The organism is Bartonella sp. AA81SXKL (assembly GCF_042196945.1).
In the GTDB taxonomy this organism is placed as follows: Bacteria; Pseudomonadota; Alphaproteobacteria; order Rhizobiales; family Rhizobiaceae; genus Bartonella.
Genome location: NZ_JBHIRH010000002.1, coordinates 57,672 through 276,344 on the forward strand (window position 1 = coordinate 57,672; position 218,673 = coordinate 276,344).

Consider the following 218,673-nt stretch of genomic DNA (forward strand, 5'->3'; position numbering starts at 1 on the left):
TTTTCTTCTTCCCATTCTGAAGGGGAGTTAAGAATATCGCCCAAACGAAGACGAGAGATTTTCAAATGCTGCCATTCTTCCCATAGGGATGCAAGGCTTAAGATAGGACCAGAAACATTTCCAGCGAGGAGATGAAAGGCAATAAGTTGCCCTAGCGTAATCTGGTTTTGAAGAACTGCCTGAGCACCAAAAAAGATAATAAAAATAGTGAAAAGATCACCAAAAATATGGCTCATGGCTCCATTGAGAAGATGCAATTTACTGGTTGTAAGGCTTTGATCTAAACTACGAGCTAAAGTTTCTTGCATGCGTATCGTATGAGCAGATTCTTTTACATGTGCTTTAATGGCTTCAAGATTGGTAAAACTTTCAATAAGGCGCGATTTATGGACAGCTTGCAGAGTGAAAGAACGGCGTAATTGGCGGCGCAAGAAGGGACCGACCAACGCTAAAGAACCCATTTGTAAAGGTAAAATGATAAGGACAATGAAGGTCAGTTTCGGACTAATGGAAAAGAGTGCCGCAAGATAAATGATTGCGAACAGAACATTTAGCACAGTTGTGGCGATGGTTCCTGTTAGAAAACCGCGAATTGTATCAACCTCTCCGATTCGCGTGAATAGTTCTCCCACTTGCCAAGTGCGTAAGACAGGCAAGGAAAGACTTAACAGATGGCTGTAAATGCGCCGCCCAAATTCTAATGTAAGCCGATTGGCTAAATAAGCGCCTAGGTAACCTGATAGAGTGCTAAGAGCCGTGCTAAACAGCATAATAGCAACCATCAAGACAACGATAGCATAGAGACTTTCAATACGTTGAAAAGGGAGAATACGGTCGATAATCGCTTGAAAAATAAAAGGATTCACCAAGCCAAGTAAGCGCAAAACAACAGCAACGCAACTGAGTTCGATGACATAATAAATATATTTCTTTGTTGTTCTTGTAAACCAAGAGAATGATACAGGTTTTTCTTGTGAATGACTCATTTGAATTTATGATTTTGTTTAAGAGAAAGAGCGATGGATGTCGCATATTTAAACAGTATTGTAAATAGTATTATATTTATACAAAATATACATTTTGTATGTATGCAATACAAACAAAATGTATATTTTATTTATACAGTATTTTTATTGTTATTTATACAAATTATATTTGATATTTGCTAAAATGAACAATAATGAATTTTCCACTGTATCTTTGTGATACAGTTATTTTTAACAATAATTAAAGAGGTTTTATATGTTTCGTTCATTTGGTTCTAGTTTTTCTAATGGTTGGTCTCATGTTTCATCAATGAATTTTTCAAGCAGTGGATCACGACCTGGGTGTACTGTTGGAGATTATCTCTCTGCAGGATTTTCAATGGGACATAGGGGACATGATATGGGAGTGGTAATTGGTGGAGTTATGGGGGGGTAACTGGAGGACCAATAGGCGCTGTGGAAGGTTTATGGTTAGGAGGAAGAGTTGGCTCTGGAGTAGGATTTGCCACAGGTATAGGAAATACAGCCTATGGATGTTATCGCTAATATAAAAATCAGCAGATATTTCTAAAATGAACAAGCTTGTAGGCATAATTATGTGTCTACAAACTTGACAGGAAGGTTTAGGTGCATAATTTTACAAAATTATATATTTAATTTGGATTTTTTTTATGAATGAGATTATTAGTATTATTGTAGAATTATTATTTTCTATAGGTGCTTTATTTATATTTTTCTATACATTGTTTTCATATTATAAATCTAAAGGTTATAGTAAAAAGGAAGTTTGGAAAAAAATTTTGTTAAGAATATTTTTGTTCGTTATATTATTTTCTATAATATTTTTTATTTATATACGTTATTTCTATGAACAATGATTATTCATTATTAATTTATAATTATAGATTAATTTGGAAATTTTATTTTTATATTATTTTACTTTATTAACTTTTGTATGATATAATATATATTAATGTTTATTGTTTTTATATATATATTTAATTTGGATTTTTTATGAGTGATATTATTCGTATTATTGCAGAATTATTATCTTCTACATGTGCTTTCTTTATATTTTTCTATGCAATGTTTTTACGGTATAAATTTAAAGGTTATAGTAACAAAGAAATTGTGAAAAAAATGTTTTTAAGCACATTTTTGTTCATTATATTTGTTATATTACTTTCTATAACAGTTTTTATTTGTATACGTTATTTATATGAAAAATGATTATTTATTATCTTTATATAATAATGTTTTTGATATTTTATTTTCAATATTTGTTTTTATATTTTTATTAAGTTATAGATAAAGTGGTGAAAGTTGGAAAAATAGTATAAAGGAAGCAATTAAGACATTTAGTGGGTTATTTTTGGCGTTTTGTTTTATTTATGTTGCGTTTAAATATATTAGATATTAGTATTTATATTTAAATTATGTTTGATGAAAAATTATTTTCATTTAAATAAGTTTCTATTATTTGTAATAATATATATATTTTTTTTTATTATGAAATTTCTTTATAAAATTGAAATAATCATTTATTGTAAAATACAGATGAATTTATGTGTATTTTATTGTTAATTTTTTCTGTAACTATATTACATATGCATCATATTTTATGATAAATGTATTTCATCTTTATTGATGAGGGTGTATTTTTCTATTTTCATTGGAAAAATGCGCCTGTAAGAAATGCTTAATTTCCTTATTAGAGAAGTCTTCTTTCCTACTTTTATGATGAGATTTCTGAGCATAAAAAATATATGTAAAATCAATTATAGTATTTAAGTTTAGAATTTGAATTCAAATATTTTATCTATATGTCACGCGCTAAAAAGAGTCTATAAGTTGCTTTTGGGTGTTTAAAGAACTTGTCAGTAATGCTTATGGCCGTCGAGAGACGATAAATGTTTTGTGCGTTTCTGCACGTCTCAAAATTTATTTTTGAAATAAGCTAATTTAGTAAATGTAACTTACTATACTTCTAACCTCTACTCATTATCTTCAGCAAGAGGAAGTGAGGCGATTTCTGTATCAAGTGCATCCATAAAATCGATAATAAAAGCAGCATTTGTCCCCAAATCTCTTGGCAAATAACGAGAAGCAGAACGCATATCAACAAAAGTTGTATCCCCTTCATCAGTTAAACGAATAACAATATCTAAAATAAAGCCAAGGTAAAAAGTTTTTGCTCTCGTTTCGATATAAATTTCATTTTCTTCGCTTTTGAATTCTCGTTGCGCTACAACAGGCCAATCATACGCAGCTAAAACATTAAGAACGGATTCGCGAATACGGTCAGGTGAGCCATCATAACGGCGCCCCGATATTTCTGGCCATTGTGACATCTGTATTGCTGCTTGTTCAGTCAAAACACTTTTGAGCGGTAAAGCATCGCTGGGACGTATTGTGCGAAAAAAAGCCGGCGGGCTTTGTGTATCGGTAGAAATATCGTAAAGAGCCGGTAAGGTAAACCAAAGTCCAAAAAAGAGCATCAATGGTGTCGCAGTTATGAGTGAATAAACGATCCCTTTTAAAGCTTTCATTCCCCCTAGAGCACCATATAACCATAAACTATGAAGTGCTTTAATAGCCAGAAAAAGAGAAATAATTACACAGCCAGTAGAGATACCTATCAAAATTATGAAGTCGCTTATGTTAATGACGGAAAAACGTTGTAAAATGACTGAAAATAATAAAATAAAGAACGACAATCCACCAAATCGAGGGGACCATACTGCTGCTCTTGAAACGAACCGAACATATCTCTTCTTCATGAAGTTTTTCCCCTCAATTGTAAACTATAAGCCAAGTTTTTTCAGAGTGCTATCTTACAAAAAGCTTATGCTCATAAAACAAAAATAAAGCACTTATTTTTGAGGTCAAGGATGCGTAATGTCTTATAAGTTTCCAGCGATTGTTTTGGCACTTCATTGAAGGTAAACAGTATTTCTTCTATAGTTTATCATGTTATTGATGCGAATTTTATGGGAATGTTTGTAAATAAAAAGAAATAAACTCAAATAACAAGTTTTACAATTGTTAGCAGCATATTTTTTAGAGCTTTACTCTTGATTTTTCTCTTCTGATTGCGGGGAGTTTTTTCTGTCAGATAATGCGTATCAAATAGGATATGATGATGTGCAATAGAGATTTCATTATATCTCAATAAAAAATTGAGGGATTTATAATCAGATAAATTTGAATATTCAATTAATAGAGAAAAAAGATAACCATTTTGATAGGCTTCATGTATTTTGTATAGAAAGTAAGGTGTTGTACAAATGAGAGGTTAGTCGGTTTTTATTCATAAAATATACGGCAGGTCGCAGATGAAAGGAAAGCTTCACTTTCTTTTCCCGCAAGGGAAGAAGGGACAAAAGTACGTAAAATAACAAACCCTTCATTCAAATTTTTAGCAACCAAAACTGAATTGGTATTTTTTTTAGGTTTTGATTTTTTGAGTTCTATGATTTGTATTGGTTTTCCAATGATAAGATCGAGTGTCGCATCAGGGGCTGTTCGGTCATTAAGGCTATAGAAAATAATTCCGTTGTGTGTGTAGGCTGCTAGTGACCAAAATTGTCGTGTTTTCAAAGCTTTTAAATGAACAGGTCCATTTTCAAGGTTAAATCTGCAGACTTTAAGAAGAAAGAGGGGATCAGCAGATTGTTGAATAGGATTATCGGGAGTAAAATCGACAAATTGATAAGAGGTTCCAGATTTTTTTAGTGCTGTCCATATATTATCTTGTGCCCAGGTGGGGATCAGAAAGAGAACGCAAATATGAACAATAATAGCGCCAATGATTGCAAGAAGTGCGATATAAATAAATCTAGTCACAATTTATTTGTCCTGATGGGATTTGTTCTATTGATGGCATTGTAAGCGTTTGTAATGCCGTTGCTGAGATGATTGGGGTATCGTATAAAGTAAGAATAAGCCCGAATTCTTTTTGACTAACTGTTGCAAGCCAATTGCCGGTTTGCGGTGTGGGTGAAATATTAATGCGCAATGAGCCATCATGCTCATAGATAATATTGTCAGTGTGGAGTTCAAAAGGTATTTCTTTGGATGAAGTATAGGGTTTTAGGGATTTGTCAGCTGTATAAAGGGTAAAAAGACGGGTTTCAGGGATGGTGCCTTTGAGTAAATAATGACAGTGATGATGAAGTGGACGCCCTTGGTTATCTTGCCAAATCTGGAATTGAATACCTTCAGTTCGTCCGAGTGAAACAATGCCTCGTTTGGTCGTGCGGGCGCGGGTATAAGGATCCATATTGGCGGTTCCCATTTTTGGATAAGCACTCCATTTTCCAATTCTAAAGCGTTCAAAATGAGGAAAGGAATTGAGCACATAATCGACACTCAGTGTTCCACATAAAATGGAAAAAGCGAAGATAAAAAAGAAAATGGTGATATTAAAAAACATCAGTGAATATCTTGAATTCAAAATGTTGAATCTCCAGTTGTTTTCATCTTCAAAGAAATTGCAGATGGTTTTTTCAGATCTTTGTTAATCAATCGCACAATATTCAATGTTTCAGGAGAAAGCGTAGAGGGTATTGGAGGAGGAACTTCAGAATCTGCATGGGAAGAAAGTACTGGGGGCTGATAAGGAGGAAGGAGAGAATCTTGAACACCATAGAGCTGTTTGAGCATGATATTTTGATGTGCAGCAAGCATGATGCGATGCCATATCATGGCAGGAACGCCACCCCCAAAAGCACGATTCATCGGTGAAAAGTTATCATTTCCCATCCATACGGCTCCCGTATAATTGCCTGTAAAGCCAACAAACCAAGCATCACGATAAGATTGTGATGTTCCAGTTTTCCCTGAGACGAGAGTCATGGGCAGAGCAGCACGCTTACCAGATCCTCGTGTCGTGACACCCACCATCATTTGGTTCATATAAGCTGTTGATTGTCTGCTGAGAACTCGGTGTAACTTATTTCCGTTATGTTCGAAATCCCACACGACACGACCATCAATTGTTTTGATTTGCGTAAACCCATGACGATTACCCGCTATTCCTCCATTGGCAAAGACATTAAAGCCTGTAGCTTGATCCATGGGGGTCATATTGGAAGTGCCAAGAACCATTGTTTTGTGTGATAAAATATGCGCGTTAATCCCCATATTCTTGATGAGATCTATGATGGGTTGGGTATCACGGTTAAGATATTGATAGGTGAGATACACAGGGACTGTATTAATAGAAAAAGCTAAAGCTGTTGCTAAATCAATTTTTCCCAAATAACGACCAGAATTATTTTTGGGTGTCCAACCTCCCCAATTGATAGGAGCATCTAAAACAATTGTCGAGGGAGACAGTCCGTGTTCCAGTGCGGTTGCGTAAACATAAGGTTTGAATGAAGAACCAGTTTGCCGTCCGCCTTGTGTTGCTCTGTTAAATTGGCTCTTTTTATAATCGAGTCCTCCAACAATTGCGCATACGGCACCGTTATTATCGAGTATAACGGTGGCAGCTTGGGTTACGCGATATTGTTGACCATATTGATGTAAATGATATGCGATTGATTCTTCTGCTGCTTTTTGAATATTCGGATCAAGGGTTGTTTGAATAATTAAACTATGGCTTGGAAGTTGATTGCGCATTTTTTTGACTTCCTCGAATGCCCAATCAAGAAAATAATCTGGCTGATTATTTTCTATTTGGGGAAGTGCCTTAGCAGGGTGGCGATGCGCATTGATAATTTGGCTCTTTGTCATAAAGCCACTATTAACAAGATTAGAAAGGACGACATTGGCACGTGTTTGAGCAGCAAAGAGATGACTATGAGGAGCATATTTTGTTGGAGCTTTAAAGAGTCCTGCTAACATAGCAGATTCACTTAAAGATACATGACGTATGTTTTTTCCAAAATAAAATTTTGCCGCTGCGGCAATACCAAAATTGTTTCCTCCCATATAGGCTCGGTCAAGATAAAGTTGTAAAATCTGCTTTTTGCTAAAATTTGCTTCTAGCCAAAGAGCAAGATAAGCTTCTTTGATTTTACGTGTTATGGTTCTCTCGTTTGTTAAGAATAAATTTTTAGCCAATTGTTGTGTGAGAGTTGAACCACCTTGCACCACACCTTTAGCTTGCATATTTTGTGAAATTGCCCGTGTAAGTCCTTGAAAATCAATACCCCAATGATCAAAAAAACGACGGTCTTCTGTAGCGAGAACCGCTTTAATGACAGTGTCAGGCATTTCTTCAACGGGGACAGAGATTGCCGGCAGTGCACCACGGTGCCCAATGGAATTTCCATAGCGATCTAGAAAAAGAATGGAAAAGTTTTTAGGAGAAGACCAATCTGTTTTGGTCAGTTCAAAAACAGAAATGCCAAAAATGGTAAAAAGAGTAAATCCCATCAACCCTAATGTTAGTATTTCATCGAGAACTTCAACGATAAAACGTTTCCATCCTTGAAGATGAAAATTTTGTGAGACGATTTTTGCCTTTTTCCAGAAAAAACTGTTAGCAGAACGAATGTGATAAAGCGCTGTGTCTAATCGTGCGTCTAATTCAATGAGAGCAGGACTGTGAAATGGCTTACGATGTTGCCTTTTCTTTTTTTTTAAAAAATCAAACATTTAAAGAGAGCCTATGGCAAAGAAATACAACCAAACAAATCTACAATAATTATATGGAGTAGAAGTATTTTTTTGCTATAGTGCTAACAGAGAAAGAGTTTATTTTAGAATTATTCATTTTTCATAAGATAGTGTATTAAGATTTTATTATTTTATTGAATAAATTTTATTCTCATTATTAAAAATATTTTATTTTGAGTTTTTAAAAATTTGGAATAATATTAATGTGTTCTTCTGTAAGATAGAGGATAAATTATTTCCATTTGTGATTTTTAAGTCGACCCAAAAAAACCATTATTTCTTTTATCCTTTATCAAGGAAAAGAAGAGATGGGTTATTGAAATATTTATGATGAAAAAAAAATTCTTGTTTGTAATAATAGCAGCTTTTTTAGGAGCAGATTCTGTTCGAGCTTCTGGGTGTGCTGAAGTAGGTAAGAAGGTTGCCGCGCAAGAGAGCGGGGTTCTCGTCCGTTCAAAACCGGTTGTTCAGGATGGAAAGGACATGTGTGCAATTGTGGTTGTTGTACCAGCCCGTAATGGTGAAAAGTTACGTCGTGTTGAGTTTTTTGTTCCTGCTGATTAGTCTTTAGCAGATGGTGTTGTGATGCGTATCTTAATCGTTGAAGATGATCGGAATCTTCACCATCAATTAGCAGAAGCTGTAAGACGTGCAGGATATGTTTCCGATAGTGCTTTCGATGGTGAAGAGGCTTATTTTTTAGGTAGCACAGAGTCTTACGACGCGGTGATACTTGATATAGGTTTACCGCAGATTGATGGTATTAGTGTTGTTGAAAAGTGGCGTCAAGAAGGGATCTCCATGCCTGTTTTAATGCTAACAGCGCGAGACCGTTGGTCTGATAAGGTGCACGGTATTGATGCTGGAGCTGACGATTATGTTGTGAAGCCATTTCATTTGGAGGAAGTGATGGCGCGCTTGCGAGCATTAATTCGTCGCACTACGGGACATGCGACGAGTGCATTATGTTGCGGAAATGTTTTGTTGGATACAAAGACATCTCGTGTTTTTGTGGATGGTCAATTGATTAAACTAACATCTTATGAATTCAGACTGCTTTCGTATCTCATGCATCATTGTGACAGAGTCATTTCAAGAACAGAGCTTACTGAACATCTTTATGATCAGGATTTTGATAAGGACTCGAATACAGTGGAAGTCTTTGTAGGTCGGTTACGGAAAAAGCTTGGAGTGGATTTGATTGAAACTATTCGAGGAATGGGATATCGCGTGAGAACGCGAGGTGATTAATGAATGTTTTTGAAGAGAATAATTGGTATAGGAGGTTCTTTTTTGTAATTACTCGATCTCTCAGTTTACGTGTTATGATCTTATCAACATTATGGGTTGTTATTTCTCTTTTATCGATTTCTGCAGTAAGTATTTTATTTTATAAGCGTTCGACTGAACAAAGCCTAGAGCGTATCCTTTCTGCTCAACTCTACAGTCTTATTGCAACAGTGACGGTGTCATCAGAAGGTACTTTAAGAGGAGGGGCTGGGATTGATGATATTCGTTATTCTGATCCAACAACAGGATGGTATTGGGAAGTTGTTGCGATATCCCATAATTTAAAAGGAAGATTGACATCCCCCTCATTGGGAACAGGCGAGATATTTACACCAAGTGATGTTGATATACCTTTTAACAATAAATTCTTTCGCTCTTATCGGATAACGGGGAACAATGGTCAAAAGCTACAAGTGATTGAGAGTGATGTTGTTCTTGATAATAAAAATCATATTGCACGTTTTCGGCTTGTTGGGAATATCGATGAAGCTCATGCCCAGGTAAAGGAATTTAAGCGAACTTTGCAAATTTTTCTTTGGAGTTTCGGTATCGGGAGTGTTCTTATTAATATTGCTATTATTTTCTTTAGTTTTCAACCGTTGAAGCTTATTCGACGTGCATTGAATGATATTCGCGAAGGAAGAGTTCATTATGTGAATACGGATTTAGTAAGCGAAGTGATGCCGCTTGTACAAGAGATGAATGCTCTCATTAATAATAATCAGCGTATTATTGAGCGATTTCGCACACAGGTTGGTAATCTCGCGCATTCATTGAAGACGCCTCTATCCGTGATTATGAATGAGACAGATAAGATGCGCGGAGAAAAGGCTAGTTTGTTGAGAGAGCAAACGCAAATAATGCAAGCTCAAATCAATCATTATCTTCAGCGTGCGCGGATTGCAGCACAATGCGATAGTGTTGTCTATCATACGTCTGTTCGCAGTGTGCTTGAACGCTTGGTGCGGGTTATGAAAAAGCTTAATCCTGAAAAACAAATTCAATTTATTATGGATGTTGATGATATTGTTTTTTCTGGAGAGAAGGAAGATTTAGAAGAAATTATAGGGAATCTGATTGAAAATGCTACTCAGTGGTCTCGCGCAAAGGTTTTGATCTCTTGTTGTTTAGAAGAAAATGCTGAAGAAACAGAATATTTTAGTATCTTTGTAGAAGATGATGGTCCTGGTTTAACAGAAGACAAAATTGATGAAGCATTAAAAAGAGGGCGGCGGTTTAATGAAAATAAACTAGGGTCAGGCTTAGGGTTAGCAATTGTTTCAGATATGGTCAGTGAATATGGTGGCAATCTCTTTTTATCACGTTCTGATTTGGGTGGATTGTATGCAAAAGTTTTATTACCTAAGATGGGAGAATAACATATTTTCTCCTTAAGCAAGAAATGTCTATAAAGTTTTTAAAGCAGTATTTTCAGACAATACATCAAAGAGTAGGGAAACATTGTTTTTAGTTTCTTTGTTTAATTGATGTATATAATAGATTAATATTCTCCATGAAAAAATGAATTTTTATTAATTCACATCATTTTTCTCATGAAGAGGATAAAATGTAAGCGAGTTATTCTCTGTTCGTATTGGAAAAAAACGATATGCTCTTATTAATTTCTGCAGCATTTTTTCTGATTTTTCTGGCAAGTGTTCTTTTTCTTTCACTACGTTTTGACGATGAGATAAAAAAAGAATGGAAAGTTCAAACCGTGGATGGTTACAGAAGCCATAAGCGTATGATTGAGTTTAACAAGCTTTATATGCATTATAAAAAAAGAAATATTCTTAAGGCTTTAAGTATCTTGTTTGTTCTCCTTATGACATGGAATATTTATGGGCTGACAGGCAATCCAGAAGTGAAAAGTTATTTTTTTAGCGAATTAATGGATAAAAATCCTCAAACTCTTAGTAAGCAAGAAAAGCTTATTCGTTTACAAGTGCTTTTTTTCCGTGCACCTCATGATGGCAAGCTAGCAGATGCGTTAGCGGTAGGGTATCTCGAAGAAAGCCTTTTTCAAGAAGCAGTGAATACTTATTTAGATGCACTTCGTTTGAATGGAGAAACAGCTCCAAGGCTTGTAGGATACGGTTTAGCATTGGTTGGTTATGAAGGGGGAGTGATAACGCAAGAAGCGCAAAATGCTTTTCAAAAAGCAGCAGATTTAGCGCCAACAGATTTTTATCCACGTTTATTGTTGGCAGATGCATTGCATCAAGCAGGAAAAACTGCGCAGGCAGTGCAATTTTTACAAAGCTTTCTTGATACAATGCCTGAAAATTTTTCAGGACAATCACGTGTTAAAAAAATGATGATTCAGTTACGTGATTTATCGAGTGATCATACAAAGAAAAGAAATCTTGCACCTATGTAGAAGATGTGCAAAGCTCTTAAAAAATAAAATATTGATACTTAGTTATAACGTATTTAAAATTTTTTCGCAGAGTGTCTATGAACAGTCAATCTTTAAAGAATTCTACCTCATGGAAGGTTATTTTAGAGCAGCGAAAAAAAAAGCGCTTACTGATCATATTATTATGTTGTTTGGTTATAACAATTGCAGCAAGTCTCATAGTGTATGCAATGCGTCATGCGGTCAGTTTTTTTAGAATGCCCTCTGAAATTACAAGAGAAGATATTTTAACGGAGCGCCCTTTGCGTTTGGGTGGCTTTGTTGAAAAGGGAACTGTTCAATATGTTGGAGAGAGAGGCGTTGTTTTTTTTGTAACGGATAACAAAAAACATGAAAAAGTAGTTTTCAATGGTGCCTTACCGGATCTTTTTCGTGAAGGTCAGGGGGTGATCGTAGAAGGGCATTTCGATAAACAGGGATTTTTTATAGGGATGCGTATTTTAGCAAAACATGATGAAACTTATATGCCTAAAGAAACAGCTGATCGTTTGAAAAAACATTACATTATGGAGAAATAATTCGATTGTGCTTGTCGAACTGGGTCATATTTTTTTAGCTGCAGCATTTTCAGTAAGCTTATTAGGGGCATTTTTACCTGCTTTAGGTTTTTGGTGGAGAGAGCGTTTGTTAATGCAAACAGTTGTTCCTCTAACATATATTACTTTTACATTACTGCTTTTATCTTTTTTAGTGATAATTTATGCTTATGTTGTATCTGATTTTTCTGTTTTGAACGTTGTTGAGAATTCTCATTCAGAAAAACCGATGCTCTATAAAATTACAGGTGTTTGGGGCAACCACGAAGGCTCTATGTTGTTGTGGGTTTTAAGTCTTGCTTTTTTTAGTGCATTGATGGCTTTTTTTAGCCAACATTTGCCAGAAGATTTTAAGACGCTTGTTTTAATTTGCCAAAGTTGGATTACAACTGCTTTTCTTTTATTTATTCTTTTTGTATCCAATCCATTTTTACGCGTAAATCCACCAGCATTGCAGGGAAATGGTCTCAATCCTCTTTTACAAGATATCGCATTAGCAATTCATCCACCGCTACTTTATTTAGGTTATGTCGGTTTTTCACTTTGTTTTTCTTTTGCCGTTGCGGCATTGATTATGGGACATGTTGATAGAATTTGGGCGCGTGGGATTCGTCCGTGGCTTTTACTTGCTTGGTGTTTTTTGACATTGGGTATTATGGTTGGCTCTTATTGGGCTTATTATGAGCTAGGATGGGGAGGCTATTGGTTTTGGGATCCTGTTGAAAATGTTTCGTTTATGCCTTGGCTTTCAGGAACGGCTCTTTTACATTCTGCTCTTGTTCTCGAAAAACGAGAAATATTGAAAAGTTGGACTCTGTTTTTAGCGCTGCTTACTTTTTCCCTTTCTCTGATGGGAACTTTTCTTGTGCGTTCTGGGCTTTTAGTTTCTGTTCATAGTTTTGCTGTTGATCCAGCACGCGGGCAAGCAATTCTTGCTCTTTTATTTTTTTTTACGGGAGCTGCTTTTCTTCTTTTTGCTTTGCGTATCCCTATTTTAAAAACAGAAAGATTTTTTCAACCAATTTCACGTGAAGGGTTTATTGTTTTAAATAACTTGTTACTGACAACAATAACAGCAACAGTATTGATTGGTACGCTTTATCCTTATTTTATTGAGATATTAACAGGGCAAAAAATTTCTGTAGGGGCTGCTTTTTTTAACCTTACCTGTGGACCGCTAATGGTTTTGCTGTTGTTGTTTGTTCCATTTGGGACAATGATGGCATGGAAACGCGGTGATTTTCTTGCAGTTTTTGAACGGTTGTGGTTTGTTTTTGTATTGGTTGGTATCGTCTGTTTTATAATATTCTATGCGGCATCTGTGCGTGATATTTTTGCAGTTTTAGGGATTGGGCTTTCAGCGTTTGTTTTTTTAGGCAGTTTAGCGGATCTATGGGGAAAGAGTGGATATGGCAAGAGAGCTTTTTCAGTACGCGTTAAGAGATTTCTTGGATTGCCATGGTCTACTTTTGGTGCAGCAATAGCACATATGGGATTAGGCATTACATTATTTGGTATTGTTTGCGTGGTAAGTTTTGGGCAAGAACGTATTTTAATCATGAACGTAGGGGATAGGGTGACGATAGCGGATAAAACGCTTCATTTTGATGCAGTGCATGATGGTGTTGGTTCGAATTATTCGACAATGGAATTTTATTTTAAAATATATGAAAATAAAAACATTGTGGGTCATGTAACAGCCTCAAAGCGATTTTATTCAAGCCAAAATACATCAACAACAGAAGTTGGTCTTAAAAATTATGGCTTATCGCAGCTATATATTGTACCGGGACATATCGATAATCGGGGTCTCGTTGTGCACGTATGGTGGAAGCCTTATGTAATATGTATTTGGTTAGGGGCATTCATGATGGCTATGGGGGGATGTTTTTCTCTTTTGGGGTATTGGTTTCGCATTGGCATGTACAATAGGATAGTGCTTGCTTTAAATTTTTGGAAAAGACATTGAGATGAAAAAAATTCTTTGGATTGTATTTTTTTTAATTGCAACGTTTCCTTTTCGATTAGCAATAGCAGTAGAGCCGGATGAGATTTTAAAGGATAAGATTCTTGAAGCGCGAGCACGCCATATTTCATCGCATTTACGTTGTCCGGTTTGTCAAAATCAATCAATTGATGATTCAGATGCTGCTTTAGCAGGTGATTTACGGCTTTTAATTCGGGAAAGGCTAAAAATGGGCTATAGTAATCAGCAAGTCACTGACTTTCTTGTTGAGCGATATGGTGAATTTATTCTCTTGAAACCACCATTGAATAAAATAACTTGGTTTTTATGGTTCTCGCCTTTGATCATTATTATCATTGGCGTAAGTATTATATTTTTCCACTTCAAACGGAATAATCATGCGTTATGTGAATGAAAAAGAACAGTCAAAAATGTCATTGCATTAAAAAAAATGTTACATAAAAGAAAAAAATCAGATCATCTGCAATAAGCAGACAATCTTATTGTAATTATATTAGGGAATACTGAAACCTTACAAAACTTTAATAATTTAGACAGAAAACGGTAAGGTCTGGTATTTTATAAGTGATCGGAATTGAAATATAGGTATGATTGAATAGGAGCATAGAATAAATGGTTAAAAAGGCTTTCTTTAAAACATTTGTCGCAGTGAGTTTTTCTGCGATATTGGAAAGTGCACTGTTTTTTAGTGGATGTACATCAAGCTTGTGGATGACAAAGGCTCATGCAAGTTCTGTATTTACTTCGTTAATGCAACAACAGGGATTTGCCGATATTGTTGCTCAAGTGAAACCAGCCGTTGTGGCAGTACAAGTAAAGAGCAATAAAAAGAAAGAAGATAGGTTCTTTAGCAACTTTTTTAGTGGTCCAGGACTTGATCAATTACCAGATCAGCATCCTTTAAAAAGATTTTTTAAAGAGTTTTATGATTTTGATAAACCTAAAAATAAATTTCCGCACCAATCGCAGAGACTCCGTCCTGTTGCTTTTGGATCGGGTTTTTTTATTTCGTCTGATGGTTACATTGTGACCAATGATCATGTGATTTCTGACGGAACAAGTTATACTGTTGTTCTTGATGATGGTACAGAATTGAACGCAAAGCTCATTGGGAAAGACCCAAAAACCGACCTTGCCGTATTAAAAGTGAATGATAAAAGAAAATTTTCTTATGTTGATTTTGGTGATGATTCAAAGCTTCGTGTTGGGGATTGGGTTGTTGCTATTGGGAATCCATTTGGTCTTGGTGGAACTGTGACAGCAGGTATTGTTTCTGCACGTGGACGTGATATTGGCACTGGTGTATACGATGATTTTATTCAGATTGATGCTGCTGTTAATAGAGGAAACTCTGGTGGTCCAACGTTTGATCTTAATGGAAAGGTTGTTGGGGTTAATACAGCAATTTTTTCTCCTTCTGGAGGAAATGTTGGGATTGCTTTTGCTATTCCAGCAGCGACTGTAAAACAGGTTGTACAACAACTTATTGAAAAAGGTTCAGTTCAACGTGGTTGGTTAGGTGTTCAGATTCAGCCGGTAACAAAGGAGATTTCCGATTCAATAGGATTGAAAGAAGCCAAAGGTGCTTTGGTTACTGATCCGTTAAAAGGACCGGCAGAAAAGGCTGGTATTAAAGCGGGTGATGTAATTATTTCAGTGAATAATGAAAAAGTTGCTGATGCGCGTGAGTTGGCGAAACGTATTGCAAATATTAAACCAGGAGAAATGGTAACCATAGGGATTTGGAGATCAGGTAAGGAGGAGAGTATAAAGGTTAAACTCGCTTCAATGTCTGAAGATGAAAGTAAGAAAGAGACTTCAAAATATTCAAATGGACAGAGTGATTTAGATGAAACATTGGAAGATTATGGTTTGATTGTTATGCCTTCTGATGATGGTGTAGGGGTTGTCGTAACGGATGTCGATACCGATTCAGATGCTGCAGATAAAGGGATACGCCCTGGTGATATCATTGTGACAGTAAATAATAAACCGGTTAAACGAGTCTCTGATATTATTAACACAATCAAAAATGCTCAGCAGTTAGGACGAAAGGCTATACTCTTACAAGTGCGAACAAATGATCAAAATCGTTTTGTTGCTCTTCCAATTTTCAAAAAATAAGGCTTTAGTTGTAGGACAAATGTTTATTAAATATTTGTCCTACAACATAATAAAATAATGGAGATACGTTTTATGAAGATACTCGTTATTGAAGATGATCATGAGACGGGGCATTATCTCGAAAAAGCATTTTTGGAAGTAGGGCATTCTGTTGATGTTGCTTATGATGGGGATACGGGATATGCTTTAGCAACCACGGAAAATTATGACGTTATGGTTGTTGACCGAATGCTTTTGCATCGTGATGGTCTTTCTATTATTGCTGAATTGCGCGCTAAAGGCAATGAAACACCGGTTCTTATTCTGTCTGCTTTAGGGCAAGTTAATGATCGTGTAACGGGGCTGCGTGCAGGGGGAGATGATTATTTGACAAAGCCTTATGCTTTTTCTGAACTTCTTGCGCGTGTTGAAGTTTTACAACGGCGGAAAAATCCTAAAGAAGCAGAAACTGTTTACTGTGTAGGTAATCTTGAGCTTGATCGGTTAGCACATACGGTAAAACGAGGTGATAGAAACATTCTATTGCAACCACGAGAGTTTCGTTTACTTGAATATTTGATGCGTTATGCGGGGCAGGTTGTTACACGCACTATGCTTTTGGAAAACGTTTGGAATTACCATTTTGATCCACAAACGAATGTCATTGATGTCCATATCTCTCGTTTGAGAGCCAAAATTGAAAAAGATTTTGATGTTCCCCTTCTCCATACAGTGCGTGGAGCTGGATATATGCTGAAAGTACCAGATAACAAAGCATGAATCGTTTGATTAATATAATGCGCACGACGGCGCTAAGGCTTTCAGCACTTTACATTTTATTGTTTGGATTGGTGGCAACAGGACTTTCTATTTATATGACGGCATTTTCTGCTTCATTGTTAACAGAGCAAACTGAACAGGCTTTACATGAAGAATTAAAGTATATTGAAAATGCTTATAATTATGGGGGATTATCCTTATTAATGCGCACTATTGATTATCGTTCAAGACAACCAGGAGCATTTCTTTATCTTGTTACAGATTCTATGGGGCGTATTTTAGCAGGAAATGTAGCACGTATTGAATTAGGTCTTTTGAATCAGAGTGGTTTTATTTCTACCTCTTTTTTGTATTCCCGTTTTGGAGAACATGGCAAAACAAGTGAACATCGCGCTTTGGCGGTTATTGTTGATTTGCCTAATGCTATGAAGATTCTTATAGGACGTGATTTGGATGAGCCAGAACGTTTTGCTGTTGTTATTCGCAAAGCTGTGATCATTGCACTTGCTGCAATGGTTGGAGGCGCTTTACTCATATGGTTTTTTGTTGGCAGGAGAGCTTTACAAAGGATTGATCATGTAACGGCTGCATCACAGCGCTTGATGGATGGTGATTTCAGTGGGCGTTTACCTGTTTCTGGAGTAGGGGATGAGTTTGATCGATTGTCAACCAATCTTAATGTTATGTTAGACCGCATTGAAGAGTTAAATATTGGTTTACGTCAAGTATCAGATAATATTGCTCATGATCTGAAAACGCCGTTAACGCGTCTTAGAAATCGCGCTGAAGAGGCACTTTCAGGAAATAAGACAAAGCTTGAATATCGTCAGGTCCTTGATAGGGTTATTGCAGAGTCAGATCAACTTATTTGTACGTTCAATGCGATTTTAATGATTTCACGTATTGAGGCCAGCAGTGCAATTGAACATCTTGAAATGATGAATATGAAATTGATCATTGAGGATGCTGTTGAGCTTTACGAACCTTTTGCTGAGGAGTCAGGTGTTTTACTTCAGTTGGGAGATATATTTGATAAAGAGCTAAAATTGAATCGTGAGCTTGTTGCACAATCAATTTTTAATCTTATAGATAATGCAATTAAATATGCGCCTAAAGGTGGAAGGCAAGCGAAGGTTTGCTTATCAATGGAATATCGTGATGAACATTTATTAGTTGTTGTGAGCGATAATGGACCAGGAATAGCAGAGGATAAACGTGAAAAAGTGACAGAACGATTTGTTCGTCTTGAAGAAAGCCGCACACAACCTGGGTTTGGGATTGGTTTAAGTATAGCAAAAGCGGTTATGAAGCTTCATGGGGGTGAATTGTTACTTGAAAATGCAAATCCAGGGCTTAGGGCTATTTTGTTATTTCCTTAAAGATATTTTTCTTCACTTTTCTCTTTTCATACGTAACAACTATTTTAAAAGTATAAAGCAATAGAAAGGAAAGAAAAATGCTTTTCAAGGGAGCGCAGACGAAACAAGCTTTTTTTAAAACACAGCTTCTCCCTTTATGTCCTCTCGATAAAAGTGGTTCCCAATGGTTAAAAGACATGGAAGAACAAGCAAGGAAAGAAGGTTTAGAATCGCTTGTTTCCATCATTTCAGAGAGTGGAACGCAGATTGATTTTATCAGTTCGGTTATGACCTTATCTCCTTTTTTGCGTGAGGTTTTAATTGCCAACCCATCATATCTTAGTGCTTTATTAAATGTTGATATAGAAACAAGGCTGAGCGAAATTATAGATGATATTACAGCTATTGATAAGGATGAAGCTATAAATGAAACTTCATTGATGGCTGCTTTAAGGCGCAAAAAACGAGAAGCGCATGTTCTTATTGCTTTAGCTGATTTGGGTGGTGTTTTTACTTACGAAGTTTCATGTGCTTGGTTGACACGTTTGGGCGAAGCAGCATTAAGTGTAGCACTACGTTTTCTATTAAGAGAAGCGCATGATCATGGTAAGATCAATTTATTAAGCCGTGAGAATCCAGAAAAAGACTGTGGTTTAATTATTTTAGGGATGGGAAAGTTAGGAGCAGGGGAACTTAATTATTCTTCTGATATTGATCTTATTGTTTTCATTGATGAAACATCACCTCATATTGGTAATCTTTCTGAAAGTGTTGACATATTTTCTAAAATGGTACGCCGATTAATCCGTATCATTCAAGAACGCACTGCGGAAGGATATGTTTTTCGTCTTGATTTTCGTCTTCGTCCAGATCCAGGATCAACCCCTTTGGCCTTACCAGTAAGGACTGCATTGCGTTATTACGAAGGGCGTGGGCAAAATTGGGAACGAGCAGCCATGATTAAAGCACGTCCAGTTGCTGGTGATAAGAGGGCAGGTTTTAACTTTCTCAAAGAGCTTTTTCCCTATGTGTGGCGGAAATATTTAGATTACGCTGCTATTGCTGATATTCATTCGATCAAACGTCAAATTCATGCGCATAAAAATTATGGTCAAATTGCAGCTTATGGGCATAATATAAAGTTAGGTCGTGGTGGTATTCGTGAGATTGAGTTTTTTGTTCAGACACAGCAGCTCATTGCTGGTGGACGTTTTCCTCAATTACGTGGACGTCAGACAGTTGCAATGTTAGCAGAACTTCACACGCTTGGTTGGATCAGTGAGAAAACGAGAAATAGCCTTATAAAAAGTTATGCTATTCTTCGAAATGTAGAACATCGTATTCAAATGCTTTTCGATGAACAAACACATCTTCTTCCAAATGATACTGCTCAATTCACGAGTGTTGCCTATTTAATGGGTTATCAAGACAGTAACAGTTTTATCCGTGATTTATTAAAAACACTTCAGGTTGTTGAAAAACATTATGCTGCACTTTTTGAGAATGAGCAAGAACTTGGTTTAGAAATTGGTAATTTAGTTTTTACAGGTGAAGAAGATGATCCAGAGACATTAATAACGTTAAGCCGTTTAGGTTTCGAAAGAGCAAGTGATATTTGTCGTATTATGCGCACGCTCCATTTTGGTCGTTATAAAGCAACGCAATCAGCCGAAGCACGCGAGAGATTAACGGAATTAACACCAGCTCTTTTGAAAGCTTTTGGTGGGACAAAACGAGCTGATGAGGCGATGTTGCGTTTTGATGGTTTTTTACAGGGCTTACCTTCAGGAATTCAGCTTTTTAGTCTTTTGCAGTCTAATCCTTCTCTTTTGGATATGCTTGTCCTTATTATGGGGGCTGCTCCACGTCTTGCAGAAATTATTGCACGCAGGTCCCATGTTTTTGATGGAATGTTAGATCCGAATATTCTTTCAGAATTACCGACCAAAACGTACTTAGAAAAACGGCTTGAATATTTTCTTGAAAATGTTCTTTCTTATGAGAAAATTCTTGACCATTTAAGGATTTTTGCAGATGAACAACGTTTTTTGATTGGTATTCGAATTTTAAACGGTACAATTACAGGAGAAAGAGCGGGTTTTGCTTTTACTGCGCTTGCTGATCTTATGATTACAAAAACATTTGCTACCGTTCAAGAGGAATTTTCTCGTCTTCATGGTCGTATTAAAGGGGGGCGTGTTGGCATATTGGGTATGGGGAAGCTTGGAAGTCGCGAATTAACAGCAGATTCCGATGTTGACCTTGTTTTGCTTTATGAACACGATAATGATGCAGAAATATCTGATGGAGAAAAGCCTCTTTATATCTCTCAATATTATACGCGTTTAGCACAGCGCCTCGTTTCTGCTTTATCCACTCTTACAAGCCAAGGTATTCTTTATGTCGTTGATTTAAGGTTACGGCCATTAGGCAATAAAGGACCTATTGCTGTTTCTTTTCCATTTTTTAAAAAGTATTACCGCCAAGAAGCATGGATATGGGAATATCTTGCTTTAACAAGGGCTCGAGGCATTGCAGGAGACCCTGATTTTTTACAAAAGCTAGAAAATGAAGTGTGTGCAATTATTGCTATTTCTCGTGATAAGAAGGAAGTTGCAAAAGAAGTATGTGAAATGCGTGCCTTGATTGCAAAAGAAAAGCCGCCAAAAAATCAATGGGATTTAAAAACGATGTCTGGTGGCATTATGGATTTGGAGTTTATTGCTCAATTTTCTCTTATTACGCATGTCATTGAGTTTCAAATTGGAGCGACGACAGCGGATATTTTAGATCACTTACCAAACAGTTTTCTTAATCAGTCATGTATTGCTGATTTACATTATGCCTATCGTCTTTATACAAATTTGAGTCAAATTATACGGCTTTGCTTAAATGATTCTCTTGATCCCAATGATATGCCACCTGGATTAAGTGACCTTTTGTTGAATAGTGTTGGGGAACCTGATTTGCTTCGTGTTGAAAAATTAATTGCAGAAACTGGGCAATTGGTCTGTTCAGTTTTTTCAAAAATCATGAAACATTAAAATAATTCTATAAGAATAAATAAAAATTATTAATTCCATTTTTATATATTAATTTTTTGTCTTTCATTTCATAGACGCTTGAGATGGTTAGAGTGAAGTTCTCTACTGGTTTTTCAAGTGTGATGAAAAAATTCTCCATTCTAGGTATCATTCTTTATACAAAAAACGATGAGTGATTAATTTAGTGAATCATATTTTTTATGAGCGTTATCTCATTTTTTCAAAAAATTGACATTATAATTATTTATATTATTGAATATAATGATGATCAATATGAAGCTATAAAAGCTGCTATAGATTAATAGTTTCTGGAAATTATAAATAATATTTAAGCTTTATTTAAAACTAATTTTAATTTTTTAACTGTGTCATTTTTGCTATAGATTTTTTCAAAAAATTGTGAAACGATTTACCATTATTTATGTATCACATTAGCTTTTAGGGGAGCAATTATGATTACAAAGTATTTAGCCTCAACATCTCTATTTTCTTTAATTTCAATTTCTGTAGTACAGGCGTCGGATATCGTTATTCCTGAACAACCTGTTCCTGTTATTCCAGCGCCTGCTTTGTCTTGGACAGGATTTTATCTTGGAGGACAGATTGGTAACTTTTCAGGTAAAACAACTGCAAGTTATTTAAAACATGAGACAGGGATATGGAATCCAATTGGAAAGGAGAATTTACCTAAACTTTCTGGTTTTATCGGGGGAGTTTATGCGGGTTCCAATATTGATATCGATAATAGTTTTATTATAGGTGTTGATACAGATATTATGTGGTCTGGTAAAAAGGATTCTAAAGATGTCAATCTACCGAAAAAAAGTCCAACTGAAGAAACACCAAAACCTATAGAAGAAACAAGTCTAACAAGAGATTTGCAGGAGAATGATTCAACAAGGCGTATTAAAGCTGTACGTCATACTTTAAAACAAAAATGGGCTGGTGCTACACGGGTGAGAGTTGGTTTTGCGATTGAGCGTATGATGCCTTATATTTCCGGAGGGATTGCTTATACGCAGCTTCAGAATATTTTTGCGGCAGTAGCTGATAGCAAAAATGGAGAAGTTGATTTTTCTGATTGGTTGCATGATGAAAAAAAGACCATGATTGGTTATACCCTTGGAGGTGGTATTGATTTTGCAATGACTGATAATGTCATTGTGCGTGCAGAATATCGTTATTCAGATTTTGGCAAAAAGAAGTTCATACAGGATAAATTTGAAATGGGCTACAAAACAAATGATTTCCGCGTGGGTGTAGCTTATAAATTTTAATTTTTTGCAGAATAAAACACTTCAAAAGTCTCATTTTCGAATGAGGCTTTTATTTTTCAGGTATGTTCTAGTAAATATCCTTTACTCAAAAGGGCTACTATTTTATTCGAACAATACTTTGATTTATAAATATAAATTACTTTTTGTCATGTTGAGTGAGAGACCCGAGTGTCATAAGATTTTCTCATTTTAAACCTATACTATATTGAACCAATCAAAACCATGTCTTTTGCACGTCAAAAAGAGGGGGAGTTGTGAGATAAAAAACATTAAAGAAAGAATAAAAATGCTTCTTATGAACTATCTTAAGTGCTAAAGGCTGTTGCTACATTAGGGGGTGGCAAAGTATGAGATTTGATACTAGCTTGCTTTTCCATAAACGTGAAGATGGTGTTGCTAAATGGACTTATCATTACATCATTCATAGGTGCCGTCGGGAAATGGGTTTTGGTGCTTTAAAAGATGCTTTTTAAAACCAACATGTGAATTGGCAAGCTAATGGCATTTTATTTTATTTGAAAGATCTCTCATACAATCAACTTTTCTGTTTTGCGGTATCGTAAAATATTTTATTTAATAACAAAAAGATCGCAAAAAAATTCTAAAGCACGTAAAATTACATCCGCAATGTAACTCAATAATAAAATAATTATAAAGAGTATTATAAAGTGATTTATAGGAAAAAATAGAGAGAAAATTAGGAATTTATTGAGACATAAAAAACATTATTACCTATGTCTGTTATCGAAATATAATCTACTATTTTTTATAACTTTTTTAATGTACGATAATAAATGTCGAGTGAAATAGTAATGGATCATTTCAAATCTATTTACGATAAATCAATCAACATCATTTGTTTATGAATCACAAGTAGGTTGGGTTATTGAAATTATATACTTTAGTTATTATTTGGCTTTTTTAGGCATTGATTTTCAGGTATAGACGCTGAATGAGCTTCTCTATTATTCTATAAAATATCATCATTGTAATAATATAAGGATTTTACGCATTAGATGCTTTTGGAGGAGTGTATGATGAAATTCAAAGCAGGGTTTATGTGTAGAGCTTTGTGAAGTAAATCACATGCGCAATTAGCAGCTGGAACCCGTGAGACAAGAATCCGGATTATTTATAAATCAGATGTGGTAGAATTTTCGTTCTTTAGGGCGGGAAGGAAGAAAACCGATAAGTTTGTAAAAAGCTAGTCACATAAGTGGGGCAGCAGATGGAACTGTCTGAGAAAAATTGATCTATTGACAGAGAAGGTGAAACTTTGTCTTTTAAGGAGAAAAAGGGAAATAAGAATTATGATTTTCAAAGGAATATGAAATAAAAATATTTTCGTTTTTTGTTGTTTTGGCAACTATGAAGGTGTTTAAAGATTAATTGTTTCAGTACATGCAATCTCGTTTTGAAGATTGATAATGCTATAACGTTGTAATTGGCAATGCCATTGATTTTGTAAGCGTTCAATGGAAAATAAATTAAAGCCTGCGGGTGGTTTTTTATCACCAAAAGCTTGTGATGCGGAAGGAACACCAACAATAGGAATTTTTTTAATTGGTCCTTCAATGTAATTCAATGTGGGTAAATGAGTATGTCCGTGAAGAATAAGCTCACAACCGTGATATTTGATAACGTCTAGAAAACGTTTTATATCCCGTAGTTTTTTATGCCAAGACGTTGCCTTTGGAAAGGGGGGGTGGTGAATCATGACGACACGAAAAAGGTTGCGCTGTGCTGCTTCCTTTAAAAAGAGCGGTAAAGTTTGCGCTTGCATTTTACCAAAATAGCCAGAAGCTTGAAAAGGCAATGTCGCAATGGCTGAAGAAGCTGCTATGATGGCAACATCTTTGCGAATGCGCATATAAGGAAAGACGCTTTTTTGAGGGATGTCACCTGTAATCCAAGGTTTAAAAAGAGTGCATGCTTTTTGTAAAGCGCCGCGGACATAGGCATCGTGATTTCCAAATGTTAAAGAAATATCTTGAGGTTTTCCTAGGTTAAGTAGCCAACGATGAGCTTGTACAAATTCTTTATCGAGAGCAAGATTTACAAGATCACCAGAGATCACAAGGTGATCAGGTTTTTTTTTGTTCAAGGCATCTATTACAGTTTCTAGGACATCTGTTGCCATCTGACTCTTACGTTTTTTTTGCCAGTTCAGATAACCGGTAAGACGCTTCCCAGAAAGTTCAAAAAGGGAAGGTTGCGGGAGAGGGGAAAGATGTACATCCGATATATGGGCAAGATAAAACATAAAAGCTCGTAGAGGATTAAAAACGATTTAAAGAATAAACATAAGATAAGTTAGTGCTTAAAGGCAAGAAAGATTGTAAAATGAAAATTAGCTTGCAAAAAAGAACGTCTCAAGCGGAATGTTCCAAATAGAATATCCCTAATAAAATATCATTGTGTTGTAGATTCACATATTTGTAAAAAAACATTTCTCAATGCGTTTGAGCTAACTTCACGACGGTACTCGATATTATAATGGAAAGCTTCTGTGAACTATATAGGGCTTACTGTACACTACCATCTCTACACTTATACAAGGTGCAAATAAAAAACATCATACTATTTTCCCCCAATTTTATGAAAATCCTTGCTTTGCTTTAAGAGGATTCATAAGAGGTATTTCACTCTTTTCTTCAATGGTTTCTATCCATACAGCATCTCTTCTAATAATACGCAAGAGAATGTTTTTTATTGTTTTAATATGAGGATATTAGAAATAAGGAGAATTCCACTGTATTTTTAATTATAAATCAATACGTTATCTAATTACAAAAGACAAGTAGATACGTAAAAAGATAAGCTGAATTTTAAAACTATTATACGAAATCTCAGACTTTTTAACGGCCTTCATAATACCACATGCTGCTCAACAGTAAAAGGTAAGCAAGCAGTGCAAAAAAACCAGAAAATATCGAAAAATAAAAGGTATTGATTAAACGGGTTTCTGTTGCTTCTTTCAGAACAATTGAATGTGCTGGGGAAGAGGACGGACTTGTTTTTGATTGAATCAGCTTAAATGGAGGAAGATGAATGTTTTCTTTTCCTTCAGGGTGTAAACGTCCGATGTAGCCACCAGTGTGCTTAATAATGGGGGCTAGTTTTTCTTGTGTTGAAATCAAGTCAAACAACTCAAGATTATCGAGCATCCCTACAGAAGAAAGTATTGTTAAACCGCCATTTTTAATGGTAAAAATTCCTGTCTCATCAGTGGTCACAGTTGCAGTAAAAAGGCCTTCTTGCTCTTTGGTCAGAGTAATATTTTCTTTTTTTCCAGAGGGAAAGATTATTTCAGCGGGTTCTGGATGGTCTTTTAGAGTTTGGCGGCGAATTGTTAAATGATGATGGCTGCTGGTCGCACTTAATTTTTCTTCCTCAAGTTCTGGTTCTTTCATGAGCCAATGGGCAATACGACGATAAAGAGCAGCATAAGGACCACCGCCTTCGAAACCTCGTGCCCAAAGCCAACTTTCATCAGAGAGCAACATGCCTACACGTCCTTTATCAACATGCGAGAGAAGTAAAAGTGGTTGTTCATCGGCTCCTTTCATGAGGGCGATTCCGTTATTTATGTTTTGAATAGCAATTTGTCGCAACCACTGCCCCCATTGAGAAGCGGGAAGGTTAAGTGTTGCAAGACCCCTTGTGACAGGATGGCGCTCACCTTCTTTGGTTAATGTGGGGCGAAAAGGTTTTTCAATAATAGTTCCATTGGGCAATGCCGGTAAAATGCTTATTAAAGGTGTTTTCGCAAGTGAGTTTTTTTGGGTAAATTCAGGTCCTGTTACCATCAGCAATGCACCACCCTTTTGTACATATTGGGCGATATAATCATAGTAGATTAAGGGGAGAACAGTAGAGTGCTGGTAGCCATCAAGGATGATGAGATCAAAGTTATTAATTTCTTCAACAAAGAGTTTTCTTGTGGGAAAGACCACTAAGGATAATTGGCTTGAGGGCGTATTATCTGCTTTGGTGGGGGGACGCAAAATAGTAAAGTGAACAAGATCAATATTAGAGTCACCTTTCAAAAGGTCTCGCCATGTCCGTTCTCCATTATAAGGAGCACCTGAAATAAGAAGAACGCGTAAATTTTCTCTGATTCCTTCAATAATTGTTATGGCGCGGTTGTTTTTAAAGCTTAGTTCACCTTTGTGTGGATCAGTTATAACTTGGATAATATTTTTTTCAGCATGAGGAAGGCTAATTTCAGTTTGAAAAATCACGCCAGGAGTCACAGAATAATGGCCAATGTCTTGTCCATTGACGCTTAGTGTAATATTTGCTTTCTGTGGTATTGTTTTTTTGGCGGGGCCTTTATCTTCTACCAAAATGGAGAGCGTTTGTGGTTTGTTGACAAGGGCAAAGCGTGGAGGAGAAATAAACTTGATTTGGCGATCAAATTCATCTGAGTGCCCTGTAATCAGGGCATTGAGAGGTGCTTCATGATGAAGGTCTGATAGGTCAGGAATGTCATGCACTTGTCCATCGGTGATAAAAATGGTTCCTGCATAACGAGAGAGCGGTACATCAGATACTGCTTGTGTTAAAGCCTCAAACAAATTCGTTGAGGGCGCATACTGATTATCAGCAAGTTTTCCAGCTTCAATAAAGCGTGGTTCAAATTGTGGATAATGCGCCAATGCTTGAGTTAATTGCGCGCGCGCTTCATCACTGTCGTTTGTACGTGTTCCAAATGTTTGGCTTTTGCTGCGGTCAATAACAATTCCTACTGTGCTTTTCAGTGGTTCACGCTGTTCTTTTATGATCATTGGATTGAGCAAAGCAAGGATGAGGGCGCTTAATGCCATCAGACGAAATAAAGAACCTTGCCGTTGCGTAACAAGACCAACAACGACAAAAAGAATCGATATTCCACTTAAGAACAGAATCCAAATGAGTGGTAAAAAAGGCTGAAAAGTGAAAAATGATATCATTGCCTTCTTTCTCTTTTAAAGCGTTCCAAGAGTGCTGGAACATGAACTTGATCCGCTTTATAGTTTCCTGTAAGAACATAAAGGACAATATTTAAACCTGCACGAAATGCCCATAGACGTTGCATTGGATCATTGGGAACAAGGGGATATTTCCATGACCCTTTTTTATCGAGTGCCCAAGCACCAGCAAAGTTATTGGCAGTAATGAGAAGAGAACTTACATTATCGCCGCTGGCAAGGGAATTTTTATTTTTTTTGTTTGTTGATGAGGATTCAATCCATAAAGGTGAACCACGGTAGAGACCAGGAAAATCTGGCATAATATAAAAAGAACGTGCAACAACATGATCCGTTGATGCTGGCTCAATGGATGGAATATTTAACTCTTTTAAGATATCTCGTAATCTTTGCGTTTCTGGAGTAGCATCTCCTTCAAGATTAAGATTGCTCTTTATCTGATCGCGCGTGTCAAATAAAATTGTTCCCCCATGTTTCATAAAGTTATTTATTTTTTCAAGGCTTTTGGGGGTTGGTATAGGACTCTTAACATCAATTGGCCAGTAAATAAGAGGATAAAAAGAGAGTTCATCTTTATCGAGATCAAGTGCTGTAACAGAGCCGAGGGTAAGCATTGTGCGCTCTGCGATAAATTGACTTAATGCTTCTAGACCACTTTTACTCGTTGTATCAATTTCATGATTATTGGTTATAACATAGGCAAGATGTGTTGCACCAGCAGCTTGTACACTATCATATTGATTTTCTTTCGTTTGTGCATGAAGAGTTGGATCATATGAAAACAAGGCAATAAGACTTATAAAGGGGAGGAGAAACATATTACGCCGTTTCATGAAAGAAAAAATATCTCCTATCCATAAAATGAGAAAATTGTCAAAGGCGAATAATAAGATGGCTAATCCTAAAAGTGGGCCGATAAGATTTTTTTCTTTTGTATCGTAAGATAAAGGTTTTTTATTAAGAGAAGTTGGCAATGATGATTGTTTCATCAAGTGCGACGAATGAGTTAAGAGATTGAGTGCATAAAAATCGTTTTTGACACCATAAAGTCCTGGGGGAGTATGGTAGGAAGGATGGGGTGGATTTTGAGAGTCAAAGATCAAAGGAACAACATCAGAGGGTGGTACTTGTAATTGTCCGTCAACGGCTATAGTTCGCCAAGGGTTTTGTACCACTGTTCTTTTTTCTCTGTGTGTTAGGTTTGTGTTTTCGTTAGAACCTAATGTGATTAATTTTTGCAGCATTTGTGCAAAAAAGCCAGAAAGAGGAAGGTTAGACCATGTTGGGTCAGGAGCAACATGAATGAGAATGAGGGTTCCTTTACCACGTTTTGCTGCGGTAATAAGAGGAGTTCCATCCGAAAGGCTAAGCCACGTTTTTTCAAAAAGATCTGGGGTTGGTTCTGCGAGGATTTGGCGCGAGACAGTAACATCTCCTGGAAAGGGAAGACCAAAGAAAAAGCTATTTTTTGCAAAAGGGGCAAGCTTTTGTGGTTTTGTCCAAGACATAATACTTCCAAGGGAACGTTGACCTGGGCGTAGTGGTATCGGAAGAAGGTTATCGTAATGTTCTGCGCTACTGAGTTTTTCTCCTGCAAAGCGGATGAGTGTTCCCCCTTTATTCACAAAATCAGAAAGTTTTTTTTCTGCTTTTGGGGGTATGTTAACAATGTCACCCATAATCAAAACAGATGGATTTTGTTTAAGCAAATGATCAATATCCGTTGAAAGTTCTCTTCCACCGGCTGTTATAAGCTGTGTATGACCTTGTAAGGCTTTGATAATGTAATAAAATGGAGCAAGTAAAGGCTGTGCCATTTCATTGGTATCGGGTGAGAGAAGAGCAACACGGCTTATCCTGTTATGGCTGTCTACCAAGAAGGTTGCAGCAGCATGGTTTTGATTGTTTATTTTTATCCAAGCGATATCATTGCGTAGTTCAAGTGGTACATTAAAAGGAACAAGTGCTGTTGTTTCTCCTTCAGAGAAATTGTTCGTAAATTGTCCGAGAAGTTGATTATTTGAATCGTAAAGGCTGAGTATAGCGGGAGTGTTACTGTGTGTTGTTGAGCGGATAATACGCGCGCCCATGTTTCCATTGTTATTTTCTATGGATGTTATGCCGGTTAAATCGGAAATATCAGTCAAATACCACAAGAAGTTTCTAGGTTTTAATTCTTCAAGAAGAGCAAAAGCTTGCTCATCTTCATTTGTTTGTAATCCATCACTTAAATAAGCAATATCAAGAGGTTTTCCTTTGGTTATTTTGCTGAGTTTTTTGAAGGCATGCACGCGGTTGACAGGCCAAGGACGCGGTTGCAAATGCATTAAATGCTGTTTTATAATCTTGGCTGGTTGGGGCTCTATATTGGAGATATTATTTTCAGCCGTTGCAACAAGATAAATATTTTTTTGCTGTTTTTCTGCCTGTGCAAGGAGCATTTCAGCGATAGAGATGCGCTGTTTCCATTCTTTTACAGAAACCCAACCATTATCAATAATGAGTGCAAGGGGTTGAGACCCGGAAAAGCTTATTGGTTTTTGATTCCAAGTGGGGCGTGCTAGAGCTATGATAACAAGTGCCGCTATGGTTAAACGCAACAAGAGCAACCACCAAGGTGTATGTTTTGCTGTTTCTTGTTGATGAGTTGGTTTGGGTAAGAAGCGAAAAGGAGGAAAAAGCTCTTTACGCGGAGATGGAGGAGTTATCCGCAACAGCCACCAAATGACCGGTAGGAACAAAAGCCCTAGTAACAGAAAGGGAGCAGCAAAACTCAAAGTGCCCTCCTTTTTTGCAATGGAGAGTCGCTCATTGTATTTGCAAGATGAAAAATGGTCTCTGTTAAAGGTTGATCTGTTGTACTAACGTGATAAGACCATCCTTGGCGTGCGCAAAAATTTACCAATTCTTGTCGCCTTGCGTGATATAGTTTACAATAGTTCTTACGAAGATCTTCTGCTTTAGTGGAAACATGTTTCTCTTTCGTTTCAGGATCCAAAAATTCTGTGTGACCTGTGTAGGGAAAGCTTTCTTCTGCGGGATCAGAAATTTCAATTAAATGAGCTGTCACCTGTTTTGTAGTTAAAACGGTTAAATGTTGGATGATTTTTTCAGGATAGTCGAGAAAATCACTCATTATAATGACATGTGAAAAGCGTGTAATCGTTGAAAAATCCGGAAATAAATTTTCATCTGAATGATTTTCTAAAGCAAAGGCTATTCGTTCTACGACATTGGATGTCATTGTGGGGGACATTAAGTTGGGAATAGCAATATGTTCGCCACTGCGTGCAAGAAGGGATGCCAAGGTAAGGGTAAGAATAGTGGCATGATTACCTTTAGAGATTTTAGAAAAGCGCGAACAGTAATGCATTGATGCGCTCTGATCAGGACAAAGCCAAACGGTTTGTGTCGTTTGCCATTCGTGTTCACGGAGATACGTATTTTCATCACGCGCTGAGCGACGCCAATCAATGCGGGTAATGGATTCTCCTTCCATATAGGGACGAAATTGCCAAAAGTTTTCCCCATTACCGCTTTTACGTTGTCTATGCCACCCGGTGATCAATGTATTAGCGATATGACGCGCTTGTAAAAGGAAATATGGCATTTTGCCAGTATCCTTATGCAGTTCATTTGCCAGCGACAATGGAGGCTTTTGTAAAACTTTTTTGCCAAGAGCCATTCAAAGAGCATCTTTCACAAGGTTATTGATAATATCTTTTACGGTTATATCTTCAGCACGGGCAGAAAAATTAAGAGCCATGCGGTGTTGTAATACGGGATAGGCCAATGCTTCAACATCATCAAGTGAAGGAGCTAAGCGTCCATAATAAAGAGCACGGGCGCGAACACAAAGTGAAAGGGCTTGTGATGCCCGTGGACCAGGTCCCCAAGAAACATAAGTATTAGCAAGGCTATTGTCTTTATGAGGGCGAGATGAGCGGACAATTTTTAAAATAGCTTCGATCACACTTTCTGAAAGAGGCATTTTGCGAACGATATTTTGAATTTTTTGCAATTTTTTGCCGGATAAAATTGGTTTTGCATTTGATTTTTTTTCTTTTGTTGTTTCTAAAATAATCCGTCGCTCTGTTGTGAGGTCAGGATAGTCAATATCGATTTGCATCAAAAAGCGATCCAGTTGTGCTTCAGGAAGTGGATAGGTCCCTTCTTGTTCGAGAGGATTTTGCGTTGCAAGAACATGAAAAGGTTGTGGCAAATCATAACGGTTACCTGCAACAGTAACATGATATTCTTGCATAGCTTGTAAAAGGGCTGACTGTGTCCGTGGGGAAGCACGATTGATTTCATCGGCCATGAGAAGTTGCGTAAAAATAGGACCTTGAATGTATCGAAAAGAACGTTTACCGTCTTTATCGGAATCCATAATTTCAGAACCAATAATATCCGATGGCATTAAGTCAGGAGTGAATTGGATGCGTTTTTCATCAAGCCCTAAGACTGTTCCCAATGTTTCAACAAGACGTGTTTTTGCAAGTCCTGGAGCACCGACAAGAAGGGCGTGACCACCAGCGAAAATAGCGATTAAAGCATATTCGATTACCTGATTTTGCCCAAAAATAACTTTGTCAATTTCTTTTTGTAAAATATCCAATTCTTTGTGTGCCGTATCAATATCATCAATAATGACTTGAGCTTCATGATTGATATTGACCTTTTTTATAGAATTGGATGATGGATCATGTTGACTCATATTTCTTCCTTAAGGCGTTTGTCGCAAAAATGGTAATTTTCTCTGCATGATAATGGATATCTTATTGTTTGTAACAGAAAATGAGAAGAAATGAAGTATCATATGCCGTTTTTTTTCATATTCGTATAGAAGAGAAAAGTTTCTTTGGAAGAATAGACGTGCTTTATAAGGGATGTCTTAAAAAATTTGTTTTATGAAGAGAGTTTTTTAAAGCAATGAAGACAACTTTTTTGAAAGGTTAAAGGGTGAATATAAGACAGAACTTCAAACAGGTTGCGTGGTTACAACAAAGTGATATCCAAACACTTCTTCGTGTTTTGTCTGTGGAGGGGGAAGAGGCGCGTATTGTAGGGGGAGCAGTGCGCAATCAACTGCTAGGGCAGCCTATTAGTGATATTGATATTGCAACAACCTGTTTGCCGCAACAGGTTATTGCACGTGTAGAAGAAGCAGGATTTAAAGCTATTCCTACAGGGATTGCTTTTGGTACAATAACAGTAGTTGCTCATTCATGTTCTTATGAGGTTACAACGCTTCGCTGCGATATTGAAACAGATGGTCGTCATGCAAAAGTGGCATTTGGTCGTGATTGGAAAAAAGATGCTGAACGGCGAGATTTTACGATAAATGCGCTTTATTGTGATGCTGCTGGCAACCTTTATGATGATGTGGGAGGTTTGAGTGATATTGCTAGCCGAACAGTTCGTTTTATTGGGGTTGCAGAAGATCGTATTGGCGAAGATTATTTGCGTATTTTACGGTTTTTTCGCTTTTTTGCGTGGTATGGAGCAGGGCGACCTGATGTGCAAGGATTGAAGGCATGTGTTCGTTTAAAACACGGTTTAAAAAAACTTTCTTCTGAACGTATTTGGGCAGAAATGAAAAAGCTTCTTGCGGCGTTTGATCCAACGCGTGCTCTTTTATGGATGCGACAAAGCAGAATTTTGGCACTCATTTTTCCTGAAACAGAACGATGGGGCATTGATGCAATTCACGCATTGGTGAAGACAGAACAGGCTCTTAGTTGGAAAGTTGATCCATTGTTACGGCTAGAAAGCCTTCTTCCTCCTGATCCCATACGTCTTCATGAAATGGCACAGCGCTTGCGTTTTTCTCTTAAGGAAACAACGCGATTAAAAGAATGGGCAGAGTTAGAAATAATAAACCAAAACTGTTCTGATCATTTTGTGCAAAAACTGATTTATTTTCATGGACGACAGCCAGTTTTAGATCAATTATCGTTGTCTGTCGCTGCATCACATCTTGATCATCTGGAAAAAAGTGATGCTTTGCAAAAAGCAGAGGGTTATGTCAAGCTTTATCAATTTGCCCAAAAATGGCAAATTCCAACTTTTCCTATTAATGGTAACGATTTAATAAAGAAAGGTTTTACAAAAGGTGTACTTTTAGGAAAAAAGCTTAAAGAGCTAGAAATGATATGGATTGAAAGCGGATTTTTAATGGATCGTCATGCACTATTAGAAAAAATTGATTTATAATATTTCTGTTTATAAACTCACTGTTGTTTATATTTTTTAAGTCAACATATTAATTTATAATAATCATTATTTATGTGAAATAAGAGTTCACAATATTGTAAGGTTATTTCAAACCTGTTCATATTACATCAATCAAAGTTATTGCCTTACACGTCACAAGTGAGGAAAAATGATTACAGAGAGGAAAAATGTCTCTTATGAATCATCTCAAAGATAAGGATTCTCGAAAATGAGAACGAATAAAGAGAATAGTGGTAGCGGTTTGCACCTTGTATGACCATAAAGAGGGGGATGTTCACTGGATTTTTACTATGAGGAGTATTTAATCATTCATAGGTGGTGATATGAGGTGATATGAAATGGATGTGATGGGCACTAAGAAATGTTTATTTTACCAGCACTTAATTGTTGGAAAATGATAGGCATTATACGCTCTAACTGTTCTTTATATGTTGTATTATTGTTTTTCGTGATAATTTATGTTTTTATAGGTTACAGTTTCTTTCATGATAACCAATTTGGCGTAATGCTTCTCCTGTTGTTATGGCTACGCTCATGGCGAGATTTAGAGAGCGTGCCTGTGGTTGCATGGGAATTTTCAATGTGTAATCGGCCGCTTCATGAACATAATCGGGAACGCCAGCTGTTTCACGACCAAAAAGTAAAACATCATTTCTTTGATAGCATATCTGCGTATAGCATGTTTTTGCTTTTGTACTTAAAAGCAACAGGCGGCGTTTAAAGTGTTTCATGGAGCTTATAAAATGTTGCCAATCAATGTGTCGTTCTAAGGAAGCATATTCGAGATAATCCAATCCTGCGCGTTTGAGATTACGATCCGACAGATTAAAGCCTGCAGGTTCAATAATGTGCACATGTAAACCAAAGCAAGCGCTAAGACGTAAAATCGTTCCAGTATTACCAGCAATATCAGGTTGGAAAAGAGCTATATGAAGTGTCATGTTCTCTGTAATATGATTTTTCTTTCGACTTTGTAAAGAAGCACCACAATTTATTCGAAAAATATGCTTTGAGAAATACATGTTTTTTACGGTTCATTTTTATTCCCTTTAAATTTCAGGGAAAAAGTTATGTATACAGGTCTGTTTGGGATCAGAGAGAAGCTCCCTATTAGGGGCTTCATTTTATTGAGCAATCCATGAAATGAATTGGCTCATTATGTTGAAAAATGGGATATTTAATAAGGTTAGATCATCAATTTTAATTAAAATCAACAAAATATGCTTTTTATGCAAAAACAGAAGCGAAAAAAATACTCATGCAACCAGTTGGAATTGAGGGAGGGAGAGATGCTGTAAATGTGTTAAAGAAATAACCGATAAGCTCAACTTGTTTACTGAGATATGGTCATAACAAGACTATGTTTCTTTCTTTAGAAGTGTTTATTTACATGCTATCTCTGATTTTCACGGGCGGGGGAGTAATTTTGATTGATTAATATGAATAGGTTTGAAATGAAAAAACCTTACGGTGTTTAGGGATTTCATTCACTCCGTAAAACGATGAATTATCATTATAAAACAGTTTTTTGTATAAACCATACAAATGGCAGGAGTTTTTTACGGGGATGTTTTTATGGTTGAGGTAACGGAGTGATCAAGCATTGTATAATGGGAGAGGGTATGGTAAAAGAATGTTTTAGCAAAGTGTCTCTTTAAGTTAAGTCCATGGGTGAGCAAACGAGGCGGGATTTTCTGTTTTTGGTAACAGCTGTTGCAGGGGCAGTTGGAATGGGAGCGGTTGTGTGGCCTTTTATCCGTCAGTTGCGTCCAGATGAAGCTGTTTTGGCATCTTCCTCTGTTGAGGTTGATCTTTCTGGTATTGAAGAGGGGATGTCGGTAACGGTAAAATGGCGAGGACAGCCTGTTGTTATTCGAAATCGTACGGCAAAAGAAATTGCTGATGCGCGCGCTACTGAATTGAGACTTCTAAAAGATCGTCAAGCGCGCAATCCTAATCTTGAAGGTGAAAAGGAAGCAACAGATTTTGCGCGTTCAGCAGGTAAAGGACGTGAAAATTGGCTTATTGTTATTAATCTTTGTACGCATCTAGGCTGTGTAACACTTGGGCAATCGGGTAAATTTGGAGGATGGTTGTGTCCCTGTCATGGGTCTGTTTATGATACTGCTGGAAGAGTGCGGTCAGGTCCAGCTAACTATAATTTGACTATTCCACCTTACCAATTTCTTTCTGATACTTTGCTCAAAATAGGATAAAGTCATGATAAGGTTTCCTCCTTATTGTCCTAAAAGTGCTCTTGTCCGTTGGTTTGATAAGCGTTTTCCTCTTCCTCGTTTTTTTTATAATGCATTTGTGATTTTTCCTGTTCCACGTAATCTTAATTACTTTTACACATTTGGCGGTATTTTAACCATTATGCTTTTATCACAGCTCTTGACTGGTATTGTCTTGGCTATGCATTATGTTCCGGATATTCATTTGGCTTTTGAAACTAGTGAACGATTTCGGCGTGAAGGGCAGTTTGGTTGGCTTTTTCGTCCATGGCATTGTGTAGGCTCTTCGTTTTTTTTTATTGCTGTTTATATCCATTTGGCACGTGGACTTTATTATGGTTCTTATAAAAATATGCGAGAAATGGTATGGGTTACAGGTATTTTTATTTATATCATCATGATGGCAATAGCATTTTTTGGTTCTGTGCTTGTTTGGGGGATGATGTCTATTTCAGCGGCTTCAGTGATTGCAGGGCTTTTAAAAACGATACCTTTGGTGGGGATATGGTTGCATGAGACACTTCTGGGTGGTTATGTCGTAGGACAACCAACGTTGAATCGTTTTTATGTTTTCCATTATGTTTTATCATTTATTTTGCTTCTTTTTGTGGGGCTGCATATTTGGGCAATTCATTGTGTTGGGCAAGGCAATCCAACAGGTCTTGCTATACAATCAGATAAGGAAACAGTTCCATTTTCGCCTTATGCGCTTATCAAAGATATTTTTGCTATTACTGTTTTTCTCATCTTCTTTGCCTGGTTTTTGTTTTATATGCCCGATTATATGGGGCAGGCTGAAAATTATAGTGTGGCAGATCCTTTAAAGGCACCTCTTCGTGTGGTTCCAGAATGGTATTTTTTGCCTTTTTATGCGATGCTTCGTGCTATAACTTTTGATATTGGTATTTTCTCTTCAAACTTTGTTGGTTTTGTTTTATTCGTCAGTTCGATTTGCATTTTAATTTTTGTGCCATGGTTAGACCGCTCTAAAATATGTTCAGCAAGATATCGACCTGTTTATAAAATTTTCTTTTGGGCGTTGGTTATTGATATCGTTTTTCTTGGTTGGTTGGGGTCAAGAGAAATAAGTGACAAAATTCTTTTATGGACACAATTGGCTACGGTTTATTATTTTATATTTTTTTTGGTTATTTTGCCGATTTTGCCAGCGTTTGAAAAAAATTGTTCTCTTCCTTCTTCAATTATGCAAGATTTAAAACAGAAAAAAAAGAGACTATGGTAAATGTCTTTGTCGGGTTGGTTGTTATTGTTGCTATGAGTTTTTCTGCTCAGAGTTTAGCGAGTGATGCCTCTGATCAGGAAGAGGGATTTATTTCTTTTCCTTTACAGGTTCCTAAAAAACAAGAATGGAGTTTTTCAGGTCCATTTGGGCTTTATAATAAGGCGCAATTGAGGCGCGGATTAAAGGTTTATAGACAAGTTTGTTCCAGCTGCCATGGGCTAAAATATGTGGCTTTTCACAATTTAAAAGATCTTGGGTATGATCAAGAACAGATCAAAGCTTTGGCGGAGCAATATGAAGTGCGCGATGGTCCTAATCGAGAAGGAAAATTTTTTAAACGTGCTGGGATTGCAACGGATTATTTTCCTTCTCCCTTTTCACATGAAGAAGAAGCAAGATTTATTTTGAATAGTGCTTATCCTCCAGATTTGTCATTGATGGTACGTGCACGTGGGGTATCTTTGCCGTTTCCTGCTTTAATTACTGATGTATTGACTCATTATGATACAGCTGGTCCAGATTATATTACGGCTCTTTTAACAGGATATCAGAAGGCACCGAAGGAGATAAAAATTGCGAATGGTTATTGGTATAATCCTTATTTTATTGCCGGTAATTCTTTAACTATGGCTCCTCCTTTGAGTGATGGTATGGTTTCTTATGAAGATGGGACCCCAGAAATCATTGAACATTATGCGCGCGATGTTTCTGCTTTTTTGATGTGGGCTGCCGATCCTCATATGGAAATTCGTAAAAAAACCGGTTTTCGTGTTATTTTATTTTTAATCATTTTTGCAGGGTTTGTTTATATTTTAAAAAATCGTATTTGGTGTGGTTTAGAAGAAGAATTAGAGAAAGAAATAAAAGACGAAATAAAGAGAAAAGGGTAAAGCGACAAGGCTCAAAAGAGTATAGAGTATAAAGAGCATAAGGAACAAATCTTTTTATGATGCATTGAGGTTTTATAAAGTAAAAGCAAAGTAAAAATGGAGATGTTAAAATGAAAAAAATTGCATGTACTACTCTTATGTCAATTTTGATGGTTTCTAGTACTTATGCTCAGTCTTTTGAAGTGCCTTCAAAACCTGAAATGATCTCTTCGACGGGTATTGTACAGGTAGGGATAGATAAGTCTGTGCGTTATGTGACACCTTTAGCAACGGATTTTGTTGCTTCCAGTCTTATAGGCGCCAATGTATATAATATAGAAGATGAAAATATTGGTGAAGTAAAAGATATTATTTTACGTGAAAATAATATTGCAGGATTTGTTATTGCTGTTGGTGGTTTTCTTGGCATAGGCGAGAGTTATGTGGTCGTTTCTCCAGAAACAATCCAGATGACAAATGATTATGGTAAATGGAAACTCATTACAAATGCGACAAAAGATTCTTTAAAGAACGCTCCAACATTTAAATACGAAGGGCGTTGGACACGCTAATTTTATATTTCTATTCTTTAATGGATCAAGCTGTTGCTATCACAATCATATGCTAGCAACAGTTTTTTTGTTCTAAAAACTCTTGAGAATTTTTGCGACAAGATTCCAAGGAGCTATTACCAAAGTTTTCAAGATAAACTATTAAGACAGAGTGAAGATTTAAGTATTATGTTTAAATAACATGATATCGCCATCTTGCACAATGTATTCCTTTCCTTCATCGCGGGCTTTTCCTGCTTCCTTTGCACCGCTTTCTCCACCCAAAGCAATATAGTCATTATAGCTGATGGTTTGGGCACGAATGAAACCGCGCTCAAAATCTGAATGAATAACACCAGCTGCTTGGGGAGCTTTTGTACCACGCGTAATTGTCCATGCTCGTGTTTCCTTAGGCCCACAGGTGAAGTAAGTAATGAGATCAAGTAAATGGTAACCAGCGCGAATGAGGCGATTGAGACTCGGTTCAAAGAGTCCTAGAGCATTGAGATATTCTGATGCTTCAGCATCACTCAGTTGTGTAATTTCCGCTTCGATAGAAGCAGAGATGATAATGCTTTGCGCATTTTGCTCTGTTGCCATTTTTTCAACTGTTTGGGTAAAGCTATTTCCATGAGCGGCGTCATTTTCGCTTACATTACAAACATAAAGTACAGGCTTGGAGGTTAAAAGATTCAAACTCTTAAGAATGTGGTGTTCATCGGAAGAAATATCTTTGAGTAATAACCGGACAGGGTTTCCCTGTTGCAGTATGTTTAATGCTTTTTCCATAATAGGTAAAATTGTGAGAGCTTCTTTGTCTTTTCCGGTTGCTCGTTTACGGATTTGTATGATTCGTCTCTCAAGACTTTCAAGATCCGCAAGCATGAGTTCGGTTTCAACCGTTGTCGCATCACAAACAGGATCAATACGTCCTTCTACATGGGTAATATCTTCATTTTGAAAACAGCGTAAAACGTGGACAATGGCATCGACTTCGCGAATATTGGCTAAAAACTTGTTTCCTAAACCTTCACCTTTTGAAGCTCCTCGCACAAGCCCCGCAATATCGACGAAGTTAATGCGTGTAGGAATCATTTCTTTTGAACCAGCGATTGATGCAATTTTTTCCATTCGTAAATCTGGAACAGCAACTTCACCGGTATTGGGTTCAATGGTACAAAAAGGATAATTGGCAGCCTGTGCAGTGGCTGTTTTTGTTAATGCATTAAAAAGAGTTGATTTCCCGACATTAGGTAATCCGACAATACCGCATTTAAAGCCCATGAGAGTCTTTCTTTTCTATTGATTTTATGGTCAAGATAAAGCTTCCTTTTTATAGCATATTTTCAGAAGAGTTATAGTCCTTGTCTTGCGATAAGTGAGAAAAAAGTCTAAAGTAGTAGGTATCTACTTTTTTACCTTAGTTCTTCTTACCTTATTGTTCTCCTTAGTTACAAGGATAAGAAAACTTCGAATTAATGTTAATATTGTGCTAAGTTTTTCATGGTATGCAAATCTGCATAAATAATTAATCGGAGAAAATAGAAGAGTGTTATCTCGTTGTGCCTTTTTAATTGCAGCACTTTTGGCTTTGGCTGGATGTGCTACACGTCAGTCAGATATGTCATCGGTACCTTTTCAACAAGTTCGATACATTCCACCAGAAATACAGGCTTTGTATGGTCCTGTAACGAATGAGACCTATTCGTTACCTGCTGTTGATCTTGCGACAATTGATCCAAAATATTGGCGACAAGAGGTGATTTATTATACATCTTATGCGCCTGGAACATTGGTTATCGATACGCAAGAGTGTTTTCTTTACCTTATTGGTGAAAATGGAAAAGCTTTGCGTTATGGGATTGGTGTCGGTAAAGAAGGCCTAGCATTTGAAGGTGAGGGGGTTATACAGCGCAAGCGTCGGTGGCCAAATTGGGCTCCTACTGCAGCTATGATGGCTCGAGAACCAGAACGTTATGGTCATCTTGGGAAAGGAATGCCACCAGGGCCCGATAATCCATTAGGTGCGCGGGCACTTTATTTGTTCAAAAATGGGAAAGATACACTTTTCCGTATTCATGGCTCACATGAATCGTGGTCAATTGGGCGTGCTATTTCAAGTGGGTGTATCCGTTTGCTTAATCAAGATATTATCGATCTTTATGATCGTGTTCCCGTTGGTTCGCGTGTTGTGGTATTGCAAAACAATAGGAGTATTCCTACAGTTTATAATCAACAATCAAATGGTTACGATCCGCTACAGTCGACCATTCAGCCAAATGATTTTTTTTAATTTAGGGGAGAAGATTGGAGAGAGCCGTTTGAGTATTTTGGTTTGCTGTTCAATCTTCTCTTTCTCTCAAAAGAGAATAAAAGAGAATATAAGCCTTTCTTTTTCAAAGGTGTATACAAGCTTGTATTCTGTTCTATTTTCTAGCTTCTCACGTTGCCAACAGATTTTGCCTTAAGTTTATAAGAGGATTTTTTTAAGAGTTCTTATTCATATTCTTCACGCGACTGGGACACGCAAGCCAATGGTTCTGATTGTTTTTTATCGTTTGTGAAACTTCATTCATAAAGAGGGATTTATCATCTTTTATAAGGAGAGCGATATTTTTTGCGATTGTCTCTAAGAGAGGGGATAACCATTCTTGATCAGATTTGGTAAAATTTCCCAGGACATGCTGATGAACAAGTTCTTTGCTTCCAGGATGACCAATTCCTATGCGTATACGACAATAGTCAGTACCACAATGGGCATCAATAGACTTAATGCCATTATGCCCATTATTTCCTCCACCAATTTTTATACGAACTTTCCCCGGTGACAGGTCTAGCTCATCATAAATGATGATCAAATTCTTTAAATCTAATTTATAAAATCGCAAAGCTTCACCGATAGCTTGACCAGAAAGATTCATGAAAGTTTGTGGTTTTATAAGAAAAATTTTCTCATTATTTATGAAACCATTGGAGATTTCTGCTTGAAACTTCTTTGACCATGGAGAAAAAAAGAAGGACTGATAAATGGCATCAACAGCCATAAAACCGATGTTATGGCGGTTATTTTGATATTGTAAACCAGGATTGCCAAGACCAGCAATAAGCCACATGTGTATCTTCAGTCAAAGTATGAGTAAGGGTAATGTCTCATAAATTAAGGCGGAAAAAATTCCCGCCTTTTGAGTTTTATGAAGTTTCCGTGTCTTCTTCATCATTTTCTTGTTCAGAAGTTTCATCGCTGACATCCATGCCAGCAGGAGCTGCAATGGTTGCAATGGTAAAGTCTCGATCTTGGATGATGGGAGTCACATCTTTTGGCAGTTGCACTGCTGAAATGTGAATAGAATCACCAATAGAGTAGCTGGAGAGATCAATTTCAATAGCTTCAGGAATAGCACTTGCTGGAGCTGTACATTCAATTTCGTGCCGAACAATATTGAGGACACCACCCTTTTTAAGTCCAGGTGCCGTATCTTCATTGAGGAAGTGGACAGGAATATTCACTTCTACAACGGATTTTGCTGAGATGCGCAAAAAGTCTACATGGAGGGGAAAGTCACGCACGGGATCTAATTGATAATCTTTTGGCAAAACCATAATTTTTTGCTTGTCAAGAATAATCGTTGCAATGGTGGTACGAAAGCCACCGGCATGAATTTTGTAGAAAATTTCTTTATAGGGAACTGTTATTGCCAAGGGTGGTTGTTTTTCACCATAAATGACAGCAGGAATAAGACCGTTGCGGCGAAGTTCACGGGAGGACCCCTTACCAACCCGCTCGCGTTTTTCGGCCTTAAGAGTGTAGCTTTTGCTCATAATTTAAGTCCTTTTTACATGATTGGAGATCCTTCAAAAACAGTAATAGTTTTTGCATGGATATGAAGATATGCGCTAACCAACAGCGATCACTCCATTCTGCGTTGCCTCCAAGGGTGTCTACGCAGAAGTTTGTTCTATAGTTCAAACTATTCATAGATGCAAGAGTTGTGGGAAAAATCGATGATTTCTACCGTTAAAAAGGAGGAAATGTTACAAATTACGGTGTGGATGGAGAATCAACCAATATGTGCTGGCGCTGATATGTTCAAAATCAAACACTGGAGATGTTATGAAGGTTGAGATTGCCTTGGGTGAGATGTCAGAGAGTCGTGCTTTGCATAAATCGATGCCAGCACTTCTTGACTTGGAAGAATTATTGGCGACACGTCTTCTTGTACAAGGTAATTCCGGTTCAGGAAAATCACATCTTTTACGCCGTCTTTTGGAGCAAAGTGCTAAGTGGGTGCAGCATTGTGTAATTGATCCAGAAGGCGATTTTGTAACTTTGGCAGATAAATTTGGTCATGTTATTGTAGAGGCTCAACGTAGTGAATTAGAATTGACTCGTATTGCCCATCGCATTCGACAACATCGAGTTTCAGTGGTATTTAATCTTGAAGGCTTGGATACTGAACAACAGATGCGTGCTGTAGGGGCTTTCCTTGGGGCACTGTTTGATGTAGAACGTGATTATTGGTATCCTATGCTTGTCGTTGTCGATGAAGCACAATTGTTTGCTCCAACTGCAGCAGGAGAAGTTTCTGATGAAGCGCGTAAAATTTCTTTGAGCGCTATGACCAATCTTATGTGTCGAGGACGTAAACGTGGTCTTGCTGGTGTTATTGCGACACAACGTTTGGCTAAGCTTGCCAAAAATGTTGCTGCGGAAGCTTCAAACTTTTTAATAGGGCGGACTTTTTTAGATATTGATATGGTGCGCGCTGCTGATCTCTTGGGAATGGAGCGTCGTCAAGCGGAAATGTTTAGAGATCTTGAACGGGGAAATTTTATAGCTTTAGGACCTGCTTTATCACGACGTCCCTTACCAATCATTATCGGTTCTGTTGAAACTTTGGCACGCTCTTCTAGCCCTAAATTAATGCCACTTCCAACAGAGCGGGATGATGTGCAAGAGCTCGTTTTTACTGCTTCACCAGAGGAAATTTTAACGCCATTTAAACAAACACGAGAGCCGATGAGGGAAAAGTCAATGCACGAGATGTTAGAGGAGGTAGTGCATAAAAAACAAGAGTTGTTGGAAGAAAACCCGAGTTTATTTCCTGAACTTTCTGATGTTGAGCGTGACGGCCAAGCAGAACATATTATTCGGGAGATTCTTGAGGATTCTGAGGCTTTTTATCGTTCAACAGCGGTGCTTTATCAAGATTTTTCAGTTCGTTGCCGTATCCATGGTATGTCAAAGGTTCCTTTTAATCTTTCACAATTTCGGCGTAAATTGGCTATTGCTCAGGCTTTTGTTGATGAACAAACGGCTGTCAGTGAACATTGGAAACATATTTTGCAGATATCAGAAAGTTTGGAAGAAGATGTTCAAGGAGTCTTCTTGAACGTGGCACAGGCCGCATTAGGGGGAAAATCATGTCCATCTGATGCATTTTTAGCACGTCTTTATGGGACTCATTCTTTAAGCCGTGTACGCCGACTTTTAACCTACTTTGAAGAGCGTGGACTTATTGTTATTCACACGCATTTTAGTGGTCAACGTATTGTTGCATTTCCTGATCTTGGTGTTGAAACAGCACCAGGAGACCCCAAGGAACCACTTTAACCAAATAAGCTGGAAACCGATTGTTCTGCTGCTGTCCTTGCTATTGCTTCTCCCATAAGGTCGGCAATGGGCAAAACACGAATATTATGGGTTTTCTCAATAGCTTGTGTTGGCATAATTGAATCTGTAATAACCAATTCTTTCATCTCTGAATTGGCAATTCGCTCGATTGCATTACCAGAAAGAACACCGTGCGTGATATAAGCTGTGACACTATTGGCACCATGTTTAAGCAGAGCACTTGCTGCATTGCATAAAGTTCCACCTGAATCAACAATATCATCAAGCAAAAGGCAATCTTTTCCCGATACATCTCCAATGATATTCATAACTTCTGATTCACCGGGGCTTTCGCGACGTTTATCCACAATAGCGAGCAAACTGTTCAAGCGCTTGGCGAGTGCGCGCGCGCGCACCACACCACCCACATCAGGTGAAACAACGATAACATTTTCAAGAGAATAATGCACTTTGACATCGCGAGAAATGACAGGAACAGCATAGAGATTATCCGTAGGGATATCAAAAAAACCTTGAATTTGTCCTGCATGAAGGTCCAATGTTAAAACACGATGGGCCCCTGCTTCAGTAATGAGGTTGGCAACAAGTTTTGCAGAAATAGGAGTTCGTGGTCCTGGTTTTCTATCTTGGCGGGCATAGCCAAAATAGGGGATAACAGCTGTAATACGACGCGCAGAAGAACGACGAAGGGCATCAATCATGATGAGTAATTCCATCAAATGATCATTTGCGGGATAGGATGTAGATTGCAAAACAAAAACATCTTGTCCACGTACATTTTCATGCAGTTCTACGAAAATTTCTTGATCAGCAAAGCGCTTTACAGTTGCTTTGCCTAAGGGGATGTTCAAATAATTTGCAACATCTTCAGCTAGGCGTGGATTAGAATTTCCGCAGAAAAGTTTCATAGTAGAACCTCTGAATCATCATGGTGGGAATGCGACACGGTTTTTAATTTCTTTTTATTAAATTGCAAGAGAACAATTACAAAAGCCTTACAATTTTATTGATTATTATTAAAGAGCTATGCAGTATGTTTTCTCTTTTTCCAAAAGTTTGTTACTTTTAGAGCAAAGTTTTTTCTCCATGCGGCAAAGAAATACATATTGATTAAGCTTTTTAGTTATTACTTTATAAAAATACTTTCAATATGGGGAATGTTTCATATTTAAGATGAATGAAGGGGAATAATAAAAAGAAGTATCATCTTGCCTTCAATCATTATAACTAAACATTGAAAATGATCATAGCGAAGGCTATCATATTTTATGGGCTGCTAGATAATTTCGTGAAAAAAGCAAAGTACAATGGGATTTATTTTTACATTTGGGTAAAAAGTTTAGTTTTGCAGTTTTGGTATTGTTCTCAAGCATAAAGGGGCTCATCTTTTGTTTTTCAGCATAATAGCAGAAATCTGCCGTCCGTAATCGGGTTCGTTGCGGTGTATTGCACGGCGATAGGAGAAAAAACGCTGTTCATCTTGATAGGTACAAAGCTCTACACAAGAAGCATTAACACCTGCTTCTTTGAGTTGGTTTATAATAAATGCCCATAGATTAAAATAAAAGCGATTTATTTTGTCTGTTTTTAAAAAATATTTTTGGTATTTGCTGTGGTAATCAATAAATTGGTCGTAAAATTCATTTGTTACTTCATAGTGATAGGGGCCAATACAAGGTCCAAGGACTGCTGTTATTGATTGTCTTTTGGCTCCTTGTTTTTCCATAACAGCAATTGTTTTCTCGATAATTCCATTTAAGCTTCCACGCCAGCCAGCATGAGTTGCAGCGATGACTCTAGCTTGTGGATCAGCAAACAGAATGGGGCCGCAATCTGCTGTAAGAACCCCAATAACGAGTTCTGGGGTGGTTGTAACCAGAGCATCAGCTTGAGGAGGTGCACCGATAGTTGCTTGATGAGCTACGACAACGTTACAGGAGTGTATTTGATTAACTGTGACTAAATTTTGCGCTTCAATAGAAAAATAATTGGCAATCAAAAGACGATTCTGTACAATATATTCAAGTTGATCATTTGAACCTTTCCCAACATTAAGACTATGATAAAGATTTTTTGAAACACCACCTTGACGTGTAAAAAATCCATGTTTTATTCCATGGGGGTGTAAAGTAGAAAGATTTTTTGCAAGAATGGGATGAGGGATAGATTTCATAAAAGTTCCTTATGGAGATTATTTAAAGTGAGGATGGAGATGTTCATATTTGTCAATGAATATTTCAGATAATGATGTGCTTATTGACAAAAGCGCCGATCACTAAAATTGGGGAGGTATGGAGATATTTTTATCACTGAAATGTAAAACTTTAAATAATTTTCCCATCTGATCTGGACCAGCGAGCCGTTCGATGTCTTGGCGGATTTTGTCTTGCAAAGGAGCACTTTTGCCAACTCCAAGCTGGTTTGCGCGCTCCAGTAGCCCCATTTTAAAAAGAAATTCTCCTTGCTCTAAGATTTCAGCAAAACAGCCCTGTTCAAGAGCTATGTTTTTTAAAAAAGAAAAATCAACATGGGATGTTAAATCATGTTCACCAGGGGCATCAAAAACATCACGAAATCTATGTTTTGAGAGTGCTTGCAAGGTATCGCCAAAGGCAAGTTCACAAACACCATAGTCGATAAGTAAAGCAGAACCCGTCACTTGCACTAAATGGTGGCTGATTTGTTGCATGAATTGATGCCGTAAGGGGGCATGTTCAAAAATTGTTCCGTCAGGCACTTTAGAACAATAGGTTTGTAGACAAGAAGAGGGAAGTTTATGCGGGGCAGCAATAAAGATGAAATCTCCATTTTGATTGACTGTAATGCGGCGCTCTTTCCATTCTCCATTGATTTTAATATATTGGTTGATAGGGAGTGTATCGAGAAATTCATTAGCAATGAGGAAGAGAGGTTTTGAAGGAATTTGATTAAAATTTTCAATGCTATGGATTTGTTTTTGATAAGAGCAAAGGCGCTTTTTTTGTTCTTTTGCAAGTTTTTTGCTTATTTCGATCAGAAAAATTTCAGCAGCATTAAATGCTCTTGTAGAAAGCTTTTGGATAGTTCGCAAAATGTCATCCATCAAAGTTCCACGTCCTGGACCTATCTCAGCAAGGATAAAAGGATGAGGATAACCTTGAGCTTTCCAGCTTGCAAGAGTCCAAATGCCAATCATTTCTCCAAATAATTGGCTTATTTCAGGTGCTGTAATGAAATCACCAGCACGTCCGAAAGGTGTTTGTGTTTGATAATAACCAAATTGAGGATCTGTAAGTGCCAACGTCATATATTGGCTAACAGTGATTGGTCCATTAAGGACAATAATTTCTTTAATTTTTTCTTTGAGATTGGCCATTTTCTGTCGGTTTATATTTAAAGGCGTGGAGAAGAAGATAAAACCCTACAAGAAGCATGGGAAGAGATAAAGCCATGCCATAGGTAAAACCAGTAGAATGGAAAAGAGTCGAAAACCATTCTGGATCTTCTTGAGGCGCACGGTAAATTTCAGAAATGCTGCGTGTTACTGCGTAGCCTATAATAAATGTTCCTGATACAGTACCGGGACGTTTTAATGCTTTGAACCCAAAAATAAGAAGACACAGGATGATGAAGAGAAGAAATCCTTCCATAAATGCTTCGTAAAGCTGGCTTGGATGGCGCGGTAAATAGTAAGGATCGAGAGGAAAACAAACAGCCCAAGGACGTGTAGTAATATTACCCCATAATTCTTGGTTAATGAAGTTGCAGATTCGTACAATGCCGATACCAATAGGAGCACCTGCAGCAATGATATCAAACATGGCTCGTATGTTAATATGATTTTTACGGGCAAACCAGATCATAGCAATGATAATACCAATAAGTCCGCCATGAAAGGACATTCCCCCATCCCATACGGCAATAATAGCACTTGGATGATTAAAATAGTAAATGGGATCCCATACAAGAACTTGTCCTAAACGCCCTCCGACAACAACACTTATGGCAGACCAGACAACAAAATCTCCGATCTTTTCTTTATCCATAGGAGGATAGTTTCTATACCATAGAGATGTTTCTTTTAATAATTTTTGCGCATACCACCAAGCAAAAAGAATACCCAGCACGTAACCAAGTCCATACCAATGAAGTGTTATGGGACCTAGCTGGATAATAACAGGATCAAGAAAAGACGGAAAAGCAATGGCTGGACAAGACAAATTGTTCATGAGTTAAGCATCTTACATTATACGAGATGAATATGAAGTGACTCTGATGATCAGAAATGACAGATGAATACACAATGGTCAAGTCAGTAGGGAGGCTAGTCAGAAAGGGGGGTAGATTTCCACTGATTTATCGCGGTAAAAAATATGGTGATAAAAGGAATATTAAAAAATCTTAAACAAAATCATTATGAAAAATCTGCACAGTATGTAAAATATAGAGTAAAAGGAACAAATTACAGTATCTAAATGTTATGAGAATACGCTATTATGAGAATACGCTATAATGCGTGCGTCAATAATTAAAATTTAAGGAAAAAGGTTATGCGTAATGGATCAAATCGTATTCTTGATGAATTAGCAAAATTAGCAACGGATGCTGCTGACGTTGCGCAAGGCATACGACGTGAAGCTGGAACAGCTTTTCGTGTGCAGGCTGAAAAGATAGCAAACAAACTTGATCTTGTTTCTCGCGAAGAGTTTGAGACTTTTAAGGAGATGGTGCTGAAAATCCATGCTGATAACGCTGATTTGAAAAGACGCCTTGATGATTTAAAAAAAGATGATTAAAAAAACGCAGACACAAAAAAGTAAAATAGTTTAAAAAAAAGAATCTTCAAAAAAATATCCCCAATTTTTCAATATGATGCGTGAAACTAAAAAATGCTTAATCTTGAGTCTGTTAGAGCGGAGCATTTGTTTATTTTTGATTTTTTTTGGGGGTAAAATACATTTTTTTGAATCAGGGGGGCTGGCGCTATGAAATTGTATCAATACACTGAAAAGACTTGATGATTCGTTTTATGACTATCAGGTTGCCCTAAACAGCGCGATTGTGTTCTGGGTGTTTGTGTACTGTCGATGTTTTTATGTGTATTTGTTTGGTGTAAAGGTTCTGATTGTAGCAAAATGTTGTTACAGTTTAGACGGTTTATATTCTGTTGACAATGTTTTAAGATGATTGAGGATTGTGATGAGGCTTGCATTTTGCGCCACAGAAAGAAAAGAGCACCCTGTCGACTTTATCGAACAGATTGCCTGTGAATATGATTGGTCGTTTGAGCGGTATGCAGAAGATGAAATTAGCGTTTGTGTGGAAGGAAAACGCGCAAACTATCGTCTTGCTTTTTCATGGATGGAAGAGCATGAAGCACTTCATTTAGCTTGTTCGTTTGATCTTTCTATTAAAAATGCTCGAACAGCTGAAATACAGCGCTTATTGCTAGCAATTAATGAAAAGTTGTTGTTGGGACATTTTGATTACTGGCAAAGAAATAATTCAGTTATTTATCGACAAGGTCTTCTTTTGGCTGGTGGGATGCATCCATCTCATATACAGGTTGAAACATTATTGATACATGCACTTAAAGCCTGTGAAAGCCATTATGTTGCATTTCAGATGGTTGCTTTGTCGGGAGAAAGTGCTTACAAGGCACTGCAGTACACTTTGTTTGAAACTGTAGGGAATGCCTAAAATATACAGTTTGTTATTTTTACAGACGGTTTGCTGAAATATTGCTCATAGGGGGATATCAAGAATAGCGCGCAATCCCCCGAGTGGGCTCTCATCTAATTGTATATTGCCACCATGGCTGCGTGCTATGTCTTGAGCAATAGAAAGACCAAGCCCTGTTCCACTTGCATCTTGATTTCGCGCTTTATCAAGTCGAAAGAATGGCTTAAAAACTTCTGTGCGCATATTTTTATGAATTCCAGGTCCATTATCATCGATTATCAATATAAAAGATTCTTGTTGAGAGTTAGCGGTTAGTTTAACGGTCGTGCCGTAACAAAATGCATTTGATACAAGATTGCTGACCAAGCGTGTAAAAGCACGGGGACGTACTTGTATTTCTGTAGGACCTTCAATAGTGTAAGAAAATTGACGTTTGTGAAGATGAGCATCGGCGGAGAATTTTTTCATAAGAGCATTTAAATCAAAAGTCTTGACACTTTCACTTCCTTCACCACGAGCAAAAGCAAGATAATCTTCTAACATATTTTGCATGTCACTTACATCTTGCTCAAGCGGTTTAATATCAAAGCCAGTATTTGCTAATGCTAGCTGAAGTTTAAAACGTGTAAGAATGGTTCTTAAATCATGACTTACTCCTGAGAGCATCATGGTGCGTTGTTCGATTTGGCGTTCAATACGTTCTCGCATACGTAAAAAAGCGATGCCTGCACGACGGACTTCATCAGCTCCTTGTGGTTGAAATCCTTTTGGTAAAGGACGACCGCGTCCAAAGCTTTCTGCTGCTTCAGCCAATTGTTGAATCGGTTTGATTTGATTGCGTAAAAAGTAAATTGCTATCAGCAATAAAACAAGAGCTGTTCCTACCATCCAGCTTAAAAAAATAGCAGTATTGGAAGCATAGGCTTGGCTGCGTGGAGCAAAGACGCGTAAGATGTTGTGACCAAGGTGGATACGGATTTCAACAAGATCAGAATCTCCTACGGTATCAATCCAGAAGGGACGGTTAATTTGGCGGGTGATTTCTTCACTTAAAAAATAGTCAAGAATTGCAAAAAATGGCTTAGGTCCTGGAGGGGGTAAGGAGGTAGGAGATAGAATAGAAATATTTAATCCCATACGTTGTTGTGCAATACGCTTGATATCTTCATAGTTATCTTGTTGGGGATATGTTTCAAGAATATCAATAATGGCTGAAATATCATGCACGACAGCCGTTGAAAGACGCTCGGTTACCATTTGCCAATGTCGTTCCATAAAGACATAAGCAATGACCGTTTGCAGAAGCACCATGGGAGCGATGATAATGATCAAAGAGCGAGCATAAAGCCGTTTAGGCATTTTTTTCGTTAACCATCGAAGAAAAAATCTTAAAGGTTTGATCATTCTTGTGCCTATTCAATAGAGAGTTTATACCCTATTCCTCGCACGGTTTGGAGCCATATAGGCAGTGCTGGGTTTTTTTCGATTTTACGACGAAGGCGGTTGATCTGCACATCAATGGCACGTTCACTTATATTGCTGTCATCGGTCGCGAATTTATGGCGCGGAATTGTATCGCCTGCATTTTCGGCAAACATGACCATCATTTCTTGTTCTTTATCTGTTAATTTAATAATTTCTCCTCCTTTTTTGAGTTCGCGTCGTGAAATTGAAAATATATAAGGACCAAAAACTATTTGCTCAATTTTGGGTTGGTGAGGGGGAAAACCACGTCGTAAAATGGCGTTGATGCGAAGGAGAAGTTCACGAGGGTCAAACGGCTTAGCCAGATAATCATCTGCCCCTGCTTCTAATCCACGGATACGATTGTCTATTTCTGATAAAGCTGTTAACATGAAGATAGGGACATCTTTTGTTTGGCGGAGTGAATGAGTGAGATCAATACCGTTTTCGCCAGGCATCATGACATCAACAATAAGAAGATCAAAATCTAAACTTGCCAACAGTCGTCTTGCTTCATTCGCATTGGCTGAAACTGAAACACGAAATCCATTTTTAATGAGAAACTGAAATAAAAGATTGCGAATACGTGTATCGTCATCAATCACAAGAAGGTGAGGGGCATCGTCACACAAAACTTGAACGTGATTGCTCATTCTTAAAAAAACCTTGATAAAAATTTAGTTTACACAAAATGCAAGTTTACATAAGTTGTATAAAGCTGTCGAGCAGCACCTTTACCTTAAAAGAGAGAAAGTTTTATTTATAAATTTAAAAAAGTTATTTTTGAAAAGGATATTATGGGTAGTCTTAATATACATATTATTCCAGTTACAACATTCCAACAAAATTGTACTTTGCTTTTTGATAGTGAATGTAAAACGGGGGTTCTCGTTGATCCTGGTGGTGATTGGCCGCGGATTCAAGACGTAATCGAAAAGAATGGTGTTATCGTTGAGGCTATTTGGATAACACATGGTCATTTTGATCATGTAGGAGCAGCAATGCAAGTGAAAGAAGCGCTTAATGTAAAAATTATTGGTTCACATCGCGATGATAAGCCTGTGATGGATGCCGTGAGCGAAAGCGCAAAAAATTATGGTATCACTGATGCTTGCATCTGTATTCCTGACCAATGGTTAGAAGATGGTGAGTGCGTTCATTTTGCTGGACATGTGTTTAAGGTTTTTCACACCCCAGGACATTCCCCTGGTCATGTTATTTATTTCAATGAAAAAGAGCGCTTAGCCCTCTTGGGTGATGTTCTCTTTCGTGGTTCTATTGGACGTACGGACTTCCCCTTCTGTTCCCATGAAAAATTGATGCAATCCCTTCGAGAAAAAGTTTTACCTTTAGGCGATGATGTTTGTTTTATCTGTGGGCATGGTCCCAAAAGTAGCATAGGCTATGAGCGACAAAATAATCCTTTTCTTCAAGATTTTAATATATGAGCAAATAAAAAACGCTTTGAAGCGTTTTTTTGCCATTTAAAACTTTTTTAGTAGGACGGAACAGAAGTTAATTTATTGGGGCATAACAAATGTGTTCCAAACCATTACGGTCTCGAAAGGTCCCTGTTTTAGGGTTGAAAGAACGGTATTTTTTCTTGCAATATTGAAGCCAATCAGATTCTAATGATTGTTGTACTGGCTCATATTCCACCGTTTGCGGAGCTTCATAAATTATCTGTTCTTGTGGAACCTGTTGATATACAATTTGATGCTGTGGTGCGGTTTGATAAACAACTTGTGGTTGTTCTGATTTTTTAAAAATTTTGCCGAGAAGTGCACCTGCTGCAAGAGCAAGAATGCCCATTGCTAAAGCTTCTCCTGAGTTATTTATATTAATACTACTGTGTTTTGTCTTTTTGCGCTCGACATAATGATATGTCTTGTGTTCAACATGATGGTGTTGTTGTGCTCCCCATTTATGGCTAACATAATGACGCTTGTGGGGATTATCAAAAGAGTGATGTTCACTATGAGAAAAATGGGAGCTAAAATTGTGAGACGGTAAACCAGCCTCCCTTCTCATGTCATAGTTATGATACCATGCCATATCCGCAAGCGTTGGATCTAATGGCATCAAAACGGTTACAGTAGACATTGCTGATAATACCGCTAATCTGATCACTTTTTTCATAATGATGCTCCTTGTGTAAATTTGTATTTTTCACATCCTACACGTGTCAAACTGAATAGAGCCTGAACAATTTTGGACTTTATTGTGACAAAAAAATAAAAATTCATTTAGTTAAAACTATTATCAATACAATAAAATAAAATCATGACAGAATTTTGATTTCAATTAATGTACTCTTTTTAAGGTTAATTAAGCAGCTTGTATTTAGAGCACCAGATTTTTTACTATTGGTTATAAATTATTTATTGATGAGTACTTTTTTATTGCTTGATACAATATGAATTGAACAATAGGTGTATGAACAAAAGTTATCGTTTTTTATTATAGGCTTATGGTGCTAAGATAGAACCTTATTTGTGTGATTGAATACAGTCCTGTTTGACTACTCTCTTGTGAGGCTAAATATTGAGTTCGATATCATATTATAACTGTATAAATATAATATATTGCGGGAACTTTTTTTGATATATGGGAAACATTTTTGTTGGGATATGGCTGTTAGTTTGACAGTATTGACATGACAAAATGCATTTGACACAAGATTGCTGATGAGACGCGTGAAGGCACGTGGGCGTGCTTGTATTTGTGTAGGGCTTTCAATGGTGTAGGAAAATTGACGTTTGTGAAGATGCGCATCGGTAGAGAATTTTTGCATAAGAGCATTTAAATCAAAAGTTTTAACATACTCACTTTCTTCACTACGGGCAAAAGCAAGGTAATCTTCTAACATATTTTGCATGTCGCTCACATCTTGTTCAAGCGGCTTGATATCAAAGTCAGTATTTGCTAATGTTTGCTGAAGTTTAAAACGGGTGAGAATGGTTCTTAAATCATGGCTTACACCCGAAAGCATCGTGGTGCGTTGTTCGATATAGTTAGAAGATGGTGAGTGTGTGTATTTTGCTGGACATGAGTTTAGGGTTTTACATACACTGGGGCATTCCCCTGGTCATGTTCTTTATTTCAATGAAAAAGAGCGCTTAGCCCTCTTGGGTGATGTTCTCTTTCGTGGTTCTATTGGACGTACGGACTTCCCCTTCTGTTCTTATGAAAAATTGATGCAATCCCTTCGAGAAAAAGTTTTACCCTTAGGCGATGATGTTTGTTTTATCTGTGGGCATGGTCCCAAAAGTAGCATAGGCTATGAGCGCCAAAATAATCCTTTTCTTCAAGATTTTAATATATGAGCAAATAAAAAACGCTTTGAAGCGTTTTTTTGTGCCATTTAAGACTTTTTAGTAGGACGGAACAGAAGTTAATTTATTGGGGCATAACAAATGTGTTCCAAACCATTACGGTCTCGAAAGGTCCCTGTTTTAGGGTTAAAGGAACGGTATTTTTTCTTGCAATAGTTAAGCCAATCAGATTCTAATGATTGCTGGAGTGGCTCATATGCCACTGTTTGCTGCACTTGATAAACTCTTTGATTTTGCGGAACTTTTTGATAAATTACCTGATTTTGTGGTACTATTTGATAAACCACTTGTGGCTGTTCTGGTTTTTTTAAAATTGTACCAAGAATCGTACCTGTTGCAAGACCAAGAATACCCACCGCTAAAGCATCTCCTGAGTTATCTATATGAATATTACTGTGTTTTGTCTTTTTGCGCTCGACGTAATGATATGTTTTGTTTTCAACATGATGATAATGGTGGTGGTGGTGATGATGATGTTGTTGTTGTTCCGTCTTACTCTGTTTGGCTACAGACCTTTCATGTTTGGCTTTAAATCTTCTCTTGTCGTCATCAGAACTTTTGTGGAAATCATCAACAAACTTTTGGAAATCATCAGATAAAAAGCTACGTTTTTTATCAGAACAATGGGAGCGAGAAAAACCGCAAGGCAGAATATCAGCTTTCTTCCTCATTTCCCTTATCGCATCATCTGTTTCTTTACGCATCTTCCTCATCATATCATCTATTTCTCTCGAGATAGAGTCACTACGATTCCATGCCATATCCGCAAGCGTTGCATTTAGCGGCATCAAAACGGTCACAGTTGACATTGCTGATAATACCGCTAACCTGATCACTTTTTTCATAATGATGCTCCTTGTGTAAATTCGTATTTTTCACATCCTACACGTTTCAAACTGAATAGAGCCTGAACAATTTTGGGCTTTATTGTGACAAAAAAAATAAAAATTTATTTAGTTAAATCTATCGCGGAGACAGTAAAATGAAATCATAACAGAATTTTGATTTCAATTAATGTACTCTGCTTGAGGTTAATTAATAAGTTTGTATTGAGAGTCCACGATTTTTTACTATGGAATATAAACTCTTTATTTAGGGATAATTTTTTATTGTTTGGTACAATATGAATTGAACAATAGGGATATGAATAAAAGTTATCATTTTTTATCATAGGCTTATGGTTCTATGAGAAAGTCTTATTTTACTTTATTTGTGTTATAGGACAGTGTCCTATTTGAATATTTTCTTGTAAGGATAAATAATATTGAGTTAGATATCAGAGTATAACTGTATAAAGATAATATATTTTAGAAAATTTTTATAAAATGTTCTCTCTCATGTTGTTTTAGACAAATTGAAGCACCCTTGATGTTGGAGGTTGTCTATTTTTCGGATAACGCTGTTTGCTTTTGAGCTTTCGTCTTTTTTTAGAAGAACTGAAGATTATTTTATGCGGTTTGAAATTTTTTGCTCCTTCATTGATTGCGTTTTTTTCGTTTTATTGTTGCTTGATTAGGGGTGTTTTTACGAGATTTTCCTTTTTGATTTTCCAAAATACCAGTGTCCATGGTTGGTCCCATGTGTGCAAGGTCTGGTTTGGAGAAAAGACTTGGTTGTAATACGCGCTCATGGGTGGATTGTTTGCTATGATGTGTTAAGGGATTTTCCGCGAGTTCTAGTTCTATCTTTTGTAATTGTTTGATTTCATCGCGAAGGCGTGCTGCTTCTTCAAAATTAAGATCAGCAGCTGCTTCATGCATTAATTTTTCGAGGTGTTTAATATGAGATGCTAAATTGTTGCCAACCATATTTTTTTTCTCGATGACATCAGGGATATTTGTATGAATATGGTTGTTTTCATAGCCTGAATTAAGAATATCTCCGATATTTTTTTTGATACTTTTCGGTGTGATATGGTGTTCTTCATTATAGGCTATTTGTTTTTGTCGACGTCTTTGTGTTTCCAGTAAGGCTCGTTCTATGGAACCAGTGATCGTATCTGCATAGAGGACAACACGGCCATCTACGTTACGTGCAGCACGTCCGATTGTTTGTATGAGGGAAGTTTCAGAGCGCAAAAAGCCCTCTTTATCGGCATCTAGAATGGCAACAAAACCACATTCTGGAATATCTAAGCCTTCTCGGAGCAAGTTAATACCGATGAGGACATCAAAGGTGCCAAGCCGAAGATCGCGTAGAATTTCAATGCGCTCTAATGTATCAATGTCAGAATGCATATAGCGTACACGAATGTCTTGTTCGTGGAGATATTCAGTTAAGTCTTCGGCCATACGCTTTGTGAGAACTGTCACCAATGTACGGTAGCCTTTTTGAATTGTTTTACGAATTTCATTCACAACATCATCGACTTGATTTTTGGCTGGACGAACCTCTGTTGGTGGGTCAACAAGCCCTGTGGGGCGAATAACTTGTTCTGCAAAAGTGCCGTGAGATTGTTCTATTTCCCACCGTCCAGGTGTTGCGGAGACAGCAATCGTTTGTGGGCGCATAGCATCCCATTCTTCAAAGCGTAAAGGACGGTTATCCATACAAGAAGGGAGGCGAAAACCATATTCTGCTAAGGTTGCTTTTCTACGAAAGTCACCTCGGTACATGCCACCAATTTGGGGAATGGTTACGTGGCTTTCATCGATAAAAACAAGAGCATTATTTGGAATGTATTCGAACAAGGTTGGTGGTGGTTCTCCGGGTTTTCGTCCCGTTAAAAAGCGTGAATAATTCTCGATTCCAGAGCATGAGCCGGTAGTTTCCAACATTTCTAAATCAAAAATTGTACGTTGTTCTAAACGTTGTGCTTCTAAAAGACGTCCAGCCGCATTTAATTCATCGAGGCGTTGAACGAGTTCCATTTTGATCGATTTCATCGCTTGGTTAAGTGTTGGGCGTGGTGTTACGTAGTGTGAGTTGGCATAAATTTTAATCGATTGAAGATCACCTGTTTTTTGACCCGTTAGAGGATCAAATTCCGTAATTGTTTCCACTTCATCGCCAAAGAGCGAAATACGCCAAGCACGATCTTCGAGGTGGGCAGGGAAAATTTCGATTGTATCCCCTCGAACACGAAAGGAACCACGAATGAAATTGATATCTTGTCGATAATACTGTTGAGAGACTAAATCAGCCAAGAGTTTTCGTTGATTGAGTTTGTCCCCTTTTGCTATTTGGAAGGTCATAGCAGTATAAGTTTCTACTGAACCAATCCCGTAGATACAGGATACAGATGCGACAATAATGACGTCATCACGCTCTAAGACAGCACGTGTTGCAGCATGGCGCATACGGTCGATTTGTTCATTAATTGAGGATTCTTTTTCAATATAGGTATCAGAGCGTGCAACGTAGGCTTCTGGCTGATAATAGTCATAATAGGAAACAAAATATTCGACGGCATTATGGGGAAAAAAACTTTTAAATTCCCCATAAAGCTGCGCTGCTAGAGTTTTATTGGGAGCTAATATTAAAGCTGGACGCTGTGTTTTTTCAATGATATTGGCCATTGTATAGGTTTTTCCTGAGCCGGTAACACCCAAAAGCACTTGTGTACGTTCATTTTTTTGAATTCCCTCAACCAGAGTTTTAATGGCTTGAGGTTGATCCCCCGCTGGTTTAAAAGATGTTTCGAGTTGAAATGGAATACCACCTTCAGATTTTTCGGGACGAATAGGGCGGTGAGGTGTCCATAATGCACCATTCTTAAAAAGAGGATTACCTGAAGCAATAAGAGCAGAAAGAGCTTCTACTGTTGCAGTAACACCATTTTTCATTGTTGTATCCTTTGATAGAAAAGTGCTGGTGATTTTAAAGAAAATACTAATTTTTACAATTTCATTACGACAACAGCAAAACGTTATTGAACAGATTTGTTTTGGTTTATTGAAGCCTTCATTAGGATATTAATCAAGTTTTTTCTATGAGACAAATTCTTCGAAGTATTTCTTTGGAGGGAGCATCTTTGTGGTTGTTCGTGAACACTATTGCATTTTTACCATGATGATATTCAAGAGGGCATAAGTTATTATGGCTGTTATGGAGAATAATCGGTACGTTTGGGCATTAAAGACATTGTATATGTGTGATAAAGATCATTTCCATCTTTAAATGAAAGATAACGAGATGACACCCAACCTATTTGAGTGTTATATCGGATATGGCACCAATTTCCTTCACAGTTTTTAACAAAAACTAATTCTCCAGCAGAGATTAAGCCGCAAAGTGCATACTGAGTGCTGGGACCTGTTCTAAAATTAAGATTTCTCGTAACAAAAGCATCTGCTGCCTCTGATATTGTTGTGGCTAAAAAGAAAGAGCCAAACATAAAAAAAATGACGATTTTTTTCATTTTTCTGTAAAGAATTTCTTTAGAGATTTTCTATCCTTCTCTCTTCATATTCCATATAATTTCTTTATACTAGATTATGATAAAACAGAAAAAAATACAATTCTTTCTTCTTTAGGATACTTTAAAGAGAAGAGTGAAGTTTAACGTTTTAAACACCAAAATGAGATGTTTTAATCACTATTTGTGCATGTTTTGTTTCCTTTATTTATTTTTGTATGGAAAACAGCGATACTGTACTATATAATAAAAAAGATCGTAGTTTTCGGATTCCAAAAGTAATTTTGGAAGCCGTTTTTTGTATTTTTATTAAACCTTCCGTGTAATAGAAAGGGACGGATTATGGAAAAAGTTCCGATGACTACAGCTGGTTTTGAGAGTCTTAAAGAAGAGTTGCGTTGGCGTCAACAACAGGAGCGTCCGCGAATTATTGAAGCAATTTCTGAGGCGCGTGCGCATGGTGATTTATCTGAAAATGCTGAGTATCATGCAGCTAAAGAAGCGCAAAGTCATAATGAGGGGCGTATAAATGAGCTTGAAGATTATATCGCACGAGCAGAAGTTATAGATGTCTCGCGTCTTTCAGGTGACAAAATAAAATTTGGCGCAACCATTAAACTCTTGGATGAGGATACTGAAGAAAAAAAAGTGTATCAGATCGTAGGAGATCAAGAAGCTGATGTAAAGGTTGGTAAAATCTCTATTTCTTCGCCTATCGCACGTGCACTTATTGGCAAGCAAGAAGGTGATGTGATTGAGGTGAATGCACCAGGTGGTGCGCATAATTACGAGATCATTAAGGTTCAGTACATCTAAATAACATATGGATTATTATGCGTGTATCTTTGGACGAAACTGAGATTATTGCGCCTCACTTGAAAAGGCGTTTATCGGGAGTAACATCTACGATTATTCAGCTTATTCCACTGCAACGCGAACAGGGTGTGCGTATATCCACTTTGGGGTTTGGTTTACCACGAACTTTACCGACACTCGCCTTTAAGGACCTTTTCGGACTTTGGAAAAGTCCGAAAGGGAAGCCATTTCGTATTTGGCATGCACGACGCAATATTGAGATGCTTTGTGGGATCTTTTTGCGCGATGTTTTGCGAATGAAGCTTAAACTCATCTTTACTTCGGCATCTCGACGCGAACACAAGCCTTTTACCAAATGGTTGCTTCGTCGTATGGATAAAGTTATCGCTACTAGTGTATGTACGGGAACCTATCTAGAAGTGCCTCATAAGGTTATTATGCATGGAGTGGATATTAGGCGTTTTTCACCCCCCCAAATTCCTGATGATTACTTTCCAGCAACTGGGGTGCCAGGAAAATATGCGGTAGGATGTTTTGGGCGCGTGCGCTATTTAAAGGGTACTGATTTGTTTGTGGACGCGATGATAGCATTATTGCCTGACTATCCCGAATGGACAGCACTTATCGCTGGTCGGACTACAGAACAGCATTATGGTTTTGAAAAGAAATTACGACAGAAGATTGCTGAAGCTGGTTTAAACGACCGCATTATTTTTCTTGGTGAAAGGCTTGATATACCTGTGTGGTATCGCCGTTTATCACTTTATGTAACTCCTTCTCGTTTGGAAGGTTTTGGTCTGACACCATTGGAGGCAATGGCATCACAGACGGCTGTAGTGGCGAGTGATGTAGGAATTTTTAAAGAATTGGTGGTCGAGGGAACAGGAACGGTTGTTCAAGCAGGAGATGGAGCGGCTTTAACAGCAGCAATTGAACCTTATTTTGCTGATGTAGAAAAAACATTGGCAGCCGGAAAGAAAGCTTTAACCCATGTTCGTACTCACTTTCCTTTGGAAAAAGAGGCAAGCAAGATTGAAAGTGTTTACAAAGAACTGTTTGCAGAAAAAACACTTTGATTATTATATCAAAAATCTTTTTGAGGAATGATAAAAGTATTTTCCTTAAAGGTTTTTCATAGTCATCAAGAAAACAGCTCAATGATATAAATGTTATTTTACAAAATTTATATTGTCTTTAGTAGCACGCTATAAAAAGTTCTCAAAATTTTGGATAAAATATTAAAAATGTATACGCTTGAGAGCGATATGTAGTTTATGATAAAGCATACTAAGAGAGAGGAAAGCTACTTTTATTCATTGATATTTTAGAATAAGAAAATAATGCTTTAACTCAAGTCTGGGGATTTATGCACTATCTTATACGGTGTCGTACTGATATTGTTCGTTTTGTAAGACTTAAATAGATAGCAAAAAAACGTTTTCTTGTCTTAAAAAGATAATGATGGTATCTCCATGAATAAAATAGTCGTACATATTTTCAATAAATTCATAATAAGATGGATTTAAGATCAATATATATGATTTTTATAGATAATTTACCTTTTCAATTTGAATAAGAGCTTTGAGTACCGTAAGATTTTCTCATGTAAAATCTGTTGATATTAAATTAATGAGAGCTATCTTCTTGCACATCACAATTGGAAGAAGGCATGTGGTGGATAAAAACTATTGAAGACAGGGTGTAAAGAGATTTCTTATAAATTGTCTGAAATGCAGGCTGTTACGATATTAGCAGAAAGAAAATAATATAGTGGTACTAATTTATATCTTATTTTGTAGTAGCGACTTGCACCTTATTATTATTTAAGTAAAAATGATGGTGCCCATTTTATATCTTTCATAAGGGCTGTCGTGAAATGGGGGTGATGAGTATTGTGAGATGTTTTTTACAAGCTTGTGAGTTCGTAATATAATAGCATTTTATTTTCTATAAGGGTGTAACTCTATTAAAAAGAAAAACACTTTTATCAGCAAATGTTCATATTTTTGCATGAGAGATTATTCGTAAAAAAGAATGTTCTATGCGTCCACTTTATTTGATAAAGAAGATCAATAAAGTGAAGTTTTATATGTTATGGCTTTGAGAATATCGGTATTTGATTGTTTTTGTTGAATTATTTTTATATCATTGATATGATGTTTTGTATGAAATTTTAGGAAATCTTCAGTGGATTGAGTAAGGGGTAAATATTATGATGCATACTGTTCTCGCCTTTTTATCTTGTAAATTTTTTATCATGGTAGCATAAAATACTCTATGCATTAGAATTGTTCACGCCAGAAAGCGGGAATAAAAAGGACGAATATTGTTATGATTTCAAGGCGTCCAGCTAACATTAGAAAACTTAAAATCCATAAAGCATGATCGTTGATTGTAGAGAAATTACCAGTAGGGCCAATAATATCTCCAAAGCCTGGACCAACATTTGAAAGTGCGGTTAAGACCCCCGTAAAGGCAGAGGTAAAGTCAAGACCGGTTGTAAGCAAAAGTGCAGTGCCGATAACAAGGCAAAACATATAAAGACAGACAAAAAACAAAACGGCTTGAGCAACATCATTTGATATATTTGAGTGATCGTAGCGCGCTTTTACAACGACATTAGGAGAAAGAAGTTTTTCTATATTTGTTTGTGTAATACGCCAAAGAATAATGAGGCGATTGATTTTCATGCCACCAGAAGTAGAACCAGCACATCCGCCTGTAAAAGAAACAATAAAGAAAATTCCAAGCGCAAATGCTCCCCAAAGTTGATAATCTTCAGCGCTGTAACCGGTGGTGCTAATAATGGATGAAAGGTGAAAAATGACATCAAGAAAAATCAAGTAGAACGCGCGATGATCATAAAACCGTAGCCATGCCGCTAAAGCAAAGCTGAAAAGGAGAACGATATGGAGAAAAACAATCACTTGTGGGTCAAGGAAGCGTTTGGAGTGTCCAGGAAGAACTAATTTAACATAAAGTACGAAGGGTAGAGCAGAAAGCAACATGAAGATTGTTGAAATAATTAAGATGGCTGGTGTATCAGAAAAATAGCCAAAAGAAGCATCATGCGTTGAAAAACCAGCTGTTGCTACTGTACTCATTGCATGGTTAATGGCATCAAATAAATTCATGCCTGCAGCAAAATAAGAAAGCATACAAGCCAATGTTAACCCAACATAAGCGATGATAATTCCGTTAGCAATTTGGTTGATGCGAGGCAATATTTTTTCAGATTTATCAGATGATTCCATATGAAAAAGCCGCACGCCACCCACACGCAGTGAAGGCAAAATTAAGAGGGCTAAACCGATAAAACCAATGCCCCCAATCCAGCAAATAAGAGAACGCCATAATAAAATACTTCGCGATAAATTATCAAGATCAGAAAGGACTGTGGAGCCTGTTGTTGTAATTCCAGAAACAGATTCAAAAATAGCTCCTGCTAGAGAAATGGGAAGAGGAGAAAGATAAAGAGGTAAGGCACCTACGATGCTTCCTGTAAGCCAAAGACAAACAGTGAGCATAAAGCCAAGCCGTGCTGAAAAACGACAAGTAGCTCCCTTAGTTGCTAGAAGAATCAGCGTTGCTAACATGGTGGTTATGGCACAAGAATAGAGAAAGCTTATCCAATTACGATTGTTGTCGTGCAAATCCACAAAAATTGGCAAAAGCATTGCTCCTCCCATGATTAAGGCAAAACGTGCACAGACATTGATAATAAATTGAAAAATGATCGTTCCCTATCTTTGTATCTCTTTTTATTATGGTTTTGTGCTCATAAGAAGTTACATTTTTCTCTTTATAGGATAAGGATTAATTCTTAACATTAGCGTGCCTTGATGAATTAGTAATCAGACCTTTTCATAAAACTTGAAAAGAAGTATACATAACATAATTAGGGCTCTTGAAAAATATTTTTTTAAAAGGCTGCATTCCGTTATCATTTATAGAATAATTAAGTTATAATAAAGTGAAGGGGATTTAATGGTACAATCGCATATTCGTCTGCTGATTATTGGCTCAGGTCCGGCTGGTTATACAGCGGCGATCTATGCAGCAAGAGCAATGCTTAAGCCTGTTTTGGTGACGGGCTTGCAGCAGGGGGGGCAATTGACAATTACAACTGATGTTGAGAATTATCCAGGTTTTGCAGATCCCATTCAAGGACCATGGTTGATGGAACAAATGGCGAAACAAGCTGAGAATATGGGGACAAAAATTGTCTATGATACAATTATAAAGGCTGATTTGTTGAAGTATCCTTTTGTCTTATATGGGGATTCAGGAACACAATATTCTTGTGATGCACTGATTATTGCAACAGGAGCTCAAGCGCGCTGGCTTGGTTTAGAAAGTGAACAGACCTTTATGGGCGGAGGTGTTTCTGCTTGTGCTACATGTGATGGCTTTTTTTATCGTGATAAGGACGTTATTGTCGTGGGAGGAGGAAATACGGCTGTTGAAGAAGCACTTTATTTATCGCATTTGGCTAAAAGTGTAAGCGTGGTTCACAGGCGGGGGCAGTTTCGGGCAGAAAAAATTTTGCAAGATAGGTTGCTGGCTTGTAATAATGTACGTGTTCTTTGGGATCATGTGGTTGAAGAAATTGTGGGGCTGCCAGCTCAAGATTCAATGGGCGCTGTTGTAACAGGGGCACGTCTGAAAAATGTTAAGACAGGTCACGAGATGAAAGTGAATGCAGAGGGCATATTTATTGCCATTGGGCATGATCCTGCTGTTTCTCTGTTTGAAGGACAGCTGAAACAAAAACGAGGCGGCTATTTATGGACAGCACCAGACTCAACAGCAACAAGCATTGCTGGTGTTTTTGCTGCTGGGGATGTGACAGATGAAACATTCCGCCAAGCTGTAACAGCTGCGGGAAGAGGATGTATGGCAGCGTTGGAAGCAGAACGGTTTTTGGATATACCCAAGCGTTAGTCACTCATTGAGAACATAGAGAATATAGAGGTAGAATTAATTGTGGCGCCACCGTTGGATTGGGATAAGTTAAGGGTTTTTCACGCTGCAGCAGAAGCGGGATCTTTTACGCATGCTGCTCAAAAACTTCATTTATCTCAATCAGCCGTTTCACGACAGGTTTCGGCTTTAGAACAAGAGGTTGGGGTATCCTTATTTCAACGTCATGCGCGTGGTTTGATTCTTACAGAACAGGGAGAAACTCTTTATCGTACAGCTCATGATGTTTTGATGAAGCTTGAAAGTGTGCGTTTGCAATTAAGTGAAAGCTATGCAAAACCAACGGGGCACTTGCGTGTGACCTCGACCTTTGGAATGGGGGCAGGGTGGATTGCAGAGCGTATGCCAGAATTTCTTAGTCTTTATCCTGATATGCAGGTTCAGCTTTTGCTTTCCGATGAAGAGCTTGATTTGACAATGTGTCATGCGGACTGTGCTGTTCGCTTGCATCAACCCAAACAACCTGATCTTATACAAAGAAAACTCTTTACAATTCATATGCATGTTTATGCTTCGGAAAAGTATATTGCAAATTATGGAAAGCCGGAAAAATTGTCTGATCTCGATGAGCATCGTATTATTTCGTTCGGTGAACCTGTTCCACCTTATTTGTCTGGTTTAAATTGGTTGGAAAAGGCTGGTAGAAGTGATGGATCATTGCGCGTTTCAGTTTTACAAATCAACAATATCATCTCAATAAAGAATGCGCTTATGCGTGATCTTGGGATTGCTGTGCTTCCTGATTATATCGTCAATAATGATGAGCATTTAGTGCGTCTTTTTCCTGATATGGTTGATATTCCTTCTTTTGATACTTTTTTTTGTTATCCTTATAATTTAAAGAATTTGGCAAGGTTAAATGCTTTTCGAGATTATATTTTTTTAAAAGCTCGCCAGTGGTCTTTTTAATATTAATATCTTAATTTATAAGGAATAATTAGCTGTGCGGGTAAATATTTTTGAAAAGAGGGATAAATGTTTTTTATGAATACTAGCAACCATGAGGGTTATTATATATTGAAAAATGGACAATCGTGTGATGGTGTAGTTAACATTTTTACTATTTAATTAAAGAGAGTGGTACATGATGGAGACAAATTTAAAGCTATGTGTTTATTGCATAGCAGATACGCTTAAGTCTTTGTTGTGCTTTTCCTTATAAAATGACATAGAATACTATCTCTTGATTATGTTGCCTCCCAGTTTCGTTTTCTTGAGTGTTCCCTTACGAAGATCTATCAGATTGATTTTATCTCTGAGGATTTTCCAAATTTGCCGGACATATGTCCGGCTTTTTTTTAATTTTTGAAAGAGTCCCTAGAAATTGCAATATATGGGAAGATGATAAAGAAAAAATTTCGAAACTGGTGGATATCCAACAATTTTTTAAGAATACTAAAATTCAATGAGGAGTTTGAGAGGGGGTATTCTATTGTACTGTAAAAGTCTGTGTTTTAGGGGCGTGATATAAAATATTTAAAACCTTATACATGAAGTGCTTTTTATTAGAATGTGAGGTGAATATTTAAGGCAGGTCTTGTTCATAAAGCCTATGAAGTAAATCAAGTAGTTATTAAATAGAACTTAAAGGAAACTGGATTGTTTACACAACGATGGGAGGTGGCTTCTTCTTCGTTTTAGGACGAAGAAGAAGCTGAGAAATAGAAGAGATTTTATTGTAAGGGCCTTTGATTATAAGGGCAATTGTGTTTAAAAGTGCTCGGTCTTTTTTAGAGTTATAAATTGAATGGAGAAAGTAGAATAGGCTTGTCATCTCTTATGATAATAGACCGATTCATTTATTTGATAGCTAAATTTTTTTGATCTTTATCTACAGCATCTATTTTTGTGTTTATTCATAGATATTTTTGCTGAATCGATAGATTTAGACCATGACACAGTTTCAGATATTTTCTCGGATATACTAACATTCGGCAAAAAACAATCACAAGAGATGATATTAAAAATTTTAAATTAAACTGTTGCAAAAACGCTGTATACGTATACAAGCTTTTTCAAGTAATTCTTCTGATGTTGCATAAGAAATACGAAAAGCTGATCCAAGTCCAAAAGCAGATCCTTGGACGACAGCAACAGCTTCTGTTTCTAGAAGTGCTATGGCAAAGTCTTCATCATTCGTAATACGTTGACCATTGGGTGTTTTCTTTCCAATAAGTCCGGTGCAAGAAGGATAAACATAAAAAGCACCCTCAGGCGTTGGACAGTGAATGCCAGGAGCTTGATTTAGCATGGAGACAACGAGATCACGGCGTGCTTGAAAAATATTTTTATTTTTAGCAATAAAGTCTTGTGGCCCGTTGAGTGCTTCAACCGCAGCCCATTGTGAAATGACACTTGTTCCAGATGTTTGCTGTCCTTGAATGGTATCCATGGCTTTAATTAATTCTTGTGGTCCGCCTGCATAACCGATTCTCCATCCCGTCATCGCATAGGCTTTAGAAACACCATTCATTGTGAGTGTACGCTCATAAAGCGCTGGTTCTACTTGAGCTGGAGTCACAAAGGTAAAACCCTCATATGTGAGATGTTCATATATATCATCGGAAAGGATATAAACATGAGGATATTTTACTAAAACATCTGTGAGTTTTTTCAATTCATTATGTGTATAAGCGGCACCTGATGGATTTGAAGGAGAGTTAAAGATGAACCATTTGGTTTTGGGGGTAATGGCAGCTTCTAGCTCTTGTGGTTGGAGTTTATAAGAAAATTCGGCTTTTGTTTCTAAAAAGACAGGCGTACCATCGTTGAGTGCGACCATTTCTGGATAACTAACCCAATAAGGGGATGGAATGATGACCTCATCTCCTTTATTCAAAGTTGCCATGAATGCATTAAAGAGAATTTGTTTTCCACCAGTACCAACAATAATTTGTTCTGGTTGATAAAGAAGGTTATTTTCTCTTTTAAACTTTGCAGAAATTGCTTGGCGCAATTCTGGAATTCCAGATATGGGAGGGTATTTTGTTTTTCCCCTTCGAATAGCTTCAATAGCCGCGTTTTTGATGTTGTCTGGGGTATCAAAGTCTGGCTCTCCAGCACTTAAAGCAATAACATTGCGCCCTAATGCTTTTAAATGACGGGCCTTTTGAGAAGCAGCAATTGTTGCAGAAGGTTTGATACGAGACAGTTTGTCGGCAATAAAAGCCATAATTTTAAATCCTTATATTATATCAACAAATGGTTATTGCTTTAAGGATATTCTATAAGAGATTATATTGTATGCAATAAAAAACTTCCAAAATACTCTTACACGGGCTTTATATTCTTCTTTTTTGAGATATTTTACAAGATAATCTCTTCGTAGATTTTATGAAAGTTTTTGAGGAAGTATAAAAGAGGTTTGATGAATTGTGCAAAGGAGATAAACAGTCTTTTATTTTAACAAGGTAAAATAATGCTTTATACAAAATAAAAAATCTTCGTCTCTACAGACGAAGATTTCTAAATAAAATATTGCAGAATTTAAACTTTAAAGTGCTGCAAGGTTACCAGCGGCAAATTTTCCTGAACGACGATCTTGAAGAACATCATAAGAGATTTTTTGCCCTTCATTAAGACTGTTTAGACCTGAACGCTCGACGGCAGAAATGTGTACAAATACATCTGCACTACCATCACTAGGCTGAATGAATCCGAAACCTTTTGTTGTATTAAACCACTTAACTGTTCCTGTAGACATAGGAAACTCCTTAGAATATATAATTATATTGAGCATTGAAGCTTTTATTCCTTCAATACGGTTGTAGATCGAAATTAGGTGGGAGAAGTTTCGTCGAAAGTGCAGATTGCACAGGAAAGAAAGTCACGTAACCGAAAATTCGATGAAACCTCTATAAAAGTTTTTAGAACAAAAAGCAAGTCTTAATCAATTTTTATATAAAGAAAAAATAAGAAAACAGTGTACATTTTGCTAAGTAGAAAAAAATTCAACTAAAATAACTTTGTAGTGAACGTACCTCAAGGTGCCTTTTTTTGAGTGCTTTGATCGCTTCTACGACGGCTTCGGCTCCAGATATTGTTGTATAATAGGGAACATTTTGCATGAGTGCTGCATAACGTAATGATTTTGAGTCTGAGATGGCACTGGCAGTGCTAGTTGTATTAAAAATCAATTGAATTTGGCGATTACGAATAGCATCTTCAATATGGGGGTGTCCCTCTAGAACTTTGTTGATTTTTTTTGCTTCAACGTGGTGTTCGGTGAGAAATTTTTGTGTTCCACTTGTGGCGACAACAGAAAAGCCAAGCTCAGTTAAACGTTTTACAGGATTTAAGATGCGTTTTTTATCTTCATCCCTTACAGAAACGAACAAAGTTCCCTCTTTAGGGAGTTTTACACCAGCTCCAAGTTGGGCTTTAGCAAAAGCAAGCGAAAATTCATAGTCAAGACCCATAACTTCACCGGTTGAGCGCATTTCTGGACCAAGAAGTGTATCAACACCTGAAAAACGAGCAAAAGGAAATACTGCTTCCTTGACAGCAATATGTTGTTTTTTCTGCAAAGAAGGTAATCCACCATAAGCTTGAAGAGCATCATGAAGCGTTTCTCCTGCCATAATACGTGCAGCCATTTTAGCAATAGGGCGACCAATCGTTTTTGCAACAAATGGGACAGTACGTGAAGCACGGGGATTGACTTCTAAGACATAAATGGTGTCATCTTTTATAGCATATTGTACATTCATTAAGCCGCGAACATGAAGTGCTTGTGCTAATGCTTTGGTTTGGCGCTCTAATTCAGTAACTATTTTATTTGAGAGCGTATGGACTGGTAAAGAACATGCTGAATCACCAGAGTGGATACCAGCTTCTTCAATGTGTTCCATAATACCAACGATTAGTGTTTCTTTGCCATCACATAGACAATCGACGTCTACTTCAATTGCTTCTGTTAAATAGGTATCAAAGAGAAGCGGATTTTTACCAAGCAATATATTGATTTGTCCTGTTGTGTCGTTAGGATAACGGACTTTGATATCTTCTGAAATTAATTCGGGGACACTCTCAAGTAAATAATTTTGTAAGCTACGTTCATCACGGATAATTTGCATAGCACGTCCTCCTAAAACATAAGAGGGACGTACAACCAAGGGGAAGCCTAGTTCGTGGGCAATGAGGCGTGCCTGTTCAATGGAGTGGGCAATACCATTTTTAGGTTGTGTTAAATTAAGTTTAAATAACAGTTTTTGAAAGCGATCTCTATCTTCTGCTAAGTCGATAGCGTCAGGTGAAGTACCTAGGATGGGGATGTTGTGTTTTTCTAGAGCGCTTGCCAATTTCAAGGGTGTTTGTCCGCCAAATTGGACGATGACTCCAACCAAATCTCCTTTTTCCTGTTCTGCTTCTAAAATAGCGATAACGTCTTCTGTTGTTAAAGATTCAAAGTAAAGGCGATCAGAGGTATCATAGTCGGTTGAAACTGTTTCAGGATTACAGTTAATCATAATCGCTTCAAATCCTGCATCACGCAGTGCAAAAGCAGCGTGGCAGCAACAGTAATCAAATTCAATACCTTGCCCAATGCGGTTTGGTCCACCGCCTAAAATAGCAATTTTTTTGCGTTCAGAAACGTGTGCTTCCGAGTGCTCTACACCTGCAAAGGGAACTTCATATGTTGAATACATATAGGCTGTAGGAGAAGAAAATTCAGCGGCACAAGTATCAATCCGTTTGAAGACGTGTTTAACATTCAGTGATTTGCGTAAAGCTGCGATATAATCGGGTTCTTTCCCTGTAAGGGAGGCTAATCGCGCATCTGAAAAGCCCATAGCTTTTAACATACGTAAGTTATCTGCGTCTTGGGGTAATCCATGAATGCGGATACGCTGCTCCATTTCAATGATGGAGGCTATTTGTTCTAAAAACCACGGATCAATTTTGCTAATTTGGTGAATCTCATTTAAGGGTAAGCCTGTGCGCATGGCTTGAGCAATATAGCGTAGACGATCAGGGCTTGGTATGGCAATGGCGGAGCGTATAGAACTTTTTTCATCCCCTTCAGCATGCTCTGGAATCACAATTTCATCAAGACCCGTAAGCCCTGTTTCAAGTCCACGGAGTGCTTTTTGTAACGATTCTTGAAAAGTGCGTCCAATTGCCATGACTTCTCCTACAGATTTCATCGCAGTTGTGAGGACAGGTGATGAACCGGGAAATTTTTCGAACGCAAAACGAGGAATTTTTGTCACAATATAGTCAATAGAAGGCTCAAATGATGCTGGTGTTGCACCACCCGTGATATCATTTTTTAATTCATCAAGTGTATAACCAACAGCCAGTTTAGCCGCTACTTTAGCAATGGGAAACCCCGTTGCTTTTGAGGCAAGCGCTGAAGAGCGAGAAACACGCGGATTCATTTCAATAACAATGAGGCGCCCATTTTCAGGATTGACAGCAAACTGTACATTGGATCCCCCCGTTTCAACACCAATTTCACGCAAAACAGCAATCGAAGCATTACGCATACATTGATATTCTTTATCGGTTAAGGTGAGAGCAGGTGCTACAGTGATCGAATCACCGGTATGAATCCCCATCGGATCAATGTTTTCAATAGAACAAACGATGATACAATTGTCGTTCTTATCACGAACAACTTCCATCTCATATTCTTTCCACCCTAAAACACTTTCTTCAATTAATACTTCTGTTGTTGGTGAAGCTTCAAGCCCACGTTCAATAATTTCATAGAATTCAGAGCGGTTATAAGCAATTCCACCACCAGTTCCACCAAGGGTAAATGAAGGACGAATAATAGCTGGAAGCCCGACAACATCAAGAGCTTGAACTGCTTTTGCTGTTGCATGGGCGATATAATGTTGTTTGCGATCAGCTTCGGTATGTCGCCAGTTGCGCTCAAGTTCTTCGAGTGCTTTGTCAAGCGCAGCACCAGAAAGCTTGGCTTTAAGTTCAGCACACGTTTTTGCGTGTTGTTGGCGATTTTCTTCTTTCAGTTCTGTTGCATTGGCTAACATAGAGCGTGGCGTTTCCAAACCGATTTTTGCCATCGCTTGGCGGAATAAAGCACGATCTTCAGCTTTATCAATAGCATCAGCATTGGCTCCTATCATTTCAACATGATAGCGGTCTAAAATACCCATACGCTTTAATGATAAAGCAGTATTGAGGGCTGTTTGTCCTCCCATAGTGGGTAAAAGGGCATCGGGACGCTCGTGGGCAATAATTTTGGCAACTATTTCAGGAGTAATGGGCTCTATATAAGTTGCATCAGCTAGATCTGGATCTGTCATAATCGTGGCAGGATTAGAATTTACCAAAATAATTCGGTAACCTTCTTCTTTTAATGCTTTACAGGCTTGAGTGCCTGAATAATCAAATTCACATGCCTGACCAATGATAATAGGTCCTGCTCCGATGATAAGAATAGATTTTATATCTGTGCGTTTGGGCATGACTTTTTCCTATGACAAATATCTATGTGCGATTGTTGCGGGCAAAATATTTCAGTTCTGAGGCTACAATCATTTTATAAGTTAAGTGACAAAGAAAGTAAGCATTAAAATACCTTTTCCATGCTTTTTTTCATAAAATTGAAGATAAATTTCTTTTTTGAGTTGAGTCATCTCATCAGTCTATCAAAAGTATGACCTTTGATAAAAAAATAATAACAGTGCTCCAACAAATTAGAATATTCAAGCATACGTGGAGCATAAAAAGCCAGAACATCTTTCCAATCCATTGCCGGCATATTTTGTGTTTTATGACGTTTTTTGCTTAAGAGAGCACGCGCTTTTTCTGTTGCTTGTAAAACATAAGCCATTATTTATGGTTCGATGGGATTTCGTAAAATGAAATGGGAAGCTTATCGTGTTTTTCCGTAAAATACTGCCGTTTAGAGCTGTGATATAAGGTATGAAAATTTACCACATTAAGGTGTTTTTTGTTAGAGTGTATGATAGAATTCAGGACAGGATTTGTCTGTAGAGAGCTTATGAAATAAACCATATAAAATGGTTTCAGTTGGAATCTGTTATATAAAAAGCAAGATTGTTGATAGATCGGCTCTGGTCGAAGTTTCCGTTTTAGGGTAGGAAGACAGTCAATCTATGTATCTTTCCATTTCATAAAAGGGTGAGAGTGTATTTTAATACAATGGCTAAGGATATAATTTCAGAATGATTTTGTTTGTTTTTAAAAGATAGTGAATACTCTCCTTTTACTTTATTGATGATGTTCAAGACTTATTTAAAATATAAAGAAGGCTAAAATGCTGAACATTTCCCAAACAAGAGTATTCTGTTTGAAAGATGTATCAATAGGAAAGCTTTTGGTGGCTAGGTCTCAAAAAGGGATTTGTCATATAGCGTTAGGAGACACTATAGAGCAATTATTACAGGAGTTTACGATACGCTTTGGTGATGCACAACAAGTTGTAGGTGACAATACATTTAAGAGAGAAGTTGCCCATATTATAGCCATGATAGAAACACCTAAGCTGGTAAAAAAATATAATTTTCCCTTAGATATAAATGGTACAGTTTTTCAACGACAAGTATGGGCAGTATTATGTGATATACCATGTGGTGAAACAATTTCCTATGAGATCTTAGCGTGCCGTATTGGTATGCCGAAAGCTTTTCGTGCCGTTGCTAATGCCTGTGCACGTAACGAATTGGCTGTTATCATTCCTTGTCATCGTGTTGTGCGTAAAAATGGTTTTATTTCAGGGTATCGTTGGGGGGACAAACGGAAACAGATTTTACTACAACGAGAACAAAATGGAGAAATTTAACTTTGTGTGATGGGCATTATAATCGTTACAGTTGTTCCTTTCATTTCTTTTGAAGTAATTTCAAGTTTTCCTTTGTGGAGTTCTAGCAAGGAGCGTGAAATGGCTAAGCCAAGACCTGAGCCCGTATGAGATTTAGTAAGCTGATTTTCAACTTGTTCAAAAGGTTGCCCAAGTTTTTTAATTGCTGATTGGGGAATACCAACACCTGTATCTGTAATTTTAAAAATAAGATTATTTTTTTTCTTGAAAGCGCAGACATCAATATTTCCACCAGAAGGCGTAAATTTAACGGCATTAGAGATGAGATTAAGGAAAATCTGTTTCATTGCACGACCATCAACTTCAGCATGAAGTTCTGGGGTAATGTTTGTTGTAACAACAATATTTTTTTCTTGAGCTTGAGGCGTTAATGTTCGTACTGCTTCACTAATGATGGGCTCAAGATCGGTATTTTTACAATCAAGCGTAAATCTTCCTGCTTCGATTTTTGACATATCAAGGATGTCATTGATAAGGGTTAGAAGATGGGTTCCTGAATTGTAAATATCATGCATATATTCCTTATAGCGTTGTGAACCAAGAGGACCAAAAGTTGATTGCAACATGATGTCTGAAAAACCAAGAATAGCATTCAGAGGCGTGCGCAATTCATGAGACATATTGGCTAAAAATTCTGATTTAGCCTTATTAGCACTTTCGGCGCGTTCTTTTTCTGCTTTCAAACTTTTATTAAGTTTTTCAACTTCTGTTGCGCGTTGTTGAGCACTCCCTCGCGCGCGCTTGAGTTCTTGAATGAAAGAAAAAAGACGCCTTTCACTGTCTTCAAATTTTTCCTGTTGTTGTTTAAGCTCAGAAATGTCAGTACCAATACAAACCAATCCTCCATCTTGGGTTCGTCGTTCGTTAATTTTGAGCCAACAACCATCTGCCGTTTGGCGAATACTGGTTAAGTTACCAGTACCATCATCTTTAAGGGGATATTCACTGAGTGCAGGGCGTGCCATGGCTTCGACGGTTGCACGTTGGATACCTGATTGGAGAATTTGTTTAGGAATAGCGGCATATTCGCAAAATTTGCTGTTGGACATGACTAAACGTCCTTCAGCATCCCACAAGACGAAAGATTCTGAAATGTTTTCAATCGCATCACGGATACGAAGGTCGGCTTGCGCTGTTTGTTCAGCCAATTGTTGCTGTTCACTAATATCGAAGGAAATACCAACCAAATGGGGTTCTTCTTCTTCAGTAACTTCGGCACGAATGCGCATCCATACATAATGACCATCAGCATGACGCATAGGAACGTTAATATCGATATGCTTTTTTTTACCGCTCATTAATTCCTGAGCAAGGTCAAAAAAATTCGCATCATTTGGATTGATAATGGCGCTAATTTGGGAAATTGAGAGCAATGCATCTTGAGGGACATAGCCGAGCATTTCGTACATTGCTCGTGACCAGTAGACGCGTCCACTTGCCATATTCCAATCCCATAGTCCACAGCGTCCACGCATCATTGCCATATCAATACGGTTTTGAATTTTTTCTGAAACAAGATCTGTTTTGCGTGCTCGTACAATTTGGTTGTAATAAGCATAAAGAAGAGCAAGGATAACGCCACTAGTTCCAATGAACATGGTTATATTTAACGAGAGAGCTTTCCGCCATTCCATGTAAATATGTTGCATTTTTTCACTGATGAATACCCCATATTGTCCATTTTCTGTTTGCTGAAAGGAAGCGAGAGCAGGAATATCTTTTCCTATTGTAATTTTCATGATTCCAGCATGTTTTCCTAGAGCTTGTAAAGTAATGCTTTCAGAGGTAAAATTCTGTAAGGGTTTTCCTAAGACAATCTCGGAACTTGATGAAGCTAGGACATTGCCTTTTTGATCGACAATAGCAATAACAGCGCTGGTTTTTATAAAACCTTTGTTACGAAAATTAGTCAGGATATTTTGTAAATGATTATGAGAAAGAGCAGCAGCTTTTCCTTGTCGAGTGGCGGCAAGTAAGTCACGGTCGATTGTATTGGTAATATGAGAAGCTAAGAGAGCGATGGTAGAATGCGTGTTTTTATCAATTGTGTTGCGCCAATCATAGATTGATAGGAAACGGATTGCTGCTAGTATAACAAGAAATGCAAGAATTACAAATGGGAGTGAACGTCGCAGCCAAGGTTCAATAAAAAGAAGTTTTTTATAGGCAGAACCAGAAAATAGATTGGTACGCTCTGTCCGCTCCTTGCGACTTTGAGCGCTTGATTTTGAATCAGCATACACCTCCCTTGGCGCATTATATGCGTCCAATTTAGCCATCTCGCGTTCCTTTAATTCTGGAATAATGTGATTTAAAAACTGCTTCGATATTCATAGTAACCCCATCGAGTGCAATGAATCAAAACAGGAGTCTTCTGTCCAGTCTTTTTTTAAAAAAAAATAATTTTACTTTTATGATTTTGGAATATGAAAAGAAAAAAGTACTTTAAACGTGATCTATAAACAGGCTTAGATTGCCTGTTTATAGATTTAATGATGATCGAATAGTTTATAGAATTTATTTTAAAAAATATTATAGCATATTGATTTAAAATAATTTTTTGTTTCAAGTAAGCAGACGGTTGATGATATCAGCAACATCGCTTGATAATTTTGGCGCAGCAGCAATCATTTTTAATTCAGTTTCAAGTTTTTGTTGTCGAATAGGTTCTAATTGTCGCCAAGAGCGCATCATTGTTAATAATCGTGAAGCAAGCTGTGGATTTTTTTTGTCAATTTCCAAAATAACTTGGCAAAGAAAATGATAAGATGCTCCATCCATCCTGTTAAAGCCCGTGAGATTGTTAGAGGCAAAAACACCGATTAGAGAACGTACACGATTAGGATTATCTTGTGAAAACAGCGGATGTTGCATGAGCTTTTGAACATTCTCGAGTGTTGATGTGCCAGCAACCATTGCTTGAATAGAAAACCATTTATCCATGACCAAAGGGTCATTCTGATAGCTGTTTTCAAAATCATTTAAGGCATTTTGTGCCTGCTCACTTTCATTAAAACGCTTCACGAGAACAGCGATACTCGCCATACGGTCAGTCATATTATCAGCTGTTGCATACTGTATAGCAGCTCGATTTGGATTGGCTTCAGCAATGGAAAGGTAATCCAGTATGATATTCTTTAATGCTCGCTTTCCAGCTTGTGCAGTGTTTGGTGAATAGGGCTCTTGGGTTTGCATTTGTCCATAGAATTTTGTTAAGAGCTCTTGATGAGTTTGTGCAAGTGAAACTAAAAACTGATTGCGGACATAATGAATACGATCTGGGTCAATATTTTTACCGATTGTATGAGCAAGCTCAACTTCACTAGGTAAATTTAAACAGAAGGCACGAAATTCAGGCTCTAAGGTTTCATCTGTTATAATCGTTTCAATCAGCTTTAGCAAAGCAGAAGGAAGTGTTGCTTTTTCTTGTGTTTTATCTTGAATGCTTTGAATCAAAGCTTGCGTCATTAAATGATTAAGAGATTGCCAGCGATTGATGTGATTGTCATCATGTTGTGCAAGAAAAATAAGTTCTCTTTCATTGAATGGAGTGTGTAGAATGATTGGTGCTGAAAAGTCTCGCAGCAGTGATAAAACGGGTTTTTCACGCAGTCCCTTTAATGTAAAGGTTTGGCTTTCCTTGGATAAAAGCATAACATCTGATTGAATATCTGTATCTGCTTCATAGGTGAGGTTTTCTCCATTAGGTCCTAGGAGTCCAAAAGCGATAGGGATAAACATGGGCTTTTTTGTTTTTTGTTGTGGGGTAACGGGAATATGTTGCTTTGCATGAATTGTTAAAACACCATCGCTATAATGACTATCGATTTCTACATTGGGTGTTCCTGCCTGTTCATACCATAGCATGAATTGGGAGAAGTCTTGACCAGACACTTCAGCAAAACAGGTAATAAAATCTTCAATTGTACAAGCTTGTCCATCATGACGTTGAAAATAAAGATCAGTGCCTTTACGAAAAAGAGTAGGACCTAAAATAGTCCGTATCATGCGAACAACTTCAGCACCTTTTTCATAAACAGTTGTTGTGTAAAAATTATTAATTTGGCTATATTGACGAGGACGCACAGGATGCGCAAGAGGTCCTGCATCTTCTGCAAATTGCGTTGCTTTTAATGCTTTTACATTTTCAATTCGCTGTAGGCTGCGTACATTTTGATCTGATGAAAATTCCTGATCACGATAAACAGTGAATCCTTCTTTTAAACAGAGTTGAAACCAATCGCGACAGGTAACACGATTACCGCTCCAATTATGGAAATATTCATGTGCAATGACACGTTCAACATTTCTATAATCCTGATCGGTTGCTGTTTCAGGATCGACAAGAACATATTTATCATTAAAAACGTTAAGGCCTTTGTTTTCCATTGCTCCCATATTAAAGTCGGAAACAGCAACAATATTGAAAACATCAAGATCATATTCGCGCCCAAAACATTGTTCATCCCAACGCATGGAACGTTTAAGAGCATCCATTGCATAGGTTGCGCGTTCGGTTTTTCCTTTTTCTACATAGATACCAAGCTCGATACGTCGTCCAGATACAGTTGTAAAATGGTCTTCTAACTTATCAAGATCTCCACCTACTAAAGCAAAGAGATAAGATGGTTTGGGATAAGGATCTTCCCAAATGGCAAAATGGCGATTATTTTCTAAAGTTCCTGTTTCCACCAGATTACCATTTGAAAGCAAGATTGGGATTGTTTGGGTATCTGCTTCAATTTTCACTCTATAGGTAGAAAGAACATCTGGGCGGTCGTAAAAATAAGTAATACGACGAAAACCTTCCGATTCGCATTGTGAGCAATAAACACCATTTGAAAGGTAAAGCCCCATAAGTTGGCGGTTGCTTTCAGGATTCAGTTCTGTAACCAATTTCAATGTAAAAGGAGCCGTTGGTGGCGTTGTAATTTCTAAACGTGAAGGAGTCACTTTATAAGTGTTTGGGGCTAATATCTCATCATTAATAGAAACGGAAATTAAAGTAAGATCATCACCAGAAAGAACAAGAGGTGTTAATTCTTTTGTATCGTGACGGGATTCAATAGACAATATGGCTGTAACATAGGTTTTTGTCGGTGCTAATTGGAAAGAAAGTTGTGTTTTAGGGATAACGTAAGGGGTTGGTTGGTAGTCTTCCAAACGATAAATAGATGTTATTGGCTGTTTCATAGTTTTTTCCCATTTGTATTTTAAGAGTTAAAGAAGGGTGTGTTAATTTTAGAAGCAATATAGGATTAAAGAATTACAAAAGGCTGTCGAGGCGATTTTTTACTTCTAAGAAGTCTATCCATGTAAGCTTCTTTTGACTAGGGGTTCTAAGAAGGTAAGCTGGGTGGAAAGTTGGCATAACAGGTATTTTTATATTATCCTTGCTTTCATAGATATGCCATTTCCCTCTTGTTCGGATAATCCCATTTTGAGATCCAGTAAGAAACTGTGCAGCAACGCCTCCTAGTGCTATAAGAACACGAGGACGCGCTAAATAAATGTGCCGTTCAATAAAAGGGCGGCACAAGGCAACTTCTCTTGGTGTTGGTGTACGATTTCCTGGCGGACGCCAAGGAATAGTGTTGGCAATGTAAACATTATTTCTTGTTAAGCCAATTGATGCGAGGATTTTATTAAGCAACATCCCGGCTTTTCCCACAAAAGGAATTCCTTGTATATCCTCGTCTCGTCCTGGTGCTTCGCCTATAAGCATCAGGGGGCTTCCTGCTGTTCCATCTGAAAAACAGGTATTTTTTGCTGTCAATTTTAATGAACAGCCATTAAATGCAAGGAGAGCAGATTTTAATTCATCAAGTGTCTTTGCACTTTTTGCACTCTCTATAGCTGTGGATTCATTTTGTATAGTCCTAGAGTTATGCAGCTGATGATGATCTAATTTTACGGTTGGAGATGTTTTGGGAGATGCTTGTTGATTATGAGAAATGTTCACGACAGATATTAATTTTCTCTCTGAACAAGCAGACTGCTTAAAACGATCAATAGGGAAATCCGTCAGAACGGCATCCGCACCACTTTCTTTATAAAAGTTTAAGAGTTCTTCATAGGAAATTGAGCACGGCGTTTGATTTAACATTTTACTTTTTCTAATGATCTAGCGATTATAGATCAAACAAAATTATCCTTCAAGTTTTATTAAATGTATTCGCTAGCCATTAATGTATAAGAACGCTGATAGGATTCTCTCTTTTCACAAAAAAGGCAAATCGTAAAATGCGAATGTTCGCGATTATATACATCTTTAAATGTACAATTTGTTTAAATTGCGCTATTTCAACTTTTTAAACAGACTAAACGCATTCACAATAAAAGATTTTTTTACTGAATGCAAGTGGTGTGATAATATTTGTTATCATTATATTATATATTTAATACTTAATGAAAGTTACTTTTGTAGTATTTTATTTATAAAATAAAGTATAAATTTTTATTATTATATTTAATATTTTTAATAAAAGTTATTAAAAAAATATAATAATATGAAATATATAAATATTACTTTTATATGAGAAAATACTAAGACGTTATAAACTATTTTTACAATGGGTTAAAAGCAATGTGTGGATATATTCTTTTGCTTTTTTTACCGCTGAAATGAGAGGTTCATTTAATGCTAAATGCGCTGCAATAGCGCTTGAGAGAATGCAACCTGTTCCTCGCATTGTTCCTTTTAAACGTGGAGTAGAGATATTTATGACTTCAGTTTTGTCAATGAAGCTATCAATTGCAAGAGGCCCCTCTGCATGTCCCCCTTTTACTAAAATAGAGCGAGCTCCCAATGACAAAAGTTTTTTTGCTTGTTGTATTGCTTGCTTATCATGAGATGCCAATGGACTTTGGCTAAGAAGAGCGAGTTCTTCTCTATTCGGTGTTAAAAGATCAACATGAGGAAGCAGTTTATCGATCATCGTGTCGATGATTGTTTCCGTTATTAGTTTTCCTCCTGATGAAGCGACAAGTACAGGGTCCCAAATAACTGGAACATGGGGATAGTCTTTGAGTACGTTACAGATTGCTGCTATAATTGCTTTTGTCCCCGTCATACCGATTTTTATTGCGCTTATTGGATTTGCTTCTAGGGCAGCACGCATTTGCGCAGCGACGAGGTCTCCACGCATTGGAATGATTTCGACAACGCGATTATCATCTTGTACGTTAACACAAGTAATTGCTAAATTTGCTTTTATTTGAAAATGCGCAGAGGTTTCTATATCACGAACAATACCAGCACCTCCTGTTGGATCAGTGCCCGCAACAATAAGAATGGAAGGTATCAACGCCATGTTTGTGTCACTTTTATCCACTGTTGTACACGCTCTTCAGGTTTTTTATGGAGGATAATATCAGTCACAACAGCAGCACTATTTGCTCCTGCTTTTAAAACACCAACTGCGCGTTCTGGTGTTAAACCACCAATACCCACCAAAGGTAAAGCACCAATCCGCTTTCTCCATTGTTTGATTTTCTCTAGTCCTTGCGGCATCCATTTCATTTTTTTTAAGATTGTCGGATAAATAGGACCAAGTGCAATATACTCAGGATTAGCAGAGAGTGCGGTATCCAATTCATGTTCATCATGTGTACTAAGACCAACTTTTATATCACTTTTACGAATTGCGTGAAGATCAGCATTGCTCAGGTCTTCTTGTCCCAGATGAATAAAATTGCACTTTTCATCAATTGCTATTTCCCAATGATCATTAATAATTAATTGTGCTCCCAATTTATTGCATATGTTTTTTGCACGCTTGATATGTTGACGGATTAGTTGTTGATTTTCATGTTTCATACGCAATTGTACGAGCTTGATACCAAGAGGAAGCAAACGTTCAATCCAATCAGCGTTATCAACGATGAGGTAAAATGGATCCAGTTTCATGAAAATACTGCTTTTCCAATGATTGGCGTTGAAGGGACTGCTACACTGCGTGCTTCGATCATGCCAGCTTTATATCCCATACGTCCTGCTTGAACAGCTTTAGAAAATGCTTCAGCCATTAAGACAGGATCACCTGCTTTAGCAACTGCGGTATTAAGCAGTACTGCATCATAACCGAGTTCCATCGCAATAGCGGCATGTGATGGGCGTCCAATGCCGGCATCAATAACAAGAGTAGCATCAGGAAGATAAGCACGGATAGAACGCAATCCATCAGTATTATGAGGTCCTTTGGCAGAACCAATAGGAGCACACCAAGGCATAATAACACGGCAACCAATGTCAAAAAGTTTTTCAGCAACAATGAGATCATCCGTTGTATAGGCAAAAATTTTGAAACCTTCATTGTTTAAAATTTGAGCTGCTTCGATTAAGGAAAAAATATTTGGCTGTAAGGTGTCTGAATTACCGATAATTTCGAGTTTAATCCAAGCTGTTTTAAAAAGATCTCTTGCTAATTGGGCTGTGGTTACGGCCTCTTTAACAGTATAACAACCAGCAGTATTAGGAAGCACTGTTACCCCAAGTTCTTGAAGAAATTTCCAAAATTGTCCACCTTGTTTTCCACCTGCAGTTTCACGGCGCAAGGAAACAGTTACAATTTCCGTATTCGATTTATGAATAGCATCACGAAGGATTGCTGGTGAAGGATATTGCGCTGTACCTAATAGAAGACGGGAAGAGAATTGTCGTCCATAAAGATTCAGCATAATTTTAGCCTCCTTGCATTGGGCTTAAAATTTCAATTTTATCTCCTTCATGCAAGACAAATTGGCTTCGTGCATCTATGGGAACAACTTCAGCGTTAACAGCAGTTGCAAGCCAATTTCCTTCATACTCCAATTCTTCAAGCAAGAGACCGAGAGTCATAACTTCTGTTTGGACTGTTTCACCATTAACAAATATTTGCATGTTTTATTCCAATGCCAATTCCATTGCTCGTTTTGCCATTTCTGGAGACAACAGAAAACCATGTCTATAAAATCCATTAATAGAAATAAAGTTACCATCTTTATGCACAGAAGGGAAGTTATTAGGATAACATGGACGAACACCAACGCCAGATTCAATAATTTCTGCTTCAGCAAAAGCAGGATGTAAAGTATAAGCCGCGTTGAGCAGTTCCATCATTGATCTTACAGAGATTGCACCATCAAAGTCACTTTCAATCATCGTTGCACCAATCATAAAAATATTATCTTGTCGAGGTACAATGTAGAGAGGAAACCGTGGGTGAAGAAGACGAATTGGACGCGAAATTTTAATATCGGTGCAGCGCACGAGAAGCATTTCGCCGCGTACGCCCCGTATATTTTTATCTTTTCCTAAACGTGCTATTCCTGTCGCATCAATAACAATATCAAAATTTTTTTCAGCTATTTCTACATCAACAAAACAGGCTCCATTGTTGAGAAGCTTTTCTTTTAAAGTCATAAGTGCTTTGCGAGGATCAATATGGGCTTCATTTTCATAAAAGAGTGCACAGTTAAAACGTTCCGCAAGATCTGGTTCAAGATGAGCTATTTCTGTATTATCTACGGTTTTGTGATTATGCGTACGCACAGAAAATCGTTCAAGCTCTCCTCTATCTCGTGTAGGTGCAACCACTAAAGTGCCTTTTTGTATGACAAGGTTTGGGAGCGTTTTACGCCACCATTGTATAGCTTGTACACCAAGATCTTCAACAATTTGTTCTGCACTTTCCCTTTCACAGTAAGGTGCAAGCATTCCTCCTGCATACCAACTAGCACTTCCTATAGGTGAATGAGGGGGGGCCGATACAGTAACAGAAGCACCTTTTTGCTGTAACATAAAGGCAACTGTTAAGCCGCCTACACCTGCACCTTTGATAAGAATGTTCTTCAACTATTTACTTTCTTTTTTTGAGGAGGAACAATTTCCATATAAAGGTCACCATTTTTCTGATATTTTTCGGCCATGGCGATCATACCTTCCCCTTTTGTTTTTCTTATTGCGGCTGCCTCACGAATATCATGGGAAATACGCATAGAACAGAACTTTGGTCCACACATGGAACAAAAATGCACCAATTTATGGGCTTCTTTAGGCATTGTCTCATCATGAAAGGCACAGGCTGTTTCTGGATCAAGAGAAAGGTTAAATTGATCATGCCATCTAAAATCAAATCGTGCACGCGAAAGAGCATTATCGCGCAATTGTGCTCTAGGCAAACCTTTGGCAAGGTCTGCGGCATGAGCAGCAATTTTATAAGTAATCACACCAGTTTTTACGTCATTCCTATCGGGCAGTCCTAGGTGTTCTTTAGGTGTTACATAACACAACATAGCAGTTCCAAACCATCCAATCATAGCGGCACCAATTGCTGATGTAATATGGTCATAACCAGGAGCAATGTCTGTTGTAAGAGGTCCCAAAGTATAAAAAGGCGCCTCATGACAAAGATCTAATTGTTGCTCCATATTTTCTTTAATTTTGTGCATTGGGACATGCCCAGGGCCTTCAATCATAACCTGTACATCTTTTTTCCAAGCAATTTTTGTCAATTCTCCCAAGGTTTTAAGCTCTGCAAATTGGGCTTCATCATTGGCATCGGCAATAGAGCCAGGGCGTAACCCATCTCCTAATGAAAGAGAGATATCATATGTTTTTGCAATATCACAAATTTCATCAAAATGTTCATAGAGAAAGCTTTCTTTGTGATGATGGAGACACCATTTTGCCATAATAGAACCGCCTCGTGAAACAATACCTGTTACACGATCAATGGTCATAGGAATAAATGGTAATCTTAATCCTGCGTGAATGGTAAAATAATCAACCCCTTGCTCTGCTTGCTCAATAAGGGTATCACGGAAAATATCCCATGTTAAGTTTTCGGCAATACCCTGTACTTTTTCGAGTGCTTGATACAGAGGAACAGTCCCGATGGGCACAGGAGAATTTCGAATAATCCATTCACGAATATTGTGAATATTTCGACCTGTAGAAAGATCCATAACTGTATCTGCTCCCCAGCGAATGGCCCAAACCATTTTATCAACTTCTTCTTCCATAGATGAAGTTACTGCTGAATTGCCAATATTAGCATTAATTTTAACACGAAAATTACGCCCAATAATCATGGGTTCGCACTCTGGATGATTAATGTTTTGTGGAATAATGGCGCGTCCACAAGCAATTTCATTGCGCACAAATTCCGCAGTATAAATTTCTGGTATTGATCCAGCAAATGTTTCATTTGATGGTACATTCTGCCGTTCTTTTACTACTAATCCTTCATTTTCTCGTATAGCCACATATTCCATTTCTTCGGTAATAATGCCTGCGCGTGCGTAAGCCATTTGTGTAATTGCTTTGCCATTTTTTGCTCGTAAAATAGAACGTTTTTGCTTAAAGGCTGGAGTAAGGTTTTTATCAGAAGTCAATCCATTATCTTCAGGTTTAACTAATCGTGCAGGATAAGTTTCAGTATCATCCCGCTTAGAGAGCCAAGGCAAGCTAATTGCTGGCAGGCCTTTTGTAATATCAATGATCATATCTTTATCTGTGTAGGGGCCAGAAGTATCGTAGACGTTTAAAGGTTTTTCACCACTGCCATCAGCCAGTGAAATTTCACGCAATGGTACGCGCACATCAGAAAAGAGAAGGCTCTGTTGATAAATTTTGCGTGAAGCGGGAAAGGGGCTACAATTAATTGATGGAGTATTTTTCTGCACAAACTTTTTCCTTATAGACACAGAGTTCAAAAATAGGTTGCGATGTTAATGGAGTTATGATGTTAATGGAGATGTATTCAAATTATCAATTACGAGCATTCAGAAGAATAGGGATAGTATTGCTTTATAGCAAAGAAAACCCAATACATCTCAAGAAAAATTATTTTGAAAAACTAAAACAATATCTATTCTAATATTTGCATGCCTCCTCCCACTTGAAGTATTTTTGTTAATACGAATATGGTTGGCTTAAATATCTATATTGTCAATCATAAAAATATATTTTAAACAATTTTGGTTTGTTTTTAAGAGTGAAAATAGATATTATGAAGTGATAAACTATGATATTGAAGCTTTTATAAACCAGAATAAAGTTAAAAACGGATTATCAGGGAAAAGTAGATAGTTTATGGCTCTGATTGAGATTTTTTTCATATTAAAATAATAACTCAGAATACCATAAGATCCTCTCATCATATATCTTTTCATATAAAAACACTTCCTTGCACGTCATAAGTGGGAGCGTATGGGGCAAAACACTTGAAGAAAGGAAGCCAAATGATATTTAATGAACATTCTAAGATGTGAGGCTGTCAAAACGTGGGGGACAACAAAATGTATGATGGATTCCACTTGTATCTTCAAAAGCTTAAAGCTGATGATCTATAATGGCTTGCTATTGTATCATTGACGTGCGCTGTCATAAAATAAAAGGAGTATATTTTGAGCAATATTTCTTAAAAAGTGCGTAATATGCAATATCATTATATTTTGTTTGGGGTACTTTATTCTTTATGAGGGGGATGTTCCCATTAAGAATGCGATAAACAAAAGCGTGAAACAATACCTAATCTTTATTATAAAAATAATATTGCCTTGAATTAAGAAGAACACCAATAATTGCAAGATGTTGTTTAGAATGATTTATTGTTCTTGCAAAAAAAATATACATATAATAATATATAGAGGTAGATGTGTTAACTGTGGGAGGGGAAAAGTTGGTTATGGGGCGTTTAAAAAACAAGGATATTGTTCATAAAAATTGGGGGAGAGGCTAGGTTATGCTTTTTAATTTTTTCCGGATCGGATACAACCTTCAAATTTTGTGAAGGTGTGTGATATTTAATATTTCAAAGTATTTTATTTCCAGTTTAATGAAAGTGTGGAGCAAATGTCCATATTGAATATATTCTCTGTGATACATTTAGATTGAACAAAAGCTTATTCAAAAAAAACATTGATGCTAATCTTGTGACACAATTTCAGAAATCAATTGAATAAAATAGAACAAACTATCTGCATGTGAATAAAAACATAATGAAGCATGCAAAAAATTTGAAGCTAATTTTTAAAGTTTTAATACAAATGATAGCCAAAAGATAGAATTTCTTTGTTTAAAATATATGGTATAAAATATCGACGAGATAGATTTAAACTATTGAAAAAAATAAAAAAAGATAATGTTTAAGTCAGAAACTTTCTATGTGGATGATAAGTTATTACATTCAGTAATGGTTATATGAAATCCATAATAAGGAAAAATTTGAATAGTATTTATAAATTTTGCAACAAGATGCAAGATTTGAAAAATAATTATATAACAACAGCAAAGCAACAAAACAAGATATTAAGTAACATCAGATGAGGTGGTTACATTATACATTAGAAGAGAAAGCATTAATACTAATGTTATGAAAAGCGTCTGGTGAATTTAGGTTATAAAATTGGAAGGAGTGAAGAGAGATAAAATGCGTAAATAAGGATGGTGCAGTGGTTATGATGTACCAATAAACAGCGGCAGCACATTTTAGTGCACAGAACGAGAAGTTGTTAGAAAAACTATGAAAATAATGGGGGATTTAAAATGTCTAATATTTACGATTGGTCTCTAAAGGCTGATGAAAATGCTTATTCAGATAGTATCATTAATTGGGCAGAAGGACAGCCGCCTAGTTCTGTTAATGATAGTGCACGGGCGATGATGCAGCGCGTGCGCGAATATCTTGCAGATAATGGTGGATCTATTAATTCAAGCTTTATAGTAAATTTGGAAGATAAAACAACATTAATTACCTTAAAGACAGTTTCGCCTATAAAGAAATACAACAATGATATCGTCATACGTTTTAAAGCTTGTGGTGTAAATATTGGCGTGACAACAATAACTGTTAATAATATAGGAGAAAAGCTTATCTATAAAGCCACTGATGCGGGGATTATACCATTAGAAGGTGGAGAATTTCAAACAGATGGCATTTATGAAATGGTATACAATAATGGTGTTTTAATAAAAGAGCATGAGGGTTGGTATTTATTAAACCCTACACCACCTAAGATAGAAAGTTTCCCCTCTGGATTCATTGCAACATTTGCTATGCAAAATGTGCCAAATGGTTGGCTTTTATGTGATGGTAAGGCCTATAAGCGTGAAGATTATCCGCAGTTATTCGAGGCAATAGGTGATAAATGGGGAAAAGACAGCAATAAAACTTTTAAAGTTCCTGATTTTAGAGGTATGTTTTTACGCGGCTTTGATAATGGTCGGGGTTTAGATGGTGGTAGAAAGTTTGCAGATGAACAACAAGATAGCATAAAATCACATACGCATATTGGGAGTATTGAAAACGCAGGCGAGCATGCGCATAATTTTGAGTATCAAGGGGTAGGATGGCCCGTTGGTGATATTGGGAGACTCCCGAATCATTATACTTATAATGCGACCCTGAAAGGGAGAACAGCTTCTGCTGGTGCACATACACACAAGGTAACTCTTTCCCATACGGGTGAGGCAGAAACGCGCCCTGTTAATACAACCGTTGTCTATGCTATAAAATCATGAGTATGTTTAAGTAATAATAATAATCTATACACCTTGATAATTTTGTTAACGCGGAGCAATTCCGCGTTATTTTCTATGCATATGAAAAGGAAATCTATATTGTTAATAGGATACTTGAGAGAGTCAAAAAACAATTTTAAAATGATTGAAAGAAAGAGTTAAGGATATAATTTATTATAAAAAAAAGAAAATCATAACTTTTTTATAATTGTACGATAACATAGGGAAAATGTGTAAAAATCATTTAAACTGTGCCGTGAAGAGATCTGGAGATATATTTTTTCATAAGGTGTTTTGATAGGGGAAGGTAATAAAATTATTCAACCTGAGGCATAAAAAAGTACAATATTTTTAGCGTTTTTTGTGCAAAAATAGCATAACCCTGTATGAGTTAATTCATCTTATAAAGATATTTTTCACCTTGTTGTCGATTTCATTTCTTTGCATTGCCATGGTAGGAGGCTTTATCTGTAAATGATAGTGTACCCCTTTGAGTGGAATCATCGTTATGCTTGTGAAGCAGCAGAGCAACGCTATTTCTATACTCTCTCCTCATCCCTATATTCCGTATTGTTTTTGCATTAGGGGGCTTACAAGAAGCGTTATTGAGTTTATTTTAAAGTTTTTATTCAATAGGTTAATTCTTTATAATATGCCAATAAACAATTTTTTAATAGAGAGAGAAAAGTAAAAATATCATTGTAAATCAATATTTATTTATAAAAAAAGCTAAAGTATATGTGTTATAAAGAAAACATTACCATTAAAGCTACAAATAAATCTTTTATGGAGGGAAGAAAGGTACTTGATTTCTATATAGTCCTTAGAAGATATAAATAATACACCCGTTATTATAACAAAGGCATTTGTATGTATTTCTTGAATCATTTTTATAAAGATAAAAGTGATAGAAAGAGTGAGAAAACGCATATTTATGTTGTATAAATTCGTATTATCTAAAAATTTGATAACAAAACAAAACTTCACATGTTTTTAGTTACGTAAAATCTTGAAAGATTTTAAACTGGTATTTTTTTCAAAAAATATCTTTAGGGTAATTGGTCTTCTTTTTTTATGATAGATGACAAAAAGGAATTCATATAAAAATAAAAAAGATTCTTGAATATTTGCGTGTTTTATTTTGCTATGGACTTTAGTTTTTAGATTGAAGCCGATAGCTTAGAGATCTAATTTCATAGGAGGATGTCGTTTGAGGGAGTATAAAAGGGATATCTTCTTTAGGTAATTCAGAAACGTTTAAAGAACAATGATAAACATTGCGGAGATTTTGTGTTGTCAAAACATTAGTTGCATTTCCTTCGCAATAAATCTTACCTTCCTTGAGCAAGATCATGTTATCTGCATAATGTGCCGCGAGATTGAGGTCATGAAGAACAGCAAGAACACCGCCACCAGAATGAGCAAATTGTTTAGCAATATCCATAACGATGATTTGATGTTGAATATCGAGGCTAGCAATAGGTTCATCTAATATCATCCAGCGAGGAATCCCATTATGAACAGGTTTCCAGACTTGGCAAAGTACACGGGCAAGTTGCACTCTAGCTTGTTCTCCGCCTGATAATTGGTGATAATACAGGTTGCCATAATCAGAAAGGTCAACGCACTCTAAAGCTTTCTGGATAAGATTTTGCAATTCGGCTTTGGCAATGCTAAATTGGTTTACAGAAAGGCCAAGCCCTACAACTTCATGGACTAAGAATGGAAATACGAGCGTTGTTGATTGTGGTAGTACAGCGCGCATTTTTGCCATTACATGAGTTTTTGTTTGGCATACATTATAACCATTTAAGGTTATTTTTCCACTGTAAGGAATTTCACCACTCAGAGCTTTGATAAAAGTACTTTTTCCTGATCCATTAGGACCAATAATAATGGTAAAAGCACCACTTTTAGCTTGAAGATTAATGTGTTTAAGAATCTGCTTCTTTCCGCGCTGAACACAAATATTTGTCGCTTCAATCATGAAAAGTCTGTTCCTCGTTTGCATATAAGGATCCATAGAAAGAAAGGTGCACCAAAAAGTGCTGTTACAATCCCAATCGGCAATTCTGCGGGGGCAACAATTAAGCGTGCAAACATATCAGCAAAAATAAGTAATGCTGCTCCCAAGAGAGCAGAGCAAGGAATGAGATAGCGATGATCAGGACCAATGAGCTGACGTAAAATATGAGGAACAATAATACCAATAAAACCAATACCACCACTGACAGCAACAGCACTGCCGCACATAAGAGCAACAAGAGGAATAGCAATATTTTTGACGCGTTGAATATGGAAACCAATATGGCCAGCAACAGCTTCTCCAAGAGCAAGGGCATTAAGTGCTCGTGATAAAAAGGGAGAGAAAAGAAGACCAATAACGATAAAAGGGAGAACGAGCCATACTTTCAACCATGTAGCGCCCGCAAGAGAGCCCAGACTCCAAAAAGTGATATCACGCAGTTGTTGGTCATTTGCGACAAAAATCAATGTTCCGACAACAGCACTGCTTAATGCACCAAGAGCAATGCCAGCAAGCAGCATGGTTGCAATAGAGGTAAAGCTGTTATGCGTTGCTATTATGTAGAGAATAATCGTTGATAAAAGTCCACCAAAAAAAGCACCTATGATAACTTTATAAGGCTCTAGAAAAGGTGCAAAAGAAACAGGAAAAGCAATGCCGACAACAATTGCTAAGACTGCTCCAAGTCCAGCACCTGCTGATACACCTACAATTCCGGGATCTGCAAGAGGATTACGAAAAAGCCCTTGCATAAGAACACCGGAGACAGCTAAAGCTGCTCCAATCAATAATCCCAAGATAACACGGGGAAGCCTTATGTCGATGAGCACGAGGTAATCACGCGTTTTACTACTTACCGAAAAATCTTGTGTAAGCATCACATGGAGGAGATCAACGAAAGAAACCTTTGCTGCACCATTCAAGAGCCCACCAAAAATACTGAAAATAAGGAATATTATTAAGCTTAATAATAAAATCTTCCCCTGTTTTGAACGGTTTATTTTTTTACCTTCTTTTTCTTTAGGTAAATGCATCCTGGATGTACCGTCTACCATTTTTATCAGCTCTTACCGTTTTGATGTGCACCATAAAGTATCTCAATAAGTTCTCTTGATGCGTCTGCAGTACGTGGACCAAATCCCAAAAAATACATAGCATCCATCTGTTTTATGGCATGATTTTTCGCTGCAGTTGTTGCTTGAACTGCCGGTATGGCTAAAATCTTATCAATGCTGGTTGATCTTGCACCATGTTTTACAAGCAAAATAACATCAGGATCTGATTTCAATAATGCTTCGCCGTTGAGAAGTTTATATCCTTTATAATCGGTGATAGCATTGATAGCGCCTGAAAGTTTGATCATACTATCAGCTGCAGTACCTGTTCCAGATGCCATGACGCGTCCATTTTGCACAGAGAAAACAAAAAGAACACGCTTTGGTGTTGTTACTTTCGCCAAAAGCGCATCGTTGTCTAAAAAATTACGCTTCAATTTCTCAATTAACGCCGCGGCTTGCACTTCCCGATGAATGGCTTGACCAACGAGGCGAATCTTTTCTATCACATTTTCACGGGAGTAGTCTTCTGGTATGATCACCAGAGGTATCGATGTTTTTTTGAGAATATCAATTGTTGAAGCGGGACCACTTCCTTCAACAAGCAATATACCCTCTGGAGCAAGTGATAAAACCCCCTCAGGTGAAAGAGCACGCATATATCCAAGCACAGGAAGCTTGAGCGCTTCTTGTGGGTAGACGCTTGTACTATCACGGGCGACAAGTTGATCTTGGGCTCCCAATGCATAGACAATTTCTGTAAGTGCTCCGCCGATAGAAACAATTCGAGCATTTTCAGGAAAACGCGTTGCAGGTTCAGCAATTACTTGTTTAGAAAAACAAGTAAGAGAGAGCAGTAAACACATAAGAAAAAGGTTTGATAACCTATGTAAAAGAGATATGAACATGTCTAACCTTATCTTAGTTACTGCTGTTTTCTTGGCATGATGGCAAACTATTCAATAAAGAACGCCAATCTTCACGTTCTTTTTGACCCTCCTTGCGTACGCCAAAGAATTGAATAACCATCTCATCATCTTTATCGAAAACTTCAAGTGAACTGACATAACCATCACGGGTAGGTTTGCGAACATGCCATACTCTAGCAATTCCGGACGTGAGTAAATGAAGGTCAAATCTTGGATCAAGAACATTAAGCCAAGGTCCCATTTGCTTAATATTTTTTACAGTCCCACTAAAAATTTGAATACACCCTTTATTCCCAACAAAACACATGATTGGCAGTTCTTGTTGTGCGACTTGGGTAAGCATTATTTCAACAGCATTTACCTGTAATTCATCGGCAAATTCATTACCAACATATTTTACAGCATGATGTCGATTAATTTTAAATTCGGAAATAATTTTGTGAAGTTGGTGTACATCTGTCATTTTCCGCCAACGATCCCGAAAACTCTCAATATCCAATTCTGTTATGTCACATTGGGCTGGGAGAAAAACGGGAAGAATGTTAAGAACAGGAGACTGATCTTCAAGAAGGAGCTTTTCAACAAGTTTATTCCACTCTTCCATATTTGTCATATCTTTAGAATAGACCTTTAAAATAGCAACGCCATGTTGATCAAAGAATTGCAGACTTTTTGTAGGTTTTCCAAGAATAACGACATCATATTCAAAACCGAACTTCCATTGTTTTGTAAAAATACGCAAATCAATTTCACCAAGTGTGATAGGAATATGTTCGTTTTGAACAATTTTTTCAAAACGTCCCGTTATTTCGTGAACAGCATATTCATTGCGAGTTAAGACCATGACGGTTCCAAGTCGAGGTGCATTTTCTAAGAGAGTAGCAACATCAGTTTGTAGCCTTTTTGCTTTTCCAATGGTACAATAAGCCGCAATAAGCTCTGCTTCAGATATACCAATCGAAACCGCAAAATCGCGGTTTCGCATTTCTTTTTTTTCTTCACGCAAACGAAGAATCATCTCAGCTGTATGTGCCATGAATTTACCTTATGTTACTTAACTCAAAAACTAACTTTCAAATTTTACAATTCCAAGGCAATAAATTAAATTCTTTTAAGAGTTCAATCTATCACAAAATAACACTCTATCGCCAACAGCTGAGCAATCAAAAAACGATAAAACAGAAAGAATTAAAACTTTTCTACCAAATCTTTGTAATTTAAAAGATGTTGAAAATAGAAACACAATAATTAATCCTTTTATCAATACGATTTTATTGACCGAATAATTAACAGAAGTGACTAAAACTTTTGTACAAACGACACCTTAAAGTTACGACCAGGCTGGCTATAATAATCTTTTGGTGTTGAACTTTTACCTGAAGGAAGTTCAGATACATTCCAATATTTTGTATTGAAAAGATTATAAACACCGGCTCTTAGAATAGGTCCCGTTTCACCGAATGGTTTCCACCACCCTGTCATATCAACGACATGATATCCTGGAATTTTTTGGTAATCAGATTCTCCGGCTACTTTGTCACGTTTAGCTGCCAAAGTAAGGATAATATCGCTTCCCCAAACCTCTTTTGCATATCCTAATCCGATAACTGCTTTCAAAGGAGGAATTGAGTTAAGATACTCCTTTTTATCAAGATCTTTTCCTTGTGAATAAGCAAGAGCAACATTGCTATGAAAACCATTTTTAAGAACTAAATGGGCTTTTGTTTCAACACCAAAAATTTGCACGTGAAAACGATTCATGTAATGCCGACGCGCAAATCTAAATTCCTCTGATGGCCCTCTATCCTCAGTATCTATGAAATTCTTATATTGATTGAAAAAGGCATTGAAGGAACCACCGAAATTTACATTTCCATACCGTAGACCAACATCATACCCATTGCTTGTTTCTGGTTGAAGATCAGGATTCCCTTTCACATAATAAGCAGAAGGTTTGATATAAGAGACGTAAAGTTCTGAAATACGTGGTGCACGAAAAGCCTGTGCCCACTGAGCATAGAGCGTTACTTGATTACGAACATCCCACTCCACGCGTAATTTAGGAGAAAAGCGTGAACCACTTCTTTCTGGAGGGAATTTATCAGAAATCAGTGCTTTCTCATAAGAAGGTGTTTTCTGAGGAACATATTTGTACCAATCATACCGGATTCCCGGTATTACACGAAAACGATCATCAACCAACCCAATTTCATCTTCAAAAACAAAACCTAAATTGTAACCATTTGTGTCTGGTGAATCTGATCGATTAGCAGGAACAAAAAGACATCCCCGAGCGTATTCTTTTATATGACAGTTGTCTTTACCTAACAAATAGTGATGAAATTTAGATGACGAAACATTCATTACAAACTTTAACGTATGGTTTATAGTGCCAAAATCCACTTTTTTAAGGGCATCAGCATTGAAACCATAATTGATATTACGCAAGAAATTATCTCTCAAATAATCCCCTTTGGGTGCTGAAACACGAACGCCTGTCATAACGTAACGACTTGATTGCCTTTGCCAATAAAGCTGCCCATTAAACACATCAAGAACTGCATCACCATTACCATTATAATTATAAGAAAGAGAAAAGCGCTCACGAAGTTTATTATCCTGCTCATAAACGGAACCTGGAGCGTATCTTTTAGACGAATTTAATTCATGTGTGTTACTATTATGACCAAAACGCTCTGCGGTAAAACCAAGGCGGTGATTATCACTCAAATATTGATGAATTTTAAAAAGCAAGTTATTTTTATCAAAGTGAGAAGGGTTTTTGCGCGTGCGTTCCTCATACCCTTCTACTGTTCCCATATTTTTGCGCTCATGACCTTCTACATAAGATCCTTGAAAAAGTAAAAATGTCCGGTAATTACGCACAGCAAAAGCTTGATCGATGCGCCAGCTGTTATCAACAGAATTATAACCACCTTTTATAAGGCTTCCCCAATTCTTTTCTTCCACGATCAGGTCTTCAGGATCAAGGGTACGCAACGCAATGATTCCCCCTAAGGCGCCAGAACCATAAAGACTAGAATCTGATCCTTGAATAGTATCAAACGTAGAAAGAGCATTGAAATCAAAAGTTGTGTTTCCACCTCCACCACGGAATATATCATTAAACCATGGAAGAGAAATACCATCCATTGTCGTAAGAACACGGTTTGCATCTAAACCCCGAATAACGAAACTGTTATTTTCTGAGTTATAGGATACGGAAGGATTAAGACGACTCACATCATAAACATCAGTTATTTGTCTTTCATCAATATTCTTGTTGGTCTTACGATCAGTCAGAATGGTTATTGAATTTGAAGCATCTTCTATTTTTTTTCCTTTAATAAGGATTGGTTTAAGTTCAGTGACAGCACTTCCATCTTTATTTTGTGCAAAAACAAATGAAGGTATACAGACCGATAATGCACTTAAAATTACACAGCTTTTATAGATATTTTTTCGTCTTATTTGCATAACACATCATAACCCTTTTAACCATCCCCTCTCTGTTTTGAAATTTTTTAATACAAAAAGGCTGGACTCACTGATTAAAACTTGCCAGCCAAGTAGGAATGATTTTGACAACGGCACAAAATCATTAGAAGACCATATTAAACATGACAAAATCAGTCAAGAAAAAAGTTGCAATTTCAAAATAGCCTGTTTTAATGAGATTGAACACCAATATTAAGCTTAAAATAGTGGCAGAATAAACGATGAATTTTGCAAATACGAAACAATTATTAACTCTTTGGATTGGTGCATTTATTGGGGCTTTCTTTTTGCATGTATTATTAGCAGCACAGTTTTATTTTCAAAGTACTGGTATAAGTAATGGCTTGCTTTCATCGGAGATTATGCTGACTTTTGTGCAAGAAACTGTATATCCGGATGTTGATACAGATTTGCCAGATATTCATAGAGAGTCGGATATTAATACAGAGCAAGAAGTATTACAGTCTGATCTCCTAGAGCAGGAGTCAGAAGGATTGGAATCCGTGGATGAAGTTCAATCGGAAGAACCTCAGCATATAGTAGAACAAGATGACTTAAAGCCTTTGGAAGAACCCCTACCTCAAAAAGTGGAGCATAAAGCGTTTATCAAAAAAACAATACCGATGCCAAAGGCTGTAGTAAAGCGCTCCAATGCAAAGGCGGTACGTTCTTCTTCCATCAACAAGGGCGGCGGTACAGCAGGGCTTGAAGATATGTTGTTAATGGAGTGGTTAGCAAAGGTACAGTCACAATTAGAAAGGCAAAAAAATTATATTGTGGGACAGCGCACCAATCGTACAAAAGGAACGGTGAAGTTAGAATTTATGGTGCATGAGCAGGGGAGTATTTTTTCTAGTCGTGTCATTGTTTCTGCTGGAGATCCAGAACTTGATCGATTAGCGATGGCAGCCCTTCGACGCGTTGGTTCTTTTCCACCACCACCACCATCAAAAGTGAATAAAACAATTAGAGTATCCCTAATATTTAGCTGATTTTTTATACGGGGCGATTTTCTTATAATATATTGATTTATAATGATTGTTTATAATTTTGATGAAAGTTCAAATATAATTTATTCGAATTTTTTTGATGTTGAATCAATCAAAACCATCCGCTTACTTATGATACAAGTTGAGGAGGAGCATGGATAAAAAACTTCTAAAAAGCAGTGAATATACTTCTTATGAGTGCTCTAAATGAAAGGGCTTTTGCAACATTGGGAGTTAAGGGATGATAGAGCTATAGGTTTTATTAATTAAAGGTTAATCGTGTCTAATCGATTTTTATACCATTCGTGAGAGGATTTTCGTAAGTACTTTTCAGATACACCGTTGTGAAATGGACTTAGAAACATTAAAATAAAACAATAATATAAATAAGAAAAACATACTATTTGGGGATGCTCTGTTTTGTGTAAAGGATGTGAGCTTATATGTAAAAATGAGAAAAAAGCAAAGATTCATCTTTATTATTAAAAGATATTGACATATTTAAAAGTCGTAAAACCGAATGAAAAGGGAAGGGGCAGAAGAGAATTGTTTGTCTTTAAGGCTTTCTAACTCAATGCGTCTCTCTTTCTGTTATCAGAGATAATCTAAACGATATACACAATAATGCGCCCCTATTGGGTATAGAAATATTGTAAGCAGAAAAAATAGTCTTAAAATAAGCTGTTTCACAAGATTTGAATATTGACTAATAAGCAACAGTAAAAGGATGAGCTATTTGTTTCACTCTTCTCTTATATTTGTAATCTCTATGATATTGTCATCTATGTTGAGAAGAAATGAATTATTTGTACTACCTGTTGATTTATAATGATAATTCATCATTTCGAATTTATTAATACTGAATCAATTAAAATTACTTTCTTATACGTCCTAAGAAAGTGGGTATGGTACTATTTAAAAAGGAATAAAAACACTTCTTATCAACGCTTTCAAATGCTATTTGGGAAGTTAAGGCATATTATTTCCGTCGACCAGAAAGCAAGTCGGTTTTTATATCTATTTTCCCAGTGAGTCTTGCTTTGTAGACACCATAATTTTCCATGACACGCATCACGTAATTACGTGTTTCTGTATAAGGAATACGTTCAATCCAATCAATGACGTTATCGAGAGATTGACCTCGAGGATCGCCATAACGTTTTATCCATTCATTGACTCGACGGGGACCCGCATTATAGCCAATAAGAGTTAGTATATAGGATCCATTAAAACGTTCCAATTGTTCATTGAGAAAATGGGTGCCTAATGTCACATTATAACGCGCATCACTGCTAAATCTTTTAGGAGACCATGCGATTGAGTATTTTTTTGCTAGTGCTTCTGCAGTTGTAGGAAGCAATTGGAGTATCCCTTGTGCACCTGCTTGTGATATGGCTGTTGGATTAAATTCGCTTTCTTTGTGTGCAATGGCATAGATAAGCGATTTTTCTTCTACAGAAATATTAGCAGAAGCTGGTATAGCTCCCAGAGGATGAGAGAGTGCACCGACATTTTTCCCCTGAAAAACAGCCATTTTTCCAATTTTGAGGCTGGTATAATAGTCTCCATTTTTTTCTGCCATAACAGCCAGAAGAGCTAATTCACCGGGGCTTTCTATTTTTTTTCCGAGCTCTCTATAAAAAATTTTAGCAAAATCAGCATATCCAGCTTCTTCAAGACGTTGAATTGCTTTGATCGCTTTTCGTGCACTAAAATGTTGTCGCTCAGCGATTGTTGGTTTAGGAAAAGAGATATTAAATTTTTTTTGGTTGAGTCGCGCAGCGGCTAATTGACCATAATACGTTGCGCCAAAATGAGCGGCGCGATGAAAGTATTGCTGGGCATTTTGATGTTCTTTTAGCGCTTCTGCTGTTCGTCCCATCCAGTAATATCCACGTGATGCATAAAAAGGTAAAGAAGAGAGTTGAGGAATACGTGAAAAATGCTGCATTGCCAACTTAGGGTTATGAAGAAACCGTAGTGCATACCATCCTGCGTGAAATTCAGCATCGACGGATAATGCAGATGTCATACCAGTGTGCCTTGCAACGAGTTGATAAGCTATTTGGGGTTTGTTTAAATCAAGCATTTCACGAGAAAGGGCGCGTTGCTCTTTCCACAATGATTGAGGGTTCATAAGATGGAATGCATCTTGTGATGTTTTCATCATGAGTGTTGCGGCTGCATCATATTGTTCTGTTCGCCGCAGATGGCGCATTCGAGCAAACTGGAAGAGAGGATCTTTTTTCCATGATCTCTCTACAGCTTTTAATTTTTGTGTAGCTCTAGGATCATTTTTTTCAACGGCTACAAAAGCATCAAAAAGAGATTGAGCATGGGCTAATTTTGCAACGCGTGCCGCTGAATCAAAACGATGTGCATACAACATAAACTGCATGCGTTTTAAATGATCAATAGGTTTTAAGGCAGCACTTGCATTTTTAAGAACAAATACTTCTTCTTGTGCATTAAGCCGTGTTTTATGCCACCATGGTGCAATAATGTGTTGAGCACGGGTGATTTGTCCCGTTGCAATGAGTGCTTTAGCAAAGAGAGCCATGCCTTGTGCTGTAAGGGGGGGATGATGAGAAAATTTTTGGATAATGGCGTGTGTGATATTGGTTTCGTTAAGAAAAGCACGTTCAGCATTGCGTTGCATCGTTTCTATACCAGGCCATCCTTTTAGCATGTTAATTGCATTAGATATTTCAGAGCTTGGTATATTATTTTGCTTTGATAGTCCTAGCGCCCATGTCAAAATATAACGATCAAGGCTATGTTTTTCCATTGAATTACGAAGATTTATTGTTTTTGCAATATTGTTGTTTGCTAGTGCATCTAATCCAGCTTTTAGTTGTTTGAGTGTCGCAGTATTGTGCGATGTCGTGTGTCTCTGTTGAAGAGGTTCTTGAGCTTCTTGTTTTATGGCAATGGGGGTAGGACGTGTCGAAGGGATTGGTACTTTCCCATGTAAAAGCGGTGTTTGTGCAAGTGCACTTGAAAATAAAATTCTTATTGCCAGTATAAGTGCAGTAAAGGTTGATACGAAAAGAGAGGTGGAAAATACACGCATAGAGAAAAGACCTTGAGACCTTGCTTTTTGTAAAAACTTAAGGATTTATAGAACACAAGCATGAAAAACGCGTTAATATAGACGGCTTATTTTAAAGAAATGTTCAACATTTAAGGAGGGACATTTTCATCTTATGGGGGCTTTTTTTGAAATTCATCTTGCTTCAATGATAGAGCAAGATTATGCTCTATTTAAAATTTATAAAAGGCGATTATAAAAAAAATAAAAGCAAACATTATAGGGAGTTTATCATGCTCAAGGGAGCTATAACTGCGCTTATCACACCGTTTGATAACAAGGGCGCGATTGATGAGAAGGCGTTTTGTGATTTTGTTGAATGGCAGATCACACAAGGGATTAACGGTGTAAGCCCTGTTGGGACAACAGGTGAATCAGCAACGTTAAGTCATGAAGAACATAAGCGGATTATAGAATTGTGTGTTGAGCAGGTTGCAAAGCGTGTTCCTGTTGTTGCTGGAGCGGGATCAAATAGCACAAGTGAGGCCGTAGAGCTTGCACAATACGCGCAAAAAGCTGGTGCAGATGCAGTTTTGGTTGTCACTCCCTATTATAATAGACCAAATCAATCTGGTTTATACAAGCACTTTTCTTCCATTGCCAAAGCTGTTTCTATTCCAATTATAATTTATAATATTCCTGGTCGTTCTATTATCGATATGGCTGTAGAAACGATGAAAGACCTTTATCAAGATTTTAACAATATCATTGGTGTTAAGGATGCAACGAGCAGAATTGAGCGCGTTAGTGAACAAGGTGAAAAGTGTGGAAAAGATTTTGTGCAGCTTTCCGGTGATGATTGTACGGCGTTAGGTTTTAATGCACATGGAGGTATGGGGTGTATTTCAGTTTCCTCTAATGTTGCTCCAAAGCTTTGTGCAGAGCTTCAAGCCGCTTGTTTTCGTGGTGATTATAAAACAGCACGAGAATTAAATGATCGCTTGATGCCTCTTAATCGTGCTGTATTTATTGAACCTAGTCCAGCAGGTATTAAATATGCTGCTGCAAAATTAGGATTTTGTGGTGATACTGTGCGTTCTCCTATTGTTCCATTAACAGAAAGAACAAAGAAGATTATTGATGCAGCCCTCAGTCATGCTGGTCTTTTAAAAGCATAAAATGATATTGACAAAGCCATGAATAAAAAAAAGAACGCGCCCGTACGGAAAATAATTGCTGACAATCGTAAAGCACGTTTTAATTTTGAAATCCTTAATAATCTCGAGGCTGGTCTTGTCCTTCAGGGAGCGGAAGTGAAGTCCTTACGTTCTAATCATGCCAATATTGCTGAAAGCTATGCGAGTTTTGAGAATGGGGAATTATGGTTAGTAAACAGCTATATTCCTGAATATACGCAGGCTAATCGTTTTAATCATGAACCACGACGTTTGCGCAAATTATTACTTTCAAAACGTGAGATAGCACGTTTTTTTAATGCAACGTCTCGTGAAGGAATGACACTTGTTCCTCTCAAACTTTATTTTAATGAACGAGGGCGCGTTAAGTTGGAGATCGCTCTAGCGCGAGGGAAAAAGCTTCATGATAAGCGCGAAACGGAAAAAAAACGCGATTGGGGACGTGAAAAAGCAAGACTTTTAAAAAGGTATGGCTAATGGATGCGATCTAGATATTCTTTATTCATAGCACTGTTTAAAACAGTTTTAGCATTGATTTAAGTATGTTTTTGCTGCTTGAAAGATTTGATGAAACATGGCGTCTGTCAAACGTCCAGTATTTGTATTATAACGAGAACAGTGATAGCTCGAAAAGATGCGTAATCTGCCGATGTTATTGATTTCGCCGTGTCCAAAAGGGTGAGCTAAAACTTTTGCATTAAGGGCACGTATCGTTGAATGGTGCGCAATGGTGCCTAAGGTAATAACGGCTTTAAGTTTGGGAAGATTTGTTAAAAGAGGTGAGAAGAAATAGCGGCACGTGTTAATTTCTGCACCGGTGGGTTTATTTTCTGGTGGAACACAACGAACAGAGTTAACAATTGCTGCATCAATAAGTTCAAGAGTATCGTCTGCTCTTTCTTCAAAGGTTCCTTGGGCAAAACCAAACTTTTTTAAAGTTGAATAAAGTAAGTGCCCAGCATAATCACCAGTAAATGGACGTCCAGTTCGATTTGCTCCGCGTAATCCAGGAGCAAGCCCAACAATAAGAAGGCGTGTTGTATCTGGCCCTTTATAAGGAAAGAATGGGCGCACCGGTGCGTTATACCAACTTGGTTCTTTTGCACGCCAGCCAGCGATAAATTGATGAAGCCTCGGACATAAATTGCAATTTTTGGGTGGTTCTGGGCACAGTGATGTTAATTGGCTATTCATGGTGTTAGGCATCAATCGTTTTTCTATTTTTTGAGTCTTTATAGCGTATATGACGGGTTATGTTTTGATAAACAATCTATAATGAATATAAATAAACTTTTTTAGAAGAAAGTTTAATATAAACTTATTGCTCATTATTGTGTAAAGAGAGGTCATTTTTCAGTAATTTATTCGATGAATAAGAGTGCGATACACATGACGTTCAAAGAAAAAAGTTCTCTCTTTAGATGAAGATATTATCATAAAAAGTATGTATAAGGCTGCTGTTATTGCAAAGGGTTTAAACAGCAGGTATTCCTTTTAAAAGGATAAGGACTCCAGACAAGTATTTTGTCAAGAAAGACCTCCCTTTGTTTGAAGTCAATCTATTGGAATGCTTTTAAAAGAAATTTTGATAACGAGCATGGATAGGTTATACATTTTTATAAATTTTCCAAGAATTTTTTTAAATAAGTTCTTTAATCAAAAAATATAAAAGTTTGTGTTGTTTTTCTTGTGTTTTATTTTGATTATTGTATATACTCCTTTATCCGCTATTATTTTTTTATTTGAGAAAGAGGCATAAATGGCCCGCGTAACGGTAGAAGATTGTATTGATAAAGTTGACAACCGCTTTGAATTGGTACTTTTAGCAGGTCATCGGGCGCGTCAGATTTCACAAGGAGCGCAGATTACGGTTGATCGTGATAATGATAAAAATCCAGTTGTTGCTTTGCGTGAAATAGCAGAAGAAACATTGTCGCCTGCTGATTTAAAGGAAGACCTTATTCATTCGCTGCAAAAGCATGTGGAAGTAGATGAGCCAGAAATGGCAAGTGGATTTATTACCCATTCAGGTGAAGCTGAAAGTGTTTTTAATACGTCGTCGCAAGAAGAAGGTACTTCATTTGATCATATGTCAGAAGAAGAGCTTTTAGCGGGTATTGAAGGTTTGGTTGTTCCAGAAAAAAGTGACGATTATTAATTGCAGCAATTTATGTTAAAGGGGTAAAGATACTTTGTCATGTGAGGAGCAATTATTTTTCGTGTCTTTTATTAATAGGACGTGTTCAATAAAGATTAGGGGTGTGAAAAGATAAAGGATATGCTCGTATGATGCGTCAGTGTGAGCTTGTTGGACGTGTTCAACGTTACAAGTCTGACGTAGATGAGGCTCTTTTAAACAGGGCCTATGATTATGCAATGAAAAAGCATGCACATCAAAAGCGTGCGTCAGGTGATCTTTATTTTTCTCATCCTTTAGAAGTTGCTGCTATTTTGACAGATATGCGGTTGGACGAGGCAACGATTGCTGTTGCTCTTTTGCATGATACAATTGAAGATACAAGCGCTACACGAGCAGAAATTGATCAGCTTTTTGGTTCTGAAATTGGAAAGTTGGTTGAAGGGCTTACAAAGCTTAATAAGCTTGATCTTGTATCAAAGAAAGCCGTACAAGCAGAAAATCTTCGTAAACTTCTTATAGCTATTTCTGATGATGTTCGTGTTCTTTTAGTCAAACTTGCTGATCGTCTTCATAATATGCGTACCCTTGGTGTTATGCGTGATGATAAACGTCGGCGAATTGCTGAGGAGACGATGGATATCTATGCGCCACTTGCAGGTCGTATGGGTATGCAGGATATGCGTGAGGAATTAGAGGATCTCTCTTTCTTTTATTTAAATCCAGAAGGTTATCGTACGATTACCAATCGACTTTCTGAATTATTGAAACACAACCGTGATTTGCTTTCCACAATTGAAAATGAATTGACAAAACTTTTTTTCGAGCATGGCATTAAAGCAGATGTTAAAAGCCGTCAGAAAAAATCTTATTCAGTCTTTCGCAAAATGGAAAGTAAAGCATTATCTTTTGAACAATTATCGGATATTTTTGGATTTCGTGTGATTGTTGAGTCCGTGAATGATTGTTATCGTGCTCTTGGTGTCATTCATACGACATGGCCAATGGTTCCTGGTCGTTTTAAAGATTATATCTCTATACCAAAGCAAAATGATTATCGTTCTATTCATACAACAATTGTTGGTCCTTCAAGACAACGTGTTGAGTTGCAAATTAGAACGGCTGCTATGGATGAAGTTGCTGAATATGGGGTTGCTGCTCATTCCATATATAAAGAGCACGGCTCCAATTATTCGACTGTGAAGTTATCAAGTGAAACGAATGCCTATGCATGGTTGCGTCAAACGATACAATCTTTGTCTGATGGAGATAATCCAGAAGAGTTTTTAGAACATACAAAACTTGAGCTTTTTCAAGACCAAGTTTTTTGTTTTACGCCGAAAGGTCGATTAATTGCTTTTCCTAAAGGAGCTACGCCTATTGATTTTGCTTATGCCGTCCATACAGATATCGGTGATTCTTGTGTTGGTGTAAAAATCAATGGTCGTATTATGCCTTTAATGACCAAATTAAAAAATGGTGATGAGGTTGATATTATTCGCTCACACGCTCAAATTCCGCCAGCAGCATGGGAATTTCTTGTTGTCACGGGTAAAGCACGTTCAGCTATTCGACGAGCAAGTCGTGCAGCGGTACGTAAACAATATTCGGGTTTAGGATATCGTATTCTAGAGCGTTCATTTGAATATATGGGAAAGCAATTTTCAAAAGACCTTTTGAAGAAAGTTTTGCCACGTTTAGCACGTAAAGATGTAGAGGATGTATTGGCTGCTGTTGGGCGTGGAGAGCTGTTTTCCGCTGATGTGATTAAAGCGGTTTATCCTGATTATCAAGATCACCGTGTGGTACAAAAGTCATCTTTTAAGCCTGGGGAAGAAGGTTGGTTTAATATTGAAAATGCTCAAGGTATGATTTTTAAAGTTCCAGAAAATGAAAAGAATGGAATGGTCGAGAATCATCAATCTAAAGCCTTGCCTATTAGAGGAACCCGTGGAGATATACCCGTACGTTTTTCACCGGAAGGAGCAGTACCTGGAGATCGGATTGTTGGTATTATGCAGCCAGGAGCTGGGATCGTTATTTATCCAATCCAGTCTTCAGCTTTGATGGCGTATGATGATCAACCAGAACGATGGATTGATGTCCGCTGGGATATTGATGCCCAAATGAATGAACGTTTTCCTGCACGGATGAATATTTTAGTTGTAAATAGTCCTGGTTCTTTGGCTGAAATTACACAAATAATTTCTGCTAACGATGCCAATATCCAAAATTTATCTTTTATCCGTACAGCACCAGATTTTACAGAAATTATGATTGATTTGGAAGTGTGGGATTTAAAACATTTGAATCGTATTTTTTCTCAGTTAAAAAAGGCAGGTTCAGTAAGTACAGTACGGCGGGTTCATGGATAAAAAGAAAGATTTTGCAATGAATACACAAGATGTCATTGATATTTTTAAACAAGCAGATGCTATTCTAGAAGGGCATTTTATTTTAACATCGGGGCGCCATAGTGCGACTTATATGCAAAAAGCGAAAGTATTCATGCATGCTGACTTGACGGAAAAGTTATGTCGTGGATTGGCTGAAAAAATCAAAAAATCTATTGAGGGAAAAATTGACTATGTTGTTGGTCCCGCAATTGGCGGTCTTATTCCTTCCTATGAAACTTCACGTCACCTTGGTGTTCCTTCTCTTTGGGTAGAGCGTGTAAATGGCATCTTTGAATTGCGTCGTTTTGAAATCAAGAAGGGTGCACGGGTTGTTATTGTTGAAGATATTGTAACAACGGGTCTTTCCATTCGTGAGACTGTTGAAGCGCTTGTTGCAGCAGGAGCAGAGGTATTGGCCAGTGCATGTATCCTTGATCGTTCTGGTGGTAAGGTCAATGTTGGAGTTCCATTGATTGCGCTTGCTGAATACGAGATAACCTCTTATGCTAGTGATGCACTTCCTGCAGAGCTTTCTGTTCTTCCCGCGATTAAACCAGGCAGTCGAAATATTTAATTGTCGTTCTATTTTTTTTGTGCAAAAGCTTAAAAAGATTAATTTGGATGATATAGATTATTTCATCATCAAAAGATGTATATTGAGAGTCATATGCTTTTTCGTCGTCGAAAACCAATAGATTTTGTAACGCGTATTCGACTTTGGTTATGGCCACGTCGTTCATTTTCTCGCTCATTTTGCTACATACATAAACGTATTTTGCGTATATCAGCAACACCGCATGAAGTAGCATTAGGGGTTGCTGTTGGCGTTTTTTTAGCTTGTTCACCTTTCTTTGGGCTGCATATTATTTTGGCAATATTTTTTTCTTGGCTTTTGCGTGCAAACTTTGCTGCCGCAATCATTGGGACAATTTTTTCTAATCCACTCACATTTTTATTGATTGTCATGGCTGATTATAAAGTAGGGTATTTTTGTTTATCACTTTTTAGCGATGTCAAAGAGATTTCTCTTTCGCAAATTCGTGCTCTATTTAATGGTTTGACATTGTCAAATCTCTCTCTCCTCTTTAAAGGCGCATGGGACACAATTATGAGTCCTATGATTTTAGGGGGAACTCTTTTAGGTATTGTTTTTGGTGGTTTATCTTATATAGGTGTTTACAGAGCAACGGTTCGTTTTAAACAAAAGCGATATCAAAAGATTATAAAAAAAGGCGTTTAAAGAAGCGCTCATCGTAAGAAAGATCGGGTAATATCTTATGATTATTGGTCTTGGAAATGATCTGGTTGATATACGACGTATTGAGAAAATGTTGGTTCGTTATGGTGAGCGTTTTATCCAACGTATTTTTACGGATATTGAAAGAAATAGATCTGAAAATCTCAAAAAAAGCTCCTCTTCCTATGCAAAAAGATTTGCTGCTAAAGAAGCATGTGCTAAAGCCTTAGGAACGGGAATCGCTTGTGGTATCAATTGGAAAGACATGGGGGTAGTCAATTTGCCATCTGGTAAACCAATAATGCAATTAACAAATCGTGCGCAAATACAACTTCAAAAGTTATTACCTCCTCATCATGATGCAGTTATTCATCTTAGTATAACAGATGATTTTCCTTGGGCACAGGCATTTATTATTATCGAAGCACTTCCACGTGGATAGATGGCGTGAGAGATTGTGCTTTTGTTATTTGAATATTATGATGAAAAAAATTATATCTGTGATGAGAAGGCAGTTGGTGATGATCCAAAAAGATAAAGTGCATAAAAAAGAAAAAAAAGGTGGGCTTCGTGAATTTATTTCTGTTTTAATACAGGCTCTACTTTTAGCAGCGTTTATTCGGACACTTTTTTTCCAGCCGTTTAGTATTCCTTCCGGTTCAATGCGTCCTACTTTGTTGGTGGGAGATTATCTGTTTGTTTCTAAGTATGCATATGGGTATTCTCGTTTTTCCATCCCCTTTTCTCCTCCTCTTTTTTCTGGACGGATTTGGGCATCTCAACCTCAACGTGGAGATGTGGTCGTTTTTCGCTTACCAAGTAATCCGAAGATTGATTATATAAAACGCGTCGTTGGGCTACCAGGTGATCGTATACAAGTCCGTCAAAGTGTCCTTTATATTAATGATGAGGCTGTTTCACGTCACTTTATGGGGGAGATTGATAATTCTGATATAACGGAAGTGAACTATCCTGTTGAGGTTTATCGCGAGACAATGCCTAACGGTGTCAGTTATGATACACTTGATTTAGCTTTCATCCCGAAAGTTGATGATACAGAAGTCTTTGAAGTTCCTCAGGGACATTACTTTATGATGGGGGATAACCGCGACAATTCAGATGATAGTCGTTTAGATGTAGGCTATGTTCCAGAAGAAAATCTTATTGGTCGCGCGAGCGTGATTTTCTTTTCTATCAGTAATGGTTCAAGTGCTTGGCAGATTTGGCGTTGGCCATTTGATGTGCGTTGGAAACGTTTGTTTTCTTTCATAAATACGGTTCATGATTTGCCGCTTATCAAGCAAGGAAACAACGATGAAACGTCTCATGATTGATCAGCTTTTCAAGCTGACGGGGCATCGTTTTAAAGATGAAGAGAGGTTAAAGAAGGCATTAACACACTCGAGTGTACAAGATTCGGAACAGGGGAATTATGAACGACTAGAGTTTCTAGGGGATCGGGTTTTAGGGCTTTTGATTGCAGAGATGCTGTATCAACTTTTTCCTCAGGCAAGTGAAGGTGAATTATCAGTCCGTTTAAATCATCTGGTCAATGCACAGACATGTGCTGATATTGCGCGTGAAATGAGACTTCCTGATATGATCCGTGTTGGTTTTGAGATGAAAAATTTTGAGGGGCGTCGACTTATCAATATGCATGCAGATGTCGTGGAAGCTTTGATTGCCGTAATATATCTCGATGGAGGATTGGAAAGTGTTCGCCCTTTTATTCAAAAATATTGGCAAAGTAGGGCAAAGAAAATGGATGCTGGTCGACGTGATGCCAAGACAGAATTACAGGAATGGGCGCATATCCAAGGCAATGCACAACCACATTATCAGGTTATAAAACGTTCAGGTCCAGATCACGATCCTGTTTTTATGGTAGAGGTCAGTATTTCTGGGTTTGCTTCAGAGATTGGGCAGGGAAGCTCCAAAAGATATGCTGAAAGAATGGCAGCTGAAAAAATTTTGCGACGAGAGGGTGTATGGAAAACAGTGGGAAAAAATAATCATGAGTGACGTTATGAAAACGCGTTCTGGGTTTGTTGTGCTTATTGGGATGCCTAATGCCGGTAAATCGACATTGGTTAATCAATTGGTTGGAACAAAGGTTTCAATTGTAACACATAAGGTACAAACAACACGAACTTTAATCCGCGGTATTGTCATTCATGATGATGTGCAAATTGTGTTGGTCGATACACCGGGTGTTTTTCGTCCCCATAAGCGCTTAGAACGAGCCATGGTCTCTGCTGCTTGGGGAGGGGCTAAGAGCGCTGATGTTCTGCTTGTTTTAATTGACGCTCAAAGTGGTCTTTCGGATGAAGTTGATATGATGTTAGATATTGTAAACAATATGAAACAAGAAAAAGTTCTTGTTCTTAATAAGGTTGATACAGTTGTTAAATCATCTCTTCTAGCGTTAACCACTAAAATAAATGAACGTGTAAAGTTTGCGCAAACATTTATGATTTCTGCTCTAAACGGTTCTGGTTGCAAGGATTTACTTCATGCGTTGAGTAACATGATGCAGGAAGGACCATGGTATTATCCGGAAGATCAAATTTCTGATATGCCTATGCGTCATCTTGCTGCTGAAATTACGCGTGAAAAACTTTTTCTTCGTCTTCATGATGAACTTCCTTATTCCTCAACGGTTGAAACAGAAAACTGGGAAGAGCGTTCAGATGGTTCCGTTAAAATTAATCAAGTTATTTATGTCGAGCGTGAGAGTCAGAAAAAAATTGTCTTAGGAGCAAAAGGCGATACAATTAAAGCGATTGGTCAAGCAGCACGTAAAGAACTCATGGAAATTATGGATCAAAAGGTTCATCTTTTTCTCTTTGTGAAAGTGCGCGATAATTGGGATACCGATCCAGAACGTTATCGTGAAATGGGATTGGATTTTTTAAAATAAGATTTTTAAAAATAATTAAAGTAAAATGAAGTGGAAAGAACAAGCCGTTATACTTGGTACGCGCCAATATGGTGAAACAAGTGTTATTCTTGAGATTATGACACGTGAACATGGTCGTTATATGGGAGTGGTAAAAGGGGGGCGCTCGCGTCGCATGGCAGCTCTTCTTCAACCTGGAAATTTTGTGGAGGCTGAATGGTGGGCTCGTTTAGACGAACATTTGGGACTTTTTCGGCTTGAAGCTCTTGATTTACATGCGGCACGATTAATCTGTCTACCAGAAGCACTTTATGCTTTGCAATTGATAGCTTTTCATTTGCGGCTTCTTCCCGAACGTGATCCGCACCCCATTTTATATGATATTTTACACCTTTTTATGCAGAATTTTGATGAACCATTTGTAAATGCAGAATTGCTTGTACGTTTTGAAATGCGGCTTCTTGAAGAACTTGGTTTTGGTCTTGATTTATCTTGTTGTGCTGCAACAGGTCGTCAGGAAAGGCTTCATTACGTATCACCAAAATCTGGTCGGGCTGTCTGTGAAGAAGCAGGAGAACCTTGGAAAAAAAAACTTCTTATTCTACCACAGTTTCTTGTACAAAGAATGACTCGTCCTGCTGATTTTAGTGATATAATAAATGGTTTTATACTGACGGGTTTTTTTCTTATGCGTCATGTCTGGGAGCCACGAGATATAAAGCAGCCGTCAGTGCGCATGAATTTGATACAATTGTTTGAGCGCCAATTTGGTGTACAGGCATTAATTTGTTGATCTGATGATAATTGAATGGGAAAATGAGAATTTTAAAGACAATTGCTGAAGTTCGCCAATATACTTCAGAGGAACGACGTTTAGGTTTTTCGATTGGTTTTGTTCCAACAATGGGGGCATTGCATGATGGTCATCTTGCATTAGTACAGTATGCAAGAGCAATGTGTGATCGCGTAGTAGTTTCTATTTTTGTCAATCCAAAGCAATTTGGACCTCATGAAGATTTTTCTCAATATCCAAGAGATTTGAAGGGCGATTGTGCTTTGTTAAAAGAAGCAGGTGTTGAATGTGTTTTTGCTCCTTCTGTAGATGAAATGTGGCCACCAGGAAATGACACAATTGTACAAGTGAAAAAATTATCACGTATTTTGATGGGAAAATTACGTCCAGGGCACTTTTGTGGTGTAACAAGCGTTGTTGCTAAACTTTTTAACATTGTCCAACCAGATAAGGCTTTTTTTGGGGAAAAAGATTTTCAACAAATTTTAATTATTCGGCGTATGGTTGAAGATTTGGCTTTTCCTATTGAAATCGTTGGAGTTCCTATTCTACGGGAGTCAGATGGTGTAGCTTGTTCTTCACGCAATCAGCTTTTAACATTAGAAGATCGTAAAGCTGCCAAAATTCTTCCTGAAAGTGGAAAAGCTGCTGAAAAGCTTTACCATGAAGGTGAACGGTCGGTTGATAAATTATGCAAAACTGTTCATGATATTTTACAACAAGAAACGCGTGCAATCATTGAAGCGATAGATTTACGGGATATGGAAAATTTATGCGTGATTAGAGGAACATTGAATAAACCAGCAGTTTTACTTCTTACTGTCCGCTTTGGTGAGGTAAGGCTGATTGATCAATATATATTGCAAGAGAAGGGTGGAAAATGAGTGTACATAAAACCGTAAAGCGTATAACATCTTCCGAAATACGTGCAAGAAAGGGACAACAGCCAATTGTTTCTTTAACAGCTTATCAAGCTTATACTGCGCGGATTGCTGATCCATATTGCGATATCCTTTTGGTTGGTGATAGCGTTGGGATGGTTGTGTATGGGTTTGAGACAACGCTTCCTGTTAATTTAGATATGATGATTTTACACGGGAAAGCCGTGGTGCGTGGATCTCAAAAAGCTCTTGTGGTTATTGATATGCCTTTTGGTTCTTATGAAGAAAGTCCAGAACAAGCTTTTTTTAATGCATCGCGTATTCTTGCTCAAACGGGGTGTGGTGCAGTTAAGCTTGAAGGGGGTGTTTATATAGCAGAAACAATAGATTTTTTGTGTAAACGTGGCATTCCAGTGATGGGGCACATTGGTCTTACACCCCAGGCGGTGAATCGTTTTGGTGGCTTCAAAACACAAGGACGCAAGGAGAATGATTGGCAAAGAATTGAAGCAGATGGAGCAGCGATTGAAGAGGCAGGTGCTTTTGCTGTTGTTTTAGAAGGGATTGTCGAACCTTTAGCGGTGAAACTGACAAATAAGCTTTCTATCCCTACGATCGGTATAGGGGCGTCTAATCAATGTGATGGACAAGTATTGGTTATGGAAGATATGTTGGGCTATGGTTCTCATGTGCCAAAATTTGTACGCCGTTATGGAGACCTTGAACAAGCCATGGAAACTGCAATAAAGAATTATGCAGAGGATGTCACATCTCGTGCTTTCCCAGCGGATAATGAAGTTTATAAACTAAAATAAACTTCAGTTTAAGATGAAAGGTTTGACAAGAGAACATTTGTTGTTTTGATAATAAATGTGCATTATTTAATATATTTTGTATACAATTTGAGCTGTGATTTTTTCCATTTCTTGAATGGAGTCACGCCTCTCATGCAAAACAGAACGCCATTGGGTCGCTAATTCACGTGCTTTTTTAAAGAGAGCTTTCTTAAGGCACCCAATCCTATTTCGCTACGGCGTTCGTGAATAATATAGTGGTAAGTCCCTTATGAAGTGTATAAAATTTATAGAGCACTCCCGTCTTTACGCTTCATAAGAAAGCAAGCCGGCATCATCACACACTTTGCCAATTTTCAATGCTGCGACAGCGCTTAGCACTTGAGATGGTTCATAAGAAGCATTTTAACTCTTTCTTTAAAAAATTTTACCCACACGCCAGCCCCGCTTGTGGTGTGCAAGAGAATGATTTTGATTGATTCAATATAAACAGATTTGAAATGAGTGAAGCTTACGATATTAGGAGCTCTCATTCAAAATGAAAAAACAATGAATTATTATTATAAGTCAGTGTGATGAGTCTGTAATGACAAGGAATCAACAATGCGAAGAGTCTATAATCTTTGGGCATCTAAGTCATTAAAGCGCGTTAAAAATGCGTTTTCAATGTGTTGTGTAGAATAAGGGGATAAATTAAGATCATCGGGTAGAATATTATTGGGAGAGCCAAAATAGTGAAGGGCTTCTTCTGTATTAAATCCAGCAAGCGTAATCGCTTCATAATAGGCAGCAATACGGTCGGCTTGTTTAATTTTTTTTAAAAGTTTTTGAGAAAGATCAACGGGAAGAGAAAAGCGCATGTGGATAGCATCTTGGATGCGCTTTTCAACGCGTTCATATTGTTTTCCTATGACAGCTTTAAAAGGGGAAATCATATCGCCGATGACATATTCTGGAGCATCATGAAGAAGGGTATAAAGACATTCATTGCTTCCCGATTGTGGAAAAAGTTTTTGAAATATTTGTTCAACCAAAAGTGAATGTTGTGCAACAGAATAGGCATGCTCTCCTCGTGTTTGACCGTTCCAACGTGCTACGCGAGCAAGTCCATGGGCAATATCTTCAATTTCAACATCAAAAGGAGAAGGGTTGAGAAGATCAAGTCGCCTTCCAGAGAGCATTCTTTGCCAAGCGCGGGCTTCTCCATTTTTTAATAATTCAGCTTTAGCCATGAGTGTTTTCTATAGTATTTTCAGGAAAGGTAAAATTCATATTTTCAGCAATGCTTATAGTGACAGGAATGTTTTTTACAGTAAAGGGGATGTTATGATCCATAGCATCTTTGACGTGGTCAATACGCATTAAAGCAAGAGCCTCATTTTCTACACATGTTCCCAAGTAGCCAAGCACTTTTGTTCCTGCTTCAATGCTAGATTGAGGGGTTAATTTACACTGGCCTTTTACAATAAAAATACGGCGACGTGCTGCACGGCGGTGGTGCATTCGTGAAACAATTTCTTGTCCAATATAACATCCTTTATTGAATGCAAGTCCATTGATTTGATCGTAATTAATATCATGAGGAAAGACTTTGCCAATTTCATAGTCTTGATCACTTTCCGCAATTGCATAACGGATACGCAATTGATTCCATGTGTCATGATATTCTGAAGTCAAAAAAGGTTTTTTGCCATAGATTCGTATTATTTTTTCTTGTTGTGGGAAGCGTTTATCAACAAAACTTGAATCAAAATTTAAAGCATCTGATTCATTATTCAAAGAAACTGTAACAAGCTCTTGGAATGGTTGTGTAATTTCTACTTTTTTGCGCAGCTTATAGAGCAACAGACGCTTATGGAGCGTATCAGCTAAAGGCATTCTGATATCAATCAAGTAACCATCTTCTTTTTTTCCGATAAGAAAATCAGCAAGAACCTTTCCTTGTGGGGATAAAAGGGCTCCAGGGAAAAGTTCCTGTGGACTGATTTTTTTTACATCTGTCGTGATCAGGGATTGTAGAAAATCTGTTGCTTCTTCACCTGTAATTTGAATAAGCCCGCGGTTTTTTAAGCAAATGGCATTTTGTTTTTCAATCATGGTTCTTGCCTTTCTGCTCAAAGTTACATAATCGATAAGTGAGCAATATGTAAGGAGCGTGGTTATGTTTAAAACATTTGATACAATTTTTAAAGGTGCAACACTTGTGAATCATGATGGAAGAAGCAAGCGTGATATTGGTATTACAAATGGTCGTATTGCTGAAATAGGCGACCTTACATGTGCATCGGCTAGTGAGGTCATTGATTGTACGGGGCTTCATATTTTACCAGGAGTTATTGATAGCCAAGTGCATTTTCGTGAGCCAGGAAATGAATATAAGGAGGATTTGGAAAGTGGCTCGTATTCTGCTGTGTTAGGGGGTGTTACGGCAGTTTTTGAAATGCCTAATACCAATCCATTGACAACATCAGAAGAAACATTAAGCGATAAGGTTCAACGCGCATTTCATCGAATGCATTGTGATTTTGCATTTTGGGTTGGAGGAACGCGTGAAAATGCTCATGAACTATCTGAATTAGAAAGACTTCCTGGTGCGGCTGGAATTAAAGTTTTTATGGGGTCCTCTACCGGTGATCTTTTGGTTGATGATGATGAAAGTGTACGCCTTATTTTGAAGAATACACGCCGTCGTGCGGCTTTTCATTCTGAAGATGAGGCGAGGCTCAAAGAGCGTAAAATATTGCGTATTGAAGGGGATGCATCGTCACATCCGATTTGGCGTGATGAAGTTGCGGCATTAAAATGTACGCAGCGTTTGGTAAAAATTGCTCATGAGACGAAGGCTCGGATTCATGTGTTACATCTTTCGACAGAAGAAGAAATTGATTTTCTAAAAAAACATAAGGATGTTGCAACAATTGAAGTGACACAACATCATTTGACGCTCACGGCTGATGATTATAAGAAGTTTGGTACATTAATTCAGATGAATCCGCCTATTCGTGAGCCGCGCCACCGTGACGCTCTTTGGTACGGTGTTCAACAAGGAATTATTGATGTCTTAGGTTCAGATCATGCGCCTCATACTCTTGAAGAAAAACTTCAACCTTATCCCTCTTCACCTTCAGGTATGACAGGCGTGCAAACAACAGCAGCAATTATGTTGACACATGTGAATGCAGGAAAAATATCTCTTGAACGTTTTGTTGATCTCACTTCACATGGCCCTAGTCGTATTTTTGGTATAAGTTGTAAAGGGCGCATTGCTGTTGGGTTTGATGCTGATTTAACCATTGTTGATCTTAAGCGAGAGGAAATTATTACGAATAGCTTAATTGGTTCTCGCGCCGGTTGGACACCTTATGATGGTCAAAAAGTTAAAGGTTGGCCTGTTGGGACTATTATCCGTGGTATGCGCGTTATGTGGGAAGGTGAAATTGTCACACCTTCACAAGGAGAGCCTGTTAAATTTATGGAAACTTTGGTGTAAACAGATTAAAATTATAAGTATGCCGTAAAATACCATCCTTTAGAGTGGTGATATAGGGTATGTCAGCCTCTTTGGTACATAAGTGTTTTTTTAATGAGTGGTGAATATTTTTAGGCTTGTTTTTAGAAACTATGAAGCAAATTACATGAGTGGGAAGCCAAGAGGAAACTTATTCAACAAGAACCTAGATTATTTACAGAGCAAATTTAGTTAAAAATCTTTGTCCGTTAAAGTGTGGGGAGGAAGCCAAAGAACAGTTTTGTATGGGGAAAAAGGCGCATATGAATAAAAGCGTATCAAGACATTATTCTTTAAACGTCTCTCTATTTTCAGAGCTGGTTTATTGCTCCCCGCATTTGTGAAAGGAGTATCATTGATATCGCTAAGATTGAGAGAGCTACTTTTTGTATAGATTAATTATTTATAATGCATGAGGAGGTTTTCAGATAAAATTCTTCCTTCCTCAATGTATCTTTGGTTGGCTTCAATGGCTGCTTGTGTACAATGATGATAATTTTCTGAGAAAGCACGATACGCTTCATTAAACGCTTCATAAAAATAAGCACGTCTTTGTGGAATGGGGCGTTCTGCTTCAATCAGTGCATTCATATAGTCATACCATTGGTTTGTTGGAGGCTCGCAAAGATTTTGGAGAGAATGCAATGATCCCAAAATTTCTGCTAGTCGGAGTAATTTTTTTTCATAAGGTGGAGATTGTTGTGCAAAGGTTGGCATTGAAATGACAAGAAATATTAAAATAATGATGTTCATCAATCTATACCGCATTATTTTTATTGCTTTCTTTGAATAAAACTCTGTAAAGATAAAATAATTTTGTCATGAGAACGGTGTAAAAATAAAGTTAATTGCTACATTATTCTCAATTATTGATTATAAAATATAGGGCGTAAGAGGCAGTAAGGAACCCATTGTGGAATATTGAAAATACTGACGAAGCTTTGTGTGGTTAAAAATTTAAGATTTTCTTTCTGCAAACTATCTATTTTTCACATAGATTTATATTGTATTGCCTATAGATTTTTTTCTAAGCTCATTTTCTTTAAGGAGAGAAAGCATCTCTAATGATAGAACGCTTTTGTCCAATCAAATAAAATAGATTGTTTTTATGATAAACGATGGATACAGCCGTAAATACAATGGGAAAATGGTAAGAAGAATTTACTATAAGATACAAGTTTTTAGCTTAAACCGCGTAATACAATGATTTGAGATAAGATACATCTAAAAGGATCGGTGCATAATATCGTCCATGGAGTCAATAAATGAAAGAGTTGCGATTTTATAATACGCTAACACGTAAAAAAGAAAAATTTACACCAATAGATGCGACAAGAGTACGCCTTTATGTTTGTGGACCGACAATTTATGATTATGCGCATATAGGAAATGCACGTCCTGTTATTGTTTTTGATATTTTATTTCGCTTATTGCGTCATGTTTATGGCAATGAGCATGTTCTATATGCACGTAATATTACAGATGTCGATGATAAAATTAATGCACGAGCAGCTAGCGAATATCCAAACGTATCATTGAATGAGGCTATTCGTCACTTAACAGAACGTACATATTCTCAGTTTCAGCAAGATACCATAGCACTTGGTTGTCTGTTGCCAACCAGTCAGCCACGCGCCACTGAGCATTTAGAGGAGATGCGCTCTTTAATTGAAAGGTTGCTTGAAAAGGGGCACGCTTATGAAGCGGAAAATCATATATTATTTTCTGTAAGTAGCATAAAAAATCCTCCCCATTATGGGGCATTTGCAAATCGTTCTTTAGATGAAATGAGGGCGGGGGCGCGTATCGATGTTGCTGCTTATAAAAGGGAAGAGATGGATTTTGTTTTGTGGAAGCCTTCTGTGGAAGGAGAACCAGGTTGGAAATCACCGGGCGGAATTCCTGTTTTAGGTCGTCCAGGTTGGCATATTGAATGTTCTGCAATGTCAATGGCAAAGTTATTAGCGCCCTATGGCGGTGGTTTAACCTGTGATGATCCGACCGCCAATGTTTTTGATATCCATGGTGGTGGAATTGATTTAATTTTTCCTCATCATGAAAATGAGATTGCACAAAGTTGTTCAGCTTTTGGGACGGAGCGAATGGCTAATTTTTGGATGCATAATGGTTTTTTACAAGTTGAAGGCAAAAAGATGTCGAAAAGCTTTGGCAATTTCATAACTATTCGTTCTGTTTTAGAGAATAATTTGGGGGAGTTTAATGGTATTTTAACCGATGAAATGAAGCAAAATTGGGCTGGTTTGTCTGCGCGTTTTTCGATGTTGCAAACGCATTATCGTGAACCATTAAATTGGACAGCACAGCGTTTAATACAATCGAGCAGCGAACTGTATCGTTGGTATGAATGGCTTCGCAGCAAAAAGAGTGAGATGAAAAACAATGAAGCAATTGATGATACTTTGATAGATGCACTTAGTGATGATCTTAATACTCCAAAAGCACTGACTCTTTTGCGAAAATTTTATAAAGAAGGAAATGCTTTGGCTCTTCTGAATGGGATGAATTTATTAGGACTGTTAAGACAAGAATGGATTAAAGAAATAGATTGCCCATTATTTATGAGAAAAACTTTCCTTGATACAAAATTTATTGATCAGCGCATTGCCGAAAGACTAAGACTTATCCATAATAAAGAGTGGGAAGCAGCGGATACAATTCGTGATGAGCTTGCAGCCGAGGGGGTTCTTTTAAAAGACAGTAAGGATCCGCAGAGTGGTGAGCGCATAACTGTGTGGGAAATAAAACGATTTTAATTTCTCTATTCCTGCAGCTTCATAAAAAAGGAGAATATGATGGAATTTTTATATCATTATGGATATATCGCGCTTAAACTGGCTGTAGGTCTTGTTGCCTTCTTATTTATTTTAAGAACGACGGGGCGGGGGAGTCTTAGTCAGATGACACCAGTTGATTTGGTCAGTAATTTTGTCATGGGAGGTATTATTGGAGGAGTTATTTATAATCAGAATATTAGTAGCATTCAATTATTGCTTGTTTTATTCATCTGGCAAACCTTGATTACATCTTTTAATTTTATTGCACGCTATTCAGTTTTTTTTCGTCGTCTTATTGCAGGGCGGAATGTCACATTAGTTTTAGATGGAGTTTTCCAAATGGATAAGATTAAGAGCTTAGGGATCAATATTAATGATCTCATTACGATGTTACGTCTTAAAGGGTGTCACTTACATGAAGCTGCTTTTGTTCGTTTGGAAACCAATGGTGATTTCACTGTCATTAAAAAGGAAGAGGGAAAGAAATCGACGATTTTAATAGAAAATGGTGAAGTTATTGATGAGGGACTTAAAGAGATTGGTAAAACAAAAAAGTGGCTTCAGGCAGAATTGAAAAAAAAACATGTAAAAGTTGAAAGTTTATTCGCAGCAGAGTGGTATGAAAATATAGATCAAAATAATAAATTGTATAGTGGATTATTTCTTGTTCCTTTTTCAAAAACAGTCTAACTTCAAAAAACGGGTAGGTATAGCTTATTGGAAGCTCCGTAATGAAGAGATGAATCTATAAACAACCACAGAGGGTATTTTACCTGTTTGTGCGGATGATAGAGAAGTAAGGACTTTATGAAACGCAATGAAATGACAAAAACTGTATCATCAGATACAGGGAGAACTCTGCACACACTTTACAATTTATGGCCCTATATGTGGCCGGTAGGGCGGCGTGATCTAAAAATGCGTGTGCTATGGGCAATATTTTATCTTGTTTTGGCTAAGCTCGTTCTCATATCTGTACCGTATTTATTTAAATATTCTACGAATGTGCTTGATTCAAGCTTTCAGCTACCTGAATGGTTCCCATCCAGTTGGATTATTCCCATCATGCTTGTTTTGGCATACAATGTCGCGCGTATTATGCAGGCTGGATTAAATCAATTACGCGATTCCCTGTTTGCCACTGTTGGTCAATACGCTGTTCGTCAATTAGCTTATAAAACCTTTGTACATATGCATGAGTTATCTTTGCGATTTCATTTGGAACGCCGAACAGGTGGGCTTTCTCGTGTGATTGAGCGTGGAACAAAAGGAATCGAAGCGATCGTAAGATTTTCAATTCTTAGTACAGTACCAACAGTTTTAGAATTTATATTAACGGCACTGGTATTTTATATAAGTTATGGGTGGCATTATCTTCTCATTGTTGTTGTAACGGTTGGATTATATATTTTGTTTACCATTAAGGCGAGTGATTGGCGTATTCGCATTCGACAAAAAATGAATACAGCGGATACTGAGGCGAATACTCGCGCTGTTGATTCTCTTTTGAATTTTGAAACGGTCAAATATTTTGGTAATGAAACTCTAGAAGCCGATCGATTTGATGCTTCTATGGTAGGTTATGAAAAAGCCGCAACAAAGATTTGGACATCTTTAAGCTGGCTTAATTTTGGTCAGACTCTTATCTTTGGTATTGGAATGACGATCATGATGCTGATGTCAGCTTATGAAGTTTTTTATAAGACACAAACTTTAGGAGATTTTGTTTTTATTAATGCGCTTTTAATGCAACTTTCCATTCCACTAAATTTTATTGGTTCAATGTATCGTGATATTCGACAAGGTTTAACGGATATTGAAGCAATGTTTGATCTTTTAGATGTTCAGAAAGAGATCGTTGATAAATCGGATGCTAAACCGTTAGAGATAAGCGATGGGACCATTTGTTTTCATCAGGTAAAGTTTTCCTATGATTCGAGACGTCAGATTCTCAGAGATATTGATTTTGAAGTTCCTGGAGGAAAAACAGTCGCTATTGTCGGTCCATCGGGTGCCGGTAAATCTACTATTTCTCGGTTGCTTTTTCGGTTTTATGATGTTGATGCAGGCTCTATCACAATTGATGGGCAGGATATTCGTGACGTAACACAAAAGAGTTTGCGTGAAGCGATTGGCATGGTCCCACAAGATACGGTGTTATTTAATGATACAATTGCCTATAATATTTGCTATGGGCGTCCAAGTGCTACAGATGAAGAGATGCGCAAAGCTGCTGAAATGGCACAAATATCAAAATTTATTGAAATTTTACCGGAAGGTTTTCAGTCTATGGTAGGAGAGCGAGGTCTCAAATTATCAGGTGGTGAAAAACAACGCGTGGCTATTGCTCGGACACTTTTAAAAGCTCCTCCACTTCTTATTCTAGATGAAGCAACGGCGGCTCTTGATACGGCGACGGAACAGGAAATTCAACAAGCATTGGATATTGTAAGCCGTGGACGTACAACATTGATTATTGCTCACCGTCTTTCTACTGTTATCAATGCGGATGAAATTTTAGTTCTTAAAAGTGGTCGTATTATTGAAAATGGGACGCATACAGAGCTTTTACGCAAGAAAGGTCTTTATGCTTCAATGTGGAATAAGCAGCTTGAAGCATCGCAAGCGGAAGAAAAATTACGTAAAATGCGTGAAGAAGATGAGACGAGTGTTGTTAATCGTAAAAAATAAATAGAGCAAAATGTAATCTATATCTTTATATGGAGTGATTGATTAAATACATAAAAAGACACAAGAGGAACAAAAAGCTTTGTTGCTTGTTTAAGTTTACGATGAATAGGAAATTATATGAGTATTCTGCAATCTTTCCATAATAGCTTTGTACCGGTTCATAAAGAAGGTTATCCTTTTATTGTAGCGTTTTTTGTTATTTCGCTCATTCTTGGTTGGATATGGAGTCCGTTGTTTTGGTTTGGTCTCGTTCTCACGGTGTGGTGTGTATACTTTTTCCGTGATCCAGATCGTGTGATCCCTTTGAATTCAAATTGGGTTATGTCGCCTGCAGATGGGCGTATTTCATTTGTGGAATCATGTGTTCCACCTGAAGAATTAGGATTAGGGAAAGATGAAATGATCCGTATTTCCATTTTTATGGATGTTTTTTCATGCCATATTAATCGTATTCCTATCAGTGGTACAGTAGAGTCTATCGTTTATCAGCCAGGTCGATTTACTAATGCTGACTTTGATAAAGCTAGTCAGTTTAATGAGCGTAATGGGGTGGTAATTGATAGCAAACATGGTAAAATTGGTGTCGTACAAATAGCGGGAATGGTTGCGCGCCGGATTGTTTGCTGGTCAAAAGAAAACGATGCCGTTATGACTGGTGAGCGATTTGGATTGATTCGTTTTGGTTCTCGCCTTGATGTTTATATACCAACTGAAATGAAATTGCGTGTTGCAGTTGGACAGACAGCAATTGCTGGAGAAACAGTTTTGGGTTCTTTTGATGATAAGAGTGCCACAACGGACTTCAGATACGATTAGGACTCACAATGAAAAATTTTTCGCCATTTTCTTCATTCAATCCTGAGGGGCAGCATGATGATGTTGCAAATCGGCGGCGTTCACCTACATCAATGCGGTATGTCATTCCTAATATCATTACTATTTTAGCAATTTGTGCAGGGATGAGCAGCATTCGTTTGGCTTTTGAACATCGCTATGAAGCTGCTATTTTAATGGTGCTTTTGGCCGCAGTTTTAGATGGTGCTGATGGTCGCATTGCCCGTTTAATAGATGGTAGTTCATCTTTTGGGGCACAGATGGATTCTCTTGCTGATGTTATAAATTTTGGTGTTACCCCTGCACTCATTGTTTATTCTTTTATCTTGAATCAAGCAAATCACATTGGTTGGGTTGCTGCCCTTGTTTATTGTGTTGCTTGTTGTTTGCGATTAGCACGTTTTAATGTGATGTTAGATAATCCCAATATACCTAAGTGGCAGAAAAGTTATTTTGTTGGTGTTCCAGCACCAGCAGGAGCATTATTACTTTTATTGCCTACCTATTTAGGCACTCTTGGTTTGGTCCCCAATTGGGGGTGGGCATTATTTTTTAGTCTTTATACTGTAATTATTGCTTTTCTTTTGATTAGTCGTTTACCGGTATGGAATGCAAAAACAATTGATCAAAATTTAAGGCGCGATATCGTTATACCGTGCATGTTGGTCATTGTTATTTATGTCGGTTTTCTTGCGACTTACACATGGGAAACTTTATTGATTACAGCTGTTAGCTATATGATTTTTCTCCCTTGTAGTTTTATCGCTTATAATAAACGTGCTACTTTAGAAGAGAAAAAGGCTGATGCTAAAGCTATCCAAGAATTATAAAGTGCTTCATTCTTCTGTCGAAAAGCACAGGAAAAAGAGAGAGTCAAACGATTTACTTCTCATATGATGATCAATCAGGTACATGATAATCTACAAACCGATTTTTATGGACATTAAAGAGTTTTCCAGTTTCCTTTAAATCAGGTGATAACAAATGGACTATCTTTTTTGCAACCTCTTGTGGTGAAGGGAGAGTTTGTGGATCTTCACCGGGCATAGCTTCAGCGCGCATGGCAGTGCGTGTGGCACCAGGGTTGACACAATTAATCTTAATAGGGGTTTGTTTGAGTTCTTCTGCCCAACAGCGGGCAATCACCTCTAAAGCCGCTTTAGAGGCTGCATAAGCTCCCCAGAAAGGGCGCGCAGCATGCGCAACGCTTGAGGATAACAGGATGGCTCGTCCAGCATCAGATTCACGTAATAAAGGCTCAACGGCTTTCATTAAGCGCCATTGGCTGAAAAGATTTATTTGAAAAACATCTTCAAATACCGTGTTTTCTATATGCGCTATTGGTGAGAGTGTTCCAAGAATTCCTGCGTTTGCAACGATAATATCAAGTTTTTTCCAGCGTTTGGCAATTGAGATAGCAAGGGTATCGATGTTTTCCATATGATGCAAGTCAAGGGGAACAAGGGTTGTATGAGCCCCTTTTTCTCGGATTTGATTATCTAATTCAGTAAGTCCACTGACTGTTCGTGCAAGAGCAATAATATGAGCGCCGCGTGCAGCAAGCTCGAGTGCTAAATAATAGCCAATCCCTCTTGATGCGCCAGTAACAAGTGCAACACGCCCATGGAGACTAAAGTCACGTTTTGTCATCATTAATCTCTTGTTTTAAGAACAAATGATTGATGAATTTTGGAGAGATTTTCTTGATCAACCAGATGCGTAGGATAATATCCAGTAAAATAATGGTCAGTAAATTGTGGGTCGGCGTTATTCCGTTTTTCCCCTGCTACAGCAAGATATAATCCATCCGTTGAAAGAAATTCTAATGAATCCGCTCCAATAAAATCACACATAGATTTTAAATCTGGATATTGATTTGCTAAAAGGTTTTCAGCTTTAGGTGTATCAATACCATAAAAGTCAGGATAAAAAATCATAGGGCTAGAAATGCGCATATGAACTTCTTTTGCTCCTGCATCGCGAAGCATTCGTACAATTTTAAGGGATGTTGTTCCACGTACAATAGAGTCATCAACCAGAATAACACGTTTTCCTTCAATCACAGGACGGTTTGCCGAATGTTTTAACTTGACGCCAAAAGCGCGAATTTGTTGTGTTGGTTCGATAAAAGTGCGGCCAACATAGTGATTACGAATAATACCAAGCTCGAAGGGAATTCCAATTTTTTGTGCATAGCCAATTGCAGCAGGCGTTCCTCCATCAGGAACAGGAACCACAACATCACCCTCACAAGGGGCTTCCTGTGCTAAACGGCTTCCCATATTTTTGCGTATTGTATAAACACTACGCCCTCCAACGATTGAGTCTGGGCGGGCAAAATAAACATATTCAAACAAGCAAAGTTTTTCTGGTTTTGTATTTTCTGGTTTTATAATTTTTTTCGTAATTTCCCCATTTTTTTGTATTTCACATATGATGATTTCTCCATTTTTAACATCACGGACATATTTTGCTCCAATAATATCAAGAGCACAAGTTTCAGAACAAAAGATAGGCTTACCATCAAGTTCCCCCATCACGAGAGGTCTAATTCCTGTTGGATCGCGTGCCGCAATAAGTTTTGTACGTGTGAGCGCTAACATAGCATACCCACCTTCTACTTGCCGAATCGCATCAACAAAACGATCAGAGGACGATTCATAACGTGAGCGGGCAATAAGATGGAGAAAAACTTCTGAATCCGACGTTGATTGACAGATAGCACCAGAAGCGATGAGTTCACGGCGTAATGTGAGACCATTGGTAAGATTACCATTATGCGCAATAGCAATACCTCCAACTTTCAATTCAGCAAAAAGGGGTTGAACATTGCGTAATGCCACTTCTCCAGTTGTTGAATAACGGGTATGTCCAATAGCACGATTTCCTGGTAAGCGTGCAAGTGTTGCAGGGTTTGTATAGTGATCTCCAACAAGACCTAAATGCTTTTCTTGATGAAATATTTTATTATGGTAAGAAACAATCCCAGCTGCTTCTTGCCCACGATGCTGAAGTGCGTGGAGTCCAAGAGCTGTTAATGTTGCGGCATCTTCATGCCCAAGAATACCAAAAACTCCACATTCTTCATGAAGGGTATCATCATCTAATGAAAATTCTTGACAGAAAACATCGCTTTTTATCATCATATTCTTTCAGTTGTGATATGGAGGAATCATTAATATCACATTTTACATCATTTAGTTCTCTTTCCTCATGAAAAACTATTCTCTATTTTTTGAAAATTATCTTTTCATGAGAGTGTTGCTCATACGTATGTTTATTGCTGTCTTTAAACAAATTTTCCGTCTTTTCGAGAACAGATCCAATATCTTTTGGGAGTATTTCCCAAACTTTTTGTCCCAATGAATCTAAAATAGGCCTTGTTTTTGCATTTTTTAACCAATTCGCTTGAAGCTCGGGTTTAATCAGTGCATTAAGCAGTAACATACCGATGATCATGATAAGTAAACCACGAAGTGCTCCAAAAATAAAACCAATAGTACGGTCAAGGATACCAATTCGACTATCGATAATAAAATCAGAGATCTTCATTGTAATAATTGAAGTAATAATGAGAACAATAATAAAAATTGTGACCAATGTTGTGATCAATGCAATCATTTTATTAGAGAGATATTGTTCAAAGAAAGGTAAGACAGGTTTGAATAAAAACAGTGTCGTAACAGCTGCAACTGCCCAAGAAATCAACGATAACACTTCACGTGAAAATCCTCGAAGCATAGCAAGAAAAGCGGACAACAGGATGATTACTACGACAATTCCATCAAGGATTGTTATGATCATTTGTTTGTTCCTTATACATAAAGTTGTGTTCTTTTAAGTCTGTGTGCAAATATATTTTTTGTTATGCCATTTTTTGTTCTTATAGCAAGGATCTTTTGTATTTTATAGAGTTTTTTCTATATTATCATATCTGTGGTGCAGATCATTTTTTACTTACGGTAAGAGTAGCAACGAGTTCGGGAAGGTCGGAGAAAGTTTTTTGTTGAAAGTTGAGCGACTTCATCATTTCGGTTGTTGTTGTGGGGTGAAAGGCTCCTTGAAAGCCGAGTTTTTTTGCTTCATTGATGCGCTGTGCTGAATGTGCAACAGCGCGGGTAGCTCCTGAAAGACTAACTTCACCAAAATATACATAATCCGTTGGCAATGCGATATTGGCAAGAGAAGATACCAAAGCAGCGGCTACAGCTAAATCAGCAGCGGGTTCTGATATGCGATATCCACCTGCTACGTTCAGATAGACATCATGCTGTCCAAAACGAATGCCACAATGGGCTTCTAAAACGGCAAGAATCATAGAAAGGCGATTTCCATCCCATCCGACAACCGCACGTCTTGGTGTCCCAAGGGAAGAAGGAGCAACAAGCGCTTGAATTTCTACGAGTATCGGGCGAGTCCCTTCCATTCCTGCAAAAACAGCAGCGCCTGGTGCTTTTTCATTACGTTCCCCTAAAAATAATTCAGATGGATTTATCACTTCGCGTAATCCTTTATCAGACATTTCAAAGACACCAATTTCATCTGTTGGTCCGAAGCGATTTTTTACAGTTCTAAGAATGCGATAATGATGTCCTCCTTCACCCTCAAAATAGAGAACGCCATCAACCATATGTTCAACGACTCGAGGACCAGCAATTTGTCCATCTTTTGTAACATGCCCAACAAGAACAACGGCGGCTCCTGTTTTCTTGGCAAAGCGGATCATTGCCTGAGCACCGATACGTACTTGTGTGACAGTGCCAGGTGCTGAATCTGCTGTATCTGACCATAGGGTTTGAATCGAATCGATAATCACCATATCAAGGTTTTTATGTTCGCTTAAGGTTGCCAGAATATCTTCAACATTGGTTTCAGCAGCAAGTTTCACTTCTGTATTGTTAGCTTCAAGCCTTTGTGCGCGCAGACAAATTTGCGCAATAGCCTCTTCACCTGAAACATAGATGACATTATATCCTTTACGTGATAAAGCAGCGGCTGTTTGTGTCAGCAATGTTGATTTACCAATACCCGGATCACCTCCAACAAGGAGTGCTGATCCACGGACAAAGCCCCCACCGGTAACACGATCAAGTTCAGCAATACCAGAATGAATACGTGGAGCATCTTCGATATTTCCAGAAAGAGATGTGAGTGTGACAATGCGTCCTTTACGAGCATTCTGCTTAGGACCACTTCCTATGCCGCTATTTATAGTTTCTTCGATAAGAGAATTCCATTCCCCACAAGCGCTACATTTCCCTGCCCAACGAGAATGGATGGTTCCGCAATTTTGACAGATAAATTGAATACGATTACGCGCCATATCGATTTAACCAATTTGCTCTGGAAGATAATCATTATCTTCCAGGTCACTGAATCGTGTGAAAGAAGACTGAAAGGCAAGTGGCACGATTCCTGTCGGTCCATGACGTTGTTTTGCAACAATAACATCAGCTTTTCCAAAAACTTTGTCCATTGTCTCTATCCATTTCATATGTTCAAGGCTACCGAACTTTGGTTCTTCATTTTTGAGGTAATATTCTTCGCGATAGACAAACAGAACGATGTCGGCATCTTGCTCAATAGAACCAAATCCACCTAAATCTGAAAGTTTTGGGCGTTTATCTGTTCTGTTTTCAACTTGATGTGAAAGTTGTGAAAGAGCAATAATAGGGATATTTAATTCTTTTGCTAAAGCTTTTAATTCTGCAGTGATTTCTTGAATACGATATTCAGATGTGTATTTTAAATCACTTGTCATGAGTTGGATATAATCAATAATTAAGACATCCAAACCATGTTTTTGCTTGAGACGCCGAGCACGGGCAGCCAGTTGTGAAACTGATATTCCTCCAGTTTGATCAATATAAAGGGGTGCCTTTTGGAGCTGATTTACCGTACGAATAATTTTTGAAAATTGTTCATCTGAAATATGACCACGTCGAATATCAGAAGAAGAGACTTCCGTTTGTTCAGAAATAATACGTGTTGCAAGCTGCTCTGAGGACATTTCAAGTGAGAAGAACCCTACAACGCCGCCTTCATTTTCTTGGATATTACCATTATGATTATAAGCATTGGCAATATTAAAGGCAATATTGGTAGCAAGTGAAGTTTTACCCATACCAGGGCGTCCCGCAAGGATAATTAAGTCGGATGGTTGTAATCCTCCCATTTTTTCATCAAGTGTTTGAATATGAGTCGCTATCCCTGATATTTGCGAAGAGCGCTTTTTTGCAGCACTTGCTATATCAACAACTCTTTTGATAGCTTCATCAAGACTGTCAAATCTACTATCGCAGTCTTCTTTTTTTTCTAGCATAATTATACACTTTCCTTTTGTTAGATATCAGTTTTTATGCAATTTTATATCAAGAATATTTTGCATGTTGTAGAATTTTCTCTGTGCTGTAGTATTTAAAACACTGCTTGTTTTTTATATTGCGGTAACTAGGGTAATTTTTCAGATAGATTAGAAAATATTTTTGTTAAAAGGTTAGAGGTTGTCCTATAAAGAGGAAAGTTTCTGATATTCTACATAATAGTCAGCCTTGCACAACAGCAGCAATTATTTTTGAATTTAAAAACAAGAAAATGAGTGTCTTGTGAGAAGGAGTTTTGTAAAAGAAGGAACAATATAGAAAGATTTAGATTAGCTATGGATTTTAATATATGTACCCCACTTACAACATTAAGAGATGTGTTATCATTTCATGCAAGAAGAATGTTATTAAATAGCAAATAACGGCGGCTAGAATCATTGAAAAATGATTCTTTGTAAGAAATTTCATTCTTGATAAGAACTACATTTTTTAATGAGAAGAATGGTTTCACAATTTTGACAGATAAATTGAATACGATTGCGCGTCATGTTGATTTAACCAATTTGCTCTGGAAGATAATTACTATCGGCCAGATCACTAAAGCGTGTGAAGTCAGATTGAAAGGCAAGGGGAACGATTCCTGTCGGACCATGGCGCTGTTTTGCAATAATAACATCAGCTTTTCCAAAAGCTTTGTCCATTATTTCTAGCCATTTTTGATGTTCCAAAGTGTTTAGTTTTGGTTCTTCATTTTTGAGATAATATTCTTCGCGATAGACAAACAGAACGATGTCGGCATCTTGCTCAATTGAACCAGATTCACGTAAATCTGAGAGCTGTGGACGTTTATCTGTTCTATTTTCTACTTGACGTGAAAGTTGAGAGAGAGCGATAATAGGAATATTCAATTCTTTCGCTAATGCTTTTAATCCTGTGGTAATTTCTGTGATCTCTTGAACACGATTTTCTGATGAACGCTTTGAACTGCTTGTCATGAGTTGGATATAGTCAATAAACAAGATATCTAAACCATGTTGCCGCTTGAGACGCCGCGCACGAGCAGCTAATTGCGTAATTGATATTCCACCAGTTTGATCAATATAAAGGGGTGCCTTTTGTAGTTGGTTCACCGCACGAATAATTTTTGAAAATTGTTCATCTGAAATATTACCACGCCGAATATCAGAAGAAGAGACTTCTGTTTGTTCAGAAATAATACGGGTTGCAAGCTGTTCGGATGACATCTCAAGTGAGAAGAATCCTACAATGCCGCCTTCATTTTCTTGGATATTGGCATTACGATTATAAGCATTAGCAATATTAAAGGCAATATTGGTAGCCAGTGAAGTTTTACCCATACCAGGGCGGCCCGCAAGGATAATTAAGTCAGATGCTTGTAATCCTCCCATTTTTTCATCAAGTGTTTTAATATGGGTGGCTATCCCTGATAATTGTGAAGAGCGCTTTTTCGCAGCACTTGCCATATCGATAGCTTTTTTAATAGCCTCATTAAAATTTTCAAATCCACCTCCATATTTCCCTTTTTCTGCTAGCTCAAATAACTGATTTTCAACAGTTTCAATTTGTTGGGTAGGCGTGAGTTCTACAGGAGCATCAAAGGCTGTATTGACAACTTGAGTTCCAAGGTTAATCAAAGACCGTCGGATAAAAAGATCGTAAATGACGCGTCCATAATCTTCAGCGTTAATAATAGTGACTGCCTCTGTGGCTAAGCGAACAACATATTGGTATACAGTAATATCTCCAATTTTTTCTTCCATTTGGATATAGGGCTTGATTGTAACTGGATCTACACGTTTTCCTGTTTTAATAAGATGAGATAAAACATGATAAATTTTTTGATGCAATGGTTCAAAAAAATGTTCTGGTTTTAGAAAATCTGAAACGCGGTCAAGAGAATCATTGTTTATAAAGATGGCACCAAGCAATGCCTGTTCAGCTTCAATATTATGCGGAAGTTGCCGAAAAGAAGGAGAATCCTCTTTCTTTGAAGAGCTGACATTAACAACGTTAGTTTCTTCCATAATATTTTTCCACTAAAATTCTAAGTCTAGCTACTTTAGGCGATAAATTGAAAATCGTATAATTAAAAGAATAGAGCGACAAATCTTCATTTTAAGTTAAAATTATATAATTTTTTAAAACTCTCTTTTCGTTCCTCATTTATCATTTGTGTATTATTTATATAACGTCTATCTATTTTATTTTATAATATGTGATTTTAAAGTGGAAGTTTTGCTACTCTAAATTTAAGTATTTTTAAGTTACTTAACCTTAAAATTCCAATATCTGTGTAAGTAGAATTATTTTTTTATAACTGAAATTATTTCAGATCATGTGAGGATATAATCAACTTAACGCTCATACAAACTTTAGCCTTAAGGGTAGAACTTTAAATTATTTTTGCTTTATATGCTGGAAAACAAAAGACATTTCCTCTTAGTGATATTATCATTCTCGGCATGTAATGCCTTTAAATAGTATATTTCTAATTCTTTCATAAAAATTAGGTTCTTTATGTACGATAGCCATAAAATACTCACTTTTAAAGTGTGAGTATTTTATGAGCGATATTTATAATGGAATAAAAAATATAAAACAGAAAGAAAAAATAGCAATTAAGCTTCTTGATGAGAACTGTTTATATCGTTGTCATTAATTTCTTCTGCCAATAATTCTTCCTGACTTTCTTCTAATAATTCTTCTTGAATATTATATATTTCTTTAGCCGAAGTGAGAGTTTCACCTTCTGCTTGGCGTTGTGCTTCACTGGTAGAACGCGCAACGTTAATAATCACAGAAATTTGAACCTCTGGATGTAAACTAAGAGTGATAGTGTGAAGACCGATCATTTTTATTGGATGATTAAGTTCGATTTGATTTCTTCCAATAGAAAAGCCTTCATCTGTTATGATTTCAGCAATATCACGTGTTGACACAGAACCATAAAGTTGTCCCGTTTCACCAGCAGAACGAACAACAATGAATGATTGTCCATCAAGTTTTTCAGCAATTTTTTGCGCTTCGCTTTTGCGTTCAAGATTACGTGCTTCAAGTTGTGCACGTTGTACCTCAAAATGTTTTTTATTAGCTTCATTTGCCCGTAAAGCTTTACCTTGAGGCAAGAGAAAATTACGCGCATAACCATCTTTAACTGAGACAATATCACCCATCTGACCAAGACGAGGAATGCGCTCAAGTAAAATAATATCCATAGTTTTTCCTTTCGAACAAATAAATTTAGTGGAGTTTTTTGCGTGATTGAAAATTGTATTGAATAGCAGCCCAAATTCCCATCAAAAGTACCATGAAAACAATAGGTGGAGCAAAAACGACTGTAAAAATAGCAATATAAACAAGAGAAAGTATAATAATTCGACCGTTTACCCCTTTTGTAATATTGTGAAGATATGCTAGACCGCTAATTAATATGATGACAATGTATGCAGTACTAAAGACAAGGGTACTCAAGTTAAGAGAAGCGCTCAGCTCAACCATCGATGTTATGCAAACAATAATGAAAATAATAATTCCAGAAATTGGAAGGCGGAGAGTTTGGCTCCAATCATCACGGGGTCTTTTCAGCCATTTCATATGTTGTGCTGCTATAATGGAAAAGTAAAGGTTACCAATGAGAAAAACCAAACTATAAATAGTCAAAGAAAAAGCAGTAAAAGTTGCTGTATGCGTCATTAAAAGCTCACTAAAAGCGCGTATATAGGCTTCTTTTATTGACTGTGTTTGTTGCAGAGTTTGTGCTATGTTTTCGGTGATTTTTTTTGCAACGATGGGTGTGGAAGGACGTGTTTGAACATAGAGCCCAATGAAAGTTGCTATAAGAGCGATAAAATTAGTTAAATGAAAAATAACCGATGATAATGGATACCATATCAGTTCATTTTCTTTTTGCGCTGGTCGTGCAAGCCCAAGAAGCCAAGAAGCATAGACAGCAGGAAGGAAAAATAAGACCATAAAGCCAAGAGCAATATAGGTATTAGTGGTTATGATAAGAACAACAGTAGCACTTATGAGGGCGATGAGACTGGCTAATGTTCCTTGACCGAACGCAACAATAAAAATTGGTAATGAAAGAAAGCAGCCAAGAAGAAGAGAAAAAAAGGGCACGATATTTGCAACACTGATGATTGCCAGCCCTATCACAACAGCAAATAATCCTGCTAAAATACCGGTTAATATCTCATAAGTACGATTTTTTTTCATTTATTGCTGTCCTGCTTTCTGCAGTTAGAGGCGTGTCAATACCCCAACTTTGACATTTAATAGCTTAACATAGGATACAACAAGCTATTTTTTAACCATATAAGAAAAGCAACTGGAGAAACTCTCCAGTTGCATAGCATATTGATTGCTTACTTTATAACGTACGGAAGTAAGCCTAAAAAGCGAGCACGTTTGATAGCATTAGCTAATTCGCGCTGTTTTTTCTGACTAACAGCAGTAATCCGTGAAGGAACAATTTTCCCACGTTCGGAAATATAACGTTGTAACAACTTGATGTCTTTATAATCAATTTTGGGAGCATTGGTCCCTGAAAAAGGACATGTTTTACGACGACGATGAAAGGGGCGACGTGCAGAGTTTTGATTAGTATCAGTCATCATTCTACCCCTTCTATAGTATTTTCACGTTGACGACGTGGAAAACGAGGACGCTCTTCATCATGTCCAATGTGACTATTGCGATCAAGGTGTGAGAGCATAGCAGATTTTTCTTTTTCGTGTTTTTCTACGCGAATGGTCATATAACGCAAAATATCTTCATTGATGCGCATCTGACGCTCCACTTCAGCAATTGCTGAAGCTGGTGCATCAATATTGACTAAGACATAATAAGCTTTACGGTTTTTACGAATACGGTAAGCAAGAGGACGAAGTCCCCAATTTTCTATACGCCCAACTTTTCCACCATGCGCTTCAATGACACCTTTGTAGAGACTCAAAAGTTCATCAACTTGCTGCGGAGCAATGTCTTGTCGGGCAAGGAACATATGTTCATAAAGAGCCATTGTTTTGCCTTTCTTCAATTAAATTTCACCGGTTTTAGCGCAAAGCCTCTGCGACTTGTCTTTTTTGGAAATCCAAAGAAGAAAGGACGCGTTTACAATTCGAGACATCTCAGAGCGGAGACACGGGAGGCCGGAAACATTGTATTTCCTACTGATATTTTACAGCCCTCCGTTCAACCTCCAGCTAAAGTGCCGGCAACGAATATTTCATATCTACAGGTTATCTTTTAAAATAGCAAGTTTATGCACATAAAAAATTGATTTGTTAAATCTTGATATATTTCCTTCTTCTACAAAAAGATAATACTGTAATATAAAGGCAAAGGAGGGAAAAATGGACTTTTTAAACCAGATTGATGTTACACTCTTTGAAATGTTTGTCGGCAATCATCAAGCTTGGTCGATTATAGTTTTGTTTAGTATTTTTTGTGCAAAGTTTTTAATTTATATTATTCCTCTCCATCTTTGTGCGTTGTGGTTTTGTAGTGGGGAGAGGGAACGGTGTGTTGTGCTAAGCATTTGCATGAGTATTTGTGCATCTCTTTTCATAGGTTATCTCATTTCTCTTTTTTATTTTCATCCTCGCCCATTCGTGGTAGGGCTGACGACACCGTTTATTCAACATCGTGCAACAGCTTCTTTTCCTAGTAATCATGCCTTGACCATTGCATCTTATGCAGCTAACTTTTATTTTTACCGATACAAAGTTACTTTTAAATTTGCCACCGTATTTTTGTGTTTGATCTGTTGGGCGCGCATCTTTGTGGGTGTACATTATCCCTTTGATATTTTAGCAGGTGCACTTTTAGGAAGTCTCATAAGTTTGGGTGTTATTCAGTTTATAGCACCCTATTTTCCTAAGTTTTTATATCAAATTCCGCCCTTAAAATATAATTTTAAGTGTGGTATTCGTTTTAAATAAAGGGCTTTATATTGATTTGTGCGGATGAATAAGGTCAAAAGAAAATAATTTAATTGTACAGTTTTAGGAGTTGATAAATGGGTGCAGCTTTTATTTTTCCAGGGCAGGGGAGTCAACTTGTTGGTATGGGGAAAGCGCTTGCAGAGCAATTTATTGTCGCAAGGATGGTTTTCGAGGAAGTTGATGATGCTTTGGGTGAGAAATTATCAAAGATCATTTTTGAAGGACCAGCAGATGTTTTAACGTTAACAGCAAATGCACAACCGGCATTAATGGCTGTATCTATGGCTGTCATTCGTGTGATGAAACAATTAGGGCTTCGTATAGAAGAAAAGGTAAGGTTTGTTGCTGGTCATTCTTTAGGCGAATATTCGGCTCTTTGTGCTGCTGGTACATTTACTCTCACAGATACGGCAAGACTTTTGCGTATTCGTGGCAATGCTATGCAGGCTGCTGTCGCGGTTGGTGAAGGTTCTATGGCTGCATTAATTGGTTTAGAAGAGCACATTGTGGAAGAAATTTGTGAAACTGTTTCTGGAGAAGGACTATGTCAGATTGCTAATGATAATGGTGGTGGGCAAATTGTTATTTCCGGTAAAGCAAAAGCAGTTGAGGCAGCGGTAGAGATTGCATCAACAAAAGGTGCAAAACGTGCACTTCTTCTTCCTGTTTCTGCACCTTTTCATTCATCTTTAATGCAACCTGCTGCTGATGCCATGAAGAAAGCACTTTTGACTGTTAACAAAATGTCCCCTATTGTTCCTTTGATTGCCAATGTTTCTGTTGCACCTGAGAGCAATCCAGAGCGTATTACTACTCTTCTTGTCCAACAAGTGACTGGGAGGGTGCGATGGCGTGAAACAATAGAATGGATCGCTGCTAATGGAGTTGATACGCTTTTTGAAGTTGGTTCTGGAAAAGTTTTAACAGGTTTAACGCGTCGTATTAACAAAGATATAAAGGGGGTAACCATTGGAACAGTTGATGAAATAGAATCAGCGCTAGGTATGCTTGGCGTTTAATCTATAAGGAGTTAAAAGATGTTTAGATTAACAGGACGTAAAGCTCTTGTAACGGGGGCTTCGGGAGGAATTGGTGAGGCAATTGCACGCTGCTTTCATGCACAAGGAGCCATTGTTGGACTTCATGGAACACGTGAAGAAAAGCTCAGAGAAGTGGCGGCAGAATTAGGGCAGAATGTTTTTGTATTTCCCGCTAATCTTTCTGAACGCCAATCGATTAAACAATTGGCTGAAGTTGCAGAAAGAGAAATGGATGGCGTCGATATTTTGGTTAACAATGCGGGAATCACTAGGGATGGTCTTTTTGTGCGTATGCAAGATAAAGACTGGGATGATGTTTTAGAAGTTAACCTAACAGCTGCTTCTCTTTTGACGCGTGAATTAATACATTCTATGATGCGCCGCCGTTATGGAAGAATTATTAACATTACATCTGTTGTTGGTGTAGTGGGAAATCCTGGACAAACGAATTATTGTGCTGCAAAAGCAGGCTTGATAGGTTTTTCTAAAGCATTGGCACAAGAAATTGCTTCGCGAAATATTACTGTCAATTGTATTGCTCCAGGATTTATTAAATCTGCAATGACAGACAAGCTTAATGAAAAGCAAAAAGAAGCCATTATGGCTGCGATTCCAATGAAGCGTATGGGAAGTGGGCAAGAAATAGCCACTGCTGCTGTTTATTTAGCAAGCGATGAAGCAGCCTATACGACAGGTCAAACACTCCATATCAATGGTGGAATGGCAATGATATGAGTATTTATTTTATTCCACATTGATTTATGAGTTGTATTATTTTAGATAGTAACGATTGAAATGGATAGATGCATCTATTTCTTTAATATGGTCGTTAATCAATTGATGTCGGAATGTCAGATTGGTTCATTTTGTAGGGGATATCCACAGGATATTTTAAATCATTACTAAAATCTTTTAAAGTAATGCATCTATTGCTTGATTAGATGAACCGATATAGTTAACCAAATTATAGGAAATATAAATTCGAGGATTTCAACATGAGTGATACAGTAGAGCGCGTTAAAAAAATTATCGTGGAACATCTTGGGGTTAATGCTGATAAAGTTGTAGAAAATGCAAGCTTTATCGATGATCTAGGGGCTGATAGCCTTGATACGGTTGAACTCGTTATGGCTTTTGAAGAAGAGTTTGGGGTAGAAATTCCAGATGAAGCTGCTGAAACGATTTTTACAGTTGGCGATGCAGTCAAGTTCATTGATAAAGCTTCTGCATGATTACTAAAGGGCAAAGGCATAAATTGCTTTTGCCTATATTCTTCGGAGCTCTTTTGAAAAGAGAGCTTTGAGAGGTGAAGTTTAGTTCAAGGTTAGAAGTTATGAGACGTGTTGTTGTTACTGGTTTAGGATTGGTATCTCCATTAGCTGGTAATATTGAATATAGTTGGAAACGACTTCTTGAAGGAAGAAGTGGTGTCCGACGTATCACTGAGTTTGATGTGTCAGATTTGCCATGCCAGATTGCTGCGCGTATCCCCTTAGGGGATGGAACAGAGGGGACCTATAATGCTGATTTGTATATGGAACCTAAGGAGCAACGTAAAGTTGATGCATTTATTGTTTATGCAATGGCTGCTGCTAACCAAGCGCTTGCAGATGCCGAATGGTTTCCTAAGAGTGATGAAGATCAGATTTGTACAGGTGTGTTAATTGGTTCGGGAATTGGGGGAGTTGAGGGTATTGTTGAAGCTGGTTATACGCTTCGTGATAAGGGCCCACGTCGTGTTTCTCCCTTTTTTATTCCAGGTCGTTTGATTAATCTTGCTTCTGGTTATGTGTCTATTCAATATGGTTTACGGGGGCCTAATCATTCTGTTGTAACTGCTTGTTCAACAGGGGCGCATGCGATTGGTGATGCGGCACGTTTGATTATGTTTGGTGATGCAGATGTCATGGTGGCAGGGGGGACTGAATCTCCGATAAATCGGATATCTCTTGCAGGTTTTGCAGCTTGTAGAGCTCTTTCTACTTGTCGCAATGATGATCCTGAACGGGCGTCACGTCCTTATGATACTGATCGTGATGGTTTTGTGATGGGGGAAGGAGCAGCTGTTGTTGTTTTAGAAGAGCTGGAACATGCCAAAAAACGAGGGGCGCATATTTATGCTGAGGTTATTGGTTATGGTTTATCTGGTGACGCTTACCACATTACAGCACCTTCAGAAAGTGGTGAAGGGGCTCAGCGTAGTATGATAGCTGCTCTTAAGCGTGCACAAGTGAATGTGAGTGAACTTGATTATATTAATGCTCATGGTACATCTACGATGGCTGATTCCATAGAGCTAGCGGCTGTTGAGCGTGTTTTAGGGAGTTATGCACCACAAGTTTCTATGTCATCAACGAAATCATCTATCGGGCATTTACTTGGTGCAGCCGGTGCTGCTGAGGCTATTTTTTCTATTTTAGCTATACGGGATAATATAGCCCCAGCGACACTTAATCTTGACAATCCATCGATTGAAACAAAAATCGATCTTGTACCACACAAACCGCGTGAACGAAAGATTGATACGATTCTTTCTAATTCTTTTGGATTTGGTGGGACAAATGCATCGTTGGTGATGCGACGTTTTAGGGGATAATAAGTATTTTTATTTAATTTCTGCTTTTGAGTTTCCTACTTTATTATAAGGTGAATGAGAGATTATAATATTATCCTTAATTGCTATTGAGGGGTTATGTCCGATGTGAAAAATGGAAAATCATTAAAGGACGTAAGTGATTCCTCTTCGAATCATTTAGCAGATAGTTATGACATGTTAATACATAAAAAACGAAAGAAATCATCTATCGTCCGTAATCCGTTGGTCATTCTCGGTCATTTTTTTCTTATGCTGATTGTGATTATTCTTTTTGCCATAAGTATTCCTCTTTATATTGGAAAAAGTATTTTTGAAGAAAAGGGAAAAATTGAGGAAGAACAAATTGTTCTTATCCATCCTGGTACCGGAATTCGTGAAATTGCTTCATTGCTAGAAAAACGTGGTTTCATTCGATCATCAGATATTTTTGTTTATGGGGTTGGTTATCACCAAAAAACAACGCATCTGAAGGCTGGTGAATATTTAATTCCAGCTCATGCTTCGATGCAGGATATTATGGATATTCTTGTGAAAGGAAAATCTATAGAGTATACATTTACAGTACCTGAAGGTTTAACGGTTCAGCAAGTTTTCGATCGATTAGCTGCGAATGAAATTTTGATTGGAGACCTTCCAAAAATTTTGCCTCCAGAAGGCTGTTTAATGACGGATACGGTTCGTTTTATTCGGGGGACAACGCGTAAAGAGATTGTAAATAGATTGCGTGAAGGACAGACAAAATTAATTCATGCTATATGGGCTACGCGTTCACCTGGTTTACCTATTAAATCAATTGATGAATTTGTTATATTAGCCTCAATTGTTGAGAAAGAAACGGGAATTGCAGCAGAAAGACCAATGGTTGCTGCGGTATTTTATAACCGCCTTACAAAGCATATGCGTCTTCAATCGGATCCAACAGTAATTTATGGTCTCTTCGGAGGAAAAGGAAAACCATCCGGTCGTGCGATTTATCGTTCAGATCTTGAGAAGGAAACACCATATAATACTTATAAAATTAATGGTTTGCCCCCAACGGCTATTGCAAATCCAGGTCGAGATTCTTTGAAAGCGGTGGCACATCCACCAAGCAGTGATGCACTTTATTTTGTTGCTGATGGTTCAGGAGGGCATGTTTTTTCTCGAACTTTAGAAGAACATAATATGAATGTTCGCAAGTGGCGAGAATTAAAGGCAAGACATTGAATTTATAGTGATAACACATCTTTTTGCATCGTAAATGAAAGTCTCAAATATAGTAAAATTTTTCTATTTAAACTTTTTATGAGAATGATAAAAAATTATTTTCTTGTCTGTCACAAGTGGGAAGTGGGATTAGCGTATGGATAAAAATATTTAAGAAAGAAGTGAATATACTGCTAATACCTTATCTCAAAAAAGAGCAGAATAACATTGAGAATTTCTAAGAAAACACATTGATTAGGGGATAGGTTGAGATAATGTATAATTCAAATTTTGGAGAAACATTTATGAACAAAGTAGAGTGATGTAATGACAGTCTTTGAAAGTAAATTGAGTACTATAAAAATGAATAAACGCCGCGGTTTTTTATTTATTCTCTCTTCGCCTTCAGGTGCTGGAAAATCAACAATTTCTCGATTACTTCTAAAAGAGGGACAATTAGAGCTTTCCGTAAGTATGACCACAAGGAAAAGGCGTCCTAGTGAAGTAGATGGGCTGCATTATAACTTTATTTCAAAGGAAGAGTTTGAATATAAGCGTGATAGAAATGAATTTATTGAATGGGCAGAAGTTCACGGAAATTATTACGGCACTTTACGTGAAACTGTTGAAAACGCATTGAATGCTGGCCATGATATGTTATTTGATATTGATTATCAAGGTACCGAGCAGCTACAAAAAAAGATGCTAGGAGATACTGTATCTGTTTTTATCCTTCCACCATCAATGAAAGAGCTTGTTTCGCGTTTACATCGTCGAGCAGAAGATAGTCAAGATATCATCAATTTGCGATTAGAAAATGCACGAACGGAGTTAAAGCATTGGCGTTCTTATGATTATGTTGTGATTAACGAAGATTTAGATCAGTCTTTATCTTTTATTAAATCAATTTATTTAGCTGAAACCGTAAAACGTGAGCGTTGTTCTTATCTTGGATCTTTTGTTGATGGGCTTATTGCTGAAAAAATCGATAAATGTTGTGATTAAAAAAGGTTTTATAACACAAAGTGCATTTTTTAGAGCACTAGATGCGCTAAAATTACAAATTCAGAAACCGAGAGCGTTTCAGCACGGCGCGTTCCGTCAATTCCAGCTTTTTCTAAGAGCACTTCACCTCCAAGTGTTTTGAGATTTTGACGAAGCATTTTTCGTCTTTGCCCAAAGGCGGTTTTTGTGACGAGGCTTAGTTTTTGTGCAGAGCAGGAAAGAGGTTGTGTTCGCGGAATAATATGAACAACGGAAGACGTTACTTTAGGTATTGGTATGAAGGCTTGAGGGGGGACATCAAAAGCAATTTTAGCAATGGTACGCCAGCCAGTTAAGACACTAAGACGTCCATAATGAGTAGATTGAGGTTTAGCTGTAATCCGTTTGGCAACTTCACGTTGAAACATCAATGTCATTGATTCATAAAAAGGAGGCCATGGTTCAGTTAAAAGCCAATTTAATAAGAGTTGTGTCCCAATATTATAGGGAAGATTTGCAATAATGCGAGGTTTTACTGGGCTTGTTTCAAAGAGTTTTGAGAAGTCTTGCTTCAGTGCATCATTACAAATAACTTTTAATTTTTTAGGATAGTGTTTTTCTATTTCTAAGAGAGCCGGTATGCAGCGCTCATCGCGTTCTATTGCTGTTACAATGGCACCCTTTGCTAGCAAGGCACGTGTGAGACCTCCAGGACCTGGACCAATTTCAAGAACAGGTTTTCCTTCTATATTGCCTGCTTGATGAGCAATTTTAGATGTTAAATTAAGATCAAAAAGAAAATTCTGCCCCAAAGATTTATGCGCTTGTAATCCGTATATATCAATGACCTCACGCAGAGGAGGGAGATTATCTATTGGCATGGGTTTAAATTATTTTTTGCAAGTTGATTTGCAAGTTTAAGAGCAGCAATAAAGCTTTCGGGAGAGGCTATCCCTTTATCAGCAATGTCAAAAGCAGTTCCGTGATCTGGAGACGTGCGAATAAAAGGTAGACCTAAAGTGACATTAACAGTGCTATCAAAATCTAATGTCTTAACAGGGATAAGGGCTTGATCATGATACATACAAATGGCAACGTCATATGCTTTTCTTGCGCATTCATGGAACATTGTGTCGGCAGGCAGTGGGCCTGCAATATTGAGTCCTTTCTTTTTAAGATATTCAATAGCAGGAGTGATAACTTCAATATCTTCTTTTCCCATTGCACCTCCTTCTCCAGCATGAGGATTAAGACCAGCAACAGCTAGTCGGGGTGACGTTATTTTAAACCTTGTTTTTAAGTCATATTCAGTAATAAGTACCGTTTGAATAATTAAATCACGGGTAAGCTGTGAAGGAACATTTTTAAATGGAATATGAACAGTTATTGGTACTGTTTTTAATCGGGGTCCTGCTAACATCATAACTGGATGATAACATTTATGAAAAGCTTTATGGGCTAAATCGGCTAAAAATTCTGTATGACCTGGAAATTGAAAACCGGCATCATAAAGACTCTTTTTTGCAATAGGACAAGTGATAAGTGCACATGCATGGCCATTTTGAATCAATTGAACACAGCGTTTAATTGCTTCAATAATTCCAGCGGCATTATTCGATGAAGGTATACCTAATTGATCACTTTGTTTGTTTTTTAACGGTATGATAGGAAGAGCGTTTTGAAAATTTTTTGCAGGATTATTGATTAAAACAGATTGCACCTCAACATCAATCTGTAAAAAACGAGCGCGCGAACGAATAACATCTGGATCAGCAAGAAGTACAAAACGTGGAATTTGGCGCGTAACACGCAAATTCCACGCTTTTAGTACTATTTCAGGACCAATTCCGGCAGGATCACCACCGCTAACAATAAGAGCAGCCATTATGAATTTTGAATGCGTGCCACTCGCCGCAGTTCTCCTAAATATTTTTCGCTTAATTCTTCAAGTTTTTGCGGGCTTCTTTTTTTACTATCTTGAAGAGAAAATATCAGTCGAGCGACATAATCATCAGAAACTCTTTTTATTTTGCAGACAGCAATTGCTTCGATTCCATCAGATGTTTCTTGTAATTTTGTCATTTTTCCAGCAGGCGTTTCAAGAATAGCTTGTTCCCATGCATTAGGAAGTTGTGGCTCCAGAAACTTTCCTAAGTGGCGGATAGTAACGTCTAAAATACCTCTTGCTTGATTGTGAGCATTGGCACATCCACGGAAATGTGCGCGAAAATTACTTGCTTCTCTTTGACGTCTTTCAAAGATTTCTGAACGACGATGTGCAGGAATGACAAAAACAATTCGCTGTAATGTATATTCGTTGGTTGAAGGTTTTACACCACCATTTTTTAATATTCTGCGTACAGCTTCTTGTTCGCTAATCATACCAGTTTCAGCTTGATAGCGTGCACTAACAAGACGCCCCCATCCTATTTGTCCACGGATGTAATCTTTAAAGTGTTGCACAGTGATCTCAGTTTGGATCAGAATCTGGTTGAGCTGATCAATCGTCATATTATTTTGTGTCGCAAAATTCTCAAAAGCTCTATCAACTTCATCATTGCTTACTTCAATATTACGACGTTTTATTTCAATATTTTTTAGCTTTTCGTCAATAAGCTCTTTTTTAGCCTGTGCCACCAAATTGCTTTGCTTTTGTTGTAACCTGAGAAAAGCAAGGCGTCTTTGTATATCATAATTTGTGATGGGGTTGCCATTAACTGTAACAACAATAGAAGTCTGCGCAAAGACTGTCGGAATCAAAAATCCATTTATTAGCAGGCTACTTACGCTCAAAGATGCAATATAAAATAAAGCAAGAAAACGCTTTTTCAATTTATTCATGTAAATAGGCTTTCGCATTGTTTATTAATTCTCATCAACAACTTAAAATACACGCTTTCTTTCATAAAAACAATGATAAGTTAAATGACTGATACATTCCCTTTATAAATTAATCTATCTTTTTTCCGATATCTGCAATCGTACGCAATGAAAGAGAGAAATTAAAGTTTTGCAAGGGTGCTTTCCTGCCTGGATTCGTTACCTGTTGATAACCGAATGTTAACCCGAAACATTCATCCATATAACTCAAGCTAATTCCTCGCTTTATAAATGTACCAGATACTAAATCATAACCGGCGTTGCTATTAATGGACCAATAATCTGCCAATTTAAGTCCTGTTTGAAAAGAAATTTCTTGGCGCTTTTGAGAATATTCATAATCTGGTTGCTTTGCGATATAGGCATATTGTAGAGCCGCCCAAAAATTTTGCCATTTTTGTGATGCTTCGATTTCACTACGGCGGATTTTCCCTGTTTTTTTGTCAAAGCGTCCACGCGTTTCTAAGGAAAAACCACTTTTATGGGTTGTACCAAACATTGCAACATAGTCTGAACGTTTTGCCTCTAAGCTAGAATGAGTACCGACATTGATAAAGTCCTTTTCTGCAAAAGAATTCTTTCCTGCTAGATGAAAGGATTGTCCAATGAGACCATAAAGAGACCAATTATCATTAAGGCTTCCAGAATATCTTATACCTATATTGGCTCTTGTACCACCTTCTACACGATCATAACCAGAAAATTTGTCTCGTTGAAAGAGAGTGGTTGCATCAAAGACAAAGCTTTGAGCATTTTCATTAGGAATTTGTCCAATATATTGTTCATTATTGCGTATAAAAATTTGTACAGTTGGTTCTATAATATGTGTAGAATGATCAGCTATAATGAGGAAGGGATAGCGTAGTTCCAACCCTGCTGTTGCCATGCCACGAATTGCTGAACCATGAATTGCGGATAAGGCATTGTTTTCTATAGAATCTGTATGATTTTTGCTTGCATTGGTTGTAATGATATCAGTTCGTAGAGAGAGAAGAGGGGTTAAAATGAGTCCATTGTGCGTGTTGAAGCGCTTTTTCCACTGAAGCTCGTTTGTTAAACGCAAACTATTTCCAGCCATACCAGAAAGTCTTACTGTGTTGAGAGGGTTTCCGTTCTGGTCGGGTGAACTGAAGTCAGCATGGCGACGATAAACTGATTGTATATTACTATGGAAGGTAAGCTCTCCATTATAAATGGGTTCATCTGGTGTGAAAAAATAATCGATGCGTGGTAAGACCCACGCTTGTCGAGAGTGACGTTCATAATGAGGATCATTCAGTATTGAATCTTGAACTTTAAAATGATAAAAACGCATATCAAAATAATTTTTTCCTGCAAGACCATTCAGATAGATCTGAGAAAGTTGTGTAGGATTGTTATAGTTTTCAAGTTTATAGGCACGACTAAAATGCCGATCTGATTGTGCAAGAATATCCCATCCATAAGCCCAGTGTGAGTTAATACGAGAATCCCCCTTTGTCGCCAGCATATAACGGTTTTTATGTTGGGCATCAATCGTATCATTATCAAATCTATGCGGTTTCATTTGATATATATGAGCAAAGCGAATGTTATAACGGCCCGTTTTTAAACGCTGACGCCATTCCCCTTCGGTTAAAAGCCCTTGTTGGGTATAAACCGTAGAAGAAAGGGTAAAATCATAATGGGGGGCGAGATTCCAGAAATAAGAATTCTTTATCCCCATACCGAGATAATCAGTATAAAAAAAATGAGGAGTAAGCAGACCGCTAGCACGCCTGACAGTTGGATCATAGATCTCAAAATTTGGAAATTTTATAACCGGTACACCAAAAACTTCAAAACTGCTATTTTCAAACCGAATTTTTTTGACGCTATTATTCCATATGATCTTTCTTGCTTTAATTTTCCATAGGACGTCTCGATCTGGTTTATAAGAGCAAGGTTCACAGGCTGTATAGGTTGCATTTTCAAAGACTGTTATGTGATTGTGTTTGCGTGTAGCATTTTGGGCTGAAAAGTGAACATTGTTGGCTGTATCAATACGTAAGGCGTTTACAAAACCCTCGCCAAGATCTTTGGTCATATCAATTTGGTTGGAATAAATTTTATTACCATCCTTTTGAGTAATTTCAACGTTCCCTTGTGCTATAAGCCGTCCTGTTTTTTGATTGTAAATAATTTTTTGAGCGATAACTTTATTGCCATCATATTCGATTTGGACATTACCGTTTGCAGAAACAGTGTTTTCATCACGATTGTAGATGAGTTCATCCGCAGAGAGCAAAAGAGGAGGTTCCGGATTTTGAATGCGACTTTGAGAAGGAGATTGAAGGCTTTGAGCGTGCGCACAATAAGATAAAGCACCTCCTAAAATAATCCCCACAACACTTTTAAAAGCGAGAGCACTTAATTTTGTTAAAATAGTTTTTTTAAGTGTTAATGCTTTCACTTAGCCATCCTCTTTATGAAGTAAAAAAGAGATTCCTAAGAATAACGCAATAACAACGGGTGTCCAAGCTGCAATAATTGGTGGAATATATCCAGCATTACCAAAAGCTTGAACAAGTACGGAAATAACATAAAGCATAAACCCAGCTATTACGCCACCAAGAATCAACATTCTAGATTGCCCAAAACGTGTAAAATTTAAAGATACAGTTGCTGCAATGAGGGTCATTGCCACAAGCAATGCCGGTAATGCAATCAAAGATTGGAAATACATATCAAAATTATTAGCAGAATAGCCAAATGAACGTGCAATCATAATTTTTTTTGGCAATTGGTAAAATGGAATAGTTGCGGGATTCACTAAACGTTCCGTTAAAAATTCAGGTTTTAGATTGGTTTTTATTTGCAACACGGTAAATTTTTCAGGAGGATGCCCTATTTTATAGATTGTTCCATTTGTTAATTGCCAAAATCCATTAGTCAAGGTTGCTTTTGGGGCGTTAATCCAATTTTTAACGGTTGCATTGTCATTGTATTGTACAAAGGTTGCATCGAGAAGAGAAAGTCCTTGATCGGTGATAGATTTAGCACCAATGGTTGTTCTGCCTAAATTTGTACGTTGTGTTAACCAGTGGATACTTGTATTGTGAAGAGGTGTTAGTACATTGTGATTGCGCCATTCAGTCATCTTTTTTTCTGCTTGAGAAAATCCCCATGCAGCAAGTGGATTAATGAGAAGAATTGAAAATAATCCTAAAAGAAAAGCTCCAAAACAAGCTGGCATAAGAAATTGCCATGCAGAAACACCGATTGAACGAGTCACCACAAGTTCAAGTTTTTTGTTGAGCGAGATAAGCGTTGCCATTGCAGAAAAGAGTGCAATGAAAGGGATAAGTTGTTGCATGATAAAAGGGATGCGTAAAACAGAGAGGAAAAATGCATCTTTTGCTGTATAATGCGGAAGGGAAGATAGCCTACCGGAATTCTCTGTGAAATCGATTAAAAGAGCAAGAACAAAAATGCTTCCCAAGAAATAACAAGTTATTTTAAGATAACGTATAAAAAAATATCGTCCAAGTGTCCACCCAATCATGATATTTTATCCGAGGAATCTTGAGATTTTCGATGTTCAAATTTGTTCATTATTTTTTGAAAAGCGATTTGAAGTATCTCATTAACTTTTGTGGGAAGCCCAATTTTATGATTCGTTAAAAGCATAAAAAAGACAAATGCACTTGTTCCTATAGGTATAATATAAAGGAGAGGAACGTATGCAAGATCGCTTTTTGATTTTTCTGCGAAAAAATATCCTATCCAATACACCAGAAAAGAAAGGGCAATTGCCGAGAGGTTTGCGGAATGACGAGCTTGTCGATGGGAGCGTACATCCCCTGCCGCTGCTAATGCAATAAGTGAAAAAACAATAGGGTAGAGCCATTGTGTTAATCTGCGGTGAAATTCAGCTTTATATTGGAGTGGTTTTCGTTGATAGTAGGGATCTTTTGGGTCAGGGTTTTGTAAATAAGAAAGAGACCGATCTTTTGGATAAAGAGTAGGTGTTTTATCACTGGGGATAAACTCTCCTAGGCTAAAAGTATATGAGCTAAATTGCACGATTGAAACACTGTTATTTTGATGATTGACTCTTTCTATTTCACCGTTATTGAGAACCAGAAAACTGCCGTTTTTATTATTCACAATGGATGCGTCTGTTGCATAATAAAAAAGATCAGTTTTAGGATCACGCTGGTCGGCAATGAAAAGGCGTTCAAGTGTTCCGTTTGGATTTCGTTCGCCAATTTCTATGTAAAGGTTATTGGCGAGTTTTTGAAAGCTCCCTTCACTAATGAATAGATTAATAAGATCAAAATGAGCGCTTGCTAGCATTTGTCGCATATGAAGACGCGCTTGAGGAACAACAAAATTAGCTATAGAAAAGGAGATACAGGATGCAACAATAGCAAGAAGAAGGATAGGTTTCCAAACAGTACTTTTAGGAAAACCAGAGGCATTGATGACAGCAAATTCTGAGTCTTGATGCATTGCTGAGAGGATGGTTGTAACTGCGATCACTAATGCAAATGGAATGACAAGAAAAATAACAGAAGGAACCAATGAGAGTGAAAATTGTAAGACTGTGAGGAGTGTTTGTTTACTTGTTGTGAGAAAGTTTATCCGTGCAAGAATTTGTATAGTCCAACTAACGCCCACTGCTGCAATCATGACAGAACTAAACAAAACAAGGACACGTTTCAGGATGTAGAACTCAATAATACGCATAAATTGGGGAAAATCCTCAGTTTTTAATTCGATAGCAAATATTCTTACTGCTTTCGGTTAAAATGTAATAAAGTTTGAAAAAATATCCTTTCATGAATTGGATATTTTTACCAAATAAATAATATAAAATTGCCTATGAGGTCCTCTTTAAATTTTCCGTACATTATATTTTATTTTCAACTATAGTCTACAAAGAAACTAGAAGAATCTAGAAGATAACTTAAAAAACTTTTTATTAACGTTGAAAATAAAAATTATTGTCTTTTAAAGACACGTGCAAAAAGATGATGCATCTCAATCAAAAAAGAGGGTTTATATCTTGAACCGTTTCCTTTGTATTAGGAATATAGAGGTTTTTTTAAAAAGATGTTAGCTTTTTTATAAAGAATGATGAAGGCTTAAGAGATTGGATATTTTATTCTATCATTTGACGCAGTCAACGCTGAAGGATATTTTGCCGACGCTTGTGGAGCGTGCATTGGCTCGTTTTGGTACAGTAACAATACAGTGTGTGAGTAAAGAACAACGCGATTCTATAGATATACATTTATGGGTTTATACTGATGAATCATTTATTGGACATGGAACGGAGTGTGATCAATATCCAAACTTTCAGCCTGTATTTCTTACGACAGGACAAGAAAATCCGAATGATTCAAAGATTCGTTTTCTCATAGAGGGAGCTGTTTGTTCGGATATTGATGCTTATCAACGACTTGTCGTGATATTTGATGGTAAAAGTGAAGAGCAGTTGAATCTCGTTCGTGCACAGTGGAAAAAATATAAAATGGAAAATCATAATTTAACGTATTGGCAACAGACTGAAGATCGTCGCTGGGAAAAACAGGTTTAATGCGTCTCGTATCTATTGTTCTGATTTTTATAGGATTACTGGGAATAGTAAATCCTTCACTTTTTATTACGGAAGGCTCAGGGGGAGGGCGTTGGGTTTTTATTGTGATTTTTCTTTTAGGCATGTTAAATATATGGACTATAATTAAAAAAATGAAACGCCATAATGATGATTATTGATCGAATTTTGCTTGTTTTATGGGCTGTGATGTTGTCCTTCTTTTGCGTTTCATGGTTGGGGACAACGCATATCTTATCAGAAATGTTTGCTGTTTCTTATATAAGCAATATTGCAGATTTTTTATTTTTCTTTTTGAGTGCCTTGTTCGCGGGAATATTGTGGTGGAAAATACCTCAACCCCTGTCTTTAAAAATGAAACTGGCAGCATTTTTGCTGCCAGTACTTATTTTATTCTTCTTTATTATATTTTAGTTGGATATTTCATCATCTGTAAATCCGACGAAGCAAATCAGTGAAATAAAAGAAGCAAGAAGCAAATAATAGCCGATATAAGATGTATCAAAATGTTGTACCAGATATTCTGCAATATAAGGCGCAAGAGAGGCTCCTACGATACCCGATAAGTTGAAAGTAATAGAAGAACCAGTATATCGAATTGCTGTTGGGTATGGTGAAGCCAAAACAGCACCAAGAGGACTGTATATCATCCCCATGATAGACAAACCGATAACAGACATTGCAAGGACTCCTATAACTCCAGAATTTAAGAAATAAGGAATTGCAAAAGAATAGATACCGGTGATGATTGTAACCCAAATCATCAAAGTTCGACGTCTAATACGATCAGCGAGTTTTCCAGTGATGACAGTAAAAATTCCACAGAAAATAGCACCAACAATTTCGACTTGAAGAGCTTGATAAAATGGCAATTGCAGATGGTTTGTTGAGTAGCTTAACAAATATGCAGTGACCAAGTAAAACAAAACAAATGTTGCCATACCAGAAAATATTCCAAGAAATAGGATTCGTGGACATTTTAAAAAGACATCGATGATAGGAACTTTGACACGTTCTTTACTTTCAAGAGTTTTTTTGAATTGAACAGTTTCATTGATTGAAAGACGGATCCATAATCCTATAATCATAAAAACAACTGAAGCAATAAAAGGAATGCGCCATCCCCAAGCTAAAAGTTCTTCATGATCAAGGAAATGCAACAGACCTAAATAAACGGCAATAGATAAAAATAAACCGATTGGAACACCCAATTGGGGGAACATCGCGTACCAGCCGCGCTTTTCTGGAGGGGCATTTTCTGTTGCGAGCAAAACAGCTCCTCCCCATTCTCCTCCTAATCCCATTCCCTGTCCAATACGGCACAAGGTCAAGAGGAAAGGGGCAAACCATCCAGCGGTTTCATAAGTAGGAAGAAAACCAATAATGACTGTTGAAAGCCCCATTGTGAGAAGAGAAGCAATAAGTGTTGCTTTTCTTCCAATTTTATCTCCAAAATGTCCAAAAACAATTGATCCAAAGGGCCGAGCAAAAAAGGCCGCTCCAAAGATCAGGAAAGATTGTAAAATGGCAATCTGATCATTTTGTGTTGGAAAAAACACATGAGGAAATATGAGAGCTGCGGCAGTGGCAAAGACATAGAAATCAAAGAATTCAATTGTTGGGCCAATAAGGCTTGCAAACAAAATGCGACGAGGGGAATTTCTGTTGCTTGTAGCTTTCATTTCTGAGTTTATAGACATGAATAGAATGTCCCTTTCAGTATATGACAAATCAAATGACGAGTTAACTGACTATAACTATAGAAATTTCAAATCAGTGTCGAGTCAATATTGTGACACTTCGTTATATATTAGAATAATGATTATGGACTGATGAGTATGAATAAGTGGTCTATATATTATCCATATTGAATAAAATAAAGACACTGCTTTAAATGCTGTAGAAGATGGCAATAGGTGGACATAAACGCAGCTCTCATTCACATTGCTGTTTCCTTTAAAGTTTAATGCTATTTTTATCTATTAAGGAATCAATCTTATTCGTAGATCGGTGTTTAGTGTCTTAAAATATTAAAAATATTTTTCATGGATGCAATTATAACACTTTTAAAGTGTATCTAAAACAAATTAAATCTTTTAGCTGTGCATGCATTTTAAAACACATGATGTATATTTGATCTGTCAGAGTTTAATCCATCGAATGCTTTGTTATCTTAAAAAAACATGAGGTTGAGCAATTGCATTGAGTTGTTTTGGTCTATGCACTTTTTTCTAAATGGGAGAATTTAAATTTAAAATTATGGAGTGTGAATAATGCAACGCAAATTGAAATTAAGTTTTTGTGCATTAATAACCAGTGGTTTTTTTGTCAAGATTGCGAGTGCAGATGGAGTAGCGACACCAAAAGAAAAGTTATTAACACCAATAAGTATCAGTGAACACCTAGAAGAGACAAGAAAGTTGTTATCGGAAGTGAGGGGACTAAAAGAAAAAAAGGGGGAATCAAAAAAGATAGAGAATAAACAGACAGTAGAAGGAAGTGATCTTTCAGAAGAGGAAAGGAAGAGATTAGAAAAGCTATTCTTTGAAGTCCTCACAAATTCAATAATAAGCGATGGTGCTGCGATCTATATTACTAACCGTGACTCTGAAGGTTCTGAAATAAATAGCTTTAACTATAAAGATGCAGCTTATTCCATTAATAATACGGTTAGAGAAGGGGGAAAACTCTACATTGATGCAGCAAGTGTTAGTAGAGATACAACAATTGAGCATGGTGGGATTGAGGTTGTACAAAACTTGAGCAGTTCGGAATATGCCACTGTAAAAAAAGGTGGTAAACAAATTGTTGAGAGTGGTGCAAATGCAGAAGGGGCTCAAATCCATGGTGGCGAGCAGATTATTTTTGGTAAGGGAAGCCTTGGATCTGGTTTATCGCGAAAAGATAAGGCAAGTAGTGCTTATAACACCGAAATTTATGCTGAAAATGGAATGCTAGGACTACAAAGTGTCTATAGTGGTGGGATGGCTGTTGACACAAAGGTTATGAAAGGAGGTGTCCAGAATCTTGATGGTAAAGAGAATTCTAATAACGGCTTTGCAGAAGATACTGATATAGAGGGTGAGGATTTTACAATAAATGAAGGGGCTTTTGCACTGAGTACAGAACTTTTTAAAAATGGTGCGCAGAATATCTTAGCAGGAGGGAATGCGAGCGAAGTTACTTTATACGATAGAGCTACTCAGAAGATATATGATTCTGGATACGTGGATAATCTAACAATTAATCATCAAGCAAAATCATGGGTTTTTGCTGGTGCGATATTAGGTGAAAATACAAATGTTAATAATTTTGGCAATCTCTATCTTTATGCTGGAAATGGTGAAGCTGTTACGGAAGTAGACAATCTTAATTTAAATGGAGAAGATACCAAACTATACATTATTGCGTCTGAAGATAACAGCAAAAAACCTCAGGTTAATGTCCAGAATTTAACGGGAAGTGGCAGAGTTATTTTTACGTCTTTAGGGACTAATAAGCATTATTCTCAGCTTAATATTGATGATCTTTCAGGTTCTTTACATTTCAATTTTAATGTCAATTTTGCCAAGCACCTTAGTGATTATCTTGTCATTAAAGAAAGTGGTTCAGGTTATCATACAGTAAGTATTATTGATTCTGGGGGGGAGGTCACACCCCCTTCCCACAAAAGGTTTAAATTAATTTCTGATCATAGTGGAAACGCTTATTTTACTCTGGCAAACACTTTTGGTGAAAAAATCAAAGCTATTGATGCCGGAACTTACATGTACAGTTTGAAACATAGAAAAAATGAGAGCAATGGTAAAACTTGGTATTTAGATGCGAATTATGCTCTTGATGAGACAAATACCTCTTTGTTTTCTGATTTTAGCTTGCAACCATCTGCTATAGCTTCATTATCGAATGATCTCACAGAACGCACAATTGAAAAGGGAATGATTGTTACGATTGCTGATCCTAGCTTTGATAGTAACAGTGAGAAAGTTGAAAGCACTGGAGAAACTTCGATTAGTAGTACAGTTAAAGACGGTGGAAAGATCTCCGTTTATCACGGTGGTTTTAGCTTGTATACAACAATTCAAAGAGGCGGCACTGAGCTTATTAGAACACAGGGTCTTTCACAGGATAGTACAGTTAAGAAAGGGGGAAAACAAAAGGTTGAAGATGGGGGAAAAGCTGAAGGGGGTAAAATTTACGGTGGTGAGCAGTTTGTTTCAGGAAAGTCTGATATCAAAGGTGAGGTGGTAAGAAGCAGTGCCTATGACACTATCGTTTCTGGTAAAAATGGAGTGCTAGGATACCAGAATGTGTACGATGATGGAGAGGTTTTTAACACAAAGATCATGGAAGGAGGGGTACAAAATCTTTATGTAGAAGAGGATCTAAACGACTATAGCAGTTTTGCATTTGATACGAAGGTCTTTTCTGGTGGAGAGCAACACATTTTAGCAGGGGGAATCGCGATTGGCGTTCTTTTACAAGGGAATGCTTTCCAAGCAATAGATTTAGGAGGCTATGTAAAAGATTTAATAATTAGGGATCAAGCACAATCGTGGTTACATTTTGGTGCAACATTAGAAGGAAGCACTATGATTCATGATTCTGGACGGATTTATCTTTATGCTGGTACTGAGCGATCTCGTACTGAAGTAGAAAAAATTGTGTTAAATGGCAGAGATACAAAATTGTACGCGATTGCTTCTAATATAGATGGCGAAAGTTCTTTGATTGAGAACCTGAGTGGGAATGGTCGTGTTATTTTTACTTCTACCGTGTTTAATCCATATTACTCTACACTTGAGATCAATGATCTTTCAGGGAGTTTACATTTTAGGTTGCATACTAATTTTGCAGAACAGCGCGGTGATTATCTTTTGATAAAAAAAGGAGCAGGTTATCACACCATAAGCGTTATCGATTCTGGTGTTGAAATTACCAATTCTCCTCTACAAGATCAGAATTTAGTTTTGGAGCTTGATTTAATTCATGATCAAAGCGGAAATGCGCATTTTACTCTGACAGATTTTTCTGGAGAAGAGACGAGTACGATTGATAATGGAGTCTACATGTATGGCTTAAAGACAAAAGATGATAATGGGGCAAAGACTTGGTATTTGGCTACGTCACAAACAACTTTTGCTCCTGTAATCTCTTCACCTTATGCGGAGTCACCTATAGATAAGCTTCCTGAAAAAGAAGAAAATATGACATCGTCAAAAGATTTTAGTATCTCTGATGTAATTGATTACAGTATTGGCGAAGGAGGAGGAATTCTACAAAGCTCTTTGCTCGGTGATGATAACGTAGTTTATATCTCTGATGATGGAGAGCGAGGTGTTCTTAAGAAGTCCATTAACAATACAATTCAGGGATCAGGAAGACTTTATGTTGAAGCTGGTGGTTTCAGTAAGAATACGACAATTGAAAATGGTGGTGTTGAGATTGTAGGGGAACAAGGGATTTCAGAATTTACGATTATTTACGAGGGTGGAAAACAAAGAGTGGAGGGAGGAGGAACCGCATTGAGAGCTGAAATTTATGGTGGGGAGCAGCTTGTTTTCGGAGATGGTTATGTAAATGGTGGAATTGTGGGGAGCAGCGCTTATAACACGACACTTTATGGTCAAGGTGATACGCCAGGACAGCAGAATGTATATGATGATGGGATGGCTGTGGGAACAAAAGTGATGAGTGGAGGAATACAAACTCTTGCTAAGTGGTTCGCAGATGATGATGATTTTATACAAAAGAGTGGTGGTTTAGCTGTGAATACTGAGGTTTTCGCGGGTGGTGTACAGCGGGTATTAGCAGGGGGTGAAGCGAATAGAGTAATTTTACGCACTGGTGGTGTTCAAGAAGTCTATGCGGGTGGAATTGTGAAGAATCTAACGATTGAAGGTAATGCCAATTCATGGATTTCTCCTAGTGCAATATTAGGAGGAGAAATAAAAGTTCAAGATTTTGGTGGGATCTATCTTGATGCTGGAGGTGATGGTCAACAAACTATAGTAGAAAACATTGAATTAAATGGAGAAGACGCTCAATTATACTCCGTTGCTCGTGGGGTTGACGACAAAAGTACACGCATTCAGCAGTTAAGCGGTGTAGGAAAAGTCATTTTCACCTCTTCTGAAGATGATTTATATTACTCTCAGCTTTATATTAATAATCTAGCAGGGAGTCTACACTTCGATTTTAATGTCAGCCTTGCAGAAGGAAAAGGTGATTACCTCTTTATTGAGAATGGGAGTGGTTTTCACACAATAAGTGCCGTAGATTCTGGTATTGAAGTTGTTGATCCTTCTTCAGCAGGACTTGATTTAATTTTTGATCAAAGTGGTAGCGCATCTTTTACTCTACAAAGTTTTTCTGGCGCAAAAACTGTAATGGTTGATGGAGGAACTTATACTTATGGCTTAAAACACAAAAATATTGAGAATGAAGAGGGAAAAATTTGGTATTTGACTGCAGTTTACATGGATAGTGCGCCACGCAGAAGCAGATCTATGCGGCATTTAAATCAAAATCAATTAGTTTCTTCTCTTTCAACAATTACAGCACCACAAGAGCATGCTATTAAATTGCCACGTCGAAGAAAAAACCGCCAAAACTTAAGGCAAAAATCTCAGGCTTCTGTATCTCCAACTATTTCCTCTCTTAGAAGTCACGTTACTGAAGTCTTAGGTTCAGGAAGTTCTCATCCTCTTTCTGATGAAAAACAACAAACTGCTGTTTCAACCTCTTCTCAATCTTTAGCCGATCAAATGATTGTGCGTCCAGTTCATAAAGAACACCCTTTTCCACAATTGAGTGAGAATCTTTCAGTTTCTCACTTTTTGACCACTCCCTCTACAGATGCGGTATTGTCTATGTCTGTGGCGCCAGCGATGGTTTTTCACAATGAAATGCAAACCGTACGTGCGGGAAGAGGAATTCTAGATAAAAGTAAAAAGAATACGGCTTTATGGAGCTATGCGATAAAATCTAAAGAGAGTGTTACTACAGAGCATATAGATTTTAAACTGGATCAGACCGGTATCGTTTTAGGGATCAATGGTTTAAGCGAGTGGGAAAATGGAGAGTTTTATATAGGTGGTTTTGGCAGTTATGATCGTGCCCGTGTTGCGCATGCACGGGGGGGTAACAGTGGAATCAATACTTATGGTATTGGCGCTTATGTCACTTATTTGGATCATAGTGGATGGTATCTCGATGGTATTTTAAAATACAATCATTATCAAAATACTCTAAAAGCCGTTTCAACGAATGGTTTAGAGATTGAAGGAACATATACTCAAAGGGCATTGGGAACTTCCTTTGAAGCTGGTTATCGACTTAAGACGTCAAAGAACAGTTGGTTACAGCCTTATGGACAATTTACATGGTTACAAGTTGAGGGTAAAGAAATCAAGTTATCGAATGACATGACAGGTGACATGCGTCCATTCACTTCATTACGCAGTGAGGTTGGCTTATCTTTAGGATATGAATTTGGTTCTCACATAGATTCCTCATCGCTTGCGTATATTACAGCAGCATGGTTGCGTGAGAATAAAGATGACAATCAAACGTTAATTAATCAACGCCATCCATTTACCACTGACTTATCGGGGAATGCAGGTAAATTAGGAATAGGTTTAAGCAGTTTAGTGAGTGAGAAGTTAAAGTTATATGGTGAGGCACATTATATTAAAGGGCGTAAAACAAAACAGTCCCTTCAGGGTATTTTAGGTGCACGCTATAGTTTCTAATTATATGGTTATTTTTTAGTTATCTTTAAATGTATGATTAGTTTTTTTAAGTTTTTAATGCAGCATCAGAGAACAATTTTTCAGAGCACGCAGCTTCGTTGTTCATGATAAACTGTATTCCCTTATATACTTGATTATGCATTACTTTTTTTGATAAGAAAATTCTGAGGAAATGCTAAAGAAGCACTATAAAAACGCCCTTATATTCTTGATCAAAAAAGTATTTAAAAACTATAAAGAACGGTTTTTTATGAGATAAGGGGGATTTTTAAGAAGGATTATTGCAATCTAAGGTTGAAAATATGTTTTGTAGAGCTAATTACGTTCAGTGTCTATGCAGGCGTGAAAGGGGGGAGGATATGGCTCTACAATATAAATGGAAACGACATTGTTGGATACTCATGTTGAGCAGCTGTTTTGTGCAGGCTGCTGCTGCAAATGAGAGGGGGATACCGCTTTTTTGTCAATCTTCAAGTTATGAAAATGGCAAAATATTTCAGGATCAATACAATGAGGATATGAAAACGGGAAGATGCATACTTGGAGCATCTAATGATGTTATTATAAGGGCGCGTAATGAATTAGACTTTTTAAAAAAGCCTAGCGATTTTACTGAGGATAAGGGCGCTAGAGTGTTTGTGAGTCAACAGGAGCTTGACAGCAGTCATCGTGAAAATGTTGAAAATAATGTACAAGAATACAATACTAAAATTCTTAAAAAACCTGAACTTATTTCCATTAAAGATGGGGCACTGTTAGAAAATTATATTCTTGATAATGAAGGTAAAGCATACATTTCAAATGATGGTGAGATTGATAGCCCAGGGCGATCCATTAATAACACAGTAAGGAATGGTGCAGAGCTTTATGTGTATGCAGGAGGACTCAGTGAGGATAGTAAAATTGAACATGGCGGAATTGAAAATGTTGAGGCTTTAAAGGGAAAACAAGGCTTTTCGAAAAATGCAGTCGTTAAAGAAGGTGGACAACAAAGTGTTGGAAATGGAGGAAAAGTAGAGGGGACTAAAATTTATGGTGGTGAGCAACTTGTTTTCGGGGAGGGGGATGTTGGAGGAGAGGTTAAAGGGAGTAGTGCTTTTCATACTATCATTTATGGTCAAGATGAAACACTAGGCCAACAAAAAGTATATGATGGCGGAAAAGTTTGGAATACGAAAGTTATGCAAGGGGGTGTCCAAGAGGTTGGACAAAAGTCTCAAAGTGCAAAAAATGGTGGTTTTGCATTTGACACAGAAGTTTTTGGCGGTGGTAAACAACGTATCTTAAAAGGCGGTCAGGCTATTGGAGTTATTTTAAATGAGAGTGCTATTCAGGAAATATATACTGATGGATCTGTAAAAAATCTAACAATGAATGATCAAACAAAATCATGGGTGCATGCTGGGGCAACATTAGAAGGAAAGACACAGTTAAATCATTCTGGGCAGATCCATCTTTATGCTGGGAATGATCAACATCATACCATAGTAGAAGATATTATTTTAAATGGAAAAGATACAAAACTGTACTCTATTACTGATGAGTTTGATGGAAAAAGTTCTTTGATACAAAAATTAAGTGGTGAAGGGAGTGTTATTTTTTCGTTTACAGGTTCTGATCCATATTATTCTCAGCTTCATGTGAATAATCTTTCAGGAAATTTACATTTCGCGTTCAATACTACGATTGCCCATAACCGTGGTGATTATCTCTTGGTTGAGAAAGGTGCTGGGAATCATACGATAAGTGTTGCTGATTCTGGAGTTGAAATCACGGATCCTTTTTCAAATAAGCGTGATTTAATTATGGATCAAAGTGGTGGAGCACATTTTACACTGACAGATCTTAAGGGTGACAAAATTAACGCCATTGATGGTGGAACTTATATGTATGATTTGAAAGAAAGAAAGGATGAAAATGGAAAAGTTTGGTTTTTATCTGCAGATCGCCTCAGTGGACCAGAAACCTCTATTCCAGATCCGGAAAATCCTTTTGTTCCTGGTGAAACAACAACGACACCCTCTACAGATGCAGTATTAACGTTGTCCGTAGTTCCTGGACTTATTTTTAATAATGAGTTGCAAATTATACGGAATGGTAGAAAAATTTGGGACAGAAATAAGAAAGATATCGAACTATGGACTTATGGGATTAAGAGCAGAGAACGTGTTGCGACAGGCCATACACACTTTAAGCTTGAGCAAACAGGTTTAGTTTTTGGTGCTGATCAGTTGAGTGAATTAAGGCATGGAGAGTTGTATGTTGGTGGTTTCGGTAGTTATGATCAAGCACGTATTTCTCATGCACGAGGTGGTAATAGTGATCTGAGCTCTTATAGCATTGGAACTTACGCAACTTATTTTGATCATCGCGGATGGTATATGGATGGTGTTTTGAAATATAATTATTACCGAAATAATTTGAAAGCCATATCAACGAATGGTTTAGCCATTCAAAGTCATTACAATCAGTGGGCGATAGGTGGATCATTTGAGATTGGTTGTTATTTTGAACCGGCACAGAATACTTGGATGCAGCCTTATATCAAGCTAACAGGTTTGCAGGTTGAAGGTAAAAGAATAAAACTTTCCAATGGAATGATAGGTGATCTAAGCCCATTAACTTCATTCCGCAGTGAAGTTGGATTGACTGCAGGACATGAATTTTTTGTGAGTTCAGAAACTTCATTAACAGCTTACATTATGGCAGCTTGGTTGCGTGAGAATATAAATAATAATTATACGACAATTAATAACCAGTATAAATTTATTACAGATTTGTCAGGCAGTGCGGGTAAATTGGGAATTGGTTTAAACGGTTCGGTCAATGATAAACTAACACTTTATGCGGAAGCACATTATCTAAAAGGACATAAGATTAAGAATGCTCTTCAAGGTATTTTAGGATTACGCTATAGTTTCTAAATATGTGTGCATGGCTGATTAACTTTACAAATGTAATTGTTTTGCAAACTTAAACAGATAACGTTCGGCTATGTCTTCTCGAGAGTGTAAGGACTTTCTCAAATAGTAGAAATGTCTTTATACTCTTTCTTTTAAAGGCAACATACTGAATTTATAATAATAATTCATTTCTATGCATGGTGAATGAGAGTCACAAAAATCATAGGATTCTCTCATTCCAAATCTGTTTATGTTGAATCAATCAAAATTATTCGCTTGGCACATCGCAAGCGGGATGAAGGTGTGTATAAAAACTATACAAAAAAGAAGTAAAAATGTCTCTGATGAATCGTCTCTAGTGTCAAGGGCTATCACAACATTGGGATGGCAAAGTGTATGATGATACCGGCCCGCTTCTTCATAAGCGTAAAGATTGGGGGTCAATGGCTTTACCGGTATACCATTCATGGATGACGTCGCGAAATGGGCTTGAGTGCATTGAGAGATGTCTCTTTAAAACAAGTGCGTGAATGTACAACCCAATGGCGTTTTGTTTTACGTGAAGGGGGGCGCCATTAAAGGGCACGAGCATTTTTTTCATCTATAATTCCAGATATGCAAATTATTCCTTGAATTTAAGTAAACACTTTGAATTTTATTCAATTTTCTGCCTTAAGTTAGAGCTTTTTAGTGGTTTATAGATAAACAACTTAAGGTTGTTTAAATTAAAAAATACACTAAAAAATTGTATTTAGACATAAATAAAACACATTATGATACAATCTAAAACGAGCTACCTATGTAGCCGCGGGGTATTTTTCTAAATAATTGAGAGTGGAGTGTGGATAATGCGGTATAAATACAAATTAAGTTTTTCAGTATTGATGATCAGTAGTTATCTTGTGCAATCTGCAAGTGTAGTTGAGAGTAGGAATAGAGTGCTAACAAGAGCAACACATGTGGTAAATAGAGAAGAGGAAGAAAAAAAATTAGAACAGATTGCTAGTTTTTTCAAAAATAATATTACGATTGAATATGGTGATATAGAGCTTGTTGAAAATGGAGAAACTTCTGTAGGTTCTACTATTAAAAAAGGAGGGATACAAATAGTTACACGAGCAGGAATTGCAATGAACGCCAAAATTTTGGGAGGTCAGCAGTTTATTCATGAAGAGCCATATATTGATCTTACAAGCGTGGAGAGAAAAAGTAGTGCATATAATTCCACAGTTACTGGGGATGGTGGAACAGTTGGACAGCAGAATGTGTATGATGGAGCGTGGGTTTGGTATACGAAAGTGGGAGATAACGGAGAACAAAATCTTTATGCAGGACAAAGAAAAGAGGGAGGGAAATCAATGTATGCTCAGGTTTCTGGGAATGGGAGACAACACGTTTTAGCGTTAGGAGAATCTTATGCTACTAATTTGAAAGATCATGCTATTCAAGTTGTATATCCTGAAGGGTTTGTGGATGGTCTGACTATTAACAACTTTGCTAAATCGTGGTTCCATGTTGGTATACAAGATGTCCTTGGAGAAGTAAGGATCAATGATCACGGAGAACTTTATTTATTCGCTGGTGATAGGACAAATCATACGACTAAGAAAAAAATTCCTATGAAGGACAGAGTGGATGAAACAATATTTGAGGTTGGTGAACGGAATATGGGAGAAAAACCTCAGATTGAAATTGAAGATTTAGGGGGGCACGGAGGGACTGTTATTTTTACTTCTATACCGTATGATCCACGACATATTTCACTTCATGTTAAGAAACTTTCAGGGGATTTACATTTTCGATTCAATATTAATGCTACGGGGAATTCAAGTGATTACTTGTCGATTGATGAAGGTTCAGGTAATCACAAAATAAGCGTTGCAGATTCTGGTCGTGAAATTACAGGTCCTCTCTCACAACAGAATAGTTTGGTCACAGGGATTAATTTAGTTACTGATAAAGTTGGAGGCGCTAATTTTACTCTGGAAGATCTTTCGGGTAAGGACATTACAGCTGTTGATGGTGGAGCCTATCAGTATGTTTTACGAAAGAGAGAAAGATGTGCTGATGCTAGTGGTTATTCTACAATTTGGTATTTAAGTTCAGCCTCTGAAGGTACGACACGTTCGAATACTGAAACACAGTGTGTAAACAAGAAAACGAAGATTCCTCTTGCATTATCTGATCAAGGTGCTGCTTCTAGAGGAAAAAATACAGGCTCTCGTAAACCTACTATAAAGCAACCAGCTAAACCACGACCTCCACGTCATTTAAGAGGGGCACAGAATGTCTCTAGTGTTTCTGTATCTCCCTCTCAAGAAAATCAGACTCTTGTAGCGTTACCTCCATCAGGTCTTCATCCTCTTTCTGATGAAAAACAACAAACTGCTGTTTCAATCTCTTCTCAATCTTTAGCCGATCAAATGATTGTGCGTCCAGTTCATAAAGAACAACCTTTTCCACAATTGAGTGAGAATCTTTCAGTTTCTCACTTTTTGACCACTCCCTCTACAGATGCGGTATTGTCTATGTCTGTGGCGCCAGCGATGGTTTTTCACAATGAAATGCAAACCGTACGTGCGGGAAGAGGAATTCTAGATAAAAGTAAAAAGAATACGGCTTTATGGAGCTATGCGATAAAATCTAAAGAGAGTGTTACTACAGAGCATATAGATTTTAAACTGGATCAGACCGGTATCGTTTTAGGGATCAATGGTTTAAGCGAGTGGGAAAATGGAGAGTTTTATATAGGTGGTTTTGGCAGTTATGATCGTGCCCGTGTTGCGCATGCACGGGGGGGTAACAGTGGAATCAATACTTATGGTATTGGCGCTTATGTCACTTATTTGGATCATAGTGGATGGTATCTCGATGGTATTTTAAAATACAATCATTATCAAAATACTCTAAAAGCCGTTTCAACGAATGGTTTAGAGATTGAAGGAACATATACTCAAAGGGCATTGGGAACTTCCTTTGAAGCTGGTTATCGACTTAAGACGTCAAAGAACAGTTGGTTACAGCCTTATGGACAATTTACATGGTTACAAGTTGAGGGTAAAGAAATCAAGTTATCGAATGACATGACAGGTGACATGCGTCCATTCACTTCATTACGCAGTGAGGTTGGCTTATCTTTAGGATATGAATTTGGTTCTCACATAGATTCCTCATCGCTTGCGTATATTACAGCAGCATGGTTGCGTGAGAATAAAGATGACAATCAAACGTTAATTAATCAACGCCATCCATTTACCACTGACTTATCGGGGAATGCAGGTAAATTAGGAATAGGTTTAAGCAGTTTAGTGAGTGAGAAGTTAAAGTTATATGGTGAGGCACATTATATTAAAGGGCGTAAAACAAAACAGTCCCTTCAGGGTATTTTAGGTGTACGCTATAGTTTCTAATTATATGGTTATTTTTTGATTGATTTCAATGATAATTTTGATAGGAAGCATTTAAGATTATGAAAGAAGATTCAATATTTATTGAGATTCGGTAGCGCATCTTTATGATGGGATGAGCAATTGCAGGTATTTTTATTAAAGTCTTCTTTATAATTCATTCTATATTTTTGAGAATTTGTATAGATTTTTGCAGAGTCACTTGGCAAAGGGCTCCTTGCTCGCTATAGAAATGGCTAGAGAATATTATAAATGAAATAAAGGTGGTTAAATGGCTTTAGAGCGTACTTTTTCGATGATTAAACCAGACGCAACCCGTCGTAATTTGACTGGCGAAATTACTAAAATGCTTGAGGATGCGGAGCTACGTGTTATTGCATCTAAACGTGTCTGGATGAGTAAACGTGAGGCTGAAAAATTTTATGCTGTTCATAAAGAACGCCCTTTTTTTAGTGAATTGGTTGAATTCATGTCTTCTGGTCCAACCGTTGTACAAGTTTTGGAAGGCGAAAATGCAATAGCTAAAAACCGTGAAGTAATGGGGGCTACGAATCCTAGTGATGCAGAAGAAGGGACAATTCGTAAGGTTCATGCTTTATCGATTGGCGAAAATTCTGTCCATGGATCCGATAGTGCTGAAACGGCAAAAACAGAAATCGCCTTTTGGTTTTCTGAGGCAGAAATTGTTGGTTAATAAAGCGTTTATAATAATAAAGCGTATATAAGAAGCAAAAATCCGAAACACTATGTTTCGGTTTTTTGCTTATAAGATTATAGATTTTTTTGAAAGTATATGAAGCATTAATCGTTTTTTTAGCTTTTAATATTGCAGCTGCTTTTACGAAAATATAAAGCCTATTTACTCTTTTCTGAAGAGTTTTTATCTACACGCTACCCTTACTTGTAATGTGCAAAAAAGTGTTTTATTGATCTATCATTAATAGATTTAAAATAAATCAATCTTATGCTATTCTCATCTCTTATTTAAGTACAAAAAGATAAATCACCATTATAAAATTCCATATGATTCATAGGATAACGTGTTTTAAACCTGCACGAAAATAATCCCACCCTGTCCACAATGTAAGGAGGGCAGAAATCCACAACATAGTAATGCCAAACTCTACTGTGTAAGGGAAAATTTTATTACCGGCTGGTCCAGCTAAAAGAAATACAATAGCGATCATCTGTACAAAAGTTTTCCATTTTGCAAGACGAGAGACAGGAACACTAACTTTTAACTCAGCCAAATATTCACGTAATCCTGATACAAGAATTTCTCTGCAAAGAATGATAATAGCTGCCCATAGTGTCCACCCAGCGATGGTACTGTCTGCGGCAAGCAAGAGCAAACAAGCAGAGACGAGAAGTTTATCGGCAATTGGATCTAACATGCGACCAATATTGGATGTTTGTTCCCAAATACGAGCAAGGTAACCGTCAAGAAAGTCAGTAATGGATGCAACGATAAAAATGGAAACAGCAATCCAGCGAGTGATATCACTTGATTGTAGCCGCCCTTCTAAAAAAAAGCATGCAACAACCATTGGGACTGCGACAATTCGTGCATAAGTTAAAATATTTGGAAAAGAAAAAGTATGATTTTTCATGGAGCCATTTTTAATTCTTGTGAAAGAGAATATATTTCCTAAACGTAACAAGGCAAAGGTTATGAAACAAGCCTATTTTTCATGAAAATGGTTATGAATTTTTTGTGCAATTGTCATAGAAATTCCCGTAACTTTTTTTAAATCTTCAAGTGAGGCACTAGCAATAGCCTTGGCACTTCCAAAATGATGAAGCAACGCACGCTTTCTTGTCGGACCGATATTTTCGATTTCATCAAGTGGGTTTTTGAATGTTTCTTTTTTTCGTTTTATCCTATGAGCTCCAATCGCAAAACGGTGTGCTTCATCACGCAGACGTTGCAAAAAATAGAGGATAGGATCACGTGGAGGAAGTGTAAAGGGGGGGATACCTTTTATAAAAAATCGTTCACGTCCCGCATGGCGGTCAACACCTTTGGCGATTCCAACAACTGTGAAGAGGTCATTTAATTGTAATTCAGCAAGTATTGCATGTACGCTGTTGATTTGTCCTTCACCACCATCGATTAAGATAAGGTCAGGCCAAATGGGAAAAAGATCATTATCTTTTATGTCATGACTTCTATTTGACTGATCATGCTCTTTTATAAGGCGTGAAAATCTTCGTTTAATCACTTCTTTCATCATGCCAAAATCATCGCCAGGCGTGATATCTATTGAGCGAATGTTGAATTTGCGATATTGATTTTTAACAAATCCCATTTGACCAGCAACAATCATAGCACCTACAGCATTTGTTCCCATGATATGAGAATTATCATAGACTTCTATCCGGCGTGGAGGAAAAGGTAGTTGGAATGTTTTGGCAAGACCTTGAAGCAATTTTGTATGAGTGGCTGTTTCAGAAAGCTTATGTTCAAGTGCTTCATGAGCATTGAGATAGGCATGATTAACAAGAGTTTTCCGTTCACCTTGTTTGGGTAAAGAGAGAGACACTTTGTGATTTGCTTTGAGACTCAATGCTTCTGTAAGAAGTGTCTTTTCTTCAATTTCTTCAGATAAAAGGATGCTTTTGGGAAGTGGTTTATCATCGTAAAATTGAGCAAGAAAACTCGCTAAAATTTCAGTACAGGAAAAAGAGGGATCTGCTTTAGGAAAATAGGCACGGTTTCCCCAATTTTGCCCCATGCGAAAAAAGAACACTTGAATACAGGTCATTCCTTCTTTTTGCGCAATTGCAAATACATCCGCTTCTTTTATCGTTTGAGGATTAATACCTTGATGGCTTTGTATATGAGAAAGGGCTGATAAGCGGTCACGATAGGAAGCTGCTTGTTCAAAATCAAGATTTTCTGCGGCTTTATGCATAGCTTGAACCATATTATTTTTAATAGATTGATCTTTTCCCGAAAGGAACGCTTTTGCTCCCCTCAGCAGTTCTTTATAATCATTGTCACTAATTTCATGGGTACAAGGTGCAGAACATCGCTTAATTTGATAAAGCAAACAGGGGCGTGTACGGTTTTCAAAAACTGAATCAGTACAGGTTCGTAATAAGAAGGCGCGTTGTAAAACATGAACTGTTTGTGTCACTGCACCAGCAGAAGCAAAAGGACCAAAATAGTGAGCTTTTCGTGTTCGGGCACCACGATGTTTGTAAAGTCCAGGCACTCGATGATCATCTGTAATCATAATATAAGGGAAACTTTTATCATCACGTAGTAATACATTAAAATGTGGATGCAATCTTTTTATGAGATTGGCTTCTAAAAGGAGTGCTTCTGTTTCTGTATGGGTGACGATAAATTCCATATGATATGTTGCGCGAATCATGCGGGTAATACGATTATTGTGTCCTTGTTCACGCGTATAGTTTGAAACACGTTTTTTGAGATTACGAGCTTTGCCAATATAGAGAATATCACCATTTTTACCAATCATCCGGTAAACCCCTGGCTTATGCGGAAGGTGTCTAACAAACTCTTGTATGAATTTGACACCTTGGAATTGATTTTTCTCATTACTTTGATTGGCATTATTCCATGTAATATTAGAGAGAAAAGAAAGCTTTTCCCGCTCATTTTTCGGACAATTTGTATTATTTTTCAGGACCATTCCGTTTATTAAGAATATGTTTTTTGTTTAATATATGAAATATTCTTTTTTATTAAATAATGATTATTTATATCCTTATAATTTTTTCTATAAATAATATCTTATAGCATAAGAGTATGATTTTAGAGAGCCGATTTTTCATAAAAAATATGAGAGTTGTTATTCTAAAACAGCTTTATGAATTTGCCCAATTTATTCATTAAAATGAGTGGAATAGGAAATTCATGATGATTAAGAAGATAGACGTTCTAAAAGGGAAAAAATTAATTCACGCTGATCGTTGTTAGCTTACTACTATAATATGTTGGTATTATTCAAAGAACTTTATCATTCAAAGTCTTTATATCTTACAACATGATATTTGATTTAGGAAAAATATAGAGAAAGATCTAATATAATAGATGTTCTTTTTGAAGCCACTTATGCGTTATTTTGGCGTTTTCATCTTGTCCCAGACGGTTGATAAGAAAGGGGCTGAGTTTTTTCATTTCTTCTTCCAAAAGGTAGGGAGGGTTAATAATAATCATACCACTTCCATTCATTGTCGGTGGACTTGAACTTTTTCGGATACGCATTTCAAGCTGTAGAATCTTAGGAATTCCTGTTTGATAAAGCGCGTGAAGAAAACTTTCAATTTCTTTGTCATATTTAACAGGATACCATAAAGCGTAGATCCCTCCAGAAAAGCGACGATAGGCTTTCATTAATCCCTCAATAAGGCGGGAAAATTCTCCAGTTTTTTCAAAGGGAGGGTCAACAAGGATAAACCCACGTTTTTCTTTTGGTGGTACATGAGCATTTAAGGAAAGCCAACCATCTAAATGCAGAACTTTTGTCTGATAATCTCCGGCAAAGTTTTTTGCTAAAATATGATAATCTTCGTTGTGCAATTCTATTGCGGTGAGGCGATCTTGTTTCCGTAATAATTGACGAATAAGAACAGGAGATCCAGGATAAAATACAATTTCTTTTTCCCCTTTATTGAGGGCATCAATGATATCACACCATGGACAAAGGAGTGCTCTTAAATCTTCTGGGATAGGAGTTGAAAAAAGCCGTTGGACACCTTCGCGCCACTCTCCTGTTTTATGTGCTTCTAAAGAAGAAAGGTCATAAATACCGATTCCAGCATGCGTATCTATAACGCGAAAAGCTTTTTCTTTGCGTTTGAGATATTCTACAATGCGAGTGACAATAATGTGTTTAAAAACATCAGCAAAATTGCCAGCATGATAAATATGCCGATAATTCATGGAATAAACTCTATCATATGTATAACTGTACCGGATTATTAGCATAGAATATTAGAATTGATATCCATAAAAATACTCTTATAGAAATCAAATAATACCCTCACTCCCAAATAATACCCTACAGAAAAATATTAATGTCATGGGAGCATTTATTCACTGGGCTATTTTTATATTATGAGATTCATCGTTAAGATCTTAAATTTTTTATATGAAAAATAGATAGGAAGAGGGCAAATATTTCAATAGAGATAGTTATGTTGTAAGAGAAGTTTCTTATGATCGCTGACTCTTTCAGGAAAACTATAAAAGACAAGCAATTAACGAGAATATTAGTGAAGTTTGTTAAAAAATTTAAGGTTATCTTTCAAATTCATTCATAAATTTACTTGTTTAAAGATTAAAGAATTTAAAATGCTTGATAAAAACATTGTTACATTTATCAGTTTTTTTAGCGAGCGTAAAATTATGGATAGAGCAATAAAGTGCTGGTATTATAGTGATAGATTTTTATAAAAGTGTGGATGAATCTCATTGGTTTAAGCGAAACCCAAGCTTTATATTATACATGCTAAATGGCTAGATTATTGTGTATGGTGCTAAAACAAAACTTTTAAAAAGTGATATGTTCTCTGCAAGCGATCTCAATAAAATGAGGGGTTTTTAACTAAAGTAAATAGGTGTATCTATCTCTAACACTGTATTATCTAGCGGCTTTATGAGATAATCTTATAAAAAGACTAGGATAAGAAATTCTTTTACATGGATTGTGCTTCGATTCCATGCTTTTGATTGGATGTAATTTTCTATTAATGCCCATTCTGTTTTCAATACTGAGATAAGTTAAGCACATGATATTATGAGAACGCATGCCCAGAATCCGGAGACTTGTAATAGTTAGGGCATGCAGCGGTTCAAAGAGCTGGTTATATGGAGGTATTTTACTGAATAAAGGCGCAAGCTGGTTTTTTAGTATTGCCATACCTCTTGGCACTTGACCTGATTCATAAAGTGCATTTTTACTCTTTCCACTAATAGTTTTTATCCACACCTCAGATATTTAATTGAATGCGATGATGGCCTATATTTCGTATTGTATATGGAATAATGGATGATAAAATTCCCACCAACGCAAAGAATAAATGTTGTGCGTAAGATGATCGTTTTTGAAGAGACCGATGATGTGTTAAGAAAGTTTTTTAGAGATTTTTCTTTCTGATTTTTTTAATTGAATACGTAAAATGTTTTACAGCATGTTATGATTTTTATCAGTAAAGGATAATTTGGCGGAAATGTTTGTAATGATACGTACAACATTGTTTAAAAGGAAAGACATTGGCTATAGTATTTACAGGAAGATGAGTAACCTAAGAGATCAGATGAAGTTATTTTAGAAAAGTTTTTAAGTGTTTTGAACTTTGTATGAAGTGGTTTATCATTTTTGAATGGTTTGTGTTATAATACGCTAAAAAAGGATGAGAGGATAAAAAGTTCTTTTTGCAATAAAAGCGTGTAATTGCTTTTAAGTTAAGAAGAAAATATATAAGTAAGATATTATATTTGATACATTCTTCAGAGGAAGCATGAATAAATGAAATCAAATTTAAAAGCATAAAGTTAGAGAGAATAATGGGTAATATTTTTTCACCAACGCATTTAATTATAATTTTATTGATTATCTTTGTGCTTTTCGATCGCGGTAAAATTTCTGAATTAATGGGCGATGTTGCTAAAGGAATTAAAGCCTTCAAAAAAAATATGAAGGAAGAAGATGATAGCATTGAGGATAAAGTTGAAATGGCTCCTACTTCCCAAATGATTGATGTAGAATCTCAACAATCTCAGCCGTTATCGGTAAAACATGCAACAGCGCGCAGAAAGGTTTCTTCTGCTTCTAAAAAAAGCAAAACATCTGTTGCTAAAAAACAGTAACAAAAACGCAATCATCATTGTGCAATATTTTTTGATGAGAAAGTCGAATTAAGAGATGTTTGGGATTGACGGACCAGAGTTTATCGTAATCTTACTTGTTCTCATCATTGTCGTTGGACCAAAAGATTTACCTAAAATATTAAAGACAGTAGCAAAGATAAGAGCGTATGTGTATTCAACAGCAAATGAACTTCGTCATCAGTTTGATGATGCAATAAGACAAATCGAGCGCGATGATTTGCAAAAAGTATGTTCGGATATTAGCGATTCAAGCAAGAAGTTGGCAGAAACTTTTGATCCCACTCAAAATATATTAGAGGATATCCACGATAATTGGGATGTTAAGGAAACACATCATAAATTTAAAAAAGATAAAGAAATTTTGGAATGTGATCAAAAGGTAATCAAGAAAGATATGACAGTTTTTATAGCTTCTCATCATTCTGAAAACATTTTTGTTTCTCCTAAAGATAAAAAAAAGAAGATGTGTCATGAATGTAAAAAAAGATGAAGTTGATGCTAATATGACTCCACTTTTAGAACATTTAATTGAACTTCGTCAGCGAATTATTTCTGCTTTGGTTGCATTTATGATCGCTTTTATGATGTGTTTTCTTGTTAAAGATTATATCTTAAATTTTTTACTATGGCCATATCAGTGGGCAATGAAAATAGCAGGGGGTAACCCTGAGGGTATTCGTTTGCAATCAACGCAAGTATGGGAAACTTTTTTAACGAAGATGAAACTTTCTGCTTTTGGGGGAATTATTTTATCTTTTCCCTATACGGCTTTTCAGTTTTATAGTTTTATTGCACCAGGGCTTTATAAAAATGAGCGGATGGCTTTTTTACCATTTCTCATTGGGGGGCCTATTTTATTTTGTATTGGGGGAGCGTTTGTTTATGGTCTATTAGCGCCAATAATACTATGGTTTAGCCTTTCTCAACAATTTCTTCCAGATGTTCATTTAAAAATAGAGTTTATAGTGCGTATTTCTGATTATTTGGGCTTTATGACATCATTTATCCTAATTTTTGGTTTGATTTTTCAATTACCTCTTGTCATCAGTCTTTTAACAAAAATTGGATTTTTAACGTCTCATGATTTGGTTTCTAAACGAAAATGGGCTATTTTGCTCTCTTTTATCATTGCGGCAATCATAACGCCGTCGGATTTTTTTACGATGTTTGCAGTGGCTTTACCAACGATAGCACTTTACGAGATTTCAATTTTAATTGCTTACAGTATAGAAAAGAGAAGAAAATCCGCTTAAGAAAAGTGTATAATCTTATGCGATAAGGAATGAATAAAAACAATATAAATGAGGAATTTTTATGCTTGATATTAAGTGGATTCGTGACAATCCTGAGAAATTAGATAAAGCACTCGTAAGTAGAGGTCTTGAGCCACAAGCTGAAAGGTTAATACAACTTGATCTTGCACGTCGGTCGCATATTGCTAAGGTGCAATTGGCGCAGGAACGTCGCAATGCTGTTTCAAAGGAAATAGGACAGGCTTTGGCTGTATCTGATCAGCAAATGGCTGAACGTCTTAGAGCTGAAGTTGAAGAGATTAAAGCTTTTCTTTCCTCTGCAACAGTGGAAGAAAAACAACTGACGGAGAGTCTTGAGAAACTTCTTTCAGCACTTCCAAATATTCCATTAGATGATGTTCCAGAAGGTAAAGATGAAAGTGATAATGTCGTCATTCGACATTTTGGTACACCTCCAACATTTAATTTTACACCAAAGGAACATTTTGATCTTGGTCAAGATCTCAAACAGATGAATTTTGAACGAGCTAGTCGTTTGTCTGGAACACGTTTTACAGTACTTTCAGGGGCGTTAGCACGGCTAGAACGAGCATTAGGCCAATTTATGCTTGATGTGCATGTCAATGAGAATGGTTACACAGAAGTCTCAACACCTCTTCTTGTTCGTGATGAGATTGTTTACGGAGCAGCACAATTACCGAAATTTGCTGAAGACCTTTTTCGTACAACAGATGGTCGATGGCTTATTTCCACAGCAGAAGTGCCATTAACCAATTTGGTCAACGATGAAATTCTTGAAATATCAGATTTACCACTGCGATTTTCTTCTTTATCTCCCTGTTTTCGTTCAGAGGCGGGAGCAGCCGGTCGTGATACGCGCGGTATGTTGCGTCAGCATCAATTTTGGAAAGTTGAAATGGTCTCGATTACCAGTGAAGAGCAGTCTTTAATTGAATTGGAACGTATGACAGAATGTGCAGAAGATATATTAAAACGGCTTGGTTTGCCTTTTCGCACAGTGGTTCTTTCTACGGGTGATATGGGGTTTGCAGCGCGTAAAACCTATGACATCGAGGTTTGGCTTCCTGGTCAAGAATGTTATCGTGAAATTTCTAGCTGTTCAGTTTGTGGAGATTTTCAAGGTCGTCGTATGAATGCGCGCTATCGTAAAGACGGCGATAAAAAATTGCATTTTGTTCATAGCCTTAATGGTTCTGGTACGGCTGTTGGACGTTGTCTTATTGCCGTACTTGAAAATTATCAACAGGCTGATGGATCAATTATTATTCCAGATGTTTTACAACCTTATATGGGAGGCATGCGCTGTATTACTGCTTAATTTTACGAAAGGAGAGACAATATGCGTTTATTGCCAAGAGGTGATGATACACAGACGCAAGTTTTTGCCATTTTAAAAGAAGCAGTTTATCAGTATGATAAAAGTGCACCTCCATTGGAGATTGAATGATACTATGGGGCAAAAGGGTATTTTACAATTTCGTGAGGAGTTAGCCGCTCTTGTACTGAAAATGCGTAGCAAAGGCATTGATGACGTGCGATTTTTTTCGGCATTAGAGAAAATTCCGCGTCAACAGTTTGTTGCTGCTCCTTGGTTCAATAGTGCTTATGATAATAAAGTTATTCCCCTTGAGTGTGGTGAATATATGGAACGTTTGGAAGAACAACTCTTAATTCTTTCGGCATTATCTTTGAAAAAAAGGCATCGTGTCTTAGAAATTGGTACAGGATCTGGTTTTTGTACTGCTCTTATGGCATGTCTGAGTGACCGTGTGACAACGATTGATCGTTATAAAACGCTTGTTGATTTAGCACGCCAAAAATTTCAAACTTTAGGAATTGAAAATATTGTTATACGGCAGATTGATGGAAGTCATAGTGTGACAGGCTTAGGATCATTTGATCGCATTCTTATTTGGCCATCACGTTTTGATGAACCAAAGGAATTTTTAGAACTTTTAGCTGAAAATGGAATTCTCATTCAGGCGATAGGACCTGACGAAGGGGTACAAACGGTGACGCGCTATACAAAAATTGGTAGTCGATTTGAGTGTTTAGAACTGTTCCAAGTGCGTTACCAACCTTTTATTAAAGGCATTGCAGAGATACTTTAATTTTTAAAAGCTAAGAAGTTTCTTCAAATTGTCTACGTTAAATTCATTTTGATCTTATATAAAGATATTTATGAATAAAACATCTCATTTTAACTCTTCGGTAATTTAAAAAAGCTTTAATGGAGTGAGTTGATTATTGATGAGTGAGCAAAACGATGTGTCTAAAAGCTTTGGATAATATTTTCCAGCATAATTTTCAGAGAATAACTTTGTTAGCGGTGGTAACTATTGTTGCTGGTTGTAGTTCTGGTACACAGCGTTTTTCCAATACGTTCTCTCATCGTACGGTATCATCTCAATCAAATATATCAAGCACTATGTATACAGACCCGCGCATGCTATCATACGGTAGTGGTATGATACAAAGCACTGAATTGCCACCTGTGGAATCAAGTGATGATTCGTGGGGAGATGATAATTCCTCCTATAATTTTCCACATCAAGATAGGATAACTTCTTCTGATGGTCGCGTTATGGGCTCCCCTCCACGTAATCTTGGAACACTTTCTCGTTCACAAATGGATAAATCTCCTATTTTTCGGCGGAATTCTTATATTGTCCAGAGTGGAGATACACTGCTCAGTATTGCACGACAAGTAGGGGTTAGTGTTGAGGCATTAAAATTAGCAAACGGTATAAACAGCAATTCCATTTATATCGGTCAGGTACTGGTTGTTCCAAGCAGGCGTACATTAGCAGCTTCAAATGCACACAATAATAACGATTGGGCAGTGTCAACTACAGAATCTACATCCCAATCTCAAGTGATGTCCTCTATAAAAAACAAGAAGTCCTCTCCTATATATAAAGCTCCTGTAACAACGCCACCCTCTGCAAAGATGAACAAATCAAGTTCTGAGAAAAATTTTTCTAAACAGATGACGCAATTGAAACATGAGACTGGTTTGTCAAGTACTGTTACGAATACAGATAATATGACGACTCCGCAAGCCACAGGAATTTCTAAGATGCGTTGGCCAGTACGAGGGCGTTTATTAAGCCAGTTCGGTCAAAAAAAGGGAACAGTAATGAATCGAGGAATAGATATTGCAGTGCCTGAAGGGTCTTCGGTAAAGGCGGCAGAAAATGGTGTGGTTATTTACGCGGGAGATGGATTAAAAGAGCTTGGTAATGTTGTGATGATTCGACATGAAAATGATATTATCACTATTTATGGATGTAATAGTAAGCTTGTTGTTAACAAAGGACAAAGGATAAGGCGCGGTGATGAGATTGCTAAATCTGGTGTTTCAGGAAATGTTAAAACGCCACGTGTCTATTTTGAGATGCGTAAGAATTCATTACCTGTTGATCCCCTTAAATATTTAGAAAACTAATTTATTGATGACGTTTACATTTGAATAGTCTTACAGTTTATAGAAAATTCATGAAAAATAATTGATTTTCTTAAATCAATGACATTGCAGCAAAAAATCATTGGTTTTAGGAAAGTAGTTCGTTGGGGTCGGTAGATATTACCATTTTTGTATTTATGAAAGTGTAAGACAATAGTATCATACTATTTGTCAGCTTTGAGTGTTTAAATTGCTCTTGCATTTAAGAGAAGCATGAAAAAAGATATTTTCACGCCTTTCTTAAAAAGTTTTTATCTACAGGCTCATTTCATATGTGTGACGTGCAAGAAAATCGTTTTGATTAATTCAGGGTTTGAAATGAGAGCGTTTTATTGTATTTAGATCTGTCATTTGATATCAAAAACGATAAATTATCTATATAAATTAAGTTTATTCATTAGAAAAATTATCTTGTATAATTTATTGAGTTAGTGAAAAGATTTGTATTGTAGGATATACAATAGGGGAAAGTGAATCTATTTTTTAAGATTTTTCTCATTGTATTTTGGTATTCTGCCTCTTAAGGATTTATTGTATTTTTGTAAAGCTGTGATTAGATTATGTAGTTATTGCTTTTTATGATAAATTCTTTAGGAATTTTTTCTGTATCGGAATTTCATTTTAATAGAGTGGGAAATACCTGAGGTTTAACTATAGGAGATAAAAATGTTTATTACGAACGCTTATGCTCAAGTTGCAGGCGATGTTTCCGGTGGAATTTCATTTGCTAGCGCTGTCCCATTCATTTTAATTTTTGCAATTATGTATTTTTTTATCATTCGTCCACAGCGTGCCCAAATGAAAAAACGCCAAGAAATGCTTAATGCAGTACGTCGTGGTGATACAGTTATAACGGGTGGTGGTATTATCGGCAAGGTTACGAAGGTTCACGACGAGAGTGGTGAATTAGAGGTTGAAATTGGTGAGAGTATGAATATTCGTGTTATTCGCTCAACATTAGCTGATGTGCGCGTTAAAGGTGAGCCGATTGCAGAAAAAAAATCAAAACTTAATGCTAAAGCAAAAAGACCACAAAAGTCTAAATCTAAAACGACAACGAAAGAAGATATGAGTATCTCTAAAGAGAAAAAAGCTATATCAAAGGAAAATGCATCTTAAGGTGTAATGGCAGTTTATTACATTTTTTAAGCATTTTTATAAAAAGCTTGGCAAGATCAAGACAATTTCATTGAAAAAGGGGCTTTTATAGTGGCTACAGAAAATGGAGTTTTTGTTTTCTTTAGATGATTAAAATAGTTGTTTTATTTATGGAATATTACGCAATTTTTTCTGTTTTTTAAACAAGATCATTGTTTTTATAAAAAGCAATTTGTGAGTAAATAAGCTGAGGAAACTTTTTAAAAGATAGATTTATTTAAGCAGGTATAGCATTTTACTGCGGTTTATTCCAAAATTTTCATATATTTGTTGTATGAGAAGATTAGGGCATTATATAAAAATTTTCACTTCAATACTAGGCTATGTTTAACATATCAATGTTTATATCAGCCTTACTTTAATTTTTATGGTGAGAAGAAGCAAAGACAATTGGATTATTCAAAAATAAAAGGTGCATATTCATGTTCGATGCAATTCAAATTCGTGAAGCACATTTTCCAAGTCGCGCACCTATTGATGCTTATGGAAATGGTGGGTTTCGTTTTGCTGATATGTCTCATAGAGGTTCTATTATTTGTGTACCATCAGGTATTTATGGCATTGAGATGGCAGGGCCTGTTCCCACTCAAAGGGATATATCTCGTATTTTAGAAGAAGCTTCTGAAATCGAAGTTTTATTAATAGGTACTGGAATTGAATTATTACGATTACCTGAAGAGTTACGGGTGCTTTTATGGGAAAAACGTATTTCATCAGATACAATGAGTACGGGAGCGGCGGTGCGTACATTTAATGTTTTATTGGCTGAAGATCGCGCTGTTGCGGCGTTATTATTTGCGGTAGAATAGAGTATTGTTTAATAAAACAAAGGCTCTGGTCTAGCATGAAAGACTTGTGTGATTATTTTCTGCGCTGTAAAATACTGTCGTTTAAGGCGGTGATATAAGGGTATAGAATATACATAACTTAACACATTAAGTGTTTTTTAAATACAGCAGCAAGTATTCAGGACAAAGTTTGCTCATAGTTCCTAATGAATCACATGAGTGATCAGCTCTTGGGACTTAAGACAGTTCATAAGAGGCATTTTAATTCTTTCTTATACAGTTTTTACCTACAAGCCAGTTCCGCTTATGACGTGCAAGGGAATAGTTTTTATTGATGTAACATGGAATTGGTTTGAAATGAAAGTATATCTACGATATTTGGGATTCTAATTTAATATACAAAACACAAAATTATGATTATAAATCAATGCGTTTATAGTAACAGAAACGCACCGAGAGCAATTGGATTTTTTACAAATTGGTGTTGGTAAGAACCTTTGTCTTTTAGGATGGGGAGGAGGTCAATGATTGATGAAGTTTTTGTGATCAGTGCATTTTTTATAAAATAACATTGTCATCTATCCACTGAAAAAGTGTTTTGCGTTGTTTGTTGTTCAAGTTTTACTATGCATGTTACGATTGGTTTTTAGCTTTTTTATTGCAAATGAAAACTTGAAGTCCGATAAGATAAGTTTTATCAGAAAAATTATTTATTTAATTTTTTTCTTTCTAAAACGAAAAGGGATTAGAAAAGAAATTTTAATTCATAATACAGTTAAGAGACACATTTAAAAATCTTATTTTCTGAACTGTATTTGCTTATCCTTCATTTTTTAATATGAATAAAAAGAGGGTATTAATTTAATTGCTAAAAAAGGGACGTTAATAGGTTCATAGAATGATAGGCTCTCTTCCTTATTGTCTTGATATTTTACGTACCATAGATCGTGATCGCTATATATCGGTTTTATTTGCACCTAAAAAAAAGCGCCAAGCATTGGCTGCTCTTTATGTATTTAATGCTGAAGTTTCTCGTATCCGCGAAAGTGTACATGACCCACTCATAGGAGAAATACGGTTACGTTGGTGGTATGATGCTATTGCTCATGGTGAAATGCAAACGAGTGGAAACAATCCGATTTTGAATGATTTATTAAAAGCAATCACTCTTTTTAATTTACCTAAGACAGCTTTTTTACGTTATTGTGATGCGCAAATTTTAGATCTTTATCACAATCCAATAGAAACACTTCATGATCTAGAGCATTATTGTGGTGAGACAGCAGGCATAATTTTACAGCTTTCTTGTCAGATATTAGATCCTGAAACTGCACAAGAGTTTACAGATATCTATGAACATGGAGGGATTTCTCAAGGATTAAGCGGTGTATTGCGTCTTTTATCATTCATGCAATCACGATATCAATATTATTTACCCACTGATATATTAAAGGCTGTAGGAGTGAATAGGGAAGATTTGGAATCTCATCGTCTCAGCGATCAACAAAAGGGTTGTATTGTTGAAGCTATGGTAGCATTATCGCGCGATCATTATACCCAATTTTACGAGTATTCTTGTACTTTACCTAGAGTTCTTAAGCCAGCTTTTCTTCCATTGGTCATTGTACCAGCTTCTCTTCAAAAAGCTATACAGCTGGGGGCAGAAATTTTTCAAGAGAGTGCAACTTTGCCATTGATGTATCGCTATTGGTTGATAACAAGGGCAGCAATAAGCGGCAATTTTCCAAAGATATTGTAAAAAAATATTACTACGTTGGAATGCGTAACATGTAGACTGATTTTTTCATATGAAGATAAAAGGAGCTATTGTGATTCCAAACTATTTTTTTGTTATAAAAAATGTTGATGTTTTGGTTGTTATGAACGCAAAAGAATAAGAAATTTTATGATCTTGAAAATACGCTGTATTTCTTCATCAGTAATATGTTTTATTCAGTGTATTGGATGGGTGAGATGCAGAGAAAGAAAAACATGAGATAAAATTTCTATTTTATGAGAGAAGTTATCTTAGCAGTCTATAAGTCTATAAAAAACTCTTATTTTTGAGAAATTATAACATCATAATTGATGACTGTTATGATTGATGAATATATTGATTTATAATGATAATACGTTTTTTCTTATATTGAATGAGAGTCTTGAATAGAAAAAGATTTCTCCATTTTTATAATGAATTTTAAAAATAGTTTTTTATCTATTATAAGTTGGATGTGTAAATGAAATCATTTAAGGAAGAAGCAATACACTCCCTATGAATGAATATTAAGAGTAGCAATATAATGAGCTATGAATGAATGACGATAGGGATGATGTTTATAGCTTAATGGGCGGCAACCTTTACGACCTTTGGATGGATAATGTTTTTTAATGCATTGCAAAAACGATTCTACATTCCATTGACTATTTTCTCGCAAATCCATACATGCACTGTTTTGCGAGAAAATGAATCATTATACAAACGCTGATCCTAAGATATGCAGACAAGAAATCCGTCTTACCTCTTCAACTATAGACGAAGAGCTGATGAAAACTTTATCAATAAGTTCTTAAAATTATGCACAATCTTTTTATTGGAGAGCGTTAAAGATCTGATTATAATTTGTGCTATTAATTTCCAAAGGATGTTCTTTATTGGCAACTTGTAGCATTTCTAGCTTGAGATCTTCTCTTATCATCATATCTATATTGGCGCGGACCTCAGTTGAAAGAGTATGAGACGTGATATCTTTAGGCATGGTTACAGTCTTTATTTGATAAATGATACGGTTTGTTGCAACCGGACCTTTTATGATGCCATAATGACCTTTGGGAGCGGAAAATAATGCTTTAATGCCTTCAACGCCAAGGGTTTCAGATGAGTCTTGACGCCGGAGGGTTGGTGTTGTTTGTTTTGTAACACCAAGGGTATGAGCAAGAGCAACAAGACTTTTTCCTTCCGTGAGCTGTTTGAGAGCATTTTGGGCTTTTTCATCAAGAAGACGTTGGATTTCCTCATTTTTCCATTGAGAAAGAACATCTAGCTTAGCCTCTTCAAGTGTCTTATCACGGGAAGGAATAATTTTATCGACCTTGTACCAGAGATATCCACCATTTTGAAAAGAGAGAGGATCAAGATCGACTCCTTCGTTTGATTGATAGATGGCATTCAGTAAAATATCTTTTTGAGGTAAATCCGTGAGTATTGCACCTTCAAGCGTTTTTCCCGTTTTATCAATAGTAATTGTGCGCAAAGATAACTTGTATTGGTCAGCTAACTCTTTGAGAGAAGCACCCTCAAAACGAGCATTTTCAATGGCAGCATAATTGTTACGGATATCATCAGTAGCACGATTTTTGGCAAGTATTTGGCGAATATTTTCTTCTACACTTTCAAAAGGAAGAGAGCTTGAAGGTTCAATATGCGTAACGCGAATGAGAACAGGTCCCTGTAAGTCATTTATCACAGGACTGACTTGGCCTTGTTGAAGTTCAAAAATTTCAGATGTCAGATGATTAGGAAGTTCGTTTTCTGCGAGAGGACCTTTTTTTATGTCATTAAGAGTCTTTTTTTCAGCTTTTACCAGTTCATCAAAACTCAATCCGTCAGCTATTTTTTTTGCTGCATTATCGGCTTCTTCGCGTGAGGGGAATCGCAGTTCTTCGAATGTACGCTTTTCAGGCGTTACAAAACGTGAAGCATTTTGTGTATAATAGGCTTTCGCCTCATCTGTTGAGATATCTTTAGGTTTTACAAAATCATTAAGTTCCATAGATAGCAAAGAGACAGTACGGTATTCTGGAGCACGAAATTGACTTTGATGTGTTTCAAACCATTTTTGTAATGTTTCGTAATCAGGATCAGCAATTGTTTTCTTTTCTTTTAGATCAATAACGAGATAATCAGCAATACGCATTTCTCCTTGATAAAGAGCAAGTGCTTTATAAAAGAGATTTGGTGCCTTCATATCAGAAAGTAAAGCAGCAATCAGCTGATTACGCTTTTCTTGTTTGGTGTAATAATTAAGAAAAGCACTTTCACTAATACGTAAATGCTGAAGATAGTTATAAAACAAGTTTTTATCAAAAGTGCCATTTACCTGGAACATCTTATCAGAACCAATCGTATGAGCTATTGTATCTTTTGAAAGACTTATTTTCATTTTACGTGCTTGTTCATCAAGCAGTACATTTTGTTGTAATTGATTAAATACAAAAGCAGGAATTTGGTATTGCTGCATTTCATTTGTTGTAAACATTCGTCCAAGATGAGCAGCATATGCTAAACGTGCGCTTTGATCGGCGAGTGCAAGACGATAATCATCGACAGTTACTGTGGACTTTCCAGAAGTAATAAGATCTCTTTCACTTTTTTTGTGTAACTGCGGTACCCCCCATAAAAGAATGAAGCATAAGAGTAAAATAGCAAGGAAAATTCTAAAAATCCAAGAATTTGTAGCATTTCTTATGATGTCAAGCATTGTTCAAGTCCATTTTTAATGTGAGTTATTATCAAAGCTGTAATGGAATTTGCAATAAAGAGATGAAAGATGCAAGCTTTAAAGACTTGCTTTCATTTTATAATTTGGTAACTACAGATAAACAATGTATTGTAAAAGCTCTTGAGGTGAAAATATGTCTCCAAATATTCGGCCTTTTCTTGCTGGAAATTGGAAAATGAATGGAACGAGTGAATCGCTTGGAGAGTTACGTGCTATTGCTACAGGCGTTAGCTCTGATCTAGGTCATCTATTTGAAGCCCTAATTTGTGTTCCAGCAACGCTTTTATCGCGTGCTTCTAATACGCTGAATGGTGAAAATCTCCTTTTGGGAGGACAAAATTGTCACTTTGATGATCATGGTCCTTATACTGGAGATATTTCAGCTTTTATGCTTAAAGAAGCAGGAGCAAGTCATGTTATTATTGGGCATTCAGAACGTCGTACAGTGTACCAGGAAAATGATGCGATTGTCTGTGCCAAAGTGCAAGCTGCGTGGCGAGCAGGTCTTGTGGCTCTTGTATGTATTGGTGAAACATTGGAGGAGCGTAATAATAATAAAGTACTGGATATTCTCACGCAGCAGCTTGAAGAATCTCTCCCAGATGATGCAACAGCAGAGAATACCATTATCGCTTATGAACCAGTTTGGGCGATAGGCACCGGCAATACAGCGACTCCAGAAGATATTGCAAAAGTACATCATTTCATTCGTGATAGGGTGCGCTCTCGTTTTGGTGATGAAGGTAATAAGATACGTTTGCTTTATGGTGGATCCGTAAAGCCATCCAATGCATTTGAGCTTTTAAGCATTGCTCATGTTAATGGTGCTTTGATAGGTGGAGCAAGCTTAAAAGCGATTGATTTTTTAACAATTTGCGATGTTTGTCGTAAACTATAGCAGAGAAATTTGAGTTTCCCCTTGGATTGTGCGTTATTTATGTGTAAATAGCTATTAAAGAGTTATTTGAAGAGCAGGGTTTATGCAAACAGTACTTATAGTTATTCATTTTTTGATTGTGATTACTTTGGTTGGTATTATATTAATTCAACCTTCAGAAGGTGGTGGGTTAGGTGTGAGTAATAGCTCAGGGTTGATGAAAACTCGTGGATCTCAAAATCCTTTAACACGTTTGACTGCTATTTTAGCCTGTTGTTTTTTTGTTGTGTCTATTGGACTTACCGTGGTGAGTAATATATCAAATTCTAGTTCTGATATTTTAAAGCGTATACCGGTTAATTCAGAGCAGAATTCTACCAATAAAGACTCAGGATCAGTCCCATCATCAGATGGTGAGTCTTCCCCTTCTATTCTTGAACAGCTAGGAGGCACTTCGAATTCTCCGCAGGAACAGAAACAGTCCACAAATCCTGAAGCAGAAAGTCCAGTTCCTCAGGTTTTTGAAAATACAGTTCCGGATAACAGTACAAAATAGTTTTTTTAAGAAAACATAGACTTTTTAAAAAAGGTGATTTTTTTCGCCTTTTTTATTTTAGAAGAAAAATTGTTTCTTTTTGCATTTTTTGCTGGAAAAATCATTATAAATTGCTTATCACCATAAGCCCATGGCACGTTATGTTTTTATTACTGGTGGTGTGGTTTCTTCCCTTGGAAAAGGCATCGCAGCGGCGGCGTTAGCAGCGTTATTACAGGCTCGTGGCTATCGCGTACGTCTTCGCAAACTTGATCCTTATTTAAATGTTGATCCAGGTACGATGTCACCTTATCAACATGGCGAAGTATTTGTGACCGATGATGGTGCAGAAACGGATCTTGATCTTGGTCATTATGAGCGTTTTACTGGGCGTTCTGCAAATAGCCAAGATAATATTACAACAGGGCGTATTTATCGCAATATCATTGAACGAGAGCGGCGTGGTGATTATTTGGGGGCAACAGTCCAAGTTATTCCTCATGTTACAGATGAAATTAAGAGATTCATTACGATGGAAAATGAAGAATTTGATTTTGTTTTGTGTGAGATAGGTGGAACGGTTGGTGATATTGAAGCAATGCCTTTTCTAGAAGCGATTCGTCAGCTTCGCAATGAGCTACCGAGACAAAATGTCGTTTATGTCCATCTCACATTAATGCCTTATATTCCTTCAGCAGGTGAATTAAAAACGAAACCAACACAACATTCTGTCAAAGAATTGCAAGCAGTTGGTATTTCTCCTGATATTTTGCTTGTACGTGCAGATCGATCTATTCCAGAAACAGAACGGTGCAAATTATCACTTTTTTGCAATGTTCGCTCCAATGCAGTCATTCAGGCATTAGATATGCCAACAATTTATGATGTTCCTATGGCATACCATAAGGAGGGTTTGGACTCTGAAGTTCTTTGCGCTTTTGGAATCGATTCGGCACCTTCCCCAAAGATGGATCGTTGGGAAGATATTACGCATCGTATTCACCATCCTGAAGGAGAAGTTACGATTGCTGTTGTAGGAAAATATACGGGCTTAAAGGATGCTTATAAATCTCTTATTGAAGCGATTGCACATGGTGGTTTAGCGAATAGAGTGAAGGTTAATATTGAGTGGATTGATTCGGAGCTTTTTGAAAAAGAAGATTCTGTTTCAGCTTTACAAAAAGCCCATGGAATTTTGGTTCCAGGTGCTTTTGGGGCACGAGGGGCAGAAGGGAAGATTCGAGCAATTCAATTTGCGCGAGAGCGTAAAGTTCCATTTTTAGGGATTTGTTTTGGGATGCAATTAGCTTGTATAGAAGCTGCGCGCAATATTGCACAGATTGAGAATGCTTCATCAAGTGAGTTTTGCGAAACAGACAATCCAATTGTAGGTTTAATGACAGAATGGCTTAAAGGAGACGTTCTTGAAAAACGTACAAGAAATGGTGCTCTCGGCGGTTCAATGCGCCTTGGTGCTTTTGCTGCTGAATTAAAAGAAGCGAGTCATATTGCTCAAATTTATGGGATGACCAAGATTGTCGAGCGACATCGTCATCGTTATGAGGTCAATATTGATTATAAGGATAAGTTAGAACAGTGTGGTTTGATTTTTTCTGGGATGTCTCCTGATGGTATTTTACCAGAAACGATAGAATATGTAGATCATCCATGGTTTATTGGTGTTCAATATCATCCAGAATTAAAATCTCGTCCTTTCGATCCACATCCGCTTTTTTCTTCTTTTATTGAAGCCGCTGTAGAACAAAGTCGATTAGTTTAATGCGTAAATTGGATTACTTTGCTTTTGAGGGATAAAATGACTAAACCAAATGCACGTGTGAAAGTTGGAAATATGATTTTTTCAAATGAAATGCCTCTTTCATTAATTGCAGGGCCGTGTCAGATGGAAAGTCGTGATCATGCTTTTGAAATGGCTGGTCGTATTAAAACAATTACCGATCAGCTTGGTATCAGGTTTGTTTATAAATCAAGTTACGATAAAGCCAACAGAACCTCTTTGAATGCGGCACGTGGCATTGGTCTTGAAAAAGCAATGGCTATTTTTTCTGATTTAAAAAAAGAGTTTGATTGTCCCATATTAACTGATGTGCATACAGAAGAGCAATGTACAATTGTTTCTTCTACAGTTGATATTTTACAAATACCGGCTTTTTTATGTCGTCAAACAGATCTTTTGGTAGCAGCCGCCAAAACAGAATGTGTTATTAACATTAAAAAAGGTCAGTTTTTAGCGCCGTGGGATATGGAGAATGTTTTAAAAAAGGTTGTTTACAGTGGTAATCCGAATGTTATGCTTTGTGAGCGAGGCACGTCATTTGGTTACAACCGACTTATTTCTGATATGCGTTCGTTGCCTATTTTACGTTCATTTGGAGCTCCTGTTATTTTTGATGCAACGCATTCTGTTCAAGAACCTGGGGGGCAGGGGGCTTCATCTGGTGGACAGCGTCAATTTGTTGAAATTTTAGCGCGTGCAGCTGTTTCTGTTGGGGTAGCTGGTATTTTTTTAGAAACACATCAAGATCCAGATAATGCACCTTCTGATGGACCCAATATGGTTAAAGTTGATGATTTACAAAGATTGCTTGAGACTTTAATGGAATTTGATTATCTGTCAAAAAAGTTGAGTTGAGAAGAGAAAAAATATTTCATTAATAGGGCATTATAAATGAATCGAGACTTTTATTGGATAAGGAAACACATATGACTATAATTGTCGATATCATTGGGCGTGAAGTTCTTGATAGCCGTGGTAATCCAACGGTAGAAGTTGATGTTCATTTGGAGAATGGAGCTTTTGGTCGCGCTCTGGTTCCTTCGGGAGCTTCAACAGGAGCATACGAGGCTATAGAGCTTCGTGATGGTGGTTTGCGCTATCAAGGGAAAGGTGTTGAAAAAGCGGTTGCTGCAGTTAATGGCGAAATTCTTGAAGAACTTGGTGGGCGGGATGCAACAAATCAAATTGCTATTGATCAAGCAATGATTGCTTTGGATGGAACGCCAAACAAAGCCCGTCTTGGTGCCAATGCACTTCTTGGTGTTTCATTAGCTGTTGCAAAAGCAGCTGCGGATTCATTAAATTTACCTTTGTATCGTTATATTGGTGGTACACAAGCGCATATTCTTCCAACCCCCATGATGAATATTATTAATGGTGGCGTTCATGCTGATAATTTGATTGATTTTCAAGAGTTTATGATTATTCCTATAGGAGCTCCTACTATAAGAGAAGCGATCCGTTATGGCGCTGAGATTTTCCATGCATTGAAAAAGCGTTTAAAAGATGCGGGTTATAATACCAATGTTGGTGATGAAGGTGGTTTTGCTCCTCAATTTAAAAGTGCTGATCAAGCAATTGATTTTATTATGGAATCTATCATGATATGTGGCTATAAACCAGGTGAACAAATTGCCATTGGTTTAGACTGTGCTTCAACCGAATTTTATAAAAATGGTTCGTATTTTTATAAAGGTGAGGGGAAATGCCGTGACACCCAAGAGCAGGTAGATTATTTAGCGCAGCTTGTGAAAAATTATCCTATTATTACAATTGAAGATGGAATGGCAGAGGATGATTGGGAAGGTTGGAAGCTACTTACTGACACAATGGGAGAAAAATGTCAGCTTGTTGGCGATGATTTGTTTGTAACGAATTCAGCACGTTTGCGTGATGGTATCAAAATGGAGGTAGGCAATTCTATTCTCATAAAAGTTAATCAAATTGGTACATTGAGTGAAACACTTGATGCTGTAGAGGTAGCACATAAAGCAGGTTATCGTGCCATTATATCTCATCGTTCAGGCGAGACAGAGGATTCTTTCATTGCAGATCTTGCTGTTGCAACGAATTGTGGACAAATTAAAACAGGTTCTCTTGCACGTTCGGATAGATTAGCAAAATACAATCAACTTATCCGTATTGAGGAAATGCTAGGAGCCCAAGCACATTATGCTGGTGATTTATATCGTGTATAGTTGTGAGCAAAAAATATGAAAGTATACAATCATTTAGATTATGAAATTGAGATTTCTTATCAAAGGCATATACGCAATAATTTTTAAGTATTTAAATTTATAGGGATTAAGATGAGAGGTATAATTATTAGTCAAGATCAAGGAACTTATCTCGTTTCGGGTGATGATGGTAAACGTTATCAGTTTGCGACTTGGGATTGGTTGGGAAAGAATCCACCAAGGATTGGTAATGCTGTTGATTTTGTCTGTGAAGGGGGGGGTGTCAGTTCTGTTTTTCCATTGTTGAGACCAGGTACAGAGAACTCAAAGATAATGTTCGCACTCCTTTGTTGGTGTGCAGGTATCTTTGGTGTCCATCGTTTTATGGTTGGTAAAGTTAGGACTGGTGCTTTAATGCTGGTTCTATCTTTATCATTGTTTGGATTGATAATTACCGGAATTTGGGCAGTTGTTGATTTTATAGTCATTCTTGGAGGAAGATTTACGGATAAAGATGGGAATCAGATTACAGATTTTTAAAAATTTTATAATAAAGAGAAAGTAATTCAGTTCGCTTTTTATTTTTATAAATAATTAAGTTGCATCATGCAAAATTATTGTACTATATTTATTTAATATGAGATATTAAAAAACATGTACAGCTAAGTAAAAGTATTGAAAAAGACAATGCTATTTTATACGGGTAAAGCAAAGACGCAAATTAATTAAGGCGTGCATTGTTTTTCTGCTTATAGCAGTGGATAGCATTAGATTATTGGAGGCTCCAAACTATCCTAATTTCACGTTTATTACGGCTGCTATAAATTGTATTTACACCGTGAGGTTAATCCGCATATTATCAAATTAGAAATAATCTCTTTATGAATAACACATAAGGAGCGTGGGTAAGGATGAAGGGTGAAATTATGGTTCAAAATCAAGGGGGTTATCTCGTTTTGGGAGGTGATGATAAGCGTTATCAATTTGAGGATTGGAATTGGTTAGGAAAAAACCACCAAGCATAGGGGATACCGTTGATTTTATCTTTATTTTAATAGGAAATTTTAGGAAAAAGCTACAAATTAGAGGATATCCAATATTTATAATATAAAAAGTAGGTCATTCAGCTTACTTTGATTGTATTAAGGGGGATAAATTGAAAATAACAAATTATTTAGTGTAGATTTGGTAATGAGGTATTAATCAAAATCATGCATAGTTGGGCAAAATATTAAGAAATTTGTGCTGTAAAGACTGTGCTATTTTATGTGGACAAAGCAGAAACGTCGATCAATCAAAGTACGCTTTGTACTACCTCTTATGACGGTGGGAGTCTTAAGCTATTTCAGTTATCACATTTATCATGGTGAGTATGGATTGTATTCACGCAGTGAAGTTAATCAGCATATTAGCGAATTAGAAAAGGAGCTTCATAAAATAGAAGCTGAGCGGATATTCATGGAAAAGCGTATTTCTCTTTTACGCAACGGGCATATAGAAAAAGATATGTTGGATGAGTATGTCCGAAAGAACTTGAACTTCTCTAAGTCAAATGAACTGACAATCTTAATACCTTGAAATGATACTAAAGGTAAATGAAAAATCGCTTAATTTAAACAACAATCAGCAATGATATTGTTTAAGCCGATTGATAAGGCTTGTAACTTTTGTTCGTAAAGGTTATTCCTAAATAATCATAAAAGGGAGTTTAATATGGCAGAACGACTTAAAAAAAATTCTGCGTCGGCGGCGCGCACTGCATTATCAAGCACCACAAAGAAAGCACCAATAGCAGATTTTACAAAAGAAGAAGAAATTGATGCTTATCGTGAAATGCTTTTAATTCGCCGTTTTGAAGAAAAAGCAGGACAACTTTATGGTATGGGGCTTATAGGGGGATTTTGTCACCTTTATATTGGTCAGGAAGCCGTTGTTATAGGAACATTGAAAGCGGCAAAAGAAGGTGATCAGGTTATTACGTCTTACCGTGATCATGGACATATGTTAGCGGTTGGGATGAGTCCGCGTGGTGTTATGGCAGAATTAACGGGACGTCAAGGGGGCTTTTCTAAAGGGAAAGGTGGCTCGATGCATATGTTCTCTAAAGAAAAGAACTTTTATGGGGGACATGGTATTGTTGGTGCGCAGGTTCCCATTGGTTCAGGTTTGGCATTTTCGAATCAGTACCTTGGTAAAGATAATGTGACATTGGTTTATTTTGGTGATGGTGCTGCAAATCAGGGGCAGGTTTACGAGAGTTTTAATATGGCTTCACTTTGGAAGCTTCCTGTTGTTTATATTATTGAAAACAATCAGTATGCTATGGGAACGTCAGTTTCACGTGCATCTGCAGAAACTGATTTTTCCCGACGTGGTCTTTCTTTTGAAATTCCAGGTATTGTTGTTGATGGTATGGATGTTCGATCAGTAAAAGGAGCTGCTGATGAAGCAATTTCTTGGGCACGCTCAGGTAAAGGACCGATCATTCTTGATATGCAGACCTATCGCTATCGTGGTCATTCCATGTCTGACCCAGCAAAATATCGTTCAAAGGAAGAAGTCCAAAAAATAAAAGAGGAGCACGATCCGATTGATCAAGTAAAAAGTCGGATTCTTAAAAAAAATTGGGCGAGCGAAGACGATTTAAAATCTATTGAGAAAGAGGTCCGTGCAATTGTTGCTGATGCGGTAGATTTTGCACAAAGTGATCAAGAGCCAGATGCTTCTGAGCTCTATACTGATATTTTAGTTTGATGCGAGGGAAGCAAGTATGTCTATTGATATTTTGATGCCGGCGCTTTCACCAACTATGGAAGAAGGTAAACTGTCTAAATGGCTCAAGAAAGAAGGTGATAAGGTTAGCTCTGGCGATGTTATTGCTGAAATTGAAACGGATAAGGCTACAATGGAAGTAGAGGCCGTTGATGAAGGTACTCTTGGTAAGATTTTTGTGCCTGAAGGTTCAGAAGGCGTAAAGGTTAACACTGTTATTGCGATTTTGTTAGAAGAAGGTGAGCGTGCTGAGGATATTTCGCAACCTATTGATACAGCACAAAAAACTAAGGAATCTCCTCTTTCTCTGGCTTCGTCAGTTCCGCAGGCTGCTCCTACTTTTGATATATCTCCTAATTTTGATATTCCAGCGGGAACCCAAATGGTTACGATGACAGTACGTGAAGCGCTTAATCAGGCTTTGGCTGAAGAAATGCGGCGTGATGAAACAGTTTTTCTTATGGGGGAAGAGGTCGCGCAATATCAAGGTGCTTATAAGGTTAGTCAAGGTTTGTTGGAAGAATTCGGAGAACGCCGAGTTATTGATACCCCAATTACAGAGCACGGCTTTGCTGGGCTGGCTGTCGGGGCTGCTTTTGGTGGGTTACGTCCCATTGTTGAGTTTATGACATTTAATTTTGCGATGCAGGCGATGGACCAAATTATTAACTCAGCAGCCAAAACACGTTATATGTCTGGTGGACAAATGACCGCTCCTATGGTTTTCCGAGGTCCCAATGGCGCGGCTGCCCGTGTTGGTGCTCAACATTCTCAATGTTATGCTGCATGGTATAGTCATGTACCAGGTCTGAAAGTTGTCATGCCTTATAGTGCTGCAGATGCAAAAGGTTTGCTGAAAGCTGCTATTCGTGATGATAATCCTGTTATTTTCCTTGAAAATGAGATTTTGTATGGGCATCAATTTGATGTTCCTCAACTGGATGATTTTCTTTTGCCTATTGGTAAGGCACGTATTCATAAGTCTGGACAAGATGTGACGATTGTTGCATGTGGAATTGGGATGCATTATGCTGTTCAAGCGTTACCAGAAATTGAAAAACTTGGTATTGATGTTGAATTGATTGATTTACGAACCATTCGCCCGATGGATTTTCCAACAATTCTTTCGTCAGTTAAAAAAACAGGTCGTTTGGTAACAATTGAAGAGGGATTTCCTCAGTCATCTGTGGGAACTGAAATAGCAACGCGTGTTATGCAGCAGGCTTTTGACTATCTTGATGCGCCAATTGCTACGATTTCTGGCAAAGATGTTCCGATGCCTTATGCCGCTAATCTTGAGAAGTTGGCTTTGCCTAATACTGCTGAAATTATTGAGGCCGTTAAGGCTGTGACATACAGAGCATAACGGAGGAAAGCATAATGCCCATTAAAATTACAATGCCAGCGCTTTCCCCTACGATGGAAGAGGGAAATTTAACAAAATGGAATATTAAGGAGGGAGATAAGGTTTCCTCTGGTGATGTTATTGCTGAGATTGAGACGGATAAAGCGACAATGGAAGTCGAAGCCGTTGATGAAGGTAGGGTTGCTAAAATTGTTGTTCCTGCTGGAACACAAGGCGTTAAAGTAAATGCTTTAATTGTTGTTTTAGCAGAAGAAGGTGAAGATTTAGCTGAAGCTGCAAAAGTTACAGAAGAAATCTCTTCTTCTACAAGACAAAAACCAGAGGGCATCAAACAGACAGATTCTCTGAAACAGACGGACTCAAAGGGAATAAAAATGTCTCATGAATCATCAACTGGGCAATTAATACAGCAAGATAAAAAGGAAGCTCGTCTTTTTGCCTCTCCCTTAGCGCGGCGATTAGCATCTCAGGCAGGTCTTGATTTATCCCTTATTTCTGGAAGTGGTCCGCATGGGCGTATTATTAAGCGCGATGTAGAAAAAGCTGTGAGCAGCGATATGTCTAAAGTGTCTTATTCCTCACCGATAGGGGAGCTAATAGCTACAGGTGCTTCGGACAAACAGATATTGAAACTCTTCAAAGAGGATGAATATAGCTTCGCTCCCCATAATAATATGCGTAAAACAATCGCGACACGTTTGGTGGAATCAAAACAGAGAGTCCCACATTTCTATGTAACGGTAGATTGTGAACTTGATGCGCTATTAGCACTGCGTACACAACTGAATGCTGCTGCTCCAATGGTTAAGGGGCAGGAAGAAACTCAGCCTACTTATAAGCTTTCTGTTAATGATATGGTGATCAAAGCTGTCGCACTTTCTTTGAAAGCGGTTCCTGATGCGAATGTTTCTTGGCTTGAAGGCGGGATGCTTCATCATAAACATTGTGATGTTGGGGTTGCTGTTTCTATTCCCAATGGATTAATTACACCGATTATTCGCCATGCAGAGGAAAAGCCGTTATCACTTATTTCCAAAGAGATGAAGGATTTTGCAAAGCGTGCGCGCGAGGGCAAGTTAAAAATGGAAGAATATCAGGGTGGAACAACAGCTGTATCAAATATGGGGATGTATGGTATAAAAAGTTTTTCGGCTATTCTTAATCCACCGCATGCGACGATTTTTGCGATTGGTGCAGGGGAGCAACGCGCCGTTGTTAAAAATGGTGCATTAGTTGTTGCGACAGTTATGTCAGTTACGCTTTCTGCGGATCATCGTGCTGTCGATGGTGCTTTAGCAGCAGAGCTCGCGCGGACTTTTAAGAAGATGATTGAAAATCCATTAGCAATGTTGGTTTGAACTGTTTAACAGTTCTTCACGTAAATTGTGAGAAAGCGTGTTAAGAGAATAGAAACAAATTTAAAGAGTTTAAAGAGCAATGTTATTGCTATTTCTGGTTTGGATAAAGCATTTGCGTGAAGCTTAAAGCAAAAGACATAAGATAATTCTCTCATGTTGTTTTACAGACTTAAGTTCAAAAAATGCATATCCATTTTATATATATCCATGGAGGAATTACTGTGGTAAATCTTTATGATGTAATTGTGATTGGATCAGGTCCAGGCGGATATGTAACCGCAATTCGTGCAGCACAATGTGGCTTTAAGACTGCGATTGTTGAACGTGAACATTTGGGAGGGATCTGTTTAAATTGGGGATGTATTCCAACAAAGTCCCTTCTACGTTCAGCGGAAATGAAACATTTTGCTGAACATGCGATAAATTATGGATTAAAAATTAATGGTTCAATTGAGGCAAACATCAAAGATGTTGTGGCACGTTCACGGGGTGTTTCAGCACGTTTAAATGCTGGTGTTGGTTTTTTAATGAAAAAAAACAAAATTGATATTATCTGGGGTGAAGCAAAGCTTACTAAAGAAGCAAAGGGAAGCCTTCCTGCGGAAATTATGGTTTCTTCATCCTCCAAACCGATTATGCAACCGCAAAATCCAGTCCCTAAAGGGACGTTAGGGGAGGGAACTTATCAAGCAAAGCATATCATTATTGCAACGGGCGCACGTCCTCGTGTCCTTCCTGGTATTGAGCCAGATGGAAAACTCATTTGGACTTATTTTGAAGCTATGATACCGCCAGCAATGCCAAAATCGCTTTTGGTTATAGGGTCTGGGGCTATTGGCATTGAATTTGCTTCTTTTTATCATGATATGGGGGCGACAGTAACTGTTGTTGAAATGATGCCCCATATCATGCCTGCTGAAGATATTGAAATTTCAACGTTTGCTCGTAAACAGTTAGAGAAAAAAGGTTTACGCATTCTTCGTCAAGCAAAAGTAACAAAGGTTGAAAAATCTTCCGATTCTGTAAGTGTACATATTGATGTTCAAGGTAAAATAGAGTCAATGACTGTTAACCGGTTGATTTCCGCTGTTGGGGTGCAAGGTAATATTGAGAATCTTGGTTTAGAAGCTTTGGGAATAAAAACCGATAGCGGCTGCATTGTAACTGATGAATGGAGTTGGACGGGGGTGGAAGGTATTTATGCTATTGGTGATGTAGCAGGCCCTCCTATGTTGGCCCATAAAGCAGAAGAAGAAGGTGTGATATGTATTGAGCATCTTGCAGGTTTGAAAAGCGCTCATCCGCTTGATAAAAGAAAAATTCCAGGGTGTACATATTGTACACCACAGGTTGCCTCTGTAGGGCTTTCAGAAGCGGCTGCAAAAGAAGCAGGTTATGATATACGTATTGGTCGTTATTCTTTTGCTGCGAATGGTAAGGCGATTGCTTTGGGTGAAGATCAGGGGTTAGTAAAAACGATTTTTGATAAAAAAACAGGACAGCTTCTCGGGACCCATATGGTAGGGGCTGAGGTAACAGAATTGATACAGGGTTTTGTTATTGCTATGAATCTTGAAACAACAGAAGAAGAATTAATGCATACTGTCTTTCCACATCCGACCTTATCGGAAATGATGAAAGAAAGTGTATTGGATGCTTATGGTCAAGTTTTAAACGCTTGATGACTGGATTGTATGAAAAATTTTATATTTTTGATTGTTACTTCGTATTTATAAGGCAAAGGCTTAAATGGTTACGGTTGTTGATAGAGTTGCAAATAGACGATTGCGTCATCCTGAAAAGGCACATCGTCCTGATACAAGCGTTCAAAAAAAGCCAGATTGGATTCGTGTAAAAGCGCCAACATCACCAATTTATAAGGAAACACATGGTATTGTACGTACGCATAAGTTAGTGACTGTATGTGAAGAAGCTGGTTGTCCTAATATTGGCGAATGTTGGAGCCAGAGGCATGCTAGCTTTATGATTTTAGGTGAAATATGTACGCGTGCTTGTGCTTTTTGTAACGTTGCAACAGGTATTCCACTTGCCGTTGATGATAATGAGCCAGAACGTGTCGCTGATGCTGTTGCACGGATGGAATTAAAACATGTTGTCATTACATCTGTTGATCGTGATGATCTTGCTGATGGTGGTGCTGAGCATTTTGCAAAAGTTATTTATGCGATTCGTCAAAAAACTCCTAAAACAACAATTGAAGTTCTTACACCTGATTTTCGTCATAAGGATGGCGCTTTAGAAGTTGTTGTTGCTGCTAAGCCTGATGTTTTTAATCATAACTTAGAAACAGTTCCTTCTAAATATTTGAAGGTCCGTCCAGGGGCACGTTATTTTCATTCAATTCGTTTGTTACAACGTGTTAAAGAACTTGATCCAACAATTTTTACAAAATCGGGAATTATGGTTGGCCTCGGGGAGGAGCGAAATGAAGTTTTGCAATTGATGGATGATTTGCGCGCTGCTGATGTTGACTTTATGACAATTGGACAATATTTGCAGCCTACACGAAAACATCATCCAGTTGTTCGTTTTGTGCCTCCTGAAGAATTTGAGTCTTTTGCCAAGATTGGTAAAGTAAAAGGATTTTTACATATGTCCTCCAATCCTCTAACGCGTTCATCTCATCATGCTGGAGATGATTTTGCCATTTTGCAAAAAGCGCGTGATGAAAAATTTTCCTTACAGAGATAATTATGCCGATTTTTACAATACATCGGCAGATCACCCATAGTGCCAGTGAAATGTTTGATCTGGTTTCAGATATTGAGCGTTATCCTGAATTTTTACCAATGTGTGAGTCTTTAATAATACGTTCTCGAAAAGAATATGGAAAAAAAATATTGCTTCTTGCGGATATGACCGTTGGCTATAAGATTATTCGTGAAACTTTTACGACTCAAGTATTTCTTCAGCCGGAAAAAAGTCTTATAGAAGTTAAATATATTGATGGTCCATTCAAATATCTTGAAAATCGTTGGGCCTTTCATGATATTGAAAATACCAATGCATGTAATGTAGAGTTTTTTATTGATTATGAATTTAAAAGTAAAACGCTTGGATTAGTGATGGGCTCAATGTTTGATATTGCGTTTCGTAAATTTACTGAGGCTTTTGAGAAGCGTGCGCATCAGATTTATGGCTCTACGGTAACATAGTCTATTCTGTTATTTTTTAACAATACGTATTGCTTAAACAGCGTGAAGGTGAAAACCGGTTTCCATCTTTACTATTTGTTTTTAATTCAGCTTTCAAAAGCATATTGAGGGAATATCATTTTAAATGATGAAGATGATGCACAGCTTCATGCTTTTGTTTCTCTCTTTTTTAATAGATGCACACTCGTTAAACAAAACGCCCAAATAGAACATGCTTGCGTCATACCCATTTCATAATAGTGCTCATAATAAATAGTATAGATTCTCGTAAAAGTATATAAAATCTACATCTGTACACTTATGAAGAAGTTCTCCTGTATCATTTATTTGCCATCTCTCAAGATGTTGTACCAGCTCTTAGCACTTGAGAGAGAGGTACAAGTTTTCCTTTCATTAATCATTTTATTTATACAGTTTTTTCTCTTGTGGCGTGTAAGTGAATAAATTTGATTAATTCAACCTACACAGGACTAAAGTGAGATAATTTTACGCTAGTCAGATCGTTCATTTTCAAGTTGTGATACAATAAAATTTTTTCAAGATGTTGACGATTATAGACTCGATGGAGAATAAAGAATTTTGAAATTAGTATGGGGAATTCAGTGAAGCAATTCCAGAATCATTTTAAAAGCATTTTCAACAGTTGCATGGCGGATAGCATTGCGATTAAGATGAGCAAAGTGCATTTCTTTGTGCAGGGGGGAGTGGTTTTTATAAGCTACTGCGCAATGCACAAGTCCTACAGGTTTATCAAGACTTGCACCTCCTGGACCAGCAATTCCTGTTACAGAAACTGCAATGTCAGCTTGTGAATGTTTTAATCCACCCTCAGCCATTGCAAGAGCAACTTCTTTTGAAACGGCACCATAGGTTTTTATAAGTTCAGCACAAACGCCAACAAGGCGTGTTTTAGATTCATTTGAATAAACAACAAATCCACAATCGAGAACATCTGATGATCCTGCTATATTTGTGAGGCATGCAGCAATGAGTCCCCCTGTACAAGACTCTACAGTTGTTAACAGCAAACCTTTTTGGCGAAAGGTATTAAGGACTTCATGTGCTTGTTTTTCACAAAGATATGTCATTGGGGAAGTTCTCCTGAATAAAGAACGCTCGCTGTTGCAAGAGCAGCAATTCCTTCACCACGACCAATAAATCCAAGCCTTTCATTTGTTGTTGCTTTGATAGAGATTCGATCAGGTGTCATTGCAAGTATTGTCATAAGATTTTCTGTCATGGCATGACGATAGGGACCAATTTTAGGATTTTCAGCGATAATTGTGATATCAACATTGGCAATACGTCCACCTGCTTGTTTAATAATATCAAGAGCATGACGGAGAAAAATTTCTGATGATACATTTTTCCATTGAGGATCAGAGGGAGGGAAATGTGTGCCAATATCTCCAGCACCTCGCGTAGCGAGCAGGGCATCTGTTAGCGCATGAAGAGCAACATCCGCATCGGAGTGTCCATTTAATTTTTTATGAAAAGGGATTTTTATACCACATAAAATAAGAAAATCACCATCCTCGAAAGAGTGAACATCATAACCATTGCCGGTGCGGATATCAGGAAACATTTGCATTTTCTTTTGGAGATATAAATGTGCAGTATTAAAATCTTCATGCCATGTAATTTTTATGTTGTTAGGATCCCCAGGAATGGCACGCATAGGAATTCCAAACCATTCGGCAATTGCAGAATCGTCAGTGAATTCTTGTTTGCAAGCTTGTTTTGCTTGTTTATGGGCCGCTAAGATATGTTCAAAGGGAAAACACTGTGGAGTTTGTGCACTATAAAGATGGGTACGGGGAATTGTTTCTAAAATATGCTGATTATTTATACGTTTAAGGGTATCAGAGATGGGCAGAACAGGAAGAACACCTTCTTGAGGCGTGATAGTGTTGTGAATGTTATTAAGAAGCTTGTTTTCGATAAAAGGGCGTGCACCATCATGAATATGCACATATTGGGGGGCAAATTTTTTGAGTGCATGAAGTCCATATAAGGTAGAGATTTGACGTGTATTGCCTCCTTCAACGATAATAAGGCGCTCTTTAAAATCGTCAATAGCTTGTTCACAGATTTGGCGATCTTCTGGATGAATAACAAGAATAATTGTTGTGATAGCTGGATGCTGCAAAAAACAATGCACGGTATGATAAATAATTGGCTTTTGTCCTAGAAGCCGATATTGTTTTGGAATTTTATGGGGAGATCCTGCTCTTTCACCCCGTCCAGCGGCTAATATTATTGCTGCAATAGAAATACTTAATCTCCTTGTATTATAATCTTAGTTTGCTTTTTTGTCATTAATTTTAAAATGATTTTGAAAGGATGGTTGTTGTAGATCAGCAAGGGATATCACGGATAATACCTCAAAAAAAGCATTTAATGCTTTTTGAAGTGCGGTATTTAAACCACAAAAATCAAACAAGGGGCAAGTTGGTTCTGCAGTATCGAAGCATTCTGCGAGGGAAAAGTTGTCTTCTGTTACTTTCACAACATCCGCGACTGAAATCTCTGCTGCGGGTTTAGCCAATCTAACTCCACCATTGCGTCCACGCACTGTTTGTATAAAACCTTCTTGAACAAGCAGCTGAAGGATTTTAAATAAAAAAAGCTCTGAAACGGCATATGCTTTAGCGATTTCTGGAACACGACTGAGAGTTCCCTGATTATCTGCACAATACATGAGCATTCGAAGAGCATAATTTGTTTGTTTTGTTAATCGCATCTCATTTCCTTCGTAAAGTATCGTCGAACACAGTCTATTTTAAAGATATTTTGCAAAATGTAGAAGTTTTTTCTCGTTGACTATATTTGCTCTATTTTAAATGTAGTATTAGTATTGTCAATTTTTGCTACAAAAGGTTATATGAGAATAATGGGATAAGGGTATGTAAGCTCATGACGAATATAACATCTGTGACGAATCTTCAAGACATAGATAAAAATACTTATAACGATGAGTTGTATCGTTTAAGTAAGGTATATATTTTTTTAGGGATTACAATTATTGTATTGGCTTTACTTACGGCCTCTGTTTCATTTATTATTCTTATTGGATTAACTCCTGTTGTTCCCAGTAGAACAGTAACCCTTATTCTTATAGGAATTAATAGTTTTTGGGTTTTAGGGCTTATTGTCATCGTTTTTTATGAGATGATACCGATCATTCGTGCTTGGCGTTCAAGGCGTGCAGGATCGCGTCTTCATGTGCGCCTTATTTCATTGTTTGCACTTGTTGCGACAATGCCAGCTGTTGCTGTAGCTCTTGTATCGGGTCCAGCACTAAATTTGGGACTTGATCGATGGTTTGATACAACAACGCGGCAAATTGTGGGCTCTTCTATTGATTTAGCAAATGCTTATGCAGATGAAATGCTTCAAAATTTAAAAAATTTATCCTACGCGATGGCATTTGCACTTGATAACAAAAAACTCTTAGAACGTAATCCAGCTGAATATAGGATGCAATTGACGCGTCATGCTCTAGGACGCAATTTGCGTGGTGCATTTTTGTTAAGTTCTAGCGGAGCTATTTTTGTATCGAGTGCTCTTGGTGATGAAGATAAACTGCCAATTCCTCCTTCCCATCTTATTGAACGTGCAACCAGTGCGAGACCTTTTTCTTTTCAACCAGGCGTTCATGATTATTTTGGTATTATTTTAAAATTTACCAATATTCCAAACACATTTTTATATTTGGTGCGTGACGTTGATAAAGGTGTTTTATCTGCTTTGCGTTTGACAGAAGTTAATACAGATCGTTATCGTGATTTAAATGAAAATCGCCTGCTGACACAGATTGCATTTGGTATGCTTTATTTGTGTCTTTTTTTTAGTTTATTCTTATCAGCCATTTGGGCTGCTATTGCTGTTGCTGATCGCTTAGTACGTCCTATTCGTCTTCTCATTAGTGCTGCCGATGATGTTGCTTCTGGAAATATGGAAATTTTCGTGCCAGTACGAGCAAAAGATGGAGATATTGGGCAATTATCCAAAACTTTTAATTACATGGTCAGTGAATTAAAAAGTCGGCGTAATGAATTGATTGCAGTGCGTGATCAAATTGATGAAAGACGGCGTTTTTCTGAAGCTGTGTTATCGGGTGTAACAGCGGGAGTAGCAGGTATAGATGATAATGGTGATATCACCATTATCAATCGGTCTATTGAAGCGATGTTTGATATTCGCTCAGAGCACGTTGTTGGAAAAAGTCTTTTATCTTTAAGCGCTGAAATTTGGCAGGTTTTTCAGTTTGTGCGTTCATTGGATCGTAAAAACCATCGTGAGCAGGTCACTTTAAACGTTGCAGGAAAAGAGCGTGTCTGTAATGTCCAAGTTACGATGGAGGAGGATGATGGACAAGGGCAATCTTGGGTTCTAACAATTGATGATATTACAGACCTTGTTGCAGCGCAACGTACAGCGGCGTGGGCGGATATTGCGCGGCGTATTGCACACGAAATTAAAAATCCTCTTACACCTATTCAGTTATCCGCTGAACGCATTCGTAAACGTTATAACAAAGCTATTACACAAGATAGAGAGGTCTTTGAGCGGTGTATTGACACAATTATTCGGCAGGTTGGAGATATTGGGCGTATGGTTGATGAGTTTTCCTCTTTTGCACGTATGCCCAAACCAAAAATGCATATTTTAGATATACGAGAATTGTTGCGCGAAGCATGTTTCTTGATAGAAGTGACGCGACATGATATTCATTTTGAGCAAGATTTAGGAACTCTACCACTTATGGGTGCATTTGATAACCGTCTCATTGTACAGGCTTTTTGCAATGTTATCAAAAACGCGAGCGAATCCATAGATTCAGTTATGCGAGAGGAAAATATTCACGGTCATATTCTTATCCGTTCTTATCGTCAGGAAGAATGGGTGGTTGTGGATGTTGTTGATAACGGGAAAGGACTTCCTAAAGAGCAAAGACAAAAGTTATTAGAACCCTATATAACAACGCGGGAAAAAGGAACAGGGCTGGGGTTAGCTATTGTGCGCAAAGTTATTGAAGATCACGGTGGTTTCATGGAGCTTCATGATGCACCGGAGAGTTTTTATGAAGGTCGTGGTGCGATGATCCGTTTGATATTTCCAGCGGATGGGGGTAAGCAGGGTAATATTATACAAGCCATAAATCATAAGATAGGGGAATAGTATGGTATCAGATATCTTGATTGTTGATGATGAAGCAGATATTCGTGAGCTTGTTGCTGGTATTTTAGATGATGAAGGTTATGAAACGCGTGTTGCTTGTAACTCTGATGAAGCATTGGCTCAAATTAGTGAGCGTATTCCAAAGCTCATTTTTTTGGATATTTGGCTACAGGGTAGTCGTCTCGATGGTTTAGCACTGCTTGATGAAATTAAAACACAATATCCGGCTCTTCCGGTCGTTATGATCTCTGGTCATGGTAATATTGAGACGGCTGTTTCCGCTATAAAGCGAGGAGCATATGATTTCATTGAAAAACCTTTTAAAGCTGATAGACTTGTATTGGTTGCAGAGAGAACACTTGAAAATTCAAATTTAAAACGTGAGCTTTTAGAATTGCGAAAGCGTTCGAACGAGACATTAGAGTTGCTCGGAAAATCGACAGTTATAAAAAATTTGCGTCAAATCATAGAAAAAGTAGCACCAACCAATAGTCGCATCATGATAACAGGTCCTTCAGGGGCAGGAAAAGAGACTGTTGCACGAACTATTCATGCGCTCTCAACGCGTTCGAATGGGCCATTTGTTACAATAAATGCTGCAACGATTACTCCAGAAAGAATGGAAATAGAGCTGTTTGGCAGCGAAATGGAGGGAAGAGAGCGTAAAATTGGTGCCTTAGAGGAAGCTCATGGCGGTATCTTATATCTTGATGAAATTGCTGACATGCCGCGTGAGACTCAAGGGAAGATTCTTCGAGTTTTAACGGGGCAAACATTTGAGAGAATTGGCGGCACAAAACGTGTTAAGGTGGATGTCCGTATCATTTCTTCGACAGCGCAAAATCTTGAAAACCTCATTTCTGATGGGCGCTTTAGGGAGGATCTTTTTCACCGTCTTTCCGTTGTTCCTATTGTTGTTCCGCCCCTTTCAGCGCGTCGTGAAGATATTCCAGAACTTGTACATCATTTTGTAAAAACAATATCACAGCAGGTTGGGATTAAACCGCGTGCAATCAGTGATGATGTGATTGCTATTTTGCAAACGCACGCTTGGCCGGGTAATGTGCGGCAATTACGTAATAATATTGAGCGTCTTCTTATTCTTGTGCGGGATGGTGATGGTCCTATAACAGCGGACTTTCTTCCCAGTGAAGTAAGTGATTCTTTGCCACGTCTTCAAATGGATTCAGATGAAAGTATAATGGATTTGCCGTTACGTGAAGCTCGAGAATTATTTGAAAAGAGATATTTAGTGGCGCAGATTGGGCGTTTGGGTGGAAATATATCACGTACTGCTGAATTTATAGGCATGGAGCGTTCAGCTTTGCACCGTAAACTTAAAGCGCTTGGAGTTTCTTAAAGCGATGCGTATTATTATTTGTGGAGCAGGACAGGTTGGTTATGGGATAGCAGAGCGTCTTGCTGCTGAAAATCACGATGTTACTGTTATTGATATTGAAACGAGATTAATTGAAAAGATTCGCGATACATTGGATGTGAGAGGTTTTGTTGGTCACGGTTCACGGCCTGAAGTTCTTTTGGCTGCAGATGCAGACAAAGCTGATATGTTGATTGCTGTCACTTTGTTTGATGAAGTTAATATGGTAGCTTGCCAAGTAGCACATTCATTATTTAATGTGCCCACAAAAATTGCTCGTATTCGCTCACAATCTTATTTAGAACCACGTTATAAGACGCTTTTTTCCAGAGAGAATATTCCCATTGATGTGGTTATTTCGCCAGAAGTTGAAGTTGGGGAAATGGTTTTGCGCCGTATTGCTTTACCTGGTGCAATAGATGTTCTTTATTTTTGTAATGATGATATTGTGGCACTAGCTTTGGAATGCATGGAAGATTGTCCAGTTATTAATACACCTTTGCGTCAATTAACAGAGCTTTTTCCAGATCTTCATACGACGGTTACTGCTATTAAACGTGGCGCGGAATTATTGGTTGCACATTCAGAAACGCAATTACGCGTTGGTGATATAACCTATCTTGTTGTTTCTCGTGAACAGATGCGTCGTGCTGTTGGGCTTTTTGGTCATAAAGAACAAGATGCCCACCGCATGATTATTGCAGGGGGTGGTCACATTGGCCTTTATGTTGCACAGGCTATTGAAAAGCGTTTCCATAAATTAAAATTGAAGATTATAGAAGCGCATAGAGAAAGAGCCCTCACAATTGCTGATCAGCTTGAAAAAACAACAGTTTTATACGGTAACGTGTTAGATCCAGTGATTCTTCAAGATGCGGGAATTGATCAGTCCGATTTAATGATTACATTGACCAATCAAGATCAGGTTAATCTCTTAAGCGCTATTATTGCTAAAAGATTGGGCTGCAAAGCCAATATGGTATTGATTAATAATGTTGCCTATCAAGAATTTAGTCGTGCTGTTGGTGTGGATGCATATCTTAATCCCCATAGCGTTACAATATCGAGAATTTTGCAACAAATGCGCCGTGGGCGTATTCGTTCTGTTCATTCAGTTTTTAATGGCCGAGCAGAAATTATTGAAGCTGAAGTGATGCAAACATCTTCATTGGTTGGTAAGTCATTATCAGAGCTCAATTTATCAGATGGTTTGAGAATTGGTGCAATTTATCGCAATAAGACAATAATACAGCTTTCGGCAGATACGCGCATTTTGTCTGGTGATAGAATAGTGATTTTTGCTCTTGCTGATAGGGTTCGTGATGTTGAACAACTCTTTCGCGTAAGTTTAGAATATTTTTGATATATTATCTATGGATATTTGTACTTTTTGGTATAGTGGACAATTAAGATTGGTAGATAGGCTTTGTTTGTCCTCAATGGTTAAAACTGGACAGCGCGTTAAGCTTTTTAGTTATGATAAAAAATAGATAATCTCCCTGCTGGTGTTGAGCTGCATGAAGCCGAATCAATTTTACCACGCTCAGCAATTTATCGCCTTGATCCCGATTTTTCTGATGATAAACTAGGGTGTACAATTGTTCAGTTCTCGGATTTTTTTCGTGTTATGCTGATGAAATATCAACAAGGTGTTTGGTTAGATACAGATGTTTACCTTGTTAAACAATTTCATCCAGATGCGGATAAGGTTTGGTTGGCAAGAAAAATAATACAAGAGTAGGCGTTTCTGCACTTTATTTTCCGCCCAATAACCCTATTATAAAAATATTTGAGGATTATTGGGCTGGCACAGAAATTATTCCTCATTGGCTTGGGTTTAAGCGTCGTGTTTGGAGACCGTTCTGGTTAAAGAGGAAAAAATGCCGATTTTACCGGGAAATCTTGGCGTTACAATATTTGGCAATGATGGTATTTCACGATTAGCAAAACGATATGGTTTTTTTCATGAAGCAAAGGAAAAGGAAACTTTTTATTATTGGACTGGGCGAAAAACTGAACGTATTTTTGAACCAGCTTTTGGTGTAAAGCCGCTTACAGATTCACGCTTGATAGGCTTTCATATTCACAGAAAGACAAAGACTACGAAAAGACCTCAGGAAGGAAGTTTTTACCATTGGGCGGTATCTCGCATTCTGGATGTTCATCATTTGTTTAGGTAGAGTTATTATTGCTATTTTAACTATTGAGATTTTAATCTATCTTATACAATCTCTTGATTGTAGCTTGCACAAGAGAGTAATGTTAACATATGGATAAAAACATTGAATGTGTAAAGAGCGGTTGTTATATGAACGGAAAGTAAAAATATGAGTGATCCAATGAAAACAGCATTAAGCCTTGTTCCTATGGTTATTGAACAAACCAATCGTGGTGAGCGGGCCTATGATATTTTTTCCCGTCTTTTAAAGGAGCGGATTATTTTTATTAATGGTCCTGTTGAAGATGGTATGGCAATGCTTGTTTGTGCACAATTGCTTTTCTTGGAAGCGGAAAATCCTAAAAAAGAAATTAGTCTTTATATTAATTCTCCAGGTGGAGTCGTAACATCTGGTATGGCTATTTATGATACTATGCAGTTTATTCGCCCTCCTGTTTCTACGCTTTGCATGGGGCAAGCGGCATCTATGGGGTCTTTATTGTTAACGGCTGGAGCAAAAGGTCATCGTTTTACATTGCCAAACGCACGTATTATGGTGCATCAACCATCTGGTGGTTTTCAAGGTCAAGCTTCAGATATTGAGCGACATGCGCAAGATATTATAAAGATGAAACGGCGTTTAAATGAAATTTATGTTCAACATACGAGTCAAGATTATGAGGTTATAGAGAGAACTCTCGATCGCGATCATTTTATGACAGCAGAAGAAGCCAAAGCGTTTGGCTTAGTTGATGATGTTATACAATACCGTGCAGAAACTGAAAAAGAAGAAAAAGATTAAGAATTTTTATAGAAAAAACAGCTACTTTAAATCAAGAGTTTTATAAAAAATATCGCAAAATAAGAGAAACACCTAAAAGTATTGAGACATGCATGGTTTTCTATATGTCTTTTAGTTTTCATGATGAAAGGCTTCCTTTGAAAAGGCAAAGTGTTCATATATTGTGGTGAAAGGAAAGAAAAATGAGCAAAATTAGCAATAGCGGGAACGAATCAAAAAATACTCTCTATTGCTCGTTCTGCGGCAAGAGTCAGCATGAGGTGCGTAAGCTCATTGCGGGGCCTACTGTATTTATCTGTGATGAATGTGTAGAGCTTTGCATGGATATTATTCGGGAAGAAAATAAGTCTTCTGGGGTTAAGGTGCGTGATGGTGTTCCTACGCCACAGGAAATTATAACAGTTCTTGATGACTATGTTATTGGTCAGCAGCATGCAAAGCGTGTTCTTTCTGTTGCTGTTCATAATCATTATAAACGGTTGGCGCATCAGTCTAAAAGCAATGATATTGAGTTGGCTAAATCAAATATTCTTCTTGTTGGTCCAACGGGTTGTGGTAAAACTTATCTTGCACAAACATTAGCACGTATTATTGATGTGCCTTTTACGATGGCGGATGCGACCACTTTGACTGAAGCGGGTTATGTGGGAGAAGATGTTGAAAATATTATTTTGAAGCTTCTTCAAGCAGCAGATTATAATGTTGAACGTGCGCAGCGTGGTATTGTTTATATTGATGAGGTTGATAAGATTTCTCGTAAAGCAGACAATCCTTCTATTACAAGAGATGTTTCGGGGGAAGGAGTTCAGCAAGCATTATTAAAAATTATGGAAGGAACGATTGCTTCTGTTCCTCCTCAAGGTGGACGTAAGCATCCGCAACAAGAGTTTCTTCAGGTTGACACCACAAACATCTTATTCATTTGTGGGGGAGCTTTTGCAGGTTTAGAACGGATTATTTCAGGGCGTGGTGAAAAAACTTCTATTGGTTTTTCTGCGACTGTTAAGGCTCCGGATGAGCGTTGTGTCGGTGAAATTTTTCGTGATTTAGAGCCTGAAGATCTTATTAAATTTGGTTTAATACCAGAATTTATTGGGCGGCTTCCTATAGTCGCTACCTTAGAGGATTTAGATGTTAACGCCCTCATGCAAATTTTATCCCAACCTAAAAATGCGTTAGTAAAGCAATATCAGCGTCTTTTTGAAATGGAGAATGTTGAGTTAGCATTTCATGAAGATGCTTTACGTGTTATTGCAAAGAAAGCAATTGAACGTAAAACTGGTGCTCGTGGTTTACGTTCTATTATGGAGAAGATCCTTCTTGAGACGATGTTTGAGCTACCGGCTCTTGAAGGCGTTCAAAAAGTGGTTATTTCGAGTGATGTCGTTGATGGTAAAGCGCGTCCTCTTTATATTTACTCAGAACGTGCAGAAGATAAAGAAAATGTATCAGCATGACATTGTGCGATGCACAATATAAAAGGTGGTAGTGAACGGTATTTGATAGGTGTTTCTAATAATATCATTATAATGCTTGATTTATGTATGAGTAATTACCACTTCATGTACAGTGAAGAGCTGAGATTTTCTAAAGGTGGGCTAATTGTTGTAGATAGCTCATAGGCTCCAGAAAGGAGAGTTATGCAATATATTGATGAAAAGACAGATGAAGTAAGAGATGGGGTTTATGCTGTTTTACCTCTTCGTGATATTGTTGTCTTCCCCCATATGATTGTTCCACTTTTTGTGGGCCGCGAAAAATCAATTCGTGCTCTTGAAGAAACGATGGCGGTTGATAAGCAAATACTATTGGTGACACAAAAAAATGCTTCTGATGACGATCCAAAATCAGAGGATATTTATCATATTGGTACATTTGCTAATATTCTTCAACTTTTAAAGCTTCCTGATGGTACTGTAAAGGTTTTGGTTGAAGGAACTGCACGTGCAAAAATTAGTCAATTTGCTTTAAGTGAAGGTTATCATCAGGCTTTTGCAACTGTTACAGAAGAACCTAGAGAGAGTGATGTTGAGATTGAAGCTCTTTCAAGGTCAGTGATTACTTATTTTGAAAACTATGTAAAGCTTAATAAAAAAATCTCTCCTGAAGTTGTGAATGCGATTGGCCAGCTTGATAATCCTTCTAAGCTTGCCGATACGATTGCTTCTCATTTGATGATTAAACTGGCAGAAAAACAGGAAATATTAGAGCTCTTACCTGTGCGGGCCCGTCTTGAACGTGTTTTGTCCTTCATGGAAGGAGAAATTTCTGTTTTGCAGGTTGAAAAACGTATTCGTTCGCATGTTAAACGGCAAATGGAAAAAAACCAACGAGAATATTATCTCAATGAGCAGATGAAGGCTATTCAAAAAGAGTTAGGAGCAGGTGATGATAGCCGAGATGAACTCTCTGAATTAGAAGAACGTATCAAGAATACAAAACTATCCAAGGAAGCACAGGAGAAAGCTGGAGCAGAATTGAGAAAATTACGGAATATGTCTCCTATGTCTGCAGAAGCGACAGTTGTACGTAACTATCTTGATTGGTTATTAGCAATGCCTTGGGGTAAAAAATCTAAGATTAAAAACAATTTAGATTTTGCTGAAAAGGTCATGAATAATGAACATTTTGGTCTTGAAAAAGTTAAGGAGCGAATTATTGAATATTTGGCCGTACAAAGTCGCGCGTCAAAGATAAAAGGTCCCATTATTTGTTTGTTAGGTCCTCCAGGTGTAGGGAAAACATCATTAGCGCGCTCTATTGCAAAGGCAACGGGACGTGAGTATGTTCGTATCTCATTGGGAGGTGTCCGAGATGAAGCAGAAATTCGTGGACATCGCCGAACATATATTGGCTCGATGCCTGGAAAAATTATCCAGTCTATGAAAAAAGCAAAAAAATCTAATCCGCTTTTCTTGCTTGATGAAATTGATAAAATGGGCCAAGATTTTCGTGGCGATCCTTCATCCGCTTTATTAGAAGTTCTTGATCCTGAACAAAATGGTACATTCATTGATCACTATTTGGAAGTTGAATATGATCTTTCTGATGTCATGTTTATCACAACTGCCAATACACTTAATATTCCAGGTCCGTTAATGGATCGTATGGAAATTATTCGTATCGCTGGTTATACTGAATGTGAGAAAATGGAAATTGTTAAACAGCATCTTTTACCAAAGGCACTAAAAGATCACTGTTTATCTAAAAAAGAACTCAGTATTTCTGATGGAGCACTAAGGTCAATTATTCAGTTTTATACACGTGAGGCAGGCGTTCGTAACCTTGAACGTGAACTCATGAAAATTTCCCGCAAATCCGTTACAAAAATTCTCAAAACACATCAAAAATCTGTAAAAGTTACAGAAAGTAATATTCATGATTTCTTGGGTGTTAAACGTTATCATTACAATCAGATTGAAGGAGAAAATCAAATTGGTGTTGTAACAGGTCTTGCGTGGACAGAAGTCGGTGGAGAGTTATTAACCATTGAAGGAGTTATGATGCCCGGCAAAGGGAAGATGACTGTAACTGGAAATTTACGTGATATTATGAAAGAGTCCATTTCAGCGGCAGCATCTTATGTACGTTCTCGTGCTGTTGATTTTGGTATTGAACCTCCACTTTTTGAAAAACGCGATATCCATGTTCATGTTCCAGAGGGTGCGACACCAAAAGATGGCCCATCGGCTGGGATTGCAATGGTGACAGCAATTGTTTCGGTCCTTACAGGAGTAGCTGTGCATAAAGATATTGCAATGACTGGTGAAATTACTTTACGTGGACGCGTTTTACCCATTGGTGGATTAAAAGAAAAACTCTTAGCAGCTCTTCGAGGAGGGATAAAAAAAGTACTTATTCCTGAAGAAAATGCAAAAGATTTGGTTGATATTCCTGATGATGTCAAAAATAATATGGAAATTATTCCAGTAAATCATGTGAGTGAAGTTTTGAAACACGCTTTGGTTCGTTTTCCAGACACTATTGAATGGAAAGAACCCTCTACAGGAGCTGTGCCAATCCGGTCAGAGAGCAGTGATAGTGAAGGAATACAGATTGCGCACTGATTCACTTATCTCATTTATAACGGCATTTTTTAGGTGGTAGAAGGTGTTGTTGAGGTTATTATTCTGTTTTTTGTTGGAAAAAGTGAAAAATTCCGTGAATAACTGTGATTATTGCTAAAAAAACAATGTTTTGGATAAAAATAAGACTTCTGTTTGCTGTACTTTTCAATAAACTGACCAATAACATGATTAAGTCATGTTCAGGTAATATAGGGAAAGGAAATATTTTATGAATAAAAGTGAATTCGTTAGCTCCGTTGCTGAAAAGGCAGGTGTTTCGAAAGCGCAAGCTGGTGTTGTTGTTGATGCTTTTATGGCTTCTGTAACAGAAGCTTTGGCTTCAGGGGGAGATGTTCGTCTTCCAGGTTTTGGCACTTTTGAAGTTTCTCATCGTGCTGCAACAAAGGGGCGTAATCCTTCAACTGGTGCTGAAATCGATATTCCAGCACGTTCTGTACCCAAATTTTCTGCAGGAAAAAGCCTTAAAGAAGCAGTTAATAAAAAATAATTTAAGCTACATTAAAAAAACCCGATTTATTTATAAACGGGTTTTTTTAACACATGTGTTATGCTTGTTTTTCACATAAAACTTTGAGATCCTTGCGATGCTTTTTATTTTCATGTATTGCTGGAAATATATTGTTTTTAGTCTTTTCAATAAAATATTGCACTGTATTAATTGAGCGCGGGTATGGCTTATAAAATGTAATATTAACTTTTATTACGCTGAAGTGTTACGGTATTTATTTCAAAACAAGATCCGTAAATAATATGAAGCGGAAAACTCTGTAAAGTCCATAAAAGTTATTATATATCACCATTTACGCTTAATAAAAGCGCATGTTGGTGCCACCGTGCTATCTATTTTTCTCAGTTCCTATAATGTTGCGACTAGCCCCAGATATCTGAGACGAGTGCATAAGGGATAGTTTTATTCTTTTACTCTTATACGCCAACCTTTCTTGTGACGCACCAAGAGAATAATTTTATTGATTTATTATAAAATCCTGAAATAAAAGAATCTTATGATATTCAGATTTCGCTTTCAATATTGGGATTTTTCTTGGCATTTGAGAGGGGAGAGATAGCTCCAGCTCTATCCTACAAATATTTTTTCCATATCTTTATTTCACTTGTGATATGCAAGCAAGTATTTTTCCTTCATCATACAAGAGTTAAAATGAGAGAACATCACAAATTTTGAGGGAGGAAGTTACAAAACAGAAAAATTACTCTTATAAAATAATATACATTACGTAATATAAAAACTATTAATAAAGATAGTACAGTATTACTTGTGTATTTTCCATTTATTTATTTTGATTATTCATAATATATTTATATAATTATTTTGTTTTTAGTCATTAAATCATATTAAATTGTTGATAGCGGTAAAGTTTTTTTATAGCCAAAAGTTATTTTACAGCATCTACATAATTGAATAAATGATGAAACGTAGGGTAGTATTTATTGATTGGGGGAGACAGTCTTTAAAAGGCTTTAGAATGATTTTTTCACGAGAGTCATAAAGATCTATTCAGTAGGAGAGAGGCGAATCGTATGTTTTTTATAAACAGGAGCTCTTTGATTCTTTATTTGCTAACCACTGAGTACAATCATTGAGAGCTCTCGCTGTTATGGCTTGTTTTTTTACTAATTTTTTTTCTTTACTTGGTAAGCGTTTTCCTGAATGTTTAATAGAAGCAATAGGCGGAAAGAGTCCGAAATTGATATTCATTGGCTGAAAAGATTGTGTTTCTGCTTTTTCATCTATGATGTGTCCCCCTGTAATATGATTCAAAAGGGCTCCGAATGCTGTAGTTTGTGGGGGTAGGCAAGGGGAAATATGATGATATTCGGCAGCAGCAAAACGTCCAGCAAGAAGCCCTATTGCCGCTGATTCTACATAACCTTCACATCCGGTAATTTGCCCTGCAAAGCGTAGTTGTTTTTTTTGTTTTAAACGAAGGGTTTGATCAAGAATAATTGGCGAGTTGAGGTAGGTATTGCGGTGAAGACCACCAAGACGCGCAAACTCTGCTTTTTCAAGACCTGGAATCATTCTAAAAATACGAATTTGTTCACCATATTTCAGTTTTGTTTGAAAGCCGACCATATTATAAAGCGTTCCAAGTTTATTATCTTGGCGTAATTGAACGACAGCATAGGGTTTAACTGTAGGGTTATGGGCATTAGTTAAGCCCATAGGTTTCATAGGACCATGTCTTAACGTTTCAAGTCCGCGCTCAGCCATAATTTCAATGGGGAGGCATCCATCAAAATAGGGCGTTTTTTCAAAGTCACGAAACTCTGTTTTTTCAGCATTTTTTAACTCTTCAACGAATGTTTCATATTGTTCTTTGTTGAGGGGACAATTAAGATAATCTTTTCCTGTTCCCTCAGGACCAATTTTATCATAGCGAGACTGATACCAACAAATGTTGATATCAATACTGTCGGTATAGATAATAGGCGCAATTGCATCAAAAAAAGAAAGAGCTTTTATACCGGTTATTGCTTGTAATTTTTGAGCAAGTGCAGGCGATGTAAGGGGTCCTGTTGCAATGACAACATGTTTCCAAGCTTTAGGAATTTCTTGAACTTCTTCACGTTTGATTGTTATAAGAGGGTGATTTTCAAGTGCTGTCGTAACGGTTTTTGAAAATCCATCACGGTCAACAGCAAGAGCACTACCTGCGGGAACTTTGTTGGCATCAGCAGCTTTCATAATTAACGATTTTGCTAATCGCATTTCAGCATGTAAAAGCCCTACGGCATTTGTTAATGAATCATCGCAACGAAACGAATTTGAACAAACCAGTTCTGCCAATTTATCGGTTTTATGGGCATCTGATTTTTTTTCGGGTCGCATTTCATGCAAAACAACAGAAATTCCTGACTGAGCGATTTGCCAGCTTGCTTCACACCCCGCAAGACCGCCACCGATGATATGAATTGGGATATCAAATGTCTTTAACATAATTGACTTTTAGCGTAAGCAGTTATGTATGAAAAGCATAGATTTTGTTTTTTTTATATATTTGTTTGCTTTTTTTCTGTAATTAATGGTATAGAAACGCCGCTTGTATAAGGTTATTAGCTTGTAAGTTTGAGCGGATGTGGCGAAATTGGTAGACGCACCAGATTTAGGTTCTGGCGGGAGACCGTGGGGGTTCGAGTCCCTCCATCCGCACCAAAGCAATCCCTTAAGTGCTACGGATTTCTACGTGTCTGAAATTCCGCTTCATGGTAAATGTAACACTCGAAGTGTTAGAATGTAATGATTATTAGAGTGGGTTGATCCCTCTCCTTAGAAAAATGAAGGTGTTTAATGCAGGTTACCGAGACGCTTAATGAAGGACTGAAGCGCGAAATTAAGATCGTGGTTCCAGCGAAAGATTTAGAAGAAAAGTTGAATGAACGATTGGATGATACCAAGGGAAAAATCAAGCTTAATGGTTTTCGTCCCGGTAAAGTGCCTAGTGGGCATTTGCGAAAAATGTATGGTAAATCCTTTATGGCTGAGATTCTCAATGAGATACTCAGTGATGCACCCCGTTCTATTTTAGCAGACCGCAATGAACGTGCAGCGATGCAGCCAAAAATTGATATAGATGAAGATGAAAAAATTCTAGATGGCAAAGCTGATTTTACTTTTAGTTTAAAGTATGAAGTTTTACCAAAAATTGACATTAAAGATTTTGAACATATTAAGGTTATCCGTGAAATTGCAACTATTCCTGAACAGGATATTGATGATCAAGTCAATCGCGTCCTTTCTTCTACGCGTAATTATTCCCTAAAAGAGGGGAATTCTGAAGAAGGTGATCGTATTACTATAGATTATCAAGGTAAGCTTGAAGGCATTCCATTTGAAGGCGGGGCAGATAGTGATGCACAACTGATTCTTGGGTCAAAACAATTTATTCCTGGTTTTGAAGAGCAATTGGTTGGTGTGAAAGCTGGGGATGTAAAAACGATTTTTGTTAAATTTCCTGATAATTACAGTGCGGCACATTTGGCGGGACGGGAAGCAGAGTTTGACATTACTGTCAAAGCTGTCTTTAAACCAGATGAATTAAAAATTGATGATGAAGCAGCGCAAAAAGTTGGTTTAGAGTCTCTAGATCGCTTACGTGAGGTCGTTCGTGGGCAGATTGAAAGCCAATATGGTTCAGTGACACGTCAAAAAGTTAAGCGTCAAATTCTTGATGCTTTAGATGCTGATTATAATTTTGAGATTCCTGAAGAACTTTTAGAGGTTGAGTTTAACAATATATGGGCTCAGGTTAATGATGATTTGAAAAAGGCTGGGCGCAGTTTTGAAGATGAAGGTATTACAGAAGAAAAGGCACGGGAGGAATATCGTGTCCTTGCGCAGCGTCGTGTTCGTCTTGGTTTGGTGCTTTCTGAAATTGGAATGAAGGTTGGTGTTAAAGTTAGTGAAGATGAGCTAAAAGCAGCCGTTTTTGATCAGGTTCGCCAGTATCCTGGACAAGAGAAAGAGATTATGGATTTTTTCCGTAAGACTCCGGAAGCTGTTGAAAATCTACGTGCTCCGATTTTTGAAGAAAAGGTCATTGATCATTTATTAGCACAGATAAAAGTCACAGATAAAGAAGTGACGGTTGAAGAGTTGATGAAAGAATATGACGAATCAGATGTCCCTGAAGAAAAGCCGGCAAAGAAAAAGTCTGCAGTGAAAGAAACGTCTACAGAGAAAAAAACAGCTAAGAAAAAGGCTCCTAAAAAAGCTTAATATTTATGCAAACAACACAAGCCCGATAAAATAGGGCTTGTGTTGTAAGATTTATATCCTAGGATTGCACTGAGAGAATGGTTTTAGATAAGCCATGAGTGAATTTTAAAAAATTGGTAGTGGATTGGCAATGAGCATCATTGATACGCGTACTCCTGATTCTAAGCGTTTTATTTCTGGAGTTACAGGTGATTGGGAAGTCATCATTGGCATGGAAGTTCATGCGCAAATCATATCAAATTCGAAACTTTTTTCAGGAGCATCAACCAAATTTGGTGCAGAGCCGAACAATCATGTATCACTTATTGATGCAGCCATGCCAGGTATGTTGCCTGTTCTTAATCAAGAATGTGTTCGTCAAGCGGTTCGAACGGGGTTAGGATTAAAGGCGCATATTAATTTAAAATCTGTTTTTGATCGCAAAAACTATTTTTATCCAGATTTACCGCAGGGGTATCAGATTTCTCAATTTCGCTATCCCATTGTAGGAGAGGGAAAGATTATTATATCTGTTGGTCCAGATTCGAATGGACAATTTGAGGATATTGAAGTGGGAATTGAGAGGTTGCACCTTGAACAGGATGCTGGAAAATCGATGCACGATCAACATCCAACGATGTCTTTTGTAGATCTTAATCGTTCTGGTGTTGCTCTTATGGAAATTGTTTCCAAGCCTGATATGCGCTCATCAGATGAAGCTAAAGCCTATATGACAAAATTGCGTACGATTGTTCGTTATTTGGGTACTTGCGATGGCAATATGGATGAAGGTTCTATGCGTGCAGATGTCAATGTATCTGTTCGTCGTCCTGGTGAAGGTTTTGGAACGCGCTGTGAAATTAAAAACGTTAATTCTATTCGCTTTATTGGTCAAGCAATTGAATATGAAGCGCGTCGTCAGATTGCAATTTTAGAAGATGGAGGCGTCATAGATCAAGAGACTCGGCTTTTTGATGCCGCTAAAGGTGAAACGCGCTCTATGCGCTCAAAGGAAGAAGCGCATGACTATCGTTATTTTCCTGATCCTGATCTTTTACCGTTAGAATTTGATCAAGCATTTGTGGATGCTTTGGCAGCAGACTTACCAGAGTTGCCTGACGCTATAAAAGCACGTTTTGTTAAGGAAATGGGATTGACAGTGTATGATGCTTCCATTCTTGTGACAGAAAAGGCTATTGCTGATTATTTTGAAGAAGTAGCGCGTGGGCGTGATGGAAAAATAGTTGCCAATTGGGTGATTAACGACCTTTTAGGGGCTTTAAATAAAGATAATCGTGAGATTGAAGAGTCACCAGTATCGCCAAATCAATTGGGAAGCATTATTGATCTTATAAAAGAAGGAGTTATTTCTGGAAAAATTGCCAAAGATCTTTTTGAGATTATTTGGAATGAGGGGGGAGATGCACGCCAAATTGTAGAAGAACGAAATATGAAGCAGGTAACGGATACAAAGGCTATTGAAAGAGCTGTTGATAAGATCGTTGCCAATAATTCTGATAAAGTTGCGCAAGCAAAGCACAAACCTGCTTTAGCTGGTTGGTTTGTTGGACAGGTAATGAAAGCAACAGGTGGTAAGGCAAATCCCCAAGCTGTTAATGAATTGGTGAAGATGAAACTTGGCATAGATTAAATTTTATGGGGTGGAGAAGAAGCCATACATATGATATCTTCTTGAAATTAAAGGATAGTACGTTAACCTATCAATTGGAATTGTAGTTGAATTTACTAGTAACTTTTTCGATAATTTCAATCGTTAATAATTTTATTCCAACGATTAATTTCATGAACGCACTAAATGAATGGAATAGCAGATGGCTCGTTTTTTTAAGCAAATCTTCACATGGTGGAATGGCAATACCATTGGTACGCGTTTTTTCACATGGCGCAAAGGTAAGCGGATAGGGGAAGATCAATTTGGAAATATATATTATGAAGGAGGACTTCATAAGGATGGTTATCCGCACCGTTGGGTTATCTATAAAGACTATTCTGAGGCCTCTACTATTCCACCAGGTTGGCACGGCTGGATTCATCATCGCTGTGAGTGTCCACCAACACAAGAGGATTATCATCCTTATGAATGGGAAAAGCCTCATGTTGCAAATATGACAGGAACAAGTGAGAGCTATCGACCAAAGGGGGCTATCACCTCCAATGGAGAGCGTTCTTGTGTGCATGAAGATTATGATGCGTGGTCACCTAAAAAATAACATGTTTTAATGTGCGTGTGTATTTTTGTCTTATTTGACTCTATGTTATGAAAAGAATTATTTTTTAAGGTGCGATTGATTTTGATATGATGAGATTTTTTTTATTGTTAGGGGTGAGGCATTTTATATATATTTTTTTTATGGGAATTTTAGTGTTTTTATCCTTAAATAATGGGGTGCGGGCTGAGCGTATTAGCAATGGAATTGCTGTTTTTGCAGGTCTTGACAAAATCACGGGACGGACCACACGTTTTGAAGTTACTCTTGGTAAAATTTATCAGTACGGCGCATTACAGGTAACACCACGTGCGTGTTATACGAGCTCTAAAGATGAACCCACGCGTACAACTGGTTTTATTGAAGTCAATGAAGTAACATTAGATAAAAAAATACGGCGTATTTTTACAGGATGGATGTTTGCAGATAGTCCTGGTTTGAACGCTGTTGAGCATCCTATTTATGATGTGTGGTTAAAGGATTGCAAACAGAATTCTCAAGATCGTCCTCTTCAATAATTAGTGTGTTATCTATTTATAATTCATTGGTTTATAATGGTCCTTTATCATTTTGCAACTTAATAGGAAGGTTCAAATTCCTATGATTGCCTCATTTAAATTTTTTATATTGAATTAATCCGGACTATTCTCTTGCACGTTACAAGTGGCGGATGTATCAATAAGACTGTCTAAGAAAGGAATAAAAAATTCTGTCATGAACTGTTTAAATTCAAAGATGCATCATTAGAATCAACATATTTTTTCAGTGTTTCATAAGAGACAGTTCTTGAATTATATCTGTTAAAGGTTGAAATGAAAGGCTTGTTTATATTTGTTAAAGAGATGAACTGACGCTTTTGCATGTATGAAGGAAACAGACTATCAAGTAAGTAATTCATCATGAAACACCAATTAGTATATCTAGAGAACGCTGTATTGGTATTTTTTCTCATAGAGATGTCGTTTTTCGTTCAAAGCGTAGAAGCAATGCAGGACATATTAATGGAAAAATTGAGATTTAAGATTCTTTAAAGTTTATCAATCGAAGTATAGCTTGGTTAAAAAATGCAATAATCAATATATTTCTAGTAAGAAAATAATGTTTATATATTTTTATTATACACCACCTCATAAGTGAGTTTGTCTATTCGTAAGTTCTTGTATATTGCATGGTAACTTCACATTTAAGTAAGCAGGATACCACTAAGTTTGTAAATCATATTCTTGATATCCATGCTTTTTAAAATCTTTTGTATAAAATACACGTGTTTTCATGTAGAGCTATTGAAAATTTAAAAAAGGGCTTCGAAGAGGCGTTGAGAAGATTCTGCATCACTGGGAATGGTATATTTATTTTGTATAAAGAATAACCCATTTTCTAAAAAATACGAGATTTCATACAATGAAAGTTTCTAGTCACCAACATAATGATGTTTCCCGATTGCCGAAACAACCTAAAGAACCCTTATTGAATGTTCCATTTATTATAGTTGTTTTGATAGCATTTTGTTTTTGTCTTTATTGCATTTCTCAGTATTTTTTTTCTCATCAGGTTTATGTTGAAAGCCTTGAGTTTTTTTCATTTATACCAGCATTGTTTAAGAGGGATCCTGTAGCATTTTGTTATACCATGGTGAGTTATTCATTTATGCATAGTAGTTTTAAACATGTTGCTCTTAATATGGTTTGGCTTTTGGTTTTCGGCTCTCCTTTAGCAAGGCATTTTGGTGTTTTACGTTTTTTAATTTTTTGGGTGTTAACGGCAGTTATTTCTGTTTTGACTTATTTTACATTTCATCAAGAAAGTACCATATCACTTATTGGGGCGTCAGGTGCCGTATCTGGAATGATGGGGGCTATTGCACGTTACGGTTTTCCTAGTGGTAATCTAGCTGTCAATGTGCAGAACGAAAAACTTTTGGGATCTTTATTATCTGTCAAAAAAGCTCTGTGTTCTAAGGGGGTTCTTGTTTATATGAGTGTATGGCTGACGACTGATTTGATCATAGGTATTTCTTCTATTTTGTTTGAAGAAAATGGCATCTCAATAGCATGGGAAGCTCATATTGGCGGGTTTTTTGCGGGTTTTTTGTTGGTTGGTTTTTTTGATGTTTCACAAAAAATTAAAAACTAGAATCTAAGATATTGATGTGCCACATAAAGAGCTATTGTTGCTGCATTTGAAACATTTAATGATTTAATATTTCCAGGCATGTCAAGGCGTGTTAAAGCGCAAACGGTTTCGCGTGTTTTTTTACGTAAACCTTTACCTTCTGCTCCTAAAACAAGAGCAATTTTATTCCCTGTTAATGCTGTTTCTAGAGGTTGGTCACCTTCTGAATCGAGACCAAAGCTTGTAAAACCTGTTTGATGAAGTTCTTGAAGAGCTTCAGCAAGGTTTCGTACGGTAATATAATGAATCATTTCCAGAGCTCCAGATGCCGCTTTCGCAAGAACACCGCTTTCGTGGGGAGAGTGACGGCAAGTTGTAATAAGTGCTTTAGCTTTCAATGCAACTGCAGAGCGCATAATAGCACCAACATTATGTGGATCGGTAATTTGATCCATGACAATGACCAGATCAGTATTGGTTAGTTCCGACAGTTTGCATGGTTTGAGGGGGAGAGTTTCCAAAACAATACCTTGATGAACAGCCTCATTTCCAACAAGCGAATCAAGATATTTGGGGGTGCATAATGTAACAGAGCAAGGATAATCTGATTCGGATATATTTAATCGTTTTAAGGCATTTTGTGTAACGTAAAGACATTTTAAAATTCTTTTTGGGTTTTCTAAAGCAGCCTGAACAGAATGAATGCCATAAAGATGGATGATCTCTTGCTGTAAAGAAGCAGCTTTCTTCTTTGGGTGTGTAAAAGATCGAGAAGGAGAGCCTTTTGTATCGCGATATCGGCGACGCAAACGAGCATAATGAGAATTTTGTGATGTTTTTTCTTTCATAGCTTCTTTATAACGTGTTAATAAGAAAAATAGAGAGAAAAAATCTATAATTTAAAATTATGAGCAGGAAATTTGTACAGAATTGTATTTATTCTGTTGACAGATACAATAGTAATCGTCATAACCACTTCGCAATCAGATTGAATTGAATGGGTATTCAAGATGGTTGTCGTGATGTCTCATTGCGCGACTTTATCGGTGTAATGGAGGGGTGCCCGAGTGGTTAAAGGGGGCGGACTGTAAATCCGTTGCGTATGCTACGTTGGTTCGAATCCAACCCCCTCCACCATTCATCGAAGGAGAGTTAGTACGTGGGTCATGCGGGTATAGCTCAATGGTAGAGCAGCAGCCTTCCAAGCTGAATATGCGGGTTCGATTCCCGCTACCCGCTCCAAATGGTTGTTGATGATTGGGCAAATAGGTATGATGGAGGATATTCCATTTATAGATTTGGTGGGGTTTTCCGTCTAAGAGTTGTGGTGATTGGGCTGTTTACAGTCTGGTCAGACTTAGGTTTTGCAGAACTGTCCCTAGGTGCTAATAAAAATTAGGGAATAAAACAAGAGATTAATAGCAATGGCGAAGAGCAAGTTTGAACGAACAAAACCGCATGTTAATATTGGTACGATTGGTCACGTTGATCATGGGAAGA

At 37.3% G+C, this 218,673-nt stretch carries 171 protein-coding genes, 3 tRNA genes and 6 pseudogenes (1 of these 180 cut by a window edge); 105 read left to right on the plus strand and 75 right to left on the minus strand.

What is annotated here, in order from left to right; translation table 11 throughout:
* On the minus strand, window positions 1-986 hold the 5' portion of the coding sequence (locus tag ACFINZ_RS01520) for a peptidase domain-containing ABC transporter (protein ID WP_375701125.1). It extends 682 nt beyond the left edge of the window; only the first 986 of its 1,668 coding nucleotides appear in the window; its start codon is at window positions 984-986; its stop codon lies off the left edge, out of view.
* 256 nt (window positions 987-1,242) lie between these two features.
* Here ACFINZ_RS01520 and ACFINZ_RS01525 point away from each other — a divergent pair, with 256 nt between their 5' ends.
* A complete protein-coding gene (locus tag ACFINZ_RS01525; RefSeq protein WP_375673134.1) occupies window positions 1,243-1,422 on the plus strand; it encodes a hypothetical protein in 180 nt (59 codons plus the stop codon).
* Between the two features lie 1,558 nt (window positions 1,423-2,980).
* On the opposite strand, the gene ACFINZ_RS01530 is transcribed toward ACFINZ_RS01525, so the two are convergent.
* The 4 genes from ACFINZ_RS01530 to ACFINZ_RS01545 all read right to left on the minus strand — a co-directional run bounded on the left by ACFINZ_RS01530 (window position 2,981) and on the right by ACFINZ_RS01545 (window position 7,592).
* Complete coding sequence (locus ACFINZ_RS01530) at window positions 2,981-3,766, minus strand: DUF1499 domain-containing protein (protein WP_375701126.1); 786 nt, start codon at window positions 3,764-3,766, stop codon at window positions 2,981-2,983.
* Window positions 3,767-4,292: 526 nt separating this feature from the next.
* On the minus strand, window positions 4,293-4,832 hold the full coding sequence (locus ACFINZ_RS01535; RefSeq protein WP_375636211.1) for a hypothetical protein: 540 nt from the start codon (window positions 4,830-4,832) through the stop codon (window positions 4,293-4,295).
* Window positions 4,825-5,421, minus strand: coding sequence for a DUF1214 domain-containing protein (locus ACFINZ_RS01540; protein ID WP_375634262.1), 597 nt, complete (start codon window positions 5,419-5,421; stop codon window positions 4,825-4,827). Before ACFINZ_RS01540 ends, ACFINZ_RS01535 begins: the two co-directional genes overlap by 8 nt.
* A gap of 17 nt (window positions 5,422-5,438) precedes the next feature.
* On the minus strand, window positions 5,439-7,592 hold the full coding sequence (locus ACFINZ_RS01545; protein WP_375701127.1) for a transglycosylase domain-containing protein: 2,154 nt from the start codon (window positions 7,590-7,592) through the stop codon (window positions 5,439-5,441).
* 348 nt (window positions 7,593-7,940) lie between these two features.
* On the opposite strand from ACFINZ_RS01545, the gene ACFINZ_RS01550 reads away from it, so the two are divergent.
* The 13 genes from ACFINZ_RS01550 to ACFINZ_RS01610 all read left to right on the plus strand — a co-directional run bounded on the left by ACFINZ_RS01550 (window position 7,941) and on the right by ACFINZ_RS01610 (window position 22,880).
* Window positions 7,941-8,177: a hypothetical protein gene (locus tag ACFINZ_RS01550; protein WP_375634259.1), complete on the plus strand. Its 237-nt coding sequence runs from the start codon at window positions 7,941-7,943 to the stop codon at window positions 8,175-8,177.
* Between the two features lie 21 nt (window positions 8,178-8,198).
* Window positions 8,199-8,864 (plus strand): response regulator transcription factor, encoded by a 666-nt coding sequence (locus ACFINZ_RS01555; protein WP_375634257.1) that lies wholly within the window; start codon window positions 8,199-8,201, stop codon window positions 8,862-8,864.
* Window positions 8,864-10,282, plus strand: a complete 1,419-nt coding sequence (locus ACFINZ_RS01560; protein ID WP_375636213.1) for an ATP-binding protein — start codon at window positions 8,864-8,866, stop codon at window positions 10,280-10,282. The genes ACFINZ_RS01555 and ACFINZ_RS01560 overlap by 1 nt, the downstream gene beginning before the upstream one ends.
* A 230-nt stretch (window positions 10,283-10,512) precedes the next feature.
* Entirely contained in the window at window positions 10,513-11,283 is a 771-nt protein-coding gene (locus ACFINZ_RS01565; RefSeq protein WP_375634253.1) for a tetratricopeptide repeat protein, read from the plus strand.
* A gap of 77 nt (window positions 11,284-11,360) precedes the next feature.
* Window positions 11,361-11,840, plus strand: a complete 480-nt coding sequence (gene ccmE, locus ACFINZ_RS01570) for a cytochrome c maturation protein CcmE (protein WP_375634251.1) — start codon at window positions 11,361-11,363, stop codon at window positions 11,838-11,840.
* A 7-nt stretch (window positions 11,841-11,847) separates the two neighbouring features.
* The gene (locus tag ACFINZ_RS01575; RefSeq protein ID WP_375634249.1) at window positions 11,848-13,827 is read left to right on the plus strand and encodes a heme lyase CcmF/NrfE family subunit; all 1,980 of its coding nucleotides are present in this window, start codon (window positions 11,848-11,850) and stop codon (window positions 13,825-13,827) included.
* Between the two features lies 1 nt (window position 13,828).
* Window positions 13,829-14,239: a cytochrome c-type biogenesis protein CcmH gene (locus tag ACFINZ_RS01580; RefSeq protein WP_375634247.1), complete on the plus strand. Its 411-nt coding sequence runs from the start codon at window positions 13,829-13,831 to the stop codon at window positions 14,237-14,239.
* Between the two features lie 218 nt (window positions 14,240-14,457).
* Entirely contained in the window at window positions 14,458-15,969 is a 1,512-nt protein-coding gene (locus ACFINZ_RS01585; protein ID WP_375611163.1) for a Do family serine endopeptidase, read from the plus strand.
* A 72-nt stretch (window positions 15,970-16,041) separates the two neighbouring features.
* A complete protein-coding gene (locus tag ACFINZ_RS01590) occupies window positions 16,042-16,728 on the plus strand; it encodes a response regulator transcription factor (protein ID WP_273791552.1) in 687 nt (228 codons plus the stop codon).
* A complete protein-coding gene (locus ACFINZ_RS01595; RefSeq protein WP_375634245.1) occupies window positions 16,725-18,107 on the plus strand; it encodes an ATP-binding protein in 1,383 nt (460 codons plus the stop codon). The genes ACFINZ_RS01590 and ACFINZ_RS01595 overlap by 4 nt, the downstream gene beginning before the upstream one ends.
* Before the next feature lie 77 nt (window positions 18,108-18,184).
* Window positions 18,185-21,130 carry a bifunctional [glutamine synthetase] adenylyltransferase/[glutamine synthetase]-adenylyl-L-tyrosine phosphorylase gene (locus tag ACFINZ_RS01600; RefSeq protein WP_375634243.1) on the plus strand — a complete coding sequence of 982 codons (2,946 nt, stop codon included), beginning with the start codon at window positions 18,185-18,187 and terminating at the stop codon, window positions 21,128-21,130.
* A 452-nt stretch (window positions 21,131-21,582) separates the two neighbouring features.
* A complete protein-coding gene (locus ACFINZ_RS01605) occupies window positions 21,583-22,407 on the plus strand; it encodes an outer membrane protein (protein WP_375634241.1) in 825 nt (274 codons plus the stop codon).
* 347 nt (window positions 22,408-22,754) lie between these two features.
* Complete coding sequence (locus ACFINZ_RS01610; protein ID WP_375617587.1) at window positions 22,755-22,880, plus strand: hypothetical protein; 126 nt, start codon at window positions 22,755-22,757, stop codon at window positions 22,878-22,880.
* Window positions 22,881-23,785: 905 nt separating this feature from the next.
* On the opposite strand, the gene ACFINZ_RS01615 is transcribed toward ACFINZ_RS01610, so the two are convergent.
* The 5 genes from ACFINZ_RS01615 to ACFINZ_RS01635 form a co-directional block, all read right to left on the minus strand.
* Complete coding sequence (locus tag ACFINZ_RS01615; RefSeq protein ID WP_375634238.1) at window positions 23,786-24,670, minus strand: metallophosphoesterase family protein; 885 nt, start codon at window positions 24,668-24,670, stop codon at window positions 23,786-23,788.
* Window positions 24,671-25,265: 595 nt separating this feature from the next.
* Window positions 25,266-27,362, minus strand: a complete 2,097-nt coding sequence (locus ACFINZ_RS01620; RefSeq protein WP_375634236.1) for a glutamine amidotransferase — start codon at window positions 27,360-27,362, stop codon at window positions 25,266-25,268.
* Window positions 27,359-30,157, minus strand: coding sequence for a DUF4159 domain-containing protein (locus tag ACFINZ_RS01625; RefSeq protein ID WP_375634234.1), 2,799 nt, complete (start codon window positions 30,155-30,157; stop codon window positions 27,359-27,361). Before ACFINZ_RS01625 ends, ACFINZ_RS01620 begins: the two co-directional genes overlap by 4 nt.
* Window positions 30,154-31,065, minus strand: a complete 912-nt coding sequence (locus ACFINZ_RS01630; protein ID WP_375617591.1) for a DUF58 domain-containing protein — start codon at window positions 31,063-31,065, stop codon at window positions 30,154-30,156. The genes ACFINZ_RS01625 and ACFINZ_RS01630 overlap by 4 nt, the downstream gene beginning before the upstream one ends.
* Window positions 31,066-32,097, minus strand: coding sequence for an AAA family ATPase (locus tag ACFINZ_RS01635; protein WP_375612988.1), 1,032 nt, complete (start codon window positions 32,095-32,097; stop codon window positions 31,066-31,068).
* A gap of 245 nt (window positions 32,098-32,342) precedes the next feature.
* On the opposite strand from ACFINZ_RS01635, the gene ACFINZ_RS01640 reads away from it, so the two are divergent.
* Entirely contained in the window at window positions 32,343-33,596 is a 1,254-nt protein-coding gene (locus tag ACFINZ_RS01640) for a CCA tRNA nucleotidyltransferase (protein ID WP_375684104.1), read from the plus strand.
* A 485-nt stretch (window positions 33,597-34,081) separates the two neighbouring features.
* Here the strand turns inward: ACFINZ_RS01640 and ACFINZ_RS01645 are convergent, their stop codons facing one another.
* Window positions 34,082-34,558 carry a tRNA (cytidine(34)-2'-O)-methyltransferase gene (locus tag ACFINZ_RS01645; RefSeq protein WP_375634307.1) on the minus strand — a complete coding sequence of 159 codons (477 nt, stop codon included), beginning with the start codon at window positions 34,556-34,558 and terminating at the stop codon, window positions 34,082-34,084.
* 726 nt (window positions 34,559-35,284) lie between these two features.
* Between ACFINZ_RS01645 and petA the strand changes: the two genes are divergently transcribed.
* The 4 genes from petA (at window position 35,285) to ACFINZ_RS01665 (ending at window position 38,535) form a co-directional block, all read left to right on the plus strand.
* Window positions 35,285-35,833 (plus strand): ubiquinol-cytochrome c reductase iron-sulfur subunit, encoded by a 549-nt coding sequence (petA, locus tag ACFINZ_RS01650; RefSeq protein WP_375620691.1) that lies wholly within the window; start codon window positions 35,285-35,287, stop codon window positions 35,831-35,833.
* A gap of 4 nt (window positions 35,834-35,837) precedes the next feature.
* Window positions 35,838-37,094: a cytochrome bc complex cytochrome b subunit gene (locus ACFINZ_RS01655; protein ID WP_375634226.1), complete on the plus strand. Its 1,257-nt coding sequence runs from the start codon at window positions 35,838-35,840 to the stop codon at window positions 37,092-37,094.
* Entirely contained in the window at window positions 37,088-37,984 is an 897-nt protein-coding gene (locus ACFINZ_RS01660) for a cytochrome c1 (RefSeq protein WP_375684103.1), read from the plus strand. Before ACFINZ_RS01655 ends, ACFINZ_RS01660 begins: the two co-directional genes overlap by 7 nt.
* A gap of 110 nt (window positions 37,985-38,094) precedes the next feature.
* Window positions 38,095-38,535 (plus strand): PRC-barrel domain-containing protein, encoded by a 441-nt coding sequence (locus tag ACFINZ_RS01665; RefSeq protein ID WP_375611176.1) that lies wholly within the window; start codon window positions 38,095-38,097, stop codon window positions 38,533-38,535.
* A 159-nt stretch (window positions 38,536-38,694) separates the two neighbouring features.
* On the opposite strand, the gene ychF is transcribed toward ACFINZ_RS01665, so the two are convergent.
* On the minus strand, window positions 38,695-39,798 hold the full coding sequence (ychF, locus tag ACFINZ_RS01670; protein WP_375661796.1) for a redox-regulated ATPase YchF: 1,104 nt from the start codon (window positions 39,796-39,798) through the stop codon (window positions 38,695-38,697).
* Between the two features lie 265 nt (window positions 39,799-40,063).
* Between ychF and ACFINZ_RS01675 the strand changes: the two genes are divergently transcribed.
* On the plus strand, window positions 40,064-40,807 hold the full coding sequence (locus ACFINZ_RS01675; RefSeq protein ID WP_375634218.1) for a L,D-transpeptidase: 744 nt from the start codon (window positions 40,064-40,066) through the stop codon (window positions 40,805-40,807).
* A 193-nt stretch (window positions 40,808-41,000) separates the two neighbouring features.
* Here the strand turns inward: ACFINZ_RS01675 and pth are convergent, their stop codons facing one another.
* Together pth and ACFINZ_RS01685 are read right to left on the minus strand one after the other, a co-directional pair.
* Window positions 41,001-41,627 (minus strand): aminoacyl-tRNA hydrolase, encoded by a 627-nt coding sequence (gene pth / locus ACFINZ_RS01680; protein ID WP_375684102.1) that lies wholly within the window; start codon window positions 41,625-41,627, stop codon window positions 41,001-41,003.
* Between the two features lie 76 nt (window positions 41,628-41,703).
* The gene (locus ACFINZ_RS01685; RefSeq protein ID WP_375610123.1) at window positions 41,704-42,333 is read right to left on the minus strand and encodes a 50S ribosomal protein L25/general stress protein Ctc; all 630 of its coding nucleotides are present in this window, start codon (window positions 42,331-42,333) and stop codon (window positions 41,704-41,706) included.
* A gap of 292 nt (window positions 42,334-42,625) precedes the next feature.
* Between ACFINZ_RS01685 and ACFINZ_RS01690 the strand changes: the two genes are divergently transcribed.
* Window positions 42,626-44,125, plus strand: a complete 1,500-nt coding sequence (locus tag ACFINZ_RS01690) for a helicase HerA domain-containing protein (protein WP_375701128.1) — start codon at window positions 42,626-42,628, stop codon at window positions 44,123-44,125.
* Here the strand turns inward: ACFINZ_RS01690 and ACFINZ_RS01695 are convergent.
* From ACFINZ_RS01695 to lgt, 4 genes are all read right to left on the minus strand, one after another.
* Window positions 44,122-45,054 carry a ribose-phosphate pyrophosphokinase gene (locus ACFINZ_RS01695; protein WP_375606345.1) on the minus strand — a complete coding sequence of 311 codons (933 nt, stop codon included), beginning with the start codon at window positions 45,052-45,054 and terminating at the stop codon, window positions 44,122-44,124. The two genes, ACFINZ_RS01690 and ACFINZ_RS01695, sit on opposite strands and share 4 nt — an antisense overlap.
* A 473-nt stretch (window positions 45,055-45,527) precedes the next feature.
* A complete protein-coding gene (pgeF, locus tag ACFINZ_RS01700) occupies window positions 45,528-46,319 on the minus strand; it encodes a peptidoglycan editing factor PgeF (protein WP_375612980.1) in 792 nt (263 codons plus the stop codon).
* A gap of 102 nt (window positions 46,320-46,421) precedes the next feature.
* Complete coding sequence (locus ACFINZ_RS01705) at window positions 46,422-47,501, minus strand: class I SAM-dependent methyltransferase (protein WP_375701129.1); 1,080 nt, start codon at window positions 47,499-47,501, stop codon at window positions 46,422-46,424.
* Complete coding sequence (lgt, locus tag ACFINZ_RS01710) at window positions 47,476-48,354, minus strand: prolipoprotein diacylglyceryl transferase (RefSeq protein ID WP_375634208.1); 879 nt, start codon at window positions 48,352-48,354, stop codon at window positions 47,476-47,478. The genes ACFINZ_RS01705 and lgt overlap by 26 nt, the downstream gene beginning before the upstream one ends.
* 321 nt (window positions 48,355-48,675) lie before the next feature.
* Between lgt and ACFINZ_RS01715 the strand changes: the two genes are divergently transcribed.
* Both ACFINZ_RS01715 and ACFINZ_RS01720 read left to right on the plus strand, forming a co-directional pair.
* On the plus strand, window positions 48,676-48,921 hold the full coding sequence (locus ACFINZ_RS01715; RefSeq protein ID WP_273791228.1) for an accessory factor UbiK family protein: 246 nt from the start codon (window positions 48,676-48,678) through the stop codon (window positions 48,919-48,921).
* A 403-nt stretch (window positions 48,922-49,324) separates the two neighbouring features.
* A complete protein-coding gene (locus tag ACFINZ_RS01720) occupies window positions 49,325-49,825 on the plus strand; it encodes a YbjN domain-containing protein (protein ID WP_375634206.1) in 501 nt (166 codons plus the stop codon).
* A 45-nt stretch (window positions 49,826-49,870) separates the two neighbouring features.
* On the opposite strand, the gene ACFINZ_RS01725 is transcribed toward ACFINZ_RS01720, so the two are convergent.
* Window positions 49,871-51,211 carry an ATP-binding protein gene (locus ACFINZ_RS01725; RefSeq protein ID WP_375617608.1) on the minus strand — a complete coding sequence of 447 codons (1,341 nt, stop codon included), beginning with the start codon at window positions 51,209-51,211 and terminating at the stop codon, window positions 49,871-49,873.
* Window positions 51,212-51,219: 8 nt separating this feature from the next.
* Complete coding sequence (locus ACFINZ_RS01730; protein ID WP_375612976.1) at window positions 51,220-51,924, minus strand: response regulator; 705 nt, start codon at window positions 51,922-51,924, stop codon at window positions 51,220-51,222.
* 144 nt (window positions 51,925-52,068) lie between these two features.
* Here ACFINZ_RS01730 and ACFINZ_RS01735 point away from each other — a divergent pair, with 144 nt between their 5' ends.
* Window positions 52,069-52,719 (plus strand): MBL fold metallo-hydrolase, encoded by a 651-nt coding sequence (locus tag ACFINZ_RS01735; protein ID WP_375634204.1) that lies wholly within the window; start codon window positions 52,069-52,071, stop codon window positions 52,717-52,719.
* 67 nt (window positions 52,720-52,786) lie between these two features.
* Here the strand turns inward: ACFINZ_RS01735 and ACFINZ_RS01740 are convergent, their stop codons facing one another.
* Both ACFINZ_RS01740 and ACFINZ_RS01745 read right to left on the minus strand, forming a co-directional pair.
* Complete coding sequence (locus ACFINZ_RS01740) at window positions 52,787-53,410, minus strand: BA14K family protein (RefSeq protein ID WP_375634202.1); 624 nt, start codon at window positions 53,408-53,410, stop codon at window positions 52,787-52,789.
* A 472-nt stretch (window positions 53,411-53,882) separates the two neighbouring features.
* Window positions 53,883-54,281 (minus strand): annotated as a pseudogene (locus ACFINZ_RS01745) (sensor histidine kinase); the annotation flags it as partial.
* Between the two features lie 4 nt (window positions 54,282-54,285).
* Between ACFINZ_RS01745 and ACFINZ_RS01750 the strand changes: the two are divergent.
* A pseudogene (locus tag ACFINZ_RS01750) lies at window positions 54,286-54,597 on the plus strand (MBL fold metallo-hydrolase); the annotation flags it as partial.
* A gap of 68 nt (window positions 54,598-54,665) precedes the next feature.
* Here ACFINZ_RS01750 and ACFINZ_RS01755 read toward each other — a convergent pair.
* The 3 genes from ACFINZ_RS01755 to ACFINZ_RS01765 form a co-directional block, all read right to left on the minus strand.
* Window positions 54,666-55,451 carry a BA14K family protein gene (locus tag ACFINZ_RS01755; RefSeq protein WP_375612973.1) on the minus strand — a complete coding sequence of 262 codons (786 nt, stop codon included), beginning with the start codon at window positions 55,449-55,451 and terminating at the stop codon, window positions 54,666-54,668.
* Window positions 55,452-56,081: 630 nt separating this feature from the next.
* Window positions 56,082-58,391: an excinuclease ABC subunit UvrB gene (gene uvrB / locus ACFINZ_RS01760; RefSeq protein ID WP_375683966.1), complete on the minus strand. Its 2,310-nt coding sequence runs from the start codon at window positions 58,389-58,391 to the stop codon at window positions 56,082-56,084.
* Window positions 58,392-58,651: 260 nt separating this feature from the next.
* A complete protein-coding gene (locus ACFINZ_RS01765) occupies window positions 58,652-58,966 on the minus strand; it encodes an SH3 domain-containing protein (RefSeq protein WP_375612971.1) in 315 nt (104 codons plus the stop codon).
* A gap of 339 nt (window positions 58,967-59,305) precedes the next feature.
* Here ACFINZ_RS01765 and greA point away from each other — a divergent pair, with 339 nt between their 5' ends.
* Complete coding sequence (gene greA / locus ACFINZ_RS01770) at window positions 59,306-59,779, plus strand: transcription elongation factor GreA (protein ID WP_007347010.1); 474 nt, start codon at window positions 59,306-59,308, stop codon at window positions 59,777-59,779.
* Between the two features lie 17 nt (window positions 59,780-59,796).
* Window positions 59,797-60,855, plus strand: coding sequence for a glycosyltransferase family 4 protein (locus tag ACFINZ_RS01775; protein WP_375634295.1), 1,059 nt, complete (start codon window positions 59,797-59,799; stop codon window positions 60,853-60,855).
* A gap of 1,206 nt (window positions 60,856-62,061) precedes the next feature.
* Here ACFINZ_RS01775 and ACFINZ_RS01780 read toward each other — a convergent pair.
* Window positions 62,062-63,456: a TrkH family potassium uptake protein gene (locus tag ACFINZ_RS01780; protein WP_375634194.1), complete on the minus strand. Its 1,395-nt coding sequence runs from the start codon at window positions 63,454-63,456 to the stop codon at window positions 62,062-62,064.
* A 310-nt stretch (window positions 63,457-63,766) separates the two neighbouring features.
* Here ACFINZ_RS01780 and trxB point away from each other — a divergent pair, with 310 nt between their 5' ends.
* Both trxB and ACFINZ_RS01790 read left to right on the plus strand, forming a co-directional pair.
* Window positions 63,767-64,723, plus strand: a complete 957-nt coding sequence (gene trxB / locus ACFINZ_RS01785) for a thioredoxin-disulfide reductase (protein ID WP_375636244.1) — start codon at window positions 63,767-63,769, stop codon at window positions 64,721-64,723.
* A gap of 42 nt (window positions 64,724-64,765) precedes the next feature.
* A complete protein-coding gene (locus ACFINZ_RS01790; protein ID WP_273791217.1) occupies window positions 64,766-65,671 on the plus strand; it encodes a LysR family transcriptional regulator in 906 nt (301 codons plus the stop codon).
* 1,060 nt (window positions 65,672-66,731) lie between these two features.
* On the opposite strand, the gene ACFINZ_RS01795 is transcribed toward ACFINZ_RS01790, so the two are convergent.
* The 4 genes from ACFINZ_RS01795 to ACFINZ_RS01810 all read right to left on the minus strand — a co-directional run bounded on the left by ACFINZ_RS01795 (window position 66,732) and on the right by ACFINZ_RS01810 (window position 72,566).
* Window positions 66,732-67,934: a pyridoxal phosphate-dependent aminotransferase gene (locus ACFINZ_RS01795; RefSeq protein ID WP_375634192.1), complete on the minus strand. Its 1,203-nt coding sequence runs from the start codon at window positions 67,932-67,934 to the stop codon at window positions 66,732-66,734.
* Between the two features lie 321 nt (window positions 67,935-68,255).
* On the minus strand, window positions 68,256-68,465 hold the full coding sequence (locus tag ACFINZ_RS01800) for a cold-shock protein (RefSeq protein ID WP_012754908.1): 210 nt from the start codon (window positions 68,463-68,465) through the stop codon (window positions 68,256-68,258).
* Between the two features lie 247 nt (window positions 68,466-68,712).
* Complete coding sequence (gene carB, locus ACFINZ_RS01805; RefSeq protein ID WP_375636246.1) at window positions 68,713-72,198, minus strand: carbamoyl-phosphate synthase large subunit; 3,486 nt, start codon at window positions 72,196-72,198, stop codon at window positions 68,713-68,715.
* A 167-nt stretch (window positions 72,199-72,365) separates the two neighbouring features.
* Complete coding sequence (locus ACFINZ_RS01810; protein WP_375634312.1) at window positions 72,366-72,566, minus strand: hypothetical protein; 201 nt, start codon at window positions 72,564-72,566, stop codon at window positions 72,366-72,368.
* 447 nt (window positions 72,567-73,013) lie between these two features.
* Between ACFINZ_RS01810 and ACFINZ_RS01815 the strand changes: the two genes are divergently transcribed.
* Complete coding sequence (locus tag ACFINZ_RS01815; RefSeq protein ID WP_375620707.1) at window positions 73,014-73,538, plus strand: methylated-DNA--[protein]-cysteine S-methyltransferase; 525 nt, start codon at window positions 73,014-73,016, stop codon at window positions 73,536-73,538.
* Here the strand turns inward: ACFINZ_RS01815 and ACFINZ_RS01820 are convergent.
* The 9 genes from ACFINZ_RS01820 to thiC all read right to left on the minus strand — a co-directional run bounded on the left by ACFINZ_RS01820 (window position 73,535) and on the right by thiC (window position 85,244).
* Window positions 73,535-75,856: an ATP-binding protein gene (locus tag ACFINZ_RS01820; RefSeq protein WP_375620708.1), complete on the minus strand. Its 2,322-nt coding sequence runs from the start codon at window positions 75,854-75,856 to the stop codon at window positions 73,535-73,537. The two genes, ACFINZ_RS01815 and ACFINZ_RS01820, sit on opposite strands and share 4 nt — an antisense overlap.
* Window positions 75,857-76,142: 286 nt before the next feature.
* The gene (pepN, locus tag ACFINZ_RS01825) at window positions 76,143-78,770 is read right to left on the minus strand and encodes an aminopeptidase N (protein WP_375680707.1); all 2,628 of its coding nucleotides are present in this window, start codon (window positions 78,768-78,770) and stop codon (window positions 76,143-76,145) included.
* A 73-nt stretch (window positions 78,771-78,843) separates the two neighbouring features.
* The gene (locus ACFINZ_RS01830; protein ID WP_375671832.1) at window positions 78,844-79,683 is read right to left on the minus strand and encodes a uracil-DNA glycosylase family protein; all 840 of its coding nucleotides are present in this window, start codon (window positions 79,681-79,683) and stop codon (window positions 78,844-78,846) included.
* Window positions 79,684-80,131: 448 nt separating this feature from the next.
* Window positions 80,132-80,890: a hydroxymethylpyrimidine/phosphomethylpyrimidine kinase gene (locus ACFINZ_RS01835; RefSeq protein WP_375671850.1), complete on the minus strand. Its 759-nt coding sequence runs from the start codon at window positions 80,888-80,890 to the stop codon at window positions 80,132-80,134.
* A complete protein-coding gene (locus ACFINZ_RS01840; protein WP_375659684.1) occupies window positions 80,881-81,486 on the minus strand; it encodes a thiamine phosphate synthase in 606 nt (201 codons plus the stop codon). Before ACFINZ_RS01840 ends, ACFINZ_RS01835 begins: the two co-directional genes overlap by 10 nt.
* Window positions 81,483-82,256 (minus strand): thiazole synthase, encoded by a 774-nt coding sequence (locus ACFINZ_RS01845; RefSeq protein WP_273791116.1) that lies wholly within the window; start codon window positions 82,254-82,256, stop codon window positions 81,483-81,485. Before ACFINZ_RS01845 ends, ACFINZ_RS01840 begins: the two co-directional genes overlap by 4 nt.
* Window positions 82,257-82,260: 4 nt before the next feature.
* Window positions 82,261-82,458, minus strand: coding sequence for a sulfur carrier protein ThiS (thiS, locus tag ACFINZ_RS01850; RefSeq protein WP_375671831.1), 198 nt, complete (start codon window positions 82,456-82,458; stop codon window positions 82,261-82,263).
* Between the two features lie 3 nt (window positions 82,459-82,461).
* Window positions 82,462-83,412 (minus strand): FAD-dependent oxidoreductase, encoded by a 951-nt coding sequence (locus tag ACFINZ_RS01855; RefSeq protein ID WP_375671830.1) that lies wholly within the window; start codon window positions 83,410-83,412, stop codon window positions 82,462-82,464.
* Window positions 83,409-85,244, minus strand: coding sequence for a phosphomethylpyrimidine synthase ThiC (thiC, locus tag ACFINZ_RS01860; protein WP_375701130.1), 1,836 nt, complete (start codon window positions 85,242-85,244; stop codon window positions 83,409-83,411). The genes ACFINZ_RS01855 and thiC overlap by 4 nt, the downstream gene beginning before the upstream one ends.
* Window positions 85,245-87,108: 1,864 nt before the next feature.
* Here thiC and ACFINZ_RS01865 point away from each other — a divergent pair.
* The gene (locus ACFINZ_RS01865) at window positions 87,109-88,083 is read left to right on the plus strand and encodes a tail fiber protein (RefSeq protein WP_375679824.1); all 975 of its coding nucleotides are present in this window, start codon (window positions 87,109-87,111) and stop codon (window positions 88,081-88,083) included.
* A 1,153-nt stretch (window positions 88,084-89,236) separates the two neighbouring features.
* Here the strand turns inward: ACFINZ_RS01865 and ACFINZ_RS01870 are convergent.
* The 5 genes from ACFINZ_RS01870 to ACFINZ_RS01890 all read right to left on the minus strand — a co-directional run bounded on the left by ACFINZ_RS01870 (window position 89,237) and on the right by ACFINZ_RS01890 (window position 95,570).
* On the minus strand, window positions 89,237-90,070 hold the full coding sequence (locus ACFINZ_RS01870; protein ID WP_375634176.1) for a heme ABC transporter ATP-binding protein: 834 nt from the start codon (window positions 90,068-90,070) through the stop codon (window positions 89,237-89,239).
* Window positions 90,067-91,164, minus strand: coding sequence for a FecCD family ABC transporter permease (locus tag ACFINZ_RS01875; protein WP_375617630.1), 1,098 nt, complete (start codon window positions 91,162-91,164; stop codon window positions 90,067-90,069). The genes ACFINZ_RS01870 and ACFINZ_RS01875 overlap by 4 nt, the downstream gene beginning before the upstream one ends.
* Window positions 91,165-91,169: 5 nt before the next feature.
* Complete coding sequence (locus ACFINZ_RS01880) at window positions 91,170-92,072, minus strand: hemin ABC transporter substrate-binding protein (protein ID WP_375634174.1); 903 nt, start codon at window positions 92,070-92,072, stop codon at window positions 91,170-91,172.
* Between the two features lie 13 nt (window positions 92,073-92,085).
* A complete protein-coding gene (locus ACFINZ_RS01885; protein WP_375701131.1) occupies window positions 92,086-93,129 on the minus strand; it encodes a hemin-degrading factor in 1,044 nt (347 codons plus the stop codon).
* Between the two features lie 263 nt (window positions 93,130-93,392).
* Window positions 93,393-95,570: a TonB-dependent hemoglobin/transferrin/lactoferrin family receptor gene (locus ACFINZ_RS01890; protein WP_375634306.1), complete on the minus strand. Its 2,178-nt coding sequence runs from the start codon at window positions 95,568-95,570 to the stop codon at window positions 93,393-93,395.
* 242 nt (window positions 95,571-95,812) lie between these two features.
* Here ACFINZ_RS01890 and ACFINZ_RS01895 point away from each other — a divergent pair, with 242 nt between their 5' ends.
* Window positions 95,813-96,583 carry an energy transducer TonB gene (locus tag ACFINZ_RS01895; protein WP_375634308.1) on the plus strand — a complete coding sequence of 257 codons (771 nt, stop codon included), beginning with the start codon at window positions 95,813-95,815 and terminating at the stop codon, window positions 96,581-96,583.
* Window positions 96,584-97,559: 976 nt separating this feature from the next.
* On the opposite strand, the gene ACFINZ_RS01900 is transcribed toward ACFINZ_RS01895, so the two are convergent.
* Window positions 97,560-99,653, minus strand: a complete 2,094-nt coding sequence (locus tag ACFINZ_RS01900) for a lytic transglycosylase domain-containing protein (protein WP_375701132.1) — start codon at window positions 99,651-99,653, stop codon at window positions 97,560-97,562.
* A 251-nt stretch (window positions 99,654-99,904) separates the two neighbouring features.
* Between ACFINZ_RS01900 and dapA the strand changes: the two genes are divergently transcribed.
* Both dapA and smpB read left to right on the plus strand, forming a co-directional pair.
* Window positions 99,905-100,789: a 4-hydroxy-tetrahydrodipicolinate synthase gene (gene dapA / locus ACFINZ_RS01905; protein ID WP_375612952.1), complete on the plus strand. Its 885-nt coding sequence runs from the start codon at window positions 99,905-99,907 to the stop codon at window positions 100,787-100,789.
* A gap of 18 nt (window positions 100,790-100,807) precedes the next feature.
* Window positions 100,808-101,284, plus strand: a complete 477-nt coding sequence (gene smpB, locus ACFINZ_RS01910; RefSeq protein ID WP_375683970.1) for an SsrA-binding protein SmpB — start codon at window positions 100,808-100,810, stop codon at window positions 101,282-101,284.
* A 48-nt stretch (window positions 101,285-101,332) separates the two neighbouring features.
* Here smpB and ACFINZ_RS01915 read toward each other — a convergent pair whose 3' ends face one another.
* Entirely contained in the window at window positions 101,333-102,001 is a 669-nt protein-coding gene (locus ACFINZ_RS01915; RefSeq protein ID WP_375634305.1) for a uracil-DNA glycosylase, read from the minus strand.
* Between the two features lie 565 nt (window positions 102,002-102,566).
* Between ACFINZ_RS01915 and rpoZ the strand changes: the two genes are divergently transcribed.
* The 11 genes from rpoZ to panB all read left to right on the plus strand — a co-directional run bounded on the left by rpoZ (window position 102,567) and on the right by panB (window position 111,965).
* Window positions 102,567-102,965, plus strand: coding sequence for a DNA-directed RNA polymerase subunit omega (rpoZ, locus tag ACFINZ_RS01920; RefSeq protein WP_375617635.1), 399 nt, complete (start codon window positions 102,567-102,569; stop codon window positions 102,963-102,965).
* A gap of 128 nt (window positions 102,966-103,093) precedes the next feature.
* Window positions 103,094-105,319, plus strand: a complete 2,226-nt coding sequence (locus tag ACFINZ_RS01925) for a RelA/SpoT family protein (RefSeq protein ID WP_375634164.1) — start codon at window positions 103,094-103,096, stop codon at window positions 105,317-105,319.
* Window positions 105,320-105,335: 16 nt separating this feature from the next.
* A complete protein-coding gene (pyrE, locus tag ACFINZ_RS01930; RefSeq protein ID WP_375634303.1) occupies window positions 105,336-105,914 on the plus strand; it encodes an orotate phosphoribosyltransferase in 579 nt (192 codons plus the stop codon).
* A gap of 93 nt (window positions 105,915-106,007) precedes the next feature.
* A complete protein-coding gene (locus ACFINZ_RS01935; protein ID WP_375617637.1) occupies window positions 106,008-106,580 on the plus strand; it encodes a DUF2062 domain-containing protein in 573 nt (190 codons plus the stop codon).
* A gap of 37 nt (window positions 106,581-106,617) precedes the next feature.
* Window positions 106,618-107,019 (plus strand): holo-ACP synthase, encoded by a 402-nt coding sequence (acpS, locus tag ACFINZ_RS01940; protein WP_375634162.1) that lies wholly within the window; start codon window positions 106,618-106,620, stop codon window positions 107,017-107,019.
* Between the two features lie 79 nt (window positions 107,020-107,098).
* Window positions 107,099-107,911, plus strand: a complete 813-nt coding sequence (lepB, locus tag ACFINZ_RS01945; protein ID WP_375611213.1) for a signal peptidase I — start codon at window positions 107,099-107,101, stop codon at window positions 107,909-107,911.
* Complete coding sequence (rnc, locus tag ACFINZ_RS01950; RefSeq protein ID WP_375634160.1) at window positions 107,892-108,599, plus strand: ribonuclease III; 708 nt, start codon at window positions 107,892-107,894, stop codon at window positions 108,597-108,599. Before lepB ends, rnc begins: the two co-directional genes overlap by 20 nt.
* The gene (gene era / locus ACFINZ_RS01955) at window positions 108,592-109,497 is read left to right on the plus strand and encodes a GTPase Era (RefSeq protein WP_012754937.1); all 906 of its coding nucleotides are present in this window, start codon (window positions 108,592-108,594) and stop codon (window positions 109,495-109,497) included. The genes rnc and era overlap by 8 nt, the downstream gene beginning before the upstream one ends.
* 25 nt (window positions 109,498-109,522) lie before the next feature.
* Entirely contained in the window at window positions 109,523-110,269 is a 747-nt protein-coding gene (gene recO / locus ACFINZ_RS01960) for a DNA repair protein RecO (RefSeq protein WP_375617640.1), read from the plus strand.
* Between the two features lie 23 nt (window positions 110,270-110,292).
* The gene (gene panC, locus ACFINZ_RS01965) at window positions 110,293-111,153 is read left to right on the plus strand and encodes a pantoate--beta-alanine ligase (protein ID WP_375634313.1); all 861 of its coding nucleotides are present in this window, start codon (window positions 110,293-110,295) and stop codon (window positions 111,151-111,153) included.
* Complete coding sequence (panB, locus tag ACFINZ_RS01970; RefSeq protein ID WP_375634156.1) at window positions 111,150-111,965, plus strand: 3-methyl-2-oxobutanoate hydroxymethyltransferase; 816 nt, start codon at window positions 111,150-111,152, stop codon at window positions 111,963-111,965. The genes panC and panB overlap by 4 nt, the downstream gene beginning before the upstream one ends.
* Window positions 111,966-112,558: 593 nt before the next feature.
* Here the strand turns inward: panB and ACFINZ_RS01975 are convergent.
* Both ACFINZ_RS01975 and ACFINZ_RS01980 read right to left on the minus strand, forming a co-directional pair.
* Window positions 112,559-113,176, minus strand: coding sequence for a YfbR-like 5'-deoxynucleotidase (locus ACFINZ_RS01975; RefSeq protein WP_375634154.1), 618 nt, complete (start codon window positions 113,174-113,176; stop codon window positions 112,559-112,561).
* Window positions 113,169-114,041 (minus strand): YgfZ/GcvT domain-containing protein, encoded by an 873-nt coding sequence (locus tag ACFINZ_RS01980; RefSeq protein ID WP_375634152.1) that lies wholly within the window; start codon window positions 114,039-114,041, stop codon window positions 113,169-113,171. The genes ACFINZ_RS01975 and ACFINZ_RS01980 overlap by 8 nt, the downstream gene beginning before the upstream one ends.
* A 64-nt stretch (window positions 114,042-114,105) precedes the next feature.
* Here ACFINZ_RS01980 and ACFINZ_RS01985 point away from each other — a divergent pair, with 64 nt between their 5' ends.
* Window positions 114,106-115,434, plus strand: a complete 1,329-nt coding sequence (locus tag ACFINZ_RS01985) for a dihydroorotase (protein WP_375701133.1) — start codon at window positions 114,106-114,108, stop codon at window positions 115,432-115,434.
* Between the two features lie 417 nt (window positions 115,435-115,851).
* Here the strand turns inward: ACFINZ_RS01985 and ACFINZ_RS01990 are convergent, their stop codons facing one another.
* Window positions 115,852-116,220, minus strand: a complete 369-nt coding sequence (locus tag ACFINZ_RS01990) for a TIGR02301 family protein (RefSeq protein WP_375612942.1) — start codon at window positions 116,218-116,220, stop codon at window positions 115,852-115,854.
* Window positions 116,221-116,717: 497 nt separating this feature from the next.
* Here ACFINZ_RS01990 and cysS point away from each other — a divergent pair, with 497 nt between their 5' ends.
* From cysS to pssA, 5 genes are all read left to right on the plus strand, one after another.
* Window positions 116,718-118,226: a cysteine--tRNA ligase gene (gene cysS, locus ACFINZ_RS01995; RefSeq protein ID WP_375701134.1), complete on the plus strand. Its 1,509-nt coding sequence runs from the start codon at window positions 116,718-116,720 to the stop codon at window positions 118,224-118,226.
* 39 nt (window positions 118,227-118,265) lie between these two features.
* The gene (locus ACFINZ_RS02000) at window positions 118,266-118,937 is read left to right on the plus strand and encodes a DUF421 domain-containing protein (RefSeq protein ID WP_375634302.1); all 672 of its coding nucleotides are present in this window, start codon (window positions 118,266-118,268) and stop codon (window positions 118,935-118,937) included.
* Between the two features lie 117 nt (window positions 118,938-119,054).
* Window positions 119,055-120,938, plus strand: a complete 1,884-nt coding sequence (locus tag ACFINZ_RS02005) for an ABCB family ABC transporter ATP-binding protein/permease (RefSeq protein ID WP_375701135.1) — start codon at window positions 119,055-119,057, stop codon at window positions 120,936-120,938.
* A gap of 117 nt (window positions 120,939-121,055) precedes the next feature.
* Window positions 121,056-121,754, plus strand: coding sequence for a phosphatidylserine decarboxylase (locus ACFINZ_RS02010; RefSeq protein ID WP_375634142.1), 699 nt, complete (start codon window positions 121,056-121,058; stop codon window positions 121,752-121,754).
* Between the two features lie 8 nt (window positions 121,755-121,762).
* Window positions 121,763-122,602 (plus strand): CDP-diacylglycerol--serine O-phosphatidyltransferase, encoded by an 840-nt coding sequence (gene pssA / locus ACFINZ_RS02015; protein ID WP_375634140.1) that lies wholly within the window; start codon window positions 121,763-121,765, stop codon window positions 122,600-122,602.
* Between the two features lie 70 nt (window positions 122,603-122,672).
* On the opposite strand, the gene ACFINZ_RS02020 is transcribed toward pssA, so the two are convergent.
* The 10 genes and pseudogenes from ACFINZ_RS02020 to rpsF form a co-directional block, all read right to left on the minus strand.
* Window positions 122,673-123,422 carry an SDR family NAD(P)-dependent oxidoreductase gene (locus tag ACFINZ_RS02020; protein ID WP_375701147.1) on the minus strand — a complete coding sequence of 250 codons (750 nt, stop codon included), beginning with the start codon at window positions 123,420-123,422 and terminating at the stop codon, window positions 122,673-122,675.
* Between the two features lie 2 nt (window positions 123,423-123,424).
* Window positions 123,425-124,918, minus strand: a complete 1,494-nt coding sequence (purF, locus tag ACFINZ_RS02025; RefSeq protein ID WP_375661828.1) for an amidophosphoribosyltransferase — start codon at window positions 124,916-124,918, stop codon at window positions 123,425-123,427.
* Between the two features lie 82 nt (window positions 124,919-125,000).
* Window positions 125,001-125,576, minus strand: coding sequence for a CvpA family protein (locus tag ACFINZ_RS02030; protein WP_375701136.1), 576 nt, complete (start codon window positions 125,574-125,576; stop codon window positions 125,001-125,003).
* 142 nt (window positions 125,577-125,718) lie between these two features.
* Window positions 125,719-127,095, minus strand: a complete 1,377-nt coding sequence (gene radA, locus ACFINZ_RS02035) for a DNA repair protein RadA (RefSeq protein ID WP_375612937.1) — start codon at window positions 127,093-127,095, stop codon at window positions 125,719-125,721.
* A gap of 6 nt (window positions 127,096-127,101) precedes the next feature.
* Window positions 127,102-128,046, minus strand: a pseudogene (locus ACFINZ_RS02040) (DnaB-like helicase C-terminal domain-containing protein); the annotation flags it as partial.
* Window positions 128,047-128,649: 603 nt separating this feature from the next.
* Entirely contained in the window at window positions 128,650-130,140 is a 1,491-nt protein-coding gene (locus tag ACFINZ_RS02045; protein WP_375617652.1) for a replicative DNA helicase, read from the minus strand.
* 594 nt (window positions 130,141-130,734) lie between these two features.
* Window positions 130,735-131,331 (minus strand): 50S ribosomal protein L9, encoded by a 597-nt coding sequence (rplI, locus tag ACFINZ_RS02050; RefSeq protein ID WP_273791080.1) that lies wholly within the window; start codon window positions 131,329-131,331, stop codon window positions 130,735-130,737.
* Window positions 131,332-131,356: 25 nt separating this feature from the next.
* The gene (locus ACFINZ_RS02055) at window positions 131,357-132,337 is read right to left on the minus strand and encodes a hypothetical protein (RefSeq protein ID WP_375634326.1); all 981 of its coding nucleotides are present in this window, start codon (window positions 132,335-132,337) and stop codon (window positions 131,357-131,359) included.
* A gap of 149 nt (window positions 132,338-132,486) precedes the next feature.
* A complete protein-coding gene (rpsR, locus tag ACFINZ_RS02060) occupies window positions 132,487-132,735 on the minus strand; it encodes a 30S ribosomal protein S18 (RefSeq protein WP_012754957.1) in 249 nt (82 codons plus the stop codon).
* The gene (gene rpsF, locus ACFINZ_RS02065; RefSeq protein WP_375612935.1) at window positions 132,735-133,142 is read right to left on the minus strand and encodes a 30S ribosomal protein S6; all 408 of its coding nucleotides are present in this window, start codon (window positions 133,140-133,142) and stop codon (window positions 132,735-132,737) included. The genes rpsR and rpsF overlap by 1 nt, the downstream gene beginning before the upstream one ends.
* Window positions 133,143-133,476: 334 nt before the next feature.
* On the opposite strand from rpsF, the gene ACFINZ_RS02070 reads away from it, so the two are divergent.
* The 7 genes from ACFINZ_RS02070 to gmk all read left to right on the plus strand — a co-directional run bounded on the left by ACFINZ_RS02070 (window position 133,477) and on the right by gmk (window position 139,893).
* A complete protein-coding gene (locus ACFINZ_RS02070; RefSeq protein WP_375634327.1) occupies window positions 133,477-134,064 on the plus strand; it encodes an undecaprenyl-diphosphatase in 588 nt (195 codons plus the stop codon).
* A 77-nt stretch (window positions 134,065-134,141) separates the two neighbouring features.
* Window positions 134,142-135,086, plus strand: a complete 945-nt coding sequence (gene fabD, locus ACFINZ_RS02075; protein ID WP_375612933.1) for an ACP S-malonyltransferase — start codon at window positions 134,142-134,144, stop codon at window positions 135,084-135,086.
* Between the two features lie 18 nt (window positions 135,087-135,104).
* A complete protein-coding gene (gene fabG, locus ACFINZ_RS02080) occupies window positions 135,105-135,842 on the plus strand; it encodes a 3-oxoacyl-[acyl-carrier-protein] reductase (protein WP_375634329.1) in 738 nt (245 codons plus the stop codon).
* Between the two features lie 260 nt (window positions 135,843-136,102).
* Window positions 136,103-136,339: an acyl carrier protein gene (locus tag ACFINZ_RS02085; protein ID WP_004860281.1), complete on the plus strand. Its 237-nt coding sequence runs from the start codon at window positions 136,103-136,105 to the stop codon at window positions 136,337-136,339.
* Window positions 136,340-136,440: 101 nt separating this feature from the next.
* Window positions 136,441-137,703: a beta-ketoacyl-ACP synthase II gene (gene fabF, locus ACFINZ_RS02090; RefSeq protein ID WP_375634331.1), complete on the plus strand. Its 1,263-nt coding sequence runs from the start codon at window positions 136,441-136,443 to the stop codon at window positions 137,701-137,703.
* A 96-nt stretch (window positions 137,704-137,799) separates the two neighbouring features.
* Window positions 137,800-138,909 carry an endolytic transglycosylase MltG gene (gene mltG, locus ACFINZ_RS02095; RefSeq protein ID WP_375634125.1) on the plus strand — a complete coding sequence of 370 codons (1,110 nt, stop codon included), beginning with the start codon at window positions 137,800-137,802 and terminating at the stop codon, window positions 138,907-138,909.
* Between the two features lie 306 nt (window positions 138,910-139,215).
* A complete protein-coding gene (gene gmk / locus ACFINZ_RS02100) occupies window positions 139,216-139,893 on the plus strand; it encodes a guanylate kinase (RefSeq protein ID WP_375634333.1) in 678 nt (225 codons plus the stop codon).
* 29 nt (window positions 139,894-139,922) lie between these two features.
* Here gmk and rsmA read toward each other — a convergent pair whose 3' ends face one another.
* The 6 genes from rsmA to lptF all read right to left on the minus strand — a co-directional run bounded on the left by rsmA (window position 139,923) and on the right by lptF (window position 147,462).
* Entirely contained in the window at window positions 139,923-140,753 is an 831-nt protein-coding gene (gene rsmA / locus ACFINZ_RS02105; RefSeq protein WP_375634121.1) for a 16S rRNA (adenine(1518)-N(6)/adenine(1519)-N(6))-dimethyltransferase RsmA, read from the minus strand.
* Window positions 140,744-141,757, minus strand: coding sequence for a 4-hydroxythreonine-4-phosphate dehydrogenase PdxA (gene pdxA / locus ACFINZ_RS02110; RefSeq protein WP_375634334.1), 1,014 nt, complete (start codon window positions 141,755-141,757; stop codon window positions 140,744-140,746). The genes rsmA and pdxA overlap by 10 nt, the downstream gene beginning before the upstream one ends.
* Window positions 141,757-142,713 (minus strand): SurA N-terminal domain-containing protein, encoded by a 957-nt coding sequence (locus tag ACFINZ_RS02115; RefSeq protein ID WP_375634117.1) that lies wholly within the window; start codon window positions 142,711-142,713, stop codon window positions 141,757-141,759. The genes pdxA and ACFINZ_RS02115 overlap by 1 nt, the downstream gene beginning before the upstream one ends.
* 109 nt (window positions 142,714-142,822) lie before the next feature.
* Complete coding sequence (locus ACFINZ_RS02120; protein ID WP_375683973.1) at window positions 142,823-145,183, minus strand: LPS-assembly protein LptD; 2,361 nt, start codon at window positions 145,181-145,183, stop codon at window positions 142,823-142,825.
* Window positions 145,184-146,275, minus strand: coding sequence for an LPS export ABC transporter permease LptG (gene lptG, locus ACFINZ_RS02125; RefSeq protein WP_375634113.1), 1,092 nt, complete (start codon window positions 146,273-146,275; stop codon window positions 145,184-145,186).
* Window positions 146,272-147,462 (minus strand): LPS export ABC transporter permease LptF, encoded by a 1,191-nt coding sequence (lptF, locus tag ACFINZ_RS02130; RefSeq protein ID WP_375634111.1) that lies wholly within the window; start codon window positions 147,460-147,462, stop codon window positions 146,272-146,274. Before lptF ends, lptG begins: the two co-directional genes overlap by 4 nt.
* Window positions 147,463-147,868: 406 nt before the next feature.
* Between lptF and ACFINZ_RS02135 the strand changes: the two genes are divergently transcribed.
* From ACFINZ_RS02135 to ACFINZ_RS02145, 3 genes are read left to right on the plus strand one after another with little or no spacing between them, the layout of a single operon-like run.
* A complete protein-coding gene (locus ACFINZ_RS02135; protein WP_375634338.1) occupies window positions 147,869-148,315 on the plus strand; it encodes a DNA polymerase III subunit chi in 447 nt (148 codons plus the stop codon).
* On the plus strand, window positions 148,315-148,494 hold the full coding sequence (locus tag ACFINZ_RS02140; protein ID WP_375634340.1) for a hypothetical protein: 180 nt from the start codon (window positions 148,315-148,317) through the stop codon (window positions 148,492-148,494). Before ACFINZ_RS02135 ends, ACFINZ_RS02140 begins: the two co-directional genes overlap by 1 nt.
* Window positions 148,484-148,747, plus strand: a complete 264-nt coding sequence (locus tag ACFINZ_RS02145; RefSeq protein ID WP_375636314.1) for a hypothetical protein — start codon at window positions 148,484-148,486, stop codon at window positions 148,745-148,747. Before ACFINZ_RS02140 ends, ACFINZ_RS02145 begins: the two co-directional genes overlap by 11 nt.
* On the opposite strand, the gene ACFINZ_RS02150 is transcribed toward ACFINZ_RS02145, so the two are convergent.
* Window positions 148,744-150,033 carry an MFS transporter gene (locus tag ACFINZ_RS02150; protein ID WP_375634342.1) on the minus strand — a complete coding sequence of 430 codons (1,290 nt, stop codon included), beginning with the start codon at window positions 150,031-150,033 and terminating at the stop codon, window positions 148,744-148,746. The genes ACFINZ_RS02145 and ACFINZ_RS02150 overlap by 4 nt on opposite strands.
* Before the next feature lie 573 nt (window positions 150,034-150,606).
* On the opposite strand from ACFINZ_RS02150, the gene bafA (ACFINZ_RS02155) reads away from it, so the two are divergent.
* The 5 genes and pseudogenes from bafA (ACFINZ_RS02155) (at window position 150,607) to ndk (ending at window position 163,091) form a co-directional block, all read left to right on the plus strand.
* Window positions 150,607-156,087: a BafA family autotransporter gene (bafA, locus tag ACFINZ_RS02155; protein ID WP_375701137.1), complete on the plus strand. Its 5,481-nt coding sequence runs from the start codon at window positions 150,607-150,609 to the stop codon at window positions 156,085-156,087.
* Between the two features lie 359 nt (window positions 156,088-156,446).
* A complete protein-coding gene (gene bafA, locus ACFINZ_RS02160; protein ID WP_375701138.1) occupies window positions 156,447-159,011 on the plus strand; it encodes a BafA family autotransporter in 2,565 nt (854 codons plus the stop codon).
* Window positions 159,012-159,325: 314 nt separating this feature from the next.
* Window positions 159,326-159,557: pseudogene (locus ACFINZ_RS02165) on the plus strand (integrase); the annotation flags it as partial.
* Window positions 159,558-159,838: 281 nt separating this feature from the next.
* Window positions 159,839-162,400, plus strand: coding sequence for a BafA family autotransporter (bafA, locus tag ACFINZ_RS02170; protein ID WP_375701139.1), 2,562 nt, complete (start codon window positions 159,839-159,841; stop codon window positions 162,398-162,400).
* A 268-nt stretch (window positions 162,401-162,668) separates the two neighbouring features.
* Window positions 162,669-163,091 (plus strand): nucleoside-diphosphate kinase, encoded by a 423-nt coding sequence (ndk, locus tag ACFINZ_RS02175; protein ID WP_375652273.1) that lies wholly within the window; start codon window positions 162,669-162,671, stop codon window positions 163,089-163,091.
* Window positions 163,092-163,425: 334 nt separating this feature from the next.
* Here the strand turns inward: ndk and pgsA are convergent, their stop codons facing one another.
* The 3 genes from pgsA to ACFINZ_RS02190 all read right to left on the minus strand — a co-directional run bounded on the left by pgsA (window position 163,426) and on the right by ACFINZ_RS02190 (window position 167,312).
* Window positions 163,426-164,007 carry a CDP-diacylglycerol--glycerol-3-phosphate 3-phosphatidyltransferase gene (pgsA, locus tag ACFINZ_RS02180; protein ID WP_273723320.1) on the minus strand — a complete coding sequence of 194 codons (582 nt, stop codon included), beginning with the start codon at window positions 164,005-164,007 and terminating at the stop codon, window positions 163,426-163,428.
* A gap of 72 nt (window positions 164,008-164,079) precedes the next feature.
* Complete coding sequence (gene uvrC, locus ACFINZ_RS02185) at window positions 164,080-166,059, minus strand: excinuclease ABC subunit UvrC (RefSeq protein WP_375625002.1); 1,980 nt, start codon at window positions 166,057-166,059, stop codon at window positions 164,080-164,082.
* Between the two features lie 389 nt (window positions 166,060-166,448).
* Window positions 166,449-167,312 carry a 23S rRNA (adenine(2030)-N(6))-methyltransferase RlmJ gene (locus ACFINZ_RS02190; protein ID WP_375636293.1) on the minus strand — a complete coding sequence of 288 codons (864 nt, stop codon included), beginning with the start codon at window positions 167,310-167,312 and terminating at the stop codon, window positions 166,449-166,451.
* Between the two features lie 1,626 nt (window positions 167,313-168,938).
* On the opposite strand from ACFINZ_RS02190, the gene tatA reads away from it, so the two are divergent.
* From tatA to ACFINZ_RS02235, 9 genes are all read left to right on the plus strand, one after another.
* Complete coding sequence (tatA, locus tag ACFINZ_RS02195; protein WP_375636295.1) at window positions 168,939-169,241, plus strand: twin-arginine translocase TatA/TatE family subunit; 303 nt, start codon at window positions 168,939-168,941, stop codon at window positions 169,239-169,241.
* 55 nt (window positions 169,242-169,296) lie between these two features.
* Window positions 169,297-169,752: a twin-arginine translocase subunit TatB gene (locus ACFINZ_RS02200; RefSeq protein WP_375636297.1), complete on the plus strand. Its 456-nt coding sequence runs from the start codon at window positions 169,297-169,299 to the stop codon at window positions 169,750-169,752.
* Window positions 169,733-170,515, plus strand: a complete 783-nt coding sequence (tatC, locus tag ACFINZ_RS02205; RefSeq protein WP_375634095.1) for a twin-arginine translocase subunit TatC — start codon at window positions 169,733-169,735, stop codon at window positions 170,513-170,515. The genes ACFINZ_RS02200 and tatC overlap by 20 nt, the downstream gene beginning before the upstream one ends.
* 61 nt (window positions 170,516-170,576) lie before the next feature.
* Window positions 170,577-171,854, plus strand: coding sequence for a serine--tRNA ligase (gene serS, locus ACFINZ_RS02210; RefSeq protein ID WP_375633105.1), 1,278 nt, complete (start codon window positions 170,577-170,579; stop codon window positions 171,852-171,854).
* Between the two features lie 133 nt (window positions 171,855-171,987).
* On the plus strand, window positions 171,988-172,647 hold the full coding sequence (locus ACFINZ_RS02215) for a protein-L-isoaspartate(D-aspartate) O-methyltransferase (RefSeq protein ID WP_273791164.1): 660 nt from the start codon (window positions 171,988-171,990) through the stop codon (window positions 172,645-172,647).
* A 155-nt stretch (window positions 172,648-172,802) separates the two neighbouring features.
* Complete coding sequence (locus ACFINZ_RS02220; protein ID WP_375697377.1) at window positions 172,803-173,984, plus strand: peptidoglycan DD-metalloendopeptidase family protein; 1,182 nt, start codon at window positions 172,803-172,805, stop codon at window positions 173,982-173,984.
* A gap of 684 nt (window positions 173,985-174,668) precedes the next feature.
* Complete coding sequence (yajC, locus tag ACFINZ_RS02225) at window positions 174,669-175,121, plus strand: preprotein translocase subunit YajC (protein WP_375633099.1); 453 nt, start codon at window positions 174,669-174,671, stop codon at window positions 175,119-175,121.
* Between the two features lie 461 nt (window positions 175,122-175,582).
* Entirely contained in the window at window positions 175,583-175,969 is a 387-nt protein-coding gene (locus tag ACFINZ_RS02230) for an Mth938-like domain-containing protein (RefSeq protein ID WP_375611259.1), read from the plus strand.
* A gap of 877 nt (window positions 175,970-176,846) precedes the next feature.
* On the plus strand, window positions 176,847-177,707 hold the full coding sequence (locus ACFINZ_RS02235; protein ID WP_375701140.1) for a phytoene/squalene synthase family protein: 861 nt from the start codon (window positions 176,847-176,849) through the stop codon (window positions 177,705-177,707).
* A gap of 829 nt (window positions 177,708-178,536) precedes the next feature.
* On the opposite strand, the gene ACFINZ_RS02240 is transcribed toward ACFINZ_RS02235, so the two are convergent.
* Window positions 178,537-180,426, minus strand: coding sequence for a peptidyl-prolyl cis-trans isomerase (locus ACFINZ_RS02240; RefSeq protein WP_375636299.1), 1,890 nt, complete (start codon window positions 180,424-180,426; stop codon window positions 178,537-178,539).
* A gap of 154 nt (window positions 180,427-180,580) precedes the next feature.
* Between ACFINZ_RS02240 and tpiA the strand changes: the two genes are divergently transcribed.
* From tpiA to ACFINZ_RS02305, 13 genes are all read left to right on the plus strand, one after another.
* Window positions 180,581-181,345 carry a triose-phosphate isomerase gene (gene tpiA / locus ACFINZ_RS02245; protein WP_375620758.1) on the plus strand — a complete coding sequence of 255 codons (765 nt, stop codon included), beginning with the start codon at window positions 180,581-180,583 and terminating at the stop codon, window positions 181,343-181,345.
* An 82-nt stretch (window positions 181,346-181,427) separates the two neighbouring features.
* Window positions 181,428-181,880, plus strand: a complete 453-nt coding sequence (secG, locus tag ACFINZ_RS02250) for a preprotein translocase subunit SecG (protein ID WP_375633091.1) — start codon at window positions 181,428-181,430, stop codon at window positions 181,878-181,880.
* A 130-nt stretch (window positions 181,881-182,010) separates the two neighbouring features.
* Window positions 182,011-183,639 (plus strand): CTP synthase, encoded by a 1,629-nt coding sequence (locus tag ACFINZ_RS02255; protein ID WP_375633089.1) that lies wholly within the window; start codon window positions 182,011-182,013, stop codon window positions 183,637-183,639.
* A 36-nt stretch (window positions 183,640-183,675) separates the two neighbouring features.
* Complete coding sequence (kdsA, locus tag ACFINZ_RS02260; RefSeq protein ID WP_375633087.1) at window positions 183,676-184,512, plus strand: 3-deoxy-8-phosphooctulonate synthase; 837 nt, start codon at window positions 183,676-183,678, stop codon at window positions 184,510-184,512.
* Between the two features lie 71 nt (window positions 184,513-184,583).
* Complete coding sequence (eno, locus tag ACFINZ_RS02265; RefSeq protein WP_375633085.1) at window positions 184,584-185,855, plus strand: phosphopyruvate hydratase; 1,272 nt, start codon at window positions 184,584-184,586, stop codon at window positions 185,853-185,855.
* Between the two features lie 111 nt (window positions 185,856-185,966).
* A complete protein-coding gene (locus tag ACFINZ_RS02270; protein WP_375633083.1) occupies window positions 185,967-186,374 on the plus strand; it encodes a TM2 domain-containing protein in 408 nt (135 codons plus the stop codon).
* 726 nt (window positions 186,375-187,100) lie between these two features.
* Window positions 187,101-187,412 (plus strand): septum formation initiator family protein, encoded by a 312-nt coding sequence (locus ACFINZ_RS02275; RefSeq protein ID WP_375617692.1) that lies wholly within the window; start codon window positions 187,101-187,103, stop codon window positions 187,410-187,412.
* 135 nt (window positions 187,413-187,547) lie between these two features.
* Complete coding sequence (pdhA, locus tag ACFINZ_RS02280; protein WP_273791144.1) at window positions 187,548-188,588, plus strand: pyruvate dehydrogenase (acetyl-transferring) E1 component subunit alpha; 1,041 nt, start codon at window positions 187,548-187,550, stop codon at window positions 188,586-188,588.
* Between the two features lie 16 nt (window positions 188,589-188,604).
* Window positions 188,605-189,972: a pyruvate dehydrogenase complex E1 component subunit beta gene (locus ACFINZ_RS02285; RefSeq protein WP_375634083.1), complete on the plus strand. Its 1,368-nt coding sequence runs from the start codon at window positions 188,605-188,607 to the stop codon at window positions 189,970-189,972.
* 14 nt (window positions 189,973-189,986) lie between these two features.
* On the plus strand, window positions 189,987-191,330 hold the full coding sequence (locus tag ACFINZ_RS02290) for a pyruvate dehydrogenase complex dihydrolipoamide acetyltransferase (RefSeq protein ID WP_375633079.1): 1,344 nt from the start codon (window positions 189,987-189,989) through the stop codon (window positions 191,328-191,330).
* A 221-nt stretch (window positions 191,331-191,551) separates the two neighbouring features.
* The gene (gene lpdA, locus ACFINZ_RS02295) at window positions 191,552-193,012 is read left to right on the plus strand and encodes a dihydrolipoyl dehydrogenase (RefSeq protein ID WP_375701141.1); all 1,461 of its coding nucleotides are present in this window, start codon (window positions 191,552-191,554) and stop codon (window positions 193,010-193,012) included.
* Window positions 193,013-193,079: 67 nt separating this feature from the next.
* A complete protein-coding gene (lipA, locus tag ACFINZ_RS02300) occupies window positions 193,080-194,042 on the plus strand; it encodes a lipoyl synthase (RefSeq protein WP_375633075.1) in 963 nt (320 codons plus the stop codon).
* Between the two features lie 2 nt (window positions 194,043-194,044).
* Entirely contained in the window at window positions 194,045-194,506 is a 462-nt protein-coding gene (locus ACFINZ_RS02305) for a type II toxin-antitoxin system RatA family toxin (protein WP_273791149.1), read from the plus strand.
* A gap of 599 nt (window positions 194,507-195,105) precedes the next feature.
* Here the strand turns inward: ACFINZ_RS02305 and ACFINZ_RS02310 are convergent.
* Genes ACFINZ_RS02310 through rirA form a run of 3 tightly spaced genes read right to left on the minus strand, consistent with a single transcriptional unit; the run spans window position 195,106 to window position 197,249 of the window.
* Window positions 195,106-195,594 (minus strand): CinA family protein, encoded by a 489-nt coding sequence (locus tag ACFINZ_RS02310; RefSeq protein WP_375628982.1) that lies wholly within the window; start codon window positions 195,592-195,594, stop codon window positions 195,106-195,108.
* Window positions 195,591-196,781 carry a bifunctional 2-C-methyl-D-erythritol 4-phosphate cytidylyltransferase/2-C-methyl-D-erythritol 2,4-cyclodiphosphate synthase gene (locus ACFINZ_RS02315; RefSeq protein ID WP_375636316.1) on the minus strand — a complete coding sequence of 397 codons (1,191 nt, stop codon included), beginning with the start codon at window positions 196,779-196,781 and terminating at the stop codon, window positions 195,591-195,593. The genes ACFINZ_RS02310 and ACFINZ_RS02315 overlap by 4 nt, the downstream gene beginning before the upstream one ends.
* A gap of 24 nt (window positions 196,782-196,805) precedes the next feature.
* Complete coding sequence (gene rirA, locus ACFINZ_RS02320) at window positions 196,806-197,249, minus strand: iron-responsive transcriptional regulator RirA (protein WP_375701142.1); 444 nt, start codon at window positions 197,247-197,249, stop codon at window positions 196,806-196,808.
* A gap of 173 nt (window positions 197,250-197,422) precedes the next feature.
* Here rirA and ACFINZ_RS02325 point away from each other — a divergent pair, with 173 nt between their 5' ends.
* From ACFINZ_RS02325 to ACFINZ_RS02360, 8 genes and pseudogenes are all read left to right on the plus strand, one after another.
* Window positions 197,423-199,690, plus strand: a complete 2,268-nt coding sequence (locus ACFINZ_RS02325) for an ATP-binding protein (protein WP_375631782.1) — start codon at window positions 197,423-197,425, stop codon at window positions 199,688-199,690.
* Between the two features lies 1 nt (window position 199,691).
* A complete protein-coding gene (locus ACFINZ_RS02330) occupies window positions 199,692-201,050 on the plus strand; it encodes a sigma-54-dependent transcriptional regulator (protein ID WP_375617700.1) in 1,359 nt (452 codons plus the stop codon).
* Between the two features lie 4 nt (window positions 201,051-201,054).
* Complete coding sequence (gene trkA, locus ACFINZ_RS02335) at window positions 201,055-202,431, plus strand: Trk system potassium transporter TrkA (protein WP_375611279.1); 1,377 nt, start codon at window positions 201,055-201,057, stop codon at window positions 202,429-202,431.
* A gap of 10 nt (window positions 202,432-202,441) precedes the next feature.
* Window positions 202,442-203,248 (plus strand): annotated as a pseudogene (locus tag ACFINZ_RS02340) (hypothetical protein).
* A gap of 147 nt (window positions 203,249-203,395) precedes the next feature.
* Entirely contained in the window at window positions 203,396-204,028 is a 633-nt protein-coding gene (clpP, locus tag ACFINZ_RS02345) for an ATP-dependent Clp endopeptidase proteolytic subunit ClpP (RefSeq protein WP_375611281.1), read from the plus strand.
* 182 nt (window positions 204,029-204,210) lie between these two features.
* Complete coding sequence (clpX, locus tag ACFINZ_RS02350) at window positions 204,211-205,485, plus strand: ATP-dependent Clp protease ATP-binding subunit ClpX (RefSeq protein WP_273723371.1); 1,275 nt, start codon at window positions 204,211-204,213, stop codon at window positions 205,483-205,485.
* Window positions 205,486-205,668: 183 nt separating this feature from the next.
* Complete coding sequence (gene lon, locus ACFINZ_RS02355; protein ID WP_375679134.1) at window positions 205,669-208,095, plus strand: endopeptidase La; 2,427 nt, start codon at window positions 205,669-205,671, stop codon at window positions 208,093-208,095.
* A gap of 229 nt (window positions 208,096-208,324) precedes the next feature.
* Window positions 208,325-208,603, plus strand: a complete 279-nt coding sequence (locus tag ACFINZ_RS02360; protein ID WP_375617702.1) for an HU family DNA-binding protein — start codon at window positions 208,325-208,327, stop codon at window positions 208,601-208,603.
* A 1,059-nt stretch (window positions 208,604-209,662) separates the two neighbouring features.
* On the opposite strand, the gene trmFO is transcribed toward ACFINZ_RS02360, so the two are convergent.
* A complete protein-coding gene (gene trmFO, locus ACFINZ_RS02365; protein ID WP_375701143.1) occupies window positions 209,663-211,075 on the minus strand; it encodes a methylenetetrahydrofolate--tRNA-(uracil(54)-C(5))-methyltransferase (FADH(2)-oxidizing) TrmFO in 1,413 nt (470 codons plus the stop codon).
* A 133-nt stretch (window positions 211,076-211,208) separates the two neighbouring features.
* Here trmFO and ACFINZ_RS02370 point away from each other — a divergent pair.
* From ACFINZ_RS02370 to ACFINZ_RS02395, 6 genes are all read left to right on the plus strand, one after another.
* A tRNA-Leu gene (locus ACFINZ_RS02370) sits at window positions 211,209-211,291 on the plus strand.
* A 135-nt stretch (window positions 211,292-211,426) separates the two neighbouring features.
* Window positions 211,427-212,854, plus strand: a complete 1,428-nt coding sequence (gene tig / locus ACFINZ_RS02375; RefSeq protein WP_375701144.1) for a trigger factor — start codon at window positions 211,427-211,429, stop codon at window positions 212,852-212,854.
* 130 nt (window positions 212,855-212,984) lie between these two features.
* Window positions 212,985-214,484: an Asp-tRNA(Asn)/Glu-tRNA(Gln) amidotransferase subunit GatB gene (gene gatB, locus ACFINZ_RS02380; RefSeq protein ID WP_375642824.1), complete on the plus strand. Its 1,500-nt coding sequence runs from the start codon at window positions 212,985-212,987 to the stop codon at window positions 214,482-214,484.
* Window positions 214,485-214,665: 181 nt separating this feature from the next.
* Window positions 214,666-215,064, plus strand: a complete 399-nt coding sequence (locus ACFINZ_RS02385) for an NADH:ubiquinone oxidoreductase subunit NDUFA12 (protein ID WP_375633064.1) — start codon at window positions 214,666-214,668, stop codon at window positions 215,062-215,064.
* An 89-nt stretch (window positions 215,065-215,153) separates the two neighbouring features.
* Window positions 215,154-215,579 (plus strand): DUF2155 domain-containing protein, encoded by a 426-nt coding sequence (locus tag ACFINZ_RS02390; RefSeq protein WP_375633117.1) that lies wholly within the window; start codon window positions 215,154-215,156, stop codon window positions 215,577-215,579.
* A gap of 883 nt (window positions 215,580-216,462) precedes the next feature.
* Window positions 216,463-217,194, plus strand: a complete 732-nt coding sequence (locus tag ACFINZ_RS02395) for a rhomboid family intramembrane serine protease (RefSeq protein WP_375633062.1) — start codon at window positions 216,463-216,465, stop codon at window positions 217,192-217,194.
* Here ACFINZ_RS02395 and ACFINZ_RS02400 read toward each other — a convergent pair.
* The gene (locus tag ACFINZ_RS02400) at window positions 217,191-218,021 is read right to left on the minus strand and encodes a TrmH family RNA methyltransferase (protein WP_375633060.1); all 831 of its coding nucleotides are present in this window, start codon (window positions 218,019-218,021) and stop codon (window positions 217,191-217,193) included. The two genes, ACFINZ_RS02395 and ACFINZ_RS02400, sit on opposite strands and share 4 nt — an antisense overlap.
* A 205-nt stretch (window positions 218,022-218,226) precedes the next feature.
* Between ACFINZ_RS02400 and ACFINZ_RS02405 the strand changes: the two genes are divergently transcribed.
* The 3 genes and pseudogenes from ACFINZ_RS02405 to ACFINZ_RS02415 all read left to right on the plus strand — a co-directional run.
* Window positions 218,227-218,310: transfer RNA gene (locus ACFINZ_RS02405), tRNA-Tyr, on the plus strand.
* Window positions 218,311-218,341: 31 nt separating this feature from the next.
* A tRNA-Gly gene (locus ACFINZ_RS02410) sits at window positions 218,342-218,415 on the plus strand.
* Window positions 218,416-218,597: 182 nt separating this feature from the next.
* Window positions 218,598-218,673: pseudogene (locus ACFINZ_RS02415) on the plus strand (elongation factor Tu); the annotation flags it as partial.

Bases quoted from the DNA above. Each gene is read 5' to 3' on its own strand.
- ACFINZ_RS02305 (WP_273791149.1), top strand. From the start codon at position 194,045: ATGCCGATTTTTACAATACATCGGCAGATCACCCATAGTGCCAGTGAA.
- mltG (WP_375634125.1), top strand. From the start codon at position 137,800: ATGTCCGATGTGAAAAATGGAAAATCATTAAAGGACGTAAGTGATTCC.
- kdsA (WP_375633087.1), top strand. From the start codon at position 183,676: ATGACTAAACCAAATGCACGTGTGAAAGTTGGAAATATGATTTTTTCA.
- ACFINZ_RS01830 (WP_375671832.1), bottom strand. From the start codon at position 79,683: ATGTTAAATCAAACGCCGTGCTCAATTTCCTATGAAGAACTCTTAAAC.
- ACFINZ_RS02385 (WP_375633064.1), top strand. From the start codon at position 214,666: ATGGCTCGTTTTTTTAAGCAAATCTTCACATGGTGGAATGGCAATACC.
- ACFINZ_RS01915 (WP_375634305.1), bottom strand. From the start codon at position 102,001: ATGAATAGCCAATTAACATCACTGTGCCCAGAACCACCCAAAAATTGC.
- uvrC (WP_375625002.1), bottom strand. From the start codon at position 166,059: ATGGTCCTGAAAAATAATACAAATTGTCCGAAAAATGAGCGGGAAAAG.
- pgsA (WP_273723320.1), bottom strand. From the start codon at position 164,007: ATGAAAAATCATACTTTTTCTTTTCCAAATATTTTAACTTATGCACGA.
- recO (WP_375617640.1), top strand. From the start codon at position 109,523: ATGAAGTGGAAAGAACAAGCCGTTATACTTGGTACGCGCCAATATGGT.
- ACFINZ_RS01720 (WP_375634206.1), top strand. From the start codon at position 49,325: ATGAGGCTTGCATTTTGCGCCACAGAAAGAAAAGAGCACCCTGTCGAC.
- cysS (WP_375701134.1), top strand. From the start codon at position 116,718: ATGAAAGAGTTGCGATTTTATAATACGCTAACACGTAAAAAAGAAAAA.
- ACFINZ_RS01715 (WP_273791228.1), top strand. From the start codon at position 48,676: ATGCGTAATGGATCAAATCGTATTCTTGATGAATTAGCAAAATTAGCA.
- eno (WP_375633085.1), top strand. From the start codon at position 184,584: ATGACTATAATTGTCGATATCATTGGGCGTGAAGTTCTTGATAGCCGT.
- greA (WP_007347010.1), top strand. From the start codon at position 59,306: ATGGAAAAAGTTCCGATGACTACAGCTGGTTTTGAGAGTCTTAAAGAA.
- ACFINZ_RS01735 (WP_375634204.1), top strand. From the start codon at position 52,069: ATGGGTAGTCTTAATATACATATTATTCCAGTTACAACATTCCAACAA.
- ACFINZ_RS01980 (WP_375634152.1), bottom strand. From the start codon at position 114,041: ATGATTGAAAAACAAAATGCCATTTGCTTAAAAAACCGCGGGCTTATT.
- pth (WP_375684102.1), bottom strand. From the start codon at position 41,627: ATGTGGCTTATTGCTGGTCTTGGCAATCCTGGTTTACAATATCAAAAT.
- ACFINZ_RS01685 (WP_375610123.1), bottom strand. From the start codon at position 42,333: ATGAGCAAAAGCTACACTCTTAAGGCCGAAAAACGCGAGCGGGTTGGT.
- ACFINZ_RS01985 (WP_375701133.1), top strand. From the start codon at position 114,106: ATGTTTAAAACATTTGATACAATTTTTAAAGGTGCAACACTTGTGAAT.
- ACFINZ_RS01935 (WP_375617637.1), top strand. From the start codon at position 106,008: ATGCTTTTTCGTCGTCGAAAACCAATAGATTTTGTAACGCGTATTCGA.
- ACFINZ_RS01600 (WP_375634243.1), top strand. From the start codon at position 18,185: ATGCTTTTCAAGGGAGCGCAGACGAAACAAGCTTTTTTTAAAACACAG.
- fabG (WP_375634329.1), top strand. From the start codon at position 135,105: ATGTTTAGATTAACAGGACGTAAAGCTCTTGTAACGGGGGCTTCGGGA.
- smpB (WP_375683970.1), top strand. From the start codon at position 100,808: ATGAATAAAAAAAAGAACGCGCCCGTACGGAAAATAATTGCTGACAAT.
- trmFO (WP_375701143.1), bottom strand. From the start codon at position 211,075: ATGTTAAAGACATTTGATATCCCAATTCATATCATCGGTGGCGGTCTT.
- ACFINZ_RS01590 (WP_273791552.1), top strand. From the start codon at position 16,042: ATGAAGATACTCGTTATTGAAGATGATCATGAGACGGGGCATTATCTC.
- ACFINZ_RS01540 (WP_375634262.1), bottom strand. From the start codon at position 5,421: ATGTTTTTTAATATCACCATTTTCTTTTTTATCTTCGCTTTTTCCATT.
- ACFINZ_RS02310 (WP_375628982.1), bottom strand. From the start codon at position 195,594: ATGACATATCTTTGTGAAAAACAAGCACATGAAGTCCTTAATACCTTT.
- ACFINZ_RS01840 (WP_375659684.1), bottom strand. From the start codon at position 81,486: ATGAAACTGGATCCATTTTACCTCATCGTTGATAACGCTGATTGGATT.
- ACFINZ_RS02140 (WP_375634340.1), top strand. From the start codon at position 148,315: ATGCGTCTCGTATCTATTGTTCTGATTTTTATAGGATTACTGGGAATA.
- ACFINZ_RS01660 (WP_375684103.1), top strand. From the start codon at position 37,088: ATGGTAAATGTCTTTGTCGGGTTGGTTGTTATTGTTGCTATGAGTTTT.
- rpsR (WP_012754957.1), bottom strand. From the start codon at position 132,735: ATGACTGATACTAATCAAAACTCTGCACGTCGCCCCTTTCATCGTCGT.
- trxB (WP_375636244.1), top strand. From the start codon at position 63,767: ATGGTACAATCGCATATTCGTCTGCTGATTATTGGCTCAGGTCCGGCT.
- ACFINZ_RS01665 (WP_375611176.1), top strand. From the start codon at position 38,095: ATGAAAAAAATTGCATGTACTACTCTTATGTCAATTTTGATGGTTTCT.
- ACFINZ_RS01635 (WP_375612988.1), bottom strand. From the start codon at position 32,097: ATGAGTCAACATGATCCATCATCCAATTCTATAAAAAAGGTCAATATC.
- ACFINZ_RS01730 (WP_375612976.1), bottom strand. From the start codon at position 51,924: ATGAGCAATCACGTTCAAGTTTTGTGTGACGATGCCCCTCACCTTCTT.
- radA (WP_375612937.1), bottom strand. From the start codon at position 127,095: ATGGCGCGTAATCGTATTCAATTTATCTGTCAAAATTGCGGAACCATC.
- petA (WP_375620691.1), top strand. From the start codon at position 35,285: ATGGGTGAGCAAACGAGGCGGGATTTTCTGTTTTTGGTAACAGCTGTT.
- ACFINZ_RS02215 (WP_273791164.1), top strand. From the start codon at position 171,988: ATGGGGCAAAAGGGTATTTTACAATTTCGTGAGGAGTTAGCCGCTCTT.
- ACFINZ_RS01890 (WP_375634306.1), bottom strand. From the start codon at position 95,570: ATGCAAATAAGACGAAAAAATATCTATAAAAGCTGTGTAATTTTAAGT.
- ACFINZ_RS01560 (WP_375636213.1), top strand. From the start codon at position 8,864: ATGAATGTTTTTGAAGAGAATAATTGGTATAGGAGGTTCTTTTTTGTA.
- ACFINZ_RS02235 (WP_375701140.1), top strand. From the start codon at position 176,847: ATGATAGGCTCTCTTCCTTATTGTCTTGATATTTTACGTACCATAGAT.
- pdxA (WP_375634334.1), bottom strand. From the start codon at position 141,757: ATGGCTGCTCTTATTGTTAGCGGTGGTGATCCTGCCGGAATTGGTCCT.
- ACFINZ_RS02230 (WP_375611259.1), top strand. From the start codon at position 175,583: ATGTTCGATGCAATTCAAATTCGTGAAGCACATTTTCCAAGTCGCGCA.
- bafA (WP_375701138.1), top strand. From the start codon at position 156,447: ATGGCTCTACAATATAAATGGAAACGACATTGTTGGATACTCATGTTG.
- ACFINZ_RS01880 (WP_375634174.1), bottom strand. From the start codon at position 92,072: ATGTTCATATCTCTTTTACATAGGTTATCAAACCTTTTTCTTATGTGT.
- ACFINZ_RS02150 (WP_375634342.1), bottom strand. From the start codon at position 150,033: ATGTCTATAAACTCAGAAATGAAAGCTACAAGCAACAGAAATTCCCCT.
- rnc (WP_375634160.1), top strand. From the start codon at position 107,892: ATGAAACGTCTCATGATTGATCAGCTTTTCAAGCTGACGGGGCATCGT.
- ACFINZ_RS01875 (WP_375617630.1), bottom strand. From the start codon at position 91,164: ATGGTAGACGGTACATCCAGGATGCATTTACCTAAAGAAAAAGAAGGT.
- ACFINZ_RS02145 (WP_375636314.1), top strand. From the start codon at position 148,484: ATGATTATTGATCGAATTTTGCTTGTTTTATGGGCTGTGATGTTGTCC.
- ACFINZ_RS02330 (WP_375617700.1), top strand. From the start codon at position 199,692: ATGGTATCAGATATCTTGATTGTTGATGATGAAGCAGATATTCGTGAG.
- bafA (WP_375701139.1), top strand. From the start codon at position 159,839: ATGCGGTATAAATACAAATTAAGTTTTTCAGTATTGATGATCAGTAGT.
- tig (WP_375701144.1), top strand. From the start codon at position 211,427: ATGCAGGTTACCGAGACGCTTAATGAAGGACTGAAGCGCGAAATTAAG.
- ACFINZ_RS02020 (WP_375701147.1), bottom strand. From the start codon at position 123,422: ATGACAAAACGTGACTTTAGTCTCCATGGGCGTGTTGCACTTGTTACT.
- ychF (WP_375661796.1), bottom strand. From the start codon at position 39,798: ATGGGCTTTAAATGCGGTATTGTCGGATTACCTAATGTCGGGAAATCA.
- ACFINZ_RS01585 (WP_375611163.1), top strand. From the start codon at position 14,458: ATGGTTAAAAAGGCTTTCTTTAAAACATTTGTCGCAGTGAGTTTTTCT.
- ACFINZ_RS01895 (WP_375634308.1), top strand. From the start codon at position 95,813: ATGAATTTTGCAAATACGAAACAATTATTAACTCTTTGGATTGGTGCA.
- lgt (WP_375634208.1), bottom strand. From the start codon at position 48,354: ATGAACAATTTGTCTTGTCCAGCCATTGCTTTTCCGTCTTTTCTTGAT.
- ACFINZ_RS01595 (WP_375634245.1), top strand. From the start codon at position 16,725: ATGAATCGTTTGATTAATATAATGCGCACGACGGCGCTAAGGCTTTCA.
- ACFINZ_RS01615 (WP_375634238.1), bottom strand. From the start codon at position 24,670: ATGTTTTATCTTGCCCATATATCGGATGTACATCTTTCCCCTCTCCCG.
- rplI (WP_273791080.1), bottom strand. From the start codon at position 131,331: ATGGATATTATTTTACTTGAGCGCATTCCTCGTCTTGGTCAGATGGGT.
- ACFINZ_RS02270 (WP_375633083.1), top strand. From the start codon at position 185,967: ATGAGAGGTATAATTATTAGTCAAGATCAAGGAACTTATCTCGTTTCG.
- bafA (WP_375701137.1), top strand. From the start codon at position 150,607: ATGCAACGCAAATTGAAATTAAGTTTTTGTGCATTAATAACCAGTGGT.
- ndk (WP_375652273.1), top strand. From the start codon at position 162,669: ATGGCTTTAGAGCGTACTTTTTCGATGATTAAACCAGACGCAACCCGT.
- ACFINZ_RS02030 (WP_375701136.1), bottom strand. From the start codon at position 125,576: ATGATCATAACAATCCTTGATGGAATTGTCGTAGTAATCATCCTGTTG.
- ACFINZ_RS02325 (WP_375631782.1), top strand. From the start codon at position 197,423: ATGACGAATATAACATCTGTGACGAATCTTCAAGACATAGATAAAAAT.
- pgeF (WP_375612980.1), bottom strand. From the start codon at position 46,319: ATGAAATCTATCCCTCATCCCATTCTTGCAAAAAATCTTTCTACTTTA.
- ACFINZ_RS01655 (WP_375634226.1), top strand. From the start codon at position 35,838: ATGATAAGGTTTCCTCCTTATTGTCCTAAAAGTGCTCTTGTCCGTTGG.
- ACFINZ_RS02240 (WP_375636299.1), bottom strand. From the start codon at position 180,426: ATGCTTGACATCATAAGAAATGCTACAAATTCTTGGATTTTTAGAATT.
- ACFINZ_RS02010 (WP_375634142.1), top strand. From the start codon at position 121,056: ATGAGTATTCTGCAATCTTTCCATAATAGCTTTGTACCGGTTCATAAA.
- ACFINZ_RS02055 (WP_375634326.1), bottom strand. From the start codon at position 132,337: ATGAAAAAAAATCGTACTTATGAGATATTAACCGGTATTTTAGCAGGA.
- ACFINZ_RS02220 (WP_375697377.1), top strand. From the start codon at position 172,803: ATGTGTCTAAAAGCTTTGGATAATATTTTCCAGCATAATTTTCAGAGA.
- pssA (WP_375634140.1), top strand. From the start codon at position 121,763: ATGAAAAATTTTTCGCCATTTTCTTCATTCAATCCTGAGGGGCAGCAT.
- ACFINZ_RS02400 (WP_375633060.1), bottom strand. From the start codon at position 218,021: ATGAAAGAAAAAACATCACAAAATTCTCATTATGCTCGTTTGCGTCGC.
- ACFINZ_RS01580 (WP_375634247.1), top strand. From the start codon at position 13,829: ATGAAAAAAATTCTTTGGATTGTATTTTTTTTAATTGCAACGTTTCCT.
- thiS (WP_375671831.1), bottom strand. From the start codon at position 82,458: ATGCAAATATTTGTTAATGGTGAAACAGTCCAAACAGAAGTTATGACT.
- ACFINZ_RS01775 (WP_375634295.1), top strand. From the start codon at position 59,797: ATGCGTGTATCTTTGGACGAAACTGAGATTATTGCGCCTCACTTGAAA.
- lptF (WP_375634111.1), bottom strand. From the start codon at position 147,462: ATGCGTATTATTGAGTTCTACATCCTGAAACGTGTCCTTGTTTTGTTT.
- trkA (WP_375611279.1), top strand. From the start codon at position 201,055: ATGCGTATTATTATTTGTGGAGCAGGACAGGTTGGTTATGGGATAGCA.
- ACFINZ_RS01725 (WP_375617608.1), bottom strand. From the start codon at position 51,211: ATGATCAAACCTTTAAGATTTTTTCTTCGATGGTTAACGAAAAAAATG.
- ACFINZ_RS01800 (WP_012754908.1), bottom strand. From the start codon at position 68,465: ATGTCTACAGGAACAGTTAAGTGGTTTAATACAACAAAAGGTTTCGGA.
- ACFINZ_RS01975 (WP_375634154.1), bottom strand. From the start codon at position 113,176: ATGGCTAAAGCTGAATTATTAAAAAATGGAGAAGCCCGCGCTTGGCAA.
- ACFINZ_RS01630 (WP_375617591.1), bottom strand. From the start codon at position 31,065: ATGGCTCTTGGCAAAAAAGTTTTACAAAAGCCTCCATTGTCGCTGGCA.
- ACFINZ_RS02200 (WP_375636297.1), top strand. From the start codon at position 169,297: ATGTTTGGGATTGACGGACCAGAGTTTATCGTAATCTTACTTGTTCTC.
- yajC (WP_375633099.1), top strand. From the start codon at position 174,669: ATGTTTATTACGAACGCTTATGCTCAAGTTGCAGGCGATGTTTCCGGT.
- dapA (WP_375612952.1), top strand. From the start codon at position 99,905: ATGCTCAAGGGAGCTATAACTGCGCTTATCACACCGTTTGATAACAAG.
- ACFINZ_RS01565 (WP_375634253.1), top strand. From the start codon at position 10,513: ATGCTCTTATTAATTTCTGCAGCATTTTTTCTGATTTTTCTGGCAAGT.
- ACFINZ_RS01765 (WP_375612971.1), bottom strand. From the start codon at position 58,966: ATGAAAAAAATCGTCATTTTTTTTATGTTTGGCTCTTTCTTTTTAGCC.
- panB (WP_375634156.1), top strand. From the start codon at position 111,150: ATGAGTGTACATAAAACCGTAAAGCGTATAACATCTTCCGAAATACGT.
- rpoZ (WP_375617635.1), top strand. From the start codon at position 102,567: ATGGCCCGCGTAACGGTAGAAGATTGTATTGATAAAGTTGACAACCGC.
- purF (WP_375661828.1), bottom strand. From the start codon at position 124,918: ATGATGATAAAAAGCGATGTTTTCTGTCAAGAATTTTCATTAGATGAT.
- ACFINZ_RS02070 (WP_375634327.1), top strand. From the start codon at position 133,477: ATGGACTTTTTAAACCAGATTGATGTTACACTCTTTGAAATGTTTGTC.
- ACFINZ_RS02360 (WP_375617702.1), top strand. From the start codon at position 208,325: ATGAATAAAAGTGAATTCGTTAGCTCCGTTGCTGAAAAGGCAGGTGTT.
- ACFINZ_RS02290 (WP_375633079.1), top strand. From the start codon at position 189,987: ATGCCCATTAAAATTACAATGCCAGCGCTTTCCCCTACGATGGAAGAG.
- ACFINZ_RS02190 (WP_375636293.1), bottom strand. From the start codon at position 167,312: ATGAATTATCGGCATATTTATCATGCTGGCAATTTTGCTGATGTTTTT.
- ACFINZ_RS01645 (WP_375634307.1), bottom strand. From the start codon at position 34,558: ATGACACTTCATATAGCTCTTTTCCAACCTGATATTGCTGGTAATACT.
- ACFINZ_RS01885 (WP_375701131.1), bottom strand. From the start codon at position 93,129: ATGGCACATACAGCTGAGATGATTCTTCGTTTGCGTGAAGAAAAAAAA.
- ACFINZ_RS01740 (WP_375634202.1), bottom strand. From the start codon at position 53,410: ATGAAAAAAGTGATCAGATTAGCGGTATTATCAGCAATGTCTACTGTA.
- ACFINZ_RS01610 (WP_375617587.1), top strand. From the start codon at position 22,755: ATGAGATTTGATACTAGCTTGCTTTTCCATAAACGTGAAGATGGTGTT.
- fabD (WP_375612933.1), top strand. From the start codon at position 134,142: ATGGGTGCAGCTTTTATTTTTCCAGGGCAGGGGAGTCAACTTGTTGGT.
- clpP (WP_375611281.1), top strand. From the start codon at position 203,396: ATGAGTGATCCAATGAAAACAGCATTAAGCCTTGTTCCTATGGTTATT.
- pyrE (WP_375634303.1), top strand. From the start codon at position 105,336: ATGAATACACAAGATGTCATTGATATTTTTAAACAAGCAGATGCTATT.
- tatC (WP_375634095.1), top strand. From the start codon at position 169,733: ATGAATGTAAAAAAAGATGAAGTTGATGCTAATATGACTCCACTTTTA.
- tpiA (WP_375620758.1), top strand. From the start codon at position 180,581: ATGTCTCCAAATATTCGGCCTTTTCTTGCTGGAAATTGGAAAATGAAT.
- ACFINZ_RS02005 (WP_375701135.1), top strand. From the start codon at position 119,055: ATGAAACGCAATGAAATGACAAAAACTGTATCATCAGATACAGGGAGA.
- ACFINZ_RS01870 (WP_375634176.1), bottom strand. From the start codon at position 90,070: ATGATTGAAGCGACAAATATTTGTGTTCAGCGCGGAAAGAAGCAGATT.
- ACFINZ_RS02275 (WP_375617692.1), top strand. From the start codon at position 187,101: ATGTGGACAAAGCAGAAACGTCGATCAATCAAAGTACGCTTTGTACTA.
- lepB (WP_375611213.1), top strand. From the start codon at position 107,099: ATGATCCAAAAAGATAAAGTGCATAAAAAAGAAAAAAAAGGTGGGCTT.
- ACFINZ_RS01550 (WP_375634259.1), top strand. From the start codon at position 7,941: ATGATGAAAAAAAAATTCTTGTTTGTAATAATAGCAGCTTTTTTAGGA.
- ACFINZ_RS01530 (WP_375701126.1), bottom strand. From the start codon at position 3,766: ATGAAGAAGAGATATGTTCGGTTCGTTTCAAGAGCAGCAGTATGGTCC.
- ACFINZ_RS02000 (WP_375634302.1), top strand. From the start codon at position 118,266: ATGGAATTTTTATATCATTATGGATATATCGCGCTTAAACTGGCTGTA.
- ACFINZ_RS01525 (WP_375673134.1), top strand. From the start codon at position 1,243: ATGTTTCGTTCATTTGGTTCTAGTTTTTCTAATGGTTGGTCTCATGTT.
- acpS (WP_375634162.1), top strand. From the start codon at position 106,618: ATGATTATTGGTCTTGGAAATGATCTGGTTGATATACGACGTATTGAG.
- ACFINZ_RS02395 (WP_375633062.1), top strand. From the start codon at position 216,463: ATGAAAGTTTCTAGTCACCAACATAATGATGTTTCCCGATTGCCGAAA.
- ACFINZ_RS01990 (WP_375612942.1), bottom strand. From the start codon at position 116,220: ATGCGGTATAGATTGATGAACATCATTATTTTAATATTTCTTGTCATT.
- ACFINZ_RS01605 (WP_375634241.1), top strand. From the start codon at position 21,583: ATGATTACAAAGTATTTAGCCTCAACATCTCTATTTTCTTTAATTTCA.
- ACFINZ_RS01815 (WP_375620707.1), top strand. From the start codon at position 73,014: ATGCTGAACATTTCCCAAACAAGAGTATTCTGTTTGAAAGATGTATCA.
- lptG (WP_375634113.1), bottom strand. From the start codon at position 146,275: ATGATTGGGTGGACACTTGGACGATATTTTTTTATACGTTATCTTAAA.
- ACFINZ_RS01695 (WP_375606345.1), bottom strand. From the start codon at position 45,054: ATGAAACTTTTCTGCGGAAATTCTAATCCACGCCTAGCTGAAGATGTT.
- ACFINZ_RS01865 (WP_375679824.1), top strand. From the start codon at position 87,109: ATGTCTAATATTTACGATTGGTCTCTAAAGGCTGATGAAAATGCTTAT.
- pepN (WP_375680707.1), bottom strand. From the start codon at position 78,770: ATGAAACAGCCAATAACATCTATTTATCGTTTGGAAGACTACCAACCA.
- ACFINZ_RS02115 (WP_375634117.1), bottom strand. From the start codon at position 142,713: ATGAATAAATTGAAAAAGCGTTTTCTTGCTTTATTTTATATTGCATCT.
- ccmE (WP_375634251.1), top strand. From the start codon at position 11,361: ATGAACAGTCAATCTTTAAAGAATTCTACCTCATGGAAGGTTATTTTA.
- ACFINZ_RS02085 (WP_004860281.1), top strand. From the start codon at position 136,103: ATGAGTGATACAGTAGAGCGCGTTAAAAAAATTATCGTGGAACATCTT.
- ACFINZ_RS01925 (WP_375634164.1), top strand. From the start codon at position 103,094: ATGATGCGTCAGTGTGAGCTTGTTGGACGTGTTCAACGTTACAAGTCT.
- ACFINZ_RS02285 (WP_375634083.1), top strand. From the start codon at position 188,605: ATGTCTATTGATATTTTGATGCCGGCGCTTTCACCAACTATGGAAGAA.
- lon (WP_375679134.1), top strand. From the start codon at position 205,669: ATGCAATATATTGATGAAAAGACAGATGAAGTAAGAGATGGGGTTTAT.
- rsmA (WP_375634121.1), bottom strand. From the start codon at position 140,753: ATGCCAATAGATAATCTCCCTCCTCTGCGTGAGGTCATTGATATATAC.
- ACFINZ_RS01820 (WP_375620708.1), bottom strand. From the start codon at position 75,856: ATGGCTAAATTGGACGCATATAATGCGCCAAGGGAGGTGTATGCTGAT.
- clpX (WP_273723371.1), top strand. From the start codon at position 204,211: ATGAGCAAAATTAGCAATAGCGGGAACGAATCAAAAAATACTCTCTAT.
- uvrB (WP_375683966.1), bottom strand. From the start codon at position 58,391: ATGAAAAATGGTGTTACTGCAACAGTAGAAGCTCTTTCTGCTCTTATT.
- ACFINZ_RS01810 (WP_375634312.1), bottom strand. From the start codon at position 72,566: ATGGCTTATGTTTTACAAGCAACAGAAAAAGCGCGTGCTCTCTTAAGC.
- ACFINZ_RS01795 (WP_375634192.1), bottom strand. From the start codon at position 67,934: ATGGCTTTTATTGCCGACAAACTGTCTCGTATCAAACCTTCTGCAACA.
- ACFINZ_RS01845 (WP_273791116.1), bottom strand. From the start codon at position 82,256: ATGCTGAATCTTTATGGACGACAATTCTCTTCCCGTCTTCTATTAGGT.
- ACFINZ_RS02390 (WP_375633117.1), top strand. From the start codon at position 215,154: ATGAGATTTTTTTTATTGTTAGGGGTGAGGCATTTTATATATATTTTT.
- ACFINZ_RS01755 (WP_375612973.1), bottom strand. From the start codon at position 55,451: ATGAAAAAAGTGATCAGGTTAGCGGTATTATCAGCAATGTCAACTGTG.
- fabF (WP_375634331.1), top strand. From the start codon at position 136,441: ATGAGACGTGTTGTTGTTACTGGTTTAGGATTGGTATCTCCATTAGCT.
- panC (WP_375634313.1), top strand. From the start codon at position 110,293: ATGAGAATTTTAAAGACAATTGCTGAAGTTCGCCAATATACTTCAGAG.
- ACFINZ_RS01555 (WP_375634257.1), top strand. From the start codon at position 8,199: ATGCGTATCTTAATCGTTGAAGATGATCGGAATCTTCACCATCAATTA.
- ACFINZ_RS01545 (WP_375701127.1), bottom strand. From the start codon at position 7,592: ATGTTTGATTTTTTAAAAAAAAAGAAAAGGCAACATCGTAAGCCATTT.
- ACFINZ_RS02255 (WP_375633089.1), top strand. From the start codon at position 182,011: ATGGCACGTTATGTTTTTATTACTGGTGGTGTGGTTTCTTCCCTTGGA.
- gatB (WP_375642824.1), top strand. From the start codon at position 212,985: ATGAGCATCATTGATACGCGTACTCCTGATTCTAAGCGTTTTATTTCT.
- ACFINZ_RS01835 (WP_375671850.1), bottom strand. From the start codon at position 80,890: ATGGCGTTGATACCTTCCATTCTTATTGTTGCGGGCACTGATCCAACA.
- ACFINZ_RS01690 (WP_375701128.1), top strand. From the start codon at position 42,626: ATGAAGGTTGAGATTGCCTTGGGTGAGATGTCAGAGAGTCGTGCTTTG.
- rirA (WP_375701142.1), bottom strand. From the start codon at position 197,249: ATGCGATTAACAAAACAAACAAATTATGCTCTTCGAATGCTCATGTAT.
- tatA (WP_375636295.1), top strand. From the start codon at position 168,939: ATGGGTAATATTTTTTCACCAACGCATTTAATTATAATTTTATTGATT.
- ACFINZ_RS02045 (WP_375617652.1), bottom strand. From the start codon at position 130,140: ATGGAAGAAACTAACGTTGTTAATGTCAGCTCTTCAAAGAAAGAGGAT.
- ACFINZ_RS01705 (WP_375701129.1), bottom strand. From the start codon at position 47,501: ATGGCCAATCTCAAAGAAAAAATTAAAGAAATTATTGTCCTTAATGGA.
- ACFINZ_RS01900 (WP_375701132.1), bottom strand. From the start codon at position 99,653: ATGCGTGTATTTTCCACCTCTCTTTTCGTATCAACCTTTACTGCACTT.
- lipA (WP_375633075.1), top strand. From the start codon at position 193,080: ATGGTTACGGTTGTTGATAGAGTTGCAAATAGACGATTGCGTCATCCT.
- era (WP_012754937.1), top strand. From the start codon at position 108,592: ATGAGTGACGTTATGAAAACGCGTTCTGGGTTTGTTGTGCTTATTGGG.
- carB (WP_375636246.1), bottom strand. From the start codon at position 72,198: ATGCCCAAACGCACAGATATAAAATCTATTCTTATCATCGGAGCAGGA.
- pdhA (WP_273791144.1), top strand. From the start codon at position 187,548: ATGGCAGAACGACTTAAAAAAAATTCTGCGTCGGCGGCGCGCACTGCA.
- secG (WP_375633091.1), top strand. From the start codon at position 181,428: ATGCAAACAGTACTTATAGTTATTCATTTTTTGATTGTGATTACTTTG.
- ACFINZ_RS01620 (WP_375634236.1), bottom strand. From the start codon at position 27,362: ATGATATCATTTTTCACTTTTCAGCCTTTTTTACCACTCATTTGGATT.
- gmk (WP_375634333.1), top strand. From the start codon at position 139,216: ATGACAGTCTTTGAAAGTAAATTGAGTACTATAAAAATGAATAAACGC.
- ACFINZ_RS01780 (WP_375634194.1), bottom strand. From the start codon at position 63,456: ATGCTTTTGCCAATTTTTGTGGATTTGCACGACAACAATCGTAATTGG.
- serS (WP_375633105.1), top strand. From the start codon at position 170,577: ATGCTTGATATTAAGTGGATTCGTGACAATCCTGAGAAATTAGATAAA.
- rpsF (WP_375612935.1), bottom strand. From the start codon at position 133,142: ATGGCTCTTTATGAACATATGTTCCTTGCCCGACAAGACATTGCTCCG.